201 protein-coding genes, 2 tRNA genes, 1 other RNA gene, 4 pseudogenes and 1 riboswitch (1 of these 209 only partly in view) are annotated in these 227354 nt (G+C 66.7%); of the genes and pseudogenes, 109 read left to right on the top strand and 99 right to left on the bottom strand.

Annotated features, from left to right (window positions below; translation table 11 throughout):
• Nucleotides 1–215: 215 nt before the first annotated feature.
• Nucleotides 216–2306 carry a RelA/SpoT family protein gene (locus tag J0A91_RS01225; protein ID WP_069206915.1) on the bottom strand — a complete coding sequence of 697 codons (2091 nt, stop codon included), beginning with the start codon at nucleotides 2304–2306 and terminating at the stop codon, nucleotides 216–218.
• A gap of 115 nt (nucleotides 2307–2421) precedes the next feature.
• On the opposite strand from J0A91_RS01225, the gene J0A91_RS01220 reads away from it, so the two are divergent.
• Nucleotides 2422–3204, top strand: a complete 783-nt coding sequence (locus J0A91_RS01220; protein ID WP_069203388.1) for an SDR family NAD(P)-dependent oxidoreductase — start codon at nucleotides 2422–2424, stop codon at nucleotides 3202–3204.
• Between the two features lie 111 nt (nucleotides 3205–3315).
• On the opposite strand, the gene J0A91_RS01215 is transcribed toward J0A91_RS01220, so the two are convergent.
• Nucleotides 3316–4323, bottom strand: coding sequence for a DUF2171 domain-containing protein (locus tag J0A91_RS01215; RefSeq protein ID WP_069203387.1), 1008 nt, complete (start codon nucleotides 4321–4323; stop codon nucleotides 3316–3318).
• Nucleotides 4324–4579: 256 nt separating this feature from the next.
• On the opposite strand from J0A91_RS01215, the gene J0A91_RS01210 reads away from it, so the two are divergent.
• A tRNA-Ala gene (locus J0A91_RS01210) sits at nucleotides 4580–4655 on the top strand.
• Between the two features lie 49 nt (nucleotides 4656–4704).
• On the opposite strand, the gene J0A91_RS01205 is transcribed toward J0A91_RS01210, so the two are convergent.
• From J0A91_RS01205 to J0A91_RS01180, 6 genes are all read right to left on the bottom strand, one after another.
• The gene (locus J0A91_RS01205; RefSeq protein ID WP_069203386.1) at nucleotides 4705–4917 is read right to left on the bottom strand and encodes a hypothetical protein; all 213 of its coding nucleotides are present in this window, start codon (nucleotides 4915–4917) and stop codon (nucleotides 4705–4707) included.
• A gap of 191 nt (nucleotides 4918–5108) precedes the next feature.
• Nucleotides 5109–5843, bottom strand: a complete 735-nt coding sequence (locus tag J0A91_RS01200) for a FadR/GntR family transcriptional regulator (RefSeq protein WP_069203385.1) — start codon at nucleotides 5841–5843, stop codon at nucleotides 5109–5111.
• Between the two features lie 22 nt (nucleotides 5844–5865).
• Nucleotides 5866–6795 carry a Gfo/Idh/MocA family protein gene (locus J0A91_RS01195; RefSeq protein WP_083224429.1) on the bottom strand — a complete coding sequence of 310 codons (930 nt, stop codon included), beginning with the start codon at nucleotides 6793–6795 and terminating at the stop codon, nucleotides 5866–5868.
• On the bottom strand, nucleotides 6792–7766 hold the full coding sequence (gene araD1 / locus J0A91_RS01190) for an AraD1 family protein (protein WP_069203384.1): 975 nt from the start codon (nucleotides 7764–7766) through the stop codon (nucleotides 6792–6794). The genes J0A91_RS01195 and araD1 overlap by 4 nt, the downstream gene beginning before the upstream one ends.
• On the bottom strand, nucleotides 7763–9340 hold the full coding sequence (locus J0A91_RS01185; RefSeq protein WP_069203383.1) for an aldehyde dehydrogenase (NADP(+)): 1578 nt from the start codon (nucleotides 9338–9340) through the stop codon (nucleotides 7763–7765). Before J0A91_RS01185 ends, araD1 begins: the two co-directional genes overlap by 4 nt.
• 114 nt (nucleotides 9341–9454) lie before the next feature.
• Nucleotides 9455–11248, bottom strand: coding sequence for an IlvD/Edd family dehydratase (locus J0A91_RS01180; RefSeq protein ID WP_069203382.1), 1794 nt, complete (start codon nucleotides 11246–11248; stop codon nucleotides 9455–9457).
• 95 nt (nucleotides 11249–11343) lie between these two features.
• On the opposite strand from J0A91_RS01180, the gene J0A91_RS01175 reads away from it, so the two are divergent.
• The 7 genes from J0A91_RS01175 to J0A91_RS01145 all read left to right on the top strand — a co-directional run bounded on the left by J0A91_RS01175 (nucleotide 11344) and on the right by J0A91_RS01145 (nucleotide 15882).
• Complete coding sequence (locus tag J0A91_RS01175; protein WP_069203381.1) at nucleotides 11344–12645, top strand: sugar MFS transporter; 1302 nt, start codon at nucleotides 11344–11346, stop codon at nucleotides 12643–12645.
• Nucleotides 12642–13517 carry an SMP-30/gluconolactonase/LRE family protein gene (locus tag J0A91_RS01170; protein WP_069203380.1) on the top strand — a complete coding sequence of 292 codons (876 nt, stop codon included), beginning with the start codon at nucleotides 12642–12644 and terminating at the stop codon, nucleotides 13515–13517. Before J0A91_RS01175 ends, J0A91_RS01170 begins: the two co-directional genes overlap by 4 nt.
• Entirely contained in the window at nucleotides 13514–14395 is an 882-nt protein-coding gene (locus tag J0A91_RS01165; RefSeq protein ID WP_069203379.1) for a 2-dehydro-3-deoxygalactonokinase, read from the top strand. Before J0A91_RS01170 ends, J0A91_RS01165 begins: the two co-directional genes overlap by 4 nt.
• Nucleotides 14396–14404: 9 nt before the next feature.
• A complete protein-coding gene (locus J0A91_RS01160; RefSeq protein WP_069203378.1) occupies nucleotides 14405–15040 on the top strand; it encodes a 2-dehydro-3-deoxy-6-phosphogalactonate aldolase in 636 nt (211 codons plus the stop codon).
• A 42-nt stretch (nucleotides 15041–15082) separates the two neighbouring features.
• On the top strand, nucleotides 15083–15271 hold the full coding sequence (locus J0A91_RS01155; RefSeq protein WP_069203377.1) for a type II toxin-antitoxin system Phd/YefM family antitoxin: 189 nt from the start codon (nucleotides 15083–15085) through the stop codon (nucleotides 15269–15271).
• Between the two features lie 70 nt (nucleotides 15272–15341).
• Nucleotides 15342–15605, top strand: a complete 264-nt coding sequence (locus J0A91_RS01150) for a type II toxin-antitoxin system ParD family antitoxin (RefSeq protein ID WP_069203376.1) — start codon at nucleotides 15342–15344, stop codon at nucleotides 15603–15605.
• Nucleotides 15595–15882 carry a type II toxin-antitoxin system RelE/ParE family toxin gene (locus J0A91_RS01145; protein WP_069203375.1) on the top strand — a complete coding sequence of 96 codons (288 nt, stop codon included), beginning with the start codon at nucleotides 15595–15597 and terminating at the stop codon, nucleotides 15880–15882. The genes J0A91_RS01150 and J0A91_RS01145 overlap by 11 nt, the downstream gene beginning before the upstream one ends.
• Before the next feature lie 40 nt (nucleotides 15883–15922).
• On the opposite strand, the gene thiC is transcribed toward J0A91_RS01145, so the two are convergent.
• From thiC to J0A91_RS01120, 5 genes are all read right to left on the bottom strand, one after another.
• Nucleotides 15923–17800 (bottom strand): phosphomethylpyrimidine synthase ThiC, encoded by a 1878-nt coding sequence (thiC, locus tag J0A91_RS01140; RefSeq protein WP_069203374.1) that lies wholly within the window; start codon nucleotides 17798–17800, stop codon nucleotides 15923–15925.
• Nucleotides 17801–17841: 41 nt separating this feature from the next.
• Nucleotides 17842–17958: riboswitch (TPP riboswitch) on the bottom strand.
• A gap of 54 nt (nucleotides 17959–18012) precedes the next feature.
• On the bottom strand, nucleotides 18013–19047 hold the full coding sequence (locus tag J0A91_RS01135) for a ferritin-like domain-containing protein (RefSeq protein WP_069203373.1): 1035 nt from the start codon (nucleotides 19045–19047) through the stop codon (nucleotides 18013–18015).
• A 41-nt stretch (nucleotides 19048–19088) separates the two neighbouring features.
• The gene (locus tag J0A91_RS01130) at nucleotides 19089–20042 is read right to left on the bottom strand and encodes a ferritin-like domain-containing protein (RefSeq protein ID WP_069203372.1); all 954 of its coding nucleotides are present in this window, start codon (nucleotides 20040–20042) and stop codon (nucleotides 19089–19091) included.
• 137 nt (nucleotides 20043–20179) lie between these two features.
• Entirely contained in the window at nucleotides 20180–21064 is an 885-nt protein-coding gene (locus tag J0A91_RS01125; protein ID WP_069203371.1) for a MipA/OmpV family protein, read from the bottom strand.
• A 160-nt stretch (nucleotides 21065–21224) separates the two neighbouring features.
• Entirely contained in the window at nucleotides 21225–22001 is a 777-nt protein-coding gene (locus tag J0A91_RS01120; protein WP_069203370.1) for an SDR family oxidoreductase, read from the bottom strand.
• Between the two features lie 164 nt (nucleotides 22002–22165).
• Here J0A91_RS01120 and J0A91_RS01115 point away from each other — a divergent pair, with 164 nt between their 5' ends.
• Both J0A91_RS01115 and J0A91_RS01110 read left to right on the top strand, forming a co-directional pair.
• Nucleotides 22166–22948 (top strand): ATP-binding cassette domain-containing protein, encoded by a 783-nt coding sequence (locus J0A91_RS01115; RefSeq protein WP_069203369.1) that lies wholly within the window; start codon nucleotides 22166–22168, stop codon nucleotides 22946–22948.
• Entirely contained in the window at nucleotides 22945–24477 is a 1533-nt protein-coding gene (locus tag J0A91_RS01110) for an ABC transporter permease/substrate-binding protein (RefSeq protein ID WP_069203368.1), read from the top strand. The genes J0A91_RS01115 and J0A91_RS01110 overlap by 4 nt, the downstream gene beginning before the upstream one ends.
• A gap of 194 nt (nucleotides 24478–24671) precedes the next feature.
• Here the strand turns inward: J0A91_RS01110 and ubiG are convergent, their stop codons facing one another.
• Nucleotides 24672–25394, bottom strand: a complete 723-nt coding sequence (gene ubiG / locus J0A91_RS01105) for a bifunctional 2-polyprenyl-6-hydroxyphenol methylase/3-demethylubiquinol 3-O-methyltransferase UbiG (protein WP_069203367.1) — start codon at nucleotides 25392–25394, stop codon at nucleotides 24672–24674.
• A 157-nt stretch (nucleotides 25395–25551) separates the two neighbouring features.
• Here ubiG and J0A91_RS01100 point away from each other — a divergent pair, with 157 nt between their 5' ends.
• Nucleotides 25552–26814 (top strand): aspartate kinase, encoded by a 1263-nt coding sequence (locus J0A91_RS01100; protein WP_069203366.1) that lies wholly within the window; start codon nucleotides 25552–25554, stop codon nucleotides 26812–26814.
• A gap of 137 nt (nucleotides 26815–26951) precedes the next feature.
• Here J0A91_RS01100 and J0A91_RS01095 read toward each other — a convergent pair whose 3' ends face one another.
• Both J0A91_RS01095 and J0A91_RS01090 read right to left on the bottom strand, forming a co-directional pair.
• Entirely contained in the window at nucleotides 26952–27353 is a 402-nt protein-coding gene (locus tag J0A91_RS01095; RefSeq protein ID WP_069203365.1) for a hypothetical protein, read from the bottom strand.
• Entirely contained in the window at nucleotides 27350–27775 is a 426-nt protein-coding gene (locus tag J0A91_RS01090; RefSeq protein ID WP_069203364.1) for a secondary thiamine-phosphate synthase enzyme YjbQ, read from the bottom strand. The genes J0A91_RS01095 and J0A91_RS01090 overlap by 4 nt, the downstream gene beginning before the upstream one ends.
• 101 nt (nucleotides 27776–27876) lie before the next feature.
• Between J0A91_RS01090 and J0A91_RS01085 the strand changes: the two genes are divergently transcribed.
• The 31 genes from J0A91_RS01085 to J0A91_RS00935 all read left to right on the top strand — a co-directional run bounded on the left by J0A91_RS01085 (nucleotide 27877) and on the right by J0A91_RS00935 (nucleotide 51729).
• Complete coding sequence (locus J0A91_RS01085; RefSeq protein WP_420852824.1) at nucleotides 27877–28893, top strand: NAD(P)H-dependent flavin oxidoreductase; 1017 nt, start codon at nucleotides 27877–27879, stop codon at nucleotides 28891–28893.
• 215 nt (nucleotides 28894–29108) lie between these two features.
• The gene (locus J0A91_RS01080) at nucleotides 29109–29372 is read left to right on the top strand and encodes a GIY-YIG nuclease family protein (protein ID WP_069203363.1); all 264 of its coding nucleotides are present in this window, start codon (nucleotides 29109–29111) and stop codon (nucleotides 29370–29372) included.
• A gap of 98 nt (nucleotides 29373–29470) precedes the next feature.
• The gene (locus J0A91_RS01075; protein WP_069203362.1) at nucleotides 29471–29965 is read left to right on the top strand and encodes a YbgC/FadM family acyl-CoA thioesterase; all 495 of its coding nucleotides are present in this window, start codon (nucleotides 29471–29473) and stop codon (nucleotides 29963–29965) included.
• The gene (gene tolQ, locus J0A91_RS01070) at nucleotides 29962–30660 is read left to right on the top strand and encodes a protein TolQ (protein ID WP_069203361.1); all 699 of its coding nucleotides are present in this window, start codon (nucleotides 29962–29964) and stop codon (nucleotides 30658–30660) included. The genes J0A91_RS01075 and tolQ overlap by 4 nt, the downstream gene beginning before the upstream one ends.
• A 3-nt stretch (nucleotides 30661–30663) precedes the next feature.
• Nucleotides 30664–31101: a protein TolR gene (gene tolR, locus J0A91_RS01065; RefSeq protein WP_069203360.1), complete on the top strand. Its 438-nt coding sequence runs from the start codon at nucleotides 30664–30666 to the stop codon at nucleotides 31099–31101.
• A gap of 46 nt (nucleotides 31102–31147) precedes the next feature.
• The gene (locus tag J0A91_RS01060; RefSeq protein WP_069203359.1) at nucleotides 31148–32194 is read left to right on the top strand and encodes a cell envelope biogenesis protein TolA; all 1047 of its coding nucleotides are present in this window, start codon (nucleotides 31148–31150) and stop codon (nucleotides 32192–32194) included.
• Nucleotides 32194–33636, top strand: coding sequence for a Tol-Pal system beta propeller repeat protein TolB (gene tolB, locus J0A91_RS01055; RefSeq protein ID WP_069203358.1), 1443 nt, complete (start codon nucleotides 32194–32196; stop codon nucleotides 33634–33636). The genes J0A91_RS01060 and tolB overlap by 1 nt, the downstream gene beginning before the upstream one ends.
• 82 nt (nucleotides 33637–33718) lie before the next feature.
• A complete protein-coding gene (gene pal / locus J0A91_RS01050; RefSeq protein WP_069203357.1) occupies nucleotides 33719–34219 on the top strand; it encodes a peptidoglycan-associated lipoprotein Pal in 501 nt (166 codons plus the stop codon).
• 219 nt (nucleotides 34220–34438) lie between these two features.
• Nucleotides 34439–35341, top strand: a complete 903-nt coding sequence (locus J0A91_RS01045) for an SPFH domain-containing protein (protein WP_069206912.1) — start codon at nucleotides 34439–34441, stop codon at nucleotides 35339–35341.
• 11 nt (nucleotides 35342–35352) lie between these two features.
• Nucleotides 35353–35565, top strand: a complete 213-nt coding sequence (locus tag J0A91_RS01040; protein ID WP_069203356.1) for a type II toxin-antitoxin system antitoxin — start codon at nucleotides 35353–35355, stop codon at nucleotides 35563–35565.
• On the top strand, nucleotides 35558–35824 hold the full coding sequence (locus tag J0A91_RS01035) for a hypothetical protein (RefSeq protein WP_150126786.1): 267 nt from the start codon (nucleotides 35558–35560) through the stop codon (nucleotides 35822–35824). Before J0A91_RS01040 ends, J0A91_RS01035 begins: the two co-directional genes overlap by 8 nt.
• 132 nt (nucleotides 35825–35956) lie before the next feature.
• Nucleotides 35957–36376, top strand: coding sequence for a hypothetical protein (locus tag J0A91_RS01030; protein WP_069203354.1), 420 nt, complete (start codon nucleotides 35957–35959; stop codon nucleotides 36374–36376).
• Nucleotides 36373–37695, top strand: coding sequence for a DNA-packaging protein (locus tag J0A91_RS01025; RefSeq protein WP_069203353.1), 1323 nt, complete (start codon nucleotides 36373–36375; stop codon nucleotides 37693–37695). The genes J0A91_RS01030 and J0A91_RS01025 overlap by 4 nt, the downstream gene beginning before the upstream one ends.
• Before the next feature lie 65 nt (nucleotides 37696–37760).
• Complete coding sequence (locus J0A91_RS01020; protein WP_069203352.1) at nucleotides 37761–38432, top strand: spermidine synthase; 672 nt, start codon at nucleotides 37761–37763, stop codon at nucleotides 38430–38432.
• An 88-nt stretch (nucleotides 38433–38520) separates the two neighbouring features.
• On the top strand, nucleotides 38521–39654 hold the full coding sequence (locus J0A91_RS01015) for a phage portal protein (RefSeq protein ID WP_069203351.1): 1134 nt from the start codon (nucleotides 38521–38523) through the stop codon (nucleotides 39652–39654).
• Nucleotides 39651–39959: a DUF6127 family protein gene (locus J0A91_RS01010; protein WP_069203350.1), complete on the top strand. Its 309-nt coding sequence runs from the start codon at nucleotides 39651–39653 to the stop codon at nucleotides 39957–39959. Before J0A91_RS01015 ends, J0A91_RS01010 begins: the two co-directional genes overlap by 4 nt.
• A gap of 53 nt (nucleotides 39960–40012) precedes the next feature.
• The gene (locus J0A91_RS01005) at nucleotides 40013–40423 is read left to right on the top strand and encodes an HK97 family phage prohead protease (protein ID WP_240502161.1); all 411 of its coding nucleotides are present in this window, start codon (nucleotides 40013–40015) and stop codon (nucleotides 40421–40423) included.
• Nucleotides 40424–40497: 74 nt separating this feature from the next.
• Nucleotides 40498–41553, top strand: coding sequence for a phage major capsid protein (locus tag J0A91_RS01000; protein WP_069203349.1), 1056 nt, complete (start codon nucleotides 40498–40500; stop codon nucleotides 41551–41553).
• Nucleotides 41554–41656: 103 nt separating this feature from the next.
• Nucleotides 41657–42220: a head-tail connector protein gene (locus J0A91_RS00995; RefSeq protein ID WP_069206910.1), complete on the top strand. Its 564-nt coding sequence runs from the start codon at nucleotides 41657–41659 to the stop codon at nucleotides 42218–42220.
• Nucleotides 42214–42411: a hypothetical protein gene (locus tag J0A91_RS00990; RefSeq protein WP_069203348.1), complete on the top strand. Its 198-nt coding sequence runs from the start codon at nucleotides 42214–42216 to the stop codon at nucleotides 42409–42411. The genes J0A91_RS00995 and J0A91_RS00990 overlap by 7 nt, the downstream gene beginning before the upstream one ends.
• A complete protein-coding gene (gene gp17 / locus J0A91_RS00985; RefSeq protein ID WP_069203347.1) occupies nucleotides 42408–42791 on the top strand; it encodes a tail completion protein gp17 in 384 nt (127 codons plus the stop codon). Before J0A91_RS00990 ends, gp17 begins: the two co-directional genes overlap by 4 nt.
• A 30-nt stretch (nucleotides 42792–42821) precedes the next feature.
• On the top strand, nucleotides 42822–43229 hold the full coding sequence (locus J0A91_RS00980; RefSeq protein ID WP_069203346.1) for a phage major tail protein, TP901-1 family: 408 nt from the start codon (nucleotides 42822–42824) through the stop codon (nucleotides 43227–43229).
• Nucleotides 43226–43540 (top strand): gene transfer agent family protein, encoded by a 315-nt coding sequence (locus J0A91_RS00975; protein ID WP_069203345.1) that lies wholly within the window; start codon nucleotides 43226–43228, stop codon nucleotides 43538–43540. The genes J0A91_RS00980 and J0A91_RS00975 overlap by 4 nt, the downstream gene beginning before the upstream one ends.
• On the top strand, nucleotides 43537–43737 hold the full coding sequence (locus J0A91_RS00970) for a phage tail assembly chaperone (RefSeq protein WP_069203344.1): 201 nt from the start codon (nucleotides 43537–43539) through the stop codon (nucleotides 43735–43737). The genes J0A91_RS00975 and J0A91_RS00970 overlap by 4 nt, the downstream gene beginning before the upstream one ends.
• Nucleotides 43730–44299, top strand: a complete 570-nt coding sequence (locus J0A91_RS00965; protein WP_069203343.1) for a tail tape measure protein — start codon at nucleotides 43730–43732, stop codon at nucleotides 44297–44299. The genes J0A91_RS00970 and J0A91_RS00965 overlap by 8 nt, the downstream gene beginning before the upstream one ends.
• Before the next feature lie 7 nt (nucleotides 44300–44306).
• Nucleotides 44307–46601 carry a DUF2460 domain-containing protein gene (locus J0A91_RS00960; protein ID WP_069203342.1) on the top strand — a complete coding sequence of 765 codons (2295 nt, stop codon included), beginning with the start codon at nucleotides 44307–44309 and terminating at the stop codon, nucleotides 46599–46601.
• Nucleotides 46598–47407, top strand: coding sequence for a DUF2163 domain-containing protein (locus J0A91_RS00955; RefSeq protein WP_069203341.1), 810 nt, complete (start codon nucleotides 46598–46600; stop codon nucleotides 47405–47407). Before J0A91_RS00960 ends, J0A91_RS00955 begins: the two co-directional genes overlap by 4 nt.
• Nucleotides 47404–47796, top strand: coding sequence for a hypothetical protein (locus tag J0A91_RS00950; protein ID WP_069203340.1), 393 nt, complete (start codon nucleotides 47404–47406; stop codon nucleotides 47794–47796). The genes J0A91_RS00955 and J0A91_RS00950 overlap by 4 nt, the downstream gene beginning before the upstream one ends.
• A gap of 1 nt (nucleotide 47797) precedes the next feature.
• On the top strand, nucleotides 47798–49960 hold the full coding sequence (locus tag J0A91_RS00945) for a phage tail protein (protein WP_069203339.1): 2163 nt from the start codon (nucleotides 47798–47800) through the stop codon (nucleotides 49958–49960).
• A gap of 1 nt (nucleotide 49961) precedes the next feature.
• A complete protein-coding gene (locus J0A91_RS00940) occupies nucleotides 49962–50465 on the top strand; it encodes a DUF2793 domain-containing protein (protein WP_069203338.1) in 504 nt (167 codons plus the stop codon).
• 136 nt (nucleotides 50466–50601) lie between these two features.
• Nucleotides 50602–51729 (top strand): OmpA family protein, encoded by a 1128-nt coding sequence (locus tag J0A91_RS00935; protein WP_069203337.1) that lies wholly within the window; start codon nucleotides 50602–50604, stop codon nucleotides 51727–51729.
• Between the two features lie 286 nt (nucleotides 51730–52015).
• On the opposite strand, the gene ygfZ is transcribed toward J0A91_RS00935, so the two are convergent.
• Complete coding sequence (ygfZ, locus tag J0A91_RS00930) at nucleotides 52016–52756, bottom strand: CAF17-like 4Fe-4S cluster assembly/insertion protein YgfZ (RefSeq protein ID WP_069206909.1); 741 nt, start codon at nucleotides 52754–52756, stop codon at nucleotides 52016–52018.
• Between the two features lie 44 nt (nucleotides 52757–52800).
• Here ygfZ and J0A91_RS00925 point away from each other — a divergent pair, with 44 nt between their 5' ends.
• Nucleotides 52801–54126 carry a dihydroorotase gene (locus J0A91_RS00925; protein WP_069203336.1) on the top strand — a complete coding sequence of 442 codons (1326 nt, stop codon included), beginning with the start codon at nucleotides 52801–52803 and terminating at the stop codon, nucleotides 54124–54126.
• Nucleotides 54127–54230: 104 nt separating this feature from the next.
• Here J0A91_RS00925 and J0A91_RS00920 read toward each other — a convergent pair whose 3' ends face one another.
• From J0A91_RS00920 to J0A91_RS00910, 3 genes are all read right to left on the bottom strand, one after another.
• Complete coding sequence (locus tag J0A91_RS00920; RefSeq protein ID WP_069203335.1) at nucleotides 54231–55334, bottom strand: ATP phosphoribosyltransferase regulatory subunit; 1104 nt, start codon at nucleotides 55332–55334, stop codon at nucleotides 54231–54233.
• 169 nt (nucleotides 55335–55503) lie between these two features.
• Nucleotides 55504–57081, bottom strand: coding sequence for a phosphoglycerate dehydrogenase (serA, locus tag J0A91_RS00915; RefSeq protein ID WP_069206908.1), 1578 nt, complete (start codon nucleotides 57079–57081; stop codon nucleotides 55504–55506).
• Nucleotides 57082–57186: 105 nt separating this feature from the next.
• A complete protein-coding gene (locus J0A91_RS00910; protein WP_069203334.1) occupies nucleotides 57187–58329 on the bottom strand; it encodes a phosphoserine transaminase in 1143 nt (380 codons plus the stop codon).
• Between the two features lie 202 nt (nucleotides 58330–58531).
• Here J0A91_RS00910 and J0A91_RS00905 point away from each other — a divergent pair, with 202 nt between their 5' ends.
• On the top strand, nucleotides 58532–59179 hold the full coding sequence (locus J0A91_RS00905; protein ID WP_069206907.1) for an extensin family protein: 648 nt from the start codon (nucleotides 58532–58534) through the stop codon (nucleotides 59177–59179).
• A 123-nt stretch (nucleotides 59180–59302) separates the two neighbouring features.
• Complete coding sequence (locus tag J0A91_RS00900) at nucleotides 59303–60187, top strand: LOG family protein (protein ID WP_069203333.1); 885 nt, start codon at nucleotides 59303–59305, stop codon at nucleotides 60185–60187.
• 211 nt (nucleotides 60188–60398) lie between these two features.
• Here J0A91_RS00900 and J0A91_RS00895 read toward each other — a convergent pair whose 3' ends face one another.
• The gene (locus tag J0A91_RS00895) at nucleotides 60399–61064 is read right to left on the bottom strand and encodes a c-type cytochrome (RefSeq protein ID WP_069203332.1); all 666 of its coding nucleotides are present in this window, start codon (nucleotides 61062–61064) and stop codon (nucleotides 60399–60401) included.
• Between the two features lie 106 nt (nucleotides 61065–61170).
• On the opposite strand from J0A91_RS00895, the gene J0A91_RS00890 reads away from it, so the two are divergent.
• Nucleotides 61171–62061: a prephenate dehydratase gene (locus J0A91_RS00890; RefSeq protein ID WP_069203331.1), complete on the top strand. Its 891-nt coding sequence runs from the start codon at nucleotides 61171–61173 to the stop codon at nucleotides 62059–62061.
• 113 nt (nucleotides 62062–62174) lie between these two features.
• Here the strand turns inward: J0A91_RS00890 and nudC are convergent, their stop codons facing one another.
• The 3 genes from nudC to J0A91_RS00875 are packed head-to-tail and all read right to left on the bottom strand — an operon-like array spanning nucleotide 62175 to nucleotide 65391.
• Entirely contained in the window at nucleotides 62175–63044 is an 870-nt protein-coding gene (nudC, locus tag J0A91_RS00885) for an NAD(+) diphosphatase (RefSeq protein WP_069203330.1), read from the bottom strand.
• The gene (locus tag J0A91_RS00880; protein WP_069203329.1) at nucleotides 63041–64369 is read right to left on the bottom strand and encodes a serine hydrolase domain-containing protein; all 1329 of its coding nucleotides are present in this window, start codon (nucleotides 64367–64369) and stop codon (nucleotides 63041–63043) included. Before J0A91_RS00880 ends, nudC begins: the two co-directional genes overlap by 4 nt.
• Nucleotides 64366–65391, bottom strand: coding sequence for an A/G-specific adenine glycosylase (locus tag J0A91_RS00875; protein ID WP_069206906.1), 1026 nt, complete (start codon nucleotides 65389–65391; stop codon nucleotides 64366–64368). Before J0A91_RS00875 ends, J0A91_RS00880 begins: the two co-directional genes overlap by 4 nt.
• Before the next feature lie 41 nt (nucleotides 65392–65432).
• Here J0A91_RS00875 and J0A91_RS00870 point away from each other — a divergent pair, with 41 nt between their 5' ends.
• The 6 genes from J0A91_RS00870 to J0A91_RS00845 all read left to right on the top strand — a co-directional run bounded on the left by J0A91_RS00870 (nucleotide 65433) and on the right by J0A91_RS00845 (nucleotide 71894).
• Nucleotides 65433–65975: a DUF721 domain-containing protein gene (locus J0A91_RS00870; RefSeq protein WP_069203328.1), complete on the top strand. Its 543-nt coding sequence runs from the start codon at nucleotides 65433–65435 to the stop codon at nucleotides 65973–65975.
• Complete coding sequence (locus J0A91_RS00865; protein ID WP_069203327.1) at nucleotides 65972–66646, top strand: thioredoxin domain-containing protein; 675 nt, start codon at nucleotides 65972–65974, stop codon at nucleotides 66644–66646. The genes J0A91_RS00870 and J0A91_RS00865 overlap by 4 nt, the downstream gene beginning before the upstream one ends.
• Nucleotides 66647–66675: 29 nt before the next feature.
• On the top strand, nucleotides 66676–67422 hold the full coding sequence (locus J0A91_RS00860) for a DsbA family protein (RefSeq protein ID WP_069203326.1): 747 nt from the start codon (nucleotides 66676–66678) through the stop codon (nucleotides 67420–67422).
• A 24-nt stretch (nucleotides 67423–67446) separates the two neighbouring features.
• Complete coding sequence (locus tag J0A91_RS00855; RefSeq protein WP_069203325.1) at nucleotides 67447–70845, top strand: chromosome segregation SMC family protein; 3399 nt, start codon at nucleotides 67447–67449, stop codon at nucleotides 70843–70845.
• Between the two features lie 110 nt (nucleotides 70846–70955).
• Nucleotides 70956–71339, top strand: coding sequence for a hypothetical protein (locus tag J0A91_RS00850; RefSeq protein ID WP_240502160.1), 384 nt, complete (start codon nucleotides 70956–70958; stop codon nucleotides 71337–71339).
• Nucleotides 71340–71408: 69 nt separating this feature from the next.
• A complete protein-coding gene (locus J0A91_RS00845) occupies nucleotides 71409–71894 on the top strand; it encodes a hemerythrin domain-containing protein (protein WP_069203323.1) in 486 nt (161 codons plus the stop codon).
• Nucleotides 71895–72043: 149 nt separating this feature from the next.
• Here the strand turns inward: J0A91_RS00845 and ssrA are convergent.
• Nucleotides 72044–72391: a transfer-messenger RNA gene (gene ssrA, locus J0A91_RS00840) on the bottom strand.
• Between the two features lie 42 nt (nucleotides 72392–72433).
• Here ssrA and J0A91_RS00835 point away from each other — a divergent pair.
• Nucleotides 72434–72865 (top strand): RrF2 family transcriptional regulator, encoded by a 432-nt coding sequence (locus J0A91_RS00835; protein WP_069203322.1) that lies wholly within the window; start codon nucleotides 72434–72436, stop codon nucleotides 72863–72865.
• Nucleotides 72866–73013: 148 nt separating this feature from the next.
• Here J0A91_RS00835 and J0A91_RS00830 read toward each other — a convergent pair whose 3' ends face one another.
• Genes J0A91_RS00830 through J0A91_RS00815 form a run of 4 tightly spaced genes read right to left on the bottom strand, consistent with a single transcriptional unit; the run spans nucleotide 73014 to nucleotide 75638 of the window.
• Nucleotides 73014–73529 (bottom strand): NUDIX hydrolase, encoded by a 516-nt coding sequence (locus J0A91_RS00830; RefSeq protein ID WP_240502159.1) that lies wholly within the window; start codon nucleotides 73527–73529, stop codon nucleotides 73014–73016.
• The gene (locus tag J0A91_RS00825; protein WP_069203320.1) at nucleotides 73526–74191 is read right to left on the bottom strand and encodes a TPM domain-containing protein; all 666 of its coding nucleotides are present in this window, start codon (nucleotides 74189–74191) and stop codon (nucleotides 73526–73528) included. The genes J0A91_RS00830 and J0A91_RS00825 overlap by 4 nt, the downstream gene beginning before the upstream one ends.
• Nucleotides 74191–75054 (bottom strand): TPM domain-containing protein, encoded by an 864-nt coding sequence (locus tag J0A91_RS00820; RefSeq protein ID WP_069203319.1) that lies wholly within the window; start codon nucleotides 75052–75054, stop codon nucleotides 74191–74193. The genes J0A91_RS00825 and J0A91_RS00820 overlap by 1 nt, the downstream gene beginning before the upstream one ends.
• Before the next feature lie 5 nt (nucleotides 75055–75059).
• Nucleotides 75060–75638 (bottom strand): LemA family protein, encoded by a 579-nt coding sequence (locus J0A91_RS00815; RefSeq protein WP_069203318.1) that lies wholly within the window; start codon nucleotides 75636–75638, stop codon nucleotides 75060–75062.
• 83 nt (nucleotides 75639–75721) lie between these two features.
• Between J0A91_RS00815 and mscL the strand changes: the two genes are divergently transcribed.
• Nucleotides 75722–76162 carry a large conductance mechanosensitive channel protein MscL gene (gene mscL, locus J0A91_RS00810; protein ID WP_069203317.1) on the top strand — a complete coding sequence of 147 codons (441 nt, stop codon included), beginning with the start codon at nucleotides 75722–75724 and terminating at the stop codon, nucleotides 76160–76162.
• Between the two features lie 200 nt (nucleotides 76163–76362).
• Here the strand turns inward: mscL and J0A91_RS00805 are convergent, their stop codons facing one another.
• Together J0A91_RS00805 and hrpB are read right to left on the bottom strand one after the other, a co-directional pair.
• Nucleotides 76363–76644 carry an ETC complex I subunit gene (locus J0A91_RS00805; RefSeq protein WP_069203316.1) on the bottom strand — a complete coding sequence of 94 codons (282 nt, stop codon included), beginning with the start codon at nucleotides 76642–76644 and terminating at the stop codon, nucleotides 76363–76365.
• Between the two features lie 155 nt (nucleotides 76645–76799).
• Nucleotides 76800–79403, bottom strand: coding sequence for an ATP-dependent helicase HrpB (hrpB, locus tag J0A91_RS00800; RefSeq protein WP_069203315.1), 2604 nt, complete (start codon nucleotides 79401–79403; stop codon nucleotides 76800–76802).
• Nucleotides 79404–79538: 135 nt separating this feature from the next.
• Here hrpB and J0A91_RS00795 point away from each other — a divergent pair, with 135 nt between their 5' ends.
• Nucleotides 79539–80486 carry a cation diffusion facilitator family transporter gene (locus J0A91_RS00795; protein ID WP_069203314.1) on the top strand — a complete coding sequence of 316 codons (948 nt, stop codon included), beginning with the start codon at nucleotides 79539–79541 and terminating at the stop codon, nucleotides 80484–80486.
• A gap of 94 nt (nucleotides 80487–80580) precedes the next feature.
• Here J0A91_RS00795 and J0A91_RS00790 read toward each other — a convergent pair whose 3' ends face one another.
• Nucleotides 80581–81354 carry an alpha/beta fold hydrolase gene (locus tag J0A91_RS00790; RefSeq protein WP_240502158.1) on the bottom strand — a complete coding sequence of 258 codons (774 nt, stop codon included), beginning with the start codon at nucleotides 81352–81354 and terminating at the stop codon, nucleotides 80581–80583.
• Between the two features lie 88 nt (nucleotides 81355–81442).
• Between J0A91_RS00790 and J0A91_RS00785 the strand changes: the two genes are divergently transcribed.
• The 3 genes from J0A91_RS00785 (at nucleotide 81443) to J0A91_RS00775 (ending at nucleotide 82982) form a co-directional block, all read left to right on the top strand.
• Nucleotides 81443–82339: a LysR family transcriptional regulator gene (locus J0A91_RS00785; RefSeq protein WP_069203313.1), complete on the top strand. Its 897-nt coding sequence runs from the start codon at nucleotides 81443–81445 to the stop codon at nucleotides 82337–82339.
• A gap of 76 nt (nucleotides 82340–82415) precedes the next feature.
• Nucleotides 82416–82661, top strand: coding sequence for a ribbon-helix-helix domain-containing protein (locus J0A91_RS00780; protein ID WP_069203312.1), 246 nt, complete (start codon nucleotides 82416–82418; stop codon nucleotides 82659–82661).
• 6 nt (nucleotides 82662–82667) lie between these two features.
• The gene (locus J0A91_RS00775; protein ID WP_069203311.1) at nucleotides 82668–82982 is read left to right on the top strand and encodes a type II toxin-antitoxin system RelE/ParE family toxin; all 315 of its coding nucleotides are present in this window, start codon (nucleotides 82668–82670) and stop codon (nucleotides 82980–82982) included.
• Nucleotides 82983–82988: 6 nt separating this feature from the next.
• Here J0A91_RS00775 and J0A91_RS00770 read toward each other — a convergent pair.
• Together J0A91_RS00770 and J0A91_RS00765 are read right to left on the bottom strand one after the other, a co-directional pair.
• Nucleotides 82989–83063 (bottom strand) — tRNA-Gln (locus J0A91_RS00770).
• A gap of 70 nt (nucleotides 83064–83133) precedes the next feature.
• Nucleotides 83134–84261 carry a branched-chain amino acid aminotransferase gene (locus tag J0A91_RS00765; RefSeq protein WP_069203310.1) on the bottom strand — a complete coding sequence of 376 codons (1128 nt, stop codon included), beginning with the start codon at nucleotides 84259–84261 and terminating at the stop codon, nucleotides 83134–83136.
• Between the two features lie 71 nt (nucleotides 84262–84332).
• On the opposite strand from J0A91_RS00765, the gene J0A91_RS00760 reads away from it, so the two are divergent.
• A complete protein-coding gene (locus tag J0A91_RS00760) occupies nucleotides 84333–84824 on the top strand; it encodes a MarR family transcriptional regulator (RefSeq protein WP_069203309.1) in 492 nt (163 codons plus the stop codon).
• Between the two features lie 126 nt (nucleotides 84825–84950).
• Here the strand turns inward: J0A91_RS00760 and J0A91_RS00755 are convergent, their stop codons facing one another.
• Together J0A91_RS00755 and putA are read right to left on the bottom strand one after the other, a co-directional pair.
• A complete protein-coding gene (locus J0A91_RS00755; RefSeq protein WP_069203308.1) occupies nucleotides 84951–86501 on the bottom strand; it encodes an MDR family MFS transporter in 1551 nt (516 codons plus the stop codon).
• A 220-nt stretch (nucleotides 86502–86721) separates the two neighbouring features.
• Nucleotides 86722–90318, bottom strand: a complete 3597-nt coding sequence (gene putA / locus J0A91_RS00750) for a trifunctional transcriptional regulator/proline dehydrogenase/L-glutamate gamma-semialdehyde dehydrogenase (protein ID WP_069203307.1) — start codon at nucleotides 90316–90318, stop codon at nucleotides 86722–86724.
• A 98-nt stretch (nucleotides 90319–90416) separates the two neighbouring features.
• Between putA and J0A91_RS00745 the strand changes: the two genes are divergently transcribed.
• Nucleotides 90417–90887, top strand: coding sequence for an Lrp/AsnC family transcriptional regulator (locus tag J0A91_RS00745; RefSeq protein ID WP_069203306.1), 471 nt, complete (start codon nucleotides 90417–90419; stop codon nucleotides 90885–90887).
• Between the two features lie 912 nt (nucleotides 90888–91799).
• Here the strand turns inward: J0A91_RS00745 and J0A91_RS00740 are convergent.
• From J0A91_RS00740 to J0A91_RS00725, 4 genes and pseudogenes are all read right to left on the bottom strand, one after another.
• Complete coding sequence (locus J0A91_RS00740; RefSeq protein ID WP_240502157.1) at nucleotides 91800–92084, bottom strand: helix-turn-helix domain-containing protein; 285 nt, start codon at nucleotides 92082–92084, stop codon at nucleotides 91800–91802.
• Nucleotides 92085–92199: 115 nt separating this feature from the next.
• Nucleotides 92200–92391, bottom strand: a pseudogene (locus tag J0A91_RS24730) (type II toxin-antitoxin system RelE/ParE family toxin); the annotation flags it as partial.
• Between the two features lie 282 nt (nucleotides 92392–92673).
• Nucleotides 92674–93756, bottom strand: a complete 1083-nt coding sequence (locus J0A91_RS00730; RefSeq protein ID WP_069203305.1) for a purine nucleoside permease — start codon at nucleotides 93754–93756, stop codon at nucleotides 92674–92676.
• Nucleotides 93757–93814: 58 nt separating this feature from the next.
• Nucleotides 93815–96280, bottom strand: a complete 2466-nt coding sequence (locus J0A91_RS00725) for a TonB-dependent siderophore receptor (RefSeq protein WP_083224423.1) — start codon at nucleotides 96278–96280, stop codon at nucleotides 93815–93817.
• A gap of 324 nt (nucleotides 96281–96604) precedes the next feature.
• On the opposite strand from J0A91_RS00725, the gene J0A91_RS00720 reads away from it, so the two are divergent.
• Together J0A91_RS00720 and J0A91_RS00715 are read left to right on the top strand one after the other, a co-directional pair.
• Nucleotides 96605–97543, top strand: coding sequence for a LysR family transcriptional regulator (locus J0A91_RS00720; RefSeq protein WP_069203304.1), 939 nt, complete (start codon nucleotides 96605–96607; stop codon nucleotides 97541–97543).
• A 68-nt stretch (nucleotides 97544–97611) separates the two neighbouring features.
• Nucleotides 97612–98130: a phosphoribosyltransferase gene (locus J0A91_RS00715; RefSeq protein ID WP_069203303.1), complete on the top strand. Its 519-nt coding sequence runs from the start codon at nucleotides 97612–97614 to the stop codon at nucleotides 98128–98130.
• 7 nt (nucleotides 98131–98137) lie between these two features.
• Here the strand turns inward: J0A91_RS00715 and J0A91_RS00710 are convergent, their stop codons facing one another.
• On the bottom strand, nucleotides 98138–98446 hold the full coding sequence (locus J0A91_RS00710; RefSeq protein WP_069203302.1) for a hypothetical protein: 309 nt from the start codon (nucleotides 98444–98446) through the stop codon (nucleotides 98138–98140).
• Nucleotides 98447–98481: 35 nt separating this feature from the next.
• The gene (gene kdsA, locus J0A91_RS00705) at nucleotides 98482–99336 is read right to left on the bottom strand and encodes a 3-deoxy-8-phosphooctulonate synthase (RefSeq protein ID WP_069203301.1); all 855 of its coding nucleotides are present in this window, start codon (nucleotides 99334–99336) and stop codon (nucleotides 98482–98484) included.
• 157 nt (nucleotides 99337–99493) lie between these two features.
• Between kdsA and J0A91_RS00700 the strand changes: the two genes are divergently transcribed.
• The 6 genes from J0A91_RS00700 (at nucleotide 99494) to J0A91_RS24725 (ending at nucleotide 104753) form a co-directional block, all read left to right on the top strand.
• Nucleotides 99494–100489: a KpsF/GutQ family sugar-phosphate isomerase gene (locus J0A91_RS00700; RefSeq protein WP_069203300.1), complete on the top strand. Its 996-nt coding sequence runs from the start codon at nucleotides 99494–99496 to the stop codon at nucleotides 100487–100489.
• Nucleotides 100482–101327 carry a 3-deoxy-manno-octulosonate cytidylyltransferase gene (locus J0A91_RS00695; protein ID WP_240502156.1) on the top strand — a complete coding sequence of 282 codons (846 nt, stop codon included), beginning with the start codon at nucleotides 100482–100484 and terminating at the stop codon, nucleotides 101325–101327. The genes J0A91_RS00700 and J0A91_RS00695 overlap by 8 nt, the downstream gene beginning before the upstream one ends.
• Nucleotides 101318–101914 carry a histidine phosphatase family protein gene (locus J0A91_RS00690; RefSeq protein ID WP_069203299.1) on the top strand — a complete coding sequence of 199 codons (597 nt, stop codon included), beginning with the start codon at nucleotides 101318–101320 and terminating at the stop codon, nucleotides 101912–101914. The genes J0A91_RS00695 and J0A91_RS00690 overlap by 10 nt, the downstream gene beginning before the upstream one ends.
• 72 nt (nucleotides 101915–101986) lie before the next feature.
• The gene (locus tag J0A91_RS00685) at nucleotides 101987–103564 is read left to right on the top strand and encodes a capsular polysaccharide export protein, LipB/KpsS family (protein ID WP_069203298.1); all 1578 of its coding nucleotides are present in this window, start codon (nucleotides 101987–101989) and stop codon (nucleotides 103562–103564) included.
• Nucleotides 103561–104505 carry a glycosyltransferase family protein gene (locus J0A91_RS00680; protein ID WP_240502155.1) on the top strand — a complete coding sequence of 315 codons (945 nt, stop codon included), beginning with the start codon at nucleotides 103561–103563 and terminating at the stop codon, nucleotides 104503–104505. Before J0A91_RS00685 ends, J0A91_RS00680 begins: the two co-directional genes overlap by 4 nt.
• Nucleotides 104463–104753 (top strand): glycosyltransferase, encoded by a 291-nt coding sequence (locus tag J0A91_RS24725; protein ID WP_338056994.1) that lies wholly within the window; start codon nucleotides 104463–104465, stop codon nucleotides 104751–104753. The genes J0A91_RS00680 and J0A91_RS24725 overlap by 43 nt, the downstream gene beginning before the upstream one ends.
• Here the strand turns inward: J0A91_RS24725 and J0A91_RS00675 are convergent.
• On the bottom strand, nucleotides 104750–105361 hold the full coding sequence (locus J0A91_RS00675) for a sterol desaturase family protein (protein ID WP_069203297.1): 612 nt from the start codon (nucleotides 105359–105361) through the stop codon (nucleotides 104750–104752). The two genes, J0A91_RS24725 and J0A91_RS00675, sit on opposite strands and share 4 nt — an antisense overlap.
• Nucleotides 105362–105525: 164 nt before the next feature.
• Here J0A91_RS00675 and J0A91_RS00670 point away from each other — a divergent pair, with 164 nt between their 5' ends.
• A complete protein-coding gene (locus tag J0A91_RS00670; protein WP_069203296.1) occupies nucleotides 105526–106296 on the top strand; it encodes an SDR family NAD(P)-dependent oxidoreductase in 771 nt (256 codons plus the stop codon).
• 3 nt (nucleotides 106297–106299) lie between these two features.
• Here J0A91_RS00670 and J0A91_RS00665 read toward each other — a convergent pair whose 3' ends face one another.
• On the bottom strand, nucleotides 106300–107742 hold the full coding sequence (locus tag J0A91_RS00665) for an LTA synthase family protein (protein ID WP_240502153.1): 1443 nt from the start codon (nucleotides 107740–107742) through the stop codon (nucleotides 106300–106302).
• A gap of 223 nt (nucleotides 107743–107965) precedes the next feature.
• On the opposite strand from J0A91_RS00665, the gene J0A91_RS00660 reads away from it, so the two are divergent.
• The gene (locus J0A91_RS00660; protein WP_083224422.1) at nucleotides 107966–109291 is read left to right on the top strand and encodes a capsule biosynthesis protein; all 1326 of its coding nucleotides are present in this window, start codon (nucleotides 107966–107968) and stop codon (nucleotides 109289–109291) included.
• Between the two features lie 395 nt (nucleotides 109292–109686).
• Here the strand turns inward: J0A91_RS00660 and J0A91_RS00655 are convergent, their stop codons facing one another.
• The gene (locus tag J0A91_RS00655; RefSeq protein ID WP_069203294.1) at nucleotides 109687–110349 is read right to left on the bottom strand and encodes an NAD(P)H-dependent oxidoreductase; all 663 of its coding nucleotides are present in this window, start codon (nucleotides 110347–110349) and stop codon (nucleotides 109687–109689) included.
• A gap of 273 nt (nucleotides 110350–110622) precedes the next feature.
• Here J0A91_RS00655 and J0A91_RS00650 point away from each other — a divergent pair, with 273 nt between their 5' ends.
• The 4 genes from J0A91_RS00650 (at nucleotide 110623) to J0A91_RS00635 (ending at nucleotide 113068) form a co-directional block, all read left to right on the top strand.
• Nucleotides 110623–111402 carry an SDR family oxidoreductase gene (locus tag J0A91_RS00650; protein ID WP_240502152.1) on the top strand — a complete coding sequence of 260 codons (780 nt, stop codon included), beginning with the start codon at nucleotides 110623–110625 and terminating at the stop codon, nucleotides 111400–111402.
• 87 nt (nucleotides 111403–111489) lie between these two features.
• Nucleotides 111490–111894 (top strand): hypothetical protein, encoded by a 405-nt coding sequence (locus tag J0A91_RS00645; protein WP_240502151.1) that lies wholly within the window; start codon nucleotides 111490–111492, stop codon nucleotides 111892–111894.
• Nucleotides 111895–111941: 47 nt separating this feature from the next.
• On the top strand, nucleotides 111942–112406 hold the full coding sequence (locus J0A91_RS00640; protein ID WP_069203292.1) for a carboxymuconolactone decarboxylase family protein: 465 nt from the start codon (nucleotides 111942–111944) through the stop codon (nucleotides 112404–112406).
• Between the two features lie 77 nt (nucleotides 112407–112483).
• The gene (locus J0A91_RS00635) at nucleotides 112484–113068 is read left to right on the top strand and encodes a glutathione S-transferase family protein (protein ID WP_069206899.1); all 585 of its coding nucleotides are present in this window, start codon (nucleotides 112484–112486) and stop codon (nucleotides 113066–113068) included.
• 46 nt (nucleotides 113069–113114) lie between these two features.
• On the opposite strand, the gene J0A91_RS00630 is transcribed toward J0A91_RS00635, so the two are convergent.
• The 3 genes from J0A91_RS00630 to J0A91_RS00620 all read right to left on the bottom strand — a co-directional run bounded on the left by J0A91_RS00630 (nucleotide 113115) and on the right by J0A91_RS00620 (nucleotide 115752).
• The gene (locus J0A91_RS00630; RefSeq protein WP_069203291.1) at nucleotides 113115–113780 is read right to left on the bottom strand and encodes a TetR/AcrR family transcriptional regulator; all 666 of its coding nucleotides are present in this window, start codon (nucleotides 113778–113780) and stop codon (nucleotides 113115–113117) included.
• Between the two features lie 54 nt (nucleotides 113781–113834).
• Nucleotides 113835–114749 carry an oxidoreductase gene (locus tag J0A91_RS00625; protein ID WP_069206898.1) on the bottom strand — a complete coding sequence of 305 codons (915 nt, stop codon included), beginning with the start codon at nucleotides 114747–114749 and terminating at the stop codon, nucleotides 113835–113837.
• Nucleotides 114750–114831: 82 nt separating this feature from the next.
• Nucleotides 114832–115752, bottom strand: a complete 921-nt coding sequence (locus J0A91_RS00620) for an AraC family transcriptional regulator (protein WP_069203290.1) — start codon at nucleotides 115750–115752, stop codon at nucleotides 114832–114834.
• 88 nt (nucleotides 115753–115840) lie between these two features.
• Between J0A91_RS00620 and J0A91_RS00615 the strand changes: the two genes are divergently transcribed.
• Nucleotides 115841–116818, top strand: coding sequence for an oxidoreductase (locus J0A91_RS00615; RefSeq protein ID WP_069203289.1), 978 nt, complete (start codon nucleotides 115841–115843; stop codon nucleotides 116816–116818).
• Nucleotides 116819–116848: 30 nt separating this feature from the next.
• Here the strand turns inward: J0A91_RS00615 and J0A91_RS00610 are convergent, their stop codons facing one another.
• Together J0A91_RS00610 and J0A91_RS00605 are read right to left on the bottom strand one after the other, a co-directional pair.
• A complete protein-coding gene (locus tag J0A91_RS00610; RefSeq protein WP_069206897.1) occupies nucleotides 116849–117295 on the bottom strand; it encodes an Rrf2 family transcriptional regulator in 447 nt (148 codons plus the stop codon).
• Nucleotides 117296–117564: 269 nt separating this feature from the next.
• Nucleotides 117565–117891, bottom strand: a pseudogene (locus tag J0A91_RS00605) (helix-turn-helix domain-containing protein); the annotation flags it as partial.
• A gap of 401 nt (nucleotides 117892–118292) precedes the next feature.
• Here J0A91_RS00605 and J0A91_RS25165 point away from each other — a divergent pair.
• The gene (locus J0A91_RS25165; protein WP_420852841.1) at nucleotides 118293–118373 is read left to right on the top strand and encodes a hypothetical protein; all 81 of its coding nucleotides are present in this window, start codon (nucleotides 118293–118295) and stop codon (nucleotides 118371–118373) included.
• Between the two features lie 82 nt (nucleotides 118374–118455).
• On the opposite strand, the gene J0A91_RS00600 is transcribed toward J0A91_RS25165, so the two are convergent.
• The 7 genes from J0A91_RS00600 to J0A91_RS00570 form a co-directional block, all read right to left on the bottom strand.
• Nucleotides 118456–119181 carry a DUF2889 domain-containing protein gene (locus tag J0A91_RS00600; protein ID WP_069203288.1) on the bottom strand — a complete coding sequence of 242 codons (726 nt, stop codon included), beginning with the start codon at nucleotides 119179–119181 and terminating at the stop codon, nucleotides 118456–118458.
• 71 nt (nucleotides 119182–119252) lie between these two features.
• The gene (locus J0A91_RS00595; protein ID WP_069203287.1) at nucleotides 119253–120041 is read right to left on the bottom strand and encodes an enoyl-CoA hydratase/isomerase family protein; all 789 of its coding nucleotides are present in this window, start codon (nucleotides 120039–120041) and stop codon (nucleotides 119253–119255) included.
• Entirely contained in the window at nucleotides 120038–121108 is a 1071-nt protein-coding gene (locus J0A91_RS00590) for a phosphotransferase (RefSeq protein ID WP_069203286.1), read from the bottom strand. The genes J0A91_RS00595 and J0A91_RS00590 overlap by 4 nt, the downstream gene beginning before the upstream one ends.
• A gap of 48 nt (nucleotides 121109–121156) precedes the next feature.
• The gene (locus J0A91_RS00585; protein WP_069206896.1) at nucleotides 121157–122596 is read right to left on the bottom strand and encodes a DUF1254 domain-containing protein; all 1440 of its coding nucleotides are present in this window, start codon (nucleotides 122594–122596) and stop codon (nucleotides 121157–121159) included.
• Between the two features lie 35 nt (nucleotides 122597–122631).
• The gene (locus J0A91_RS00580; protein WP_069203285.1) at nucleotides 122632–123792 is read right to left on the bottom strand and encodes an acyl-CoA dehydrogenase family protein; all 1161 of its coding nucleotides are present in this window, start codon (nucleotides 123790–123792) and stop codon (nucleotides 122632–122634) included.
• Entirely contained in the window at nucleotides 123789–124541 is a 753-nt protein-coding gene (locus J0A91_RS00575) for an SDR family NAD(P)-dependent oxidoreductase (RefSeq protein ID WP_069203284.1), read from the bottom strand. The genes J0A91_RS00580 and J0A91_RS00575 overlap by 4 nt, the downstream gene beginning before the upstream one ends.
• Entirely contained in the window at nucleotides 124538–125425 is an 888-nt protein-coding gene (locus tag J0A91_RS00570) for an SDR family NAD(P)-dependent oxidoreductase (RefSeq protein WP_069203283.1), read from the bottom strand. Before J0A91_RS00570 ends, J0A91_RS00575 begins: the two co-directional genes overlap by 4 nt.
• Nucleotides 125426–125597: 172 nt before the next feature.
• Between J0A91_RS00570 and J0A91_RS00565 the strand changes: the two genes are divergently transcribed.
• Nucleotides 125598–126281, top strand: coding sequence for a carboxymuconolactone decarboxylase family protein (locus J0A91_RS00565; protein ID WP_069203282.1), 684 nt, complete (start codon nucleotides 125598–125600; stop codon nucleotides 126279–126281).
• A gap of 12 nt (nucleotides 126282–126293) precedes the next feature.
• Here J0A91_RS00565 and J0A91_RS00560 read toward each other — a convergent pair whose 3' ends face one another.
• The gene (locus tag J0A91_RS00560) at nucleotides 126294–127046 is read right to left on the bottom strand and encodes an SDR family NAD(P)-dependent oxidoreductase (RefSeq protein ID WP_069203281.1); all 753 of its coding nucleotides are present in this window, start codon (nucleotides 127044–127046) and stop codon (nucleotides 126294–126296) included.
• A 90-nt stretch (nucleotides 127047–127136) separates the two neighbouring features.
• On the opposite strand from J0A91_RS00560, the gene J0A91_RS00555 reads away from it, so the two are divergent.
• The 8 genes from J0A91_RS00555 (at nucleotide 127137) to J0A91_RS00520 (ending at nucleotide 134378) form a co-directional block, all read left to right on the top strand.
• Nucleotides 127137–127892, top strand: coding sequence for an SDR family NAD(P)-dependent oxidoreductase (locus J0A91_RS00555; protein ID WP_069203280.1), 756 nt, complete (start codon nucleotides 127137–127139; stop codon nucleotides 127890–127892).
• Nucleotides 127893–127947: 55 nt separating this feature from the next.
• Nucleotides 127948–128565, top strand: coding sequence for a TetR/AcrR family transcriptional regulator (locus J0A91_RS00550; protein WP_069203279.1), 618 nt, complete (start codon nucleotides 127948–127950; stop codon nucleotides 128563–128565).
• A gap of 30 nt (nucleotides 128566–128595) precedes the next feature.
• On the top strand, nucleotides 128596–129366 hold the full coding sequence (locus tag J0A91_RS00545) for a helix-turn-helix transcriptional regulator (RefSeq protein ID WP_150127044.1): 771 nt from the start codon (nucleotides 128596–128598) through the stop codon (nucleotides 129364–129366).
• Nucleotides 129367–129433: 67 nt separating this feature from the next.
• Entirely contained in the window at nucleotides 129434–129856 is a 423-nt protein-coding gene (locus J0A91_RS00540) for a Zn-ribbon domain-containing OB-fold protein (RefSeq protein WP_069203277.1), read from the top strand.
• A complete protein-coding gene (locus J0A91_RS00535) occupies nucleotides 129853–130998 on the top strand; it encodes a thiolase family protein (protein ID WP_069203276.1) in 1146 nt (381 codons plus the stop codon). Before J0A91_RS00540 ends, J0A91_RS00535 begins: the two co-directional genes overlap by 4 nt.
• Nucleotides 130999–131002: 4 nt before the next feature.
• The gene (locus J0A91_RS00530; RefSeq protein ID WP_069203275.1) at nucleotides 131003–132181 is read left to right on the top strand and encodes an acyl-CoA dehydrogenase family protein; all 1179 of its coding nucleotides are present in this window, start codon (nucleotides 131003–131005) and stop codon (nucleotides 132179–132181) included.
• 20 nt (nucleotides 132182–132201) lie between these two features.
• Nucleotides 132202–133377: an acetyl-CoA C-acetyltransferase gene (locus tag J0A91_RS00525; RefSeq protein WP_069203274.1), complete on the top strand. Its 1176-nt coding sequence runs from the start codon at nucleotides 132202–132204 to the stop codon at nucleotides 133375–133377.
• 2 nt (nucleotides 133378–133379) lie between these two features.
• Nucleotides 133380–134378 (top strand): acyl-CoA dehydrogenase family protein, encoded by a 999-nt coding sequence (locus J0A91_RS00520; protein WP_069203273.1) that lies wholly within the window; start codon nucleotides 133380–133382, stop codon nucleotides 134376–134378.
• A gap of 14 nt (nucleotides 134379–134392) precedes the next feature.
• On the opposite strand, the gene J0A91_RS00515 is transcribed toward J0A91_RS00520, so the two are convergent.
• From J0A91_RS00515 to J0A91_RS00495, 5 genes are all read right to left on the bottom strand, one after another.
• Nucleotides 134393–135865 (bottom strand): DUF1254 domain-containing protein, encoded by a 1473-nt coding sequence (locus J0A91_RS00515; RefSeq protein ID WP_069203272.1) that lies wholly within the window; start codon nucleotides 135863–135865, stop codon nucleotides 134393–134395.
• Nucleotides 135866–135897: 32 nt separating this feature from the next.
• Nucleotides 135898–137202, bottom strand: a complete 1305-nt coding sequence (locus J0A91_RS00510) for a spinster family MFS transporter (protein WP_069203271.1) — start codon at nucleotides 137200–137202, stop codon at nucleotides 135898–135900.
• A gap of 2 nt (nucleotides 137203–137204) precedes the next feature.
• On the bottom strand, nucleotides 137205–139499 hold the full coding sequence (locus tag J0A91_RS00505) for a TonB-dependent receptor (protein WP_069203270.1): 2295 nt from the start codon (nucleotides 139497–139499) through the stop codon (nucleotides 137205–137207).
• Nucleotides 139500–139568: 69 nt separating this feature from the next.
• Nucleotides 139569–140651, bottom strand: a complete 1083-nt coding sequence (locus tag J0A91_RS00500; protein WP_069203269.1) for a phosphotransferase family protein — start codon at nucleotides 140649–140651, stop codon at nucleotides 139569–139571.
• Nucleotides 140648–141856, bottom strand: a complete 1209-nt coding sequence (locus J0A91_RS00495) for an acyl-CoA dehydrogenase family protein (protein ID WP_083224419.1) — start codon at nucleotides 141854–141856, stop codon at nucleotides 140648–140650. The genes J0A91_RS00500 and J0A91_RS00495 overlap by 4 nt, the downstream gene beginning before the upstream one ends.
• 219 nt (nucleotides 141857–142075) lie before the next feature.
• Between J0A91_RS00495 and J0A91_RS00490 the strand changes: the two genes are divergently transcribed.
• The 7 genes from J0A91_RS00490 to J0A91_RS00460 are packed head-to-tail and all read left to right on the top strand — an operon-like array spanning nucleotide 142076 to nucleotide 149368.
• Nucleotides 142076–142780 (top strand): carboxymuconolactone decarboxylase family protein, encoded by a 705-nt coding sequence (locus J0A91_RS00490; protein ID WP_069203268.1) that lies wholly within the window; start codon nucleotides 142076–142078, stop codon nucleotides 142778–142780.
• Nucleotides 142781–142824: 44 nt separating this feature from the next.
• Nucleotides 142825–143622: an enoyl-CoA hydratase/isomerase family protein gene (locus J0A91_RS00485; RefSeq protein ID WP_069203267.1), complete on the top strand. Its 798-nt coding sequence runs from the start codon at nucleotides 142825–142827 to the stop codon at nucleotides 143620–143622.
• A 3-nt stretch (nucleotides 143623–143625) separates the two neighbouring features.
• Entirely contained in the window at nucleotides 143626–143964 is a 339-nt protein-coding gene (locus J0A91_RS00480) for an EthD family reductase (protein ID WP_069203266.1), read from the top strand.
• On the top strand, nucleotides 143957–144751 hold the full coding sequence (locus J0A91_RS00475) for an SDR family NAD(P)-dependent oxidoreductase (RefSeq protein WP_069203265.1): 795 nt from the start codon (nucleotides 143957–143959) through the stop codon (nucleotides 144749–144751). The genes J0A91_RS00480 and J0A91_RS00475 overlap by 8 nt, the downstream gene beginning before the upstream one ends.
• Nucleotides 144729–146258: a class I adenylate-forming enzyme family protein gene (locus tag J0A91_RS00470; protein WP_069203264.1), complete on the top strand. Its 1530-nt coding sequence runs from the start codon at nucleotides 144729–144731 to the stop codon at nucleotides 146256–146258. The genes J0A91_RS00475 and J0A91_RS00470 overlap by 23 nt, the downstream gene beginning before the upstream one ends.
• A gap of 12 nt (nucleotides 146259–146270) precedes the next feature.
• Entirely contained in the window at nucleotides 146271–148340 is a 2070-nt protein-coding gene (locus J0A91_RS00465; protein ID WP_069203263.1) for a 3-hydroxyacyl-CoA dehydrogenase NAD-binding domain-containing protein, read from the top strand.
• Nucleotides 148337–149368, top strand: a complete 1032-nt coding sequence (locus tag J0A91_RS00460) for an NADP-dependent oxidoreductase (protein WP_069203262.1) — start codon at nucleotides 148337–148339, stop codon at nucleotides 149366–149368. The genes J0A91_RS00465 and J0A91_RS00460 overlap by 4 nt, the downstream gene beginning before the upstream one ends.
• Before the next feature lie 144 nt (nucleotides 149369–149512).
• Here J0A91_RS00460 and J0A91_RS00455 read toward each other — a convergent pair whose 3' ends face one another.
• The 3 genes from J0A91_RS00455 to J0A91_RS00445 all read right to left on the bottom strand — a co-directional run bounded on the left by J0A91_RS00455 (nucleotide 149513) and on the right by J0A91_RS00445 (nucleotide 153281).
• Nucleotides 149513–150781, bottom strand: a complete 1269-nt coding sequence (locus J0A91_RS00455) for a DUF763 domain-containing protein (RefSeq protein WP_069203261.1) — start codon at nucleotides 150779–150781, stop codon at nucleotides 149513–149515.
• A 220-nt stretch (nucleotides 150782–151001) separates the two neighbouring features.
• Complete coding sequence (locus J0A91_RS00450; RefSeq protein ID WP_240502149.1) at nucleotides 151002–152705, bottom strand: M61 family metallopeptidase; 1704 nt, start codon at nucleotides 152703–152705, stop codon at nucleotides 151002–151004.
• A 102-nt stretch (nucleotides 152706–152807) separates the two neighbouring features.
• Complete coding sequence (locus J0A91_RS00445) at nucleotides 152808–153281, bottom strand: Lrp/AsnC family transcriptional regulator (protein ID WP_069203260.1); 474 nt, start codon at nucleotides 153279–153281, stop codon at nucleotides 152808–152810.
• 115 nt (nucleotides 153282–153396) lie between these two features.
• Between J0A91_RS00445 and J0A91_RS00440 the strand changes: the two genes are divergently transcribed.
• Both J0A91_RS00440 and J0A91_RS00435 read left to right on the top strand, forming a co-directional pair.
• The gene (locus tag J0A91_RS00440; RefSeq protein WP_240502148.1) at nucleotides 153397–154359 is read left to right on the top strand and encodes an ornithine cyclodeaminase family protein; all 963 of its coding nucleotides are present in this window, start codon (nucleotides 153397–153399) and stop codon (nucleotides 154357–154359) included.
• Nucleotides 154356–156428 (top strand): amidohydrolase family protein, encoded by a 2073-nt coding sequence (locus tag J0A91_RS00435; protein WP_069203258.1) that lies wholly within the window; start codon nucleotides 154356–154358, stop codon nucleotides 156426–156428. Before J0A91_RS00440 ends, J0A91_RS00435 begins: the two co-directional genes overlap by 4 nt.
• A gap of 8 nt (nucleotides 156429–156436) precedes the next feature.
• Here the strand turns inward: J0A91_RS00435 and J0A91_RS00430 are convergent, their stop codons facing one another.
• The 5 genes from J0A91_RS00430 to J0A91_RS00410 all read right to left on the bottom strand — a co-directional run bounded on the left by J0A91_RS00430 (nucleotide 156437) and on the right by J0A91_RS00410 (nucleotide 165238).
• A complete protein-coding gene (locus J0A91_RS00430) occupies nucleotides 156437–157726 on the bottom strand; it encodes an APC family permease (protein ID WP_069203257.1) in 1290 nt (429 codons plus the stop codon).
• Nucleotides 157723–159183 carry a S10 family serine carboxypeptidase-like protein gene (locus J0A91_RS00425; RefSeq protein WP_169833061.1) on the bottom strand — a complete coding sequence of 487 codons (1461 nt, stop codon included), beginning with the start codon at nucleotides 159181–159183 and terminating at the stop codon, nucleotides 157723–157725. Before J0A91_RS00425 ends, J0A91_RS00430 begins: the two co-directional genes overlap by 4 nt.
• Before the next feature lie 48 nt (nucleotides 159184–159231).
• Complete coding sequence (locus J0A91_RS00420; protein ID WP_069203255.1) at nucleotides 159232–160413, bottom strand: pyridoxal phosphate-dependent aminotransferase; 1182 nt, start codon at nucleotides 160411–160413, stop codon at nucleotides 159232–159234.
• Between the two features lie 110 nt (nucleotides 160414–160523).
• Nucleotides 160524–163574 (bottom strand): TonB-dependent receptor domain-containing protein, encoded by a 3051-nt coding sequence (locus J0A91_RS00415; RefSeq protein WP_069203254.1) that lies wholly within the window; start codon nucleotides 163572–163574, stop codon nucleotides 160524–160526.
• A gap of 230 nt (nucleotides 163575–163804) precedes the next feature.
• The gene (locus tag J0A91_RS00410) at nucleotides 163805–165238 is read right to left on the bottom strand and encodes a S10 family serine carboxypeptidase-like protein (RefSeq protein WP_069203253.1); all 1434 of its coding nucleotides are present in this window, start codon (nucleotides 165236–165238) and stop codon (nucleotides 163805–163807) included.
• A gap of 192 nt (nucleotides 165239–165430) precedes the next feature.
• Here J0A91_RS00410 and J0A91_RS00405 point away from each other — a divergent pair, with 192 nt between their 5' ends.
• Both J0A91_RS00405 and J0A91_RS00400 read left to right on the top strand, forming a co-directional pair.
• Nucleotides 165431–166654 (top strand): aminotransferase class V-fold PLP-dependent enzyme, encoded by a 1224-nt coding sequence (locus J0A91_RS00405; RefSeq protein WP_069203252.1) that lies wholly within the window; start codon nucleotides 165431–165433, stop codon nucleotides 166652–166654.
• A gap of 27 nt (nucleotides 166655–166681) precedes the next feature.
• A complete protein-coding gene (locus J0A91_RS00400; RefSeq protein WP_083224418.1) occupies nucleotides 166682–168190 on the top strand; it encodes a S10 family serine carboxypeptidase-like protein in 1509 nt (502 codons plus the stop codon).
• A gap of 474 nt (nucleotides 168191–168664) precedes the next feature.
• Here J0A91_RS00400 and J0A91_RS00395 read toward each other — a convergent pair.
• The 4 genes and pseudogenes from J0A91_RS00395 to J0A91_RS00380 form a co-directional block, all read right to left on the bottom strand.
• Nucleotides 168665–169698: pseudogene (locus J0A91_RS00395) on the bottom strand (IS110 family RNA-guided transposase).
• 286 nt (nucleotides 169699–169984) lie between these two features.
• Complete coding sequence (locus J0A91_RS00390; RefSeq protein WP_083224417.1) at nucleotides 169985–172702, bottom strand: exo-rhamnogalacturonan lyase family protein; 2718 nt, start codon at nucleotides 172700–172702, stop codon at nucleotides 169985–169987.
• A gap of 13 nt (nucleotides 172703–172715) precedes the next feature.
• Entirely contained in the window at nucleotides 172716–173366 is a 651-nt protein-coding gene (locus J0A91_RS00385; RefSeq protein ID WP_069203251.1) for a DUF6250 domain-containing protein, read from the bottom strand.
• Between the two features lie 144 nt (nucleotides 173367–173510).
• Nucleotides 173511–175424, bottom strand: coding sequence for a rhamnogalacturonan lyase (locus J0A91_RS00380; protein WP_420852807.1), 1914 nt, complete (start codon nucleotides 175422–175424; stop codon nucleotides 173511–173513).
• A gap of 298 nt (nucleotides 175425–175722) precedes the next feature.
• On the opposite strand from J0A91_RS00380, the gene J0A91_RS00375 reads away from it, so the two are divergent.
• Nucleotides 175723–178968 carry a TonB-dependent receptor gene (locus J0A91_RS00375; protein ID WP_083224416.1) on the top strand — a complete coding sequence of 1082 codons (3246 nt, stop codon included), beginning with the start codon at nucleotides 175723–175725 and terminating at the stop codon, nucleotides 178966–178968.
• 222 nt (nucleotides 178969–179190) lie between these two features.
• Here the strand turns inward: J0A91_RS00375 and J0A91_RS00370 are convergent, their stop codons facing one another.
• The 11 genes from J0A91_RS00370 to J0A91_RS00320 all read right to left on the bottom strand — a co-directional run bounded on the left by J0A91_RS00370 (nucleotide 179191) and on the right by J0A91_RS00320 (nucleotide 193846).
• Complete coding sequence (locus tag J0A91_RS00370; RefSeq protein ID WP_069203250.1) at nucleotides 179191–181530, bottom strand: xanthine dehydrogenase family protein molybdopterin-binding subunit; 2340 nt, start codon at nucleotides 181528–181530, stop codon at nucleotides 179191–179193.
• Nucleotides 181527–182516 (bottom strand): FAD binding domain-containing protein, encoded by a 990-nt coding sequence (locus tag J0A91_RS00365; protein WP_069203249.1) that lies wholly within the window; start codon nucleotides 182514–182516, stop codon nucleotides 181527–181529. Before J0A91_RS00365 ends, J0A91_RS00370 begins: the two co-directional genes overlap by 4 nt.
• Nucleotides 182513–183019 carry a 2Fe-2S iron-sulfur cluster-binding protein gene (locus tag J0A91_RS00360; RefSeq protein ID WP_083224415.1) on the bottom strand — a complete coding sequence of 169 codons (507 nt, stop codon included), beginning with the start codon at nucleotides 183017–183019 and terminating at the stop codon, nucleotides 182513–182515. Before J0A91_RS00360 ends, J0A91_RS00365 begins: the two co-directional genes overlap by 4 nt.
• Nucleotides 183020–183424: 405 nt before the next feature.
• On the bottom strand, nucleotides 183425–184966 hold the full coding sequence (locus J0A91_RS00355; RefSeq protein WP_069203248.1) for a DHA2 family efflux MFS transporter permease subunit: 1542 nt from the start codon (nucleotides 184964–184966) through the stop codon (nucleotides 183425–183427).
• Between the two features lie 13 nt (nucleotides 184967–184979).
• A complete protein-coding gene (locus tag J0A91_RS00350) occupies nucleotides 184980–186134 on the bottom strand; it encodes an HlyD family secretion protein (RefSeq protein WP_069203247.1) in 1155 nt (384 codons plus the stop codon).
• A gap of 11 nt (nucleotides 186135–186145) precedes the next feature.
• A complete protein-coding gene (locus tag J0A91_RS00345) occupies nucleotides 186146–187549 on the bottom strand; it encodes an efflux transporter outer membrane subunit (protein ID WP_240502147.1) in 1404 nt (467 codons plus the stop codon).
• A gap of 4 nt (nucleotides 187550–187553) precedes the next feature.
• Entirely contained in the window at nucleotides 187554–187973 is a 420-nt protein-coding gene (locus tag J0A91_RS00340) for a hypothetical protein (protein ID WP_069203245.1), read from the bottom strand.
• A 155-nt stretch (nucleotides 187974–188128) separates the two neighbouring features.
• Nucleotides 188129–188929 carry an AraC family transcriptional regulator gene (locus tag J0A91_RS00335; protein WP_240502146.1) on the bottom strand — a complete coding sequence of 267 codons (801 nt, stop codon included), beginning with the start codon at nucleotides 188927–188929 and terminating at the stop codon, nucleotides 188129–188131.
• 225 nt (nucleotides 188930–189154) lie between these two features.
• Nucleotides 189155–190675, bottom strand: a complete 1521-nt coding sequence (locus J0A91_RS00330) for a PepSY-associated TM helix domain-containing protein (protein ID WP_069203243.1) — start codon at nucleotides 190673–190675, stop codon at nucleotides 189155–189157.
• On the bottom strand, nucleotides 190672–191124 hold the full coding sequence (locus J0A91_RS00325; protein ID WP_150126785.1) for a hypothetical protein: 453 nt from the start codon (nucleotides 191122–191124) through the stop codon (nucleotides 190672–190674). The genes J0A91_RS00330 and J0A91_RS00325 overlap by 4 nt, the downstream gene beginning before the upstream one ends.
• Before the next feature lie 364 nt (nucleotides 191125–191488).
• Nucleotides 191489–193846: a TonB-dependent siderophore receptor gene (locus J0A91_RS00320; protein WP_083224414.1), complete on the bottom strand. Its 2358-nt coding sequence runs from the start codon at nucleotides 193844–193846 to the stop codon at nucleotides 191489–191491.
• Nucleotides 193847–194676: 830 nt separating this feature from the next.
• Here J0A91_RS00320 and J0A91_RS00315 point away from each other — a divergent pair.
• On the top strand, nucleotides 194677–196776 hold the full coding sequence (locus tag J0A91_RS00315; RefSeq protein ID WP_069203241.1) for a beta-galactosidase: 2100 nt from the start codon (nucleotides 194677–194679) through the stop codon (nucleotides 196774–196776).
• A gap of 36 nt (nucleotides 196777–196812) precedes the next feature.
• Nucleotides 196813–199479 carry a glycoside hydrolase family 31 protein gene (locus J0A91_RS00310; protein WP_069203240.1) on the top strand — a complete coding sequence of 889 codons (2667 nt, stop codon included), beginning with the start codon at nucleotides 196813–196815 and terminating at the stop codon, nucleotides 199477–199479.
• Between the two features lie 97 nt (nucleotides 199480–199576).
• On the opposite strand, the gene J0A91_RS00305 is transcribed toward J0A91_RS00310, so the two are convergent.
• The 6 genes from J0A91_RS00305 to J0A91_RS00280 all read right to left on the bottom strand — a co-directional run bounded on the left by J0A91_RS00305 (nucleotide 199577) and on the right by J0A91_RS00280 (nucleotide 206448).
• Nucleotides 199577–199918 (bottom strand): VWA domain-containing protein, encoded by a 342-nt coding sequence (locus J0A91_RS00305; protein WP_240502145.1) that lies wholly within the window; start codon nucleotides 199916–199918, stop codon nucleotides 199577–199579.
• A gap of 109 nt (nucleotides 199919–200027) precedes the next feature.
• Nucleotides 200028–200954, bottom strand: a complete 927-nt coding sequence (locus J0A91_RS00300; protein ID WP_069203238.1) for an N-acetylglucosamine kinase — start codon at nucleotides 200952–200954, stop codon at nucleotides 200028–200030.
• On the bottom strand, nucleotides 200951–202093 hold the full coding sequence (locus J0A91_RS00295; RefSeq protein ID WP_069203237.1) for an SIS domain-containing protein: 1143 nt from the start codon (nucleotides 202091–202093) through the stop codon (nucleotides 200951–200953). Before J0A91_RS00295 ends, J0A91_RS00300 begins: the two co-directional genes overlap by 4 nt.
• The gene (locus J0A91_RS00290) at nucleotides 202086–203369 is read right to left on the bottom strand and encodes a D-tagatose-bisphosphate aldolase, class II, non-catalytic subunit (protein ID WP_069203236.1); all 1284 of its coding nucleotides are present in this window, start codon (nucleotides 203367–203369) and stop codon (nucleotides 202086–202088) included. Before J0A91_RS00290 ends, J0A91_RS00295 begins: the two co-directional genes overlap by 8 nt.
• 83 nt (nucleotides 203370–203452) lie before the next feature.
• A complete protein-coding gene (locus J0A91_RS00285) occupies nucleotides 203453–204370 on the bottom strand; it encodes a DMT family transporter (RefSeq protein ID WP_069203235.1) in 918 nt (305 codons plus the stop codon).
• Nucleotides 204367–206448, bottom strand: a complete 2082-nt coding sequence (locus J0A91_RS00280) for a glycoside hydrolase family 36 protein (protein WP_240502144.1) — start codon at nucleotides 206446–206448, stop codon at nucleotides 204367–204369. The genes J0A91_RS00285 and J0A91_RS00280 overlap by 4 nt, the downstream gene beginning before the upstream one ends.
• A 126-nt stretch (nucleotides 206449–206574) precedes the next feature.
• Here J0A91_RS00280 and J0A91_RS00275 point away from each other — a divergent pair, with 126 nt between their 5' ends.
• A complete protein-coding gene (locus J0A91_RS00275; protein ID WP_069203233.1) occupies nucleotides 206575–207681 on the top strand; it encodes an amidohydrolase family protein in 1107 nt (368 codons plus the stop codon).
• Between the two features lie 49 nt (nucleotides 207682–207730).
• Here J0A91_RS00275 and agaR read toward each other — a convergent pair whose 3' ends face one another.
• Together agaR and J0A91_RS00265 are read right to left on the bottom strand one after the other, a co-directional pair.
• Nucleotides 207731–208528, bottom strand: a complete 798-nt coding sequence (agaR, locus tag J0A91_RS00270) for a transcriptional repressor AgaR (RefSeq protein ID WP_069203232.1) — start codon at nucleotides 208526–208528, stop codon at nucleotides 207731–207733.
• Nucleotides 208529–208682: 154 nt separating this feature from the next.
• Nucleotides 208683–210536 carry an NPCBM/NEW2 domain-containing protein gene (locus tag J0A91_RS00265; protein ID WP_069203231.1) on the bottom strand — a complete coding sequence of 618 codons (1854 nt, stop codon included), beginning with the start codon at nucleotides 210534–210536 and terminating at the stop codon, nucleotides 208683–208685.
• A 276-nt stretch (nucleotides 210537–210812) separates the two neighbouring features.
• On the opposite strand from J0A91_RS00265, the gene J0A91_RS00260 reads away from it, so the two are divergent.
• Together J0A91_RS00260 and J0A91_RS24720 are read left to right on the top strand one after the other, a co-directional pair.
• Nucleotides 210813–213677 carry a TonB-dependent receptor gene (locus tag J0A91_RS00260; RefSeq protein ID WP_069203230.1) on the top strand — a complete coding sequence of 955 codons (2865 nt, stop codon included), beginning with the start codon at nucleotides 210813–210815 and terminating at the stop codon, nucleotides 213675–213677.
• An 88-nt stretch (nucleotides 213678–213765) separates the two neighbouring features.
• Nucleotides 213766–213930 (top strand): annotated as a pseudogene (locus J0A91_RS24720) (IS630 family transposase); the annotation flags it as partial.
• A 17-nt stretch (nucleotides 213931–213947) separates the two neighbouring features.
• Here J0A91_RS24720 and J0A91_RS00255 read toward each other — a convergent pair.
• A complete protein-coding gene (locus J0A91_RS00255; RefSeq protein ID WP_069203229.1) occupies nucleotides 213948–215255 on the bottom strand; it encodes an MFS transporter in 1308 nt (435 codons plus the stop codon).
• 308 nt (nucleotides 215256–215563) lie between these two features.
• Between J0A91_RS00255 and J0A91_RS00250 the strand changes: the two genes are divergently transcribed.
• Complete coding sequence (locus J0A91_RS00250; RefSeq protein WP_083224412.1) at nucleotides 215564–217138, top strand: DUF1593 domain-containing protein; 1575 nt, start codon at nucleotides 215564–215566, stop codon at nucleotides 217136–217138.
• 53 nt (nucleotides 217139–217191) lie between these two features.
• Here J0A91_RS00250 and J0A91_RS00245 read toward each other — a convergent pair whose 3' ends face one another.
• The 4 genes from J0A91_RS00245 to J0A91_RS00230 form a co-directional block, all read right to left on the bottom strand.
• Nucleotides 217192–218787, bottom strand: coding sequence for a carboxylesterase/lipase family protein (locus J0A91_RS00245; protein ID WP_169833060.1), 1596 nt, complete (start codon nucleotides 218785–218787; stop codon nucleotides 217192–217194).
• Between the two features lie 102 nt (nucleotides 218788–218889).
• Nucleotides 218890–220362 (bottom strand): FGGY family carbohydrate kinase, encoded by a 1473-nt coding sequence (locus J0A91_RS00240; protein ID WP_069203228.1) that lies wholly within the window; start codon nucleotides 220360–220362, stop codon nucleotides 218890–218892.
• The gene (locus J0A91_RS00235) at nucleotides 220359–221315 is read right to left on the bottom strand and encodes a transketolase family protein (protein ID WP_069203227.1); all 957 of its coding nucleotides are present in this window, start codon (nucleotides 221313–221315) and stop codon (nucleotides 220359–220361) included. Before J0A91_RS00235 ends, J0A91_RS00240 begins: the two co-directional genes overlap by 4 nt.
• Complete coding sequence (locus J0A91_RS00230; RefSeq protein WP_240502142.1) at nucleotides 221312–222190, bottom strand: transketolase; 879 nt, start codon at nucleotides 222188–222190, stop codon at nucleotides 221312–221314. The genes J0A91_RS00235 and J0A91_RS00230 overlap by 4 nt, the downstream gene beginning before the upstream one ends.
• Before the next feature lie 233 nt (nucleotides 222191–222423).
• Between J0A91_RS00230 and J0A91_RS00225 the strand changes: the two genes are divergently transcribed.
• The 5 genes from J0A91_RS00225 to J0A91_RS00205 all read left to right on the top strand — a co-directional run.
• The gene (locus tag J0A91_RS00225) at nucleotides 222424–223086 is read left to right on the top strand and encodes a DUF2291 family protein (RefSeq protein WP_069203226.1); all 663 of its coding nucleotides are present in this window, start codon (nucleotides 222424–222426) and stop codon (nucleotides 223084–223086) included.
• Between the two features lie 2 nt (nucleotides 223087–223088).
• A complete protein-coding gene (locus tag J0A91_RS00220; RefSeq protein WP_069203225.1) occupies nucleotides 223089–224648 on the top strand; it encodes a sugar ABC transporter ATP-binding protein in 1560 nt (519 codons plus the stop codon).
• 8 nt (nucleotides 224649–224656) lie between these two features.
• Nucleotides 224657–225721, top strand: a complete 1065-nt coding sequence (locus J0A91_RS00215; protein ID WP_069203224.1) for an ABC transporter permease — start codon at nucleotides 224657–224659, stop codon at nucleotides 225719–225721.
• Between the two features lie 62 nt (nucleotides 225722–225783).
• Entirely contained in the window at nucleotides 225784–226575 is a 792-nt protein-coding gene (locus J0A91_RS00210; protein ID WP_240502141.1) for a DeoR/GlpR family DNA-binding transcription regulator, read from the top strand.
• 65 nt (nucleotides 226576–226640) lie between these two features.
• On the top strand, nucleotides 226641–227354 hold the 5' portion of the coding sequence (locus tag J0A91_RS00205) for a D-ribose ABC transporter substrate-binding protein (protein ID WP_206364959.1). It continues 201 nt past the right edge of the window; the window shows 714 of its 915 coding nt (coding positions 1–714); it begins with the start codon at nucleotides 226641–226643; its stop codon lies off the right edge, out of view.

Below are 227354 nucleotides of genomic sequence, written 5' to 3'. Positions count from 1 at the left end.
CGCGGGAGGGCGGGTCGGTGCCCGCCCTCCTTTGTTACGCTTCAAAGCGCGACGGAATCACCTCTACCTGTTCGTGCTGCGTGGTGATCGAGTAGGCGCTTGCGCCGTATCGAGATGGGCAGGTGGCGCTCGGGGCCTGTCCTTCGATACACCACCTCGATACGCTCTTCGGGGTACTTGGCAGTTACTCAGGACGAACGGAGCTCTTAAATGCGCTAAACCCGCTCGACGCCATTCACAGCATCGGCGGCGCGGAGCGCGGCGATCAGGCGCATCAGATGCTGGGTGTCGTGGACTTCGACATCGAAGGTGTTGGTGTGCAAACCCGTGTCGCGGTTGTCGAGCCGCATGTTGACGATATTGGCCTTTTGCGCGCCGATGATCGTCGCGATCGTGCCGAGCGCGCCGGGTTCGTTCTTGACCCCAACCGCGATCCGCGCGGTGCCGCCGTCGGTCTTGTCGCCCCAGGCGAGATCGACCCAATCGGCATCGTCAGCGCGCGCCAGCACCGGGCAATCGATGACATGGACCTCGATGCCCTGATCGGGCCGGCGCAGGCCCACGATGCGGTCGCCGGGGATCGGGTGGCAGCATTCGGCGAGATCATACGCCACGCCCGGGGTGAGCCCGCGGATCGAGATCGCCTTGGTCTGCGGCGGCACCTCGCGCTGGCCGCTCGCCTCGACCGAGCCGGGCATCAGCGCTTCCATCACGTCGGCATCGGGGATGCGGCGGCGCGCGATCGCCTCCATCAGCGCCGCTTCGTCGGGAAGCTTGAGGCGGGTCAGCGCCAGCGTGATCGCGTCGCTGCCGATCGGCGCGGGCAGGCGTGAGACGACCTCGTCGTAGAGCTTGCGCCCGAGCGCCTGAGTTTCGTCGCGTTCGCTCTGGCGCAGATAGCGGCGGATCGCCGCGCGCGCCTTGCCGGTGATCGCGAAGTTCATCCAATTGGGCTGAGGATGCTGCGCCTTGGAACGCAGGATCTGCACCTGATCGCCATTCTCGATCAGCGTGCGCAGCGGGACGACGCGGCCGTTGATCTTGGCGCCGACCGCCTGATCGCCGAGATCGGTGTGGACCGCATACGCGAAATCGATCGGCGTCGCGCCCTTGGGCAATTGGTGAAGCTCGCCTTTGGGGGTGAAGGCGAAGATGCGATCCTGATACATCGCCATGCGGGTGTGTTCGAGCAGCTCCTCGGGGCTGTCGGCATTGTCGAGGATCTCGATCAGGTCGCGAATCCAGCTCACCTGAGTTTCGGGGCGGACCTTGTCCTGCTTGTACGCCCAATGCGCGGCGAGGCCGAGTTCGGCCTCCTTGTGCATGTCGGGGGTGCGGATTTGGATTTCGATGCGGCGGTTCTCGGCGTGGATCACCGAGGTGTGGAGCGAACGGTAGCCGTTGCGCTTGGGGGTCGAGATGTAATCCTTGAACCGCCCCGGCACCATCGGCCAGCGCCGGTGGATCGCGCCGAGCGCCGCGTAACATTCCTCCTCGCTTGGCACGATCGCGCGGAACGCCATGATGTCGGAGAGCTGCTCGAAGCTGATGTCGCGTTCGTTGGTCTTCTTCCAGATCGAATACGGGTGCTTCTCGCGGCCGGTGATGTCGGCCTCGATGCCGTGACGCGAGAGCAGCAGCTTCAGGCCCGAGCCGATCTTGGCGATGCGGTCCCCGCCGCCTTCCTGCAATTGCGCGAGCCGGCGCGTGATCGATTCATACGCTTCGGGTTCGAGCTGCTGGAAGGCGAGCGTCTGCATCTCCTTCATGAACTCGTACATGCCGATCCGCTCGGCGAGCGGCGCATAAATGTCCATCGTCTCGCGCGCGATGCGGCGGCGCTTCTCGGGCTTGGCGATGAAGTGCAGCGTCCGCATATTGTGCAGCCGGTCGGCGAGCTTGACCAGCAGCACGCGGATATCGTCCGACATCGCGAGCAGGAATTTGCGCAGATTCTCCGCTGCGCGCTCGTTCTCGGTCTGCGCCTCGATCTTGGAGAGTTTGGTGACGCCATCGACCAGCCGCGCCACGGCGGGTCCGAAGATCTTCTCGATCTGCTCGGGCGTGGCGACGGTATCCTCGACGGTGTCGTGCAGGATCGCGGTGGCGATCGTCTCGTCGTCGAGATGCAGGTCGGTGAGGATGCCCGCCACCTCGATCGGGTGGCTGAAATACGGATCGCCCGAGGCGCGCTTCTGCGTGCCGTGCGCCTGCACCGAGAAAACATAGGCGCGGTTGAGCAACGCCTCGTCGGCGTTCGGATCGTAGCTCAGGACGCGATCGACCAGTTCATATTGTCGTAGCACGGCGGTAAGATGGGGGCGTGACGGGCGGATTGGCAACACAATCTTGATCGGCGCGATAGGCTTTTCCGGCATGGTGTGATTGTTGCAACGTTTCGGGACACTGGAGACGACGGCGATGGCACGCGATACCTGGCTGATTACCGGCGCCTCGGCGGGGCTCGGCGCGCTGTTTGCCGAGCGTGCGGCGGCGGAAGGGCATGACGTGATCCTGGTCGCGCGGCGGGCCGACCGGCTCGAAGCGCTGGCCGCTAAGATCCGCGCTACGGGGGTGTCGGCCAACGTGATCGCGTGCGATCTCGCCGCGAGCGGCGCGGTCGCCGGGCTGATGCGCGAGATTGCCGCGCGCGGGCTGGCGGTGAACACGCTCGTCAACAATGCCGGCTTCGGGGTTCGCGGCGCATTCGTGCAGGGCGACGGCGCGGTGCAGGCGGAAATGATCGATCTCAATTGCCGCGCGCTGGTCGAACTCGCTCATGCGGTGTTGCCCGGCATGGTGAAGATGCGGCGTGGCGGCATCCTCAATGTCGCCTCCACCGCCGCGTTCCAGCCGGGGCCGGGGATGGCGGTCTATTATGCGACCAAGGCGTTCGTGCTGAGCTTCTCCGAAGCGCTGCACGAGGAGGTGCGCGCCAGCGGGGTGCGCGTGACGGCGCTGTGCCCCGGGCCGACGCGGACCGAGTTCGCGGATATCGCGGGCATGGGCGCAAGTGCGTTCTTCGAGAAGAACGCCGCCGATGCCGAGACGGTGGTGCGCGATGGCATGCGCGCGCTGGCGCGGGGGCGGGCGATCAAGGTGTCAGGCGCGATGAACGCGGCGATGGCGGGATCGGTCGGGTTGCTGCCGCGCGGGCTGACGCGGCGCGTCTCGGCGCGGGTGCAGAAGATGCTGGCGGGGTAGGATATTCCACGAACGGAGGGGCGTGCGGCACAAGAAAAAGGCGGGCGCCGCGATCGGCACCCGCCCGTCTTTCGGGGTCAGGCCCGGCGCGATGTCGCGCCGGGATAGCCCTTAGTACGTGCCCGAGAAGCTGCGGTTGAGCGACCGGTCCTGAGTCGAGGCGGTGCGGTTCGCGTCGCGATCATTGCCGCTTTCGTTGAAGAACGCGGTATTGCGGTCCTCGTCGCGCCAGTGCGCCTTGGCTTCCTCGGCGGTCTTGCGGACGGTGACCTGCTTGCCATCGACCGAGTCGATCCAGCGCGACGGGATCGAGTGATGATGGCCGCCGGCGTTCGCATCGCTCTTGGTGAGGATGATGCGGTCGCCACGCACCTTGTCGACCGTGCCGATATGCTGGCCGTCCGACCCGATCACCTCGAAATGCTCCTCGACCTTGGAGAGCGCGCCACGCTGGGTCTGGCGCTCGGTGCGCCAGGCGCCGAACTCGTTCTCGAACTTCGAGCGGTTTTCGGTGCGATATTCGTGGTAGTCGCGGTCGAGCGCGTCGATCTGGCCGCGGCGCCACTGGTGGTAATCCTGATCGCGGCCATAGGACGCGCCCTGATGCGAATGATCGTTGCGATCGTCGTAGCGCGAATCGAGCTCGCGGCGGCGTTCGGCCTCCTCGTCGCCGAACCACGAGCGGACCTCGTCGCCGGCGCGGTCGAAGAAGCCGCGATCGTCGTAATCATACCCTTGCGGCTGGCGCCCATAGTCGCGTCCGCCGGTCTCGGCGTGGCGCCCGCCCGCTTCGGTGTAGCGGCGGCCGTGGCTGCCATAGCTGCCGCGATATTCGCCGCCGCCGCCATTGCCGCGGTCGCGCGGATAGCCGCGCCCGCCGAAGTCCCGGCCACCGAACTCGCGGCCTTGCTCGCGGTTGCCGTAGCCATAGTCGCGGTTGCGATCATAGTCGCCGCGATATCCGCCGCGATCACGGTCGAACGCGCCGGCGGCCTGATAGTCGCGCGCGCTGGAATAGGTGTAGTCGCGGCCAGAGCCATAATCGCGGCCCTGGATGTCCGGGTCGGGGCTGTGGTTGTAGTCGTCGCTTCTGTTCTGGGGATAACGGTCGTAACCCATGATGGCGTCCTCCTGAGACGGTCCTGCTGCGACCGGCGGCGGCCTTGGCGCCTGCCTGTCGGTTGCCTGCAAAGAAGGGATGAGCGCGGCGATTGTTCCAACGCAAGCGCAGGTCCGGGCCACGCGCCGACGCAGCACAGGCGCGGCTCACCGCAGCGTTCGGGCAGCGATCCGACGGCGAAAATTTGATCTGGCGGGCGTTGCATCACCGGAAAAGGGCGGCTACAGGCGTGTTCCCGCATCCACGGTGTGGCACGGGGCTGTAGCTCAGATGGGAGAGCGCTGCAATCGCACTGCAGAGGCCAGCGGTTCGATTCCGCTCAGCTCCACCAGCCGCCACGCGGCTGATGACATGGCCGCACGCTGCGGCCGATTTCGGATTTATGGATCAACCGTAGCGTCGTTCATGACTGCGGTTTCTGGACGCATGGCAGCGCGACGTGCGGCGAGTGCGGCATTGTTGGCGAGTGCCTGTTCGTTGCAATGCGCTTCCCACGCGCGTCGCGCGGCCGCGTCGCGACGGCGCAGGTATACGGCATATGCCACGAACGCGATCACGAAGGCCGCGCCGATCGAAATCAGAATTAAAGCCAACCCCAAGCCCTTACATTGCGGTGATACGCGGCACTGGGAAAAAGCGGTTGGTCGCGCCCCCCCGCACGACTCAACTCATCCAAAACGGATGGATACGCTGTAGTGGCTCGCTTGCCAATGGGTCGGGCGGTCAGACGGGCGTTTGTTATGATATATTACAAATTTGTCATCTGGTGGCCTGCGAAATGCCTTCAGCGTGACGGTAGCGCCAAATCCATGTCGGCGAGGGCGTGCCCCAGCAGCGCGCGCATCGTCTCGCGGGCGCGCACCGCGTCCGAGGCCCGGATCGCCAGCAGTACCGCTTCATGATCGGCGATGGGATCGCGCGGCAGGCGCTGTTTGCGGTGCTTGAAGGTGGTGGTCCAGCTCACCGCCGCGCCGACCGAGCCGGCGAGGCTGGCGAGCGCCGCATTGTGCGCGGCGGCGAGGATGGCGTTGTGGAAGCGCTGGTCGGCGGCGCGCCCGGCGGTGGTCGACAGGCCGTGCGTGCGCATCTGTTCGAGCGCCGCCGCGAGCTCGGCGAGGTGCGCGTCGGTCCGGCGCAGCGCGGCGAGTTCGGCGGCGGCGGGTTCGATGATGCCGCGCAGTTCGAACAGGTCGCGGACGAATTCGGGATCTGGCTCGTCGCTGAACATCCAGGCGAGCAGATCGGGATCAAGCAGGTTCCAGCGCGCGCGCGGCGTGACGCGGGTGCCGGCCTTGGGGCGGCTTTCGATCAGCCCTTTGGCGGCGAGGATTCGCACCGCTTCGCGGTAGGCGGTGCGCGAGACGTGGAGCCGCCCGGCGCTTTCGATCTCGCCCTCGAACAACGTGCCGGGCGGGTGGCTTCCGTTGAGGATGGCGATGCCGAGGTCGCGGGCGATCGTCTGGTGGATGCGGAGCGCCGATTTGGGCGCGCCCGGTTCGTTACCCGTGTCTCGATCCAAGCGCGCCTCCCGATCCTCCAGCTTAGTCGTGAAACGCCTCCGTGGCGACGTGGCGGCCGCACAGGAATGCATCGGCGACCAGTTGCAGCGGCGCGAGATCGACGTCGATCTCATTGCGTGCGGCGATATCGACGAAGCGGCGGTACATCGCGGGATATTCCTCCTCGGCCCCGGCCGGCTGCTCGGCATCGCCAAGGAACCAGCGGTTGCCGCCTTCGGCGAGCCGCAGCGTGCCGGCCTCGGTCTCGACCGTGATGTCCCAGCTTTGCGGGCCGGTCTGGCGCCAGTCGAACACGGTGTCGATCGCCGCGCCCGAACCGGTCCGCATCATCAGCGTCGCGCCGATCGGCGCCTGGCAGTTCGACGGCACTTCGAGCGTGGCGTCGAGCAAAGATACCCGGTCGGGCACGATCTCGGTCAGGATCGACAGCGCGTTGATGCCGGGATCGAACACGCCGAACCCGCCCGCTTCCCAGATCCACGGCTGGCCGGGGTGCCAGTGGCGGACATCTTCCTTCCACGAGATCGCGATGCTGCGGATCGTCGTCTGCGCGATCCAGTCGCGCGCGGCGGCGACGGCGGCGGCATAGCGCGAGTGCCAGCTTGCGAACAGGCTGACGCCCTGCGTGCGGGCGAGCGCGATCAGCGCCTCGACTTCGGACACCGTCGCCCCGGGTGGCTTTTCGAGGAAGACGTGCTTGCCCGCCGAAAGCGCCGTCACCGCCGCCTCGAACCGGGCCTGCGGCGGCTGGCACAGGACGATCGCGTTCAGCTCGGGCGACCCCGCCAGCATCGCGGCGAGATCGGTGTAGTTGGCGACGCCATCACCCTTGGCGTTGCGGCTGGCGACCGCGACGAGATCGATCCCGTCGGTCCTGGCGATCGCGGGCAGGTGCTGGTCGCGCGCGATCTTGCCGAGCCCGACCAGCCCGAGCTTCAGTCCGTCGCTCACAGGCTACGGACTTTGGCGATGCCGGTTGCGGTGGCACGCGCGAGCGGGTTGCGCACCGGCAGCAGGAAGGCGTCGGCCTCGACCTCGAACACGTCGCCGACTTCAGTGCGGATGCCGTCCGAGAAGGACAGGGTCGCGGTGCCGAAGAAGTGGACGTGCAGATCGCCGGGGCGGAGGAAGCCGTCGTACTTGAAATGGTGATGTTCGAGATTGGCGAGGCTGTGCGACATGTTCGCCTCTCCCGAGACGAACGGCTTTTCCCACAGCACTTCGCCGTCGCGCACGATCCGGCTGGTGCCGCGCACGTCCTCGGGCAGATCGCCGAGCCGCAGTTCGGGTGCGAGCGCGGCCTGACGCAGCTTGGAATGCGCGAGCCAGAGGTAATTGCCGCGTTCGGTGACGTGATCGGAAAATTCGTTACCGAGCGCGAAGCCGAGCCGGACGGGGGCGCCGTTCGCGTCGATCACGTAGATGCCGGCGATCTCGGGTTCCTCACCGCCATCCTCGGCGAAGGCGGGCATGGTGAGGGGGGCGCCGGGATCGACGAGGATGCCGCCGTCGCCCTTGTAGAACCACTCGGGCTGCGCGCCCACCGCGCCCTCGGCGGGCTTGCCGCCCTCGACGCCCATCAGGAACATCTTCATCGAATCGGTCTGCGAATCCGCGGCGGCCTTGTGCATCTTGTCGCGGCCTTCCGCCGAGCCGAGATGCGTCAGGCCGGTGCCGCTGACGAGCGTGTGCGCGGGATCTTCATGGTCGATGGGCGAGAGCAACCGCACGGCGCCCAAGTCGATCGCGTCGCCGAGCGCGGCTTCGGCGGCGGCGGCGAGGCTGGTGCCCGCCGCGATCGCCTGCCGCGCGAGCGCGAGCGTGGTGGTCGCGCCGACCACACGCCGCGCCGCGCCGCTCTCGTCGAGCGCGGCGACGCCGCGCGTATCGCCTTCGGCGAACTGGACGAGCGAGCGGATCATTTGGCCTGCTCCAGCGCGCCGTTCACGCGGCGGGTGATGCCCCACGGGTTCGCCGCCTGGAGCGGTGCCGGCAGCAGCGCGTCGGGCGTATCCTGGAAGCAGACCGGGCGGAGGAAGCGCGCCATCGCCAGCGTGCCGACCGAGGTGCTGCGACCGTCCGAGGTCGAGGGGAAGGGGCCGCCATGCACCATCGCATGAGTCACTTCCACGCCGGTCGGCCAGCCGTTGAACAGAATGCGGCCGACCTTGGCCTGCAGCGCGGGCAGCAGCTCGGCGGCGGCATCATTGTCGCTCGCTTCGCTCTGGATGGTCGCGGTGAGCTGACCTTCGAGATTGGCGATGACCGCCTTGATCTCCGCAATGTCCTTGCAGCGCACGAGGATCGACGAGGAGCCGAACACTTCATGCGACAGCGCCACGTCGGCTTCGAACTTCGCCGCCTCGGTGGTGAACAGCGCGCCGACCGCCTGGTTGACGCCCTCGCCGACACAGCCGCGCGCGACCGTGGTGACGGCCGCGTGGCTGGCCAGTTCCTCGACGCCGCGCTCGAAGCTGGCGTGGATGCCGGGGGTGAGCATGACGGCGGGCTGCGCCGCGGTCAGCGCCTTGGCAGCGGAGGCGACGAAGGTTTCGAGATCGGGGCCGTCGATCGCGATGACGAGGCCGGGGTTGGTGCAGAACTGGCCGGCGCCCATCGTCAGCGAACCGACGAAAGCGGGGCCGAGCGCTTCGGCGCGCGACGCGAGCGCGCCGGGCAGAAGCACGACCGGGTTGATGCTCGACATTTCGGCATAGACCGGGATCGGCTCGTCGCGCTGGTTGGCGATCTTGACGAGCGCGAGACCACCGCCGCGCGAGCCGGTGAAGCCGACCGCCTTGATGCGCGGATCGGCAACGAGGGCGCCGCCGAGTTCGTTGGTGGTGCCGGGCAGGTACGAGAACACGCCTTCGGGCAGGCCGCACGATGCGACCGCCTGCTGGATCGCGCGGGCGACCAGTTCGCCGGTGCCGGGATGCGCGGGATGGCCCTTGACGACGACCGGGCAGCCCGCCGCGAACGCCGCCGCAGTGTCACCACCGGCGACCGAGAAGGCGAGCGGGAAGTTCGACGCGCCGAACACCGCGACGGGGCCGAGCGCGACGTTGAGGCGACGCAGATCGGCGCGCGGCAGCGGCGCGCGATCGGGCATGGCCGGATCGATCGTCGCGTCGAGCCACAGACCTGCACGGACCTCGGTCGCGAACATGCGGAGCTGGCCGACGGTGCGGCCGGTCTCGCCTTCGAGGCGCGGCTTGGGGAGGGCCGTCTCGGCCATCGCGGTGGCGACGAGATCGTCCTTGATCGCGAGGATGTTGGCGGCGACGGTCTCGATGAAGGTCGCGCGCGCTTCGAGGCTCAGCGTCGAGAAGGTCTGGAAGGCTTCGGCCGCGAGCGTGGTCGCCTTGGCGACGTCGGCGGGGCCGGCGTTGCTGAACGCGACATCGCCGCTTTCGCCGGTCGCGGGGTTGATCGCGTTGAAGGTATCGGCGCTGCGGCTTTCGCTCGCGCCAATCAGAATGGCTCCGTTATACATGATGATGTCTCCGGATGGGGGAATAGGGGATATGGTAGGCGTGTGCGATCGCGTCACCCTCACCCGTCCCACCCGGCTGCGCCGGGCCGGACGGGTGCGGGGAGCGGCGTCACATCAATGGTTGTCGCGCGGCAGGCCCTTGGTCTGGGCGATGCGCTGGTACTTTTCGGCACCTTCGAGGATCGCGCCGGTTTCCATCTGGCCGACCACCGAACGCTGGATCTCCTGCCACGGCGTCTGCGAGGCGGGGTATTTGAAACCGCCTTCCGCCGTCAGCGCGGCGCGGCGCTCCGCCAGTTCCGCGTCGGAGATCAGCACGTTGGCCGAACGCTTGTCGAGATCGATGCGGACGCGGTCGCCGGTGCGGATCAGCGCGAGGCCACCCATCGCCGCCGCCTCGGGCGAGGCGTTGAGGATCGACGGGCTGCCCGACGTGCCCGACTGGCGACCGTCGCCGATGCACGGCAGCGCATGAACGCCCTCGGTGATGAGGTACGACGGCGGACGCATGTTGACCACCTCGGCCGCGCCGGGATAGCCGATCGGGCCGGCGCCGCGCATGAACAGCAACGTCTCAGGCGTGATACCGGTGGCGGGATCGTCGATGCGGTGATGATAATCCTCGGGGCCGTCGAACACCACCGCCGGGCCTTCGAACGCCTCGGGGTCTTCGGGGTTCGAGAGGTAGCGGTCGCGGAACTCGGGCGAGATCACGCTGGTCTTCATGATCGCCGAATCGAACAGATTGCCGCGCAACACGATGAAGCCGGCTTCCTCGACGAGCGGCTGCTCGAACGGGCGGATCACCTTCTCGTCCTCAATGATCGCGTCGCGGCAATTGTCGCCCATCGTCTTGCCGTTGACGGTGAGCGCGCCCTCGTGGATCAACCCCTGGCCGATGAGCTGCGCGGTGACGGCGGGCACGCCGCCGGCACGGTAGAAATCCTCGCCGAGATATTCGCCGGCAGGCTGGAGGTTGACCAGCAGCGGCACCTTGTGGCCCTTCTCCTGCCAGGTATCGATCGGCAGCTCGACGCCGACGTGGCGCGCGATCGCCGACAGATGGATCGGCGCGTTGGTCGATCCGCCGATCGCCGAATTGACGACGATGGCGTTCTCGAACGCATCGCGCGTGAGGATGTCGGAGGGCTTGAGATCCTCGGCGACCATCTCGACGATGCGCCGGCCGGTGCGATAGGCGACTTCCTGACGGTCACGATAGGGCGCGGGGATCGCCGCCGAGCCGGGCAGCGACATGCCGAGCGCTTCGGTGAGCGAGTTCATCGTCGTCGCGGTGCCCATCGTGTTGCAATAGCCGGTCGACGGCGCTGACGAGGCGACGAGGCGGATGAACTCGGCATTGTCGATCTCGCCGGCGGCGAGCATCTGCCGCGCCTTCCAAACGATCGTGCCCGAGCCGGTGCGCTCGCCCTTGTGCCAGCCGTTGAGCATCGGCCCGACCGACAGAGCGATCGCCGGGATGTTCACGGTCGCCGCCGCCATCAGGCAGGCAGGCGTGGTCTTGTCGCAGCCGATCGTCAGCACCACGCCGTCGAGCGGATAGCCGTAGAGCAGCTCGACGAGGCCGAGATAGGAGAGGTTGCGGTCGAGGCCCGCCGTCGGGCGCTTGCCGGTTTCCTGGATCGGATGGACCGGGAATTCGATGGCGATGCCGCCCATCTCGCGGATGCCCTCGCGAACGCGCTCGGCGAGGACGAGGTGATGGCGGTTGCAGGGCGAGAGGTCGGACCCGGTCTGGGCGATGCCGATGATCGGCCGGCCCGACTGCAGTTCTTCCAGGCTCAGCCCGAAATTGAGATAGCGCTCGAGATAGAGCGCGGTCATGTCGATATTGTCCGGGTTGTCGAACCAGGCGCGGCTGCGGAGTTTGGGGGGCGTGTGGCTCATAGCGGTTCCCGTAGCGTAAGGTGCCGATCGCATTGACGGCTCCAGCCGCGAGATATACTCATACAATTACAGAATCAATCAGCACGTGAGGGTGTGTGGCAGGTCCAATCTTGAATTCGGGAGGCGGCGCTGTGGCGCCCGCCTCGAACGGCGGACGGTCCTACGGGCCGGCGCTGACGTTGCTCGCCACATTGTTTTTCATGTGGGGGTTCATCACCGTCATCAACAACACGCTGCTGCCGCATCTGCGCAGCGTGTTCGACCTGAGCTACACGCAGACGACGCTGATCGAGTCGGTGTGGTTCATCGCCTATTTCTTCGCGTCGATCCCGTCGGCCAAGCTGATCGAGCGGATCGGCTATCAGAAGTCGCTCGTCACCGGGCTCGGCATCATGGCGGCGGGTGCGCTCGGCATGATCCTCGCGGCATCGATCCCGTCCTATGGCGTGACGCTCGTCATGCTGTTCGTGATCGCGAGCGGCATCACATTACTTCAGGTCGCGGCCAACCCTTACGTCGCGGTGATCGGCTCGCCCGAAACCGCGTCGTCGCGGCTCAATCTGGTGCAGGCGATGAACTCGGCCGGCACGATGCTCGCGCCGGCGTTCGGCGCGTATCTGATCCTCGGCCGTTCGGTCGGCGGCACCGCCAAGGCGGGCCGCATCCTCACCCCGGCGGAGCGTCTCGCCGACGCGCATTCGGTGGTGCTGCCCTATCTGCTCGTCGCGATCGTGCTGGTCGTGCTCGCGGTGGTGATCGCGCGCTTCCCGCTGCCGGTGATCGGCCAGAATGCCACCAGCCGAGTCGCCAAGGACGAGCGCAAGAGCCTGTCGCTGTGGAAGCACCGCGCGCTGGTGCTCGGCATCCCGACGATGGTCGCCTATCTGCTCGCCGAAATCGGCGTGGCGAACCTGTTCGTCAATTTCGTCAGCCAGCCCGATATCGCCGACCTGACGCATGAGCAGGCCGGGCAATATCTGACGCTGCTCTGGGGCGGCATGATGGTCGGCCGCTTTGCCGGCTCGGCGATCATGCAGAAGTTCCGTGCCGAGGACGTGCTCGCGGTGTTCGCGGGCGGCGCGTTGCTGGTGATGCTCGCGGTGCTGAGCACCACTGGCCATGCCGCGATGTGGGCGCTCATCCTGGTCGGTCTGTTCCACTCGATCATGTTCCCGACGATCTTCACGCTGGCGATCCGTGGCCTGGGCCCGCTGACCGAAGAGGGTTCGGGGCTGATGATCATGGCGATCGCAGGCGGTGCCTTGGTGTTCGTGCAGGGGCTGCTGGCCGATCGGTATGGCTTGCAGGCGTCGTTCGCGCTGACCGCCGCGTGTGAGGTCGTGGTGCTGCTCTATGCTTTGTGGGGCTGCCGGGTGGCGGACGAGGAGGCGAAATGAGCGATATGATCGAACCCCGTCTCGTCTGGGCGGTCGAAGCGACTTTGGGCGAGGGGCCGGCGTGGATCGGACGCGAAAGCGCCTTGTGGTTCGTCGACATCAAGGGCGGCAAGGTCCATCGCTACGATCCGGCGAACGACGATCGGCAGTCGTTCGAGGTCGGCGGGATGCCGAGTTTCATCGTTCCGGCCGAGGGCGGCAAGCTGTTGGTCGGCTCGGTCGATGGGCTGTATCTGCTCGAAGACGGCAAGCTCACTGGCCCGGTCGCCAGGATCGACATGCCCGCGCACAACCGCACCAACGATGCGACCGTCGATTCGTCGGGGCGGCTGTGGCTCGGCACGATGGACAATGAGGAAGAGGCCAATACCGGCGCGATCCATCTGTTCGACGTGACCGATCTGCGTGCGGTCGGCGGCGAGTGCGTCATCACCAACGGCCCGGCGGTGAGCGGCGACGGCAACACGATCTACCACGTCGATACGCTCGGGCGGACGATCTATCGCTGCGACATTTCGGCGGGCACCAGCCTCGCGCATGGCGACGTGTTCGTGAAGATCGCCGAGGCGGATGGCCATCCCGATGGCGTGACGGTCGATTCGGAAGGCTGCGTGTGGGTCGGCTTGTGGGGCGGCTGGCAGGCGCGGCGCTATGCGCCCGACGGTACGCTGATCGCGACGGTGGCGATGCCGTGCGCCAATGTCACCAAGGTGACGTTCGGCGGGCCGGACCTGCGGACCGGCTATGTCACCACGGCGCGTAAGGGTCTGTCGGAGGCCGAGCTGAACGGCCAGCCGCTCGCCGGCGGGCTGTTCGCGTTCGACGCGCCCGCGCCGGGCGTGGCGCTGCCCGAGGTGAAGCTGAGCGCGTGAGCGGGTACACCGTCCTCGGCGACTGGGGCACGACTCGGCTGCGGCTGTTCCGTGTCGAGAAAGGCGTCGTGACCGATCGCACCTTCGGCGACGGGATCGGTACGCCCGGCATCGTGCCCGAGGCGGTGCTGCGTGGCGCGCTTGGCGGCTGGTTGGCGGCGGGCGCGCCCGAGTCGATCCGGCTGTGCGGGATGGTCGGCGCACGCGACGGCTGGCGCGAGGTGCCCTATGCCGAATGTCCGGCGACGCGCGACGCGTGGCTCGCGGCGGCGACCGATCTGACGCTCGATGGCGTGCCGGTGGCGATCATGGCCGGGCTGGCCTGCGCCGATGCGGATGGCGTGCCCGACGTAATGCGCGGCGAGGAGACCCAGCTTTACGGCGCGCTCGCGCTGTCGCCAGACCTGGCGGCGGGGCGGCACATCGTTATCCTGCCGGGAACGCACAGCAAATGGGCGGTGATCGAGGACGGTGCGATTACGGCTTTCCGCACCATCCTGACCGGCGAGCTGTTCGCGCTGCTGCGCCAGCATTCGACGCTCGCGCGCGGGCTGGCGGCGGGCGATGCCGGCGCCGAGGCGGAGGGTTTCGCGGCGGGGCTGGCGCGCGCGGAGACCGGCGTGCTCAGCGCGCTGTTCGGCGCGCGGGCGATGCAATTGCGTGCCGGCAAGACGCCCGACTGGGCGCTCGGCTATCTGTCCGGGCTGGTGATCGGCGGCGAGATCGTCGAGATGCGTGGCACGCTTGGCGGTGCGGAGGGTGTGACGATCATCGGCGACCCGCGCCTCGCCGAGCGGTATGCGCAAGCGTTCGCGCGGCAAGGCGTCGTGGTGCGGCGGCTCGATGGCGATGCCTGTGTGCTCGCCGGATTATCCTAGGAGGTTCTGATGACGCTCGACCAACTGCTGGCTGAGGGCGTGCCCCCGGTCGCCGCGATCCTGCGTGGGCTTCGCCCCGACGAGGCGATCGACGTGGCGGCGGCGCTGATCGACAACGGCATCCGCATCCTCGAAGTGCCGTTCAACTCGCCCGAGCCGACCAAGAGCATCGCCGCGATCACGCAAGCGTTCGGCGACCGCGCGCTGATCGGCGGCGGCACCGTGCTGAACGTCGAGGCGGTCGAGGCTTTGGTGGAAGCCGGCGGGCGGCTGATGGTGACGCCCAACACCAATCCGGCGGTGATCGCGCGCGCGGTGGCGTTGGGCCTGGAGGTGCTGCCCGGCTTCATGACGCCGAGCGAGGCGTTCCAGGCGATCGCGGCGGGTGCGCGGCGGCTCAAGCTGTTCCCGGGTGCGAGCCTCGGCCCGGCCTATCTCAAGGCGGTGCGCGAGGTGCTGCCGCGCGATGTCGCGGTGTGGGCGGTCGGCGGCACCAATGCCGAAACGTTCAAGGACTGGCTGGCGGGCGGCGCCGAAGGCATCGGCGTGGGCGGCGCGCTGTTCAAGCCGGGCGACAGTGCGGCGGTGGTCGGCGAACGCGCAGCCGCGCTGACGGCAGCGTGGAAGGCGGCGACGGCGGGGTAGCTGCGCGGTTGCGTCGCGCGCTGGATATGAGAGAATGCCGCAATGCACGTCGTCACCGTCTCTGAATTTAACGCCACCTTCGAGGTTGTTTTGGACCGTGTCGTTGACGACGGGGCGCCGATCGGGGTCGTCCGGCCTGAGGGGCAGCGGGTATTGCTCGTCCCGGGCGGCATGTGGGACGCCGTACAACGAACTTTGTCTGACCTGTCCTTGAGTGCTGACGAAGGTTAACTCTGAGACCGTAACCCGTTCGGAACGACCGCCGATTGTCAAAATTAGCGCAAAATCGTATAAGCGCGGCATGGCGCAGATGAACATCTCGATCCCCGACAAGCTCAAGAGCTGGGCGGAGCGGCGCGTCGCCGAGGGCGATTACAGCAGTACCAGCGATTATGTGCGCGATCTGGTGCGGCGCGATCAGGCGGCGATCGAGCAGCTTGCGCGGTTGCGCGCGGCGATCGACGAGGGGATCGCGTCAGGGGTTAGCGATCGCGATCCCTTTGCGTATCTCGACGAGCTCAGAGCCGCACTGACCCCGGTTCGCGGGAGCGCGGATGCGGCTTGAGCTGAGTCGCAAAGCGAAAGCGGACCTCGACGATATTCGCGATTACAGCGTGCAACGCTTCGGTGAAGCGCGCGCGATTCTCTACCTCGACCCGATCGAGCAGGCGTTTCGACGCATTCTACAATTCCCTGAGAGCGGCGCATCCCGATCCGACCTCTCGACCGAATTGCGCAGCATCTCGGTCGGTCGTCACCGCCTCTATTACCGGGTATATGCGGAGCGCGTACGAATCGTGCGTATTCTCCATCATGCGATGGAGATCGAGCGGCACCTTTAGGGTGTTCCGGTGCCGCCCGAATTCCAATTATTCCGGTCGGTCAATCATGCTCCCGCCCGCCCGCGCCCATGTACAGTTCGCTGCCGGTTTCCTTGAAGACCTTGCTCATCTCGGCCATGCCCGCCTCGGCATCTTCCGCCGCGACGAAGCTTTCCACCGGCGCGTTCTGCTTGGCGGCGAAGTCCCGCACTTCCTGCGTGATCTTCATCGAGCAGAATTTGGGGCCGCACATCGAGCAAAAATGCGCGCTCTTGGCGCCTTCCGCGGGCAATGTCTGGTCGTGGAACTGCTCCGCGGTGTCGGGGTCGAGCGACAGGTTGAACTGGTCGCGCCAGCGGAAATCGAAGCGCGCGCGGCTCAGCGCGTCGTCGCGGAGCTTCGCGGCGGGGTGGCCCTTGGCGAGATCGGCGGCGTGCGCGGCGAGCTTGTAGGTCACCACGCCGACCTTGACGTCGTCGCGGTCGGGCAGGCCGAGATGCTCCTTGGGCGTGACGTAGCAGAGCATCGCGGTGCCGAACCAGCCGATCATCGCGGCACCGATGCCGCTGGTGATGTGATCGTAGCCCGGCGCGATGTCGGTAACGAGCGGCCCGAGCGTGTAGAACGGCGCCTCGCCGCAGGCGGCGAGCTGCTTGTCCATATTCTCCTTGATCTTGTGCATCGGCACATGGCCGGGGCCTTCGATCATCACCTGAACGTCCTGTTCCCACGCGCGCTTGGTGAGTTCGCCGAGCGTGTAGAGTTCGGCGAACTGCGCTTCGTCATTGGCGTCCGCGTTCGAGCCGGGGCGCAGGCCGTCGCCGAGCGAATAGGCGATGTCATATGCCTTCATGATCTCGGTGATCTCGTCGAACCGCTCGTAGAGGAAGCTTTCCTTATGATGCGCGAGGCACCATTTCGCCATGATCGAGCCGCCGCGCGAGACGATGCCGGTGACGCGCTTGGCGGTCATCGGGATGTAGGGCAGGCGCACGCCGGCGTGGATGGTGAAATAATCGACGCCCTGCTCGGCCTGCTCGATCAGCGTGTCGCGGAACACCTCCCACGTCAGATCCTCGGCGACGCCGCCGACCTTCTCCAGCGCCTGATAGATCGGCACGGTGCCGATCGGCACGGGCGAGTTGCGGATGATCCATTCGCGCGTGTCGTGGATGTTGCGGCCGGTGGAGAGGTCCATCACCGTGTCTGCGCCCCAGCGGATCGACCAGACCATCTTGTCGACTTCGCTCGCCACGTTGGAGGCGACCGCCGAGTTGCCGATGTTGGCGTTGATCTTGACGAGGAAGTTGCGCCCGATCGCCATCGGTTCGCTCTCGGGGTGGTTGATGTTCGACGGGATGATCGCGCGGCCGCGCGCGACCTCGTCGCGGACGAATTCGGGGGTCACGTAATCGGGGATCGAGGCACCCCAATCCTGCCCGTCGCGGACGAGCTTTTCCTTGAGCTCGGCGCGGCCGAGATTCTCGCGAATTGCGACATATTCCATTTCGGGGGTGATGATGCCGCGCCGCGCATAATGCATCTGGCTGACGTTCGCGCCGGCCTTGGCGCGGAGCGGGCGCTTCACGACGTTGGGATATTGTGGCACGCCGGCCGAGCGGTCGGGGCCGGAAAGGCCGTTATCCTCGGGCTTGATCTGGCGGGCGTCATAGCTCTCGACATCGCCGCGCGCCTCGATCCAGCCGCGGCGGAGTTCGGGCAGGCCGGCGTTGATGTCGATCAGCGCCTGCGGATCGGTGTAGGGGCCGGAGGTGTCGTAGACGCGCAAGGGCGCCTCGCCCGAGCCGGGTTCGAGGTGGATCTCGCGCATCGCGACCCCCGCGCCGGGAATGTTGGGCGAGGATACGTGGATCTTGCGTGACCCGCGAATGGGGCCGGTGGTGACGCCGATTTCGGTGCGGGTGGGAAGGTCGGCCATCTCGTCGTCTCCTCAAATGGGAGAAAACGGACTTTCCGATGAGAAAAAGGCCGTTCCCTCCCTACGCCGGTAAGCCCATCAAGGGGCCGGATCAGGTTCTACGGGTCGGGCGGATTTGCACCGCCCCTCTCAGCCTGATGGCTCCCCGGGGAATGACGCGAGCGTAGCGGCTTTGCGGCGGGTTGGAAAGACCCGCCGCGTCACCGCAGGTTTCAGGCGTTGCTTGCCGCGCTGGTCTTGATGTTGCCGTTGGCGCCATTGGGGAGGAACCCGCCCGACGTCACCGCCGCGCTGTTCTGATAGGCGACGTTGAGCACCTGGCCGGCGGTGCGCGTGTAGACGCGGCCCTGCGCGTCGGCCGGTACGATGTTGGCCGTGGTCCCGGTGCCGGTGATGCCCTGATCGATATCGACCGAGCCATCGAAAACGTCGCGTGCGTTGCTGAACTGGCCGACGGCGGTGCCCTGACCCATCGTGTAGAGCGTCGTGCGGATCAGCGCGGCGTGATAGGCCTGCGTGGTGAGCAGCCCGGCGACGGCATCGAGCGTGAGCGTGCTCGACAACAGTGTCGCGACGCCCTTGTATGCCGTTACCGCGACATCCTTGAAGATGAACGCGGCGAGCAGGAAGTTGAGGTCGCTCGCATATGGATCGAATGTCGCGCCCGAGGCGACATAGCCAGCGGCCCGCGCGAAAGTGCTGAACGCGCCGCTCGCGCCGCCGTCGATGTTGAGCGACGGCATCGCCACGGCCGACCCGCCGAGCGCGGAGCGCAGAAAGGCAAGGTGCGCGAGATCGTCGGCGGCGATCTCTCGCGCATATTGCGCGATGATCGGATTGGCGAAGCTCACCGCGCGGCCGCCCGTCACGGTACCTTGTTGCCCGGTTCCGGTGAGCAGCGCAGCGCCGCCGCCGGGATGCGCCGGGGTGTCGGCGATCGCCGAGATATTGGCGCCAGTGGTCGCGAAAGCGAAGAACTGCGCCTGCAGATAGGCGAAGTTGAGCGCGAGGTTGAGCGCGTCGGCATTGATGATCGCGCTGGTGTCGGTCGAGGTCGGGGTCGGAGTGGGGGTGGGCGTACCGCCCGAATTGTCACTGCCGCCGCCGCAGGCGCTGAGCAGCGCCAGACCGCTGGCTGCAACGGTCATCTGGCCAGTGGTGCGCAGGAAGTTCCGACGCGCTAGGCGGCGGGGGTCTTCGGCGGTGCTCGGCGAAGGCGAAAGAAGGTCGGTCGCGGTATCGGTCACGGGAGAGTCTCCGGGCGGAATGCGTAAGCGTGCGGCGAGGTTTAGTTCGCGGCGCTGGCGACGGTCGTGCCGTTGACGCCGGCGGGGAAGAAGCCCCCGGACGAGGTCGACAGGCTGTTGAGATAGACGATGTTGAGCACCGAGGTGGCCGCGCGGCCGTAGGCGATGCCGTCCGGACCCGCCGGGGTGATGTTCGAAACCAGATTGCTGTTCGCGTCGGTAGTCGGCGAAATGCCCTGATCGTCGTCGCTGCTGCCGTCGAGCGCGTCGCGCACGTTGGAGATCGCATCGGCATTGGCGCGCAGCGTCGAGCCGCTGGCGGCGCCCTTGGCGTAGAGCAACGTGCGGATCGTGCCGGCGCGGTACGCCGCCGCGCCGAGCAGGCCGACGATCGATTCGCGGTTTGTCGCATTCGTGGCACTTGTGAGGAGGCCGCGATAGGTGGTGGCGACGACATCTTCGAGCAGGAACGCGGCGAGCAGGAAGTTGCTGTCGTTCGCGTAGACATCGAACCCGGTGCCCGAGGCGACGAGGCCGGCGGCGCGCATCGCGGTGCTGAACGCGGCTGTCGCGGTGACGTCGAGGTCGATCTTGGGCTGGGCGATCACGTCGGCGCCGGCGGTGGTGCGCAGGAAGGCGACTCGCGCGGCGGCTTCTTGCGCGAACTCGCTGGCGATCTGCGCGACGACGGGATCGGTGAAGGTCGCCTGGCGGCCGCCGGTGACCGCCCCGGCGGTGCCCGCGCCGGTCAGTTGCGCGGCGGGAAGGCCGGCGCCGTTGGCGGCGAGGCCGTAGAACTGCCCGAGCAGATATTCGAAATTGAGCGCGAAATTGACCAGCGACGAATCGGCGACGGTATCTGCGCGCGCGATCGAGGTGATGGTGAGGGCGGCAGCCCCCGTAGCGGTGATCGCGGCGGCGCCGAGCGCGGTACGGAAAAATTCACGGCGCTCGTTACGCGTATCGAGGGAGTCCTCGTGCAGGGCAGTCATCATCGTCCTTCCGGCATGTCACCTTGAGCCAGGGTGCGTACCCCGCCCGGAACCGGATACGCCACGGCCGTTCGCGCCCTCATGGGGCGGGAACGGCCGGAGTCGCAGAGGCACGCACACATGCGCCCCGTAGAGACGGTTTAGAAGGTGTACGCAACCCCGAGCGCGCCGATCCACTGGTTGGGCTTGCCCTGCAGCCGCACGATCGGGCTGTACGAATAATCGCCGAGCAGCCGCGAATAGGCGCCGCCGGCGATCAGCTTGAAGCCCTGAAGCAGGTCTCCGGTCAGCGCATAGGTGACATAGCCGCCGACCTGATAGTTCTTCCAGCCGCCCTTGGCGTTGTAGACTGGCAGACCGCTCGACAGGCTCTGCTGCGGCGAGATGCTGTAATAGGTCTGCGCGTAGCCGCTGCCGACACGGTTGGCGGAGGCGTTGATGCCGACTGCCGCCTTGCGGCTGAGCGGGGTGATATAGTTGATCTGCGGCTGCCAGATCTCGCTGTCATGCGCGTTGTTGACGTCGTGACGATAGCTGAGCGAGAGCGAGAGCTTGTCGTATGGGCTGGTGATGATCCCGGTCTTGCCGATGCCGACATAGCCGCCGAGTTCGATCGCGGTGCCGACCTTGCCGAGCCGGCGGATCGCGCGATCGTCGATGTCCTTGAGCGTGGTGCGATCGAAATTGAGCACGACCATCGGCCCGAGCTGGAAATCGATCTTGTCGCCGGGGTTGTTGGGGATGAGATCGACGCTGGCGCGGTTGCCGATGAGGGTGAAGGCGAAGCCCTTGATCTGGCCGATCGCGAGCGGGGCCGGAACGAAGCGGTTGCTGTCCGAGCCTTCATAATCGGGCACATAGGCGGCAGCGATGCCGACGGTCACGTTGTCGCCGCCGAACTTGGCGGCGAGATCGGCATTGTCCTGCCCGGCGGGCGCGGCGCTCTGCGCAAGCGCCGGCGCGGCGCAAAGGACGGCGGCGAAGGGAAGAACGGCGGCTAGGCCGCTGCGGATGAGAGTCTGCACGTGCAACTTCCTGTCATATCGGGGGGGTGGCAAATTACGGGGGCGTAACGCCGCGCCCTGTCGTTGGCTCCACGCCATTCGGCGCGGCGTGTTTTTTGCTGCGGGTGCGTTGCCAAAGTACAACGATCGGTATCTTCGTACAGGCTGAAGCGGACCGGCATTACCCCCGCCGCATGCGCTTGCGCAGCATTGCCGGCGCGAACCGCGCGGCGAACGCCATGATGTGCGCGGTTCGCCCGACATAGGTGTGGACGCGCGTGCCGTGGACGGCGGCCCAAGCTGCCCGCGCGACCGCTTCGACCGACGTGAGTTCGAGTCCCGCGGCGCGGACCGTCTCGCGGATGGTGCGGTTGCTGCCATCGATCGCGCCGTCGAGCAGCGGGGTTTCGACGAAGGCGGGGACGATCGCGCGGACCCGGATGCCGTCGCGCGCCCATTCGGCATCGAGCGCCTCGGTCAACCCGCGTACCGCGAATTTGGTCGCCGAATAGGTGGCGAGTCCGGCGCTGCCGTAGATCGCCGAAGCGGAGGCGGTGTTGAGCAGGCATGCGCCGGGCGTGCGGGCGAGATAGGCGTAGCCGATCCTTGCGCCGTTGAGCACGCCGGTGAGATTGATCGCGATCGTGCGGTCGATCGCATCGAAGCTGGTCGCGGTGAGGGGGCCGCCGGTGGCGATGCCGGCGTTGTTGAACAGCACGTCGAGCTGGCCGGCGGACGGCGCGGTGAAGGTGTCGAGTGCGGCGGCCCAGCCGGCACGGTCGCGCACGTCCATGACATGGGTCTCGGCCATGCCGGACGGTAGCAGCGCGCGCGTCGCGGCGAGGCCGCCTTCGTCGATGTCGGCCAGCCCGATCCGCCAGCCGCGCCCGGCGAACAGGATCGCGGTCGCGCGGCCGATGCCGGAGCCGCCGCCGGTGATGAAGATCGATTTGGCCATGATGTCTCCATATCGAGGTTACGGCGGCAGTGAAAATAGCCGTTCCCCCCCGCGAAAGCGGGGGGCCAGAGCCACGGGCGATACCGCTTGCGGCGCTGGACCCCCGCTTTCGCGGGGGAACTAGGTGTTTGACGTTGCCGGGCGGCTCCCGCACAATCCGCCGGATGCCAGTGTCCCGCGTTTCCGGCCCATCGGTGGCGTTCGATCGCGTTTCGAAGCGCTATCCGGGCGGCGCTGTCGCGGTCGATGATGTCTCGGTCGAGATCGCCGGCGGCAGCTTCGTCGCGCTGGTCGGGGCGTCGGGATCGGGCAAGTCGACCCTGCTCAAGATGGTCAACCGGCTGATCGTGCCGAGCGCGGGCGGTATCCGCATTGGCGACGCGGACGTCGCGGCGGGGGACGCGCATCTGTTGCGGCGGCGGATCGGCTACGTGTTCCAGAATATCGGCCTGTTCCCGCATCTGAACGTGGGCGAGAATATCGCGATCGGGCTGCGGCTGACCGGCGGCAAGGATCGCGCCGGGCGCGCGGCGGACCTGCTCGATCTGGTCGATCTGCCGCGCGATTTCGCCAGCCGTATGCCCGATGCGCTCTCGGGCGGGCAGCGCCAGCGCGTCGGCGTTGCGCGCGCGCTCGCGCTCGAACCGGGGCTAATGCTGATGGACGAGCCGTTCGGTGCGCTCGATCCGGTGACGCGCGACCAACTCGGCACCGCGATTCGCGCGCTGCACGACCGGCTCGGCCTCACCACGATCATGGTGACTCACGATATGGCCGAGGCGCTGATCCTCGCCGATCGCGTGCTGGTGATGGCGGGCGGGAGGATCGTCGCCGACGCCACACCGCAGGCGCTGCTCAAGGGTGAGGGCGGGGCGGAGGCCGACGCGCTGGTCGCGGTGCCGCGCGAACAGGCGCGGCGGTTGCGCGAGATTGGCGGCGGGGCATGAGCGCCTTCCTCGATGCGATGCAGCGCGTGCCGCCGTTGCTGGCGCAGCATCTGGTGCTGGCGTTCTCGGCGTTGCTGCTGGGAATCGTCATCAGCCTGCCGCTGGCGATCCTTTCGGCGCGGCGGCCGGGGGTGGCGCGCTTCGCGCTCGGGTTCGCGAGCCTGATCCAGACGATCCCGACGCTGGCGCTGCTCGCGTTGTTCTATCCGCTGCTGCTGTCGCTGTCGGCCTTGGTCGGCGGCGGGATTCCCGCGCTGGGCTTCCTGCCCTCGCTGCTCGCGCTGACGCTGTACGGACTGTTGCCGATCCTGCGCAACGCCGTGACTGGCCTGCTCGGGATCGATCCGGCGGTGATCGAGGCGGCGGACGGGGTGGGGATGACCGCGTGGCAGAAGCTGCGGCTGGTCGAGGCGCCTTTGGTCGCGCCGGTGGTGATGGCGGGCATCCGCACCGCCGCGGTGTGGACGATCGGCGCGGCGACGCTCTCCACCACGGTCGGGCAGGCGAGCCTTGGCGACATGATCTTCGCTGGCCTCCAGACTCAGAACTGGGCGCTGGTGCTGGCCGGGTGCTTCAGCGCGGCGGCGCTGGCGCTGGCGGTGGATGCGCTGCTCGGGGTGGTCGAGCGTGGCATCGCCCGGCGGCGGCGCGGCGCGGTGTGGGGTGCGCTCGCGGCGTTGGCGATCGGCGCGGGAGTGGCGCTCGCGCCGATGTGGCCGAGCGGGGAGACTCGCGTCGTGATCGGCGCGAAGGGGTTCTCCGAGCAATATATCCTCGCGCGCGTGATTGGGCATCGGCTGGAGGCGGCCGGCTACCGTGTCGCCTATCGCGAGGGGCTGGGGTCGGGGATCGCGCTCGGCGCGCTCTCGGGCGGGGATATCGACGTCTATGTCGATTATACCGGCACGATCTGGGCGGATACGATGAAGCGCACCGACGTGCCGCCGCGCGCCGCGATCTTCGCAGGGGTGCGCGACTGGGCGGCAAGCACGCGCGGCGTGACGGTGCTCGGCGGGCTCGGGTTCGAGAACGCCTATGCGTTCGCGATGCGCGGGGATGATGCCGCGCGGCGCGGGGTGAAGACGATCGCCGATCTCGTCCCGATCGCGCCGAAGCTGCGGCTGGCGACCGACATCGAGTTTCTCGACCGGCCCGAATGGGCGGCGGTGAAGCGGGCCTATGGCTTGGAGTTCGGATCGGCGCACCCGTATCAGCCGACTTTCATGTACCGCGCGCTGGAAAGCGGCGCCGCCGATGTGATCCCGGCGTTTTCGTCGGACGGGCGGATCGCGGCGGACAAATTGACGGTATTGGGCGATCCCAAGGGGGCGATCCCGGGCTATGACGCGATCCTGCTGCTGTCGCCCAAACATGCGAAGGACGTGCGGTTTCAGGCGGTGCTGAAGCCGCTGATCGGTCGGATTTCGGTCGAGACGATGCGCGAGGCGAATTATCTGGTCGATCGCGATGCCGACAAGAAATCGCCCGAGCAGGCGGCGCGGTGGCTTGAGAAACGGGTGGGACTCTAACCGTTCCCTCGCGAAATAGCTGTTCCCCCGCGAAAGCGGGGGTCCAGAGCCGCAGGCGCGGCGCTTGTGGCTCTGGACCCCCGCTTTCGCGGGGGAACGGCTATTCCGTCGCCCCGGCGCAGGCCGGGGCCGGTGTGTAATTTGGCGAGCCGACCGCACACGACTCAGCGGCCCCGGCCTGCGCCGGGGCGACGTTATCGGCGAACCGCCGTCAGGAAATAGTCTAGGCTCAGGTCGTCGGAGAGGACGAAGCCCTTGGCGGGGGAGAAGCTCAGCCCGCGCCGGTCGATCACGCGCATGCCGGCGTCGGCGAGCAGCGCTTCGAGCGCGTCGGGCTTGAGGAACTTGTCCCAGTCGTGCGTGCCCTTGGGGATTCGCCCCGAGCCTTCGCCGAGCGTGATCATCGCGATCCGCGAGGCGAGCGTGCGGTTGGGGGTGGAGAGGACCATCAGCCCGCCTTCCGCCAGCGCCCCCGTGAGGCCGGTGATGAACGCGGCGGGATCGGTGACGTGTTCGATCACCTCCATGCTGGTGACGAGATCGAAGCGCTCGCCGCCGAGGTCTTCGACGCTGCCGGCGCGATAGTCGATCGTGAGGCCCGACAGCGCGGCATGGGCGCGCGCGACGCCGATATTCTCGGGCGCGGCGTCGAGCCCGGTCACATCCGCGCCGAGCCGGGCGAGCGGCTCGCACAACAGACCGGCGCCGCAGCCGACATCGAGCGCGCGCTTGCCGGCGAGCGGGGTGAAGCCAGCGGGATCGATATCCCAATGCGCGTCGATCTGTTCGCGCAGATAGCGCAGGCGTGGCGGGTTGAGCCGGTGCAGCATCGCCGAGCTGCCCTTCGGGTTCCACCAGTCGGCGGCGAGCGTGCCGAAATGCGCCGCTTCCTGCGGGTCGATCGTGGTGGTGGTCATCGCGCCGTCTTTCCGTCCGGGGTGTCGCGCCCGGCATTATTGTAATTATGACACCCTAGCTGGGCTTTCCGTGCTGGAAAGTTAGCTTGGCTTGCCATCGTGATGCGCGGTTCCTATCAGGACGCCCCTTCCAACCCAAGGATTTTGCGACACCCCAATGGCGCGCATCGTGATGAAATTCGGCGGCACCTCGATGGCCGGGATGGAACGCATCCGGAGCGTGGCGGCGCGGGTCAAACGCGAGGTCGCGGCGGGCAACCAGGTCGCAGTGGTGGTCTCGGCGATGGCGGGCGAAACCGACCGGCTGGTCGGCTTCTGCCGCGAAGCCTCGTCGCTGTACGACCCTAAGGAATATGACGTCGTCGTCTCGGCAGGCGAGCAGGTGACGAGCGGGCTGCTCGCGATCGCGCTTCAGGCGGCGGGGGTGCCGGCGCGGAGCTGGCTCGGCTGGCAATTGCCGATCCACACCTCGGACGCGCACGCATCGGCGCGGATCGGCGCGATCGACACCGAGGCGCTCGACGCAAGTCTGGCGCGCGGCGAGGTCGCGGTGATTCCCGGTTTCCAGGGCGTGACCGACGACCAGCGCATCACCACGCTCGGGCGCGGCGGATCGGACACGTCGGCGGTCGCCGTGGCGGCGGCGATGAAGGCGGATCGCTGCGATATCTATACGGACGTGGACGGGGTCTACACCACCGATCCGCGCATCGTACCGCGCGCGCGGAAGTTGAAGCGTGTGACCTATGAGGAAATGCTCGAACTCGCCAGCGTCGGCGCCAAGGTGTTGCAGACGCGCTCGGTGGGTCTGGCGATGAAGGAACAGGTCCGCGTGCAGGTGCTGTCGTCGTTCACCGGCGAAGACGCACCGATGGCCGATACACTGCCCGGCACGATGATCGTCGGGGAAGAGGAGATAGACGACGTGGAACGCCAGCTCATCACCGGCATCGCGCACGACAAGAACGAAGCCAAGATCACGCTGACGGCGGTGCCCGACACCCCCGGCGCGGTCGCGGCGATCTTCGAGCCGCTCGCGGGTGCCAACATCAACGTCGACATGATCATCCAGAACATCGCGCATAACGCGGGGTCCACCGACGTGACCTTCACCGTGCCGCAGGCCGATCTGGCGCGCTCGATCGAGGCGCTCAACCAGGCGCGCGGCAAGATCGGCTTCGCCGAGCTGGTGCATGACACGCGCGTCGCCAAGATCTCGGTGGTGGGCGTGGGGATGCGCAGCCACGCCGGCGTGGCGAGCACGATGTTCACGACGCTGGGCGCGCGGGGGATCAACATTCAGGCGATCTCGACGAGCGAAATCAAGGTCAGCGTGCTGATCCACGAGGATGAGACCGAACTGGCGGTGCGCGTGCTGCACACGGCTTACGGGCTGGACGCGGAGGATGTCGCGGCCTGATACGTGTCGTCACCCCAGCGCACGCTGGGGTCTCGTCGTAATCAGGCGGTCTGAGTCTCACCGAGAGATCCCAGCTTGCGCTGGGATGACGCAGGCTCCGTAAGAAGGACGCGCGCCGCGCCCAGCTCGAGAGAATCCTACCAGACCTCGATCGTCGGGTTGATGCCACCTTTCTTGGTGCTGTGCGTGGCGTGCATCACGATGCGGCTCGGTACGAAGCTGTCGCCCTTGTAGTCGGGCGTCACCTCGAGCTTGTCGACAAGGCCTTCGCTGACGAAGCGGTGCAGCGTGCCGAGGATCAGCTCGCGCGCCGCCGCCGCTTCGGGGGTGATGTAGATGGCGTTTTCGCGGACGTCCTCGCCGCCGAATTCGGCTGGGAAGAGCAGGACGCGGACCAGTTTGCCCTGGCGCGCCAGCGCCTCGGCGGCGGCGAGGCTGGTGACGGTGCTGAAATCGGGTTTCATGGCGGCTCTCTTGGCTGGAGGCGGTGCGGGCGCCGCGAGCGGCGCGGCGGTCATCAGCGCGAGCGCGAGGATCATGCATCGTCTCCGATCAGATGCGCGGCGATTCGCCGGCGGTGGGGCGCGTGGCGGTGTTCGAAGACGTAGATGCCCTGCCACGTGCCGAGCGCCATCCGCCCGCCCATCACCGGGATCGACAGGCTGGTCGCGGTGAGCGCGGCGCGCAGGTGCGCTGGCATGTCGTCGGGGCCTTCGTCGTCGTGTTCGTACGCACCGCTCTCGGGCGCGATCCGCGCGAAATAGCGTTCGATGTCGCGCGCGGCGGCGGGGGCGGCGTTTTCCTGAACCAGCAGCGAAGCCGAGGTGTGGCGCAGCAGCAGCGTCAGCAGCCCGGTTTCGATACCTGTATCCGCGACCCAGCGGGCGACGGCGGCGGTGCAATCGTGCAGGCCCTGGCCGGGCGTGGCGACGACGAACTCGGTGGCGGACTGGCGGAGCATCGCGCGTGTTTACGGGACATCGCGCGCCAGCCCAACCCGATACCGAAGCACGGCTTTCTTTTCATATCGGAAATCCTCTAAGGGCCGCTGCGATGACCAGCATGACCAGCGGCGCGGCGCGCCTCACCCAGCTCATGGCGCGCGGCGCCGAATTCCTCGGCAGCGAGGTCGCGATCCTGTGCGGCGCGATGTCGTGGGTGTCGGAGCGCAATCTCGTCGCGGCGATGTCGAACGCGGGCGGGTTCGGGCTGATCGCATGCGGCGCGATGACCCCCGAGTTGCTCGATGCCGAGATTGCCGGCACCAAGGCGCTGACGAGCAAGCCGTTCGGCGTCAACCTCATCACCATGCACCCGCAATTGATGGACCTGATCGCGGTCTGCACGCGCCACGATGTCACGCATGTCGTGCTCGCGGGCGGTTTGCCGCCGGCGGGGAGCATCGAGGCGATCAAGGCGGGCGGCGCCAAGCTGATCTGCTTCGCGCCCGCGCTCAGCCTCGCCAAGAAGCTGATCCGCAGCGGCGTCGATGCGCTCGTCGTCGAGGGTATGGAAGCGGGCGGGCATATCGGCCCGGTCTCGACCAGCGTGCTCGCGCAGGAGATTCTGCCCGAGGTCGCCGACAAGGTGCCGGTGTTCGTCGCCGGGGGAATCGGCCGCGGCGAGGCGATCGCGGCGTATCTGGAGATGGGCGCGGCGGGCGTGCAGCTCGGCACGCGCTTCGTCTGCGCGACCGAATCGATCGCGCACGCCAATTTCAAGAAGGCGTTCCTGCGCGCCTCGGCGCGCGACGCGGTGGCGAGCGTGCAGATCGACCCGCGCCTGCCGGTGATCCCGGTGCGTGCGCTGAAGAACGCCGGCGCGGAACTGTTCACCGCCAAGCAGCGCGAGGTTGCGGCGTCGCTCGACGAGGGCAAGGTCGCGATGGCCGAGGCGCAGTTGCAGATCGAGCATTACTGGGCGGGCGCACTTCGCCGCGCGGTGATCGATGGCGATATCGAGCATGGCAGCGTGATGGCCGGCCAGTCGGTCGGCATGGTGACGAAGGAAGAGCCGGTCGCGGAGATCATCGCGACGTTGATGCGCGAGGCCGAAGTGGCGCTGGCGAAGCGGGGCTGATCCTTTCCGTCACGCCAGCGAAAGCTGGCGTCTCGCCGTGAGGTTCCGGACGGTCGAGCTTGGCGACGGTGCGCGCCTTCGCGGGAGACCCCAGCTTTCGCTGGGGTGACGAAATTTTGCGGTGCGGTCCCCAAGCGTCATGCCAGCGAAAGCTGGCATCTCCCCGTGTGACTCGATACGATCGCCCCGTGCAGCGGGGCGGCTGGACGTATCTGATGGCGAGCAAGCCGCATGGCATGCTTTATATCGGCGTGACCGCACATCTTGCCGCGCGCGTCGATCAGCATCGGCGTGACGTCGGATCGGCATATTGCCGAGGCTACGGTATCAAGACTTTGGTGTACGCTGAACGCTTCGATACGATCCAAGAGGCGATCAGCCGCGAGAAGGCGCTCAAGGCCTGGAAGCGGGCGTGGAAGGATCAATTGATCGACAGCGCCAATCCCGAATGGCGCGACCTCTACGACACGCTCGCCTAGCCGCGCGAGACCCCAGCGTGCGCTGGGGTGACGAAGAAGGACGAAAACTCCGACATGACGGGTTTGCGAGACCGTCTCGCTTCGGTACAGCCGTGTTCATGTCGCACTGCGCCACAGACTTGCCGAGCGAAGGGCGTATCGTCGGGCACGAGCATCATCTGCCGGTACGCGTGTATTTCGAGGATACCGACCTGTCGGGCATGGTCTATCACGCCAATTACCTGAAATTCATGGAGCGGGGCCGGTCGGACATGCTGCGCGTGCTCGGCATCGACCAGCAGGGCGCGCATGCGGCGGGCGAGGGCAATTATGCGGTGACGGCGCTGGCGATTCGCTACCGTGCGCCCGCGCGGCTCGGCGATGCGTTGATCGTCACGACCGGGCTGGACCGGCTGGGCGCCGCATCGCTGTCCATTCAGCAACGAGTCATGCGCGACACCGTTTTACTGGCCGAGGCCGACGTGACGGTCGCGTTCGTCGCGCCCTCGGGCCGGGCGCGGCGCCAGCCGGCGGCGTGGATCGAGGCGTTCGGGCAATTTCTGCCCGCGCGCGCAGCGGCAACAGATGTGAATCAGGGGGAAAGTCCCAAGTGAACCTGTTCTTCAACACCGACGCGACCAGCCTGTCGCCGGTCGCGCTCTTCATTCAGGCCGACTGGATCGTGAAGATCGTGATGCTGGGGCTATTGCTCGCGAGCATCTGGACCTGGGCGATCATCATCGGTTTCCTGATGCGGCTCGGCAAGATCCGCAAAGGCGTGAAGCGTTTCGAGCGCGATTTCTGGAAGGCCGAGGATATCGACGCTTTCTACCGGATCGAAGGCGAGAACCCGCTGCCGACCGCGCGCGTGTTCTCGGCCGGCGTGAAGGAGTGGCGCCGCTCGACGGTGGGTGGCACGATCGACCGCGACGGCACGCGCGAGCGGCTGGCGACGGCGATGGGCGCTGCTGTCGCCGGTGAGATCGACGAGCTTTCGGACGGGTTGAACGTGCTGGCGACGGTGGGTTCGGTCGCGCCGTTCGTCGGGCTGTTCGGCACCGTCTGGGGCATCATGCACAGCTTCACCGAGATTGCCGCCAAGCAGAATTCGTCGCTCGCGGCGGTCGGCCCCGGCATCGCCGAGGCGCTGTTCGCCACCGCGATCGGGCTGTTCGCGGCGATTCCGGCGGTGATCGCGTACAACCGTTTCAGCCACGGCATCAACCGAATCGAGGCGCGGCTCAACCGCTTCGCCGACGGCTTCCATGCGACGCTCAGCCGTCAGCTCGAAGCCGAGGGGACGCGCTGAGCCGTGTCGATGAACCTTCCCTCGCAGCGCGGCCGCGGCCGGCGCGCGCCGATGGCGGAGATCAACGTCACGCCGCTGGTCGACGTGATGCTGGTGCTGCTCATCATCTTCATGGTGACGGCGCCGCTGATGACGGCGGGCGTGCCGGTCGATCTGCCCGACAGCCGCGCCAAACCGCTCGACCAGCAGCAACAGCCGGTCGAAATCTCGATCGAGCGCGACGGCACGCTGCATGTCGGCAAGGACGAGATCAGCGACGACATGCTGCCCGATGTGCTCGCGCAGGTCGCGCAGAAGGGCGAAGATGGCAAGCCGCCGCAGGTGTTCCTGCGCGCCGACAAGGGGCTCGATTACGGCAAGGTGATGCGCGTGATGGGCGAGCTCAACCGCGCCGGGCTCAACCGGGTCGCGCTGCTGACGGTCGGCAAGGACGACCAGTGAGCGGTGGGACGGTGAAGACCGTGCGGCAGGCGGAGGGCGCGCGCTGATGCAACGCGCCGAGAAGATCGGCCTCGGCGTCGCTTTCGCCGGGCACATCCTGCTGTTCGCGCTTCTGTCGGTGAGCTTCCACCCGCCGATCGACCCCGCGCTGTACAAGCCCAAGCCGATCGAAGTCTCACTGGCAGAGGATGTCGCGCTCGAGGCGCAGGCGCCCAAGGCGGTCGAGCCGCCCGCGCAGTCCAAGGCGCCCGACCAGGGCGCGCCCGAGGATGCCGCTCCGCCGGCGCCGCAGCCCGAGCCTGAGCCCGAACCCGAAAAGGCGCCCGCGCCGCCCAAGCCGCAGCCCAAGCCCGAGCCCCCCGCCAAGGCGCCGCCGAAGCCCGCAGCCAAGCCCGAGCCTGCCCCCGCGCCGAAACCGAAGCCGGTTCCCAAGCCCGAAAAGCCGAAACCGGAGAAGAAGCCGGTCGAGGCGAAGGAGTCTAAGGCCGAGCCGAAGAAGACGACGGCCAAGCCCGACAGTAAGGCGGAGGCGAAGAAGAGCCCGGCCAAGCCGAACACCGCCAAGGCTGAGCCCAAGCACGCCGCCGCCGCGCCGACCAAGGCGCAGACGCCGCCGTCCAAGGCCAAGGGCACGGGCAGCAACGCCAAGTCGACGCTCAAGCGTCCGCGCGGCTCGCTGCTCGACGACGATTTCCGCAAAGGGCTGGTGCAGACGCCGTCGCCGTCGAAGTCGGTCGCGCCGATCGCCGCCAAGATCGACGCCAAATCGCTCGCCAGCATCCAGCAGGCGATTCAGCGCCAGATCCAGCCATGCGCCGACAAGCAGGTGATCCCGGGACCGGGCGCGACCGATATCGTGACCGTGCTCAACCTGCGGCTCAACAAGGATGGCACGCTCTCGGCCACGCCGAAGATGGTGCGCCAGTCGGGCACCGACGATCAGAACGAGCGCTACGCGCAACGTGTCGTCGATCTGGGCGTTGCTGCGTTCAAGGGGTGTTCGCCGCTCAAACTGCCGCCGGAATATTATTCGACGCCCAGCGGTGGCTGGAACAACCTCAATTATATCTGGAAGCTCGGAGGCTCTCGCTGATGCGTGCTCGCTCAATCGACATATTACGGGGCGTGCTGGCGCTTGGCGTCGCCGTCGCGGTGCCGGCCGGTGCGCAGATCGCGCCCGCCGCGCCTTCGGCTCCGCTCCAGCAGCCCGGACAACAGCCGGGCCAGCCGACAGGCCAGCCGACCGACGGACCTGCCGCCGGACAGGCGCCGCCGCCGCTCGAAGTGTCGGTGACGGGCGGTATCGCAGCACCACTCGGCATCGCGATTCCGGTGATGCCGACCGCGCAGGCGGTCGATACGGCGGCCGGGCGGACCGACGTGCTCGGCCAGCAATTGTCGCAGATCGTCACAAACGACCTCAAGAGCTCTGGGCTGTTCAAGCCGGTTGGCGCCAATGCGCTCAAGAGCGTACCCTACCCGGAAGTGACCGCGCCGACGTTCGATTATTGGGGCGGTGCGGGCGCCTCGGCGCTGGTGCAGGGTTTCGTGCGCGCCAATGGCGACGGTACGCTGACGGTCGGCTGTTATCTGTACGACGTGTTCGCGCGCACCGAACTGGCACGGGCTGGCTTCGTGGTGTCGCCAGGGGAATGGCGCCGCGCCGGGCATAAATGCGCCGACACGATCTACGCCAAGCTGACCGGCGAAGGGCCGTATTTCGACAGCCGGGTCGTCTATGTCGCGGAGAGCGGCCCGAAGGGGCGGCGAATCAAGCGGCTGGCGATCATGGACCAGGACGGCGCCAACCACCGCTTCCTCACCAACGGCCAGTCGATCGTGCTGACGCCGCGCTTCACGCCCGACCAGCGCGCGATCGTGTATATGAGCTACGTCGGCGACAAGCCGGCGATCTACGTCTACGATATCGCCCGCGCGACCCAGCGGCTGTTGGTGCCGGCGGCCAACCTCAGCTTCGCGCCGCGCGTCTCGCCCGATGGCAAATGGGTGCTGTTCTCCAAGGCGGTCGCGGGCAGCACCAACATCTATCGCGTGCCGCTCAGCGGCGGACAGGCGCAAAGGCTGACCGACACGCCCGGCATCGACACTGGCGGCAGCTACTCGCCCGACGGCAGCCGGATCGTGTTCGAGAGCGACCGTTCGGGATCGCAGCAGCTTTACGTGATGAACGCGGACGGATCGAACCCGCGCCGGATCAGCTTCGGTGGCGGGCGCTACGCGACGCCGGTGTGGAGCCCGCGCGGCAATCTGATCGCGTTCACGCGGATGGCGGGCAATTTCCGCATCGGCGTGATGAGCCCGGCGGGCGGCGAAGAGCATCTGCTCACCGACGATTGGCAGGATGAAGGCCCGACCTGGTCGCCCAACGGCCGCGTGCTGATGTTCTTCCGTTCCGGGCGCGGCGGCGGCGGCACGGCCGATCTGTGGTCGGTCGATCTGACCGGCGTCAACGAACGTCGCCTCACCACGCCGCTCGACGGATCCGATCCGGCGTGGGGACCGTTACGCCCCTGACTCGACATTGACTCTCGGCGGCCGGGGTACGATGCCGGGATGTTCTGAGTGACGATATCCGACTGACAGAAGGAGAAGCCACATGGCAAGATTGACCACGACGTTCCTCATCGCCGCCTCAATCATCGCGATGGCTGGCTGCGCCAAGAAGCCGCCGGCCGAGATTCCGCCGCCGCCGGGCGCCAGCGGCCCTGTGTCCGGGGGTGATTCTTCCGTAGTTCCGGGTTCGCGCGCCGATTTCGAGCGCTCGGTGACGAGCAACACGATCCACTTCGATCTCGACAAATACGACATCAACGGCGAAGCGCGCGCGACGCTCGACAGCCAGGCGGCGTGGCTTACCAAATATCCGAACGTGCCGATCAGCCTGGAAGGGCATTGCGACGAGCGCGGCACCCGCGAATACAACCTCGCGCTCGGCGACCGGCGCGCCAATTCGGCGAAGAACTATCTCGCCTCGCGCGGCGTGAACCCGTCGCGGATCTCGACGATCAGCTACGGCAAGGAACGCCCGATCGCGCTCGGCTCGGACGAAGCGGCCTGGGCGCAGAACCGTCGTGCGGTGACGATCGTCCTGAACTGATCGATCTTTCCGGGAGTGAGGAAAGGCGCGGGGAGCGATCCCCGCGCCTTTTTTGTTGCCGTGCGAACCCGGTTCTCCCGCGCAAGCGGGAGTCCAGAGCCGCGAGCGCTGCGCTGCTTGGCCCTGGACCCCCGCTTTCGCGGGGGAACAGGAAGCGAGGAGGCTTGCGGTCGCAGTTTAGCCGATATAAATATGATATCACTTTAGCAGGAGGAAATGATGTCCGAGTCGGGATCGAGGAACACCGCGCTGACGCTGTCGAGCGAGCGCGCGGCGGCGACGTCGAGCGGTTACGTCATGCTGTTGGTGATGCTCGTCGCGCTGATCGTCGGGATCTACGGCGCGTCGCAAATGCAGGACGCGCCCGCGCTGGGCGGCGCTTTGATCGCGGCGGCGGCCGTCGTCGTGCTGTTCGTCGCCTGCGGCTTCTACATGCTCCAGCCCAACCGGGCGGCGGCGCTGCTGCTGTTCGGCAGCTACAAGGGTACCGACCGCACGACCGGCTTACGCTGGAAGTGGCCGTGGTATGCGCAGCGCACGATCTCGCTGCGATCCAACAACATGATTTCCGAGCGGCTCAAGGTGAACGATCTGCGCGGCAACCCGATCGAGATCGCCGCGCAGGTGGTGTGGCGCGTCACCGACACCGCGCAGGCGCTGTTCGACATCGACGATTACAAGGCGTTCGTGGTCGTCCAGATCGAGGCGGCGGTGCGGACGATCGGCGCGCGCTATCCGTATGACGATTACGAGCATCAGGAGATCACGCTGCGCGGCAACCACGAGCAGGTCGCCGACGAACTCCGCACCGAACTGCTCGCGCGGCTGAAGGTCGCGGGGATCACGGTCGACGAATGCGGCTTCACGCACCTCGCCTATGCGCCCGAGATCGCCGGGGCGATGCTGCGGCGGCAGCAGGCGCAGGCGGTGGTCGCGGCGCGCAAGACCCTGGTCGAGGGTGCGGTCGGCATGGTCGAGATGGCGCTCGACCTGCTGAGCGCGAAGGGCGTCGTCGAACTCGACGACGAGCGGCGCGCGGCGATGGTCTCCAACCTGATGGTGGTGCTGTGCGGGGAGCGCGACACCCAGCCGGTCGTCAACACCGGCACACTTTATCAGTAAGGCACGGGGCGGTGGCTAACCCTCCGCGGAAGGCGTTTCCATTGCGCCTCGACCCCGCGCTGTACGCGGCGGTCGAGCGCGCGGCGGCGGCGGACCTGCGGAGCGTCAACGCCGAGTTCGAATGCCTGCTGCGCGAAGCGCTGACGCGGCGGGGCGTGAAGCTGGACGCGCCGACACCGGCCAAACGCGGCCGGCCGCCCAAATCGGAGGATGACGATGCTTGACGAGGTGAAGGCGCATTTCCGCGCGCGCGAAGGCTATTGGTTCGTGCCCAAATGGTTCGGCTTCGGCGCGACGCCGGTGACGTGGCAGGGCTGGGCGGTGATGCTGGGCTTCCTCGCCGCTTTGGTGGCGACGACGCGGTTGATGCCGGTCGGTGTGCCGCGCATCGTCGCGTACGTCGCGCTGATCGCCGCGTTCGGCGTGGTGGCGGCCAACAAGACCGGGCTGCGGTGGCGCTGGGGCAACCGCGAGGATCGTTGACGCGTGTCGAGAGTCTCTGACGAATTGTACCATATCGGTTAAAAACTTCTGTCCTACAGCATGACGCCCGGTTTAAGGGAGTCGTTATGGTGGCAAATCGCGACCGGCGGGGCGCGGGGACAGGAGGCGGCGATGACCGATATGGCGAGCGCCGGCTGGACGGCAGCGGCACGGACGATCTTTCTCGATACGCTCGCGCTGAGCGGCGATGTGGCGCGATCGGCCGAGGCGGCGGGGCGGACTCCCGCTTCGGCCTATGCGTTGCGTCGGCATGATCCGGCCTTCGCGGACGGGTGGGAAGAGGCGCTGGACTCGGCGTATGCGCGGCTTGAGGACGAGTTGCTGGCACGCGCGATCGACGTGAACGCGCGCGAGGTCGGGACGTTCGACCAGGCTTTGGCGCTCAAGATGCTTGCGCGTCATGAGACCCGGCGGGCCCGACCGAACGCGCCGCGCGAGGCGATGCCGCGCATGGCTTCGATGGCGGAGGTCGAACAGGCGCTGTTGGGCAAGCTCGCGGCGCTCGGCAAACGGCTGCCGGCGAAGGCATGACCGAAACAAGAATGGTCGAAGTGTTGGCGATGCTCGCGTCGTTGCCGCCGGACAAACAGGTGAAGATGATCGAAAGTCTCGACGCTCCCGTCAAACGTACGCTGGTGCGGACGTGGGCGTTGTGCGCGCACCAAGGGCAGTATCGCCCGGAAGGCGATTGGCGGGTGTGGCTGGTCCGTGCCGGGCGCGGTTTCGGCAAGACGCGCGCGGGGGCGGAATGGGTCAGCCAGATCGCGCGCGATCTGCCGGGTGCGCGGATCGCTCTGGTCGGCGCGACGATCGAGGATGTGACACGGGTGATGGTGGAGGGTGACAGTGGCATATTGTCGGTGGCGATGCCGGGCGAGCGGATCGACTGGCATCGCAGTTCGGGCGAACTGGTGTTCATGTCGGGCGCGCGCGCCTTCACCTATTCGGCCGAGGCGCCCGAAAAACTGCGCGGGCCGCAGCATCACGCCGCCTGGTGCGACGAAATCGCCAAATGGCGGCGCGCGGACGCGGCATGGGACAATCTGATGCTCGGGCTGCGGCTCGGCGCGGAACAGCAGGTGATGGTGACGACGACGCCGCGCGCGGTGCCGCTGCTGCGGCGGATCATGGCGATCAAGGGACTCGAAGAGTCGCGCGGGCGGACTCACGACAACCACCATCTCGGCGAGGGCTTCATCGCCGCGATCGAGCAAGGCTATGGCGGCACGCGGCTCGGCCGGCAGGAGATCGACGGCGAGCTGATCGAGGATCTGCCGGGGGCGTTGTGGACTCGCGGCGGCATCGAGGCGTGCCGGGTGGCGCGTGCGCCGGCGCTGGTGCGCGTGGTGGTGGGGGTCGATCCGCCGGCGGGAAGCGCGAGCGGCGAGGGCGACGCGTGCGGCATCGTCGCGGCGGGGCTGGGCGAGGATGGTCATGCGTATGTGATCGAGGATGCCAGCGTCGTCGGGGAAAGCCCCGAGGGATGGGCGCGCGCGGTGGTGGCGTGCGCCGGGCGGCACGCCGCCGACCGCGTGGTGGCCGAGGTCAATCAGGGCGGGCAGATGGTGCGATCGGTGCTCGAACGAGTCGATCCCGGCCTGCCGATTGCCACCGTCAGCGCGACGCGCGGCAAGGCGGCGCGCGCGGAGCCGGTGTCGGTCGAATATGGGCGGGGGCGGGTGCATCATGTCGGCGCGTTTCCGGGGCTGGAGGACGAGATGTGCGGTCTGGTCGCGGGCGGGCGCTATCAGGGGCCGGGCCGCTCGCCCGACCGGGCGGATGCCCTGGTGTGGGCGCTGGCGGTGCTGCTGCCGGGACGGGTGGGGATGGCTGCGGTGCGGGGACTCTAGCGTCGCCCCGGCGGAGGCCGGGGCGACGGGCTGGGCGATTGGCTTTTAGGGCGCTAGGAGGACGGATGGTTCCGAGAATATTGATCGATAGCGCACAGGTGCCGGGCGGCGGCGAAATGCGGCTGGTGCAGCGTGGCACCGACTTCTTCATCATGCTCGGTGTCGAGGAATTGATGAGCAGCCGGATGAGCGGTTCCGAGGAGGCGCTGGCGACGCTGGCGTGCGATCGGGTGACGGGCGCGGCGCCGCATTTCCTGATCGGCGGCTATGGCATGGGCTTCACGTTGCGCGCGGCGCTGGCGCGGCTCGGGCCGCAGGCGAGCGTGTCTGTGGCGGAACTGGTGCCGCAGGTGATCGACTGGGCGCGCGGGCCGATGGCGGCGCTGACCGGCGACAGCCTCGACGACCGCCGTGTGGAGATCCTCACCGAGGATGTCGGCGCGGTGATCGCCGGCGGGCGGGGCGCGTATGACGCGATCCTGCTCGATGTCGATAACGGTCCCGATGGTCTCACGCGGCGCGGCAACGACCGGCTGTACTCGGCGCGCGGGCTGGAGGCGGCGCGGGGCGCGCTTCGGCCCGGCGGGGTGCTGGCGATCTGGTCGGCCGCGCCCGACGTGAAATTCGCCCGGCGGCTCGGCGAGGCCGGGTTCGCGGTGGACGAGGTGACGATCCGCGCGCGTGCCAGCGGCAAGGGCGCGCGGCACGTGATCTGGTTCGGCAAGAAGCCGGGCTGATCTTCGATCTGCTCCCATAACGGGGGCCAAAGCATGTGCGGTTGGCGCGGGCGCGACAGTTTCGCGCCGGCTTGAACAAGGACATCACATGAAACTCTTCGGCTGGAAATCAGCCGGGCGCGACGTGCGTCCGGTGCTGGCGCGCTATGGCCTGTGGTCGGCGGGGAGATCGTCGGGCGAATGGGCCGATGATTATGCGGCGCAGGTGCGGCAGGGCTATTGCCGCAACGCCGTCGCGCAGCGCGCGGTGCGGCTGGTCGCGCAGGGGCTGGCGGGCGCGCCGGTGACGGCGTCTTCGTCCGATCTGCTCGCGCTGGTGAGCGCGCGTTCGGGCGGGCAGGCGCTGACCGAGACGGTCGCGGCGCACCTGCTGCTGCACGGCAACGCCTATGTCCAGATCATGACCGACCCGGCGGGGCAGGTCGTCGAGCTGTTCGCGCTCAGGCCCGAGCGGGTGAGCGTGGAGGCGGATGCGGGCGGCTGGCCGGTCGCGTATCGCTACCGCGTCGGCGAGCGGGTGACGCGGCTGATTGCGGACGGCGCGCGGCCCGAGCTGGTGCATCTGCGCAGCTTCCATCCGCTCGACGACCATTATGGGCTGGGGTGTCTGGGCGCGGCGGCGGGCGCGATCGCGCTGCACAATGCGGCGGCACGCTGGAACAAGGCGCTGCTCGACAATGCCGCCCGGCCGTCGGGCGCGCTGGTGCATGATCCGGGCGACGGATCGGTGCTGTCGCGCGAACAGTTCGAGCGGCTCCGTACCGAAATGGAAGCTGGGTTCGCCGGCGCGGGCAATGCCGGGCGGCCGATGCTGCTGGAGGGCGGCCTCAAATGGCAGGCGCTCAGCATGACCCCGGCCGACATGGATTTCGTCGGGCTGAAGGCGGCGGCGGCGCGCGAGATCGCATGCGGCTTCGGGGTGCCGCCGATGCTGCTCGGGCTGCCGGGTGACGCGACCTATGCGAATTACCGCGAGGCGAGCCGCGCTCTGTGGCGGCTGGCGATCCTGCCGCTGGCCGACACGATCTTCGCCGGACTCGCGCAGGGGCTGGCCGGCTGGTTCGAGGCGCCGTGGCTGCGCGTCGACGTCGATAAGGTCACGGCACTCGCCGAGGATCGCGAGCGGCTGTGGGCGCAGGTGAATGCGGCCGGGTTCCTCAGCGACGCGGAAAAGCGGGCGATGTTGGGCTTGAACGCGGATCACGCGGGAGGTGTGGCATGAGTGTGAGTGCGGTGCTGGCGCAGTTGATGGCGCAGGGGCAGGCCGAGGGTGCCGATCTGGCGACCTTGCGTGCGATCGCGGAAGAAGCCGGCGAGCTTGGCGCGAGCCGGGCGCTGATGCGGCTCGGGCTGGATGATTCGGGCGCGGCCAAGGACATGGCCGAGTTGCGCGAATTGCTCGGCGCGTGGCGCGACGCCAAGCGCTCGGCGTGGAAAGCGGTGATCGGCTGGGTGGCACGGATCGGCGGCGCGGTGTTGCTCGCCGGCCTCGCGGCGCGGTTCGGGTTCTGGGATTGGGTGAAGTGACCGCGCCGTTCTCCCGCGCAAGCGGGAGTCCAGAGCCAGGCAGCGCCGCGTCGGTGGCTCTGGACCCCCGCTTTCGCGGGGGAACGGATGGGGCGGCCGGGCTGCGCTTCGCTGGCTATGCCGCCGTGTTCGACCGCGCCGATCGCGGTGGCGACGTGGTGCGCGCGGGCGCGTTCGGGCCGGTCGGGCCGGTGCCGTTGCTGTGGCAGCATAATGGCGCGCCGGTCGGCGTGATCGAGCAGGCGGGCGAGGATATGCGGGGGCTGCGCGTGATCGGGCGGATCGACGATGCGCGGCTCGCCGGGCTGGTGCGGTCGGGCGCGGTTTCCGGGTTGTCGTTCGGCTACCGGGTGAAAGCGGCGGCGCGGGGGCGGTATCGCGAACTGACCGCGGTCGATCTGGTCGAGGTGAGCCTGGTCGCGCAGCCGATGCAGCCGCTCGCACGGGTGCATGCGATAGCCTGACGGCTTTCGAGATTTTCGAGGTTTTTGCCCGCCGGCGGTGCCTGCGCGGGGGTGTTTTCGCATGGGAGAATGACATGATCGAAGTGAAAGCGGATTCGCTTGAGACGAGCTTCTCGGGCGTGGAGATGGGCGGCGCGGTGGTGCGGCCGTTGCTGAGCGGCGCGCGCGACGGTGGTCGCGCGGCGGCGTTCTCGGGGTTCCTGCGCAGCGGCAGCAGCGTCGAGATGAAATCGTTCACCGGCGTGACCGGCGACAGCGGCGGCTATGCGATCCCCAAGGAGATCGATGCGGTGATCGACGCGACGCTCACCTCGATCTCGCCGATCCGGGCGATCGCCAATGTCGTCAAGGTCGGCTCGGCGGGGTATCGCAAGCTGGTGACGAGCGGCGGCACGCCCTCGGGCTGGGCAGCGGAGACCGATGCGCGGCCGGGGACGCCCACGCCGACCTATGCCGAGATCGCCCCGCCGATGGGGGAATTGTACGCCAACCCGAGCGCGAGCCAGGCGATGCTCGACGATGCGCTGTTCGATGTCGAAGGGTGGCTCGCCGGGGAGGTGGCCACCGAGTTCGCGCGCGCCGAAGGGGCGGCGTTCGTCACCGGATCGGGCGTTGCTCGGCCCAAGGGATTCCTGCAGGCACCGGTCGCGGCCGCCAACGACGCGGCGCGCGCGTTCGGCACGCTGCAATATCTGGCGAGCGGCGCGGCCGGCGATTTCGCCGCCAACCCGCAGGACCGGCTGATCGACCTCGTCCAGAGCCTGCGCGGGCCGTATCGCCAGAATGCGAACTGGGTGATGAACTCGGCGACGCTGGCGCGGATCCGCAAGTTCAAGACCACCGACGGCGCGTTCCTCTGGGCACCCGGGTTGGCGGCGGGGCAGCCGGCGACGTTGCTCGGCTATCCGGTGATCGAGGCCGAGGACATGCCCGACATCGCCGCCAACGCGCTGGCGATCGCGTTCGGCGATTTCCGCGCCGGCTATCTGATCGCGGAGCGGAGCGAAACCGCGATCCTGCGCGATCCCTATTCGAACAAGCCGTTCGTCACCTTCTACGCGACCAAGCGGATCGGTGGCTGCGTGAGCAATTCCGAGGCGATCAAGCTGATGAAGTTCGCCGCAAGCTGAGCCGGGGTTTGCGCAAGCAAATCCCGGACTCGGCGCGGCCGGGCGGCGGCACCGCATCGCGGTGCCGTCCGACGGCTGCGCCCGCTTTAAGGTGGAGATGTTCATGACGATCGGGAGCGAGGGGCCGGGCGCGGTGGTGCTCGGCGGGGAGGATCGCGCGGCGGCGCTGGCCGAGGTGAAGGCGATGCTGCGGCTGGTCAACGATGACGAGGATGCGCTGGTGGTGGCACTGGCCGAGACCGCGCTGGGGCTGGGCGAAGCGTTTATCGGGCAGGTGCTGATCGCGCGGAGCTTGCGCGACGTGCTGCCGGCGAGCCGCGCGTGGCAGCAACTGGCGGCAACGCCGGTTCGGGCGATCGGTGCGGTCGAGGCGATCGGCGGCACGGCGCTGGCGAGCGAGGCCTATGTGATCGACATCGATCCCGCCGGCGACGGCTGGGTGCGGGTGATCGATTCGGGCGGCGCGATGCGGGTGGGCGTGACCTTCACCGCCGGGCTGGCGACCGGCTGGGAGGCGCTGCCCGCGCCGATCCGGCAGGGTGTCGTGCTGCTCGCGGCGCATCTGTTCACCGTGCGCGATGCGGCGGCGGCGCCGCCGGTGGCGGTGACGGCGCTGTGGCGGCCGTTCCGCCGCATCGCGCTGACGCGGCGGACACGCGCATGTTGAGCGGGCTGGCAGGGCGAGGCCGCACGATCGGCGCCGCAGCGCAGGCGCGCGCGATCACCGAAGGCGCGGCGCGGTTGCAGGCGGCGTTTCCCGAACTGACCGTCAGCGGCGAGGACGACGCGATCGTGCTGGTCGGGCGGGTCTCGCGCGAGGATGCGCGGCTGCGCTGGATCGGGAGTCTGCTGCGATGAGCGCGGACGGCGTGGTGCAGGCGGCGTTGCTCGCGGTGCTCAAAGCAATCCCCGGGCTGAACGGCGTGTTCGAGGGGCCGCCGGTCAAGGCGACCCCGCCTTTCGCCGAGATCGGCGAGACGCTGAGCGGCGACTGGAGCGTCAAGGATCGCGACGGGCGCGAGCTGCGGCTGGCGGTGACGATCCGCGACGCGGCCGAGACGCCGGCGCGGGTACAGGCGCTTGCCGGCGCGGCGAGTGCGGCGATCGAGGCGCTGCCGCGCGATCTCGACGGGTGGCGGATCGCGAGCCTCGTGTTCGTGCGGACGCGGCTGCTGCGGCCGGCGCCGGGGCGGTGGAGCGCGGTGATCGAATATCGGGTGCGGATGCTCGCCGCGTGAGGCGGCGATTTCAACAGACAGGAGCATGATATGGGCGCGGAGAGTGGCAGGGCATTCCTGCTGAAAATCGGCAACGGCGGATCGCCGGTTGCTTATGCGACGGTGGCGGGGCTGCGCACGACGCAGCTTTCGATCAACGGCGAGATGGTGGCGATCACCTCGAAGGATTCGGGCGGGTGGCGCGAATTGCTGTCGGGCGCTGGGGTGCGCTCGGTCAGCGTCTCGGGGGCGGGGGTGTTCACCGGATCGGCGGCGGAGGTGCGGCTCAAGGGCAATGCGCTCGCCGGCGTGATCGATGACTATCGGCTGAGCTTCGAGAGTGGCGAGACGCTGAGCGGACGCTTCCTTGTGACGCGGCTCGACTATGCCGGGGATTACAATGGCGAGCGCAGCTACACGATCGCGCTGGAAAGCTCGGGCGCGGTGGTGGCGGCATGAGCGCGGTGGCGAACCCCGCGCGCGGCGAGGCGGCGATCCGCGTGGCGGGCGAACAGATCGTGCTGCGGCCGAGCTTCGCGGCGCTGGTCGCGGCGGAGGAGGAGTTGGGGCCGCTGTTCGCATTGGTCGAGCGCGCGGCGGCGGGGCAACTCTCCCTGCGCGAGCTGGTCGCGCTGTTCTGGCACTGTTTGCACGAAGCCCCGGCCGCGCTGACGCGCGAGCTGTTCGGCGAGGCGGTCGCGGCGGCGGGTCTGGCGCAGGCGACACCGGTGTTGCGCGTGCTGCTCGCGCAGATCCTTGGCGGGCGATGAGTGCGCGCTTCGCCGATGCGGCGGTGCGGCTGGCGGGGCTGGCCGGCGTCGCGTTCGGCTGGCGCCCTGCGCACTTCTGGGCTGCGACACCCGCCGAACTGGCGGCGCTGGTGGCGGCGATCGGCGGCGAGGCCGGCGCGACGCCGCCGACCCCCGAGACGATCGCGACATTGATGGAGGCGTTTCCCGATGGATGAGGAAATCGACCGGCTGGTGGTGAGCGTGCGCGCCGACACCGCCGGCTTCGCGCGCGACGTGGATACGATGCGCGCCAGTCTCGACGGCCCGCTGGTCACGGGGGCGGATCGCGCCGGGCGCGAGATCGAGAATGTGCTGGTCAAGGCGGCGCGAACCGGGTCGCTGGGGTTCGAGGATCTGCGCAAGGTCGCGCTGTCGGTGCTCGCCGACATCGCGAGCGCGGCGATCCGCAGCGGGATCGATTCGATCCTCGGCAGCGGCGGCGCGAGTTCGGGCGGCGGCGGTCTGCTGACGACGCTGGCCGGGTTGCTGGGCGGATCGCCGGGGCGGGCGACCGGCGGGCCAGTGTCGCCGGCGCGCGCCTATGTGGTCGGCGAGCGCGGGCCGGAGCTGTTCGTGCCGACATCGAGCGGGAGCATCGTCGCCGCCGGCGGGGGTGGCGGGCGCGACGTGCGGGTCGTGATCACGATCAACGCCGCGCGTGGCGAAAGCGGTGCGGCGCTGAGCGCGTCGGGCCGGCAGGTCGCGCGCGCGGTGAAGGCGGCGCTGGCGGTGGAGTGAAAGAGCTATGGCATATTGGTTGGCGGCGGCGCGGACTCATCAGGCCGAGGGTGTGATCTCGCGGTTCGATCCGCGTTTCTGGACGGTGGATTTCCCGCGGCCGATGATGGCCGCCGTCACCACGATCGCGCCCGATGCGCTGCGCGTGGATGCGGTGTTCTACCGCAGGAACGATCTCGCCGGGCTGATCTGGGCGGCGGAGGATCGCTTCGATCATCCGTTGCTCGCCTATGAAACGGCGCGCGACTTTCGCGGCTGCCGGCTCGCGTTCCGCTGGCGATCGGCGGGGGTGCGGCCGCTCGATGCGATCGACGGGCCGGTGCTGACGATCGAGGGGCGCGACGCGGGCGGGGCGGCGCGAACCTGGTACGTGCGGCTGTGGAACTATGCGACCGGCACGCCCGAGGACGCACAGGTCGCGATCGACTTCGCGAGCGTCGCGGGCGGGTTCCTGCTGCCGGACGAAGCGGTGCCGGTGTGGGCGGGGGATATCGACCGGATGTTCGTGTCGCTGGTCCCGCCGGATTATGACACGAGCGACGCGCCACTCGCCGAGCCCGCCGAGGGTTGGGTCGAGCTGAGCGGCATCGCCTGTTCGGGGCCGGGCGCGGTGCTGGCGATCGGCGACGCGGTGGTGCCCGCGCACGCGCTCGAGATCGCCAGCGGCTATGACGACAGCTACAATCTGACGCCGGCGCGGCTCCTGCGTAATGCGCTTCACCTCGGCTATCGCGGCGCGATCGTCCACTATGTCGGGATGAGCCATTATTTCCGGCTCACCGTCGCCGAGCGCCTCGTGACGCTGGCGGGGGGCGCGCTCAATGTCGCGGCGCGGGCGTGGCAGCGCGACTTCGCCGAGCGCGCGGCGGTGCTCGGCTATGATGTGATCTGGTCGCTCAGCTACGAACTGTTCGACGCGCATTGCCCGGCGGACTGGAAGCAGGGCGCATGGGATGGGTCGCCCGCGCTGACCGGCTGGGTGCCGCCCTCTACCTTGCTATCGCCGGCGCATGGCGGCGCGATGGCCTATCTGCACGCGGTCGCCGCCGAGGTGATCGGCATCGCGGTGGCGGCGGGGCTGGCGCCGAAGTTCCAGGTCGGCGAGCCGTGGTGGTGGGTGATGCCCGATGGCCGGCCATGCCTGTACGACGCGGCCGCGCGGGCGGTGCTGGGCGATCCGATCGAGATCGCCAGCGTGCGCGGGCCGCTGTCGGCGGGGGCGACGGCGCTGCTCGATGCGGCGGGCGCGGTGCTGGCGGCCTCGACGGCGGCGCTGGTCGCGGCGGTGAAGGCGGTCGCGCCGGCGTGCGAGGCGCATCTGCTCGCGTATCTGCCGACCGTGCTGGCGGCGGATGCCCCCGAACTGCGGCGTGCCAATCTGCCGCTCGGCTGGGCGCGGCCCGCGTTCGATGTGCTTCAGCTTGAGGATTATGACTACGTCACCGCGGGCAACAGCACCTTGAGCGAGCACGCCCTCGCCGAAGCGCAAGGGCGGCTCGGCTATGCGACCGGTGAGACCGATTATCTCGCCGGCTTCGTGCTGCGGCGCGAAGACGCCGCCGGCTGGCGCGAGATCGAGGCGGCGGCGCAGCGCGCGCGGGCGCGCGGCGTGCGGCGCGGGTTCGTCTGGGCGCTGCCGCAGGTGATCCGCGATGGTTTCGTGCATTTCGAAGAGGAGGCGGACGAGATGCAGGCGTTCGACGATGTGCTGTTCCCGCTCGCGCTCGGCCGCGAGGCGGAGGTGGCACCCGAATATTCCACCGCGATCGTGACGAGCGCGGGCGGGCACGAGGCGCGCAACGCGAGTTGGGCGGAGGCGCGAACGCGCTACGATGTCGGGCCGGGGGTGCGCTCCGAAGCCGATATCGCGACTCTGCTCGCGTTCTTCCGCGCGCGGATGGGGCCGGCTCGCGCGTTCCGGTTGCGCGATCCGTTCGATGCGTCATCGGGCGGCGTGGTGCCGACAGTGCTCGATCAGCAGATCGGTATCGGCGACGGCATCGCCACCCGTTTCGCGCTGGTCAAACACTATGGCGCGGTGGTGCGGCGGATCACGCGGCCGGTCGGTGGTAGCGTGATGGTCGCGGTCGACGGCGTGGCGAGCGCCGCATTCTCGCTGGCGGCGGGCGGGATGATAGACTTCGATACCGCGCCGGCGGCGGGTGCGGTGGTGACGGCTGGGTTTCGCTTCGACGTGCCGGTCCGCTTCGCCGAGGACAGCCTCAGCGTGGCGCGCGCGACCTTTCTGGCGGGATCGGCGGCGTCGGTGCCGCTGCTCGAAGTGCGCGAGGATGTGGCATGAGCTTCCTCGATGGACCACTGTCGACGGTCGCTCTGTGCTGGCGGCTGGAGCGGCGCGACGGCATCGCGATCGGGCTGACCTCGCACGACCGCGATCTGGTGATCGACGGCCTGATCCACCGCGCCGCGCCGGGCATGACACCCTCGGCGATCAAGCGCAGCGACGGCCTCGACGTCGATACGATGGACGTGTCGGGTGCGCTGACCGGCACGGCGATCAGCGCGCGCGATCTCGGCGCGGGGCGGTGGGACGGCGCGCGCGTGCGGCTGTTCGCGGTCGACTGGGCCGGCGGCGACGCGCGAGTCGATCTCGGCGAAGGCACGATCGGATCGGTCGAGACCAGGGACGGCGCCTTCACCGCCGAGCTGCGCGGCGCGAGCGCGGCGCTCGACCGGCCAGCGGCGGAGGAAACCTCGGCGGAGTGCCGCGCCGAGCTGGGCGACAAGAGGTGCCGCGTCGCGATGGCGGGGCGGCGGCGCTTCGCGCGCATGGTGTCGGTCGCCGGGCAGGCGGTGACGGTGGACGCGGTCGAGCCAAACGCCAACGCTTATGGTGGCGGGCTGCTCCGCTGGTTCGGGGGGGCGAACAGCGGGCTGGAGAGCGCGGTCGCGGCATCGGACGGCGCGGTGGTGATGCTGCGCGCCGAGCCCGTCTTTACGCCCACGCCGGGCGATCTGATCGAACTGGTCGAGGGTTGCGACAAGAGCGTCGCGACCTGTGCGGCGCGGTTCGGCAACGCCCTGAACTTTCGCGGCGAGCCGTACCTCCCCGGCATCGACTTGCTCACCCGGTATCCCGGCGCATGACGCCGGGCGAGTGCGCCGTAGCGGCGGCGCGGGGCGCGGTGGGTGCGCGGTTCCGCCTGCACGGGCGCGATCCCGCGTTCGGGCTCGATTGCGTCGGGCTGGCGGCGCTGGCGGCGCGCGCCGCCGGAGTCTCGACGGTGATTCCGGCGGATTATGCGATCCGAAGCGGTGATCCGTCCGCCGCGATCGACGCGACCGGGCTCGCCCGCACCTCGGCGCCGATGGACGGCGACTTGCTGCTGTTCGCGGCCGGGCCAGCGCAATTCCACCTCGCCGTGCGGGTGCCGGGCGGGGTCGTCCATGCCGACGCGATGCTCAGGCGCGTGGTCGAGCGACCGGGCGTGCCGCCGTGGCCGCTGGTCGCGGCGTGGCGTTTGACAGGAGACTGATATGGCGACCTTGGTGCTGACGACGATCGGCAGCGTGATCGGCGGCCCCATCGGCGGCGCGATCGGCGCGCTGCTCGGCCAGACGATCGACCGCGACGTGCTCTTCAAGCCCAAGGGGCGCGAGGGGCCACGGCTGACCGAACTGGCGGTGCAGACCTCCTCTTATGGCATGCCGATCCAGCGCGTGTTCGGCACGATGCGGATCGCCGGCTGCGTGATCTGGTCAACCGACCTGATCGAAAGCCGCAGCACCGCGAGCAGCGGCAAGGGCCAGCCGAGCGTGACCAATTACAGCTATTCGGCGTCGTTCGCGGTGGCGCTGTCGGGGCGGCCGATCCGAAGCGTCGGGCGGATCTGGGCGGACGGCAATCTGCTGCGCGGGGGCGCGGGTGACTTCAAGGTCTCGACCGGCTTCCGCCTGCATCTCGGCGGCGAGGATCAGGACGCCGATCCGCTGATCGCGTCTGCGGAAGGCGCGGGGCTGGTGCCGGCGCATCGCGGCATCGCCTATGCGGTGTTCGAGAGCCTTCAGCTTGCCGACTACGGCAACCGCATCCCGTCGCTGACCTTCGAGGTCATCGCCGATCCCGCGCCGGTCGCCGCAGGCGCAATCGCGGCGGACCTCTCCGGTGGGCTGATCGACGGCGCGGCGGCGACGCTGCCGCTGCCGGGCTTCGCCGCGTATGGCAATCTGCGCGCGGTGATCGAGACGCTCGGCACGGCGATTGGCGGTCGATTCGCGCCGGAGGGGGCGGGGCTGTCGCTGCGCGTTTCGATCGATCCGGAGCGCACCATCGCCGATGCCGGCGTCGCGACGGGCGCGGGCGGCGGCGCGCGCGCGGTCGGATCGACCGCCGCGATCGAGACGGTGCCGCGCACGGTGACGCTCAAACATTATGATCCGGCGCGCGATTATCAAACCGGCGTTCAGCGCGCGCGGCGGCCGGGCGCGGGCTATAGCGACCAGCAGATCGACATGCCCGCCGCGCTCGACGCGGCCAGCGCCAAGACGATGGCGGAGGCGACGCTCGCGCGTGCCGAGGCGGGGCGGGTGCGGCGGACGGTCGCGCTCGGCTGGGACGCGATCGGCATCGCACCCGGAGCGTGCGTCGCGATTGATGGCGCGGCGGGCGCGTGGCGGGTGACCGGCTGGTCGCTCGAACACATGGTGCTGTCGCTCGAGTGCGTGCGGCTCGCCGCCGCCGCGCTGCCCGTGCGAGCGAGCGGGGGCAGGGTGCTGTCCTCGCCCGACGCGGTCGCCGGCACGACGATCGTCCACGTCTTCGAAATCCCCCCGCTTGACGACAGCGTGCTGAGCGCGCCGCGCGTGACGATCGCGGCGGCGGGCACCGCGCCCGGCTGGCGGCGCGCCGCGTTGCTGTACAGCCTCGACGGCGGCGCGCGCTGGTCCACGGCGGGCGCGACGGCTGCGCCCGCGACGCTCGGCGTGCTCGCGTCGGTGCCGCTCGCCGTACCGGCGACGGTGATCGATCGCCGCTCGCGGTTCGAGGTCGAGCTTGCCCATGCGAACATGGCACTGTCGGGCGCGGACGCTGCGGCGCTCGATGCGGGCGCGAACCTCGCTTTGTGCGGTGACGAGTTGCTCCAGTTCGGCGTGGCCGAGCAGATCGGCGCGACTCGCTGGCGGCTCTCCACCCTGTATCGTGGCCGACGCGGCACCGAGGCGGCGATCGGGACTCAGGCGGTGGGCGATCGTGTCGTACTGATCGAACGCGACGCCGTGATGGCGCTCGACGTACCGCTTGCGACGCTCGGCGGCGAGGTTCGCGTGCTCGCCTCGGGCATCGGCGATGTCGCGGGGCCAGCCGCGGCACAGACGACGATCGCGGGCGGCTCGGTCTTGCCGCTCGCGCCGGTGGGTCTGCGCTGGCGCGAGCTTGGTGACGGCGGCGCCGAGATCCGCTGGACGCGCCGCAGCCGCGCCGGGTGGCGCTGGATCGACGGCGTCGATTCGCCGCTCGTCGAGGAGCGGGAACTCTACCGCGTGACGATCGGAACCGCGCCGGCAGCCGAGACCAGCGAGCCCATGCTCAACCTCGGCGCCGCCGAGCGCGGCGCGGGCGTGACCGTTTCGATCCGGCAGGTCGGCTCGGTCGGCGCATCGACTGCCGCAAACCTCTTCATCCCCGCCTGGGAGGCATGACATGACTGACGATGTGACCGCACGCCTGGCGCTGCCGCTGTTGAGCGCCGGGCAGGCGCAGAAGGAGATGACTCATAACGAGGCGCTGACTCTGCTCGATCTGTTCGCGCACCCGGTGGTGTTGGCGATCGGTATCGACACGCCGCCCGCGACGCCGGTCGCGGGACAGTGCTGGATCGTCGGCGCGGCGCCGACCGGCGTGTGGGCGGGGCACGCCCGCCATCTCGCCGGCTGGAGCGACGGCGGCTGGCGATTCTGCATACCCAAAACGGGCATGCGCGTTTGGAACCTCTCCGATGCGAGCGAGGCGCTGTTCGACGGGAGTGGCTGGAGCGTCGGCGTCGTGCGCGGATCGCGACTCGAAATCGACGGTGTTCAGGTTGTTGCAGCGCAGCAATCGACGATCGCCGAGCCCTCTGGCGGCACCGTGGCCGACATCGAGGCGCGAGAGGCGATCAGCGCAATTCTTGCTGCACTGCACACACACGGGCTGATCGCCGCGTAAGCCGGCGGAAACCCCTTTAAGACCTCGGCTGTTGCGCTTCTGCAACAGTCGCAGGTATTTGTGCGCTTGCGTGGAAACCAAGCCCGTCCTAGGGAGTTTGGGCTGTCCGAGTGACACCTAATGAAAGGGGATTTCTATGCGGAAGCTAGCCGTAATCATCGCGCTTGCCTCCACTGCTCTCGCAACGCCAGCTCTTGCCCGCGATAAGTCGTGGTATGTTGGCGTCGAAGGCGGCGGTATGATCGTCGAAGACTCGAAGTTCGATATCGGCAACGTGCCGTCGGCTTCGACCTACAAGACGAAGACCGGTTACGACGTCGATGGCGTCATCGGTTACGATCTTGGCATGTTCCGGCTTGAAAGCGAAGTCGCTTACAAGTTCGCCAAGGGCGACGACTATCGTTCGTCGGTCAACAGCCCGTTCGTGACCACCCCCGGTGGTTTCGCAGGGCCGGGCAACTACAACAGCCCGCACAGCCACACGTCGGCTCTGAGCTTCATGGTCAACGGCCTGCTCGACTTCGGTGACGACAATGGCGTTCAGGGCTTCGTCGGCGGTGGTGTCGGTGTTGCGCGCGTATCGATGGCGGGCGTTCGCGCCGGCAACCGTGCGGCGATCCTCGACGACAGCGACACGGTCTTCGCCTGGCAGGGCATCGCGGGCGTTCGCGCTCCGCTTTCGGACCATGTCGATATCTCGCTCAAGTATCGTTTCTTCAACGCCGACAACATCAAGCTGGTCGGTGTCGAGGGCGCGAGCTACGAGACGCGCTATCGTTCGCACAGCCTCCTCGGTGGCCTGACGTACAACTTCGGCGAGCCTGCTGCTCCGCCGCCGCCGCCGCCTCCTCCGCCCCCGCCGCCGCCGCCGGAGCCGACTGCTCCGCCGCCGCCGCCTCCGGTGGTCTGCTCGCCTGGTCCGTTCATCGTGTTCTTCGAATGGGACAAGTCGGACATCACGGCAGAAGCGTCGTCGATCCTCGACAACGCCATCAGCCAGTACCAGTCGTGCGGCAACGCGCAGGTCATGCTGGCCGGCTTCACCGATCGCTCGGGCACGCCGAAGTACAACGTCGGTCTGTCGCAGCGTCGCGCGGACTCGGTGAAGGCTTATCTGTCGGCGCATTCGGTCCCCGAGACCGTGATGACCACGCAGGCGTTCGGCGAAGACCCCGCCCATCTGCGCGTTCAGACCGCCGATGGCGTTCGCGAAGTGCAGAACCGTCGCGTGGAAATCACGTACGGTCCGGGTTCGGGCAACTAAGCCAGAGCTGGACGAAAGTTCGAAGAGAGGGGGTCGGGAAACCGGCCCCCTTTTTTTGTGCGCGGAAGATGCGCAAGGTGGCGGATGCCGCCGCTTGGCCCTATCTTTTGATGGCAACCGTAGCCGTTCGTGCTGAGTAGGGATTGAGTAGGCGAAGCCGTATCGAGAGCCCGTATCGAAGCACAGGTCGCTCTCGGGGCTTGTCCTTCGATACACGACCTCGATACGCCCTGCGGGCTACTCGGCGGTTACTCAGGACGAACGGCGCTATTGACGCGCGTCGAATTTAGGCAACCGGCGTGGCCTCGGCCAAAGCGGCTTCGAGCCACGTCGGGCGCACCGCGTCGCCGAGCGCCTCGACACGGCGCAGCTCGACCATCAACCCCAGTTCGGGATACGACGCACGCGTCCGGTCGCCCGGTTCGCCAAGCGGCGCCACCACCAGCCGGCGGTTGACTTTCGCGCGATAGTTCATGCGCGCGGTATTCTCCTGCCCGACATAGCAGCCCTTGGTGAAGCTGACCCCGTTCAGCTCGCGCGCATTGCATTCGAGCCAGAGCGTCTGATCGCTGCCGAGTTCGCCGATCCCCTCGGTCACGCCGTGCGCGAGCCGGTGTGCGCGCCACGCCGCATCGGCAGCTTCCCCGCCAGCCGCGCCGATCCAGCGGAAGCCGAGATCGGGCAGGCGCGGATCGGCGAACGCGCCGTGCCGCGAGGACCAATGCACCCCGCCATCCGCCGCCTCGATCGTGATCGCGCGCCGCAGCCGGTACATCGACAGCCGCCGCGTCAGCGCCGCGGCAGCGCTCGCCTCGCAATCGATCAGCACCGCGTCGCCATCGGCCCACAGCAGGAAATCGAACAAAGCCTTGCCCTGTGGGGTCAGCAGCCCGGCCCAGCGCGGCCCGGACGCATCCAGCCCGATCACGTCCTGAGTCAGCAAGCCTTGCAGGAAACCGCGAACATCGTCGCCGGCAATACGGATCAGCGCGCGGGTCGCGAGCAGGGTCGGGGTGGTTTCGGTCATCATCAACAGGTAGGAGGGCGCGAGACTAAGCGAAAGAGGCAGCTATGGCGCGGTTCGATCTGATGCTGACGGGCGGAACGGTGCATTTGCCGAGCGGCCCGGCGCAAACCAATGTCGGCGTGATCGGCGGCAAGATCGCCGCGATCGGCGCGACCGGCGATGCCGGTGAGACGATCGATTGCACCGGGCTCGATATCCTGCCCGGCGTGATCGACACGCAGGTCCATTTCCGCGAGCCGGGGCTGGTCCACAAGGAGGATCTCGAAAGCGGCAGCCGCGCCGCCGTGCTCGGCGGGGTGACCTCGGTGTTCGAAATGCCCAACACCAAGCCCAACACCGACAGCGCCGCCGCGATCACCGACAAGCTGACGCGCGCGCACCATCGCATGTGGTGCGACCACGCTTTCTATGTCGGCGCGACCAATGTGAATGCCCCGGACCTCGCCGAGCTTGAGCGGGTGCCGGGCACGGCGGGCGTCAAGATCTTCATGGGCGCCTCGACTGGAGACCTGCTCGTCTCCGAGGATTCGTCGCTGGCGCAAGTGCTCGCCTCGGGCAAGCGCCGCGTCGCGATCCACGCCGAGGACGAGGCGCGGATGAACGCGCGCGCGGGCGAGCGCGTCCCCGGCGACCCGTCCTCGCATCCGGTGTGGCGCGACGATGAGAGCGCATTGCTGGCGACGCGGCGAATCCTCGCGCTGGCGCGCGCGGCGCGGCGGCGAATCCACGTGCTTCACATCACCACGCCCGCCGAACTCGAACTGCTGTCGCAGCACAAGGACATCGCCACCTGCGAGGTGACGCCCCAGCATCTCACGCTGGCGGGCGAGGACGCCTATCCCCGGCTCGGCAGCTATGCGCAGATGAACCCGCCGATCCGCTCGGGCGCGCATCGCGACGGGCTATGGCACTGGTTGCGGCAGGGCGTGCCCGACGTGATCGGCTCGGACCACGCGCCGCACACGATCGAGGAGAAGGCCAAGCCCTATCCCGACTCGCCGAGCGGCATGCCCGGCGTGCAGACGTTGCTGCCGCTGCTGCTCAACCATGTCGCGGAAGGGCGCACCACGCTCCAGCGCGTGATCGACCTGACCAGCGCCGGCGCGCAGCGGATTTTCGGGATCGTCGGCAAGGGCCGGATCGCGGTCGGTTATGACGCGGATTTCTCGATCGTCGACCTGAAGGCGCGCTGGACGATCACCGAGAACTGGCTGGCGTCGCGCTGCGGCTGGTCGCCGTTCACCGGCATGGAGCTGACCGGCAAGCCGATCGGCACGATCGTGCGCGGCAACCGCGTGATGTGGGATGCCGCGCTGGCCGAGACGGCCGTGGGCGAACCGATCCGGTTCGAGGCAGTCGAGTTCGGCTGACCGTCTCACCCCGTTCGTGTCGAGCGAAGTCGAGACACATGGCGGAGCGCGTGGACGTGTCCCTCGACTTCGCTCGGGACGAACGGCGTGAGAAACGGGCGCTCTTACAGCGCCCGCGGCTCACCTTCCGCCAGCAGATGGGTGCAAAGCTGCGCCTCGGGCGTATCCCCTGCCTCAAGTGCGGCGACCGTGACCCAGCCGGCCTTACGCATCGCCGCCGTCAGCGCCGGATCGGTGCCGAGCGGCACGAACAGCCGGCGCCGGTCGATCTCGCCCAGCCCGGCCGCGACGATCGCGTCGGCGTAGAGCGAGAAGCCGACCGCGGCCTCTTCGGCGCCATCCTCATGGACGACGGTGTAGGTGCCGCCGCGCCCGATCTCGCCGCGCACGCCGCTCGCGAAGATCGAGAAGCCGAGCCAGCTTTGATATTCGAAGCCGTGCCGCTCGGTCGGGTCGAGCGTCAGCCCGACGCGGCCCTTCAGCCCTTGCGCGATCGCCCACAGCCCGTCGAGCCGCGAGGTGAGCGCGCCGCCGGCATCGAACGCGCAGAGCCGGTGATGCGCCGCTTCGAATGGCCCCGCCGCCTCGACCAGCGGCAGATACGCGCGCGCGATCTCCGCGACGCCGCCGGCATCCTTGGCATCGAGCCGCTCGCTGAGCGCGGCGATCTGCGCCGGGTCGATCGGCAGCGGGCCACGCGCGAGAACGCCGACCAGATCGGGCAGGGTGAAATCGATCGAAATGTCGCGCACGCCAGCCGCTTCGAGCGCCTCGACCGCAACGCCGACGATCTCCGCCGCCGCCGCGACGGTGTCGAGCCCGATCAGCTCGCAGCCCATCTGAAGCAATTCGCGCTCGGGGCTGAGCTGCGACGCGCGCAGCCGCAGCACCGGACCCGCATAGGAGAGGCGCACCGGGCGCGGATGATGCCCCATCCGCGTTGCGGCGATCCGGCCGATCTGCGCGGTGATGTCGGGCCGGATCGCCAGCGTGCGCTGCGACACCGGATCGACGAAGCGAACCGCATCCTGCGCGGTCGCCGACTTGAGCCGCCCGGCGAGGCCCTGCTCGAACTCGGCCAGCGCCGGATCGGCGCGCTCATAGCCATGCTGGAACGCAGCGCCGAGTACGGCCTGTTCGAGCCGTGCCGTGGCATCGGCGACGGGCGGCAGGCGATCCCGGAAACCTTGGGGGAGAAGCGAGGTCATCGGCGAGGTATTCCAAAGGCCCGTGTGGGCGTCCTGCCGAAGCCTGTACCGGCTTCGCGGTGGAAGAACAGGGGATACCCAGATTCCGTTCGTCCCGAGCGAAGTCGAGGGGCGTGCCCGGAGCGACCCCGGCCTCGACTTCGCTCGGCCCGAACGGAAAAGGCGGGTTCTAAAACGCCAGCGCCATCGCGGTCTTCACGCCGGCCAGCTCGCGCACCTTGGCGATCAGCTCGGGCGTGACCGGCTCGTCGACCGACAGCAGCAGCACCGCTTCGCCGCCCGCCGAACGGCGGCCGAGGTGGAAGGTGCCGATGTTGACGCCCGATTCGCCGAGCAGCGAGCCGAGCCGGCCGATGAAGCCGGGCGCGTCCTCGTTGACGACATACAGCATCGGCCCGGCGAGATCGGCCTCGACCTTGATGCCGAACAGCTCGACAAGACGCGGCGCGGCATCGCCGAACAATGTGCCGGCGACCGAGCGCTCACCCGCGTCGGTCTTCACCGAGACGCGCAGCAGCGTATGGTAATCCCCCTCGCGCTCGGTCTTCACCTCGCGCACTTCCATGCCGCGCTCCTTGGCGAGCAACGGCGCGTTGACCATGTTGACCGTGTCGGTCTGGGTGCGCAGGAAGCCGTGCAGCACCGCCGAAACCATCGGCTTCTGGTTGAGTTCGGTCGCTGCACCCTCGGTGTGGATCGAGATTCGCGGCACCGCGCCGCGCGTGAGCTGGCCGACGAGGCTGCCGAGCTTCTCGGCAAGCGCCATGTAGGGCTTCAGACGCGGCGCTTCCTCCGCCGACAGCGACGGCACGTTGAGCGCGTTGGTGATCCCGCCCGAGACGAGATAGTCCGCCATCTGCTCGGCGACCTGGATCGCGACGTTGACCTGCGCTTCGCTGGTCGATGCGCCGAGGTGCGGGGTCGAGATGAAGTTGGGCGTGCCGAACAAGGGCGAATCCTTGGCCGGCTCGGTCACGAACACGTCGAGCGCGGCGCCGCCGATATGCCCCGAATCGAGACCTTCCTTGAGCGCCGCCTCGTCGATCAGCCCGCCGCGCGCGCAGTTGATGATGCGAACGCCCTTCTTGGTCTTGGCGAGATTTTCGGCCGACAGGATGTTGCGGGTCTGGTCGGTGAGCGGGGTGTGCAGCGTGATGAAATCGGCGCGCGCGAGCAGTTCGTCGAGCTCGACCTTCTCGACGCCGAGTTCGATCGCGCGTTCGGGCGACAGGAACGGATCGAACGCGACCACCTTCATGCGCAGGCCGAGCGCGCGATCGGCGACGATCGAGCCGATGTTGCCCGCGCCGATCAGCCCGAGCGTCTTGCCGGTGACTTCGACGCCCATGAAGCGGTTCTTCTCCCACTTGCCGGCCTGAGTCGATTTGTCGGCCTCGGGCAGATCGCGGGCGAGCGCGAACATCAGCGCGATGGCATGTTCGGCGGTGGTGATCGAATTGCCGAACGGGGTGTTCATCACCACCACGCCGGCGGCGGAAGCGGCGGGGATATCGACATTGTCGACGCCGATGCCGGCGCGGCCGACCACCTTGAGGTTGGTCGCGGCGGCGAGGATCGCCTTGGTCACCTTGGTCGAGCTGCGGATGGCGAGGCCATCATACTCGCCGATGATCGCGATCAGCTCTTCGGGGGTCTTGCCGGTGATCTCGTCGACTTCGACGCCGCGCTCCCGGAAGATCTGCGCGGCTTTGGGGTCCATTTTGTCGGAAATGAGGACTTTTGGCATGTTCAATTCCTTCGTCATCCCAGCGAAAGCTGGGATCTCGTGCCGCGAGGGCACGCTATGCGGAGGGAGGCCCCAGCTTCCGCTGGGGCGACGTAATAGGGTGGGTTACGCGGCGACCGGCGTCTTGGCGGTGGCGTAGGCCCAGTCGAGCCACGGCCCGAGCGCCTCGATATCGGCGGTATCGACCGTCGCACCGCACCAGATCCGCAGACCGGCGGGGGCATCGCGGTAGCCGGCGACGTCGAACGCCGCGCCCTGCTTTTCGAGCAGGCCGGCGAAGGTTTTGACGAACGCCTCGTCAGCGCCTTCGACCGTCAGGCACACGCTGGTCTTCGAGCGCGAGGCCTCGTCCTCGGCGAGATGGCCGAGCCAGTCGCGTTCGGCGACAATCTTGTCGAGCGCGGCGGCATTGGCGTCGCTGCGTGCGATCAGGCCGGCGGCGCCGCCGATCTGTTTGCCCCATTCGAGCGCGAAGATCGCATCCTCGACCGCGAGCATCGACGGGGTGTTGATCGTCTCGCCCTTGAACACGCCCTCGGCGAGCTTGCCCTTCGCCATCAGGCGGAACACCTTCGGCAGCGGCCAGGCCGGCGTATAGCTTTCCAGCCGCTCGACCGCACGCGGGCCGAGGATCAGCACACCGTGGCCGCCTTCGCCGCCCAGCACCTTCTGCCAGGAGAAGGTGGCGACGTCGATCTTGTCCCACGGCAGCGGGTAAGCGAACACCGCGCTGGTCGCGTCGGCGAAGCTCAAGCCTTCGCGATCGTCGGGAATCCAGTCACCGTTCGGCACGCGCACGCCCGAGGTGGTGCCGTTCCAGGTGAACAGCACGTCGGTCGACCAGTCGACGGTCGTCAGGTCGGGGAGCTGGCCGTAATCGGCGCGGATCACGGTCGGATCGAGCTTGAGCTGCTTGACGGCATCCGTCACCCAGCCTTCGCCGAAGCTTTCCCAGGCGAGCGTGGTGACGCCGCGCGCGCCCAGCATCGTCCACATCGCCATTTCGAACGCGCCGGTGTCGGAGCCGGGGACGATGCCGATGCGGTGGGTGGCGGGCAGATTGAGCAGCTCGCGCATCAGATCGATGCAATAGGCGAGGCGGGTCTTGCCGATCTTCGAGCGGTGCGAACGGCCGAGCGATTCGGTAGCGAGATCGGCGGCGGACCAGCCCGGAGGCTTGGCGCAGGGGCCGGAGCTGAAGAAAGGACGCGCAGGCTTCGTCGCCGGAAGCGCGGGTAGGTCAGTCATGTAGTCTCTCCTCACAGAGAGCACGCGCGGCGTTGGGACCGCGTGGCCCGGCGCCGGCTCTAACGGCGATTGGCCGGGTGTCAACCGACGCACGGTTCGCTTTGGCGCAAATCGCCACGCCGGGCTTGTTCCGCCATCCGCGGTGCCGCAAGATCGGCGTGTGGCGAGTATGCGTAAACGTGAATGCCGAAGCGCCGGTGGCGTGGCGCGGTGGCTCTTTGTGTTCGCGTGCCTCGCGCTGTCGGCGTGCGGCAGCAGCAAGCCGCCACCGCGCCCGCGCGGATCGCAGCCGATCACGCTCGCGATCCCGACCAGCCGCGAGACTCAGGCGTGCTACACCGATCTGTCGCGCGAGGATGTGCGGTTCAGCCCGCTCGCGGAGCGCGATTACGGCGGCGGCTGTCGCGTTGCCGGCGCGGTGCAATTGATCGACATTGGCGTGCCCGTCACCAATTTGACCGCGATGCGCTGCGGCCTCGCGCGCAGCTTCGCCGGCTGGGTGCGCCATGCGGCGGTGCCGGCGGCGCGCCAGATGCTCGGCAGCGATCTGGTGCGGGTCGAGAGCATGGGCACCTACGCCTGCCGCAACACGATCGGCACGGCGCGCGCGATGCTGTCGGGCCATGCGATCGCCAACGCGGTCGATATCGGCGCGTTCGTGCTGGAGGACGGGCGGCGGATCAGCGTGCTGAACGGCTGGCAATCGTCCGATCCACGGGTCCGCGCGTTCCTGCGCACGGTCCACGATTCGGCGTGCAAGCGGTTCGGCACGGTGCTCAGCCCCGATTACAACGCGGTGCATCACAATCACCTCCACCTGGAGGACGATCACAAGAGCTTCTGCCGGTAAACGCAAACCCGTTCGTGCTGAGCGAAGTCGAAGCACGTGTCCCAAGCGCCGCGCTGCGAACGGTGAGAGGATCGTCCTCCCCCGGGGTTCAATCCCGCGCCACAATACCCTACATAACGTCGAATGAGTGATCCCCATGTACCGTCGCGCGTTTTTCCGCGCGCTCGCCAGGATGCCGAAAAAGCCAAGACCGGCGTCAGCACCCCGCAAACCAAAACCCCCGCATATCGCCTCGCTTTTCAGGACATGGATTTCCTGCTGCGCGAGGATCTGCGCCCGGTGCGGTTCCAGCTCGAGCTGCTCAAGCCCGAGCTGATCCTCGAGGAAGCCAATATCGCCTCGACCTTCGTGTTCTACGGTTCAGCGCGAATCCCCGAGCCGGCCAAGGCGCAGGCGATGCTCGATCTCGCGCAGGGCGACGAAGCCCGGCTGATCGCCGAGCGGCTGGTCGCCAAATCGCATTATTACGATGTCGCGCGTGAGCTCGCCGGCCTCGCCAGCCGCTTCCCCAACGATGACGAGGGCAAGCGCCACTTCGTCGTCTGCTCGGGCGGCGGCCCCTCGATCATGGAAGCGGCCAACCGCGGCGCGGCCGAGGCGGGGCACGAATCGATCGGCCTCAACATCGTGCTGCCGCACGAGCAGGCGCCCAATCCGTATGTCACCCCGTCGCTGTCGATGCAGTTCCACTATTTCGCGCTGCGCAAGATGCACTTCCTGCTCCACGCGCGCGCGCTGGCGGCGTTCCCCGGTGGGTTCGGCACGTTCGACGAACTGTTCGAGCTGCTCACCTTGATCCAGACCGGCAAGATTTCGCCGATCCCGGTGCTGCTCTACGGCCGCGATTTCTGGACGCGTGTCGTCAATTTCGACGCGCTCGTCGAGGAAGGCGTGGTCTCGCGCCGCGATCTCAACATCTTCAAGTTCGTCGAGACCGCGCAGGAAGGCTGGGACGTGGTCCGCGACTTCTACCGCGACGCCGATCCGGCGGTGTTCCCGGCAGAGTAACCCGCCGCCGGGCGATCCCATCAAGCCGTTCGCACTGAGCCTGTCGAAGGGCGTGTCCCGAGCTCAGCGCTGGCGGCACGTCCTTGGACATGCTCAGGACGAACATTGTGGAGCGTCGTCGGCTCAACCCACAACCGTTCGTGTCGAGCGAAGTCGAGGCACCTGCGCTCCGGGCAGCCCCTCGACTTCGCTCGGGGCGAACGGATAGGGGTTACTTCCCCGCCGGCGCCGCCACGTTCGCCGGCGTGGCGACGTTGGACAAGCCCTCGGCGCTCGGCTTGGCTTCCTCGCCAGGCGCGGCGGGGGCGGCTCCCGGCGGCGCCTTGGCGTCGGTCGCGGTCGGCGCGCCGGCTTGCGGGGCGGGGAGCGGCAGGTTCGAACCCTGCTGGTTGAGGTAGAGGATCACGTCGGCGCGATCCTTGCCCGCCGAAAGCCCCGCGAAGGTCATCTTGGTGCCCGGCACATATTTGCGCGGGCTGGCGAGCCACTGGTTGAGCGAATCGAAATCCCAGGTGCCGCCCTTGCCTTTCAGCGCGTCGGAGAAGGCGAAGCCCGCCTTGCCCTGGCCCTTGGCTTCGCCGACCGTGCCCCACAGGTTCGGGCCGATCCCGTTGGCGCCGCCCTGGTTGACCGTGTGGCAGGCCGCGCATTTCTTGAACACCTCGGCACCATGCGCGGCGTCGGCCTTGGCGAGCAGGTTGGCGATCGGCTCCTCGGCCGCGGCGCCACTGGCCTCGGTGGAAACACCCTCGACCGGATAGCCGGCCTTCTCGGGTTTTTCGGCGGAAAACAAGGTCGTGCCCGCGATGGTGAGCGCCAAAGCGGCGGCACATGCGCCCAGCGTCCAACCCGCGATCGTGTTTGTACGGCTGTCCATCGTTGCGTGGCCCCTCTCCGGTATTATCCCACCCTTAGATTCGCCGGCACGCCACGGCAAGCCAAGCTTGTGTGCGAAGGGCACCATCGTTAGGGCCTCGCCGATCATGGAAAACTTCGCAGCACCCGCGCGGCCGATCGTCGCGCGCATGATCGAACAAGCCGCCGCCGCCCCGCACCGTGCGGTCGCGTTTCAGGGCGCGCCCGGCGCAAACTCGCACATCGCCGCGCTGGAGGCGTTCCCGGACTGTCTGCCGCTGCCCTGTTTCGATTTCTCCGACGCGATCGACGCGGTGCGTGACGGCCTCGCCGATTGCGCGATCATCCCGATCGAGAATTCGCTCCACGGCCGCGTCGCCGACATTCACTTCCTGCTCCCCGAATCGGGGCTGACCATCACCGGCGAGCATTTCCTGCCGATCCGCTACGCGCTGATGGGGCTGGGGCCGGTGAGCGGCGTGCGCGATGCGATGAGCCACCCGCAGGCGCTCGGCCAGTGCCGCCACTGGCTGCGCGAGCACGGCATCGCGCCGGTCAGCTATCCCGACACCGCCGGCGCCGCTGCGATGGTGGTCGAACTCGGTGATCCCGCCACCGCCGCGCTCGCGCCGCCGGGTGCGGCGAAGATCTACGGTCTGGAAACGCTGGCGAGCGACATCGCCGATGCCGATCACAACACCACCCGCTTCGTCGTGCTGGCGCGCGCGGGGCATCCGCCGGTCGGCGAGGGGCCGTTCATGACGACGCTGATCTTCAAGGTGAAGAACGTCCCCGCCGCGCTCTACAAGGCGATGGGCGGGTTCGCGACCAACGGCGTCAACATGACCAAGCTCGAAAGCTACCAGCAGGGCGGCACCTTCGCCGCCACCGAGTTTTATTGCGACATCGAAGGCCGCCCCGGCGACGAAAACGTCGATCGCGCGCTGGAGGAACTCGGCTTCCACTCGAAATCCATGCGCGTGCTGGGGGCATATCCGAGGGCGCGGGCGCGGGGGTAAGCCTGCCGCATCCACAGCGGAGAACGGCATTCCCAACCGTTCGTGTCGAGCGAAGTCGAGACACCTGGGCTCCGGGCTATCCCTCGACTTAGCTCGGTACGAACGGGGAGGGTTCAGGCGTCCTCTGCCCAAGCCCGCAACAGCGTGTTGGCGATCGCATAGGCCGGCGGCGGCAGGAACGCGCCCGGCTCGCCCGCCAGCACCCGGCGCACCTCGTCGCGCGACACCCACATCGCGTCCTCAAGCTCGTTGGTGTCGATCGTGAGGCGATCGTCATCGGCATAGCCAACGCAGGCGATCATCAGCGAGGACGGGAACGGCCACGGCTGGCTGGCGATGTAGCGCACGTCGCGCACCCGCACGCCGGCTTCCTCCGCGATTTCGCGCGCGACCGCTTCCTCGATGCTCTCGCCGGGTTCGAGGAACCCCGCCAGCGCCGAATAGCGCCCCGGCGGAAACGCCGGCTGGCGCCCGAGCAAGGCGCGCCCGTCATGTTCGGCGATCATGATGACGACCGGATCGACGCGCGGGAAATGCTCGGCGTGGCAATTGGGGCATTTGCGTGCCCAGCCGGCGCGGAACATCGCGGTCGGCGCGCCGCAATTGGCGCAGAAGCGGTGGCGGGCATGCCAGTCGAGCACGCTGCGCGCCGCCGCATAGGTCGCCGCCTCGCCCGGCGCGAACTGGCCGATCAAGTCCATCAGCCGCGCCGATCGCCGGGCAGGCGCCGCGCCGGTCGCCGAGAAGGCGGCGAAATGCGGCGCGCCGTCGCCAAGCCCGAGCAGCACCAGTTCGGCGTCGTCGGGGGCGTCCGCGATGCCGGTCCACACCAGCCGGCCGTCGCCATCCACATCCGGCTCGTAGCCGTCGAGCCTGAGCAGCCGCGCCGCGGGATCGCGCGCGGCGGCGGCGAAACCTTCGGGATCGTGGCGCAGCAGGTCGGACCGATCGAGCAGCCCGCCGGTGAAGCCGGGGGCGATCACCGGTAGCGCGCCAGATCGGCGCGAAGCGCCTTGGCGACATCGCTGCGGATCGGCCATTTGTCGTTGGGCAAATAATTGACCATCACCGTGCCGCGCATGTGCCGCGCCGGATCGACCCAGAAGATCGTCCCCGCCGCGCCGCCCCACGCATAGGTGCCCTTGCGTGCGCCGCCCGCCACGTCGACGAGGTTGACCGAGCCGCCCGCACCGAAGCCGACCGTCGCGGGTCCGCCCGACGTTCCGCCCGAGCCGGCCGGGGCGTCGCGATAGGTCACGCCCGGCGGCAGCAGGTTGGACATCATCAGCGCTGCCGTCTCGGGTTTGATCAGCCGCACGCCGTCCAGCGCGCCGCCGTCCTGCAACAGATGCGTGAAGCGGTCGTAATCGCGCGCCGACGTCACCAGCCCGGCGCCGCCATAGGGGAAGCTCGGCGGCTGGAGGAATACCGAGCTTGCCCCCCGGTCGAGCGGAATGCGCCCATCGCCGATCCACACATACCCGGTCGCCAGCCGCTTCGCCGCGCTCGCCGGCACGGTGAAATAGGTCGATGTCATGCCGAGCGGGGTGAAGATGCGCGTCTGCAGGAAACGGTCGAACGGCATCCCGCTCGCCACCTCGATCACGCGGCCCATCACGTCGAGGCCGATCGAATAGCTCCATTTGGTGCCCGGCTCGGCGATCAGCGGCAAGGTCGCGACCTTGTTGGCGAACTCTTCCAGCGTTTTGGGCCGGGTGAGCCGCATCTTCGCCTCGCTCTTGGCATCGGCGGTGAAGGGGGTGATGCCGGCCTTCTCATAGGCGTCGAGCAGCGGCCCGCGCGTCACGATCGTATAGCCCAGGCCAGCGGTATGCGTCAGCAGTTCGCGCACCGTGACCGGGCTGGCGGCGGGTTTGCTCGCCAGCGAATCGGGGCTGATCTGCACGCGCATGGTCTTGAACGCCGGGATGAAGTCCGACACCGGCTGGTCGAGTTTGATCTTGCCCTGTCCGATCAGCATCATCGCGGCGAGCGCGGTGATCGGCTTGGTCATCGAATAGATCCGCCACAGGCTGTCCGGGCCGGCGGCGGGGGCGGTCGTGGCGTCGTCGATCCGCCCCGCCGAGACGAACACCGTCGGCAGATCGCCCGCGCCAAACGCGCCGACGATGCCGGGCATCTTGTCGCTCTGGACGTAGGAATCGAACAGCGCCTGCGTGTTGGGCAGCGGGCTGGCATTGGTCGCGGTTGCGGGCGCGGATGGGGAGACCGGCAGCGCCTGACCGGCGAGTGCGCCGCTCACCAGCAATGCGGCCAGCGCGGCCCCGGAAGCGATCTGTCGGATCATGCGCTCACCCTTCTGATTTCAGCCGCCGCCTTGGCGAAGACGGTCGGCAGCCCGGCCGATTCGAGATCGTCGGCAGGCCACCATTCGCCGGCCACCGCATGCCCGCGCGCCTGCCCGACCGCAAGCGCGAGTTCGAGGCGGAAGTGGGTGAAGACATGCGCCACGGTGCCGGGCAGCATCTCCCAGTTCGATCGCACCGGCGCGTCCTCCAGCACCGGCGGCGCGGCGGCCCACGGACCCGTCGGCAGCGCGCGCATCCCGCCGAGCAGACCCTTGGGCGGGCGCCGCACCAGCAGCACTTGCCCCGCATCCTCCAGCCAGAAGATCGTGCCGTAGCGCTGCGGCTTGGCGGCCTTGGCGGGTTTGACCGGATAGGCCTCGGCCATGCCCGCCGCATATGCCGTGCACGCGGCGTTGAGCGGACAGGCGAGACAGGCGGGCTTGCGGGGCGTGCAGATCGCGGAGCCGAGATCCATCATCGCCTGCACGAAATCGCCGGGTCGGTCGGCGGGGGTGATCGTGTCGGTCGCGGCGCGGATCGTCTCCATCGCGCCCGGCAACGGCTGCGAAATCGCGAACAGCCGCGCCACCACCCGCGCGACATTGGCGTCGACCACCGCCGCGCGCTCCCCGAACGCGATCGCGGCGATCGCGGCGGCGGTATAGGCGCCCACGCCGGGCAGGCCGCGCAGGCCCGCCTCGGTCTCGGGAAAAGCGCCCGCCTCGGCGACGACGCGCGCGCAGGCGATCAGGTTGCGTGCGCGTGCATAATAGCCAAGCCCCGCCCATGCCGCCATCAGTTCGGCCTCGTCCGCCGCCGCCAGCGCCGCCACGCTCGGCCAGCGCGCGACGAACATTTCGAACTTGGGCCGCACCGCCGCGACCGTGGTCTGCTGGAGCATGATCTCGGACAGCCACACCCGGTATGGGTCGGCACGCGGGCGCCCCGGCGGGCTGCGCCACGGCAGCGCGCGGGCATGCGCGTCGTACCAGTCGAGCAAAGGCCGGGCGATGTTGCCCATGATGTTGGATGTAAGCTTGGCGCGCACGCCCCGGCTATGGCATGGACTGCGCGATGAGCAAACGTCGCCCTCCCGCCGAGCCGGCACCAGCGCCGCGTCGCGGCGGTGGCGCGCGTGCGGTGTCCGAACTGCTGCCCGATGCGACGCGCACGGCGTTCCGGCGTTTCGGCTTCGTGCAAAGCGCGGTGGTGACTCGCTGGGGCGAGATCGTCGGCAGCCGCTATGCCGGCGTGTCCGCGCCCGAATCGATCAAATTTCCGATGGGCGAGCGCACTGGCGGCACGCTCAACCTCGTCGTGCGCGGCGCGCATGCGACGATGATGCAGCATATCGCGCCCGAGATCGTCGAGCGCGTCAATCGCTTCTTCGGCTACGAAGCGGTCGCGCGCGTGCTGATCCGGCAGGGTGACGTGCCCGCGCCGCGCCCACGCGCAGCGCCGCCGTCGCTTAAGCCCGTGCCGGTCGAGCTCGGCGCGAGCCTGCGCACGATCGCGGACCCGGAATTGAAGGCGGTGCTGGAAGCCTTGGCGGCGGGCGTCGCCGCGACGCGCGGTGCGCCGGCGGTAGGGAAGGGTGAGGAATGATGCGTTGGCTGGCTGTTCTGCTGGTGATTCTCGGGCTGGCGGCGTCTCCCGCGCTCGCCGCACCGGACTGGACGACGGTGGCGACCAAGACCGCGAGCGGCGCCTATGTGATCGGCAACCCCAAGGCCAAGGTCAGACTGGTCGAATATCTCAGCTACACCTGCCCGCATTGCGGTGCGTTCAGCGTCGAGTCATCGGCGACGCTCAAGGGCAAGTTCGTGAAATCCGGCTCGACCAGCATCGAAGTGCGCAACGCCGTGCGGGATCGTGTCGATCTCGCCGCCGCGCAGCTCGCGCGCTGCGCCGCCCCGGCTGGCTTCTCGGGCGCGACCGATGCGATCTTCGCGCAGCAGCAGGAATGGCTGCCGCGCGCGTTCGAGTATAACCAGATCAACGCCGCGCGGCTGGCGGGCTATCCGATCGGCGCGCAGTTGAAGAAGATCGCCACCGGCGCCGGGCTCGACGCGCTGATGCGCGGGCGCGGCATGAGCGACGCCGCGATCGACGCCTGCTTCGCCGACGAGGCCGGCATCGCCGCGATCGCGACGCTGAGCGACGCATCGTGGAAGGCGATTCAGTCCACACCCTCGTTCGTGCTCAACGGCAAGCCTTATGTGTTCAAGAGCTGGCCCGATCTCGAAGCGGCGTTGCGTGCCGCCGGCGCCCACTGACCCTTTTTCTCCCAGGAGCTGACACAGAAATGTCCATGCGTTTGTCGGTCGCGATCGTCGCGGCGATCACCCTCGCCGCCTGCAAGCCCGCCGCCGATGCCGGCGGCACTGGCGCGGCGTCTGCCCCGGTCGCGGCCAAGCCCGCCCCGGCCGGTCAGAGCTGGGTCGATACCATCGCCAAGACCGAGGACGGCGGCTACCGCATGGGCAACCCCGATGCGCCGGTGAAGCTGATCGAATATGGCTCGCGCACCTGCCCGCATTGCGGCGTGTTCGATGCCGAGGGCCTGCCCAAATTGAAGGCCGGGCCGATCGCGGCGGGCAAGCTCTCCTACGAATTCCACGATTACCCGGTTCACAACCAGCTCGATCTCGGCCCGATCCTGCTCGGCCAGTGCGTCGAGCCGGCGCAGTTCTTCCCGATGCTCGACCAGATGTTCGCCAATCAGGAATCGCTGATCTACCGCAAGGACCAGATCCCCGCCGACGAACAGGCCAAGCTCAACACCGCGACGCCCGCGCAGGTCATCGCCTATCTCGCCAAATTCTACGGCTATGTCGATTTCGTGAAGCAGCGCGGCGTGCCCGAGGCCAAGGCGCAGGCATGCCTTGCCGACAGCAAGGCGCTTGAGGCGATCGCCAAGCAGACCGACGCCGCCAACCAGAAGTACAACATCACCGGCACGCCGACCTTCATCGTCAACGGCAAGGTCGTGCCCAATGCGGCGGCGTATGAGCAACTCGAACCCGCGCTGAAGGCCGCTGGCGCGCTGTAACGCACGGGGCCGGGGGGCTTAAGCGTGCAGATCAAACGGCTGCGATTGTCGGGCTTCAAGAGCTTCGTCGATCCAGCCGATCTGCGCATCGAACCCGGCCTGACCGGCATCGTCGGCCCCAACGGCTGCGGCAAATCGAACCTGCTCGAAGCGCTGCGCTGGACGATGGGCGAAACGTCGGCGCGCTCGCTGCGCGGCGCCGGCATGGAGGACGTGATCTTCGCGGGCACCTCCACCCGCCCGGCGCGCGACTTCGCCGAAGTCGCGATGCTCACCGAGATCGACGGGACCGAGACCGAGATCGTCCGCCGCATCGAGCGCGGCGCCGGCTCCGCCTATCGGATCGACGGGCGCGACGTGCGCGCCAAGGACGTGTCGCTGCTGTTCGCCGATGCCGCCACCGGCGCGCATTCGCCGGCGCTCGTCAGCCAGGGCCGGATCAGCGCGGTGATCGCCGCCAAGCCCGCCGAGCGCCGCGCCATGCTGGAGGAAGCCGCTGGCATCGCCGGGCTTCACGTCAGGCGACGCGACGCCGAGGCGCGGCTGCGCGCGACCGAAGCCAATCTCGCCAAGCTCGACGAGTTGATCTCCGATCAGGATGCGCGCGCCGCCGCGTTGCGCCGGCAAGCGCGCCAGGCCGAACGCTACCGCGCGCTGTCCGACCAGATCCGCGTCGCCGAGGCGCGGACGATCTTCGCACGTTGGCGCGAGGCGCAGGCCGCATCGGACGCCGCCAAGGCCGAGGCCACCGCATGCGAAGCGCGCGTTGCCGTCGCCGCCGAGGCGCAGCGCGCCGCCGCCGCCTACAGCACGCAGGCGACCGACACCGTCGCGCAGGCCCGTGCCACCGCGCAGGCGGCGCGCGACGCGGCAACCGAGGCCGGCCACGCGCTCGCCGGGCTTCGTGCCGATCACGCCGCCGTGCTGCGCCGGATCAAGGAGCTTGAGGACAGCAAGACTCGCCTCGCCGCCGACCGCGCCCGCGAAGGCGCGCTCGCCAGCGACGCCGCCGAGGCGATCGCCCGGCTCGCCGGGGAGGCCAAGGCCCTCGAAGCGCGGCTCGCGGCGGCGACCGCGCGGCTGCCCGAACTCGACACCGCCGTCGCCGAGGCCGAACGCGCCGGGCGCGATGCCGAGGTCGCGCTCGCGCAGGCGCTCGCCGCACAGGCGAGCGAGATCGCCGATGTCCGCGTCGCCGATGCCGCTTTGTCGGCGGCGCGTGCCCGGCTCGATCGCGCCGCGCGCGATCTCGCCCGTGTGACGGCGGAAGCCGCCGCGCTCGCCGACTCAGCGCCGCTGCTCGCCGAGCGCACGCGGGCGGGGGAGGCACGCGCGCAGGCGCTTCGCCATGCCGAGGCGGCCCGGGCCGCGCTCGCCGGCGCCGACGCCGCCGAACGCGCCGCGATCGGCGGGCGCGACCACGCCCAGTCGCAGCGCTCCGCCGCGCACGCCGAACTGGCAGCGCTCGACAGCGAGGCGGCGGCGCTCACCAAGGCGACCAGGCGTGATGGCCGCGACCGGCTGCTCGACCGGGTCCGCCCCGATCCCGGCTACGAACGCGCGCTCGCCGCAGCACTCGGCGACGATCTCGAAGCCGGGCTCGATCCGGCGGCGGAGCGGCATTGGGCGGGGGCAGGGGTTCAGCCCGGCGATCCCGCCACGCCGCCCGGCACCGCTCCGCTCGCCGCGCATGTCGCCGCGCCCGAAGCGCTCGCACGGCGCCTCGCGCAGATCTTCGTCGCGCAAGCCGATGATGGCGTCCCGCTCGCGGTCGGCCAGCGTCTCGTCACGCTCGGCGGCGCGCTGCGCCGTTGGGACGGTTATGTCGCGCGCAGCGGCGGCGCGGCGGCGGCCGAGCGGCTCGAACGGCTCAACCGCCTCCGCGCGATCGAGGATCTGCGTCCCGAACTGGTCCGCGCGGTCGAAACCGCCGATGCCGAACTGCGCCGAATCGACGCTGCGATCGGCGAGGCGCGCCGCGCCGCCGCCGACGCGCGCCGCCTGCTCGATTCATCGGACGCGACCGCGCGCGAAGCGGGCCGCGCCGAGGACCGCGCCGCCACCGCGCTCGAACGCCTCGAAGCGCAGCGCGCCGATCTCGCCACCCGCGCCGAGCGCGTGCGCGGCGAACATGCCGAATCGCGCGCCGAGGCCGATCGCACCGCCGCCGCCCGCGCCGCGCTCCCCGACGGCAGTGAAACCCGCGCGCGTGTCGCCGGCTTCTCCGCCGATGCCGACGCCAAGCGCACCGCCATCGCCACGGTTCGCGCCGAGCGCACCGGGCTCGACCGCGCGATCGGTGACGCGCGCGAACGGCTCGCCGCCGGCACCGCCGAGGCGAAGGGCTGGCGCGCGCGCGCGGGCGAGGCTGCCAAGCGGATCGCCGAAATGGACAAGCGCGCGCTCGATCTCGCCACCGAAGCCGCCACGCTCGCCGATCGCCCCACAGCCCTCGCCGCCGAGATCGCCGCGCGCGAGGCCGCGCACGCCGAAGCCCGCGCCGCCGCCGACACCGCCGCGCAAGCCGAGCGCGCCGCCGACAGCGCTTTGCGCGAAGCCGAGGCGCGCGCCAACGCCGCAGCCGAGGCACTCGCCGAGGCGCGCGAAGCCCGCGCCGGCGCCGCCGCGCGCGCCGAGAACCACGAAGCGCGCCGGGTCGAGATGAACCGCCTGTCGGGCGAGCGTTTCCAATGCCCGTCGGTGCTGCTCCCCGAACGCGTCGGCTTCGACGGCGACACGGTGCGCGCGCCGCCCGAGGAATCCGCGAACCACGATAAGCTGAACGTCGATCGCGAGCGGATCGGCCCGGTCAACCTCGTCGCCGAAACCGAACTCGCCGAACTGGAGGCGTCAAGCGCGGGCAATGCCGCCGAGCGCGAGGAACTGGGTATCGCGGTTAATCGGCTGCGCGGCTCGATCGGCACGCTCAACCGCGAGGGCCGCCAGCGGCTGCTCGCCGCGTTCGAGGCGGTCGATACGCATTTCCGGCGGCTGTTCACGACGCTCTTCAACGGCGGGCAGGCGCATCTCGAACTGGTCGATTCGGACGATCCGCTCGAAGCGGGGCTCGAAATCATGGCGCAGCCGCCGGGCAAGAAGCTGCAATCGCTCACCTTGCTGTCGGGCGGCGAGCAGGCGCTGACCGCCGTCGCGCTGATCTTCGGGCTGTTCCTCACCAACCCCGCGCCGATCTGCGTGCTCGACGAGGTCGATGCGCCGCTCGACGACGCCAATATCGAACGCTTCTGCGATCTGCTCGACGCGATGAGCCGCGAGACGCTGACGCGCTACCTGATCGTCACGCACAATGCCGTGACGATGAGCCGGATGCACCGGCTGTTCGGCGTGACGATGATCGAACAGGGGGTGAGCCGGCTGGTCTCGGTCGATCTCGGCGGCGCGGCGGGATTGCTCGCGGCATAGCGGATTACGCAGAGTTAACCCGTCCTGTGTTACGGCGCGCGGGACGGTCGTTCTCGATCAAAGGAAAAGGCGCCATGTCCCACGTCCCGATATCGTGTTCAGGCCGGGCCATGCCGATTTCGGCGACCCGGGTCGGGGCGTGGCAATGCGATCTCGCGACCGAGCGGCTGCTCTGGAGCGACGGCGTCTACGACCTGTTCGATCTGCCACGCGGCTCGCCGGTGGATCGCGAGATGGCGGTGGACCTCTACGATCCCGATTCGCGGGCCGAGATGGAGCGGCTGCGCGCCCGCGCGATCCGCGACAGGACCGGCTTCTCGGTCGACGCGCTGATCTGGTCGGCGGTGGGGGTCGATCGCTGGATTCGGATCACCGCGCGGGTGGAATGTGATCGCGGCAGGCCCGTGCGCCTGTGCGGCAGCAAGCAGGACGTGACGCTGGAGCATCTGTTGTGGGGCGGCGCGCGGGCCGTCGCTGAGGGCCGCTATTGCTGAATCGCGTCGCGGATTGAACCGTCTCGTCGTTCCGATGGTTGATCGTGCCGAAGCGGCAGGAGAAACCCAATGGCGACGGCGCAGATCTACAAAGACCTCAAGCGCGATCACGACAAGCAGCGCGACATGCTCAAGCAGCTCGCCGACCTGACCGGCGCGTCCAGCGAGCGCCAGTCGCTGTTCGAAGCGTTCCGCATCGAGCTGCAGGGCCATGCCGCCGCCGAGGAGGAATCGCTCTACGCGACGATGCTCGGCGATCCCGAACTGCGCGACGATGCGCGCCACTCGGTCTCCGAACACAAGGAAGTCGACGATCTGCTCGGCGAGATGCACGATCTCGATTTCGGTTCGGACGCGTGGAGCGAGAAATTCTTCCACATGCGCCGCCGCTACGAGCATCACATCACCGAGGAAGAAGAAGAGATGTTCCCCGCCGCCGCCGAGGAACTCTCAGACGAAACCGAAGCGAAGCTCGCGGAAATCTACGAAGAGCGCAAACCGCTGGAGAGCGCCGAAGCCAAGGCCAATCCGCCGAGCAGCGACGAGCGCGAATAGCCTCCGTTCGGCCTGAGCGAGGTCGAAGGCCGCGTGCATCACGCACGTGCTTCGACTTCGCTCAGCACGAACGGATTTTGGCGCTACCGATCCGGCCATCTCAAGAAGAAAGTGGGGAGCTTCTGTTGCTCGGTGCTCCCCGTACCGCCGGTGTCCGCTTCTGTTGCCCGGTGCGGCCCGAACCGCGTTTATGCGTCGTAACCTAAGCCGTTAGGCTTTCAGTTACGCGGCAATCGCGAGTGCTTCGTTATCGTTAGCACTTGTGGTTTTGAGCCTTGAACGGGTTACTCAGCCCGGGCAAAAACAGCGCCTTTCAATACACGTCGATCCTAGTTCGACCCCATCAAAGCCCGCCTGAAAGACAGGCTGTGGTGGAGTCGCCGGGTACTGCCCCCGGGTCCGCTGCATCTATTTCACGCCGCACTTTATCGCCATAGTCACCGGACGAACCGGCCTACGCGGTCTATATAGGGCGGGCGCAAATGAATGCAAAGGGGCGCCTTTCGCTCGCCACATTATCGGTCCATAGCGGCTATACTATGTTGACGCAGCGTTCCCGATACGCGCTCCGCGCGATGATCTTCCTTGCTGAAGCCCCCGCCGGCAGCCCGCCCATTCCGATGAACCGCATCGCGGCCGAGGCGAACGTGCCGCGCAAATTCCTCGAACTGATCCTCGCGGATCTGCGCGAGGCCGGGTTCCTGCACAGCCACCGCGGCAAGATGGGCGGCTATCTGCTCGCGCGCCCGACGCACCTGATCTCGCTCGGCGAGATCATCCGTGTGATCGAAGGGCCGCTCGCTTTGGTGCCCTGCGTTAGCCGAACCGCCTACCGCTCCTGCACCGATTGCAAGGACGAGGCGGCCTGCGCGATCCGCCACGCGATGCTCCGCGTCCGCGACGAAACCGCGCGCATCCTCGACGGCACCAGCCTTGCGGATACGACGACGAAGGTGCTGGCGGCGGCGTAAGCACGCCGTTCGTCCCGAGCGCCACCACGTCCCGTTCGTGCTGAGCCTGTCGAAGCACGTGTTCCGGGCACGCCCCCTTCGGCTCGCCGGCAAGCCAGCCGCTCAGGACAGGCTTCGACCACGCTCAGCACCAACGGGGCAGGGCGGATCAGCCCAGAATCGAAGCGCCCAGCAACAGCAGCAATTTCACATCCACCGCCAGCCCCTCGGCGCGCTTGGCGGCGATGAACTCGGGCAGCGTCGCCAGCGCGACGCGGTGGACGGTGATGTTCTCGCCCGGCACCCCGCCGCCGTCGCTCACCTTGGTCAGCCCGGTCGCGCGAACCAGCGTGAAACTCTCCGAGACCATCCCCGGCGACGAGCAGAACTCGCCGATCACGTCGATCTTCGCCGGGCGGTAGCCGGTTTCCTCCTCAAGCTCGCGCGCCGCGGAGGTGGCGACCGCCTCCCCCTCGGTCTCGTCGCCGACCAGGCCGGCGGGAAGCTCGATGCAATTGCGCCCGAGCGGCACGCGATATTGCTCGACCAGCAGCACCTCGCCCGCCTCGACCGCGAGGATCACCGCCGCCTGGATGCCCCGCGCGCGGCCGACATATTCCCACGTGCCCTGTTTGCGGACGGTGATGAACTTGCCCTGCCAGACGGTTTCGACGGCCTTGGTCACAATTCGATCAGCCGGTCGGGAAGTTCGTTCACGTCATTTTCCGTCTTGGGAAAAGTCTCGGCCAAAATCGCGCCGATCGCCGTGACCGCCGCCGCCATGCCATCTCCGGCGCGGCCTTCGCGCACCTCGGCGACCAGCGCCGCCATCGCATCGCCCCAGCGCTCGGCCGGCACCGCGCGGTGGATCGCCTCGTCGGCGATGATCTCGGCCATCCGCTCGCGTGTCGAGAGGTAGAGCAATATGCCGACCTTGGCCTGCGTGCGGTTCTCGGCGCCGACATGGAAATGTTGCAGCGCGCGCCGCCGCACCCGCCGCCGCTTGGTCGCGCGCGGGGTGAGCGCGAACCGGACCGGCGCCCAGCCGACCAGATAGCGCACGCCAAGAAACACCGCCGTCTGCGCGATGAGCAGCACGAGCAGGACATGGCCGAGATCGGCCTCGCCCCACGGGTCCAGCCCGATCTCCAGCCAGCGCGCGTCGAGCGCCGCCAGCGCGGTGACGAGCAGCGCCGCCAGCACGCCGAACTGGAGCGGCACGTCATGATAGCTGTCCGACTGCGCCGCCACGATCGTGACGATCTCGCCATCGGTGCCGCGTTCCGCGTCGGCGACCGCCGCCGTCACGCGGTCGCGGTCGGCGGGTGTGAGCGCGAATCGTGCCATCACCAATCCCCCGAGGCGCCGCCGCCTCCACCAGATCCGCCGCCACCGCCGCTGAACCCGCCATCACCCCAGCCACCGCTGCTGCCGCCGGAGCTACCGGAATCGCCGCTGCTCCAACTACCGCCCGAAGACCCCCGGCCGATCTCGCTGCCGATACCCCACAGGATCACCGGCCACGAACTGCCGCCGCTTTGCCCGACATAGCGGTTGCCGCTCGCGCGCCGGAACCACGACAGCGCGACGAACAGGATGATGAATCCCCAGAAGATCAATCCGAACGGAATGCCGCCGCCGCTGCCCGAACCCTGGCGCTGGTGCGTCTTGTCGAAGTCCTTGATCGCGGCATCGGTCTGCGCCTTGGCCTCGTCGGGCGAGGCGCGCAGTTGCGCGATCAGCGCGTCGGTGCCCGCCTCCATCGCGCCGGGTACGTCGCCCGCGCGCAGCTTGGGCATCATCTGCTCGCGGATCGTCACGCCTGAGAACGCATCGGTCAGGATCGGCTCAAGCCCATAGCCGACCTCGATGCGCGGCCCGCGATGGCCGGCGGGTTCGTTGGGCGCGATGAACAGGATCGCGCCGTTGTTGACGTCCTTGAGGCCCGGCCCCCAGGTGCGCAGCAGCCCGATGCCGTAATCCTCAAGGCTATAGCCTTGCAGATCGGGGATCGTCGCGACGACGAGTTGGCGGTGCGTGTCCTTCTGGAGCGCCTCCAGCTTGGCTTCGAGATCGGCGCGGGTCGCCGCCGGCAGAACGTTCGCCGCATCGACGACGAGGCCGGTGAACTTGGGATAGGTCTGCGCCCCCGCCGGCGTGCCGATCAGCAGGCCGGCGAGGAGCAGAAGCAGGAACCGCAGCAGCGGCATCACCCTCAACTACCGAAATCGACCTTCGGCGCGGTCTCCGCGCCCGGCGTGGTCGCCTGGAACGGCACCATCGGCTTGGCCCCGTAGAAGATCTTCGCGCCGATCGCATCGGGGAAGGTGCGGATCGTCACGTTGTACGATTGCACCGCGGTATTGTAGTCGCGCCGCGCATTGGTGATGCGGTTCTCGGTGCCCTCCAGCTGATCCATCAGCGTCGCGTAATTGCCCTGCGATTTCAGCTCGGGATACGCCTCCTGCAAGCGCTGCAACGACAGGCCGAGCGCACCCTGAACCTGCGCGAACTGCTGGACCTTGGCCGGGTCTTTCAGGTCATCGCCCGAAACCTTGACAGTGTTCGCGGCGGCGCGCGCCTGCGTCACTTCGACGAGGATCGCCTTCTCCTGCGCGCCCGCCGCCTTCACCGTGGCGACGAGATTGGGGATCAGATCGGAGCGGCGCTGATACTGGTTCTGCACCTCGCCCCATTTCGCCTTGGCGTTCTCCTCGGCGGTCGGCACGCTGTTCAATCCGCAGGCGGACAGCATCGCGGCGGCGGCGAGCGTGAGAATGGCACGAAAGGTCATGCGAGGCGGCTCCTTCAACTTGGCGTGGCCGTCTTACCCGGATAGCATGGCCGCGCGGAAGCGAAATCGGTTGGAGGATCTGCGTGTTCAAGGAGTTCAAGGCATTCATCGCGCGCGGCAACGTGCTCGATCTGGCGGTCGCGGTCATCATCGGCGCGGCGTTCGGCAAGATCGTGTCGTCGCTGACCGATGACATCATCATGCCCGTGATCGGCAAGATCACCGGCGGTCTCGATTTTTCCAGCCACTTCCTGATTCTCGGCAAGGTGCCCGCTGAACTCGCCGGATCGAGCGACTATGCCGCGCTGAAGAAGGCCGGCGTCGCGGTGTTCGGCTACGGCGCGTTCATCACCGCGGCGGTCAATTTCGTGATCCTCGCGTTCATCATCTTCCTGCTGGTGCGCAGCGTCCACAAGCTGATGGACAAGCCCCAGGAACCCGCCGCCGAAGCACCCCCGGAACCCGCCGACATCGCGCTGCTGCGCGAGATTCGCGATGAACTGAAGAAGCGCCCGACGGTGTGATGGCCGCCGCGACGGTTCGATAACGCAATCCGTTCGTCCTGAGCGAAGTCGAAGGACGTGCCCCAAACGCAGCGCTTGTGGCACGCACTTCGACACAGCTCAGTGCGAACGGGGTAGGGGGCGGTGCGATAAACCGGGCAGGCCCGAGGGTGTATCGGCCGTCCGGCTACACTCGCCACACCGCAGGAACGAAGGCACCCTTACCGGAAATTATCCGCATAGGCCTGCAGCTTGAGCTTGCGCACCGGCGCGGCCAGGACGGTATAGGCCAGCCCCTCGCGCTCGGCATAGGCGACCGCGGCCTCCTGAGTCGGGAAGCCGATGCGAAGCTGCTCCTGCGTGTCGCCCGATCCGGCCCAGCCGGTCAGCGGGTCGGCGCGCTTGGCCTCGGCGGGCGCGAAATCGAGCACCCACTCCTGGGTGCGGGCACGGCCCGACTGCATCGCGTTCTTCGGGCGCTGGTAGATACGGGCAATGGCCATGACGTCTCGGATTCCCTCTTTGTCTCGCGGTGCCGGCCCGCTCCCCCACCCGGCCACCCATCAGGGTACGCTCGTGGGCGGCCGGGTGGGGGAGCGGGCCGGCACCGTCTGCCGAAATGCGCTCTTCCGCGCATTTCGCAAACATATCCCCCCCCTTAACGCGCCCCGCGCGCCCTTGCATCCGCGTTTTTCGTGCGCGTGGTGGGATTCGCCGCCGCCGGATCGTCGGGCCAGGGGTGGCGCGGATAGCGGCCACGCATCTCGCGCGCCACATCGGCCCAGCTTCCCGCCCAGAAACCGGGCAGATCGCGAGTCGTCTGGATCGGGCGGCCGGCGGGCGAGGTGAGGCTCAGCACCAGCGGCACGCGCCCGCCCGCGATCATCGGATGTGCGGCCAACCCGAACAGCGCCTGCGGCCGCAGATCGACTCGCGGCCCGCCCTCGGCGGCATAGTCGATCGGATGGCTGCTGCCGGCGGGCGACTGGAAATGCGTCGGCGCCTCGGCATCGAGCAGCCGAAGCGTGTCCCAGCCGATCACGCCGCGAAGCGCATCGGCGAGCGCACCGGGGTCGATCGCGTCGAGCCGACGCTTGCCCGCGAGCAGCGGCGTCAGCCACTCGTCGGCACGCGCCAGCAACGCCGCCTCGTCGATCGCCTCGACCGGGCGGCCCTCGCCGCGCAGGAACGCGACGCGCGCGAGCAGCGCCTGCGCCGCTTCGCTCCACGGCAACAGCCGCAACCCGCCGCCCAGCACCCCGCCGAGCAACGCCTCGGCGATCGCCTGCGGATCGGCGTCGGCATCGGGTCCGCTCGACAGCCGGATCGCGCCGAGCCGCCGCTCGCGCGTCGCGCGCACCCCGCCCGTGGCGGGATCGAAGCTCACCGTGCGATGCGTGGCGATACGGTCGCCGAACAGCGCCTCGACGCTCGCCTGATCGATCGGCGCGGCCGACAGGATTCGCGCACCCGCCGCCATCCCCTGCGTCTCGGCGACCGCGAGCCACTCCGCCCGCGCGAGCGAGGAGGCGGGGTCGAGCTTGAAGCCCCGCCCGCCGACCGAAGCCCAGGTCTCCCCGCTGGCGTCACGCCGCCGCGCGATCCGATCGGGAAAGGCGAGGGCGATGGCCACTTCTTCTCCCCTCCCTGGCAGGGAGGGGGCGGGGGTGGGTTGGTTCGGGGCGGGCGCGGCGTTCCCACGCGGGCGACCCACCCCCAACCCAGCGTCAGGTCGGTCAGGCCCCCGGCCTGACCTGAACAGCGCGGGGCGCTGTTCACCTGATGCTCTTTCAGGGAGGGGCGTGAGCAACGAAGCCCACCGTTTCGCCAGCCGCCTTGCCCCCTCAGCCCGCATCCCGCGCTCACCGCGCCAGCGCCGCAACCGCATCTCCAGATCGGCGTCGCTCCCGCCCAGTCCGCGCTCGCCGAGCAGCACCGCCACCTCCGCCGCGACCGCGCCGAGGCCGATCTCGCCGGCACGCACCAGCATATGTCCGAGCCGGGGTGGCAGCGGCAGCTTGGCGATCGCCGCGCCGTGCGGGGTCGGCCGCCCGTCGCCGTCGATCGCCTCCAGCGTCGTCAGCCGCGCGCGCGCCTCGCTGACGGCGGCCTCGGGCGGCGGATCGAGCCACGCCAGCGCGCGCGGATCGCTCACCCCCCACAACGCGCAATCGAGCGTCAACGCCGACAGATCGGCCTCCAGAATTTCGGGCGGGTCGAAGCGCGGCAGCCCGGCCGTCGCCGCCTCTTCCCATAAGCGATACGCCACGCCCGGCCGCTGGCGCGCGGCACGCCCGGCGCGCTGAGTCACCGCCGCCTGGCTCGCGCGTTCGGTGACGAGCCGGGTCATCCCCGCCGCCCGGTCATAGCGCGGCCGCCGCGCCAGCCCCGAATCGACCACCACCGATATCCCGTCGAGCGTCAGGCTGGTCTCGGCGATCGAGGTCGCCAGCACGATCTTGCGCCGCCCCTGCGGATCGGGCTGAATCGCGGCGCGCTGTGCGCCGGGATCGAGGTTGCCGTGCAGCCGGTGCAGCGCGATGCCGTCGCCCAGCCCGTCGAGCCGTTCTGCAGTGCGCTCGATCTCGCCGACGCCGGGCAGGAAGGCGAGGATACCGCCATCCTCCTCGCGCAAAGCGGTCCGCACGGCGGCGGCGACCGAATCCTCGATCCGCGCCTCCGCTGCCCGTCCCAGATGGCGCAGCGTCAGCGGGAACATGCGCCCGGCGCTTTCGATGACCGGCGCGCCCGCCATCAACGCCGAGAACCGCCCGCCATCGAGCGTCGCCGACATCGCCACCAGCCGCAGATCGGGCCGCAGCCCGCCTTGCGCGTCGAGCGCCAGCGCCAGCCCGAAGTCGCTGTCGAGGCTGCGCTCATGCACCTCGTCGAACAGCACCGCCGACACGCCCGCGAGTTCCGGATCGGCCTGGATTCGGTTGACGAAAATCCCCTCGGTCAGCACCGTCACCCGAGTCGCGGCGGAGCGCTTGCTGTCCATCCGCGTCGCATAGCCGAACGTCCGCCCGACCGGCTCCCCCGCCAGCGCCGCCATCCGCTCGGCAGCAGCGCGCGCGGCGAGCCGGCGCGGCGACAGCAACAGCACTTCGCCTTTGCACCAGTCTTCGCCGAGCACGGCAGGCGCGACCGCCGTGGTCTTGCCAGCCCCCGGCGGCGCGACCAGCACCGCGTTCGCACCGCCACGCAAAACGGCGAGCAGGTCCGGAAGAACGGCAAGGACGGGGAGGGCGGGATCGGCCACGGCGGCGTTCTACGCGCCGACGCGCAGAACGCCAGCCCTTCTCCCCGCGCGCGCGGCAGGGGAATGCTGCGCGTGCTAGTATCACCTGCGCCGGGGATGCTACGGCACGCGAAACCGATACGCGGAGTTTCCCCCTTGGCCGGCCATCACACTCACGCCCACGATCACGGCGGACATAGCCACGGCGGTCACGATCATGGCGGGCACGGCCACGGCCATGCCCACGCGCCCGCCGCGTTCGACCGCGCCTTCGCGATCGGCATCGCGCTCAACATCGTGTTCGTCGGAGTCGAGGCCGGGTTCGGCTTCGTCGCGCATTCGGTCGCTTTGCTCGCCGATGCGGGACACAACCTGTCCGACGTGCTCGGCCTCGCCATCGCCTGGGGCGGCGCGACGCTCGCGCGGCGCGCGGCGACCAAGCGCTTCACCTATGGCCTCAAGGGCTCGACGATCCTCGCCGCGCTGCTCAACGCGCTGTTCCTGCTCGTCGCGCTCGGCGCGATCATCCTCGAGGCGGCGCAGCGACTCGCCGCGCCCGCGCCCGTCGCCGGCGCGACCGTGTCGATCGTCGCGGCGGTCGGCATCGTCGTCAACCTGGCGACCGCGTTGCTGTTCGCACGCGGGCGCAAGCATGACATCAACATCCGCGGCGCGTTCCTCCACATGGCCGCCGATGCGGCGGTGTCGGCGGGGGTGGTGATCGTCGGCGGGATCATCCTGTTCACCGGCATGACCTGGCTCGATCCGGCGGTCAGCATCGTCATCGCGTTGCTGATCATCTGGCACACGTGGGGGCTGCTGCGCGAATCGGTCGAGATGTCACTGGCGGCGGTGCCGCGCGCGATCGATTACGACGCGGTCGGCGCCGCGCTTCAGGCGCTGCCCGGCGTGACTCGCATCCACGATCTCCACATCTGGCCGATGAGCACGACCGAGACCGTGCTGACCACGCACCTGCTGATGCCCGCCGGGCACCCCGGCGACGGCTTCCTAATGGAAACCCAGGCGATGCTGCGCGCGCGCTTCGGCATCGGCCACGCGACGGTACAGGTCGAAACCAGCGAATGTGCGGTGGATTGCTGAAGCCCAACCAACCCCGTTCGCCCCACGCGGCAACGCTCGGGGCGCGTGCTTCGACAGGCTCAGCACGAACGGGTCTGACGTAGCGCTCGCCGCGTCAGCCCGGATCGCGCGCCAGCCACCATTTGAGCAGCGCCGCCGTCTCGCCCGGCTGTTCGAGCGCGGGCAGGTGGCCACAGGCGTCGAACGTGTGGAGGTGCGCGCCGGGGATCAGCGCGGCGATCTCCGCGGCCTCGTGCGGCGGGGTGATCCGGTCGCCGTCGCCGACCGCGACCAAGGTCGGCACGCGCACGCCGGGGAGGACCGCGCGCATGTCGACCCGGTCGAGGATCGCATGCTGCTGGCGCAGGAACGCCGCCCCGCCGACGCGCAGCGCCATCGCCTTGAGCGCGTCGGCGACCGGCCCCTCGCTCTTGTCGGGGTGGACCAGCCGGTCGAGCAACTGCCGCGTGATGCCGACGAACCGCCCGCGTTCGAGCGAGGCCATCCCGGCCCGGCGCTGCGCCGCCCGCTCCGCCGAATCGGCGCGCGCGCTGGTGTCGAGCAGCGCCACCGACGAGACGCGCCCGGGCGCCTGCCGCAGGATTTCGAGCGCGACATAGCCCCCCATCGACAAAGCGACGAGCGCGAAGCGCGGCGGCGCCACCGCCAGCACGCGCCGCGCCATCGCCGGAATGCTGTCGTCGAGCGTCAGATCGGCCACCATCGGCGCGACGTGGCGCGCCAGCGCGTCGATCTGCGGGCGCCACAGCGCGGCGTCGCAGAGCAGGCCGGGCAGGAACACGGTCGGCATCAGCGGCCGCACCGCCGGCGGGGCGGGGTCATACTCGTCAGTGGCGGCAAAGCCGAAAGCGTCGAAATCGGTAAACATGCGCGAATCTCCGACCGGCAATCTGGTCTCGTCGCGATCATCTGTCTAATATCTCGAACAGGCGATCTTGATAGCTTTTGGAGATGACATGGAATTGCGGCACGTGCGCTACTTCCTCGCGGTGGCCGAGGAGGGCAATTTCACCCGCGCCGCGCGCCGGCTCGGCATCGGCCAGCCGCCGCTCAGCCAGCAGATCCGCGATCTCGAAGACGAAATCGGGGCGCGGCTGTTCCACCGCATACCGCAGCGCGCCGAACTGACCGAGGCCGGCGAAGCGTTCCGCGCCGGCGTGCGCACGTTGCCCGCCCAGGCCGAAGCCGCGATCCACGCCGCGCAACGCGCCGCGCGCGGCGAGACCGGCGCTTTGCGCGTCGGCTTCACCGGCTCGGCCGCGTTCAACCCGATCGTGCCCGCCGTGATCCGCGGCTACCGCCGCCGCTTCCCCGAGATCGACCTGACGCTGCGCGAGGGCAATTCGCTCGATCTCGTCGCCGCGCTGCGCGACGACATGCTCGACGCGGCGTTCCTGCGGCCCGGGTCGGTAGAGCTTGAGGGGCTGCACATCCACGCGCTCGATGACGAGCCGCTCGTCGCCGCGCTGCCCGCCGCGCATCCTGCCGCGACCGGTGACGCGCTGCCGCTCGCCGCGCTGGCGGGGGAGCCGTTCGTGCTCACCCCGCGCGATCTCGGGCCGACCTTGTTCGACGCCGCCATCGCCGCGTGTCGCGATGCCGGGTTCGAGCCGATCCTCGGCCAGTCCGCACCGCAGATCGCCTCGGTGCTCGCCTTCGTCGCCGCCGAACTCGGCGTGTCGCTGGTGCCGAACTCGATGCGGATGGCACTGGTGCAGGGTGTCACCTACCGCGACCTCACCGATATCCGCCGCAGCGCACGCATGGCGATCGCCTACCGGCGCGGCGACCTCTCGACCGCGTTGCGCCACTTCGCGGAGGAGGCGCGCGCGCATGCGGTGGTGGCGGAATGAACGTCCAAAGCGTTGCCCCTGTCCGCACTATCCCGTATCTTGCGGAGGATCGTGGAGGCGCTCAGTGCGGAAACCGATGACTCTCAATGTCCGCGTCAGCGGTGCGCTCGGCGATTTCGTCGCCGACAGCGTGGGCGAGTCCGGCACCTATGAAAACGTCAGCGAATATGTCCGCGATCTGATTCGGCGCGACAAGGCGCGCGTGGAAGCGGAGCGCTTCACTGTCCTCAAGGCCGAACTCGCGGCGGCATTCGCCGCGCCCGACACGGGTTATCATGCGCTTGACGCAGAGACGGTGATCGCGCGCAACGCGCGGCGCTGAACCGCCGTGGCGGCATGGCGTATTCAGGAGGCTGCGGACAGGCGGCTCGACGACATCTACACCTATACGCGGGACACATGGGGCGACGTCCAGGCCGACCTGTATCTCCGCGGCCTTTTCGCGTGCTTTGACGACATCGCCGCCCGCCGTCTGGTCTGGCGCGCGGTGCCGCGCGAGCTTGGCGTGGACGGCTTCTATTGCCGGTACGAACACCATTACATCTACTGGCGCGTACTGCCCGACGGCGCGGTCGGCATCGTCACGATCCTGCACGAGCGCATGCACCGGATCGACCGCTTCCGCGATGACATGCCGGTGTGACCGTGCTGGCTGGGGCGGCAGGATTCGAACCTGCGAATGGCGGCACCAAAAGCCGCTGCCTTACCACTTGGCGACGCCCCAACGCGCGAACGCAGGCCTTTAGGCGCAGCATCCGCCGGTGGAAAGACCCTTTTGTGAAGGGCCGCTCCGATCAGGCGATCTGTTCGACCCAGCCGCGCGGGTCGGGCAGCTTGCCGCGCTGCACGCTGGTCAGCGCGTCGCGGATTCGCATCGTCGTCTGGCCGGGGCCGCCGCTGCCGATCGTGAAGTCGCCGTCGGCCATCTTCATCATGCCGATCGGCGCGACCACGGCGGCGGTGCCGCAGGCGAACGCCTCGCGCAGTCGGCCGCTCTCGGCGTCGGCGCGGCACTGGTCGATCGCATAGGGCTCCTCGCGCACGGTGAGGCCCATGTCGCGCGCCATCGTGATGATCGAATCGCGGGTGATGCCGGGCAGGATCGTGCCGGTCAGCGGCGGGGTCGCCAGCGTGCCGTCGTCGAACACGAAGAAGATGTTCATGCCGCCGAGTTCCTCGATCCAGCGGCGCTCGACCGCGTCGAGGAACAGCACCTGGTCGCAGCCCTTGCGCGTCGCCTCGGCCTGCGCGACCAGGCTGGAGGCGTAATTGCCACCGCACTTGGCCGCACCCGTGCCGCCCGGCGCCGCGCGCGTGTAATCCTGCGAGACCCACAGCGACACCGCACCGGCGCCGGCCTTGAAATAGGCGCCAACCGACGAGGCGATCACCGCGTAGAGGTACTCGGACGACGGCTTCACGCCGAGGAACACTTCGCTCGCGATCATGAACGGGCGCAGATACAGCGATCCGCCCTCGGCCTCGGGAATCCAGTCCTGCTCGATTTTGACGAGCTCGCGCACCGAGGCGAGGAACAGGTCTTCGGGTAGCGGCTCCATCGCCATGCGGATCGCGGAGTCGCGGAAACGGCGCGCGTTCGCCTCGGGCCGGAACAGCGCGGTGCTGCCGTCGGCAAGGCGGTAGGCCTTCATGCCCTCGAAGATTTCCTGCGCGTAATGCAGCACCGACGAGGCGCCATCCATCTGGAACGGCGCGCGCGGCACGATCTTCGCGTCGTGCCAGCCCTTTTCCTCGCTGTAGCGGATCATCGCCATATGATCGGTGAAGACGCGCCCGAAGCCGGGGTTCTCCAGCAGCCGGGCGCGCTCGTTCGCCTCGATCGGGCTGGCGTTGCGTTCAAAGGTGAAGGTCGGCGCGTCGGCGGCGATCCGATCGGCAGGGTCGAGAGTCAGATCGGTCATCGCAACCTTCGTACAATTTGATACAACTTGGGGGTTGAACCCTGATAGGGTTGCGGTCAAATCCGGTCAACATGGCTGGCCAGAACACCGCCGCGTCGCCGCTTTTCCTGCGCGAACCCGAGCTTCGGCGCGGGCTCGAGCTTTTGTACTTCGGAAACAGCCACCTGACGCGCACCATCGATCAAGGATTGGCGGACCAGGGATTGGGGCGCGCGCATCACCGTGCGCTGTATTTCATCGCCCGCCAGCCCGATCTTACCGTGAGCCAGTTGCTCGGCCTGCTGGCGATTACCAAGCAATCGCTCGGCCGCGTTCTCAACGAACTGATCGAGCGCGAACTGGTCGAGATGCGCCCCGGCGAACGCGACCGCCGCCAGCGGCTGTTGCGGCTGAGCGAGACCGGACGCCGGCTCGAAACCGAATTGTTCGACGCGCTGCGCGAACGGCTGTCCGCCGCCTACGCAAGCGCGGGGCAGGCGGCGGTGGGCGGTTTCTGGGCGGTGCTCGAAGGGCTGATCCCGGCCGAGGAGCGCAAGCGGATCGGCATGCTCGGCGGCGAGTAACGGTTTGCCGCCTCCCCGTTCGTGCTGAGCCCGTCGAAGCACGTGATCCGGGCGGAGCGCCTGTGGCACGCCCTTCGACAAGCTCAGGGCGACCGGAGTTTTCACCCATCGGCGAAGAAGAACGCTTCAAGCCGCGGCCTTCTCCACCTCCGGCTCGACATGCCCGCTGATCTCCGCGCCGGCATCGCGCGCGAAACGCACGTTCCACAAGGTCGCGCTCAGCGAAATCGAGGTCACGACCCAGAAGGCGATCGAGAAATCGTCGAGCGCCGGCGTCGCATGGCCGTTCGCCACCATCGCCAGATGCAGCGCGATCGCCGCGACGCAGATGCCGAGCGAGAGCATCAGTTGCTGGAAGGTCGAATAGAACGCCGTCGCGCTGCTCATGTGGCGCTTGTCGACCCCGTCATAGGCGATCGTGTTGTAGGCGGTGAACTGGAACGACATGAAGAAGCCCGAGATCGCGAGCATCCCGAACATCGCCCACACCGGCCAGCTCGGCCGGAACAGCCCGCACATCGCATAGCCCGTGGTCGCCAGCACGCCGTTCCAGATCAGCGCGCGGCGGAAGCCGAGCCGGCGCAGCACGCGCTGCGCGAGGCCCTTCATCGCCAGCGATCCGATCGCGGTCGCCACCGTGATCGTGCCGCTGCGCGCGGCGGAGAAGCCGAAGCCGACCTGCATCATCAGCGGCAGCAGGAACGGCTGCGCCCCTTGCGTGATTCGCGTGATCGATCCCGCGATCACCGACAGGCGGAAGGTCGGATCGCGCATCAGCGAAAGATCGAGGATCGCGCCCTCGCGGCCGCGCGCGTGGCGGATGTAGAGCCCGCCCGCCACGACGCCGATCGCGACCAGCACCGCCGCGGTGCCGCCTTCGCCGGGGCGGCTGACCATCTCGAACCCGAACAGCAGGCAGCCGAGCGACAGCCCGCTCAGCACGAAGCCGCGCACGTCGAATGGCGCCGGCTCATCCTCCTTGATGTTGGCGATGAAGCGCCCGACCAGCCACACCCCGAGCACACCCACCGGCAGGTTGATGTAGAAGATCCAGCGCCAGTCGAGATAGGTGACGATGAACCCGCCGAGCGGCGGGCCGATGATCGGGCCGATCAGCGCGGGCACCAGCAGCCACGACATCGCGTTGACCATGTCCTGCTTGGCGACCGAGCGCAGCAGCACCAGCCGCCCGACCGGAATCATCATCGCGCCCCCGATGCCCTGCACGAAGCGCGACACCACGATCATCTCGAGCGTGCGCGACTGGCCGCAGGCGAGGCTGCCGGCCATGAACAGCAGGATCGCGGCGCGGAACACGGTGCGCGAGCCATAGCGATCCGCCAGCACGCCCGAGGCCGGAATGAAGATCGCCAGCGCGAGCAGATACGAGGTGAGCGCGATGCTCATCTCGGGCGCGCGCACCCCGAAATCGCGCGCCATCGTCGGCAGCGCGGTCGCGAGCACGGTCGCGTCGACGAATTCCATGAACAACGCGCTGGCGATGATCAGCGCGACCAGCCGGTAATTCTGCCCCGATACCGCCGGCCCCAGATCCTGCGTCTTGGTAAGCGACCCCGCCGCCGGAACGATGCCGTCGCGCACCTCGGCGTTGACCGAGGCGACCCCGCGCCGCCTCGGGCGCTGCGCCGGCTGACCGGAAAAGGGGAGAAGGGACATAAGGCTACTTCGTTGAACGGGCGGGACTCGGCTCCCGCGAAAGGCCGCCCGTCTGTCACGCGGGCGTGCCGGTGCGGTGTATATGGGCACGCAGGCCGGAAAAGGGAACCGCCTGCTCGCCATGATCGTCGCCCCGGCGAAGGCCGGGGCCGCTGGGGGTAGGGGCACCCGGCCCGCCAAACTGCGCAGCGGCCCCGGCCTCCGCCGGGGCGACGGAGGATCAGCCGATCGCCATCAGGCTCGCATTGCCGCCAGCCGCCGTCGTGTTGATCGAGGTCGAAACCTCCTCGACCAGCCACACCGGATCATACGCGAGCGGGCGGGCAGGGTCGGCGCGGTGGACCGGCACGATCGCGCCATCGAGCGCCGCCACGCTGGCGAGCGTCTCGCCCGGATCACCCTCGACCAGCGCGACCGCATACGCCGCATCCCCGCCACCAAACATCGCCGCGACACTCGCCGGCAGCCCGGCGGGAAGCGCCATCCCCGCGACCACGCCGCGATTGCCCGTCGCCAGCACCGCCGCCATCTGTTCGATCAGCCCGGCCTCGCTCGCCGGCCTGAGCAGCACGGCACCGCGCGGGTGCAGCGCGTAGAGGTTGCGCTCGCCGACCGGCCCCGGCAACGCGCGCTCGACGCCAAGCGCCGACGCCGCGCCGTAGCGCAGCGCCTTTGCCGCCCCGCGCGCATCGCCGCGCGCCGCCAGCCAGTCGGCGAAGTCGCGCAGAGGCGCCGGGATCTGCCCGCTATGTTCGGCGACATCCGGCGCCACCTGCGCCAGCCGCCCGAGATACAGCGGCCCGCCCGCCTTCGGCCCGGTGCCGGAAAGCCCGCGCCCGCCGAACGGCTGCACGCCGACCACCGCGCCGATGACGTTGCGGTTCACGTACAGATTGCCCGCCCGCACCCGCGCCGTCACCTCGGCGACGGTCGCGTCGAGCCGCGTGTGCAACCCGAAGGTGAGGCCATAGCCGGTCGCGTTGATCGCCTCGACCAGCGCGCCCAGCCGCTCGCGCCGGAACCGCAGCACGTGCAGCACCGGGCCGAACACCTCACGCTCGACATCGGCGATCCGGTCGATCTCGATGATCGTCGGCGCGACGAACGTGCCGTGCGCAGTCGCCACTGGCAGCGGCGCTTGCGTGACGGCATGGCCGCGCGCGCGCATCGCCTCGATATGCTGGGTGATCCCGCCTTGCGCCTCGGCGGTGATGACCGGGCCGATATCGACTGCGAGCGCGTCGGTGCGGCCGAGCGTCAGCTCGGCGAGCGCACCTTTCAGCATCGCCAGCGTGCGATCGGCGACCTCCTCCTGCAGGCACAGGATGCGCAGCGCCGAACACCGCTGCCCCGCGCTGTCGAACGCCGAGGCGAGCACATCCGCCACCACCTGCTCGGCGAGCGCGGACGAATCGACGATCATCGCATTCTGCCCGCCGGTCTCGGCGATCAGCGGGATCGGCTTGCCCGATGGTGACAGCCGCGTGGCAAGCTGGCGCTGGATCAGCCGCGCCACATCCGTCGATCCGGTGAACACCACCCCAGCCGTCTCCTGCGCGGCGACCAAAGCAGCGCCGATCGCGCCGTCGCCGGGCAGCAACTGCAGCGCATCGCCTGGCACCCCGGCGGCATGGAGCAACCGCACCGCCTCCGCCGCGATCAGCGGGGTTTCCTCGGCGGGCTTGGCGAGTACCGGATTGCCGGCGGCGAGCGCGGCGGCGACCTGCCCGGTGAAGATCGCCAGCGGGAAGTTCCACGGGCTGATGCACACCACCGGCCCAAGCGGCGCCTGCTCCGCGCCGAACGTGGCGCGCGCCTGCGCGGCGTAATAGTGCAGGAAGTCGATGGCCTCGCGCACCTCGGCGATCGCGTTTGGCAGCGACTTGCCCGCCTCGCGCACGATCAGCCCGAGCAGCACCGGCATCCGCGCCTGCAACGCCTCGGCGGCACGGTCGAGGATCGCCGCGCGCTCGGCGACCGGCACCGCGCCCCAAGTCGAGGTGGCGGCGCGGGTCGCGGCGGCTTGCGCCTGCGCGGCCGAGGGTTCGAACACCGTGCCGACCACGTCGCGCGCGTCGGCGGGGTTGCACACCGGGCGCGCCACGCCCTCGCCACCGGGCGGCGCGGCGATCCAGCCGGTCGCGGCGCTCTCCAGTAGAGCGGCTTCGAGCGTGGCAAGCGCGCTCTCGTCGCTGAGGTCCAGCCCGCGCGAATTGGCGCGATCGGGATAGAGCGCGGACGGCAAAGCGATCTGGTCGTGGCGCGTCCCCGGCTGCGGCATCGCCCGCACGACCTCGACCGGATCGGCGATCATCGCGTCGATCGGCACCGAAGCATCGTTGATCCGGTTGACGAACGACGAATTGGCGCCATTCTCCAGCAGCCGCCGTACCAGATACGCGAGCAACGTCTCATGCGTGCCGACCGGCGCATAGACTCGGCACGGCCGGCCGAGCTTGTCCGCGCCGACCACCTGTTCGTAGAGTGGCTCGCCCATGCCGTGCAGGCACTGGAATTCGTAATCGCCCACCACGAAATCCGGCCCGGCGAGATGGTAGATCGTCGCCAGCGTCTGCGCATTGTGCGTGGCGAATTGCGGGAACACCGCGTCGCGCGCCGCGAGCAGCTTTCGCGCGCAGGCGATATACGCGACATCGGTATGCACCTTGCGCGTATACACCGGGAAATCCGCCAGCCCGTCGACCTGAGCGCGCTTGATCTCGGCGTCCCAATAGGCGCCCTTGACCAGCCGCACCATGATCCGCCGCTGTGCGCGCCGCGCCAGATCGACGATCCAGTCGATCACGAACGGGCAGCGCTTGCCATAACCCTGCACCACGAAGCCAAGCCCGTTCCACCCGGCGAGATCGGGGTCGAGCGCGAGGCTTTCGAGCAGATCGAGCGACAGCTCCAGCCGGTCGGCCTCCTCCGCATCGATGTTGAAGCCGATGTCATAGCGCTTGGCGAGCCGCGCCAGATCGGTCACGCGCGGCAGCAGCTCGGCCATCACGCGCCCCGCCTGCGCCCGCACGTAGCGCGGGTGAAGCGCCGACAATTTGATCGAGATGCCCGGCCCGCCATACACGCCGCGCCCGGCCGATGCGGTGCCGATCGCATGGATCGCGCGCTCGTAATCGGTGAAATAGCGCGCCGCGTCGGCGGCGGTGGTCGCCGCCTCGCCGAGCATGTCGTAGCTGTAGCCGAAGCCCTTCGCCCCCATCGTCCGCGCCCGGCGCAGCGCCTCGTCGATCGTCTCGCCGGTGACGAATTGCTCGCCCATCATCCGCATCGCCAGATCGACCCCGCGCCGGATCACCGGCTCGCCCGCGCGCGCCACCAGCCGCGTGAGCGCCGCGCCGAGCCCGCGATCATCGACGCTGCCGACCAGCCTGCCGGTGACGACCAGCCCCCAGGTCGCGGCGTTGACGAACAGCGACTTGCCCCCGCCGAGATGCGCGCCCCAATCGCCATCGGCGATCTTGTCGCGGATCAGCGCGTCGCGCGTGGCGTCATCGGGAATGCGCAGCAGCGCTTCGGCGAGGCACATCAAAGCGACGCCTTCCTGGCTCGACAGCGCATATTCCTGCACCAGCCCCTCGACCCCGCTGCCGCGCTTCTGCGCGCGCAGCGTGGTGACGAGCGTGCGCGCGGTCTCGCGCACCGCCGCGCGCGTCGTCTCGTCGAGCGTGGCGGCGGCGATCAGGGGCGCGAGCGCCTCGGCCTCGTCGTGGCGATAGGCGGCGGTGATGCGGGCGCGCAGCGGCGTGGCGGGGCGGATCGGGGGCGCGAAGGCGGCGAAGGGCGGGGGCGTCGTCATGACGCAAATGTAGCAAAGGCGAGGGCAGCGTTTCGACCGATCTTGCGGCAGGATCATACCGGATCGACTTTTGTCAGGCGACATGGCAGGCGAAACGGATGGAAAAGCGACCCGAAACAGTTGATCTGGACGAGTTCGATCACCGCATCGTCGCGGCGCTGGTCGAGGACGGGCGGATGACCGTCACCGATCTCGCCCAGCGCATCGGCCTGTCCAAATCGCCCACGCAAGCGCGGCTGCGCCGGCTGATCGCCGCGCGCGTGATCCGCGGCTTCCGCGCGATCGTCGATCCGGCACGGCTCGGCCTCGATCACGTCGCCTTCGCCGAGGTCAAACTGTCCGACACCCGCGAGGCGGCGCTGCGCGATTTCAACGCCGCCGTGCGCCGCATCCCCGAGGTCGAGGAATGCCACATGATCGCGAGCAGCTTCGACTATCTGCTGAAGGTCCGCACCGCCGACATCCGCCGCTACCGCATCGTGCTGGGGGAGAAGATCTCGAGCCTGCCGCATGTCGAGAGCACGTCGACGTTCGTGGCGATGGAGACGGTGAAGGAGCGGGGTGGGTGAGGGGGGGGGGCGGTTGTCGCCCACCTGCCGCCGTTTTGGTTGCCCATTTCATTCTAAGCACATGAGCTATCGCCAGCAGAATGGCAGGTCGGTGTAGCGTGGCACCGCTATACGCGGACTTTCGAACGTTGCCTTTATCGACTATGATGACGCCGGGGGAGAGTGCCGTTGGAAGGGAATGTATTCTCGGTCGCAATAGCAGCAGTTCTGTGGGTGACTTTGTTCATCGTCTATTGCCTGCTACCTTTAAAAGCACGCGACGGTAAAAAGATGCCTCAACATGAGGGCAGGGCCGCTTTGGCCGCGAGCCTCGTGACGGCGGCTTTTCTAATGCATGAATATTTACACCCGTGAGTTATCGCGTCACGGGCGGTGTTTTATGTTGGGCAGCGATCAATTGCGGCCGTTTATCAGGAGAGGTCCCAGTATCTCGTGTCACCGCTGAAAAAACTTCGTAGAGCATGGTATGGGGCCAGGGCGATACAGTTTCTTGGAAGGCAAGACGCTCAAGCAGCACTGCGGTGCGTCGAAGTTATGCGGGCGCTCGCACCGTTGTCCGCCGCTGAACGCATGTGGTCTCATTACCCGCTCGTGCTCGCAAATCGCTATGATGAAGCGTTTGAGATCATAGACGAAGTTTGTCGAGAAACCGACGATCGTGATGATGTAGACGGCCGGTTCGTCAACCTATGCGCAAGGGCCGTGCGGGCCGGTTATGAGAGCGCGGAACCACTTCGCGATCAATTGCTTCGACAAGCATCGTTGTTGAAGCCGAAAGGCTCCGTCAAAATCTGGTCACAGTTCTACTCGTGAACGGCAGCTCCCCACCACTTTTCGCCAATCGTGAGCCGTCCGATCACAGCTCAGTATCGCATTCCGGGCCATCATCGTCGCAAGTCGCGACAGGTAGCGTCAGGCGGCTTCCGCAACCTGAATATGCACCACCAGCCCGGAGGCGGTCGCGAGGTTCACCAGTGCATCAAGCGAAAACTTCGCCATCTTGCCTTGCAACAGGTCATTGAGACGCGGGCGAGTTATTCCGAGACGGTTGGCCGCGACCTCCTGCGACACGTCCCAAGCCCGCACGCGCGCTTTCAACGCCGACAGTAGCTCGGAGCGTGCCTTGAGATTCGCAGCCTCGGCGGGGGTATCCGCCAGTGCGTCGAACACAGTGTCGAAGGTCTGAACGTCCATCATGTTTGCCTCCATGCCCGCAGACGGCTTGCCGCCGGATCGGTATCGCGTTGCGGCGTTGCCTGCGTCTTTTATCAAAAGCATGCAGGACCAGTACCGCGTCAGGCAGCGTCGCCAGGTAGAGGATCCGGAACGCCCCGGAATCTTTCCTGATCCTGATGTCCCGGACGCCCGGGCCTACCGTTTTCATGGGCTTCCAATCGTCGGGATCGTTGCCGTTCTGGACCTCGCTGCGTTGGTGGCCGGCGTTCGATCGCGCATCGTCCGGGAAGTCCCGCAGCCGGTCGAGGCTGTCGCCGAGAAACGCCATCGGTTTCACAAGAGCTATGTATCAAAATCGATGCACTGTGGCAGGGGGCCTGTCCTACACGCAGCCCCTGTGCCAAACTCGCGCCAACGCTCTTTGAAACCGTCAGCGCCACCCGTCACGGCCACCCCTCGCGCGGGGTGCCCGGCCGTCAGCCATGCCCAAAAGTGACACCGCCCGCACCGTCACTCGAATGGACAACCTTAGCCACGTTTCGCCGCCCCGCGCGTCAGTGTACCGTCACCGCAGATTGCCAGAACGGTCGCGCGGCGCGGGCAAATATCCTCACTCCGGTACGGTCTTGCCGTAGCGATCCCAATGCGCGGTGAGTTCGTCAACCACCTTCGATCCGACCGTGTAGAGGTTCTCCAGCGCGGCGTGCATGCCGGCATAGCCCTCGTTCTCGCGCAGCAGATAGGTCGCGGCATCGACGCCCGGCGGCGGCATCGTGTAGTTGCTGCCGGCGCGCAGCACCATGAAGCGACGCTTGTCGACCCTGCCAATCGTGTCGAGATATGTGATCGACTGGTACGTCCCCGTCTCCTCCATCGCCGAGGTGACGAATTCGCCTTGTCCGTGAGTCCAGTACGTCACCCAATCCTCGGCCCATCCGGTCAAGAGCTTGCCGTGCCAGAACGTCATCGCGGCGAGATTGTCGCCCTTGAGCACGAACGGCGGGCGCTGCCCGGCCGGATAGCCGGTGAAGCGCGCGCGTGCCGCCTTGAGGCCGGCTTCATCGGGCAGCGCGATGTCCTTGGTCAGCGCGAAAGCCCAGTCGCGCAAGCCGGCGTTGATCTCGAACACCTCGCCCTGGCCGACCGGCGGGCTGGTGTCGTTCGGCCCCTTGCTGTGGAGCGCGAAATAGCCCGATGTCCAGTCCTTGGGGATTTCACGCGCGTCGATCTCATGCGCGAGATCGCCATCGACCAGATAGTGCGCCCACGCCGCCGAGCCGATCGAGGCCTTGGCGGGATCGACCCCGGCGATGCCCGCGACCAGCCAATAGGCGCGGCTGAGATCGAACCGCTGGTCGAGCCCCAGCGCGAGCGTCGCGGTCGCCGAGCGGATGCTGCCCATCCCCGTGACCATGCCGAGTGTCTGCGTCTCGGGATTATAATAGAGATCATGGTACGATTGCGGGAAGGGAATGCGCGTGTCGAGATGACGGCGCTCCTTCCAGATCTGGAACTCGCCTGGCATGTCGCCGCTGTCCTTGCCGATCTCGAACATCGTGACGATCACGACCTTGACGGGCAGGGGATGCGCGCAGGCCCCGCCGGGCTGGCAGTCCGCCGGGGCGGCAAGGGCGGGTGCGCCGAGTCCGAACAGCGCGGCGGCGAAGAGCGTGGCGCGGGTCAGCAAGCGCATGGGCGGTATTCCATAATGAGAACACGGGGCGTCGGCCTGCGCCGGCGCCCCGATCAGGTCAGAACTTGTACTGGATCGTCGCCTGGAAGCTGCGCGGCCGTTCGGGCAGCACGATCGTGCCGCCGAACAACTCGGTGAAGTTGGCGCGATAATAGGTCGCGTCAGTCGCGTTCTTGACGACGACACGGAGCAGGAACGGCCCGGTCTCATAGGAGGCGCCTACGTCGACCAATGTATATTCCGGCAGCTTGACCGTGCGCGACTGGCCCGAGAACACCGAGTCGACGTGGACGAGACTGGCGTTGACGGCGATGCCGTTGTCGAACTTGTAGGTGCCGGTGGCGGTGTAGGTGTTGGTCGGGATGCCCTGCCGCCGCGAGGCTTCCTTGTCGGGGATCGGTACGAGCCCGCCGGGCTGGCCGCCGAAGATCAGCGCCGGATTGGTGATGTTGGTGAGGTCGCCGACCCCGAAGAAGCTGAAGGTCGAACCGGCATCGTAGAAGGTCAGATTGTAGACCTTGAGGTGCGTGTACGATCCGGTGAGGAGCAGATGCTTGTCGACCGACCAGCGCATTTCCGCCTCGATGCCCTTGGTCTGCACCGACTGGTTGACGGTCGAGGACTGGATGTTGTGATCAACGCGCTCCTGATTGTAGACCGCGAGCGCACCGTATAGCCTCCCGCCGAGCCAGCTTCCCTTGATGCCGCCTTCGTAGAGCTTCGACGCGGTCATGAAGGTGCCGGCGATCGCGGTGTCGGGGTCGATTTCCGAACCCTGACCAGCGATGATCGTCGTCTGGCGCGAGATCGTGCCATAGGGGATCAGCCCGAATGGCAGCTTGTACGAGACGCTGGCGTTCCACGACCAGCCGTCGTTGCTGCCCGATCCGGACACGGTGGCCGGGGCGACCTCCATCTTGCTCGGATTGTAGGACGAGGTGACATCGACCTTGTCGTACCGGCCGCCGAGGATGACGTCGAGGCCGAAATCGAAATCGGCGTCGAGCAGGCCGGCGAACCCGTAATCGGTGGCATGGCCCTTGATGTAGTTGGTGTAGTTGCAGCCGCATTCGTTTGCCAACAGCCGGTTCGAGGCGGGCGTGTAGCCTTGCGAAAGATCGACACGGTGGAAATATTCGTAGGTGAAATCGTCACCGTGCAGGAAGTGCGTATAGCGAAGCGACGGCGACAGTTGCAGCGAGAACTTGCCGACGTCGGTCTTGAAGGTCTTCGCCGCGACGATCTTGTCCTCGATCACATAGGACTGGTGAAACTGCGAGAAGCCGTAGTCATTGTTGTTCCGGTTGCGCGTTCCGTCGTAGAAGAACTGGTTCTTGATCTCGAGGTCATTTCCGCCATCCCAGATGATGTCGAAATAGCCGGTCGACTGCTTGTTCTTGAGGAAATCGTTCGGCCCGGTCAGCACGTCCTTGCGGCTGAGCGTGGTGGTGCCGGGATTGGTCAACGCGAGCAATGGCGAGAGGGTGGTGTTGGTGTACATCGCTGCAGATGGGCGGAACGGGTTGAACACGGCGGTGCCGCCCGCCGCCTTGATTTCCGCCGGCGACATCTGGCCGTCGCCATTGGTATCGAGCGAGGGCGGCGTGCCGGTGATGTAGGTGCCGTTGTCGACCAGAGCCTGAGTCAGCCGGTTCCAGCCGCCATTCTGCTGGCCATCATATTTCTGGTACATGCCGCCGAATTCGACGCGCAGCGAATCGGTGATCTGGTTGTCGAACGCTGCCTGCAAGACGACGTTGCGAGTCGACATGTTGCGGTAATAGCTGCCCGAATCCTCGACCTCGCCGTACAGGCTGTAGCCGAATTCGGTGCCGCCGAAGCGCAAGGGGCCGCGCAGTTCCGCCTTGATGTCGTTGTACGACCAACTGCCGCCGGTGTAGCTGACCTGACCCTGCGCGTGATCGAGCAGCGCGCCGCCCTTCACCCGCGCCGATTTGGGCACGAAGTTCATGTAGCCGCCGGTCTTGGACGGGCCGTAGATCGGCGAGGAGGGGCCGCGCACGATATCGATACGGTCAGCGGCGGCGATCGGCGTGGGATAGTTGCCGGGATTGTCGAGCCGGCGCATGCCGCGGAAGAACACTTCGCCCGGCGTGCCGCGAATATCGAGCGCGCCGCCGACCCCGAAGAACGAGTTGGTGAACGTGCCTGGCGACTGCGCCACGAGATCGTAGATGTCGGTGACGCCGTAGCGCTCCATCTGCTCCGAACTGATCGTCGAGACCGAACGCGGCGTCTCCAGCACACTCTTGTTGAAGCCGAAGATCGAGCTGACATCCTGGTTCGGCAGCGCGTTGAGCGCGCCGGTGACGACGATGTCCTTGTTCTCGTCGGGCGCCGCATCGGGCGCCGGCGCCGGTGCCGGCGCATCGGCCGCGCGGGCGGGTGCCGCGATCACCGGGCATGACAGCAATGCCGCCGCGAGCGCGGTCAACGAAGCGTAGCTGCGACGATGCCGCGCGGCGGAATCGTTCCTGAAACCAAGAAGGTAAGTTTGTGCCATCGATGTATGTCCCCCATTTCGCGGCGGGCGGCTTTTGTCTCGCCCGCTGCCGACCCGTTTTATGTCCCCGCCTCGTCTGCCCATCCATTTCCCCGGATGTTGCAGTGCGTCATGGTAATGACGCCTTCACGATATTGTAAAGAAGATCGTATTCTCTTCCGGAAGTTTCTGCCGCTTCGTTACTCGTGCCGCAAACAAGGCGCGTCCGCGCTGCGGAGCGCCGCGCTTTGTGGCATCGCAGCATGATATGTGCGTAGGGGCTTGACGTAGCGCCATCAAACGCAATGAATCCCACGGAGCGTTGCAAAAAATAGAGGGGTGCCAATGCCAGCCTTTTCGCGATTCCTGCGGTACTTCATGGCGGTTGGGCGGCTCGGTTCGATCCGCAAGGCGGCCGATGTCCTCAACGTGTCGGCATCGGCGATCGATCGGCAGATTCTCAATGTCGAGGCCGATCTCGGCATGCCGCTGTTCGAACGGTTGCCAACCGGCCTGCGCCTCACCGCGGCGGGCGAGATCATGATGGCGGCCGGGGGGCGGTGGCAGAAGAACCTCAGCGACGTGCGTGCGCAGATCGAGGATCTGCGCGGACTCAAACGCGGGCACGTCGACATCGCCGTGATCGACGCGCTCGCCAAGGGCTATCTGCCCGGCATCGTCCGGTCGCTCCAGAGCCGCTATCCCGGCATCACGATCGGCGTGCGCGTGGTCGAGAACGACAAGGTGCGCGCCGCGATCATGAACGGTGAGGTCGATTTCGGCATTTTCTTCGAACCGCAATCCTATCGCGGCATCACCGTGCGCGCCTTCGTCGAGGTGGTGCTGGGGCTGATCACCCGGCCGGATCACCCGCTCGGGCAAAAGAAGGAAGCGCGTTTCTCGGCGGTGACCGGCTCGGCGCTGATCGTGCCCGCCGAACCGCTCGCGGTCAGCCAGCAGATCGCGGTGCTGGAGGGGATCACCGGCGTCGTGCTCGATCGTACCGTCACCTCCGACAACATCCAGATGATCGTGTCGCTGGTGTTGGAGGGGGTCGGCATCGGCATCCTCACCTCGATCGACGTCTTCACCGAGGTCAAGCGCGGACTGCTCGGCTTCACGCGCATTTCCGATTCGATCCTGCGGCCGATGACGCTGGCGCTCGCCACCGCGACCGCGCGTACGCCATCCTATGCGGCGAGCATCGTGCTGGCGGAAATCGAGAACGATTTCGCACAGCTCGGCTATCCGGGGGCGATCCAGACGGCTGCTGCAGAGGCGTAACGATTGCCGCGACCGCGCCGAGACGATATCCGGGGCGCTTTCTCCAAGCATTCTGGATTCGCCCGATCATGAGCCCGGACCTCTATTACATCCCTTATGAGACCTTCCTCGCCGATGTCCGCACCGTCGCGGCGAGCGTCTCGGCAGGCGACTGGAAGCCCGATTTCGTGATCGGTATCGGGCGCGGCGGACTGGTGCCGGCTGTGTTCATCTCGCACCAGCTAAACCTGCCGATGCTGTCGGTCGATCATTCCTCCAAGGTGCCGGGCTTCGCCGACGAGCTGCTGCGCAAGGTGGCGGAGAAGAGCGCAGCGGGTGAGCGGCTGCTGTTCGTCGATGACATCAACGATAGCGGCGGTACGATCGCCTATATCCGCAAGCTGCTCGCCGAGACCGGCTGCGACAGCGGCAATCTGCGCTTCGCGGTGGTGCTGGACAATGTCCGCTCGCAGGCGCGGGTCGATTACCGGGCGGAGACGATCGACCGCGACGGCGACAAGCGCTGGTTCGTGTTCCCCTGGGAAGCCGTTGCGATGAGCGCGACGATCGTCGAGGAAGCGATGTCGGTGCCGGAACGCTTGGCCTGACGCGCGGCTATCGCCGCCGCGCGACGAATAGCGCCAGCGCCACCGACGCGGCGATCGCCACCGCAGTCTCGCTCAGCGAATGGGCGTTCCATTGCCACACTTCGAGACCGGCATAGCCCGGCATGTTGGCGCGGCGGCCGCCGCCGAACTGCTCGATCCATTGATATTCGCGCTGTGTGATCTCGCGCATGATGCACACCGCAGCGCCCGCGAAGCAGCCGAGCCATAGCGACGCCTTGGTGGACGCGCCGAGCCATCGACCCAGTGCCCAGCAGGCAAGCTGGATGCCGATCGCGACGGGAACGTGGGCGAACATGCTGTCTTAGCCTCCACACGCGCCGGGTCGCATGGTCAGGCGACCAGCGCCTGTTCTTCGAAGCCGCCCTCTTTCACGATCGCGTCGATCGCGAGCAGCCGCGCAAGCAGGGCTTCTAGCCGGTCGAGCGGCCAACTGTTGGGGCCGTCCGACATCGCCTTGTCGGGGTCGGGGTGCGTTTCCATGAACAGGCCCGAGATGCCCGCCGCGACGGCGGCGCGCGCCAGCACCGGCACATGCTCGCGCTGTCCGCCCGAGGTGGCGCCGCGTCCGCCTGGCAATTGCACCGAATGCGTCGCGTCGTACACCACCGGGCAGCCTGTCTCGCGCATGATCGCCAGGCCGCGCATGTCCGAGACGAGGTTGTTGTAGCCGAAGCTCGCCCCACGCTCGCACACCATGAAATCGGCGGCGACGCCCGCGCTCTCGGCCGCGGCGCGTGCCTTGGCGACGACATGCACCATGTCGCCGGGCGCCATGAACTGTCCCTTCTTGATGTTGACCGGCTTGCCCGCCGCCGCGACCGCGGCGATGAAATCGGTCTGCCGCGCCAGGAAGGCGGGGGTTTGCAGCACATCGACCACTTGGGCGACGGCGCGCACCTGGCTCTCGTCATGCACGTCGGTCAGCACCGGCAGTCCGGTTTCGGCGCGGACTTTCTCGAGAATGCGCAGGCCTTCTTCGATGCCGGGGCCGCGGAACGACGTGCCCGAACTGCGGTTCGCCTTGTCGAAGGAACTCTTGTAGATCAGCAGCACGCCGAGCCGGTCGGCGATGGCGCGCAGCCGCGTCGCGGTCGCAAGCGCGAACGACTCGCTTTCGATCACGCAGGGGCCGGCAATGAAGAACATCTTCTGATTCGGACCGATTTGCTGCCCACACAGACGCATCCACGACCTCACTAGACTTGCCACGCGGGAAACTGTCTCTCAAGAACAACAGACGGTCGCGTATTGGTTTCCCTGCGCCGCGAAAGCGCTGGAAGTCAATGCGATGCGCTTCTAGGACAGCCGCGAGACGCTTAAAGCGCCGCCATTGGGGAATGTTATGCCGGCGATTGCTACCAGCGGAGCGGACGAACCCGGCCTGCTGTCCGCCCTGCGCACCACGCGCATCGAAATGGATGCGCTCCGCGCGCTGTCAGAGGCGCTGCATGTCGCCCCCCTCCGACAGAGCTTCACCGCTGCCGTCAGCGCGATCAGCGGACATGGCGGCCGGCTGATCGTGACCGGCATGGGTAAGAGCGGCCTCGTCGCGCGCAAGATCGCCGCGACGATGACCTCCACCGGCACGCCGGCGCTGTTCCTCCATCCCGGCGACGCCAGCCACGGCGATCTCGGCACGATCGGCCATGACGACATCGTGCTGGCAATGAGCTGGTCGGGCGAGACCACCGAGCTGGGCGACATCATCGCCTATTGCCGCCGCTTCGGCGTCAAGCTGATCGTCGCGACAGCGCGACCCGACAGCACCGCCGGCCGCGCCGCCGATATCTGCCTCGCGCTGCCGATGGTGCAGGAGGCATGCCCCAACCAACTCGCGCCGACCTCCTCGACGACCGTGCAGGTTGTGCTGGGCGATGCGCTCGCGGTCGCGCTGATCGAGCGGCGCGGCTTCACGCGGTCCGATTTCCTCACTTTCCATCCCGGCGGCCGGCTCGGCGCGCAACTCGTCACCATCGTGCAGTTGATGGCGCGTGGTGAGGAAGTTCCGGTGGTGCGGCTCGGCGCGACGCTCCAGGACGCGATGATCGAGATGAGCCAGAAGCGCTACGGCTGCACCGCCGTCGTCGATGAGGCGGACCGGCTGGTCGGCGCGTTCACCGACGGCGATCTGCGACGCAGTTTCGCGAACAAGCATCTCGGCGACGATATCCGCCACCACATGACTCAGACGCCGATCGTGGTCGCCCCCGAGACGCTGAGCTCGGACGCGCTGCGCATCCTCAACGAAAAGGCCGTGTCGGTGCTGTTCGTTTGCGAGGATCAGCGGCTGGTCGGCGTCGTCCACCTCCACGATATGCTGCGGGCTGGCGTTGCCTGACACGCGCGCGGCGGAGGACGCACCGCCCGACCTGATCGTGATCCCCGCCCGCTACGGCTCGACCCGGCTCCCCGGCAAGCCGTTGGTGCTGATCGCCGGGCGCACCTTGCTGTCACGTGTCATCGTGATCGCGCGCGAGGGCGCGGCCCGCGTCGGCAATGCCGAGGTGGTGGTCGCGACCGACGATCCACGCATCCTCGACCACGCCTGTGAACTCGGCTGTGCGGCGGTGATGACCGATTCGGCGATCACGTCAGGATCGGGCCGTGCCTGGGCGGTCGCGCGCGGGCGGACGGTGCCGCCGCCGATCGTCGTCAATTTGCAAGGAGATGCGCCGTTCGCCGCGCCCGGCATGATCGCCGCGCTGATCGCGGCGCTGCGGGACTCGCCCTGCGGGGTGGCGACGCCGGTGGTGCAGCTCGACTGGGCGGCGCTCGACGCTTTGCGCGCGCATAAGCTGGCGTCCCCGTTCAGCGGTACGACCTGCGTTCGGCGCGCTGATGATCGCGCCTTGTGGTTCTCGAAGACCGTCCTTCCGGCGATCCGAGACGAGGCACGGCTACGCGGCATGGGTGAACTGTCGCCGGTGTTCCGCCATATCGGCCTCTACGCCTATCGCTTCGCGGCGCTGCAAGGCTTCGAGCAGACCGCGCCGACCCCGTATGAGGTGCTGGAGGGACTCGAGCAGTTGCGCTTCCTCGAAACGGGTGAGGATATCCTCACCGTCGCGGTCGCACCGCCGCGCCACGCGATGTCGGGGATCGATACGCCCGAGGACGTCGCGATGGCCGAAGCGCTGATCGCCGAACATGGCGAGCCGCATCTGTCATGGACCTGATCGTCACGATAGTCCGCCACGGCAACACATTCGAACCGGGCGAGCCAGCACGCCGGATCGGCGCGCGCACCGATCTGCCGCTCGTCGCGAGCGGGCACGCGCAGGCGCGCGCGCTGGGGGGCGCTTTGCACGGGTTCGAGCGCGCGCTGGCAGCGCCGCTGCTGCGCACACGCGAGACCGCCGAGGCGATCCTCGCCGCGCAGCCCGAGGCGCCTGTGATCGAACACGCCGACTGGCTCACCGAGATCGATCACGGCCCTGATGAAGGCGCGACCGAGGATGCGGTGGTCGCCCGTATCGGCCACGATGCGCTCGCCGCCTGGGATGCGGAGGCGCGCGTACCCGACGGGTGGAGCGTCGATGCGGAGCGCAGGCTGGCGGGGTGGCGGGACCTGTGGACGCATGGCGCAGGGCGCGTGCTGATCGTCACCAGCAACGGCGCGGCGCGCTTCGCGCTCCGCTCGGACGCGGCGCTGCAACGACAGGCCGCGGCGTTGCCATCACTCAAGCTGCGAACCGGGGCGTATGGGGTGATCGTTCGGGATGCGGACGGGCTGCGGCTGCTTGACTGGGACCGCCGGCCGTGATCCGGCGCTTGCATCGTGGCTGTGCTTCCCCGAAAGCGCCACGCATGATCCGCGTGCGCCTCGGCTGACCTTATGGACGCGTCGCTGCTCCGCGCGCCCCCGTTTCCGGGGATCGACGCCGCCGTGACACGATCGGGCGCGGTGGCGCCCGACACGCTCGCGCCCGAGACGATCGACCGCCTGTTCGCTGCGATCGGCGCGGCGCGCGTCGGCGGTACGTTCTGGGCGCGGTCGGTCGAGCGCGGCGACGGGACGGTGATCGTGCGCGCCGCCGCCGCTCCGGCTGATGTGGGCAACGCGCTGTTGATCGATCGGGCGGCGGAGGTTGATCCGTGGTCTCTGCTCGACGCCGGATCGACATTGGTGGCGCATGGCGATGACGAATGGCTCGCACTCGCGATCATCGCGGGATGTCGGGTGCGCATTCTCTCCGCCGGTCGGTTCGGCGTGCCGCGCGACGATCTGGCGACGCTACGCCGCCGCGTTGCCGACGACCTCGCGAGCGTGTGCTACCGCGATCCGTACACCGGCGAAGACACCACCCTCGATGCGACGATTGCGCTGCTCGGTGCGTGGCGGCGCATCTTCACCGCCAACCGCAACATCGTCGCGGGCTGCGGTTTCAGTTGGTGGAAACGCCGCGAGATCGCGCGTTTCCTGTGGACGCCCGAACACCTCTTGCGATTCTTCCGCTCCGAACGCGCGGCGCTGGCACATGCCGAGCGGCAACGTGGCGCCTTGGCGGTGTGGCCCTCGCGAGTCTCGGCGGCGCTGGTGGCGCAAGCTGCCGCGCGTAGCGTGCCGTTGGTGCGGGTCGAGGACGGCTTTGTGCGCTCGGTCGGGCTCGGCAGCAACCTCGTGCCACCGTCCTCGATCGCAGTCGATCGGCTTGGCATCCATTATGATCCAGCGCATCCGAGCGACTTGGAAACGTTGCTCGCAAACGAGGATTTCGCGCCCGAGATGCTCGCCCGCGCTGCTCGGCTCCGGGAGACGATCGTCAAGGCCGGGATCAGCAAATACGGCCAGGATGCCGCGCAGCCGGCCCCGGCGCGCGATGGCAACCGCCGGCTCGTGCTGGTGGCGGGGCAGGTCGAGGATGATATGTCGGTACGGCTTGGCGGGGCAGGGCTGGCGAGCAATCTCGAAGTGCTGCGGCGTGCGCGCTCGCTCGAACCCGACGCGGAAATCTGGTTCCGTCCCCATCCCGACGTCGATGCCGGTCACCGTATCGGCGCGGTGCGCGATGCCGATGCGCTTCTCCATGCCGACCGCATCGTGCGCGGCGGTGGCATGGCGCCGCTGCTCGACACGGTCGATGCGGTGCATGTCCTCACCTCGCTGACCGGGTTCGAGGCGCTGCTGCGCGGGTGTGAGGTCACCTGCCACGGCGTGCCATTCTATGCGGGCTGGGGCCTGACGCGTGATCTTGCAGCCGTCCCCGACCGGCGCGGCAGGGCGCTGACGCTCGACGCGCTCGTCGCTGGCGTGCTGATCGCCTATCCGCGCTATCTCGATCCGGTGATCGGGCTGCCTTGCGCGCCCGAGGTGTTGATCCGGCGCATGGAAGCCGGCGCCGCGCACAACCGGCTCGGCTGGGTGACACGCCTCAAGCAGGTGCAGGGCCGCTTGGTGAGGCGCCGGCCATGAGCGAGGTGATCCTCGATCTGTCGCGGCTGGTGTCGCGGGTGCGGCATCATACGCCGTCGGGCGTCGATCGGGTCGAGATGGCCTATGCGCGCGGATTGCACGCGCGGTATGGTGACGGGCTGCGCTTCGCGATCGTCCATCCGGTCGGGCGATACGGCCGACTGCCCGCCGCCAAGGCGCTGCGCTTCCTCGACATGCTCGAAGAGCGCTGGGCGCTTGAGGACGGGGATGCCAAGCCACGTTCGCTCGCGGCCGTGTTACCGGCATTGCTCGATCTGCGGCCCGAGGCGCCGCGTCCCGTACCGGGCAGCGTCTATGTGCAGGCCTCGCCGCATCACCTCACCAGGCCCGATCTGGTGCGGCGTATCCTCACGCGCGAACAGGCGCGCTTCCTCTGCCTCGTCCATGACCTGATCCCGATCGACTATCCCGAATATGCCCGGCCGAATGGCGCCGCGCTCCACCAGCGGCGAATCGAGACGGTCGCCGCGCTCGCGGATGGGGCGATCGTCAACTCCGCCGCCACCGGCGAATCGCTCAGGCCCTGGCTGGAGAAGGCAGGGCGCGATGTGCCAACGCACGTCGCCTTGCTCGGCACGCATGACATGCCCTTAGCGGTGACTCCCAACCCGGTCCCCGCGGACCCCTATTTCCTTTGCGTGGGCACGATCGAGCCACGCAAGAACCATCTGCTGCTGCTCAACCTGTGGCGCGCGATGGCCGAATCCCTGCCGGCGAGCGCGGTGCCACGCCTTGTTATCGTCGGGCGGCGCGGCTGGGAGAATGAGCAGGTGATCGACATGCTCGAACGCTGCCCGGCGTTGGTCGGTCATGTCGAGGAGCGTAACGGCTGTTCCGACGGCGCCCTGCGTGATCTGCTGCGCGGCGCGCGCGCGCGCTGCTGCTGCCGTCGTTCGCGGAAGGATTCGGCATGCCGGTGACGGAGGCCTTGTCGGTCGGAACGCCAGTGATTTGCAGCGATCTGCCAGCGTTGCGCGAGGCGGGCGGCGATGCGCCCGACTTCATCGATCCGCTCGACGGTCCCGGCTGGCGCGCGGCGATCCTCGACCATTTTCGTAACGGGCCGCTTCATACGGCGCAACGCGAGCGCCTGACCGCATGGCGTGCGCCGACGTGGGACGATCATATCGCGATCGTCTGCGCCGCGATCGAGGCGCTGCGAACCTAGCGCTTCTTGGTGGGAACCTCGGTGCCGAACACGCGATCCCAGAAGATCGCGGTGATCGCGAAATTGCCCTCCTGCTTGGCGTAATGGTGCCGGATATGGTGTTTGCGCAACTGCCGCAGCACGGGCGCCCGCATCGGGAACTGATGACAGGCGTAATGTACGCTGTCGTACACCACGTAGCCGATGCCGAAGCCGAGAAAGATCACCGATCCCGCTGGGCCGAATGCCGCGTACAGCAATGCCCACACCCCGCACGAGATCGTCACGCTGACGATCGGCGGCATGATGTTGCGCATCCCGTCACCGGGGACGACGTGATGGTTGCCGTGAGTCAGAAAGATCAGCCATTGGCCGAACTTGGACCGCAGCTTGAGGTGGAAGATGAAGCGGTGCATCGCATATTCGAACAGCGACCAGATCAGCAGCCCCGCCGCGACCAGCGCGACCGAAGGCAGAAAGCTTGCCACGCCCCAGCTTGCGCGAATCGCGATCGCGAGAAACACCGCCCATGTCACGGCGAACACGATAGGAGAAATCAACGTAAAGCGTTCGAGCAGATCGTTCTGGAACAGCCTTATGCGCTGGGGACTGGACCCGGACTTCATCATTGACAGTTTCGCTCTTCCCGGATCGACGCGTACACGTCCGGATCGTATGGGCACTGCCGGAGGTCGACTGTCAAGTTGCGACGCAGCAAAAATCCGCCAATCTGCATTGCTTCGGGGCCGAATGCACAAAAGCAACACTTTCGAAGCGGATAGATGACAGGTTGATGACGCCACCAAACCATATCCTCATCACGGGCGCGTCGGGTGGCCTCGGTGGCGCACTGGCGCGACATTACGCCGTGCCCGGCCGTAGCTTGCTGTTGTGGGGCCGGGACGCCGCGCGGCTGGAAGCCGTCGCCGCCGCGTGTCGCGCCACCGGCGCGACTGTGGCACTTCGCATGCTCGACCTTTCCGACAGCGCGTCGGCGGTCGCAGCGCTCGAAACCGATGATGCCGCGCACGCGATCGATCTGGCGATCTTCGCCGCGGGGCTGGGCGATACCCGCGCACCGGGCGCACGCGTTGAGGATGCCGCGCAGATCATACGGCTCGGGCTTGTCGATTTCGTCGCGCCAGCGGCGATGGCGGCGGCGCTTGCCGATCGCATGGCGCGGCGCGGGGCCGGGGGGATCGTATTGGTCGGGTCGGCCGCGGCCTTCCATGCACTGCCGTTCGCGGCGGGCTATTCGGGGGCGAAGGCGGGGCTGGCGCGCTTCGCCGCGGCATTGCGGATCGGGGTGAAGCCGCATGGCGTTCGCGTGACGTTGGTTTCGCCCGGGTTCATCGATACAGCGGCGGCGCGGCGCACGCCCGGCCCCAAGCCCTTCCTGATGCAACCCGCCGACGCCGCCGCGCGAATCGCCCGCGCCGCGGAGGATGGGCGCGCGCACGCGATCCTACCGTGGCCCTTCGCGCTGCTGCGCTGGTTCGATCGGTTGCTGCCCGCAGTCTTCCGCGACCGACTGCTGCTGAGCCTCACGCCGCCGGAGCGCTGAACGTCACTGCACGCAGCGCAGGATCGTGTGGTGGAGTTCGTCGGGCGTAAGATCAACTCGGCCGGCGCCCGACACTGGCACGCCGCCAGCGGCGAAGCGCATCATGACATAAGGCGTATGCCGCGCTCCGCCCGGCATGCTGACGCCGGGAATGCTCGGCCGGTGATCGCCGAAGAACACGAGCAGCGCCGGGCGGCCATCGGCACCGAGCCGTTCGATCAGACCCGTGAGCATCGCGTCGCTGCTGCGCGCATGCTGGAGATAGGCGTCGAGCCCGCCCGGAGATCCCGGCACGCGCCCGGCGTCCCAGGGGCCGTGATTCTCCATCGTCACCGCATAGAGCAAGGTCGGCCCGCGCGCCGCCGCGACCAGTTCCCCGAGTTTCGCGCCCAGAGTACGATCATCGACATAGCGGCCAGCGTCCGGCGGGACCGGCGCGAAGCCGTCCTCGCCGATCACCTGCTCGAAGCCGATCGCCGGCATCAACCGGTCGCGCCCGTAGAAGCCCAGGTCGTGCGGGTGGACGAAAATGCCGCGATACCCCGCCCCGTCCAGCCGCGCCGACAGCGCGAGCGTCGTCTCGCCATGGGCGGTCAGGAAAGGGTCGTAGCGGCGGAAGCCCAGTTCGGCCTCGCTGCGCCCGAACAGCACGCCATATTCCGTCCGCATCGTATAGGCGCCGAAGCCGCTCACCGCGAGGTCGCCATGCTGCCACGCATCGCCACGCGCTCGTGTCAGGCCGGGCAGGGCGAGGCTGGCATCGCCGCCGATCTCGACCGGATCGGCGAATGACTCGCACTGTACGATCACGATCACCTCGGGCGGGGCAGGGGCGGTCGCCGCACTCGGCAGGCAGGCCGGCGGGTCCGCCGTCTCGCGCCAGCGCCGCCAGTACACCAGCAATGTCGCGACCAGCCCGTAGCGTTGCAGGTCGCCTTCCAGGTCGGGCACGCGCATCACGCCGCCCACCCATCCGCTCCGCAACGCCAGCCACAATCCCCCGCTCGCCGCCAGCAAGATCACCGCACCCGTCAGATGTGGCGACGCGTCGAGCGAGATCAGGAACAGCAGGGCGACCAGCGCCGCCACCGCGCCGAGCGCCATCAACACGCGCTGACGTGCCGAGATCGCGGTGAAATAGAAACGCGGGTGACGCACCACCGCCGCGAGCAACGCGAGATCGGAGAAGACCAAGGGTTCGCCGAGCATCTTGTACTTGGCGTTCGACGCGACCGTGAAGACCGCCATCAGCGCGCACGCCAGCACCGCCGAGACCGCCGCATTGCCCGCCAGCGTCAGGAACACTCCGAACGCGAATGTCATCACCAGCACATGCAGTAGTGCACCGACACCGCGCCGCCCGCGCACCGGGCGCGGCCGCACTATCGAGTCGAGCAGCAGCGACACGACCAGCGTCGCCAGCAAATACATCACAGTCTTTGCCACAATTGGTCGCGTTGCCAGCCTCGATTATGCCACGCCGCGCGCCCATGAGAGAGAAGCGACGCGGCGGCTATAGCGGTCGTCCTGCCGGCTGTCACCGCGCCGCGACTTGAAAGACCAAGCGTGATCTATATGGCCCGCCGCACCGGCGACGAGTTCAGAGAATCGCCGGGGACGAAGAAGGAACGTTTGATTGCCCGAACTGCCCGCCCAAGCCCCGGCGCTGATGCCGCAGGTTGCCGCCCCCGGCATCCCGCAGCCGCTCGCCCAGCGCAACATCCTGTTGTTGCAGGGGCTGATGGGGCCGCTCTTCCGCCGGCTCGGGCAGGCGCTCGGCCGCGCGGGTTACGGCGTCCATAAGGTCAATTTCAACGGCGGCGACCGGCTGTTCTGGCGCCTGCCCAACGGGATCGACTATCGCGGCAGCGCCGAGGACTGGCCCGAGGCGCTCCGCCAGATCATCGCCGAGCGGCAGATCACCGATGTCGTGCTGTTCGGCGATTGCCGGCCGCTGCATATGGCGGCGACAGCATTGTGCCGCGATCTGCACGTGCCGGTCCACGTCTTCGAGGAAGGCTATATCCGGCCCGACTGGGTCACGCTCGAACTCGGCGGGGTGAACGGCCATTCGTCGCTGCCGCGCGACGCTGCCTGGTATCGCGCCCAAGCGGCGTCGCTGCCGCCCGCGCCGCAGCATCACCCGGTTCCGTCCTCGTTCCGTCGCCGCGCGCTGGAAGGGCTCGCCTATAACGTCGCCGACGTGCTGACGCGCTGGTATTATCCGTTCTGGGAGAATCACCGCCCCTGGCATCCTCTGGTCGAGGGGATGGGCTGGGCGCGGCGGCTGCTGCGCAACAAGGCGTCGGCGGAGCGGGCGCAGGCGGTGCTGGCAAAGCTCGCCGCCGAGCGCCCCCGCTACATGCTGTTCCCGCTCCAGCTCGATTCGGACGCGCAGATCCGGCTGCACTCCTCGTTCGCTGGGATCGCCGATGCTTTGCGCATGGTGATCGCCTCGTTTGCGGCGCACGCCCCCGCCGACATGCGGCTGGTGGTGAAGGAACACCCGCTCGACAACGGCGTGCGCGACTGGCGGCTTGAAACGGCGGCGCTCGCCAAGCTGCACGGCGTGGGTGAGCGAGTCGACTATCTCGAAACCGGCGACATCGTGCCCGTCGCGCGCGATTCGGAAGGGGTCGTGACGATCAACAGCACCAGCGGCACACTCGCGTTGGCGCTCGACGTGCCGGTGATCGCGCTAGGGCAGGCGGTGTATGATATCGAGGACGTGACCTTCCAAGGTCGGCTCGACGATTTCTGGCGCGACCCTGGCAAGCCCGATGCGGCGACCTTCGCCGCCTTCTGCCGCGTGCTGATCGACCGCTGTTTGGTGGCCGGTGGGTTCTTTTCGGATGAGGCTCTCGACAAGGTGACGCAGGGGGTGCTTGCGCGCTTTGAGACCGGGAGCCCGTTGCAGGCCTTGCCCACCGGGATTAAGGCGCCGCTTCATGCCAAGGGCATTCGCGCGCGCGATGAGGCTTTGCCCGGATTGTAGCGCCTTGAGGCGCCTGGAGGCTTCGAAGGCGCTTCATTTGAGTCCATGCGACCATATCGAAGTTTCTATGGCTGCATGGGTCCGATGGCGTGGACGTTTCGAGAGCGTGCAGCAGCCAGCACCGCGAAGCTCATGGCTTGATGCTTTGGGCGCTTTTAGCACTAGCCCAGAATACCGACGGTTCTTTAAAATGGTGACCCCTACGGTACGGGCTACCATATTCCGAAAGCCGCAGAAAACTGCGGATTCGCCTCGGCAATTCTGGCCACGCGGTACCTGTTTGCTGTACCGGCGCGGTTGATGATGACACTGATCTAGCGTCGCGTTGCAGGCATTGGAAGTGTGATACTGATGCAGCCACGATCTCGCCGTTGGGGCCGGAGAAGAACCAGCCGTCACGCGTCGTCCACGTCGATCGCGGTAGAACCAAGTCTTGCTTGGCCTTGAGCCCACCTGATAGTCCTGATGAAGACGTTCATCTGGTCTTCCAGTTGCCACCGTGCTGCTTTGCCGGGCCCGCTTTCTGTTGCGGGATTGGTGGTGGCGGCCGGTGGCGGCGGCGGTTCAGGCAGAACGAGAACACCGAGCAGGGAGAGCTTCGTGGTCAGTTCCGCGACTTGCCGTTCGATACGTTCGCTCCTGTTGGTCGCCGAAACCAACGTCGCGCATTTGCCCGCATAGGCTGCTCGGGCGTCTAAGCCGAACTCCGGGCAGGTGCTCCATGCCACCGCATTCAGCAGCAGAGGCCCGCAGTCCCCTTCGTCGGACGGTAGCCCTATGAGGAGGCCGTCGTGTGCGCATAGAAGCTGCCGGAACGCGTATGCCCCCTGCGGCAGATCACCACCTTGCTCGGCGGCACTGGGGTAATCGGGGAGGTCCAGATCGCGAAGATCCAGTATCGTCACGTCCGTCCCCAAGCTGGCCGCGCATGCGACCGCGAGATCGATCAGCCGCTGGTTATCGGAACCGGCGTCGAGGTTGTCGGCCATCGCCAGGATGCCCGGTATGAAGGTTGCGTCCTGGAAGTCCTCGACCGTTCCGTCGCCGTTGTGCGCCATTCGTTGCTCTCTAGCGAAGAAGGCCAGGCTGATCCCTGGCTTGGTATCGCGGGATGGGATCCCCCACACCGCGCAAAGCCCTTAGATCACGCTGCAAAACGTCGCGTTAGAACCGAAACGTGACGCTAGCGATGTACCAAGACGGCCTTCGCGGTCGCGGCCCTAGGATTGGTACACTGCCTTTAGCAAGTCTCGGTGCTCGTGCCTCCGCCTCTGCGACGGTATCTGCCAATCGACAGGCCGCCATCCGCGCGTCCCGCAAGCCCGATCGAGATGAAGGACATCGCAATGAAAATCGTCGTAATCGGAGGGACTGGTCTGATCGGCTCCAAGGTCGTTCAGAAGCTCGAGGCGCTCGGACATGAGGCGGTCGCGGCGGCACCGAACACAGGTGTGAACACGATCACGGGTGAAGGCCTGGCTGATGCGCTTTCGGGTGCGCAGGCCGTCGTGGATATGGCGAATTCGCCTTCGTTCGAGGATCAGGCCGTGATGGACTTCTTCCAGACTGCGGGACGGAACCTCGCCGCCGCCGAGGTCGCTGCGGGCGTCGGCCTGCACGTGGCGCTGTCTGTCGTCGGCACCGAGAATCTGCAGGGGTCGGGCTATTTCCGTGCGAAGCTCGCGCAAGAGACGCTGATCAAGTCGGGGTCAGTCCCCTACACCCTCCTCCATGCGACGCAGTTCATGGAGTTCCTGCGGGGCATCGCGCAATCGGGAACGGTCGGCGACGAGGTCCGTCTTTCCCATGCCTACATCCAACCGATGGCGGCGGAGGACGTCGCTGACGCGGTCGTCGAGGCCGCGCTCGCGCCGGCCGCGAACGGAACGGTCGAGGTGGGCGGTCCCGAGAAGTTCCATATCGACGAGCTGGTCGCGCGCGTCCTGGCGTTCGACAACGATCCCCGCACGGTGGTGACCGATCCCGACGCCGCTTATTTCGGTGTGAAGCTAGAAGAGGAATCGCTCATTCCCGGCCGGGACGCGAAGCTCGGATCGACCAAGTTCGATTGGTGGCTGGAGAACGTGCCCCCGCCTGCCTCACGCAAGTGAGCGCGCCGGCTGGCGAGGACGACGCTCCGGCCTGCCGCTGCGCCAAACCGGTTTGAGGGAGGGGCAGATATGCTCAGGAAAACATGTGTGGGCATCGCCTGTCTGATGGGCGTGCTGGCGATCGGCAACGGACTCTACATGCTCTATACGCCGGCGAACTGGTATTTCGCGGTGCCTGGGGTCACGACCACTGGTCCGTTCAACCAACACTTCATCCGCGACATCGGGCTGATCTTCCTCTTCGTCGGGACGGCCTACCTGTGCGGCGCCGGGAAGCCCGCGCTTCGGACGGCGTTGTGGACCGCCCCCTCCCTATGGTTGTCGGGTCACGCCCTCTTCCACTTCTGGGAGGTGGCGGTCGGCATCTGCGGTCCGTCCGCGCTGGTGCGGGATTTCCCGGCAGTCACGCTCCCGGCCGCGCTCGGCATCTTTATCACGCTGTGGGCGATGGGTGACGGCCGCCGTGCCGTCAGCACGGCCGCCACGCGCTGACCACCCGCGTCATCATCGACGCAATCAACCAATACAGGAGACCGACCATGACACCTCGCATGAACATCTTTCAGGCTGCCCCCGACGCGATGAAGGGCATGATCGCCGTGGAGACCAGCGTCGCCAATTCCGGGTTGGAGCACAGCCTGGTCGAACTGGTGAAGCTGCGCGCTTCGCAGATCAACGGCTGCGCCTACTGCATCCACATGCACGCCACGGATGCCGTTAAGAGCGGCGAGTCCGCCATGCGGATCCACCTTCTGTCAGCTTGGCGGGAATCCCCTTCGTTCACCGACCGTGAGCGCGCGGCCCTCACGTGGACCGAATCGCTCACCCGCATCGCAAAGACCAATGCGCCGGACGCCGATTACGCACCGCTGAAGAGCCACTTCAGCGATCATGAGATCGCCTATCTCACGGTTCTCATCGGCGCGATCAACTTCTGGAACCAGGTCCAGATCGGCCTCCGCGCCGTGCATCCCGTCGATGCGCCGGTCGCCGCGGCAGCCTGATCCCGGCCGCCTGGATGTAGCGAGGTCCGCCGTCTTTGCCGGCGGACCTCGGTTGTGAACCGATGGAGGAATCCAACATGAAATTCTATTATTGCCCGGGCGCATGCAGCTTGGCCGGCCACATCGCCTTGTTCGAAGCGGGCGTGGTATTCGAAAGCGAAAGCGTCGATCTCAAGCGTAAGGTGACCGCGGGCGGCGTCGACTTCAATACGATCACGAGCAAGGGTTACGTGCCGGCGATCGTCCTAGATGACGGTGAAGTGCTGACCGAGAACATCGCCGTGCTCGATTTTCTCGCCCAGCAGTATCCGCAGCTTGGCATCGGCGACGGGCTCTCGCGGACGCGCCTCCTTGAGGCGCTCGCCTACATCTCGACCGAGATCCACAAGAGCTTCAAGCCATTTTGGAGGGGCGGCAGCGACGCCGACAAGGCTGCGGCGGCTGAATATATCGTCAAGAGGATGTCGTATTTCGCCGACTCCCTTCAGACGGAATACCTCTTCGGCGACTCTCCCAGCGTCGCCGATTTCTACCTCTTCGTCACGATGATGTGGGCGGAGAAGTTCGGGATCGCCGCACCCGCTCAGCTTCTAGCGCTTTATGAGCGGCTGAAGGCGCGGCCCGCAGTCCAAAGGACGCTAGAGGCTGAAGGACTGCGCTGAGTTGGCGGGCCGCGTGCCATCGCGCGGCCCCCTCGTCATCGGACGATCAATCAGCGCTATCGCGGGGCGTGGCGACCAAGCTCCAAAGCAGCGCCTCGAGCGCACGCTTGAACTCGCGATCCAACGCCAGAGTCATCCGCGCGAACTCGGACTTCGCCAAGACCTCTGCGGCTGCCGGCGACGGGCACACGCCCGGCCACATGCCAGCCAAGAGCGACGTCGTCATGGCGAAGGCCCACTGGCAATCTTCGGTCGTGGCGCCGGGAAGGCGCTGGCGCATCGCTTCGACCAGCGGCACCGTCAGGCCACCGAGGACCGACTTGACCGCCTCGATCGTATCGGCGGAGACGTTCTGCTCCAGAACGGTGCCGAAGATGGCGACGAGCTTGCAGAGGCGTCGACGATCGAGGAAGCCGGTCGTCATCGCGTCCGCGATGCCTCCGACGTCGCCAGCCGGCAAACTCCCGATCCGTTCGCTTACGGCTAGCGAGAAGCCTTCGAACTCCTCGAGGAAGAGGGACAGCAGAACGTGTTCCCTGCTCTCGAAGTAGCGGTATACGTTCGACTTCGTGAAACCGGCGTGGGCGGCGATCGCGTTGATGCCTGCACCGGTCGGCCCGCCCGTGTCGAAGAGGTCCGCCGCGGCGTCAAGCAGGCTTCGACGCCGTGCGTTCTTCTGATCGGTCTGGCGGGCGCGCTTGAAGTCGGTCATCCCCGACCTTCGTCAGGGGAGGGCGCAACGCAACCTCCTTGTGCGGAAGCGGGCTCAGGCAGCGAAGCGCACGCCCGTCAGCTTTTCGGAAACCGACCAGAGCCGCTCGGCGACCGGATCGTCCTGCGCCCTTGAAGGCAGCTTGACCAAGCCCGGCGGCCCTTTCTGGTTCAACAGACCCATGGGACCGAAGTAATCGAGCTTCTGGACGGCCGGAGCCGTCGCGGCCATGAGCCCGGGAAGGGCCCCGGAAGCCGCATCGTGCGAAGCGACCGCCTGTAGGACCTTGATCAACACCGACTTCAACCCCGTGGGACGCCCGGCGCCGTTTTCGATCAGGTCGGTTCGCGCGTGACCGGGGTGCGCGGCGACGGAGAGTATGTTCCAGTCCCCGCGATCACTGCGGATCTGCAACCCGCGGGCGAACAGGAGATTGGCGAGCTTCGACTGCATGTAGGCGGTGTTGGGGACATAGGAGCGCTCGGATTGGAAGTCGTCGAAATCGATGCGGCCCATCGCCGCGATGCCCGAAGAGATCGAAACCACGCGCGGCGCGGCGGCCTTCAACAGGAGGCGCAGCAGCGTGCCGGTCAGCGCGAAGTGGCCGAGATGGTTCGTTCCCAGCTGCAGTTCGAACCCGTCGGCGGTGAGCTTTCGCGCCGGCGGCGCCATCACACCCGCGTTGTTGATCAGGATGTCGATCGGCGCGTCACCGACCTGTTCGCCGAATCTGCTAATGGAGGTCAGGCTGGCAAGGTCGAGGCGGGCGAAGCGGGTCCGTGCCTTCGGCGTGAGCTGCCGGATACGGCCGACGGCGCGGGCACCCTTGTCGTCGTCGCGCCCTGCGAGAATCACCGACGCTCCGGCATGAGCCAGCACGCGCGCGGTCTCGAAGCCCAAGCCGGTCGCCCCCGTGACCAGCGCGGTCTTCCCGGCGAGATCCGGAACGTCGTGTCCGGTAAACGGCATCGTATCGCACCCCATCCAATGATGGACCGCACATAAGAGACCGGCGGTCTTTTGCAAGCGTGATGATGCCGCAGTCGGCGGCCTACCTCCCAGGCGTCGGCCGCGCAGTGACCGAACGGCGCGGAGATTCGCCGAATACGCGCTTGAAGGCGTTGCCGAACGCGCTTTCCGATCCGTAACCGTATCGCCGTGAGACCTCGGCGATGGGCTGGCGCAGCTTCTGCAGATCGCGCCGCGCCAATCGCATCCGCCATCTCAGCAGGTATTCCAGCGGGGGCATCCCCACCCGCGAACGGAAGTGCTGTGCGAAGCTTGATCGGGACATGGCGATCGAATCCGCTAGTTCCGGGAGCGTCCAATGATGGGTTGGTGCGGCGTGCATCAGGCGCAGGGCCTTTCCGACCTTGGGATCGGACAAGGCGTACAACCAGCCTTCGCTGCTCTCACCGGAACGCGAGAGATGCGCGCGGATCAACTCGATGAACATCAGATGCATCAGATTGGCTGCGCTTGCGCCGTTACCGGCCTCGACCCCATCGGCCTCGGCCACGAAGCGTTCGAGGAGCCATCGCATGGACGTCGCGCCAGGTGACGTGTTCGGGAGCAGAATGCAGTCCGGAAGGGTATCGGTCAGGATCGCCGAGGACGTGGGGTCGAGCACCATCTTCCCCCCGACCACGTGGAAGTCGGCGCCATCACCGATGGTTGCGATCGGCGCATCGGTGCCGAAGACGTCGGCTGCGTCGACAGGAGATATCGCGAGGTCGGTCGCCAGCGTGAACGGGAGCCCGCGAGCGAGCAGGAAGCAGTCGCCCGCCTTCAGCTCGATCGCTTCGTCCCGGCCTTCGATCGCGAGCCATGCGCGGCCGGAAAGCACGGCGTTGAACTTCAGGCCTTCGTGCCGCCCGACGCGCAGCGACCAGTCTCCTCCAGCCCTGAGCCCCGTGGAGACGGAGCTCTGTGCTTCCAGCAGTGATAGAACGTCGGTCAGGGGGTCTGTCATCCTTGGATTATCGCGACAGAATACGCGACTTTCAAGCATAGGATATCCGTCCCGCAGCCGTTACCTCCTGTGACTGAGGAGATTGATCATGACCAGCAGCAAGCAGCACCCAATCGGCTCGGGTTACGACGCTCACAGCACGGCCGAGGATGTCGTCGGCGGCAGCGACCTGACGGGCAAGACGGCCATCATCACCGGTGGCCATTCGCACCTCGGGCTTGAGACCGCGCGGGTTTTAACGGGAGCCGGCGCGCGGGTCGTCATTCCCGCGAGGGATCCGCGCCGCGCCCAGGACGCCCTGTCCGTCGTGCCGGGCGCGACCATCGAGCAGATGGATCTGATGGACCCGCAGTCGATCGACGCGTTCAGCCAGAGGTTCATCGCCAGCGGCGAGAAACTCGACATACTCGTGAACAGCGCCGGGATCATGGCGACTCCTCTCGCGCGGGACGCTCAGGGGAACGAGTCGCAGTTCTCGACCAACCACCTAGGCCACTTCCGGCTCACGTGCCGTCTGTGGCCTGCGTTGCGCAGGGCGGACGGCGCGCGGGTGGTGTCACTCTCGTCGCGCGGACACCAGATCTCCGACATCGATTTCGGCGACATCAACTTCGATCGCCGCGCTTACGACAAATGGGTCTCATATGGTCAATCCAAGACGGCCAACATCCTGTTCGCTCTCGCGTTGGACGGCTTTGGCGAGGCCCATGGCATTCGAGCGTTTTCAGTCCACCCGGGTTCTGTCCTAGGCCCGCTGGCGCGTCATCTGACCGAGGAGGAGATCGATACGTTCGGAGCGCGGGGCGCCGACGGCCGCCCGAACATCGACCCGGACCGCGACATGAAGACGCCGCAGCAGGGCGCGGCCACTTCCGTCTGGTGCGCGACCAGCGGTCGGCTGGATGGCTTGGGGGGTGTATACTGCGAGAATAGTGACGTTGCTCCCATGCTAACCGAAGGCGCGGTGGGTAAGCCGGGCGTTGCGGCATGGGCGGTCGATCCCTCAAGCGCCGACCGCCTCTGGACGGTCAGCCGACAGCTGACCGGTGTGGATCTCGCATACTAGGGCAGGGGGGCAACGCCCCTCTCCGCCCGCTCAGATCTCCGCCATGACCTCGCCGAGCGAGGACGCGCCCCCGAAGAGATTGCGCATGTCGACCTTGCGCGACAGGATGTCGGCCACCGTGTAGCGGTCTAGGACCGCGAGGAACGCCTGCGTCGCTTCGCCCAGGATGCGCGGCACGGTGCATGCGGGGGCGACCAGGCAGGTGGAGCAGTCGACCAGGGTGAAGCCTTGTTCGGTATGGCGAACGAGCTGTCCCAGCGTGATCTCCTCCGCCGGGCGTCCCAGGCGCAGCCCCCCGTTCCGGCCCCTGATGGTCTCGAGGAACCCTCCTTGGCCAAGATGCTGGACCACCTTCATCAGGTGGTTCTTCGATATGCGATAGGCGTCGGCGATCTGGGCGATCGAAGACAGCTCGTCATGCGACCCCACGTGCAGCATGATCCGGATCGCATAGTCCGTGTAGCGCGTCAGCTGCATCGCGGTGTCGCGGTCATCGCGACGGCGACCCGGCGCCGGCGGGTCGGCTTTGACGCAAGTTCCGTATGCACTCGCCATCCTTCGCGTCGCGAGCCCCGATCCGGCGCGCGCGGAGGTGGGGGCCGTTGCGCGCCGAGGGAGCGCTTCGGTTCGGTGATCGTGGCGGTCGTCATCGCGCGAGCTTCCCTTCGAAGGCCGGAAATGGGTTCAGCGAAAAGATGCATATTTGGTGCTTGTTATCTAAACGGTGCCGTGTGTAAAGATGCACTTGTCGCCTCCTGAGCCGGTGGCTCGAGCGTCAACGCCACGACCTGGTCGACGAGCGTCGTCTCGAGCGGCGCGATGCCAGCAGGGCGGGTTTTGTCGCGGAGCAGGCCATCGACGCCTTCGGCCATGTACCGCTCCTGCCAGCGCCACACGCACGTCTTCGACTTGCCCGTCGCCGCCATGATCGCAACGGTGCCCAGCCCATCATCCGACAGAAGGACGATCCGCGCCCGCCATACGTGCTTCTGGGGCGACCCACGTGCCGAAACGAGAGCCTCAAGCCGAGCCCGATCCGGTGCCGTGACGACGAAGGTGATACCGCTACGCATACCCTTTGGTCGCACAATGCAGCGCCCGCCGGAATGCTCAAAAGGACTCATTCGTCACGATCAATCCACTAGATAGCCTCGGGGGAGGCGGAGCTACCCGTACCCGCCCTACCGTGTGCCTCTCGGACCGTGAGACAAAACTGTGAGACTTTCCGCCAATCCTCGCGGCTGCACGACTGTGTCGCGCCGAAGCCAAGCTTGCGCTGGGGCAGGGCAGAGATCCCGGCGCTAAGGCTGCGCCGGCGCCGGTTACGACGTTCGAAGCTGCCGCGCGGGCGTGGCACGACAACCGCGCGGCGTCGCTTAATGCTGGCCATGCGACTCGGCTGCTGACCCGGCTCTAGCGCGACGCGTTCCCGGCGTTCGGTGACCGCGGTCTGCGCGCGATCACCAGTGCCGACGTGCTCGCGATGGTGCGCTCGGTCGAAGCGCGCGGCGCGCTTGATGTCGGTCGGACGCCTCGAAAAACCTCTGGCGGATAGCCGGGGCTGGTGATTCAACTGACGCCGAACCGCTTCTTCTCTACCGTCTCGCCCGTGCAGCCACCGTTATCTTCTGGCTCGCTCAAGCCGTTCTGATCCTACCGCGCCTGTAAGTGACCTCTCGACCTTCAAGCGTTGGCTGAATAGCGATGCTTCCGGACGTGAACGTTGCCGCTTGCGCGTTCTCGGCGGCGTAAGCGAAGCACCGTCCAGCCATTTGCGCGTTCTGGGTTATAGGTTGTCCGGCAGCCTGCTCGATCAGATAGCGCCGCCCGAGCGCGATCAGCCAGGTTCGGGCGAGAACGGTTGCGGCTTCCAGCGCACCGTCAGCGAAATGCAAAGTCGCCCATGCAGCGAATCCCCTGTCGAGCGTATTTCCCCGAAGAGCCGGCGGGTGCAAAATGGTAGCATCTTGGATGAGCCAGCGATGTATCTCGATGTCATTGCGGTGGACGGTGATCGCGACGGGCGAATCGGTTTCGTCCGGAACGATCGCGTCGTAGCGGCAGGAGCCTTCAGCTTGCTTGCCGTGTTGGATGGCAAGTACCGCGAGATCGAACAGATGCGTGCAATGACGGCGCGCACGCCCACCGCTGTAGAAGGCTCGTCCAGGCAGGTCCAAACGCGTTCCGACGAGATCTTGCAGAACCGTGATTGCAGCAGGGCATGCCGTGGTTGGGATGCGGATGGTTTCTCCCTCGATCGCCGTTACCACTTCGCCGTTGTGGCGGACGCGGCAGCGCATTTCATGAAACGTGTCGGACAGATGCGCATCGACGACACCATCGCCGCAGGTGATCTGCACCATTCGCCGGCAAGCGCCCGAACCATAAGCGGGATTTGGCGGATAGCATAAGTTGGCGGGGCGCATCGGCGCGGTTATTCGCTCGGGAAGACCGGCGGCCGCTTCGCGAGGAAGGCGGCGACACCTTCACGACCTTCCGCGCCGGCGCTGGCCGCAGCGATCGACGCCGCTTCGGCGTCGAGCTGTGCGTCCAATGGCGTGGTGATTGCGCTCAGCAACAACCCGCGACATCGCGCAAGCGCCGCCGATGGCCCGGCGGCGAGGGCGAGCGCCGTCTCGCGCGCCGCCGCTTCCAGTTCCCCCTCCGGGACGACGCGCGTTATCAGGCCGATATGCACGGCCTCGCCCGCGTCTATCCGCCGATTGGTAAGCAGGATATCCTGGGCCTGCCTGAACCCCACCAAACGCGGCAGCCACCACGACAGACCGCCATCCGGCGTCAGGCCGATTGCGGTATAGGCCGCCGTGAAATGCGCCGTATCCGCCGCGATGACGATGTCGCCGAGCAAGGCCAGGCTGAAGCCGGCGCCGGCGGCGGGGCCATTGACGGCGACGACGAGGGGTTTCGCCATCGTTGCCAGTCGCAGGATGCCGGCATGGAAGCTGCGCGCGAGCTTTAGAACGGTTGCCTCGATATCCCCGCCCGTCTGAGCGAACACCGCGATGTCGCCGCCAACACAGAAAAAGCGGCCGCTCCCGGTCAGAACGACGCAACGCACCGTTGGATCGTCGGCGCAGCGATCCGCCATCGCATGCAGTGCTTCGGCAAGTTCCGGCCCGAGCGCGTTGCGATTCTCCGGCCGGTCCAGCGTGAGCCACGCTACGCCGTCTTCGACGCGAAAGCCGATGGGGGTGTTGGTCATGGCGTATCGATCCGCTCGACCTGTCGCCAGGCGAGTTGCATGAGTTCGGGCAGGACGGCGACGCGTTCGCGCGCCTGGGCGGATGCCGCGGTGCCGCGCAGCACGCGGCCTTTGATGCCGTGGAAGATGGCGGCGAGACGGAAAAAGTTGAACGCCATGTAGAAGCCATAGCCTGGCATCGTGCCCATTCCGCGCCGGCGACAATAGGTGGCGAGATACTCCTGCTCGCTCGGCAGCCCGAGTGCCATCGTGTCGGCACCGCCGAGCCCGGCTACGATATGCGGAGGCATGCGATACATCATCGCATGGTATGCGAAATCCGCGCCGGGATGTCCCAGCGTGGACAATTCCCAGTCGAGCACCGCCAGCACGCGGGGCTCGGTAGGATGGAAGATCATGTTGTCGATGCGGAAATCGCCGTGAACGATGCTGGTCTCGTCGCCTGGCGGAATATTGGCGGGCAACCATTCGACCAGCCTGTCCATGTTCGGATCACGGCCTGCCTCCTCATCCTCCAGATACTGCTTAGACCAGCGTCCGATCTGCCGTTCGAAGTAATTCCCCGGGCGACCATAATCGCCGAGCCCGACGGCATCGTAATCGACACTATGAAGCTGGGCGATCGTCTCGTTCATCGCGTCGAACAGGGCGGCGCGCTCCGCGTTCGGCACGCCGGGAATGGTCGCGTCCCAGAAGATGCGGCCCTCCACCATGTCCATCACGTAGAAGATGGTGCCGAGTACCGCCGGATCGTTGCAGACGCCACGGACATGCGCGACCGGGAAGCCCGCTTTTGCGAGACCGGTGAGAACGCGTGCTTCGCGATCGACCGCATGGGCACCCTTGAGCAATTGGCCGGGCGGTTGCTTGCGGAGCACGTAGCACGCGCCTGGTGTCACCAGCCTGTATGTGGGGTTCGACTGACCGCCTTGGAACTGCTCGATCGAGAGCGGGCCGGCGAAGCCATCGACCGTCTCGCGCATCCACGATTCAAGCGCGCGCGCATCGAGTCCATAGCCCTCACGAACCGCAATCGTACCGCTGTTGAAATTGGCTGAAACACTCACGGTCGATACCTCTCGATCGGCAAAATGGCGTACCGCGCTGGCGATCCGCTATCTGGCGGGTGCGCCCGCCTGGATGGCGGGGGGAAGCCACCGCCCGTCCAGCATCTCCGGCTTGGGGCTATAGGCGCGAATGACCACGAAGAACGGTCCCGCCGGCGCGGGCAGCCAATTGCCGCCATCGCTTGGCAGATGCTGGAGACGGATATCGATCGCTCCGTCGGCGCCGACCTTCAAACCCGGTGTTCGGTCGCTCACCAGATAGCGGCGGAGGGGGTTGGGATAGAGGGTGAAGGATTTGGCGTCGTACAGCGTGACCGACCAGAAGGCGTTGACTGGCGGCGGGGTCCGCAGGCGCAGCGTGTAACGCGACGCCGCGCCGTCCAGGGGCTTTCCGTTTCCATCCGCAAAGGTTGTGTAGGATGCGTTTTCTTCCCGGACGTTCGCTCCGAGCCCGGCGGTGTTGGTGACGGACCGGCGGATATAGTTGAAGCCATATTCGCCCTTGTTCACTTTCATCCAACCGGTGCCGGTGGACACGCCGAGCTGCGATTTCGAGGCCGCGATCAGGGCGACTGCATCGGTATAGCCGCCGTCGATCGCCGCGAGCGACGGCGCGTCGAGGGCCGCCGCGCCGAATGGGCGATCGCCCACTACGCCGAGCACGCGGAAGCGCGACACCAGCGCTTCCTCGCCGGGCTGGCACCCGTTGACCCGCAGGATGTAGTCGAGAACCCGCAAGAACCCCGCCGCTCCCGGCGCGGGAGCGGGCGGCGTCATGCCTACGCCGGCCTCCTGCGTCGGAATGGCGGGCGGGATGATCTTCACGTCGTCCTGGAAGCGGCGGGCGTAGGCCACCTCCTTGTCGGACTGAGCGAAGGCGCGCATCAGAATCCAGAGCTGGACGGTGGCGGCGCGGTAGACCGTCGTGCCGGGCGGGGGCGAGCCGTGCCAGCCGGGAGGCACCAGCAGGAAGCGCCCGCCGTTCAGCCCGATCGTCCGGTTACTCAGGTTGCTCGGGTTTCCGAAAATATCGAAGATGTTGAGGGTGAAGTATTTCAGGCTGGTCGGCGGGACGTCGATTTCGACCGGCCCCTTGCTCAAATCGATCCATGCGGTCGAGTAAAGCGTGTCGGAATTGGGTACCTTGAACGTTGCATAATCAGGCCCAGCGAGCGCGCGCTCATGCGCGAAGCGGTTGAAGCCCGTGAAGTTCGGGGCGGACGTGTCGAACACCTGACGGTACATCTGCTCATATTGCAGATAGGCCGACATACCGTAGATCGTCGCGTCGAACGCAGTGGACTTGAGCAGAGCGGCGCGGCTCTTCTCGTCCTTCGGCAGCAGATCGGCGCCGAAACCGGCGGTTGAGCGCGGCGCTTCGGGCGCGGCGAACGTGTTCGCCGAGGCTGGAAAGGAAACCGCCGCAACGAGTGCAGCGGGCGCGATGAGGAGGCACCGGATCGATCGGGCGCAGGCGCTTTTCGCCATATCGGCTTGGCTCTCTTTGGGTGGCGCGGGCTTGCTCATGCCTGCGCAGCAATCCAGTCACGCTTGATCTTCTTGGCCAGGCTCCATTTGTGAACCTCGGTCGGGCCGTCATAGATGCGGAACGCCCGGATTTCGCGGAACGCCTGCTCGACGATCGTATCGCCCGAGACGCCGGTGCCGCCCATCACCTGAACGCACCGGTCGGCCACCCGGAACAACGCGTCCGACACCGCCACCTTCGTCATCGAGCTTTCCGTCGTGCCTAGGGAGCCGGTATCGAGCACGCTGGCGCACCAGTCGATCATCAATTCGGACTGTTGGAGATCGATGAGATTGTCGGCGAGCATGAAGCCGACCCCTTCGTGATCGACCAAGGGCTTGCCGAAGGCGTGGCGCCGATTGGCATAGTCGGCGGCGATTTCGTGCGCACGGATCGCCAGCCCGAGCCAGCGCATGCAGTGCGACAGACGGGCCGGACTGAGCCGGATCTGGGCGTATTTGAAGCCCTCGCCGCTCGCGCCGAGCATCTGGTGCGCGGGAACGCGCAAATCGACGATGTCGATCTCGGCGTGGCCGCCTGGCATCGAACTGTCGATCGTGTCGATCACGCGTGTGGTGCGGATCGCTGGGTCTGGAAGGTCGACGAGGAACATGCAGGCGCCGTCGTCGGATTTCGCCATGACGATGCCGACGCTGCCGCCTTCCGCCCCGGTGATGAATTTCTTGCGGCCGTTGATGACCCAATGATCGCCGTCGCGCCGGCACGTTGTCTGCATCATTGAGGGATCGGAGCCCGCACCGCCGTCCTCGGCGGGTTCGGTCATGAAAAACGCGGAGCGCGCGACGCCCGCGATCAGCGGGTCCAGGAAACGCGCCCTTTGCTCCGCGCTGGCGACCTTGCCGAGCAGATACATATTGCCCTCATCGGGCGCGGCGGTGTTGCACGCGAGCGGCCCCAAGGGTGACAGGCCCGACCTCCGCAGCACGATCGCGGTTTCGCGCTGCGTCAGGTGTGACCCGTCCGGGAGGACGTGCGGCGTCAGCACGCCGGCGGCGCGGGCCTTTTCCCGCAGTTCGCGAACCAGTGCGTCCGCCGGACCGTGATGGTCGCGGCGGCCGTCCTTCTCGTAAGGGATCACGATGTCGCGCACGAAGGTTTCCACCTTCGCCGCAATCGTCTCTGCGCGCTCGGTCATTGTGCGGTAGTTCCTCCGTCGATCACGAGTTCGGCGCCGGTCATGTAGCGCGATTCGTCGCTGGCCAGGAAAAGGATCGCATCGGCTACCTCGTCCGCCTGTCCGATCCGCCCAAGCGGAACGTCCGCCAGCAACGCCTTCGCGATTTCCGGGTCGGCATAGGCCGGCGCGGTGAGCGGCGTCGCGATGTGGCCCGGATGGACCGAGTTGGCACGCACGCCATTGCCTGCCGCCGCGCATTCCAGCGCCGTGACCTTGGTGAACATTCGCACTCCACCTTTCGCGGCGCTGTAGGAGCCGGTGTTCGCGCCCGCGACGATGCCGCGGATCGACGACATGTTGACGATCGCCCCGCATCCGGAGGCAGCCAGTAGCGGCATCATGTGCTTGGTGCCCAGGAACACACTGTCGAGATTGACCGCGATGATCGAGCGCCATTGGTCCAGCGTGGTATCGGTGATCGCGGCGAACTTGCCGAAACCGGCATTGTTGACGAGGATGTCGAGCTTGCCGAAGCGCGCCCGAATGCGTTCGGCTAGCGCGACCCACCCTTGCTCGTCGGTCACATCGAGGGGGATCGCTTCGTGTGGCGCACCAGCCAGGCTTTCGCGCGCCGCCTTCAGCGCCTCGACGTCACGGTCGGCCAGAAAAACTGTGGCACCCCCATCGGCGAGCCCCCGTGCGGTGGCGAGGCCGATGCCCGAGGCGGCGCCCGTAACCAGCGCGATACGATCGGCGAAGCGGCTCACGCCGCCTGTCCGGACAGGCCGGCGTCATCCTTGCTCAGCGAGAGCAGGCTTTCGAAAGTCGGATTGGCGCGGGACAGGATCGCCTCGGTTCGCGCCCGGATCGGGTCATCGAAGCGCTCCGATGTGAACACGTACAGGCGATCCTGCCGGATGCCCTCGAACGCCTGCGCCGCGACAGCTTCGGGGGAGGGCGCGTTGCGGTACAGATTGTCCGCGATCGAGCGCAGCTCCTGCGCTTCCTCCGCCCGGCCCGCCGCAGTCTGGAGATGCGCGGGCCGCGAGCGCTCGGCATCATAGATGCGGGTGGCGACGAGGCCGGGGCAGAGCATCGTCACGCCGATCGGCGCGCCTTCGTCGCGCAGGCCAGCATACAGCGCCTCGGTGATGCGGACCACGGCGTGTTTCGACGCGCCATACACTGCGGACCCCGATCCGCTCACGAAACCGGCAACCGAGGCGGTGTTGAGGATATGTCCACTCCGCCCCTCGGCGAGCATCCGGGGTACGAAGCTGCGGATGCCGTTGACGACGCCATCGACGTTGACGCCGAACGCCCAGCGCCAGTCTTCCGGCGCGTAATCCCACACGAAGCGATGCCGGCCGCCGGGAACGACCCCGGCATTGTTGCACAGCAGATCGACCCCGCCGAAACGATCCCAGGCAGCATCCGCCAGCGCCTGCACCGCGTCGGGATCGGCGACGTCGGTCTGTTGGAGAAGGATCGCGCTCGCGGAGATCCGGCCGGCGATTGCTTCCAGATCCGCGCGGTTGATGTCGGCGAGGACGAGGTTCATGCCCAGCGCTGCGGCCTGATCCGCCAGCGCTGCGCCGATGCCGCTTCCCGCGCCGGTGATGACTGCGGTTTTACCGGAGAAATCTTTCATGCCGGCATCGCTCCTGTCCTACCATGCGGTCCGGTTCGGGGACTCGCCGTTCGCCACCCCTTTAGCCGACCGTCCGGTCGGGCGTCAATCGTGATCGCGCCGTTGACCGCCGGAAAAGAGCGGCATAGCAAGGCTCGGCCGACCGGACGGTCTGGATCATGCAGGAGCCGTTATGCCAACCAATCCTCTCATCGCGCTGGGTCGCCTGCGGCGCAATGCGCCCAAGACGATCGCCGGATTCCGTCGCTGGCGTCTCATCATCGATTCGGACGGCGCGGTGCCGGCGCGGATCAAGCGCCTGTTCGTCGCCTGCGCTGCGACGGTGAAGGGCTATGAGGAAATGTCGCTTCGCGAATTGCAGGCGGCGCGCGATGCGGGGCTGACCGAGGATGAGGCGGGCGCGGCCGTCGCGATCTTGGCGAGCGTCCGCGGCGAGGGTGCGGCACTGCGTTTCCACGGCATCTTCTGCGATGTCTATCCCGACGCCGTCGACATCGAAGCGTCCGACGAGGATCTCGTCGTCGAACCCGGCGCGGCGGAGGCCAATTTCCTCCGGTATTTCGGAACCATGCCCCCTTCGCTCGGCAAGCTGTTCGAGGTCAAGCCGCTTGGGGCTGATGCGTATTACCTGATGCGCGAAGGTACGCTCTCCGGGACCGCGCTCGGACCGGTCCACGCGGAACTGCTGCTCGTGACCGTGCTCGTCGCCGACTACAGCACCTGGGCTTCGGTGCATATCAAAGGCGCACGCACGGCTGGCGCCAGCGAGGAAGCCGTCGCAGAGGCGGTGATCTGCGCGGTGCCGACCGCCGGTCTTTCTGCCTGGGTGATCGGCGCCACGGCGATGGACGCCTGATGTACGCCGCGCTCAAAGTTCGCTGACGAGATGCCCGCCGTCCACCGCGATTACCGAGCCGGTCATGTAGCGCGACTGGTCCGAGCAGAGCAGCAGAAGCGGCGCATCGAGATCGCCCATCTGGCCGAGCCGGCGTTGCGGGATGCGAGCGATCAAGCGCTTGCCGGCGTCTGATGCGAAGAAGTCCCGGTTGAGGTCGGTTTCGATATATCCCGGCGCGAGCGCGTTGACGCGGATGCCGAGCGGCGCCCATTCGAGCGCCAGCGCCTTGGTAAGCTGGATCAGCCCCGCCTTGCTCGCGGCATAAGCGGCCAGCCCCTTGGAGACGCGTTCGCCGAGGATCGAGGCGACGTTGACGATCGAACCACCGCCGCCGCGCATCGCGCGTGCGCCATGTTGGGCAACGAGAAACGCGCCGGTGAGATTCGGGGCGAGCACATCCTGCCAATCTTCGGGCGACATATCGATCGCCCGGCGTGTGTGCGCCACGCCGGCGTTGTTGACGACGATCGACAAGGGCGCCGGCACCGCCTGTCCGATACGCGCGAACGCCGCCGCGACCGAGGCGGGATCGGTCACGTCCATACCGATCGGAATGCAGTGTCCGCCGGCTTCGGCGATTTCTTTGGCCAACGCCGCGAGCGCGGACTCTCGCCGTGCAGCGACGACGACGATCGCACCCTGCGCCGCCAACACGGTCGCGAAATGCCGACCCAGCCCAGAACTTGCGCCCGTAACCAGGGTAACCTTACCGTTCAGTTCCATTTTCCTCTCCCTCGGGCTTGCGCTCCAGCACCATTGGGACCAACGCTATACGCTACCGACCGGACGGTCGAGTTACCAATTGGAGAGGTCATGCGTCTCGCGAACAAGCGCGCCCTGATCACAGGTGGAGCGAGGGGACTCGGTGCCGCGATCGCGACGGCTTTCGCAGGCGCGGGCGCGAGCGTGGTCGTGGCGGACATCGACGAGCGCACCGGACTGGACGTGGCCGATGCGATTGTCGCGGCTGGTGGCGACGCCTGGGAGATCGGCCTCGATGTGGCGGACCCGGCGGGCTGGGACCGGGTGGTTGCGGAAGTCCGCCACCGCCGGGGCGGGATCGATATCCTCGTCAACAACGCGGCGATCGCATCGAGCCTTACCCGGATCGAGGAGCGCACCCCGGAAGACTGGGACACAAGCATGGCGATCAACGCCAAGGGGCCGTTCCTCGGCACGCGCGCGTTTCTGCCGCTCTTTCGCGCGCAGGGCGGCGGCACGATCGTCAACGTGTCTTCGGTTGCCGGGCTTGGCCAGTCCGGGATCATGGACCCGGCCTATGCGTGTAGCAAAGCGGCGCTGGCGATGCTGACGCGGATCACGGCGGCGCAACATGCGCGCGAGGGTGTGCGCTGCAATTCGGTGCATCCCGGACCGATCGACAGCGCACTGGCGCGAGCCGCGTACACCGATGCGGCGGCTTTGGCGGTTCGGCTATCGCGCGTGCCGATCGGCCGTCTCGCCGAGATCGGAGAGGTGGTCGCGGCGGTGCTCTTCCTAGCCAGCGATGAATCGTCCTACATCACGGGCACGGCGCTTGCCGTGGACGGTGGAGCTCTGGTGCAATAAGGTGCAAGATCGGCGGCCCGGCGGCTGTCCGATGGAATGAGGATCTGGGGCCGGCATGGCGCGACACGAGACAAAGAAACGACAGACGACCGAAGCGCATGATGAAAAGCGCAACGAGATCCTCAGGCATTGTGCCATCTTGTTCGATAAGGTCGGCTATCACAAGGCATCGATGCAGATGCTGGCCGACGAGGTCGGTCTCGGCAAGCCTACGCTGTATCATTACTTCCCGAGCAAGCACGCCATCCTCTATGCGATCCACGACGCGCATATGACCGCGTTGCTCGACGGACTGGCGGATGAGGAGCTTTCAGACGATCCGCTGGGGATGTTGCGCGCGGCGTGCATCAACATCTTGCGGCAGATCGCGGAACATCCCGGCTATGTTCGTGCCTTTATGGATCATTATGAGGATCTGGAAGGCACGATGCGCAATCAGATCCGGGCGCAGCGCAAGGCGTATTTCGAACAGGTCCGAAGCATTGTTTCGACCGGCATCCGGAACGGGCAGTTCCGCGATTGCGATCCCGACCTGACGACCTTCGGGTTCCTCGGCATGTGCAACTGGGCCTATAAATGGTATCCGCCGCTGGCGAAGAAACAATCGCCGGAGGATGTCGCGGACGCGCTCTGTCGCCCGTTTTTCGAAGGACTTAGTCTGGCGAAACCATAGGCCATGTCCGTGCCTGGCAACCTTCGGCACATGCCTTCCTCCGGGGACGTAGCGGCGGTGCGTTTCACCGAGCTGGCGGGCATCCGGCGCGCGGCGGAGGCGCTTCGGGACCAGGTCGCGCATCTGTGCGGATTGCGGACCGCGGTATCCCACAACATCGCGGTCCGCGAGCCGATGCGGGACGGCGAGGGTGCGGTTCTTGCCAGCGAGGTGTTCGGGTTTCGGGAGGGAGAAGGGCGTTGGTGGGACGCGCCGCAGCTCGCGCTGTCCTCACCGCTCGTCCATGCCTGTCGGGTCGAGGCGGAGCCGTTCTGGTGCGACGCGCGTGGTTTTCGCACCAGGGTCGCCAATCCCCTGCTCGATGCCATCGACCTCTCCGACTTTCGTGCGCGGGCGATGACATCGTCGGCGTTGGTGGTGCCGATCCATCTGCCGTTCGGGCAGATCGGCGCGGCCAGTTTCCTGTCGCCCGATCCGCTCGAAGAGGATCTTTCCGGGGCATATGACGTCGTCGCGGACGCGCTCGCGGTGCTCGCCCGGGCTTTCATCCAGAGCTATGTCAAGGTCACGGCGCACGTTCGGCAGGACGTGGCGGGCGTCTCCCTCACCAAGCGCGAGGTCGAATGTCTGCGCTGGGCGGCGGCCGGCAAGACCAACGACGAGATCGGACTGATCCTCGGATTGCAACGGACGACGGTGCGTTTCCATATCCGGGCCGCGTCGCTCAAGCTGGATGCGGTCAATCGGGATCAGACGCTCTTCAAGGCAGCGCAACTCGGCTTTTTGGGGATGATTCGGTAGCCGCTGTCGCATTGGTCAGAAGCCGCCCGCCCGGTCGGGCATTAGAAGGGCGGGCAGGAGAGACACGATGCCCGACATGCTCGCCCCCGTTATCGCGGACAATCTGCTGGTTGAGGTCGATGGCGCGTATCGGCTGGTCGCATCGCGCGACCGCGTGAGCGGTCGCGCGATATTCCCGGCGAAGCCCGCCGCCGATGACCGCTACGAAACCATCACCTTGCCACACGAGGGGCGGCTCTGGTCCTGGACGGTCCAGCGCTTCCGGCCGAAATCGCCGCCTTATGCCGGGCCGGACGCTTTCGAACCCTATGCGGTCGGCTATGTGCAACTCGACGGCGCATTGATCGTCGAATCGCGGCTGGTCGATGTCGCGTTCGATGCGTTGCGGATCGACATGCCGATGCGGCTCGTGCCGCTGCCGTTCACATTGGCGAGCGGCGAGGTCCGCACCAGCTTCGCCTTTGCGCCAGCCGTGGGAGCCGGGCGATGAGTGATGTCTTCATCGTGGGTGCCGGGATTCATCGCTTCGGACGCACGCCGGGCCTTACTGGGCTTGAGCAGGGTGTCCATGCGGTGCGCCAGGCGTTGGCGCACACCGGCCTCGCCTGGCCCGATATCCGCTTCGCCTTCGGCGGATCCGATTCGGCGGGGAACGCGGATACGATGGTGTCCGAACTGGGGCTCACCGGCTTGCCGTTCGTCAACGTCGCCAATGGGTGCGCAACTGGCGGCTCGGCGATGTTCGGGGCGTATAGCACGATCAAGTCCGGTGAATTCGATCTCGGCATCGCGGTCGGCTTCGACAAGCATCCGCGCGGTTCGTTCTCGCCGCTGCCGGCCGATTGGGGCTTGCCCGATTGGTATGGCGAGACCGGCCTCATGCTCACCACTCAGTTCTTCGCGATGAAGATTCAGCGCTACATGGCGACATATGGAATTCCGCTCCGCACCCTCGGCGCGGTGGCGGAAAAGGCGTTTGCGAACGGTGTGCTGGCCGATCATGCCTGGCGCCGCGAGGCGGTCGATATCGAGACGATTCTGTCATCGCAGATGGTCAGCGATCCGCTGACCAAGTTCATGTTCTGCTCCCCCGCCGAAGGTGCGGTGGCGCTCGTCCTCGCGAGCGGAAAACGGGCAAGGGAATTGGGCCTTCCCAGCGTGCGGCTGCGCGCGGCGGCGGTGCGGACGCGGCCGCCCGGTTCGTTCGAAGTCTTTTCGCCCGCGCTCGATCTCGAACGCGGCGGCTCGCCGACCACGATCGCCGCGCAGGCCGCCTACGAAATGGCAGGCGTTGGTCCAGAGGACATCGACATCGCCCAGCTTCAGGACACCGAGGCCGGTGCCGAGATCATGCATATGGCCGAAAACGGATTCTGCGCCGATGGCGAACAGGCTGCCTGGATCGCCGAGGGACGGACCCGGATCGACGGGGCGTTACCGGTCAACACCGACGGGGGATGTCTTGCCTGCGGCGAGCCGATCGGGGCGTCGGGACTGCGCCAGATTTACGAGAATTATGTCCAGCTTACCGGGCGGGCCGGCCGGCGACAGGTGCCCGGCAATCCGAGGCTTGGCTACAGCCATGTGTACGGCGCGCCCGGCGTGTCGGCGGTTGCGATCGTGGAACGGTGACGGCATGGATTTGACCTTCACCGCCGCCGAGACGGCGTTCCGCGACGAGGTTCGCGCTTTCCTCGCCCACGCGCTGACCCCTGAACTGCGCCGCGGCGCGGCGCTGACCTCCAGCGTCTTCGCCGAGCCGGATATCGCGCGCGAATGGCAGGCGATTCTCGACGCCAGGGGCTGGCTGGTCTATCACTGGCCGGTCCACGCCGGCGGACCGGGCTGGACGCCGATCCAGCGCTGGATTTTCGAGAAGGAATGCGCGGAGGCTGGAGTGCCAGTCCTGCCCGGTATGGGGCTCAAGCTGGTCGGGCCTGTCCTCTATACCTTCGGCACCGACACGCAGCGGGCGCACTATCTGCCCCGTCTGCGCAGCGCCGAGCATGTGTGGGCGCAGGGATTTTCCGAACCCGGTTCGGGTTCCGACCTTGCCAGCCTGCGCACCCGCGCCGTGCGGGACGGGGATGCGTATGTCGTGTCGGGTCACAAGATCTGGACCACGCAGGCGCAGTTCGCGAACCGGCTGTTTGCGCTTGTACGCACCGATGCCGACGTCAAGCCGCAGCAGGGCATCAGCTTCCTGCTGATCGACATGGCCATGCCCGGGGTGACCGTGAAGCCGATCCTCAGCGCGTCGGGAGACCACGAACTGAACGAGGTCTTTCTCGACGACGTGCGCGTCCCGGTCGCGGAGCGGGTCGGCGAGGAAGGGCAGGGCTGGTCGATCGCCAAGTTCCTTCTCGAGAACGAACGCGGGGGGTCTTCCTTCGCGCCCCAGTTGCTCGCCGACATCCGGCGGCTGCGTGAGGCGGCGGGGCCGCTTGCCGGCGAGTTGGCGGATCGCGCGTTGCGGCTGCGTCTGGAGGCCGAGGCACTGGAAATCACCGAACTCAGGACGTTGATCGAGATCGAGGGTGGCGCCTCCCCCGACTCGCGCAGCCTTACGACCAAGCTGATCGCGTCCGAAATTCGGCAGGGCATCGAGGCGCTGGCCGTCGATGCCTTCGGCCTCGCCGGTCTTCAGCTTCCGCTCGATCGCCCGTTCTACGGCAACGATGCGCCTCCACCGATCCGCTCCGCCGAAGCGCAGGTCGCGGCCGCCCGCTATCTCAACGCGCGCGCCTGGTCGATCTTCGGCGGCACCAGCGAAATCCAGCTTTCCATCATCGCCAAGGCCGCGCTCGGCCTGTGACAGACAAAAGGACGTAATCCATGCCTGAAGCCTATATCGTCTCCGCGCGTCGCACCGCTGGCGGCCGTCGCAATGGCCGTCTCGCCGCCTGGCACCCGGCCGATCTCGGCGCCGCCGTGCTCGATGCCCTCATCGCCGACATAGGGCTGGACCCGGCGGCGATCGATGACGTCATCATCGGCTGCGTGAGCCAGATCGGTGAGCAGACATTCGCGCTCGGGCGCAATGTCGTGCTGGCGTCGAAGCTGCCCGACAGCGTACCGGCGGTGACGATCGACCGCCAATGCGGATCGTCACAGCAGGCGCTGCACTTTGCGGCGCAGGCGGTGATGTCGGGCATGCAGGACATCGTGATCGCCGGTGGCGTGGAGAGTATGACCCGGGTGCCGATGGGTTCACCGATCGCGCTTGCCAAGACGGGCGGGATCGGCGCCAACCCGTTCGCGGCATCGATCCAGAAACGCTACGGGGTCGAGGGTTTCAACCAGTTCATCGGCGCGCAGATGATCGCCGACAAATACGGCTTCACCCGCGAGGACCATGATCATTTCGCGCTGCAAAGCCATAAGAAGGCTGCCGCGGCGACCGAGGCCGGCGCGTTCGGCGCGGAGATCGTGCCGCTCTCCGTCGTGCTGCCCGACGGCCGGACGATCCTGCACGATCGCGATGAAGGTATCCGCGCCGATGCCTCGATCGAGTCGATCGGTTCGGTCAAATTGCTGTCAGAGAACGGCACCCTCAGCGCCGCGACCGCCAGCCAGATCTGCGATGGCGCGAGCGGCGTACTGGTCGCGTCCGAAGCGGCGGTAAAAGCGCACGGTCTCACGCCGATCGCGCGCATCGTCAATCTGGCCGTCACCGCAGGCGATCCGGTCATCATGCTCGAAGAGCCGATCCCCGCGACCCGGCGCGTGCTCGAGCGGGCAGGACTGTCGATGGGCGATATCGATCTGTTCGAGGTCAACGAAGCCTTCGCCTCGATTCCGATGGCATGGGCCAAGGCGCTGGATGCCGACCCGGCGAAGCTCAACGTGAACGGCGGTGCGATCGCGCTCGGCCACCCGCTCGGCGCGACCGGCACCAAATTGATGGCGACGCTGATCCATGCGCTGAAGGCACGCGGCGCGCGCTATGGCCTCCAGACGATGTGCGAAGGTGGCGGGATCGCCAACGCCTCGATCATCGAGGTGCTCTAGCGATGGACTTCGCGCCGACCGACGAACAGGTGATGGTCCGCGACATGGTGCGGCGTTTCCTCGCGGATCGCTATGATGCCGCCAGCATGGCCAAGGGCCCGATGACATCGGCGGATTGGCGCGCGCTGGGCGATCTCGGCCTGTTCGCCTTGCTGCTTCCCGAGCAGGCCGGCGGCATGAACGGCGGCGCCGCCGAGGTGATGATCGTCGCCGAAGAGTTCGGCCGCGCCCTGGCGATCACCCCGCTGGCGGAAAGCGTGGTGCTGTGCGGACAGGTGATCGCGCGAAGCGATGCGTCCGGTCAGTGGGGCGCGCCGCTCGCGCAGGGCGATGTCGTCCTCGGCTTCGCGCGCGGCGGCACGATCGAAAACGGACGTCTTTCCGGCGATGTCGGGATCGTTCGCGATGGCATGGCGGCCTCCGCTTTTGTTGTGGTGTCGCAAACAGGAGATGTGGCTCTCGTCGAGGCGGATGGCTCCGGCGTCCATCGCGCACCTGTGCGGCTGGTCGATGGGAGCATGGCGGCCGACCTGCGGTTCGACGGTGCCTCTGCCGCTATGCTTGGCATATCCGAGGCTGATCTCACCGGCGCGATCACGCTGGCCGAACTGGCGATCGTCGCGGAGTTGGTCGGTGCGATGGGCATTCTGTTCGATCTCGCCATCGATTATGTTCAGCAGCGCAAGCAGTTCGGCAAGGCGATCGGCAGTTTCCAAGCGATTCAACATCGTTGCGCGCGTCTTTACACGCTGCTTGAGCAATCGCGTTCGATGCTGCTCAAGGCCGCACTGGTTGCCGACGAAGTCCGGCCGCGAGCCGTGACCGCTGCCAAGGCGTATGTCTTCGATGCGGCGCTGCGGCTTGCGGAGGATGTCGTGCAGCTTCACGGCGGCATGGGCGTGACCGACGAACTCGCGGCGGGCCGGGGCTTGCGTCGCGTGCTGTTGCTATCGCGGCTCTACGGTGGCGCTGCCGCAGCGCGGGCCTCGCTCGCCGCCTGACCCGACGGATGACATCACCGTGCGGAACAGCCCTCGTCTTTTGACTCCGCGGGATTTCCCAGCGGCGTTACGGCGGGGGGATGCCACTGACCGCGCATCGCGCTCGGCTTGGGCCGATAGAGCCGCATCATGAGCATGAAGCCCGCTTTCGGAGCGGGCAGCCAGTTTGCTTCCTTCCCGGCACCGGGGCTTTCGCTCTGCACGTAGAGCTTGAGCGAGCCGTCCTTTCCATAGGTGATCCCGGGTGTGCGATCACCGATCGAATAGCGTTTCATGCGGTTCGGCACGAGAAAACCCTTGGCGTAATACAGGGTGATCGACCAGAATGCGTTGACCGGTGGAAGCGCCTGCTTGCTGAAGCAGATCGTATAGGCGTTCCGGCCGTCCAGCGGCGCGCCCTTGCCGTCCAGATGGGCGACCGGATAGAGCGCCTCGTCCTTGTCCACGACGTAGATCTGATCCATCGCCACCGCCGCGCGGAGGAGATAATCTTTTCCGAAGGTCGATCCGGAATAGCTCGTCGACCAGCCGTTCGCCATCGCGCCCAGATTGCGGGTTTTCGCGCCGATGATCTTCAGGCCGTCTTCGACCCCGGCCTCGATCGCGGCGCGCTGGGACGGGTTCAGCCGATCCAAGCGAAACCCGTCTTCCTGCGTGATGCCGATCGCCCGGAAAGATCGAAACAATGATTGCTCCTGTGCCGCCGGCTTCCAGTCCTGCATCACCGTACCAAGGTCGGCGAGAAGCTTGAGGCCATCTGGAACCTGGCTTCCGGCGCCCGCAAGAATGCGTTGCGGCGTTACCGTGGTCGGGCCGAGAACGCCCGGCCCGAGCCACTTGCTGAGCGAAATGCGGTCTTCCAGTCGATGGACGACAGGAAGATCATCCGCCCCGGAGACCAGAAGCCGCCCCGCAATCATCAGATAGCGTTGTTCGCTCCGTACCGTCAGCGCGCCGGCTGGCGTGGCGCCGCGATAATCCGGGCCGACGATGAAGATCGGCGGCAGTTTCCCGCCGTGTGTGCTTTGCCCGTAGGAATGGCGAGTCTCGCTGTCGGCCTCGCCGAACTGGAACGTGTAATATCGGTTCCCGAAGTCCGGCGTATCGAGCAGGAACGGCCCGTTGTTTGTATCCAGAAACGCCAGAACGTAGAGCGTGTCGTTGTTCGGGGCGACTCCGATGCGCGTATCGGGGTCGGCAAGCTGCCTCGCACGCCCCAGTCTGTTCAGCGGCGCGGTCGCGACAGTCTGCGCGCGCGGGGCGAACGGATGATCCGGCTGGGTCGCCTTCTGGCGCAACTGCGCGGCACGGACCAACGGATATCCCCAGACCGTGGCTCTCACCGCCAGCGTGTAGGGATCGCTCGACCGGCCCCGGAAGAGCCGCTGCGTCGAGGCTGCATCGCCGAGCGGTCCCGCCGCAACGGGCGCGGACAGGGCGATGGCGGCTGCCGCACACATGCGCAGCGAACGAGTGGCGATGGGCATGAAGTCTCCCGAGCGCAGGTGAAATGCGAAGATCAGGACTCGCGGATTTCCGATCGGTAGAAGCGGCTCGCCCAAGCGATGCTCAGCGCGCCCACCAGCGAGAAGACCAGCACCACCGCAAGCGCATAACGAAGCGACGTATCGTGCATGCCGCCGCCGGCGGCCAGACGATCGCTGATGAAGCCGGTGACGGCTGGGCCGAGCCCAAGTCCGAACAGGTTGAAGACCAGCAGGGTCACTGCGGAGGTGAGCGCACGCATCCGCGGCGCTACAAGCGACTGCGGTACGCCGACAATCGGGCCATAATAAAAGAACATCAGCATGGTCGCCACAAAACCGAACGCGAGCGAAAGCCCCGGCGAGGGGACGAGAAACTGCACCAGCGCCGCCGGAACCATCACGAACATCGCCACCGCGCTGACCCAGACTCGTGCCGCGGGATCGGAGCGCGCCATCCTGTCCGAAAGCCACCCGCCGAGATAGATGCCGATACCGCCGCCGATGCCGTTCATCAGCGCCAGCCATCCCGCGACTTCGGACAGCGGCATATGATGCACGCGCATGTAGAAGGGTGCGGTCCAGTTCATGATCGCATATTGCGCGAAGGCGTGAAGCGTGGTGCCCGCAAGCATGTAGCGGTAGGTGCGCAGCCTCCACAGCGTAGCGATGGCCGCGCCGAGCGGTATCCGCTCGGCCGCTTGTTGCGGCTTGTTGAAGGCGCCGCGCATCGGCTCCTTGACCAGCAGCAACATGAAAGGCGCGAGTATGAGACCAGCCCCGCCGATGACCGCGAAGGCGGTGCGCCAACCGAGGGTCGCGGCGATCCAGCCGCCCGATGCGTAGCCGAGCATGATCCCCGCCGGCAGCGCAAGGCCCCATAAGGCGAGTGCGGTCACGCGCTTCTCGGGCGGATAATAATCGGCGATCATCGAATGCGATGCGGGCACCGATCCCGCCTCGCCGAGCGCCACGCCGATCCTGAAGGCCACCAACGTCGCGAATCCGGTCGCGAGGCCGGTAAGCGCGGTCATGCCGCTCCACACCGCGAGCGAGGCGGTGACGATGTTGCGCCGATTGAGCCGGTCGGCCAAGCGCGCGATCGGCAACGACAGCGTTGCGTAGAACAGCGCGAAGGCGAGGCCGGTCAGCATACCCAATTGCGCGTCGCTCAACCCGAGTTCGCGCTTGATCGGCTCCTGCAGGATCGAAAGCACGGTCCGGTCGATGTAGTTGAACATCGATACCAGCCCCAGCATCACCAGCACGAGGCGCCGGGTGCGATTCGACGGTGCCGTCGGAGGCGCCGTTTCCGGCTTGCGAGTCACGGCGCCGTCCATGTCTACCCTCCGACCCGAGCGGTGAAGGTGATGCCGATAACGCGCGGTGGCGCGATCGTCAGCCGCTCGACGTCCGCGTTCGCGGCACCACCGCCCGCCGAAACTTCCGCCGGCGACATATGGTAGAAGTAATAGTTCAGACCGTTGCTCGCGTAGGTCTTGTCGAACAGATTGGTGCTCCACAGCCGCAGATCCCACGCGCCCGAGGGCGGAGTGTAGCTCACCGAAGCGTTGGCGACGTTGCGCCGCCTCGTATACGGCACGCCGATCTGCTGGAGGTTCGTGGCGATGAGTTGGTACGGACTTGCGAACTTGTCGTCGAAGTGGAAGCCGAGCCTGGCGCCGCTCTTGAGATCCATCTTGTAATCGAGAAGCGCGGTGAAGTCGTTCTTCGATACGAACGGAACCCGGTTTCCGGTACAGTCCAGGCCGCCTGCCGCACACCCCGGGAAGCTGCGATAGACGGCGTCGGTATACGCGTAATTCGCTCCGATGGAGAGACCTGCTACCGGGTGAATGGCCGCTTCGACCTCGACACCCTTCACGCGCTCCTTGCCGGCGTTGCTGTCCGTCAGCACGCCGTTGATCAGCGAACGGACCTGAAGGTTGCTCGTGTCGGACAGATACGCCGCGACGTTGGTCGTCAGGAAATGATCGAAGAAATTGGACTTCGTGCCGATCTCGTAGCTCCACGTCGTTTCCGCGGCGAGCGGAACGAGCGCCTTGGCTGCGCTGGTCGCGGTCAGCACCCAGCCGCCGCCCTGAAAGCCCTTGGAAACCGAAGCATAGAAGGAGATATCCCGAGTCGGTTTATAATCGACGATGAAGCGCGGTGTGAAGGACTGCCAGGAATTGGTGCCCCCGTTCTTGCCGAGTTCGACGAAATACGGCGCCCCGTAAAAGGGCGAAGACCCCTCGTGCGAGGTGTAGCCGTTCTTGCGCTCGTAACTGTAGCGAAGCCCTGCCGTCAGCGAGAGTTGCGGCGTGATCTTGTATTTTCCCTCGATGAACGGCCCGACGCTGTAATTATAGATCCTGCCGGCCACGAACTGCGATGCGACCCGGCCGGGTGAAAGGACCGACAGATAGGACTGCGGCAGCGTGCCGTTGAAATTGAACTGGATGCCCTTGTAGAGATCTTCGTATCCGAAATAGACGCCCGAGACGAAATCGAACGGGCCGCCGAATTTCGAGGTGAAGCGAAGCTCTTCGCTGACCTGCTTTTCCTTGTTGATGTTGATCGAAGGATAGTTCGCCGGCAGCGGACCGCCGTCGGAATCCTCCTGATAGAAGGCGTTGAGCGATCGATAGCCGGTGATGGACGCGATCGTACCCACATCGGTGTCATATTCCAGTTTCAGGATGCCAGCGAACAGGTGCCGGCGAGTCTCGCCGTCGTCGTCGAGCAAGGTCTTGTGAAGATCGCCGCCGTTCGCCGCGCGAACCTGCTTCACCAGAGCGCCCTGGCCGACAATGACCGCGCCGTCACCATAGCCTCCGCGATGCGTGTAGGATGCGCTCGCGGTCATCTTGAGGCGTTCGGAAGCTTGCCACGTCACCGAGCCGCGCACGCTCTGTACCCGATTGTCATCGAGGTAATTGCCCGACAGCAGGTTCTTCTGATACCCGCCGTCGTTCTTCACGCTATAGGCGAAGCGCGCGGCCAGTGAGCTGCCGATCGCGTAATTGACATACCCGTCGCTCTCGATACCCAACTGGCCCATCGCGTTGCCGAGCCCGGTCAGGGTGATCCGCGCATCGGTCTTGCCGAGTTCGGCGACGTTGTTGGTGATCTGGAGAGCGCCGCCGACCGCGTTGCGGCCGAACGTCGTGCCTTGCGGCCCGCGCAGAATCGCGATCTGGCTGACATCGAACAGATTGGCGTCGAAGGACGCCAGTGAGCCGTAATAGATGTCGTCGATATACACGCCCACCGGATTTTCCAGACCGGGAGCATCGTTGTTCGAGTATTTTCCGCGGATCTGTACCGCGATCGTGGACGTGCCTTTGACTGGTACGAACGTCGGCCCCGGCGCGATCTTGGTGATCGACGCGAAATTGTCGATGCGTTGCGCCTGAACCTGCGCGCCGTCGAGCGCGCTGATCGCGATTGGCACGTCCTGCAACCGTTCGGCGCGACGGGTCGCCGTCACGACGATGTCGGCGATGCTGGCCTGCGCCGCGTTACTCACGGGCGCGCCGGAAGCCGGCGCCGTTTGAGCGAACGCGGGGCTGGCGAATGCCAGGGCACTGCCAGCGAGCAATATTGTACGGAAGGACTGCGCTTTCTTGGTCATGGTATCTCTCTCCTACGAACTGGCCTTTTTTTATGGCCATGATGATCGTTTCGTCTCCGCGTGATCGGGTCAGCCTGCTCCCGCTTCCTGAGCGGCGATCCACGCCGCGCGGGCGAGCGGTTCGACACGCGAGATGATGTCTTCGGCGTTCGAAGCGGTCTGGACACCGTCGCGCGCTCTGCCAGCGATTCCCTGCAGGATCGCGGCCACCCGGAACAGGTTGAAGGCCCGGTAGAAGGGGTGCGTCGGGTCGCCGCGAAAGCCGGTGCGCTCGCAATAGCGTCGCGCATATTCCTGCGCGGTGGGGATGCCGAGGGCGCCGAGATCGGCCCCCTGCAATGTGCCGCGAGCATCGACGCCTTCGGGGCGCGACCATTCCATCATGTGATAGGTGAGATCGCCGAGCGGGTCGCCAAGCGTAGACAATTCCCAGTCGATCACTGCCGAAACTCTCGGTTCGGTCGGATGCACGAGGAGGTTGTGGAAGGAGTAATCGCCGTGGATGATCGTCGTGCGGTCGCCCGTTTCCGGGATGGCGCCTGGCAACCATGCCAGCAGGCGTTCCATCTCCGGAATGTCGCGGGTGCGCGATGCTTCATATTGGCGGGACCAGCGCGAGACCTGACGCGCGAAATAATTGCCCGGGCGACCATAATCGCCAAGCCCGATCGCCTCGAAATCGACCAGATGAAGGCGCGCCAGCGTTTCGTTCGCCGAATCGTAGATGGCCGCGCGTTCGGCGCGTTCCAAACCCGGCATGCGCGGATTCCAGAAGCTGCGCCCGGGAACGTGCCGCATCACATAGAACATCGTTCCGATAACATCGTCGTCCTCGCAGAGCACAAGCGGCTCGGCGATGGGAAGTCCAGCCTCGAACAAAGCCTTGGTGATGCGATATTCACGATCGACCGCGTGCGCCGATTTGAGAAGCGCGCCCGCCGGTTTCCGACGAAGCACGTAGCGCGCATCGGGCGTCGATAGCAGGAACGTCGGGTTCGACTGGCCGCCCTCAAACTTCTGGACTCGCACCGAGCCTGGGAATTCTGGAATACGGCCGGAGAGATAGGCGATGAGCCTCGCTTCGTCGAAAGCGCTGTTCGCCGCCACATCGACCGTGCCGCCGATCATCGCGGCGGGTTGTGCCGCGCTCACGATGTCGCTCCGTCGCGTTCGCGATATTTCGCGAGTTCCATGCGCGCCAATTGGCGTTCGTGAACTTCATCGGGGCCGTCGGTCAGGCGGACGATGCGCGTGTTGGCCCAGAGTTCGGCGAGGCCGAAATCGTCGCTCACGCCGCCGCCGCCATGCGCCTGGATGGCATCATCGACGATCTGCTGTGCCATTTTGGGTGCTGCGATCTTTATCATCGCGATCTCGGCGCGCGCTTCCTTGTTGCCGACGGTATCCATCATGTGCGCCGCCTTGAGGCAAAGCAGACGCGCCATCTCGATCTCGCAGCGCGCGCGCGCGATGCGTTCCTCCCAGACGGAATGTTCCGCAATCGCCTTTCCGAACGCCCGCCGCGACAGCAGCCGCCGGCAGGTCTTTTCGAGCGCGACCTCCATCGTCGCGATGTTTCGCATCGTGTGATGGATTCGTCCCGGCCCAAGGCGGCCTTGCGCGATCTCGAACCCTCGCCCTTCGCCGAGCAGCATGTTCTCGGCGGGCACGCGGACGTTTTCGAGCAGCACCTCGAAATGCCCGTGCGGCGCATGATCATAGCCGAACACCGGCAGATGGCGGACGAGCGTGATGCCGGGCGTGTTGCGCGGCACGAGGATCATCGATTGCTGGTGATAGGGCGCGGCGTTGGGATCGGTCTTGCCCATCACGATGTAGAAGGCGCAATGCGGGTGGCCGGCCCCGGATGACCACCATTTGCGGCCATTGACGACGTATTCGTCGCCCTCGCGGCGAATTTCGGTCTGGATGTTGCGCGCATCGGAGGAGGCAACGGCCGGTTCTGTCATCAGGAAGGCAGACCGCGTCTCGCCGTCGCGTAACGGCACCATGAAGCGCTGTTTCTGCGCGGGCGTACCGTAACGATGCAGCACTTCGAAATTGCCGGTGTCGGGCGCCATGCAGTTGAACACCTCGCTTGCGAACGAGACGCGACCCATCAGTTCGGCGATCGGCGCATATTCGACGTTTGTCAGCCCGACGCTGGTGAAGAACGCGTCGTCATGCTCCGACGGTGGCATGAAGATGTTCCAAAGCCCCTCGGCGCGCGCTTTGGCCTTGAGCTGCTCGAATATCGGCGGGATCTCCGCCCATCGGTCGATAGCCGCGAGTTGCTGTTGGTAGATCGGCACCGCCGGGACGATATGCTCGTCCATGAAGGCGCGGACCCGCTCCATCCACTCCCTGGATTTCGCAGACTGTTCGAAAATCACTCGTTGTCCTCCCCGATGCGCGACACGATTCGTCCTGTCTCGCCTACTTTAGGACTCGCCCGACCGAGCGGTCGACTGTTTGGCTACCCGACCGACCGGTCGGCTGTCAAATAGGTCAGGCGGAAATTTTTCGGTTGACGCCCGACCAGTCGGTCGAGCATCAGATTGGCCAGGAGAGGCAGAATGAAAACACGTCCGCTCATGGATATCGCGCTGCTCAAAGGGCACGCGCCCTACACGTTGGCCGGGTTCGCGGCCTTCCGGTCGGTGATCGATACCGACGGGGCGGTGCCGGCGCGTCTCAAAGCGCTTTTCGTCGCCGTGGCCGCGATCGACCGGCGGCATCTGAGCCTTGCCCGTCGCGAAATCGAGCGTGGCGTCACGCTTGGTCTCACGCCGCTTGAAGCGACTGCGGGGCTAATCGTTCTCACCAGTCTGCGCGGCGAAGCGGCGGCGATGGACTTCGCGGATGTGCTCGACGCGGCGTTCGAGGATCTTCAGGCGCCCGAGCCGCAGGATCTGCCGACGGCGAAGGCGGGCGAGGCGGAGGCGAATTTCACCGCATATTTCGGCTCGATACCTGCCCCGCTAAAGCAACTGCTCCGGCTGAGCCCTCAAGCCGCCGACGCCTATTACCTGATGCGGCGCGGCAGCATCGACGCCAACCCGCTCTCCCCCAAGCACGGCGAACTGCTTCTGCTGGCGATCCTGGCGGCGGGATACAGCCCGATGGCGGCGACTCATGTCCGTGGCGCGCGTAACGCCGGCGCTTCGGACGAAGAGATAGCGGAAGCGGTGCTGTGTGCCGTGCCGGCGGCGGGCGTGGCAGCCTGGATGGCCGTCGGCGGCATGCTGGCGCCGCCCGAAGAGGGCGGTATCCCGCGCTGAAGTTTCAAAATTCGCTTTTCAACCATTCACAAAGGAGAGAATTCGTGGAACCCGAAAAGGACGTCATCCAGTACGAGCTGGCCGAGAACGGCATCTGCACGATCTGGCTCAATCGCCCGCGCAAACGCAACTGTGTGAGCCCGCAGCTCCTGCGTGAACTGGAGGTCGCGGTCGACCGCGCCGCCGCTGAAAAGAAGGCGCTGGCCGTGGTGTTCCGCGGTCGCGGCAACACCTTCTGCTCGGGTGCCGATCTCGACCAGCTTGTCGGCCCCGTGCTGCATGAATCGACCGTGTCTCTGCAACTCGCGATCGACTCAGCGCGTACCTACGACAAGATCTACAACATGAATAAGCCGACGATCGCGGCCGTCGAAGGCTATGCTGTCGCCGGTGGTTTCGAGCTGATGATTTCCTGCGACTTCGCACTGGCGGCTTCCGAGGCGAAGATCGGCGATTTCCACATTCGCCGTGCGCTGTTCGGTGGCGCCGGGCCGATCTACCGCCTGCCGCGCTACATCGGCATGCGCAAGTCGAAGGAACTGATGCTGACCGGCAAGCTCCTCACCGGCGACGAATGCGTCGAGTGGAACCTGTGTAACGCCTCCGCACCGGCGGCCGAGTTCGACAAGCTGATCGAGGATTTCTGCGCGCCACTCATCGACAAGAGCCCGTTCTGCATGTGGATGACCAAGATGGCGCTCAACCGTGGCATGGACGCCGATACCAACTCGCTCATCACGCTCGAAACGATGACCTGCAACGTCGTGCATCACTCGGCAGACGCGAAGGAAGGCGTCGCGGCGTTCCTCGAGAAGCGCAAGCCCGTCTGGACGGGAAACTAGGCGATGTCGGTCAGCATGGTCGTCCTGGCCAGCCGGCCGACGGACTGGACGCACGAGCAGTTCACGATCTGGTGGCGTGGGCCTCACGCCGATGCCGCCAGAGTGCTGCCCGGGCTCACGGCCTATCGGCACGGCGCCGTCACCAAGGATTACGACAATCCCGAGGCGCCGGCATGGGACGGGCATGCCGTGCTGACCTTTGCCGACCAGGCGGCGCTGGATACCGCCTTCTCGTCACCCGAATGGAAGGCGGCGACTGCGCAGACCAGAGGTATGGGCGGCCGACGGATCATCCTCATCACGGAGGAGGTCGACCTGCTGGCGGAGACGAGCAATGGCTGAGATGGTTCGCGGGTTCTCGACCAGCCAGTTCCGCCTGGATGGCAAGCGCGCGCTGATTACCGGCGGGCGGGGCGCGCTTGCCGAGGCGATGGCGGCCACGCTCGCGGACCTGGGGTGTTCGGTGGCGCTGGCGTCCCGTACCGAGGCTGATTGTGCCGCCGTCGCCGCCGATATCGCCGAACGCTTTGGCGTCTCTGCGATCGGACTTGCCTGCAATGTCGCGGACGAAGCCTCGGTTGAGGCTGCGGTCGCGAGTGTGGTCGACCGGTTAGGCGGCCTCGACATCCTCATCAACAATGCCGGTGCTTCCTGGTGGGGGCTGCCACAGGACATTCCCCTGAAAGGATGGCAGAAGGTGATGGACGTGAACGTAACCGGCACGTTCCTTGCCTGCCGCCACGCAGCCCGGCACATGATCGCGCAAGGGGGCGGAGCGATCATCAATATCGCCTCGGTCGGAGCGTTCATCTCCTACCAGCCCGATGCCGGTCAAGTCGTGCCGTACACCACGAGCAAAGCGGCGATCGTTCACCTCACCAGCGATCTCGCCGCACAATGGGCGCAGCACGGCATCCGCGTCAACGCGATCGCGCCTGGGTCGATCGAAACTGGCATGACCGAGACGCTCGACGCCGCCACGCAGGAGAAGACCCGCGCAGGCATCCTGCTGCGCCGCTTCGGCAGGCCCGAGGAAATAACCGGCATGCTGGCCTTGCTCGCGTCGGAGGCAGGAAGTTTCATCACCGGGCAGACCTTCCTCGTCGATGGGGGACAATCCATTGCCTGACGATGCCATGCATGCTCCGTTCGAGTGGAACGAGGCCCGCCTCTGGCCACAGTTCGACGCGCTCGTCGCCGCCGATCCCGACGCTCTGGCAATGGCGGATTGTCAGGACAGGCTTTGGAACCGTCGCGAGCTTCGCGCGCTCGCCGCCGGGATCGCGACCGACCTCGTCGGTGCGGGTGTCGGCGCGGGATCGCGCGTCCTCGTCGCGGCGCATAAGAATCCGGCCACGATCGCGACGGCCCTGGCGGTATCGTCGCTTGATGCCGTGTTCTGTCCGGTTTCGCCAAAGCTCGGGACGGCGGACCTCGCCTTGATCGAATCGCGCGTCGGACACACCGCCAAAGTGACGCCGACAGATGCGGTCACGGTGGATGTGCTCGCGTCGGAAGGGGGCCGGTCGACCGATCCGCGTGACGCGCAGACCGTTCTGATCGGCTTCACCTCCGGCAGCACCGGCATTCCCAAGGGCGTGATGCACGGGGCAGGGGCACTCAATTACGCGACGCGCGCCTGCGCCGCCATCGCCGGCCTTCAGGGTGATGACGCGATTCTCGGTATCGTCCCGTTGGACAGCGCGCCGGGCTTCACCTTCACGGCGCATTTCGCGCTTTCGCTGGGTCATCCGTTGATATTGGTCGACCCTTGGGTTCCAGCCGAGGCGTTGCGCCGGGCCGAACGTTATCGTTGCGGCTGGGCGATCGCAGTGCCGACACACCTTTTCTCTATGGTCGAGGCGGCGCGGCAGGGCGAGTGGCACGGACGCTTGCCGCTGCGCGCGATGGCGGTCGGCGGCAGTGCGATGACCGCTGAACTGATCGCGGACGCCGATGCTTTGCTGGGGCTCAAGGCGCTTCGCATGTTCGGAATGTCGGAATGCATGGGCCACGCGTCGACTCGGCCCGACCATTCGCTCGAACGTCGCCAGATTTCTGATGGAATCCCGTTCCCGGGCACCGAGGAGGAAGCGTTCGATGCCGAATTGCGCGCTCTCGCGAGAGGCGCACGCGGGCAAGCCGGTGTGCGCGGCCCCTCGCTGTTTCTCGGTTATGCCAACGGACTCGGTGCCGGCCAGGAACGCAAGACGCCCGACGGATTTTATCTGACGGGTGACGAGATCATCCGCGACGAGGACGGTTTCGTGCGCGTGGTCGGCCGGATCAAGGATCAGATCATCCGCGGCGGTTTCAACATCGACCCCGCCGAAGTCGAGGCGGCGCTGTTGCGCCATCCGGCGATTGCAGAGGTCGCGGTGGTGGCGGTGCCAGAGCGCAAGCTCGGCGAGCAGGCGTGTGCGGTGTGCCGGCTGCGCCCGGGCGCGGTTGCGTTCGATCTTTCCGCGCTGCTCGAGCACATGGCCGCACAAGGTGTGTCGCGAAAGAAATGGCCCGAGCATCTGGTGCTGGTCGAAGCGATGCACGTCACCGCCACCGGCAAATTGGACAAGAAGGCGATGGCCGCGCTCGCGATCGACGAAGTCGGCCGCCGTGTGGTGTCCTCCGCCGTTTAGGAGACACGGACAATGACCATACTGGCAGCGAGTGCCCTGACCGGCGGAATCGCCATCATCACGCTCGATAATCCCCCGGTGAACGCGTTGTCGGCGCCGCTGCGCGCCAGCCTGCTGCGCGAACTCCAACAGGCGCTGGCGGACTCCGCGGTCGAGGCGGTCGTGATCCTTTGCGCCGGGCGTACCTTCATCGCGGGTGCGGACATCACCGAATTCGGCAAGGCCCCGCAGCCGCCCAGCTTCGCCGAGCTGTTCGCGCTGATCGAGCAGGCGCCCAAGCCGGTGATCGCGGCGATCCACGGTACGGCGCTTGGTGGCGGCTTCGAACTGGCACTCGCCTGCCATTATCGTGTTGCCGCAGAGACGGCGAAGGTCGGGCTGCCCGAGGTGCATCTTGGCCTTTTACCAGGGGCGGGGGGCACGCAGCGCGTGCCGAGGCTCGTCGGTGCCGAAGCGGCGCTGGACATCATTACCTCCGGGCGGCAGATCCGGGCTAAGGAGGCGCTGTCGCTTGGTTTGATCGACACGCTCGTTCCTGACGGAAACCTGCGCGAAAGTGCGATTGCCTTCGCGCGCGATGTCGTTGCCCGCGGTTCGGCGCGGCCCAGGGCGCGTGATCACGAGGTGTGGACCGTCGTTGACCGGAAAAGGCCGGTGATCTTCTCGGACTTCGCCGCCAAGAATGCCCGCCGCTTCAAAGGCTTCGCCGCGCCGGACGCGATCATCGCGGCGGTACAAGCCGCTGTCGATCTGCCGTTCGAAGAAGGCTTGGCACGAGAGACTGCGCTGTTCGAGCATCTGGTGGCAACCCCGCAATCCGCGGCGCAGCGCCATGTCTTCTTCGCCGAGCGTGAGGCGGCGCGGGTGCCTGATGTTTCCGCCGACACCGAGATACTCGATATCCGCTCGGTCGGCGTTATCGGCGCCGGTACGATGGGCGGCGGCATCACGATGAATTTTCTCAACGCCGGCATTCCGGTCACGCTGGTCGAGATGACGCAGGAGGCGATCGATCGCGGCGTTGCCGTCATCCGGCGGAACTATGAGGCGACCGTTCGGAAAGGCCGGATGAGCGCCGAGCAGGTGGAACAGCGCATGGGGCTGATCTCGCCCGGTCTTGATCTGGCGACGCTTGCGGACGCCGATCTCGTCATCGAGGCGGTGTATGAAAGTCTGGACGTCAAGCGCGAGATTTTCGGCAAGCTCGACCGCATTGCCAAGCCGGGCGCCATTCTCGCCTCCAACACATCCTTCCTCGACCTGAACCGGATCGCGGAGGCTACCAGCCGCCCGGAGTGGGTGATCGGACTGCACTTCTTCTCGCCGGCGAATGTGATGCGGTTGCTGGAGGTGGTCCGCGGGGCCGCGACGGCGAAGCCGGTGGTGGCGACGGCGATGCGACTTGCCAAGCGGATCGGCAAAGTGCCGGTCTTGAGCGGCGTTTGCGATGGCTTCATCGCCAACCGTCTGCTCGCGCCGCGCGGCGCCCAGGCCGAAGCGATGATGCTCGAGGGCACGCCGATCGACGCGATCGACCGCGCGCTCGTGGAATATGGCTTCGCGATGGGCCATTTCCAGATGATGGACTTGGTCGGGCTCGACGTGATCGGCCGCGATTCAACCGAGCGCACCGTGATGGGTGAGCTCGTCGCCTGCGGTCGACTCGGCCAGAAGCGGGGCGCGGGGTATTACGATTATGACGATACGCGACGCCCGAGCGAATCGGGCATCACCTCGGAGTTGATACGCGACGTTGCGGCAACGCGCGGAATACGGCCCGATGCGACGAGCGGGGACGAGGCTTTGCTGGCCCGGCTTCTCTATCCGGTCGTGAACGAAGGGGCGAAGATCCTCGAGGAAGGCATCGCGCTGCGAGCCTCCGACGTCGATATTGCGGCCATCCTCGGCTATAACTGGCCCGTCTATCGCGGCGGCCCGCTGTTCTGGGCCAATCAGATCGGGCTGGGCAGGATCGTCGCGGAAATGCGGGAACTGGAAGGTCGATACGGCGAGGCGTTCTGTCCGACGGATCTTCTTGTCAGACTTGCTGACAAGGGACGTGGCTTCGGCGAAACGGCGTGAGCCTCAACCGCACGTGGGTTCTGGCGCGACGGCCCGAAGGGCCGGTCGCCGCCTCCGACTTCGCGTATCGCGAAGAGGATTATGCGGCGCCGGACCTCGCGGACGGCGAGATCCTCGTGCGGACGCTGATCTTCTCCTGTGCTCCGACGATCCGCAACTGGCTTAACCCACCCGACCGAAGCTATCGAGGGGCGATCGACATCGGACAACCGATCCGAGGAATGGCCGCGTCCGAGGTCGTCGCCACGCGTCATTCCCGTTTCAAAATCGGTGATCTCGTGACCGCCGTGACTCCGTGGCAGGACTATGCCGTGCTGCGGCCCGACGCGGCGGTGGTTCCGGTCACCACGATTCCGCGTGGCATGGACCCGATCGATGCCATGACGCTATATTCACCGAACAGCCTGACGGCCTATTTCGGTCTGTTCGCCATCGGAGAGCCCGAACCGGGAATGACCGTCCTCGTTTCCGGCGCCGCCGGCTCCGTGGGTGCGATGGCGTGCCAGATGGCGAAACTAGCGGGCTGCCGCGTCGTTGCCGTCGCGGGCGGGCAGGAAAAATGCCGCTGGTTGGAAGAACACTGCGGAGTGGCCGCCGCGATCGATTATCGCTCGGGCGACATGGTATCCCGGCTGAAGGCCGCGAGCCCCGGCGGATACCATCTTTTCTTCGACAATGTGGGCGGTCAAATCCTGCAAGACGCGATCGATCAGATGGTGCCGCATGGCAGGATCGTGCTGTGCGGCCAGATCTCCGCCTATGATACCGGCCGACCGGCCGCCGGCCCGAACGATATGATGAAGCTCGTATATGGGCGACTCCGGATGGAAGGCTTCGTCGTCGGAGATTTCGCCGCGCGTTATGACGAGGCTACGGCGGCGATCGGCGCATGGTCCGCCAGCCGCCAGCTGCAATGCCGGATCGACGTGCGGAAAGGATTCGAAACGCTGCCAAATGCATTCGCGGGTCTGTTCTCCGGCCTGAACACAGGAACGCTGTTAGTCACAACGGAAGATTCGAGCGCCTGAGTCCGCAGCGGAAAAGCTATGGCCGCCGGCTTGCCAACCGCGATTGAGAGTGCGGCGCTGAACCTATCGCAGAATGTCTTTCCGGGCGTACGCTAGACAGGCCCGGCAGAACCGGCGTATCGAACAGATCGAAAGCGCGCATCGTCATGGCAGGTCCTGCCCGCGCGTCGGCCTTGCCGTCTCCGCCGGCGGCTCCCAACCGAACACGCTCCGCCCCCCAAAGCCGTGCGAGCGAGCGCGTTCACTAGCCATATAGACCTCTACCGACGGTCCGGTCGCGGCCGCTTCGAGGCGCCGGGCCTGATCGTCGAGCCGGCGGATCGCGGCCAGTTCCTCCTGTTGCCCAAGCTTCGCTTTGCACACCGCCGACTTCATCACGCCGATGGTGTGGTCATAGACTTTGGTGGGCACCGGGAAGGGATGACGATCCTTGCCGCCATGGGCGAGCGAGAATCGCGCCGGGTCGCTGAACCGGCATGGTGCGCCGTGAACGACCTCCGCGACCAGCGCGAGCGCTTCGACCGCGCGCGCGCCGATGCCGGGGACGAGAAGCAACTCCGCGAAATCCCGGGGACCGCGGTCGGCGGCGGCGGCGAGCGCGCCATGCAGGCGGCGCGCGACCACGTCCTCGGCGCGGACATCGTGCCGATCGGGAAGGATCAGGTGAGGCAGCACCGCCTGTGCCGGCTCGGGCGGAGCCGGTCGCGCCCGCGCCTCGCCGAAGTGGCGTGTGATGCCATCGGGGCCGATCGTGGCGAGCAGGTCGAGCTGGCTGTCGCGCGACGCGGCCGCACGCCGATCGGCGAGATTGACGATCGTGCCCTGTCCGTGCCCCTCGATGGCGGCGTGCGGCGCATCGACGAAGCTCTCCAGGCCTTGCGAATGCCAATGATATCGTCGCGCCTGCCGCCGCGCATCGTTCATGCCCTGTTGCACGACCACCCACTGGCCGTCGTCGGCGACGATGAACCCGTGCAGGTAGAGGTCGAACCCGTCCTGAAGCGCCGCGCTATCGACCTTGGCGACGAGCCGACTCGAACGCGCGAGATCGGCGCCGTCCAGCCCGACCCGCTCCCCGACCGCGAGCAACTCGCCCGGTGTCGCGCGCGAATGTTTGCCACGACCGCCGCAGACGTGAATGCCGAGTTCGCTAGACAACGGTGCAAGGCCGCGTTTCAGTGCGCCGATCACGCTGGTGGTGATGCCGGACGAATGCCAATCCATCCCCATCACGGCACCGAACGACTGGAACCAGAACGGATGGGCGAGGCGGCGCAGGAACTCGTCGCGGCCATATTCCAGCACGATCGCCTCGGTGATGACGGTGCCGAGCCGGGTCATGCGCTGCCCGAGCCACGCGGGCACGCGACCGCCATGCAGCGGAAGGTCGGCGCTGCCGGCACGCTTGCCCATCAGGCGACGGCAGTCTGCGCAGCACAGGCAAGCACGCGATGAGGAACCGACACCGGCATCCGGGCGGCGTAGCACGATTGAAACATACAGGGAACTGCTTCTCGCGGAAACTTGGCGAGCCGTTCACGGGCTCCGGCAACAAGCACGAAGCAGAAGAGGAGGTTGCCGTGAGCGCCGCGGTGAGAATCGTCTCCGTGGCCCTCGACGCGGTGGTTTGATTTTACCGCTTGCCCGCCGAACGCAGCCGCCACTGCCACGCCAGAACGGTCTTGCCGCGTGGCAGGTAGTGGATCACCATCGGTCTCCCGTCGCGTTCGATCTTGAGGTCTAGCGTCGCGTGTTGATCGCCCTGCGGTGCGTCCTGAGGGAAGGCGGTGGTGATATGGTCACCGTTGCGAAGGCCGGCCAGCGCGGCGTTCGACCCCGGAATCAGCCCGCGCACGGTCTTCGGCGAAGTCGTCGTCGAGGCGGGATCGAAGCCGAGCTGCCAGCGCCGCAATGGTACCTTCACCCGCTCAAACCGCGCACCGAAAGCGTCGGACGGCGGTAGCACGGTCTTCCCGGCGAGCATCGCCTCGAACGACTGGATGCCCGACTGCCCGAGCTCGGCCGCGAGCATCCGGCGCCACATCACGAGAGTCATCGCCTCGCCCCGGCGGCGGGCGGCGAGCATCTCGCGAACGAGATCGTCGAGCGATCGCCGCCCGCCCGATCGCGCGCGGATGGCGGCATTGACGGTGGCGAAATAGAGCGAGCCGCGATCATAAGGCAGCACGCGGATGCGGGTGTCGCGCCAGAACCCCGCCGCAATGTCCGCGTTGGGCGTCGCGATCATCGCGTTGGTGTAATAGCGGCCGGCGGTTTCGTTGAGGTCGGCCAGGAAAGCGGCGGTCGGGATCAGCCCGGCGCGGTACGGCAGCGCACGCTGGTAATAGACCGCCAGCCCCTCGCCGAACCACGCCGCGCCGAGGCCGTTCGCCGCGTCCATCGATCCGTCGAGCGAGTTAACCCATGCGTGCAGCATCTCGTGCGCCAGCAGCGTGCGCATCTCCTCAGCGGTCGAGGTCGGGCCGAAGGTGAAGGCGAACGAATCGACCAGGCCGATGCCGCTGCCGGGGTTGCCCGCGTTGGTGCGCGCGAACACGCCGAAGCTGGGCGGCCGGTAGCCGAAGAAGCTGCCGTAAAAGGCGTGCAGCTTGCTCGCCCATTGCATCACCTCGGCTGCGGCGAAGGCGGGTGTGCCCTGCCACGCAGCGAAGAAGCCGGGCGCGCGGTACAGGCCCGGCGTCCCGGCCATGTAATAGACCGAGCCAAGGCGGTCGGGCGTGATCGGTGTGTCCGGCGCGACATCGCCGACGCCGAAGCTCGACACGCCGATCGCGTTCGCGCCGAGTTTGGTCAGATTCCAGTGGACGGCGACATGGCGGGGCTTAGCGTCGGCGGGCAGCAGCACGAAGCTGTTCGCTGCGCCCGAGACGGTGCCGCTTTCCGTACGGATGTCGTACTGCGGCGCGACCAGTGGCGGTCGGGCGGGGTCGATCGTCACGCGGTAGCGGATCGTGACTGTCCCCGCGACCGCCCGGTCGGCGCGCCACGCCCGATCGGTGTTCGAATCGTCCGCTGGCGTGTCTTGTGCGGCAAGCGATAGCGGGCCGCGCGCGTCGGTCGCGGTGAGGGCGGTGATGTCGTCCGCGCTGGTGACGACGGTGTTCGCCGTCGCCGGGAGGTGGAACAGCGGCGCGCCCGGAGCGGCATCGGCGTCGGTCACGACGAGCGTGAGGTCGATCGCGCGGATATGCCCGTCGCGGTCGGGCGCGTCGGGGGCGAGCGTGATGCTCAGCGTGGGTGGCGGCTCGGGCGCGGCACGCGCGCCGGAGAGCACAAGCGCGATTCCGCTCGCCATGCACCGCATCGATCCGTTCATGCCGCTTCCTTTCCGATCTCTCGGCGATCGTAGCGCGGGTGCCCGGCAAGAAAATCGGCGAATCCCGCGCGGCCGCGCATGATCTATGCAGGCTTGGGCGACCTACCCCCGTGGCAGCGGCAAACGGTGCGTGTTCTTCATCTCGGACAAGGTGGCGGTCGAGCGAATGTCCTCCACGCCCGGCAGGCGCAACAGCGTGCGGAAGGTGAAATTCTGATACCAGGCCATGCTCGGCGCGAGCACCTTGATCATCACGTCCATCTCGCCGAACAGCGTATAGGCCTCGGTGATCTCGGGAATGTCCTCGATCGCCTGGACGAAGCGGTCGCGCTCGTCGTCGGTGAGACGGCCCATCTTGAGCTGGGCGAAGATGAACATGCTGTCGCCGAACATCTCGCGATTGAGGATCGCGACCTGACCGCTGATGAACCCCTCTTCCTTCAGGCGCTGGATACGCCGCCAGCAGGGCGACTGCGACAGGCCGACGCGGTCGGCGATCTCGCTTGAGGATTCGGCAGCGTCTATCTGGAGCCGATCGAGAATCTTGTAGTCGAGGCGGTCGAGCTCGATGGGCATGTTTATGTTCCCTTTGTGCCCAGCACGATATGTATGATGCGCAAAACTAGGTTTCCGGGCGACGATCGGCAAGCGCTACGCGCCGGCCTCGGTAAGATACTTACAGGAAGGGATCATGATGCGCGCGGACGATCTGGTGATTTTCGATGCCGATGCGGTGCGGGCGAAGCTCGACTACCCGAATTGCATCCGCGTCGTGCGCGAGGCGATGGCCGCGCTGTCGGCGGGGACGACGCGCCAGTTGCTGCGCACGATGATCGGCATGGGGCCGGGCCGCACCTTCGCGCAAATGCCCGGCGCGCTCGGCGATGATGACATGTTCGGTGCCAAGATGATCAGCGTTTTCGCCGATCCGGCCTCGCCGGGCCGCCGGCGCCATCGCGGCGTGGTGGTGATGTTCGAACCCGAACAGGGGCGGCCGGTCTGCATCGCCGATGCCGAGGAGATCACGCTGATCCGCACCGCCGCCGCCAGCGCGGTTGCAACCGACGCGATGGCGCGCCCCGACGCGAAAACCCTGCTCATCCTCGGCACCGGCGGACAAGCGCGAACGCACCTGCTGGCGCTGCCGCTGGTGCGCGCGTTCGAGCGCGTGCTGATCTGGGGACGCGACACCGGCAAGGCGGAGCACCTCGCGCGGGAGTTTAACGCCACGTTGCCGGTCGAGGTCGCGACCGAGGTCGAAGCCGCCGCGCGCGAGGCCGACGTGATCTGCACGCTGACCGGGGCGGTGCAGCCGGTGTTGCTCGGCGACTGGGTGAAACCGGGAACGCACATCAACATCGTCGGATCGAGCTTCGCCGGGCCGGTCGAGGTCGATACCGCGCTGGTCGCGCGAAGCCGCTATATCGCCGACAGCCGCGCCTCCGCGCTGGAAGCTGCCGCGGAATTCCTGATCGCGCGCGACAGCGGCGCGATCGAGGACGCGCATCTCGCCGGCGAAATCGGCGAGGTCGTGCTCGGCCGCATTCCCGGCCGCACCTCCCCCGACGAGGTTACTGCCTACAAATCGCTCGGCCATGCCGTGCAGGATCTGGCTGCCGCCGCCTTTCTCTACCGGAGTTCGCTGACGCGATGATCAGACTGCCGTTGCGTACAGCACTCGCCGCTTCCGCCTGTTTCGCCTGCATCGGCGCCGCGCCCGCCGCCGACAGGCTGGTCGTCATCGCCAACGGCGAGACGGTCGGCGCGCTCGACGTGACCCAGACCGGGGGCCACGTCGCGATCCATTACGACGTCAAGAACAACGGACGCGGCCCGACCCTCGACGAGGCGATCGACATCGGCGCGGATGGCCTGCCGACGCATTGGACGATCGACGGCACCGCGACCTTCGGCGGCGCGGCGCACGAGGCCTATGACGCGGCCAGAGGCATCGCGACATGGCGGGATTCGACGGGTGAGAAACGCGCCACGCTCGATGGCCCAAAGGTCTATATCGGCCAGAACGCAAGCCCGTGGGCGCTCGGCCTCTATGCGCGGGCGCTGCTGAAGCGCGCCGACCACACCGTTCTCGCGCTGCCTGGCGGCGCGATCCACCTCGATCCGCAAGGCAGCGTGGCCGTCGGCAAGGCGACCTATCGCGCCTATTTCCTGAGCGGCATCGATCTCTCGCCGGCGCTGATCCTGCTTGACGCGAACGACGCGCTGTTCGCGGTCGTCAGCTCGGACGGGGCCACGGTGCGCGCGGGCCATGAAGCGGAGACGCCGGCACTTACCGAGATCGCAACGCGGCTGACCAGCGCGCGCTACGTCGATCTCCAGAAGCGCTTCGCGCATCATGTCGATGGTCCGGTTCGTATCCGCAACGTGCATGTGTTCGATCCGGCAAGCGGCAGGCTCTCCGATCCGGTATCGGTGGTGTTCTTCCGAAACCGCATCTCCAGCGTCGAGCCGCTCGACAGCCCGCCCACCCCCGGCGAGGCGAAGATCGACGGCAAGGGCGGCACGCTGATGCCGGGCCTGCACGACATGCACGCGCATCTCAGCCTCGAATCGGCGCTGCTCTACATCGCCTCGGGGGTCACGTCGGTGCGCGACATGGGCAACGACAATGCGTTTCTGCTCGGCGCGCAGGCGCAGATCGAGGCGGGGACGATCGCCGGGCCGCGAATCGTCCGCAACGGGTTCCTCGAAGGGCGAAGCCCCTATTCGGCGCGGCTCGGCACGGTGGTGGATAGCGAGGCGGCGGCGCTGGAGGCGGTGCGTTGGTATGCCGCGCGCGGATATTGGCAGATCAAGATCTACAACAGCATGAACCCCGCCTGGGTGCCCGCGATCGCCCGCGAGGCGCATCGGCTCGGCATGACCGTGACCGGGCACGTCCCCGCCTTCACCAATGCCGATGCGATGATCGACGCCGGCTATGACGAGGTGACTCACATCAACCAGGTGATGCTCGGCTGGGTGCTCAAGCCCGAGGAGGATACGCGCACGCCGCTGCGCCTCACCGCGATGCGACGCACCGCCGGACTCGATCTCGCCGCACCCCGCGTCCAGGCGACGCTCGACCGGATGGCCGCACGCCACATCGCGCACGATCCGACTGCGGTAACGCTCGAACTGCTGATGCTGAGCCGCGATGGCACGCCCAGCCCGGCGGTGGCGGAGTATATCGATCATCTGCCGATCGGCCTCCAGCGCCGCCGCCGTCAGGCGATCGCGCCGATCACCAGCGCTGCCGACGATGCCGCGTATCGCGGCGCCTTCGCCAAGGTGAAGGAACTGCTCAAGCTGATGCACGATCGCGGCATCCGGCTGCTGCCCGGCACCGACGACGGCACCGGGCTGTCGGTCCACCGCGAGCTGGAAATCTATGCCGAAGCGGGGATATCGGTGCCCGAGGTGCTGCGGCTCGGCACGCTCGCGCCCGAGCAATATTTCGGCCGCGATCAGGAACTGGGCACGATCGCACGCGGCAAGCTCGCCGATTTCATCCTGCTGCCGGGCGATCCGGTGAAAGACCTGCGCGAAATCCACCGCATCGGCATGGTGGTGAAGGACGGGACGATCTATTTCCCGTCCGAAATCTGGCCGGCGTTCGGCGTGACGCCGTTCGCGCCGGCGCCGAAGATCGCGATGCCGGCGGCGGGGAAGGCGGGCGTGTCGGCCGTCCCGGCGCATGATCCGGCCGACGAATTTTTCTGATCCGACGGTTATCGGCGCCGCACCGCGTAATATAGCAGGCCCACCACCAGCCAGCCGACCAGCAGCGCATAGGGCCGCCAGTTCGTCCCGATGCCGATGACCACCAGCGCGAGCGAACAGGCGACGCCGCCGTAGCTGCACGCCAGCAACCGCCGTTTCGGCAGCTTGAACCCGGCCACCGCGTAAATCTCGGGATGGCGGCGCGTCACTTGCGCGGCCGCCAGGCAGACGCTGGCATATTTGAGCAGATTGGGGACGTTGACCGCGAGGAACAGGAAGGTCAGTTCCATCGGCAGCAACAGCCCGACGCAGCCGAGCGCGAACACCGCGATCAGCGCGACGTGCGGCGTCTGCCAGCGCGGATGGATCTGGCCGAAGGCATGTGGAAGCGCGCCGGCCACGCCCATCGCGTACAGGCTGCGGCTGAACATCGCGAACAGGGCGTTGAGCGACTTGCCGATCGACAGCACCGCCGCCAGCACGACGAGCGGCGTCGCCACCGGCCCCATGAACCGCTTGGCGGCATCGAGGATCGGCGCCTGGCTGCTGCCGAGCGCATCGCTGCCCAGCACGCCGAGCGCGACGAAGCCGACCGCGAGATACAGCAAGGTCGCCGAACCGATCGACAGCGCGATACCGCGCGGGATCGTCCGTGCACTGTCGCTGACCTCGGCCCCGGCCTCGGTCGCGGCCTCGATGCCGAAGAACAGCCCGAGCAGCAGTGGCGCGGCGGCGACCACGCCCGCCCAGCCGTTCGGCAGCAGCGGCGACAGCCGTGCGGTGTCGACCGTGGTCGCGCCACCCCATGCAACGAACAGCGCGAACACGGCGAGCATCGCCACCATCAGCACTTTCTGCACGCGTGTCGCGGTGCGGATGCCGAACAGATTGGCGAGCAAGGCGAGCAGCATCACCGCGAACATCGTCGGCTTGAGCGGCAGCGGCAGCACCATTGACAGATAGCGCACCATCACCAGCGCGAGCACGACGATCGCGCCCATGTTGGCCACGATCCGCAGCCAGGCGACGACGAAGCCCCAGGCCGGGTGCAGGAACCGCGCCGGCCAGACATAGGATGCGCCCGAGACCGGCACCGCCGAGCCGAGGAACGCGTAGCTGATCGCGATCAGATACATCGGCAGCGCCGCGATCAGCACCGAGATCAGCATACCCGGCCCGGCGAGCGCGGTCGCGGGGGCGATCGCCGAGAAGATCGACACGCCGACCGCGGTGCCGAGCCCGAGCGCGATCACGCCGCCGAGATCGATCCCTTTGACGAGACCGGTCTCCGCGCTCAACGCGACGTCCCGGCGGCGATGAACGTGCGGATGTCGGCGATCAGCCGGTGCCGGCTCGCTTCGTCCGAATAGCTGACATGGCCGGCGGGGAAGCGCTCGACTGTGTACTGCGCCGCCGGCAGGTTCGATTGCGCGATCAGATAGTCGGCCGCGCCGATCGTGGTGGTGAGATCGTAGAGACCACTCGACACGAACAGCCGGAAATGCGGGTCCGCGGCGGCGGCTTTTTCGATCGGGTCGAGAAACGGCCAGTCGGTGAAGGGCGAGGTGTCGCCGCCATAGTTCCAACTGCCCTTGGGCGGCGCCAGCACCGCGTAGCCGGACGGGTCCGCGATACCCAGTGCGCGCAGATAGGCCGGCATCGCCTGTTCGTATTGGCGGCTTACGGCCGAGAACGCATCAGAGCCGACGACCGGACCGGCGTCGGGCGCGCGCGGCGCGGTGTAGCGCGCATCATAGCGGCCGATCACCTTGCCCTCGGCGCGCAGCAGTTCGACGCGGAACCGCTCCTTCGAGATACGCAGATCGTGCGCGCGGTAATAGGCGGCGGGGATTCCGCTCAGCGCCGCGAGCTGCGCCGCCACCCGCTGCTTTTCGGCTGGGGCGATGTTCCGCCCCTCGTACAGCGCGTGGAGGTAGGCGGTGCCCGCGAACGCTTGCGCGGCATCGGCGGCATGCGCGGGGTCGCACGGTTTGGCGAGCTTGCCGTGGTAGCAGGCGATCGCCGCCAGCGTCGGCAGCGAGACGACGTAACTGACGATATTGTCGGGCCGCTGTGCGGTCTCGATCATGTTGAGCGCTTGGCCGAGCAGCAACACCCCCGCTGCGTGCATCGCAGGATCGATTTCGCGCAGGGCATCGACCATCGCCGCCGCGCGGATCGTGCCGTAGCTTTCGCCGAGGATGTAGACCGGCGCGTGCGTGCGCCCGTGCGCGACCAGCCACGCGCGGACGGCCTGGGCGGCGGCGAGCGCGTCGCCGTGGACCGAATGGTAGGAACCGGGATCGGCACCCGCCGGCAGCGACGAGAAGCCGGTGCCGGGCGGATCGACGAACAGCAGGTCGGTGGTGTCGAGCAGGCTGTCGTCGTTCGGTGCGCGCGTCGGCGCGGGCGGAAGGGGGGCACCGGGCACCTGCGGCACGGCGACATGATCGAGCCCGAGCGCACCCAGTTGCAGATAGGTCGAGGACGCGCCGGGGCCGCCGTTGAAGGCGACCAGCACCGGCCGCTCGGTCGCGCCGCCCGCGCGCACGTGGGAGATATAGCCGGCGGTGGCGTCGTCATGCCCGGCCGCGCTGGCGACGGGCACCGTGCCGATCTCGGTGGCGATCCGCACTGGCTGGCGAGCGATGGTGACGGTGCGCTCGCTGCGCGCGAGGACGGTTTGCGCGGTCGCGGGTGCGCATGCCACCGCGCTCGCCAGCAGCAGCCAGCCTGCGATTGTCTTCGACGCCATCCCAGCCCCTTTCGTCATCGCCCTAGCATCTGCCGTTCGCTCGAAACATCAATCATGTACCGCGACCGGTGCCGGCCTCGCCGAACGGTCGCGATAGGTCTTCATCCCGTCGGTCAGCGCCTGAAGGCCGTATTCGAGCGCGGTTGGTTCGAGCCCGAAACCGATCCGCACATGGCCGGGCGCGCCGAAATAGCTGCCGGGCGCCACCACGACCGCGCCGCGCGCCGCGATCCAGTCCGAAAAGGCATCGGTATCGTCGATGCCGATAAGGCGGGGAAAGGCGATGCAGCCGAAATCGGGAAGCTCGCCATCGACCAGGCCGTTCGCGCGCCAATGCGCGTGATACGCCTCGATCACGGGCCGGCCCCGCCGCACGATGCCGGCGGAATAGGCGTCGAAACGGTTGCGCCGTTCCAGCACCATCGCCGCCACCGCATGCGCGAGATTGGAGACGCCGAACTCGACCTCGTCGTTGAGCGCGCGGATCGTCCGCATCACCTCGGGCGCGGCGACGATCCAGCCGCAGCGCAGGGTGCTGAGGCCATAAATCTTGGTCAGGCTGCTGATCGTGACGATGCTGGGCGAAAGATGGACCGAAGGCGTCGCCTCCGCCGCGTCGTCGGCATAATCGCGGTACACTTCGTCGACCACCACGGTGACGCCGCGCGCCGCGGCGATCCGGCCGATCTCGGCGATCACGGTTGGGTCGGTTCGCATCCCTGACGGGTTATGAAGGTCCGACAGCACGATCAGCTTGGTATCCGGCCCGATCCGCGCGGCGACCTCTTCGGGATCGATCGTGAAGCGTGCGCCGCTGCGTCTGAAATGATCGACCTCATGGCCGTAGGAGCGCGCGATCGTATCGAACAGGTCGAACGCGGGCGTTTCGATCAGGACGCGATCACCGGGCTTGAGCAGCGCGCGGTAGATCAACGACAGCGCGCCGGTCGCGCCGGTCGTGCAGAGCAACCGATCGGCATCGACGCGGTAGCGATTCATCAATTGTTCGACCACGAACGGGTTGCCGCCCGCGAACGCACTGGCGTACCGCGAGGTGATCGTCTGCCCGAAGCCTTCCGCCACCAGCGCGCGCAGCATCTCGCGCGGTTCGGGCACGGAGCTTTCGAACAGGCTGACCAGCAGCGTGCGTTCGGCCCGCACACGGCGGAGCGTCCGGCGAATCCACTGCGCGTAGGATCGTGGCGGCGAAGTCTCGCCGTGATGAGCCATTGCTTCCTACTCCTCACGCCCACCGGGCGCGCGCCGTCGAGACACCGGCGCGGCCCACGCCCTCGCGTGGCCGGTGCCCGATGTGGTGAAAGGGGGCCGAACCGCCGCCGTCAGGGCAACCGCACGTTGACGCCGGCAAAGAAACGCCGGCCGAGAATGTCGCCATAAGCGATGCTCGGATAGGACGGCTGCTCGTCGGTGAGGTTTTCCACGCCGAGCCGGTAGGTGAGCCGACCCGCGTCGATCTGTGCGGACAGGCTGTGGGTCATGTTGCTGGCGACCTCGGGATTGGGGTCGTTCTCGATCGTCGAGGTGTACGTGCGCCGCGCGCCGGGCAGGTAGAACATCTGGTACGACAGGCGCACCGGACCCTTCACGTAGGTGGCGTTGAACCGCCCGACCCAGCTCGGCTCGGTGATCGTGTCGTCGGTACGGTCGAACGTCTCGCCGGTCACCGACTGGGTGAGCAGTTCGTTGTGCGTTGCCGACGCGTTGAGCTGGAGCCGGCCGAGATCGCGCCCGCCCGCGAACAGATCGCCCGGCGCGAAGCGATAATCGATCGCATAGGTTTCGCCGCGATACTTCACCACGCCCGCATTGAAGGTGGTGGTGGTGCCTTTGACGATCGTGCCGCCGGTGTTGATGCCGTCGCTCACCGCGAGGCGGCTGAAGGCGTTGCACACCGCCGGGTTCGGATTGACGTTATCGTAACAGGCGGCGGTGAAATCGTCCGTGGTGAAGGCCGACAGACCATCGCGCAGATCGACCTGGATGCGATCGACCGTGATCGTCAGCCCGCGCGCGAATTTCGGCTGCAGCGTGATGCCATAGGACAGCGTGTTCGAAATCTCGTTTTTCAGCCCCGCATTGCCGCCCGTCGTGACCGAGGCCACTTCGAAATTCTCGGCGGGGTCCTGGAACAGCGCGAGCCGTTGCGCGGCGCTCAGCCCCGCGCCCGTACCATCGGCGCCGACGCCATAGCCCGGATTTGCCGCGAAGGCGGCGAGGCAATTGGTGCGGCGCACGGACGGATTCGGGCCGGAGTTGATGCGATCGGCATCGCAGGGATCGAACCCGATCGAGCCGAGTGCGGTGCTGCTCGGCTGGAAGAGCTGAGTCAGCGTCGGCGCGCGGAAGTTGCGGCTGCGCGTGCCGCGCAGGGTGACGCCGTCGGTGACGAGCCAGCGCAGCCCGGCCTGCCATACGCTTTCGCTGCCCGCGATCGAGTTGTCGACATAGCGGTACGCGCCGGTCGCTTCGAGTTCCTTGACCAGCGGCAAGGTGAAATCCTTGCCGACCAGCGGGATATCGATTTCCGCCGAGAGTTCGTTGGTGTTGTAGCGGCCCGATTGCGGCACTTCCAATGTCCCGCCGCCGAAGCTGCCGGCCTGGTTGGCGGCGAGCGGATCGAAGCGCGCCCGTTCGTCGCGGTGTTCGTAGGCGAGGATGAACTTCACGTCGCCGGTCGGCAGGCTGACCACGGTGCCACCGAGCGTCGCGAGAATATCGACCTGCTCGTTGGTGTAATCCATGCCCGCGCGCGTGCTGACGTAGTTGCGCGCGGCGGCGCTGACATTGCCGTTCCCGAACGGGTTGATCGGCGCGCAATTGGGATCGTCGTTGCTGATATCGCTATCGGCGTTGATCGCGCAGACGATCTTGCCCGCGCCGTTGAGCGTGGCATCGATCGCGTTCTGGAACTTGCTGTTGACCACTTGCCAGCTACGCTGATGGCCTTCGACACGGGCATAGCTGCCCGAGACCGACCAGTAGAAATTGCGCGTGCCGAGATCGAAATCGCCGTTCGCCGAAAGCAGCGCGCGATAGGTGTTTGTGGTCGTGGTCTGCTGGTCGCTCGGCACCAGGTCATAGAAATATTTCGACAGGAAGATCGGTGCTCCCTGCGCGAACCCCGGCCGCGCGGCGCTCAGCGTCGCCTTGCTGGCGGCGGTGAGATAGGGGTTGTCGATCGTGAACACGATCGGCCCGGCATAGGTGCCGGCGTTCAGGATCGTATAGCTGTTGCCCTGCGGTATCTCGGTGCCCTTGGTGCGCGCATATAGCAACTCGGTAGAGATCGTCAGATGATCGGAGACATCGTAATGGCCGATCATATTCGCGGTCAGCCGGTCGACGCCGGTGCGCAGTCCGGCGAGATCCGAATAGCGCAGGCCATCGCCGCCACTCGAGAAGGGAATGCCGACGCTGGTGCCGGGATTGTAGCGCGTCACGCTGCCGTCGGGCGCGAATTGCAGGCCGCCGCCGGTCAGGAAGCGCGTAAGCGGGGCGGGTGTGTTGAACAGCACGCCATTGCCGTTGAATTCCCAGAAATGCGCGTCGAGCAGTTGCTTGAGCGAAGGCACGCCGTCGCTCGGTCCGGTATCGGCCGTGTTGGTGACGGCGACGCGCGAGAGGTTCGACAGCGGCCGGTCGCCGAAGCGCAGCACCGGCGAGGTCGCCCAACTGACATCGACCGCGACATTGCCGCGCCCGTCGGCGAAGTTGGTCCCGGCGGTCGCGCGCGCGCTGTAGGTGGGGTAATCGCCCCGGCTGGAGATGCCGGTCTGCGCATCGACGTCGAGACCGGTGAAGTCCTTCTTGAGTACATAGTTGACGACGCCGGCGATCGCATCCGAGCCGTACACGGCGGCGCCGCCCGCCTGCACGACATCGACCCGATCGAGCAGGCCGATCGGGATGATGTTGGCATCGACCTGCGCATCGCCCAGTCCGGCGGAAGACGTGACCATCCGGCGGCCATTGACGAGCGTCAGGGTACGCCCGGCGCCGAGGCCGAACAGGTTGGGGTATTGCTGGCCGGTGCCGCTCGAATTGCCGGTGCCGTCGGCCTGGTTGATCGCCGGCGTCATCGAGGTGATGTCGTTGAGCGCATCGGCGGCGCTGGTGTAGCCGCGATCGATGATCCACTGTTGATCGACCGTGACGACCGGCGCCATCTGGTCCGAACCCGAACGGCGGATGCGCGACCCGGTGACCACGACGTCGGTGGCGGGGTCTTCGGGTGCCGCGTCAGCGGAGGGCGCGAGTTCGGCTGCGGCCGGCGCGACCTGCGCATGGGCCGGTGCGACGGCACCCAGCGCCGCGATCAGCGCGGTGGTTTCGAGATACCTGCGGACCGATGGTCCCCGATGATTGCCCATGTTTCCCCCTGTGCCCGCTTTTGTGGCTCGGCCATTCCCCGGACTAGCCGTGTTCGATGCCTGTCAGGATATCGCGAGGCTGCGCAAAAACTTCGTCGCAGTTCAGCAACCCGACGCGCCTTACGGATAAATTATGCGCGTATCGGGCAAGCTTCCGCATCACGACCGGCCCAATCGTTGGAAATGTCGTCCGAACAATTTAGCCGGGGTGCCGACCCTTGTGGTGATCGTCAGCGCGCCAGAAAATCGGCGAGATCGCGCCCGAAGCGCGTTTTGACCGCCGCGTCCTCATACATCATGTGCCCGCCCGCATAGCAGCGCAGCGTGAAGCGCGTCGCCACGCTTCGCGGCAACCCCGCGACGGTGGCCGCATTGCCCGGGCAACTGTTGAGCGAGTCATACCGGCCCGCCGCCACCCACGCGCGCAGCCGGGGTGCCTTTTGCATCGCGCGGAGCGTCCAGGGTTGCGATGCGCTCGGCGGACCCTCGCCCGCCATCGCGCGGGCGAGGGACTCGGGCGTCACCGGCGTCTGGTCATATTCCCACCGGCCGCCGACATCGGGGCCTTTTTCCTCGATGCCGGCATAGCGCCCGTCCCGATAGCCGAGCGTCTCGCGGTAGAACGCCAGCACCACCTTGTCGTCGGCGGCGGTGTCCAGGTGCGCGACCGGCTTGCGCATGTCGAAGATGTCGCGCGGTTCCGCCGGGATCAGGCCGGTGCGGAACTGGCGCGGCGAGACCCACAAGGTCTTCGCGTCGATCGTCGCCGGCGATAGTCCCTGGTAGCGGGCGAGCCGCGCCACCACTTCTGCCCGCGCGGTGGCGCTGAGCGCGGCGGGATCGGCGAGCGCGCCACGATAGACGGTGCGCGCCCAATGCTCAGCTTCGGCCAGCGCCGCTTGCGGGTGGGCCTGCACGTCAGGCGCGAGCTTGCCGAGCGCGAGTGCGGTGGCGGTGCGATTGGGCAGCGACAGCGCGCGCATCAGCGACCGGTCCTCCGCGTCTCCAAGCGGAATCCCGCCCGAGATCAGCGCGATGCCCGCCAGCGGTTCGCCGGCATCGATCAGCGCCTCGGCCACCCCCGCCGCGCGCCACGTGCCGAAGCTTTCGCCGACCAGATAGGTCGGCGCTCCGCTGCGATGGTACGCGCTGCGGAAGTTGCGCACGAACTGCGCCGTCGCGCCGATATCGCCGGTGGTGCGGTAAAAGGCCGCACCGTCCGCAAGGGTCTTAGCGCGACTGAAGCCGGTGCCGACCGGATCGACGAAGACGAGATCGCTCGCCGACAGCGCGCTGTCGGCATTGTCGACGAGCACGCCGTTCTGGAGCGTCCTGGGGGCGAGCGCGTGGAACTGAAGCAGCCGCGAATCCGCACCGGGGCCGCCGTTCCAGACGAAGCTCAGCGGCCGTGCCCGCGCCACGCCGTCGAGAAGGTACGCGGTATAGAAGATCGACGCGCGCACCGTTCCGGCGGAATCGCGGATCGGCAGCGTGCCAGCGCAGATCGTATAGTGTCGTGTCATTCCGCGGATCACCGCACTTTGCGCGCGCGAAACCGCATCGGCCGGGCACCCGGCCCGGACAGGCGCGCGCGGGGCGGCAGCGACCGGCGATGCTCCCGCAGCGATCAGGACGATCGCCCCGAAGTTCAAGATCGCCCGCATCGCCACCTCCCGTATCATGCCACGCGATCGGTCTAATCCGGGTGCACGACGATTTTTATGCGTTGATCGGCGCGGCGACGTCATTTCCCCGGCCTCCATGCGCGAACCGCACCGCCTCGACGCGCATCTTCGCGAAAACTATGCCGTCATCCTCCGCTACCCTGCGGAGGACGCGATGGGAACGGATGGGGCATGAAGGTCACACGGCGCACGATACTCGGCGCAAGCGCCACCTTGCCGCTGGCGGTAAGCGGTGCGCGCGCCATGCCGACACCTGCGGCACTGCCCGATACGGTGTCGTTCGCGCCGATGCGCAACACCTATCTCGATTCGGGTACGATGCACCCGATCGCGACCGGCGCGCGGCAATCGCTCGATGCCTATCTGCGCACCCGCGACGGCACCGGCGGCCACTACGCGACCGACGACGCCGAGACGCGCGTCAAAGCCAATTTCGCCCGGCTCATCAACTGCGATCCCGCCGAACTCGCCTTCGTGCAAAGCACCACCGCCGGCGAGCAACTCGTCATCGCCGGGCTTGATCTGCCGCGTAGCGGCGGGCGTGTCGTCACCGATACGCTGCATTTCTTCGGTTCGTTCTATCTCTACGAGGAACTTGCCAAACAGGGCGTCGACGTCGCCTGGCTACGGCCGCGCGACGGCAAAATCGCGATCGACGATATCGAGCGCGCGATCACGCCCGGCACGCGGCTGGTCGCGCTGTCGCTGGTCTCGACGTACAACGGCTTCGAACACGATCTGACGCGCGTCTGTGAGATCGCCCATGCCAAGGGCGCGTTGGTCTATGCTGATATCATCCACGCCGCCGGCACGATCCCCATCGACGTGCGCGCCAGCGGCGTCGATTTCGCCGCCTGCGCCAGCTACAAATGGCTGATGGGCGATTTCGGACTGGGCTTCCTCTACGCCCGCGCCGACCTGCATGACCGCATCAAACGCTCGACCTACGGCTATTACCAGCTCGCCGGCTTCCAGCCGCACGTCTATCCGTTCGATCCGCCCGGCGACACCATCGCCGATGTGACGCCGCGCTCCGACGTGGAGGGTCTGTTCGCGGCCGGTACGCGCGCGCATACCGGCATCGCGCTGCTCGACTGGTCGCTGGCGCATCTGCTCGATCTCGGCGTGGAGCGGATCACCGCGTACCGTCGCCCGATGCTGGGGCGGCTCCAGGCCGAACTGCTGCGCAAGGGCTACCGCGTGGTAACGCCGCCAGACAGCCGCACGCCGCTCGTCACCTGCGTCCTTGAAGGCGCGCACGACAAGCTTGCCGCACCGCTCGCGAAGGCCGGCGTGCAGATCACATTGTCGCGCAACCGCTTCCGCTTTTGCCCGTCGGTGTTCAACGACATGGACGATATCGACCGCGCGCTCGCCGCGCTGCCCGCCGCCTGACCCGTCTGCCGCATTCAAGGATCTGCCATGCGCCACCGCTTTCGCCTGCTCGCCGCCGCCAGCCTGATCTTCGCGTCGCCAGCCGTGGCTCAGGATAAAGAGCCGGCGTGGCAGGTATCGCCCGCGTTCCAGCGCGCGATGGAGCCGATGGTGCCGCGCGCGGCGGCCAGCGCCAAAGTGGTGACCACCCGCCACACGATCACGCTGGCCGGCAAGCGCATCGCCTATCGCGCGATCGTCACCGAAACGCCGATGGCGGGGACGGACGGCACGCCCGCTGCGGTCGTCGTCACCTACGCCTATGTCGCGGAGACGCCGGCCAATCCGGCTAACCGGCCGGTGTTGTTCATCTTCAACGGCGGCCCGGGTGCTTCGTCCTCGCCACTGCACATGACGGGAATCGGCCCGCGCCGGCTCGATGGCACGCGTATCGAGGACAACCCGCACAGCCTGCTCGACGTCGCCGATCTCGTTTTCATCGATCCGGTCGGCACCGGCGCGAGCATGCCGATCGCGGGCAAGGACGCGACGCCCTTCTTCAGCGTCGGTGGCGACGCGCGTGCGACCGCGCAGGTGATCGACGGCTGGAAGAAAGCCAACGGGCGCACCACCGCGCCGACCATCGTCGTCGGCGAGAGTTACGGCACGATGCGCGCGCTTGCGATGCTCAATGAGGCGATGAAGGCGAAACAGGCGCTTCCCGATGGCGTCGTGCTGCTCGCGCTGGCGCTTGGCGGCGGAGGCTCGCCCGCCACCGATGCGATGGTGCAATTGCCGACGCTCTCCGCGGTCGCCTGGTATCATAATACGATCGACCGGGGTGGCCGCACCGTCGCGCAACAGTTCGAAGCGGCGCGTGCCTTTGCCGAAAGCGCGTATATCACGGCGACAGTGCAAGGTTCGGCGCTGCCCGACGCTGAGCGCCAAGCGATGGCGGCACGGATGGCGCCGCTGATCGGTCTGCCCGCCGAGACGATCGCCAAGGATGGAATCGCGATCGACAAGGACGGTTTTATGCTCGGCCTGCTCGCCGCCAAGGGCCTGCGTACCGGCCAGCTCGATGCACGCATGACCCGGGCCATCGCCGATTCCAACTTCCACCCGCCGTTCGATGATCCCTCGATGTCGCTCGGTTCCGGAACGACCGCGACGATTGAGAGCTATCTCAAGGACGAACTCGGCTATGCCGTGCCCAGTCCGTATCGCAGCCTGAATCTCGGCATCAATTTCAAGTGGGATTACGAAGCCGGGCGGGGCGGGGCCTATTCCGGGGGATCGTTCGCACCGTTTCTCGCATCGGCGATGGCGGCCAAGCCGACGATGCGGGTTTTCACCGGCGGCGGCTATTTCGACCTTACCACGCCGGTGGAGGCGGGCATCTTCGCGTTGAACCAGGCCGGCGTGCCGGTTGATCGCCGCAGCAGCCATTTCTACCCGACCGGTCATTCGATCGGCGAGGATGACGCAGGGTTGGCGTCGTTGAGCACCGACTTGCGCGCTTTCGTGGCGGGAATCGCAGCGGCGCGGAGGATGTGATCCACGTGTGCGGAGAAACATGATCGCGCATTTGAATCACGTCGGCGGTTGATGGCCGCCCGTCGCGGCAGGCTTCATGCCGTCAAACCCAAGCTTCGAGATCTCCGGTGCATCGACAAACACGCCGTTATGTGGACCGGGTTCTCCTCATCGATCCAATCGTCCCTGCTCGGCGGCAACGCGTCGTTTGGGTGCGATCCGTACCAGCGATGAAGCCATCTGTGGACGCCCCAACGGTTGCAAGCGGTTTTCTTCAGGTTCTGACACGTAGTCGGATGCTGCCATCTGTCCGGCCTGTAATGCAGCGTAAGCTGCTGGCCTGTATGGGAGTTCGCGGACCGGAACCACAATCACCTCTGCGTGCTCGTGCGCACACCGGCTCGGTCTGGTTCTTTCGGCCCCGTCTCGCCGACTGTTGTGCCATACCCTCCTTCGACCGACTGCGCCCTTCCTGCGCCTCAGGCCCGCCTCGGCTTATGCCGCGACTGCGACCGGAGCTCTGTAATCCTTTTGCTTCACCAGCAACGCCCAGACCGTCCGCGCCATCTTGTTCGCGAGTACAACCGTGACCAGCATGCGCGGCTTTCTGGCGAGCATGCCCTCTAACCATGAGCCCGCCAGCGTGCCACGCTTGCTCGCCTGGAGCACGACCGCGCCGCTGCCGATGATGAGCAGCCGCCTGAGCGTTCGCTCACCCATTCGCGAGATCGCGCCGAGCTTCTGCTTGCCACCTGTCGATGCCTGGTTCGGTACCAGCCCGAGCCAGGCAGCAAAGTCGCGCCCCTTTGCGAACGTTTCCGCTGGCGGTGCGATCGCTGCGATTGCGGTGGCGGGATCGGACCGATGCCGGGGATGGTCATCAGGCGACGTGCAACCTCATCCTCGCGGGCACGACGCGTGATCTCCTTGTCCAGCACGGCGATCCGCTTGTCGAGATCCGCCAGCATGTCGACCATCATGGCGAACATCGGTTGCGCCGCTCCGGGCAGAGTTTCACCGATCTCGCCGTCTTCCAACAAGTCAGCCAGCATTGTCAGGTGGAACGCACCCTTGGGCGCAACCCAGCCATATTCCGCGAGATCCCCGCGGATGGCATTGGCGAGCTGAGTACGCTGCTTCGCTGCCAAGTCGCGCGTGCGGAACAGCAGCGCCGCTGCCTGCTGCTGCTCGCTCTTCACCGCCACGAACCGCGTGCTCGGCCTCTGTGCCGCCTCGCAGATCGCCTCGGCATCAACAGCATCGTTCTTATGCCGCTTCACAAACGGCTTCACGTACGCTGGCGGGATCAGCCGGACCTCATGCCCTGCCGCCCGCAGCTCGCGTGCCCAGTGATGCGCACCGCCGCATGCCTCCAGCGCGACCAGGCAGCGTGGGTGAGCCTGGAAGAAGTCGAGCAGCTTGCCGCGCGTGAGCTTGCGGCTGAACACCGCCCTTCCGGTGCTGTCCGCACCGTGCGTGTGGAAAACATGCTTGGCGATATCCAACCCCATCGTGGTAAACTCTGACACGGACGCCTCCTCCAGTGGTGCTCAACACCTCCACTATGCACATCGATGCAGTCGGGGGGCGTCACCCCATCACTTCTGTGTCAACGGGAGCTTTCAATAATGACGGGTCACGGCCGGAGCTGCCGTTCGTCACAGCCGGCCAGAAGGGCAGGAATATCCCACGAACGGCCGGCGACGGTCGACCAGAGTATGCCATTCATGCCGTTCGCGCCGAATGTCAGGATCGGACAGGAGCTGCCATCCGACGCTTATAAAGATCGATGGACCATTCGGACGGGACGCTCACCTAATCCCGGCCGGTGTCGCCCTGCCGCCGCCGGCCCGGCGCGTCCGGGGCGACGATCGTCGCGCGGTCTAGCGCTTCGGGAATCAACGCGAGGTTCTGGATCGCCGCCAAACCCCATTGCGCCGAGGCGTTGGTTGAGACTCCCGGCCATTCGAGCACCCCGTCGACGCGATGCCGGGGGTCCGAAGGCCACGTCCCGAGTCCGGCATCGCCAGAGAAAAACTCGTCCGCGGCGCGCGTCGCAAGTGCCGCGTCCCTGTCCTCGAACGCGGCATAGGCGGTGAGCCGCGAATGCCCCTCGCGCAGGTTGCGCGGGCCGAACGGCGGGCCGAACCTTGCGAGATAGGCGACCTGCGGGGCATTGTACCACCGACAATAGTCCAGCCACGCGGCGCGGTAGCGCGGCACGTCCAACAGGCGGATCAGTTCCGCACTCACCTCCACCGCGCCAAACACGGCGTTGAGATGCGACACCTGGACGCCACGCCCCTGATCGACGAAGCGCCCACTTGCCAGGTCGAAGGGCGCGCTCCCCGTCATCCAGCCTTTGGGCAGACGCCCAATGCTGTCCAGCCCCGCGACCACGCGATCCCGCCACCGCACGTCGCCGGTCCGCTCCCATTCGGTCAGCCATGCCGCCGCGAGCGGGCACCAGGTGGTGCCGAAGGTCATCTCGATCGTTCCCGCCGGCAGCGCGAGCTTCTTCGCGGCGTTGGGCACCTTGCGCCCGATCTCGACCGTGGTGAGCGTCTGGTCCGACGTGATCAAGTCATGGAGCAGGTCGCCCACTCGCTCGTCGGCGGTGAGATAGTAGAACGGCCGGCGATAGCTCGCGTTGCTGACGCGCGGCTGTTTCGAACTGTCGCTCCAATGCTGCACGCCGTGGCGCGTGCCCATCCCCTTGAAGCGGCCGCTGTGATAAACATCGACCTCGCCAGTGTGCCGCGTCATCGCCTCGGCGAAACGCCACGTCTTGGCGTCACCGGTGCGCAGCACCTGATACCACAGCCACAGGTCTGGCGAGAGTTCACTATTGTCCCACGCGAATCCGCCAATGTCGTAGCGCCAGCGATGCCGGTCGCTGTCATAGGTGTGCATCACATCGCCATGGTTCCAGAAACCGTACCACGCGCGGCGATCGACTTCGCCGGCGTAGAAATCGACGAGGTTGCTCAGTTGGTTCTCGATTGCAGCGCGGTTGGGCGTCGAACGATCGGGCAGGCCCCAGTCGCCGAACACCTGCGCGGCATGGAGGTGTTCGGGCGCGATCATCAGTTGCGGCGGCTCGGCCTGCATCCTGGCCATCTCCTGAAGGAGCGCGGTATCAGGGGTCGCCGGGAACGCCCAGAGCATGAGCTCGCTGGTACGCGCGATCCCGGTCGCGTCGTCCCAGCCGGGCTCATAATCTTCATAGGTGACCGACAGGCCTTCGTTCTGCGCGTCGAAACGTTCCATGCCCATCGTCCCGTGATAGGGTCGCATATCCATCGCCGCCGCCTCGGGCGACCATAGCCACGCCGTCAGCGCGGCGTCGTCGCCGGTCGCGCCGTCGATATGGAGCGCGGTTGGATGCCGCTGCCAGAAATAGCGTACGCCCAGCGCCGCTCCGCCCTGGGGTGAGCCGACATAGGCAAGCCCCGGCGCGCGATGCCCTTCGTCGGCATCGATCCAGCCGTAATCGGGGGCGGTTCGCTTGGTGATGGTCCAGCCATTGGCGGTCGGCTGGTCGAGCCGGAAGTCGCCCCAGGCGGGGATACGCTCGAGCGTCGAGCGCACCGCCTTGGCCATCGCGTCGAGCGGCGGCACCGCGCGACCCGCAACCTGCGCCGCCTTGAACGCGATTCCGGGATCGCGCCGCAGCCCCGTCAGCGGGCGCACGCCTTCGGCGAAGAATTGCGCGTCGGTGGCGAAGCGCACGTGGCGATCATGGAGCGCGGCGTCCTTCACCGGCACGCTCGCCCGTACGCCCAGCGCCGAGACGAAGTCCTTCGAAGCGCTACCATCGAATACGACGCTGTGGACCATCCGCAGCCCAGGAGACTCCGAATAGGCATAGAGCCGCACGACGAACGGCAACCAGCGACGCTCCCCGGTGTGATGCGCGCCTTCGATTTTCACCACTGCACGCACCGGCCCGGTCTGTTCGATCGTGACCCGCTCGATCTGCCCCACAAACGGCATGTCGGCGCCGTGCAGCGGCTCGGTTCGCGCGGCACCGGTCAGCGTCACCGGGCCGAGCACGGTCCTGCCGGCGATGCTCGCCTGCTGAACCAGCGCCGCGCCCGACTTGCCGATGCGCCATTGCAGATCGCCGACCATGATCGTCACGGCATCGGCGCTTTCGGTCACGCGGACGGGCCGGGCGGGCAGTGCGGGGCGACCGCGCGTGACGATCAGGCCATCGGGCGCGGTGCCGGCGGGGATAGCGTGCGCGCTCCACTTGATCGAGCCATCGGGCCAACTCGCAGTGATCCAGCACTGCGAGGGCACCGGCTTGCCGTCACGAGTCATTACACTCAACAGGGTGCCACGCTTGATCGCACCGCGTGGCCAGGCAACCCCGAACGTCTGCCCGGCCTGCAGCGCTGGTGCCACGCCATCGATCCAGCGCACCGCCGCGGGCTGGAATGCCGCGCCCCGGGCCGCGCGTAACCGCACCGGCAGCACCGTGGCGGCAGCCCCCAGCGTCACCTTCAGCGTGTCGCGGCGATTCAGCATGTCTCGGTCTCCATCAAAGATGCGTCACCGACACGCGCCGAATGCGCAGGTGGCTCCACGTGGTGCGCAGTCCCCAATGGCCGCGTGTGTAGGGGCGGGTGTCGTCGAGCGTGAACAGCCGTTGCCCGTCGCGTTCGACCGCGACCGTGCGACCGTCGGCGATCAGCGCGATGCGCGTCCAGCGATTGGGGACCAGCAGGTCGGCGGGTGCGGCCTTGTCATGCTCGGGCAGGATCGGGCGGTTGCCCGGCACGCCGATATACCGACGGAATCGGGTCGTCGTGTTCCGGTTGCCCCCGATACCGACATAATACGCTCGGAGATCGTCATAAGCGGCGAATACACCGGATCGCGGCTTGGACAGCACCGACGATCCGTCGCTGTTGGTTGCCATCCAAAAGGCGTTGAGGTCGCTCACCGTGTCATTGGCACCGCCGGCGGACACTGCCATCGCCTCGAAGGTGATCGTCGTCGGCGCGGTGATCGGCTTCGTCCACCACAAGGTGAGCCCTTTGGGCGTGTCGATGTCGATCACACCACCACGTTCGCTGACCTGTGCATCGCGCGATTCGGCCTCGATCCGCCAATCGGTGAGCGGTGCCTGCGCCGCGATACCGAACATGGTCAGCGCGCCGATGCTGGCGAGAACCACTCCAACGCTCATGCCCTCTCCTCGCTTCTAGCGTTCGCGTCAGCATAGGACGGCTCGCGCTGCTTTGCCAAGGTAGTCCCGCAATATATAAAGTGATACCATATTATGGGTAGTAAGCAGCGGGGCTGCGGCTGACGAGTGTTGTGCTGCGCCGGACTATTTCGCCGTCCCGGACGCGGTCAGACTGCCTGGGAAATAACCGAGGTGCGGCGGCTGGTTATATGCCGTGTTTTGCCAGCTCACGCCGGCGCGATAGGCCGGATCTTGCATCAGCGTCACCAACCGATGCGTGGTTGGATACGGCGTCACATAGATCCGCAATTCCCGATTGTCGGCGGTGCGCCAAACCACTTCCTCACGCCAGTCACCCAAAAGATCAGCCTGCAAAGCCGGGTTCGCCTTGGTGCCGTTGTTCGACATCAGCCCCGCAGGAGCGAGCAGCGGGACGGCGGTGGCGGTCTTCCAGTCCCATTTGCTGATGGTCGTCTTGTCGAGCAGTTCCTGTAACAAATCCCCGTCCCAATAGAGCGCAAAGTTGGTCTGGCGCGGCGCCGGCCCGATCGCGTTGCCCTTCACGTCGAACAGGTCGCGGCTGTTGGAGCCCCAGAATTCCGCGCCGACATGCCGCGGATCGATATCGGCAGCGAGGCCACGGCCGGTATCGGTGTCGGCCGGCTTCGTCCACAGCACCTGCCCGGTCCGCGCGTCGAGCAGCGCCGAGCCAATACCGCCATTGGTCTTCACCTGCTCGTGCACGCCCCATTTCTCAAGACCCGGCCGGGCCGGATCGAGATCGGCCACGTGCATCGCGTCGCCATGAAACAGCGGATCGGTCCACAGCCCCTTGCCGTCGTCGTCGAGCGCCATCGATCCGTAGAGCACCTCGTCCCGCCCGTCGCCGTCGACATCGGCAATACTTAGCTGGTGATTGCCGCGGTCGGCATAATCGCCATTGCCGGGGGCGGCCGAATCGAACGTCCAGCGTTTGACCAGCTTGCCGGCGCGGAAATCCCAAGTCGCGACCACAGTGCGCGCATAATAGCCGCGGCCGAACACCATGCTGGGATGTTGCCCGTCAAGATATGCGGTTCCGGCAAGAAACCGGTCCGCGCGGTTTGCATAGCCGTCGCCCCAGGTATCGCGGAGCTGCTCGAACGTCGGGTTGCCACCCGGATAACGCGGCGGATCATAGGGCTTGGTATCGAGCGCGCGGCCGCTGCGGCCATCGAAAACGGTGAGATATTCCGGTCCCTTGAGTATACGGCCGACCAGCGGCGCAACCTTGGTGCCGTCGGGCAGCAGCTTGGCGCCGGTGCGGTCGGGCTGCGGCACTTCGCCGCCATGCTCGCGCCAATCCGCCTTGGCACCGCCAATCACCGTGCCCGTACCGTCGACCGTGCCGTCGGCGGTCTTCATCGCGATCTCGGCGCGGCCATCGCCATCATAATCGGCGATCTGGAACTGCGTATAATGCGCGCCGGCGCGAATGTTCTTCCCCAGGTCGATCCGCCAGAGCCGCTTGCCGTCGAGCGTATAGGCATCGACGAACACATCACCGGTATACCCCGCCTGGCTATTGTCGTGGCTGTTGGTCGGATCCCATTTCAGTACGATCTCATAGCGGCCGTCGCCGTCGAGATCTCCGGCCCCGGCATCGTTGGCGGTATAGCTGTACGCCTCGCCATCGGGTGTCGTACCACCCGGCGGGGGAGTGAGCGGGATCGCCAGATAGCCGTCAGGCGCCATCAGCGCCGGCTTTCCCCGTGCAGCGCCGTTCGCGATCGCAAGCGTATAGCGCGCTTTGGCACTCCCCTTCGGGTCCACGAAGGCGGTGGCGTCGGTCACCGGATGCGGCGTGATCTTGCGATTGTCGCGATAGACGTCGAACCCGATCCCGCGCGGATCGCTCGCCAGTAGGCGCCAACTGACCAGCCAGCCGCCACCCTTCGCCGGCGTCGCGATCATTCCACGGTCGAGCCTCTCGAACTCACGTGATGCCGCGAAGGCCGATGGAAACGCCACGGCACCGAGCGCCACGGTCACCCAGAAATAGCTGCACATCCCGATCATCCTGTCTCTCCCCGGCGACGACGGCGTCGTCACATCTCAACAATTATGATTGCGCTTCACTATTTCGCAACATATAACGGAACAGCAGCCCACAATGTGGGTGATAAGCGACAAGTCGATGTGACGGCAAGAGCCGCGCTGCACTACGAGGGGACAACCTGAAACCGCCAACGCATGCATAAATGCCGGCCCGATACGCGCCGCCCTCGGCAGCGCGCGGCGTACCCAACGCAGCATCAGATCATAGCAAGACGGCCCAATGGCTCGAAAAGCCAGGCCGCCTCAGGGGGGGATTATCATGACCAACACTCGTTCGGCTCCGCGTACCCAGCTTTTCCGCACCACATCCATCGTCGCGCTGACGCTCGGCTGTGTGCTGCCCGCGATCGCCCCGGCGCAGACCGCGACGCCAAATCCCGCGATCCAGCCGCAACCAAAGACCGCGCCCCGCAACGACCAAAACGTCGCGCCCTCGTCTGCCACGGTCGAGCCGGCGACGCGTGACCGCGCCTCGGGCGACGTGTCGCCGCCGGTCGAAACCCAATCCGCCCAAGACAATCCGCGGGACGCCGGGCGGACCAGCCCCGATATCGCGGCCGCTCAGGACGTCATCGTGGTCGGCACCCGCGCCTCATTGCAGTCGGCCATCAACCGCAAACGCAACGCCGGCACGGTGGTCGATTCGATCGTCGCTGACGACATTGCGAGCTTTCCCGACAAGAACGTTGGGGACTCGCTGTCGCGTATCACCGGCGTCCAGCTCAGCCGCGATTTCGGTGAAGGCACGCAAGTCTCGATCCGCGGCGTCGAGCCGGATCTCAACCGTGTCGAGATCAACGGTGTCAGCCAGGTCTCAGCCAGCGGCAGCCGCGCCGGCGATTTCCGGGAGCTCGCCACCGAACTCGTCAAGTCGATCGACGTCTATAAGGGCTATGCCGCCGACCTGACCGAGGGCGGCATCGGTGGCACGGTGTTGGTCGAAACGCGCAAGCCGCTCGAATTGAAGAAGGCGCTCGGCAGCGTCGTCTTGTCCGAACAGTATCTCGAGACGACGCAGGACTGGCGTCCACGCGGCACGATCGTGCTCGGCACCCCGCATTTCCTGCTCGACGGTCTCGGCGTCCAGCTCAACGTCACCTATGACGACAAATCGACGCGGCAGGATTACGCCAGCAACACCAATTACAGCCGCCTTGCCGACTTCGATCATTCGGACAAGCCGACGGTCGCCAACGCTGCGTATTCTGCCTTCCCCACCTATGCGAGCTGCGCCAACGTCGGCAGCACATCGACCGCCACCTTCGCGACGCGTCGGGCTGCGTGCGAGAACCAGTTCTTCGACTGGGCACCGACCGCGCCGCGCTATCGCAACCTGGTGCGCCGCGACAAACGCCTGTCGGGCGACTTCACGGTGCAATATGAATTCGCGCACAATTTCCGCGCCTATGCCGAGGCGCAGATCAACAATCGCGACCAGCGCCTCTTCGACACCAACTACGCGCTCGATATGGGCCGCTACCAGCGCTACCAGCTCGATCCATCGTTGGGCACCAGTTCGACCCCGCAAGTAAAGCTTGGCACCGCCACCGTGAATGCGGACCATGTCGTCACAAGCTATACGACGGCACTCAATTCGGTGGTGGTAAGCAGCACCGTCACCAGCGGATCGAGCAATATCCTCGGCGTGCAGCGGCGCGACTTCCAATACGATCAGAAATCACAATATTTCCAAAGCGGCTTCGACTGGAATCTCGATCGCTTCCAGATCAAGGGCATGGTGTCCTACGCGAAGGGCAAAACCACAGGCGATACCAACCTCATTTCGATCAACACTGGCATCGCCGGCGTGAAGGTCGATACAGCCAATGCGCTTGGTATCCCGGTCTTCACCTATCCGAGCAGCGTCGACCCCGCTGATCCCGGCCTTTACACCGATCTGACGCGCCCCGGCAACGTCGCGCAATCGGGGCCGACGGTCCAATACCGCCCGTCCCAAACCTCGAACAGCGAGAAGCAGGCAAAGCTCGACGTCGATTGGCAGGTGGATTTGGGGCCGCTCAAAACCATCGAATATGGCGGCCAATATCGCGATCAGGATTATGTGTCGTACAACGGGGGCGGCGCACGTCTCCTGAGCGCCGTCGGCGTGGTGCCGCAAGTCTATCAGGACACCGCCAACGTGTCCTATTCGACCAACATCGTCTCAGCGGTGACGGCGCGCACCACCAAGACGGGCAACGGCACTTACACCAATCAATTGACGCAAGCGGAATATGCGTCGCTGATCAGCGCGCTTGGCGCTACCAGCGCCGGCGCTCCGCTGTTCACCGGGCTGCAGGGCGCGCCCGGCGGGATTCCCAGCCGCATCGCCTTTGCCAATTTCAACGCAAGCGAGATTGCCAAATATTTTGATCTGTCCGGCTTCGATCAGGATTTGACGCTCAATGCCAATGGTCTGCCGCAAATCCCGGCCTATACGATCACGGAGACGATCGCCGCCGGCTATGTCAAAGCCGATTTCGAAACGCGCGTTCTGGGCATGCGCCTGACCGGCAACGCCGGGGTGCGCTATACCTATACGCGCGACAACGGAACGGGGGTCAACATCAGCCGGGTGACGCGCTTTACCTCGACCGGTTCGGTCGAAACGGTGGTGCTCAACGCCCAGCAATCGACTCTCAAGAACAGCTATGCGGATGTCCTGCCCGCGTTCAACGCCGCGCTCGAATTTACGCCAAACCTGGTCATGCGCGCGAATTGGGCCAAGAATCTTGCGCGTCCGAAGCCGTCCGATCTGGTGGCGACGATCACCTGCACCGATGACGCCACCATCGCCGCAGCGGACGATACCTGCACCGCGGGGAACCCCGAGCTGGTGCCGTACCGCGCCGACCAGTGGGAGGTTAACCTCGCCTGGTATCCCAACCGCGATACGCTGATAAGCGTCGATTATTATAAGAAGTACGAAAGCAGCTTCGTCGTTCCCGGCGTCACCCGCTCCGGCGTCGACCTGTTCAAGGATGGCGTCCTGTATACCGTGCGCCAGCCGGTCAACGGGTTCGGCGCGTTGCTCGACGGCATCGAAGGCAGCGCGCAGACGGCGTTCACCTTCCTGCCCGAGCCATTCGATGGCTTCGGCGCCTCGGCCAACGTCACCTTCGCGCGCGCGATCAGGACCAATTTGACCAACGCCGCGACCGGTCAGCCGCTGCTCGAATATCCCGGCCTGTCCAAATGGACGTACAATGCCAGCATTTTCTACGACAAGGGCTTCCTCAACGCGCGGCTGAGCTACAATTATCGCTCCGACTGGCTGGTTACGGCGGCGGATTCGAACAACGGCAATTTGCCGATCTACCGCCAGGGCGAGGGCTATCTCGACGGGAAGATCACGCTGCGCTTCCCAAAATATCATACCAGCCTGTTTGTCGAAATGCAGAACATCAACAACGCTTACTCGCGCTCCTATGTGAAGGGGATCGGCACGTCCGAAGTCTATTATGCAGGGCGACGTCTATTCGCTGGCCTCCAGCTCAAATTTTAGAGTTTGAATGGATTGGAATTTTTCAGCCTTGAATATGTGCATGGCCAGTCGCTGAGTCACCCGTTCAGATGAAGGCCAGTTCACCGCTACAATGCCCATCCGGAAAGATTGACCGGCGTTTCCGCTGCCACCAGGCCTCCCTGCTCCGAGGCGGCACCGGATCAGACCGAAACCGCTTTGGGAACCGCGCACGATTCCATCAGGTCGGCTTATGCTCTGGGATCAAAGCAGCTTGTCGAGCGTGATCGGCAGCTCCCGAACCCGCTTGCCGGTGGCATTGTAGATGGCATTCGCCACCGCCGCGGCGACGCCGGTGATGCCAATCTCGCCGACGCCGTGCGCGCCCATCGGGGTGTGCGGATCGGGGATGTCGGTCCAGATCACGTCGATTTCCGGCACGTCGAGATGCACCGGCACATGGTATTCCGACAGGCTGGGGTTCATGATTCGCCCGTTGCGCTCGTCGAACTGGGTTTCCTCCATCAGCGCCATGCCGAGGCCCATGATGATGCCGCCGCGGAACTGGCTGGCAGCGGTCTTCGGGTTGAGGATGCGGCCGCAATCGAACGACCCCAGGAACCGTCGTATGCGCGTCTCGCCGGTGACGATGTTGACGCCCACCTCGCAAAACAGCGCGCTGTGCGAATGCATCGACCAGTGCATCGTCTCGAGCGGCATCGACCCCGCCTTGGTCACGGAAAGGCTGTCGCGCTGTGCCCGTGCCAGGATGGAGGCATAGCGCTCGCGGCGCGTGGGATCGGCGAGCGCCGCCAGACTGCCGTCATCGCAACCGACCTCGCTCGGCGACAGGCCCGCGAGCGGCGAGTCGTTGCCGGCCAGCTTGAGCAGCGCGCCGACCAGTTCGCCGTGCGCGGCGATGACGGCCGCGCCGATTGCGGCGGTCTGTTGCGACCCGCCCGCCATGATCGCGCCGGGAATGGCGGAATCGCCATAGACGACTTCGACCTGCTCGATGGCGAGGCCAAGCCGCTCTGCGGCGACGATCGCGGTGGTGGTGGCCGTTCCCATGCCCATTTCGGCGGCGGCAACCTCCACTTTGGCCCGCACGTCCTCGCCGTCGCGCGACAGCGTGATGCGCGCTTCTGCGCCGGGCATCCGGTAATAGGGATAGGTGCCGGTCGCGCAGCCCACGCCGATGCGCCACTCGCCGTCCTGGCGCGTGCCGGGTGCCGGGCGATCGGCCCAGCCGAACCGTTCCGCGCCACTACGCCATGCCTCGGCGATATGGCGGGAAGAGAAGGGACGGCCGTTGACGGGGTCCTTCTCCGGCTCGTTGCGCAGGCGCAGCTCCACCGGATCGATGCCGAGCTGCACGGCGAGTTCGTCGATCGCAGATTCGAGTGCGAACGTCCCCACGGCTTCGCCCGGCGCGCGCATGAAGGTGTTGGCGAGCGTGTGCATCCGCGTCACCTCCACCTTGAGCAGGATGTTGGGCGCGGCATAGGCCGCCTGGCTGCCGAGGATGAATGGCTCGGGCATGTTGTTGTGTGGCGTCATGACCGACAGGCCGGTGTGGATGAGCGCTTCGAAGCTGCCGTCGGCACGCGCGCCGATCGCCACCCGCTGCTCGGTCAGCGACCGTCCGCCGACGATGCGGTACACCCCCTCGCGCGAGAGTGCGATGCGCACCGGCCGGCCGGAAAGCCGCGCCGCCGCTGCCGCGATGATCTGGTGGTCCCACAGGCCCTTGCTGCCGAAGCCGCCGCCGACATAGGGCGAGGTGAGCCGCACCTGCTCCGTCTTCAGCCCGAAGACGTCGGCCAGCGTCTGTGCCTGCTGCGACACCATCTGGCTGGCATCGTGGATCGTCAGCGTGTCCCCGATCCACGCCATGGTGGCAGCGTGCGGCTCGATCGCATTATGGTTGTGCCGCGGCGTGCGATAGACTTGGTCGACCATGTGGGGCGCCGCCGCAAGGGCCGCCTCCGCGTCGCCGACCTCGTTCAACAGCGGATGGCCCATGAAGAGGCCTTGTTCGATCCCCTTCGCCTTCGCTTCCGCCAGCGAGGTCGTCGATGCCTCCACGTCGTAGGTGATCCGCAGCAAGGTTACGGCATGGTCGGCTTGCTCCTGGGTGTCGGCGAGGACGCAGGCGATCGGCTGACCGTTCCAATGGACGCGATCATCCTGCAGCACGGGCAGGTCCGCCGGACCCACGCCCGTGGGGGACGAGCCGAAAATGGGCGGCGTCGCCATGCGCGGCGCGTTCCGGTGGGTCATCACCAGCACCACGCCGGGGGCCGCCTCCGCCTCGGTGCTGTCGATCGCGGCGATGCGGCCGCGCGCGATCGTGGCATAGGCCAGCGCGGCATAGACCATGCCGTCGAAGCGATACTCGGCCGCGAAGGCGGCGGTGCCCGTCACCTTGAGCGCACCGTCCAGTCGCGAAACGGGCGTGCCGATCAGACCGTGTTTGCGGGCGATCAGCGGGTCGGGCACGCCGCCCGGAATCCAGCTGTCGGGCGCGAGCGGTACCAGCTTTTCCATCGCGCTCTGCACCAGCCCTTGCGCCGCCTGCTTGGCGTTCTCGATGATGCTCACGCCGTCTCTCCCGTTGCGAGCGCCTGTAGCACGGCCGCGAGCGCGCGGCCGGCGAGTGCCGGCTTGAACGCATTGTCGCGGAGCGGCTGGGCCGCCGCGAATTCCAGCGCCGCAGCGTCCAGAAAGGCCTGGTGCGTAGCCAGCGCGCCACGCAGTGCCGCCTCGGCCTTTGCCGCGCGCCACGGCTTGTGGGCGACGCCGCCGAACGCGATCCGCACGTCCGCAATGCGATCGCCCTCCAGCTTCAGCGCTGCCGCGACGGAGACCAGCGCGAAGGCGTAGCTCGCCCGGTCCCGCACCTTGCGGTAGGTAGACGTCGCGCCGAACGCGAGCGGCGGCAGTTCAACCGCCGCGATCAGTTCGCCCGGGGCCAGAGTCGTATCTCGGTCAGGCGCGTCGCCGGGGAGACGATGCAGATTGCCGAACGCGATGCGACGATCGCCTGCGGCCCCGGTCACGTGCACGATGGCATCCAGCGCCGCCAGCGCCACGCACATGTCCGAAGGGTGTGTCGCAACACATGCCTCGGATGCGCCCAGCACCGCGTGGATACGATTGAAGCCCTCGCGGGCGTCGCAGCCCGATCCGGGCACCCGCTTGTTGCAGCGCGATCCATCGGTGTCGTAGAAATAGGTGCAACGGGTGCGCTGCAGCAGGTTGCCGCCTACCGTCGCCATGTTGCGGATCTGCGCCGAGGCGCCGGCCAGGATCGCCCGCGCCAGCATGGGATAGCGTGTCCGCACCGCGCGATGTTCGGCAAGCGCGGTGTTCCGCACCGCCGCGCCGATCAGGAGACCGCCGTCTTCCGTTTCCTCGATCGTCGCGGGAAGCGCGCTCACATCAACCAGCCGTTCGGGGCGGGCCACCGTCTCGCGCAGGAGATCTACCAGGTTGGTACCGCCGCCGAGATAGGCGGTGCCGGCCCCCGCGCCCAGGCGAAGCGCCTCGGCCGCATCGGCGGCGCGCAGATAGGTGAACGGCGTCATGCCGGAACCTCCGCCGCGAGGGTGTCGCGGATAGCATCGATGATCCCGTTATGCGCGCCGCAGCGGCACAGGTTGCCGCTCATGCGTTCCTGGATTTCCTCGCGCGTGAGCGTCACGTCGGCGGAGAGGTCGCTACTCACATGGCTCGGCACGCCTCGCGCGGCCTCGGCAGCCATGCCGATCGCCGAACATATCTGCCCCGGCGTGCAATAGCCGCACTGGAACCCGTCCTGTTCGATGAACGCGGCCTGCAGCGGGTGGAGTGCGTCCGCGTCCGCCAATCCCTCGATCGTCGTGACCTCGCCGCCCTGCACCTGCACCGCCAGCGTCAGGCACGCGAGGATGCGTTCGCCATCCACCAGCACCGTGCAGGCGCCGCACGCGCCCTGGTTACAGCCCTTCTTGGTGCCGGTGAGGTGCAGTTCCTCCCGCAGCAAGTCGAGTAACGACGTGCGAGGATCGGCGGGTGCCGACACCTTCGCCCCATTCACGATGAGCGACATCCAGATCCTCCGACGGTAGGTCTTTCATGGCGGTAACGACAGGCGCAGCGATTGGTGCCACGCCGACTTTTCTTCATTCGGATGCGAAATGCAGCGCTCGATCATCGACTGGGCTGAACGAACGTATGGCCCGGCCGGTGTACAAGTAGGACACGGTGTTCTGGTCAGTCTGTGTGAACGTATGCAGTTTGATGGGCAAGCCCATGGCCAAGATGGATATCCATGCGTCCGGGGCCTCATAGTGGCCGCGGCATCGAGTGCCAAGTCGTTCACCGGGGTTTCCAGGCGCCGATCGGCCGCTCCCCTCGACAGCGCGGTGCTCTCCCGCTGTTCGATACGGATATCACGTATATTGTTCATGCGCTGCGGCACCTTGTCGCCGACGCCAGAGGGCTCGCGCTCGCCTCAATGCCCACCGCTCGTATCGATCGGACCTTTCGGCTTCGGTGCCAGCCAGATCAGCGCCCCGGTGAAGGCAAGGCACAACGCCACCGCCGCGAACATGTTGAGTGTGGCGAGCATCACGCTCTGGCTTTCGACGATATTGGCCAGCACGGTGGTCGCCGTTTCGCGCGACAGGCCCGATGCCACCATCGCCTCGATCGTGGAGGGCCCCTGTTGCATGGCGCCGACCAGTTCGGCCCGGTTGGCCCGCGCGGCGTTGATCCAACCCGTCTGGACCAGCGACGCGGCGAAGGCGGAGGTGAGCGTGCGCAGAAAATTGGAAATGCCGGCGGCGTCGGCCTGTTCGTGCGGATCGACGCTGGCGATGCACAAGCCCGTGACGGGAATGAAGAACATCATGAGGAAAGGGCTTGTCAGCAGCATCGGCCAAGCCATCTGCAGAAAGGTCATGTCAGGCGTGAAGCCGGTGCGCCAAAGCGAGATGAGCGCCATTCCGGCGATCCCGGTCGAGATGAGCAACCGCACATCCATTTTGGCGGCCGCTGCCCCGATGGCCGGTGAGGCGAGCACCGCGAAGATACCCATGATGCCGGTCGCGTAACCGGCCCAAGTCGCGGTGTAGCCCATGTTCTGCTGGAGCCAGAGGGGGATAAGAACGACGGTCGCGAAATAGGCGCCGAAGCTCATGGCATAGGTGACGGATGCCACGACGAAACCGCGGTGCCGAAAGACGCGCAGGTTCACGATGGGGTGCTTTTCGGTCAGTTCCCAGATCAGAAACGCGATGAAGCCGATTGCCGCGACAACGGCCAGCACGCGAATCTCGGTCGCCGCGAACCAGTCGCGGTTGCGCCCCTCGTCGAGCACGATCTGGAGCGCTGCGACCCAGATGACGAGGAGGACGAGGCCGACCACGTCGATCGGCGATCGGGCCGTTGCCTCGCGCCGTCCACGCAGCAGATAGAAAAGGCCCGCGGCGCCGACGGCTGCGACAGGCACGTTGAGGAAGAATATCCACTCCCAGCCGGCGTTGTCGGAGATGATGCCCCCCAGAATGGGGCCGGCAATCGGCGCGACTGTGGTGGTCATCGCCCAGATGATCGTCGCGAGAGTCGCCTTTTCGGCAGGAAAGACGCGCAGCAGCAGCGTCAGCGACAGGGGTATGATCATGCCGCCGGCAAGACCCAGCAGAACCCGACCCGCGATCAGCATTTCGAGCGAGCGCGACAGGCCGCACAGCAATGAAAAAATGCCAAACGCTATAAAGGCCGAGATGAACACCCTCTGCTCGCCGAACCGCCGGGCCAGAAAGCCTGCCAGCGGTACCGTGATGGCGTCGGCGACGGCATAGGAGGTGATGACCCAGGTCGCCTCCGTCACCGACACGCCGAGCGAGCCGGCAATATGCGGGATGGACACGTTGGCGATGGTCGTGTCGAGAACGACTAGGAAATTGCCCAACCCGATCAGCAGTGCGGCAAGGATCAAGGTCGCGCCGGTGAGCGGCCTCGCCGAAATCGGCGCGACGACGGTGTCCGTCATATGCTGGTTCCGCTTAGTTCGAGAGATCCACGGTGGCGTTCATCGACAGCCCGACCCGCAGTGGATGTTCGGCCAGTTCCTTTGGATCGAGCGTGATCCGCACGGGCAGGCGCTGAACCACCTTGATCCAGTTGCCCGTGGCATTCTGGGCGGGAACCACGGCGAAGGCAGCGCCGGTACCGCCCGAGAAGCCGATCACGCGGCCGTGATATTCGACATCCTCGCCGTAGAGATCGGAGGTGAGGGTGACGCGCTGTCCCGGCTGAACGCGGGCGAGTTGCCCTTCCTTGAAGTTGGCGTCGACGAATGCGGCCTGGACGGGCACCACCACCATCATCGTTGCACCCGCCTGGACGCGCTGTCCGACCTGCACCTGGCGACGCGAAACGATGCCGTCGACCGGCGCCCGCACCACCGTGCGATCAAGGTCCACCCGCGCCTGATCGCGCGCCGCGCGCGCAGCCAGCACTTCCGGGTTTGCTTCGGGGGCGGCGTCCGCGATCAGGGCGCGATTGGCGTCGCGGCTTCCTACTGCCGAGGTCCGATTGGCCTGCGCCTGCGCATTCTCGGCCTGGGCCACCTTCAGGTTTGCCGTGGCCGTGCTGTAAGCGTTGCGCGCGATCGTCAGTTCATCGCCGGAGACGGAGCCTGATGCCGCGAGCGCTTCGCGACGGTCGAGATCAATCTTCGCCTTGGCGAGATCGGCGTGCGCCGCAACCATCCGTGCTTCGGCGCGTGCCTGATCGGCAGCGCGCGCCGTTACCTGGGCGCCGAGGCCGCTATCGGTGGCGAGCAGCCCACGAACCCGGCGTTCCGTCAACGCAAGCTCGGCTTCGGCACGCGCGAGCGCCAGGCGGGCGTCCGTATCGTCCAGTCGCACGAGGATGTCACCGCGCTTCACGCGCTGTGCGTCATCGACCAGCACCTCGCGCACCGGGCCACCGATCAGCGGCGTCACCTGGGCGACATTGGCGCCGACATAGGCATTATCGGTCGAGACGTGCTGCGCCGCGATAAAATGGACATAGGCCCAATAGAGAATGCCGAGGCCAACCACCGCCATCGCAAAAATCGCGAACAATTTGCCGCGCTTGGCTTTCAGGGCAGCGTCATTCTTTGGCTCTTCGTGGGCCAAGGGCATGGGATCTGTAAGGGTTTGCGTGGACATCGGGAGATCCTTCAGGAACGGAAGCCGCCGCCGAGCGCGCGGACAAGGGCGACATTGAGGACGAACCTGCGGTTGCGGAGCGTGGCGAGGTTGCGCCGCGCATCGATCAGGGCGTCTTCGGCCACGAGTACATCGAGAGAGGTTGCAAGCCCGCCGCGGTAGCGATTGTTGGACACTGTCCAGGCCGCTGTTGCGGCGCGCTCGGCTTCATCGGCCCTGCCGATGCGTTCGGTGAGCGCACGTTCGCTCGTCGCTGCATCCGCAACCTCGCCCAGAGCCTGGGCGAGCGCGCCGTCATAATCCGCGACCGCAGCGCGATAGTCGGCTTCAGCGGCGCGATATGCGCCGGTCAGCCGTCCCCCGTCGAAGATCGGCAGGCTGATGGCGGGTCCGGCCGTGCCGAAGGTAGAGCCGGATTTGACGAGATCGCCAATGCCGATGGGCTGAAGTCCGATCAGCGCGGCAAGGTTGACGTTCGGATAGAAAGCGGCGCGCGCTTCCTTGATCCGGCTTGCGGCCGCCTGCGCCCTCTGCCGCGCGGCGATCACGTCGGGACGGCGCCCGATGAGGTCGGCCGGCACGTTGGCGGGGAGGCCGAAGTCCTCTGTCGCGTGCGCAGTCGGCCGCTCGATGGAAAGGCCCCTGTCGGGACCCGCGCCGAGCAGCGCAGCGATACGATGGCGCGTGAGCGCGATGGTCTCGTCAAGACCGGCAAGCTCTCCTTGCGAGGCGGCGAGCGCCGAGCGCGCCCGCTCGACAGCACCAGTGTTTTCAAGCCCCTGGGCTCGGCGCCCATCGATCAGTTCGACGGTGCGTCGCCGTACCGCGACGGCGCGACGTGCTGCATCGGCCTGCGCGAAAAGATCGGCGAGATCGGCATAGGCTTCCGCAATACCGGACGATAGGATCAGGCGTGCCGCCGCCGCCTCAGCCTGGGCTGCCGCGGCATCGGAACGCGCCGCAGCAAGGGCAGCCCGGTTCCGCCCCCAGAAATCCAGCTCCCAATCAAGCCGCGCTGTCGCCTGGCCATAGTCTTTCCAGCCTTGGGGTGCGATCGTGCGCGGGATGAGATAGTTGTAGCTCTGCTTGGTGCCGCCAATCTCCCCATCTGCCTGCAGCGACGGCAGCAATCGGCTCCGCGCTTCTCGCACCAGCGCGTCGGCCCGTTCGAACCGTGCTTGCGCGACGCGCAGATCGGTCGCAGCCGACAGACCTTCTTCGATAAGCGCCGTGAGTTGCGGGTCGCCAAAGACTTCCCACCAGCGATCTGACGGCCAGGATGTCTCGGGCGCTGCCAGGCTGGAGGTGCTTGCAAAGGCGCTGGGCGATCGCATCGCCGGCACCGCGCCTTGTTTCGGCAGCGCCGCGCAGCCGGCGAGCAGGGGCACTGCCAGACCGAGCGACGTCCAGATCATTCTCCTACGCATCGGGCTGCGCCGCCTCGATGTGGGCGGGCTGCTCGCCTGCGAGCAGCCGTGCGGCAATGCCTTCGGCTTCGGCTTCGGAAGCCGAGACGAGGATCGGATAGCCCCAAAATTTCTGAAAGACCGGCGCCGATGTCTTGACGAGGAAGCGTTTTGCCGGACTCGGCTCGACATAGACCATTGCCCGGACATGCGTATGGAGTGCCTCACGGTTGCGCTTCATCCACAGCGTCAACCGCTTTCGTTCCTCGTTCGAATGAACATGTTCAGTTTCTGCGCCGAGGCCGATCAATACGAAGGATCGCTTGCGCTCCAGAAGATCTTCGAAAATCTGGAAGCTGACCTCGTCACCTCGATCGTCGACGCGGTTGTAGTGCATGCGCACTAACGGGAATTGCGTGTCATCAACCAGCATGGCCTGAGTCCAATAGTTTTATCATTCCGAACCTTCATAGGCTCTTCACGGAACTTTGGATTTGGCGACTTGGGCAGATGATTTATCGAAACTGCCAATTTTCGGGGTTCGAACGGCCCGCTGACGAGTGTCGGCACGATTGTGCGGGTTGCGCATCAAAGCCCCAACGCGCGCTGAGCCTCCCTTATTGTGGAGATGAGTTTAGGCTTGCGCTGTTGCGGTGTCCCGGGGGGAGCTGCGCTCCGCCGCGCCGCCAGATACTGCCCCGGTGGCTGTCCCATCACCTTCTTGAACATCGTGATGAAAGCACTCGCACTTTCATATCCGAGATCGAACGAGACGGTCTGTACGGACGCTCCCTCGGTCAGGCGCTCGATCGCGAACATCACCTGAAACTGCTGGCGCCACCGCCCGAAGCTCATGCCGGTCTGCTTGATGATGAGCCTGAACAGACTGCGCTCGCTCATGGCGACGATCCGGGCCCAACCCCCGATCGTCGTCCGATTGGCGGGATCGGACGACAGGGTCTTGGCTATGGTGCGCAATCGCGGGTCGGCAGGCATCGGCAGATGGAGGCTCCCCATCGGTGCGCGCTCAAGCTGGTCGAGCATCGTCTGGATAAGGCGGCCGTCAGCGCCGTCGACATCGTAAAGCGAGGGGAAGCGGGTCACGGCGATCAGCAGTTCGCGCAACAGTGGCCCGGTGGAGAAGGTGCGGCACTCCGCTGGCAGATTGCGGGCAAGTTCGGGATCGATGAAGAGCGTGTAGACCTCAAGGTCACCGGCGCAGCGCACGCTATGTTCCATATCGCCGGGGATCCACAATGCGCACTGCCGCGGAACCATCCACAGGCCCTGCGGCACCTCGCAGGTAATGAGGCCACGGACCGCGAGGATGAGTTGCGCCTTGCGATGCCGATGCGGCGGTTGTTCGAAACCTTCCGTGAAAAGTTCCATCCCGACCGCTGAGACCGGCCGGGGAATCTCCTCGGGCTCAAAAACCTCGTAATCGTCGCTCTGCATCGTTCTGATCCGCTGGGGCCGGCCTTCAATCTGCCACCGACACCTCCAAATTGCGAACGATTCTCAACTGAGTGGCGGTATTGCGCAACATTTTGGCAATATCGCTCAAGCTGCCAAGGCCATCGCGCCGGGTTGCGCTTCGCCGGACGGGCGGCCTGGCTAGGTCGCGCGGTTAGGTCGGCGGAGCTTCAGCGTCGGCCGCGCGACGAAGAAGGCGATCAGGAGCAGCGTGGCGTCGACCGCCCAGCTTGCCGGGTCGATGCCGGAAAGACCGCCCGTTGCGCTGAGCGTGGCATGGACCAGCGCCAGCCCTGCCAGCGCCACGGCCGTTGCCGCGCGCAACCCGTCGCCCAGGCGCAGCTGCGTCGTGGGGAAACATGCCAGCGCATAGGCTGCTATGGTGCCTGCGGCCCAACCCAGCAGGGGCGCGGCCTTTGCGTCCGTTGCAAGCGACGGGATCGCCGCAAGCGCGAGCGCCAGCGGTTGCCCCCAGATTGTGGCTGTCCACAGCCGCTCCATGGCCGGCATGGGGCGCCCCTTGTCACGTCGGCGCGTCAACCAGATCTTGAACCCGCTCGCAGTGATGCCGCACATCGACAGGCCGAGGAGGCCGTAAGCGAGCTTGACGAAAATCCCGCCGAACCAGCCAAAGTGGATCGGCTGAATGGCAAAGATCATCTGCTGGCTGAAGGGCCGTCTGGTTACGTCGGACGCAAAGACCTTCCGGCCTTTGCTGTCATAGACGACGCGCTCTTCGAGAAAGAGGCTTCGCGGATCGCGCAGGCCAATTCCGATCAGCTGCCCCTTGGCGCCCGGCTGCTGGATGTCGATGGACTGGAGCGCAAGGCCGGGGGCGGCGGCGGTCGCTGCGGCGATGAAGGGCCCGACCGAAGGAAGCGGACCCGTACGAGACGCGTGAGCCGCCGGTCGCGCGACCGGGCCCGCGAAATCGGCAAAGGCCTTGAACATGTCCCCCTTGTACGTGGTCGCAGCAACACTTCCGAAAACGATGATGAAGACGCCCAGGAAGGCGGCGGTGAACGCGATGATGAGGTGGAAAGGCAGCCCCCAGGTGCCCATGCGGTTATGGAGGCCGGCCTGGCCCACTCGCACGGATCCGCCGCTGCGAAGCCGGAAAGCATCTTTGAGGATGCGCGGATGGGCAAGAACCCCGGAAATCACCAGCGCCAGCAACGCCATCCCCGCCAACGCAACGATCACCGTGCCGATGCCGAACGGCAGATGGAGGTCGACATGCAGCCGCACCAGAAAGTCGCTGACATCGTGGCGCACCTTCATCGCGGGGTGGCCGGATGCGTCGGCGAACCAGCTCCCGCTCCCCGCACCCTCGCGACCTCTTGCCGAGAGCAGAAGATGCGGATTGTGGGGCGAGGGGAGGGTTACGGAAACCGATTGCGCCGCGTCCTCGGGCCCTTTCTCGCGGAGCGCTGCAATGCCCAGATCAATCGCACCGGGAGCAACGGCGAGCACCCGAGGGGCTGCGGGCTGTTCCCAGCGTTGCAGCTCCTGCACGAACACCACGACGCTTCCCGTCAGGCAAATCAGGTAAATCGCCGCGCTGAACGCGAGGCCCAGCGCGGAATGGCCCGCCAGTATGGCGCTGATCCAGCTATTGGAAAACAGCGATTTGCGCGCGGCGGGGCGGAGGGGATTGTTCATGCCAGCAGTATCCAGGCAATGGTGGAGCCGGCGATGGCGGACGCCCCGATCATGCCGAGCACAGGGCGCAGCATGACGCGGTCACTCAGCATCCAGATGACGAGACATGCCCAAAGCAGCGGCACGAAGACGACGGCGGCAGCGAAACGGTCAAGCCGCGCCCCCGGCGCGATGCCTGCGGCCGCTGCACCGACCGCGTTTGCGGTGATCGCGGTGAGAAGAAGTGCGGCCGCGCCCCTTGCCCAACCACGCCAGCGGCCCCCGGGCCGTTCGTCAGGCTCGGGCGCCTTTTGTGCTTTGGCGCGTGGCTCCGATCGTCGGACCGGCTGCCGCTCCTCGCCGAATTTGACCACGATCATCGCGCAGAGGCTGAAGGCAAGCAGAACCGCCATCAGGCCGATGGCGACCCCAAGCCAGAGGGCATAAAGAAGAAGGGCGGGGATCAGCATCAGCCACCCCGCTGCCGCCCAACGCTTGCGCCGCATTCCAGCGCCTCGCCATGCTGTCCGCAGCATCAGGACCGACGCAAGGCACGCCGCCATCCCGAAAGCTCCCACTATCTGCATGATCAAAGGACTTCGGAGCCTCCGGTGCTTAAACGCGAATTGATCGTGATACGGCGATAGAGCGGTTCTCCGGCGGACGCCGTGTTCAACGCCGCCAAAGCGTTCCGAAATGCCGGCAGGCCCCGCCAGGATGTCCACCGGTGGAAGAGATTGGAACCTCAGCGACTCAAGGAGCTAGGATCGCAAAGCAAACTGGCCGGCATATCCACGTGAATGTTCCAACGGATATGCCAACCCGGTGCGTGCCTTAGTACCGCAAGTTCACGGTCAGCATGGCGTTTCGCGGCGCCCCCACTGCCGCCGTGTCAAAGAACCCGGCGCGCATCCAATACCGCTTGTCGGAAAGGTTATTGACGTTGACCGACGCAGACAGGCGATCGCTGAACGCATAGCGTGCCAGGGCATTGATCAGCGCGTAGCTTGCTTGCACGACCGTCGTGCCCGGCTGGATTCCGCCCCGACCGTCCGGCCGATTGGTCCCTGCGAACTGAATGTCGCTTTGCCAGTGGACACCGCCGCCGATCGTCAGCCTGTCCAACGATCCCGGCAGGCGATAGCTCGTGAAGAGCTTGACCGTTCGGCGCGGTTCCTGGGGATTGAGGCGTGCGCCGTCGGGGGTTTGGCTTTTCAGCCAGGTAAAGCCGCCGGACACATTCCAGCCCGGCAGAACTTCGCCGTTTGCTTCCAGTTCGATCCCTCTGGTCTTCGTCCCGTCGACTGCAACATAGGCAGTGTTCAGCGGGTTGCTCGGGTCGAAGAACCCAACATCCTGCTGTGCCAATTTGTCCAGCCGCGTGTCGAACAGGGTCAGCGAGGTGTTGAGGTCGCCTCCAAAGAACTCGCCTTTGACACCGACTTCCCGGCTATTGCCCTTGGTCGGCGCCAGGATGTTGCCGTTACGGTCCCTCCGGTCCGGCTGTGGCTTGAATATCTCCGTATAGCTCGCGAACAGCGTGAAATTCCTGGTCAGATCATAGGTCGTGCCGACATAGGGTGTGAACCTGTTCTGCCGATATCGAACGCTGGCGGAACCGGCTTCATCGTCATCCAACTCGAATCGATTGAAACGACCGCCAAGAATGACCTTCAGGCCATCCGCGGGCGACACGCGGGCTGCCGCATAGACCCCGTATTTCCTGGTCCTGACGTTCGAGGCCGTGCCCCATGGCATCGAATTGTTCTCGAAATCGATGCGAGGGATCGTGCCCACCTGATCGAGGGATGGCGCGGGCGTCGTCGAAAAGGGAAAATACGGGTTTATCGTCAGGCGAGAGCCCGGCGTATCCTGCTTCGTCCAGGACAGGGTGGTGCCGACAACCAGTTCGTGCTGCCTGCCGAAAAGCTCGACCGGCCCATTGGTTTGCAGGTCCAGCGTATCCTGCCGCGTCTTGCCGCTGAATTTCGTGCCGGCGTTGGCCACCGGGAAACCGGAGAAACCCGTCTGCCGATCAGGATAAAAGCCAATAGTCGCCCTGGGATTGGTGGGATCGATACCCACCAGCGCAGCCAATTCCGCGTCATGGTTCAGTTGCGAATGGGTGAGCGCGCTTTTGATCTTCCAGCCATTGGCGAATTCATGGGACAGGTTGACGAACGCCGTCTGGGATTCGACTGTATAAAAGGTCCATGGCGGCGACAGGGTCGCGGAACGGCGCAGGTCCGTCGTCAGCGTGCCGTCGCTGTAGAAGAGCGGCGCGGCGCCCCAGGTCGAACCCTTCGGCAGATTGTGCTGATATTCGAAGCCTGCGGTCAGGATCGTATGATCGGTCAGATCGGCTTCGATCACGCCATAGCCGATGGCCTTTTTCTGCTGGTAGAAATCGAGATAAGATTTCTGATCCTGATAGACGCCGATGAGCCGCGCGCGGATCATGCCATTCGCCGTCAGCGGCGTGGAAACGTCGAGCGTGCCGCGATAATTGTCCCACGATCCTGCCTGCGCCGACGCACCGACGGCGAAGTCCTTCTTCGGTCGCTTGCGGATCAGATTGATCGACGCCGATGGATTGCCCGCGCCGGTAAGCAGGCCGGTTGCGCCCCTCACGACCTCGATGCGGTCGTAGAGTGCGGTGTCGATGAACCCGATGCCGTTATCGAGTGAACTCACCACACCGTCGTACATGATGTTGTCGACACTGAAGCCGCGTGAGGAATAGTTGACCCGCTCAGAATCGATATAATTCCGTGTCACGCCGGCCGCGCTTTGCAGCACCGAGTCGAGATTTGTGAGGTTCTGGTCTTCCATATTCTGGCTGGTGATGACGGTAACCGCCTGTGGAATCGCCCTCAGCCTGAGCGGCAGGCCGAGCGCAGCGCCCGTTGAACGCGTCGTATAAGAGCCGGAGCGTTCCGTGGTCTCACCCTCCTGAATGCCGGTGACGATGATGTCGGCGGGGTCGGTGATCGCATCCGGATCATCATGGCGGGACGTGTTTCGCTGCGCATCCCGTCGATTGTCGGACTGCGCCTGGGCCGCGCTGTGTGCTGCGATGATCGCACATGCGATGAGGCCGCTTACGCCTTTGGCGATTGCGCGCTTGCCTCGTCCATTATGGTCTTCCAGCCGACCCGCACGATTTCGGACGCCGTCTTTTCCCCCGAACATTGAAACCCCTTGACCAGATTTTGCGAATGCCTCGCATTATCCTGTCATACTTCGATGGCTGAAGGGGGCGTAGGACGATCTCGCCAAATCATATTGCAAAACTGCCAATGCGCCTGACGCGACACATGTGCGACGGCCCGGGAGGGGCATTCCAGCGGCTGGGAACCGACGATATCGACCTGTACTGGACCCATGTCGCGGATCGCACGACCTCGATATGACGTAACTGCACGGCTACGGCTTCCCCGCGAACGCGGCGGCCCGACGTCCAGGGCGCCCCGACACCCACACTTCGGTTTCAGACAGCCTCTGAATCTGGCCCGCGCCCCCAGAGCAACCGCCACTCTGAACGGCAAGCATATATGAAAGTGAATTTGCATATACGACATCATCGTGTAGAAAACCTTTGTTCACGATAGGCGTCGGCAACCGGGGAAGGGCTTCAGCGCCGCCCTCGGAAACGAACACGCAGCGCAACGCGGGAGACGATGTATGAAAGCTTGCCTATTTCGCGGTGTTGCGCGAATTCCGATGCCGCCGTCGCGTTCTACGAAAAGGGTCAGCTTCGCGCCGCGTATATATATGGCGCGATAGCTGTCGGATCTCACCGCAGACCCGGACGGGTGTTGCAGAATTCGCAAATGCGGCCACGGTAAACGTGATGCTGGCGTACAGATCTCTTACGAAGAGCGTCATCTTGACGGGGGACGCCGCCAATCTGACAGACTCGTGCTGTGACCTGGTGCTCGCGATCAGGCCGGGCGGCGAGACGCTTCTCGCACGACGCGCCTGTTAGTTTGGAAGCGATACGGCGGGGGAAGAAATTGGTAATGGAAGGCAGGATCATGCAGCGGTTCGTGAAAGCACTCGCATCGGCCATTGTGGCGCTGCCGGCGGCGGCGCAGGCGCAGGTGCCGGATACCATCCTTTACGGCGTCGCTTATTATGACGAGTACACGCCGGTCGACCGCGTCGATGAGGACGCGCGGATGATGAAGGCGGCAGGGATCAGTGTCGTCCGCATCGCGGAGTCGACCTGGGGCACGCTTGAGCCGCAGCCCGGCGTCTTCGATTTCAGCCATGTCGACCGCATGCTCGCCGCGATGCATAAGCAGGGCATCAAGGTGATCGTCGGCACGCCCACCTATGCCGTGCCGACATGGCTCGCGCGCCAGCATCCCAATGTGCTCGTCGTCGGCCGCGACGGTGTCCGCGCGCAATATGGCACCCGGCAGAACATGGACATCACCGATCCCGACTACCGCGCTGCGGCCGAGCGGGTGATTGTCGCGCTGGTCGACCATGTGAAGGATCATCCTGCGGTGATCGGCTACCAGCTCGACAACGAGACCAAGCCCTATGGCACCAGCGGCCCGGCGGTGCAGGCGGGGTTTGTCCAGTCGATAAAAGCGAAATGGCCGAGCCTTGATGCCCTGAACCAGGCGTGGGGCCTGAATTACTGGTCGAACCGGATCAACCGGTGGGAGGATTTCCCGTCGACCAACGGCTCGATCAACGCCAGCATGTCCAACGCCTTCGCCGCCTACCAGCGCAGCCTCGTCACCGATTTCCTGGCGTGGCAGGCCAAGCTGGTGCGCGCCCATGCCCGGCCCGGCCAGTTCATGACGCAGAATTTCGATCTGGGCTGGCGCGAGGGCTCCTATGGCATCCAGCCGGAGGTCGACCATTGGAAGGCGGCACGGTCGCTCGATATCGCCGGCATCGACATCTATCATCCAACGCAGGACAAGCTGACCGGCGCGGAGATCGCCTTTGGGGGCGACGAGGCCCGCTCGATCCGCAACGGACAGAATTATCTGGTGCTGGAAACCGAGGCGCAGGGCTTTCCGCAATGGACGCCCTATCCGGGCCAGCTTCGTCTGCAGGCGTTCAGCCATCTCGCCTCGGGTGCGCAGATGGTTGAATACTGGCACTGGGCGACCACCGCCAACGCGGTCGAAACCTACTGGCGCGGGCTGCTGTCGCAGGACTACAAGCCCAATGCGGAATATGCGGCGGCAAAAGAGATCGGCGCCGAGATCGCGCGCCTCGGCCCGAAGCTGGCTGGCATGACGAAGCACAACCAGGTCGCCGTCTATGTCAGCAACACCGCCCAGACCGCGTTCAATTCGTTCAAGCCGGCGGGCATCGAATATAACCAGGTGATGCGCCCCTTTTACGATGCGCTCTACCGGATGAATGTCGAGGCCGACATCCTGTCGCCCGACAGCACGCGGAAGCTCGATGACTACAAGCTCATCGTCGTGCCGGCGCTTTACGCGGCGAGCGACGCCGAGATCGCGCGGCTGAATGACTATGCCAAGCGCGGCGGCCACCTGCTCTACACGTTCAAAAGCGGCTTTTCGGACGAGAACACCAAGGTCCGCTATGCTGCGCAGCCGGGTGCGATCGCCGAGGCGGCGGGCGTCACCTATCAGGAGTACACGATTCCCGTCGGGGTCACGCTGGCGGGCAATCCGTTCGGGGTTTCGGATGCCGACAACGCGCCGCGCTGGTGGATGGAGATGTTGAAGCCCACCACCGCCGAAGTCGTGGCGCGCTATCAGCATCCGTCATGGCCGGCTGGCGCCGCGATGACCCGCAACCACTGGGGCAAAGGCGAGGTCAGCTATGTCGGCTTCATGCCGAGCGACGCGCTGGCCGAGAAGATCGTCGCTGCGGAGGTCGCGCGTGCGGGTGTCGAGCCATCGGTCGCCGGCGTGCAATTCCCGCTGATCGTGCGCGGCGGCACGCTGAAGAACGGCCACAAGGTCCGGTACGTGCTCAATTATTCGGCTGTGCCACAGCATCTGGCCGCCCCCGCTTCCGGCACGGAATTGTTGCATGAGCGCAAGGTGCAGCGCGGCGGATCGATCGACCTTGCCGCGTGGGACGTCGCCATCATCGAGGAAGATGGCCGATCCGACTGATGGCCGCTGTATAGGTCGAAGCGAACGGGAGGTTGCGTGAACAAGAAGAACGTACCGCTTAGCTGGGCCATCACCCGGCGGGCGCTGCTCGGCAGCGGTGCGGGCGCGGCGATCCTGTCGAGCGGCGTGGTGCAAGCCGCGACGCGGATTGTCTTCCCGGATCTTGTGATCCGGTCCGGCGACCTCTCGATTGCCGTTACGGCAATGAGCGATCGTGCGTTCCGCGTTCGCGTCGCGCCCGTTGGCGCGCCCCCCGCAACGCCGAGCGAGATGCTGGCGCCCATCGCGAGTCCGCCAATTCCCGAGCGGACCCGGGAGGGCGGCCGAACGCGGCTGACGCTTCCGCACGCACAATGCACTTGGGATGAGGCGACAGGATGCCTGTCGTTCCATGACGGCGCGGGTAACCTGCTGCTCAGCGAAGCACCCGGATCGCGCCACGTCGCGCAATCTACGATCGGCAACGCGCCGACCCTTGCCGTGACGCAAGGCTTCGCCAGCCCCGCCGACGAACGCCTCTACGGCACGGGCTGCTTTCAGGACGGCCATCTTGATATTCGGGGCCTGCCACGCCGCCTGACGCAGGTGAATACGCAGATCAGCCAGCCGTTCGTGCTGTCGAGCAAGGGCTATGGTGTGTTGTGGCACAATCCCGGCATGGCAGAGCTGAACCGGCCGGACCGGCCGATCGCGTTGACCCGGCAGGCGGCAGCGGGCGCGGCGCGCATGGCGGATGTGACCACCTCCACCGGCAATGCCCGCGTCCAGCGCCGCGATGCCGAGTTCACCGGCAAGTTCACGGTCCCGCAGGGTGGGCGCTATGCGTTCCTGCTCGATCTCGGCCGCAAGATGTCTTCGCGCCATTATGTGGAGATCGACGGCAAGCCACTGACGGATCACGCCAATCTCTGGCTGCCTCCGACCGCCAGCTTCATCGGCGAGCTTGCCGCGGGAGAGCACAGCGTGCTGGTGCGGGCGGGCGACGAGGATGTGCCGGTGCTCCACTTCGCACCCGTCGACAATCGCACGACTTGGTCGTCACCCGTATCCGAGGGGATCGATTATGTCGTGATCGCCGGGCCGACGGCGGAGGAGGTCATGAGCGGCTATCACGCCTTGCTCGGGCCGCAGCCGATGATGCCGCTATGGGCGCTCGGCTACATTCACTGCCGCGAGCGGTTTCACTCGTCGGACGAGATCCTGGCGACGGCACGCGAGTTCCGCGCGCGCAAGCTCCCCTGCGACATGATGGTGCAGGATTGGCAATATTGGGGAAAGTACGGCTGGAACGCCATGCGCTTCGACGAGGACCATTATCCCGATCCCGCAGGGCTGGTTCGCGACCTGCATGCGATGGACATGCGCCTGATGCTGTCGGTCTGGTCGAAGGTCGGCAAGGAAACAGCGCTGGGCAAGGACGTCGCGGCCAAGGGCTTCTACATTCCAGGCACCGAATGGATCGATTTCTTCAATCCCGTCGCCGCGCGCTTCTATGCCCGGCAGCAGAACCAGAAGCTCGCCGCCTTCGGCATCGACGCCTGGTGGCAGGACGCGACCGAACCCGAGAATGACGATCTGGCCGGACGGCCGATTTATGCGGCGCCGGGCCGCACCCAGCCGGGCGAGACCCGCCGTAACCTCTATCCGCTGCAAGTCAGCCGAACCGTGTATGAGGAACAGCGGCGCGCCTATCCGGACAAGCGGGTGATGATCCTCACCCGATCGGCCGCACCGGGCCAGCAACGCTATGGTGCGGCGACATGGTCGGGCGACATCGGCCATGATTGGGAGACGCTGAAACGGCAGATCCCGGCCGGGCTCAACATGGCTGCGGCGGGTCAGGCGTGGTGGACCGTTGACGCAGGGGGATTCTTCCGGCCGGGAAAGGGCCAATATACGGACCCTGCCTATCAGGAACGGTTCCTGCGCTGGTTCCAGTTCGCGACCTTCCTGCCGATGACGCGCGTCCACGGCTATATGACCGATACCGAATTCTGGCGCTACGGTGAGACGGTGGAGCGCGTCGCCCGCTTCTATCTCGAACTCCGCTATCGCATGCTGCCCTACACCTATGCGCTGGCAGCCGAGGCTTCGGCGGCCGGAATGCCGCTGATCCGGCCGCTGGTGTTCGACTTTCCAAACGATCCAAAAGCGCTGGATCAAGTTCACGCGTATATGTTCGGCAGCGCCATCCATGTCGCGCCGGTGCTGGCCGCGGGCGTGACGACATGGGACGTATACTTGCCGGTTTTGGAGGGCGGCTGGTACGATTTCTGGACAAACGAGCATCGTGAAGGCGGGCGGACGCATAGCGTTCCGGTGGCGCTGGACCGCATTCCGCTTCACGTGCGGGCGGGCAGTATCTTGCCGCTGGGGCCGGTCGGCCAATCGACGGCGAGGCTGCTCGGTGGCGCGCTCGATCTTGTCGTGTATCCCGGTCGGGACGGCGTCGCCTCGTTGTACGAGGATGACGGGCTCACCTATCGCTACGAACAAGGCGCGGCGGCGCGCACGACGCTGGAGTGGGATCAGGCGGCGGGCGTGCTCACGCTGGGCGCGCGGCGGGGCACGTATCCCGGCATGGCGAAGAGCCGCGCGATCCGCGCACATTTGATGCGCCCGGAGAACTCTGCGCTGTCGCTAAGCTCGGGTGTGGCGGTGGAGTATGCCGGGCGAACCAAGCGGATGATCCTGGGCACTTAGCTCTCTCGGCTCCCCAGCTAGGCGATCACGCGCGGCGACCAGTCGTGGGCTGATGCCGGCGGTTAAGCGGCGTGGTGAGTCACGCCCTTCGGCATTCCTATGCGTCGGAGCGGATCAGCTTGATGTCGTGATCCGCTGCCCAGCTGTGAACGTCTTCGCGGCGCAGCGCAGTCGCCATCAGATCGGGAAACTGATCGGGCGTGCAGGCAAACACCGGGATGCCGAGCGCGGCCACTTTCGCCGACAGCAGCGGATCGTAGGACGGCCGTCCGCTATCGGTCAGCGCCAGCAGGACGATGACATTGACGCCCGACAAGACAAGCCGAGCCAGCCGATCCAGCAGAGCCTCGGCATCGCCGCCTTCGTATCGTCGGCCAGCGCGCTGACCCACTCCGGCGTATCGACCGCCACACGCCCCCCCATGCATCGTGGCGAGCATAGCAAACCCGCTTCAAAAAAGAACACGCTTGTTTCGGGGCTGGCCGGCAAACGAAGGCAAGGCGATCGGTCGGTTTCGGCCACAAGGCCCGACCGTACCCAAAGCCACTTCAGGCTTGCGCCATCAGCGCCGCGTATAGTGCGGCACCGACGCCCGGCGTGTGGCGCGGCTCGACGATTTCGTAGCGAGATTGCGCTTGCAGGCTGCGCAGGAACGGCGTCCGCACCGTATCCAATTTGGTCAGCACCCCGCCCGACCAGGACAGCAGCACGGTCTCCTCGTCGGCGAACCCCAACCGCTTGCGCAGCGCCTGTGCGAGTCCCGCAAGTTCCGCGCCCGCTTGCTCCAAAATCGCCGCCGCCGCCATGTCGCCAGCCTCGGCCGCCTGCGAGACGATCGGAGCGAGCCCGGCGATCGCATCGCGCGCCATGCCGTGTTCGCCCATCACCTTCGCGCAGATGTCGAGGTCGTTCGCCAGACCGAGCGCCGCACGGAAACCGTCGTGCAGCGGCCCCACCGGCAACCGACCGTCGCTCATCCGCGTGAAGGCGTTGAGCCCCTGGATGGCGATCCAATAGGCAGAGCCCTCGTCGCTGAACATCTCGCCCCAGCCGCCGACACGCGCCTTGCGGCCCTGCCGCTCGCCATAGCCGATCGATCCGGTGCCGGCGACGAGGTTGATGCCGTCGGCACACGCGAGCGAACCCGCCCAGCCGCACACCATGTCGTTGTCGCACGCATAGCGATCATGCCCGAGCAGCCGTCCGCACGCGGCGGCAAGCAGCGGATCGACGGCAGCATCCTCACCAAACGCGGGCAGACCGAAAAACGCGTAGCGAATTTCGGCGGCGGATATGGCTAGCTGCGCGCACACCGCGCCGATCCCCTCGGCGAGCCGCCTGACCGCCTCATCGAAACCCACCTGAAGATGATAGGTCGTGCCGGTCAGCGCGCGCGCCACCACCTGCCCGCTCTCGTCGATGCAGACGAACTCGGTCTTGGTGCCGCCGCCATCGACGCCGAGGAATATAGTCATGCCGCCAGCGTGTGGATACGGACGCCCTGCACGACGCGGTTGACGGTGCCGCTCGCATTGGGCTGGTCGGGCGTGCGACCGAGGCGCAGCGAGCAATGCAGCCCGTAGAGTTGCGGAAACACGATGTAGGGGAACAGCAGATCGGCATCGGCGAACCCGGCCGCGCCCTCCACCTGCAGGGTTTCGCCGTCCGTATCCTGCGCGGCGATAACGATCACCGCACCGCAGCGCCCGTCGCCGCGCAACTCCGCGATCATGTCGAGATCGTACAGCCGGGTGAGCGGATCGTTCGAGACGAACACCACCACCAACGTGCGCGGCGTCACGATCGTCTTGGGGCCGTGCCGGAAGCCGAGCGACGAATCGAACGCGGTCGGGATCGCGCCGTCGGTCAGCTCAAGCAGTTTCAGCGCTGCCTCGCGGGCAAGCCCCTGGAACACGCCGCTGCCGAGATACACCACCCGCTCGAAATCGGCACTGGCGAGCGCGGCTGCCTCGCCTTCCGATCGCGCAAGCATCGCGTCGACCGCGCGCGCGATCGCCTCGACACGCGCGGGCATCGCGCCGAGCCCGGTGAAGATCGATAACGCCGCGAGCATCATCGCGCTGAAGCTCGAGGTCATCGCGAACGCCCGGTCATGCGTCGCCTCGGGCAGCAGCACGACATGGTTGTTGCCCGAAGCCCGCCGCGACAGCGCGCCCTCCGCGTTGCAGGTGATGACGAGGTGATGGATCGCGGCGACGCGCGCATCGGCGAGATCGACCGCGGCGATGCTCTCCGGGCTGTTGCCTGACCGGCCGAACGACACCATCAGCGTCGGCCGCGCGGCATCGAGATACAAATGCGGCGCGCTGACGATATCGGTGGTCGCCACCGCCTCGACCGGGCGGCGCAGCGTCGCGGTCAACCACGGTGCCAGACATTCGCCGATGAAGGCCGAGGTGCCGGCACCGCACAGCATGATGCGCAGATCGGGCAGGTCGAGCAACGGCTGCACGAAAGCTTCGATGTCGGCGCGAGTCGCGTCGAGCACCGCCTGGGTCGCGCGCAAGGTCGCGGGCTGTTGCAGGATTTCGCGCCGCGTCCAGCTTTCGGCGCCTGCGGCCGGCTGATCGGCCGCAAGGGTGGTTTCAAACATTGGGATTGCAGGCTCCATGATAAGCATCGAGCGTCGCGCCGATGTGCGCGACGATCAGATCGATCGGGTCCAGTGTCGCGGTGCCATCGCGCACCGCCGCGTAGGCGATGGGCAGATATTGGCTGAGCAGCGGCAGCGGCGGGACTTCGCCACGCAGATTGTCGAAAAGCCGCCCCTGCGCCGCGGCGATCTCGGCGTCGGGCCAGTAATAGCGGATGCGGTCGCTCAGACTGTATTGCAGTTGTAGATCGAGCGCGTCGCCGGTCTCGTGGTAATATTTGCGCCAATGGCCCGGCTCGGCCTTCATCCGGGCGATCGCGACGTCACGCAGATTTGCGCGCCTGGCTGGCGCCACGGTTTCACGCTCGATCGCGTCGAGCGCCCATAAAGCCTCGCGCAAGGCGAAGGTGACGCCCGGCCCGACCTTGAGAATCGCGAAATGGTCGCGCACCAAAGCGCTCAGCGCTGCCGGCGTCTGGTAATCGGTCGAATGCGCCTCGAAGACGACGTGATCGACCGGCACGATCGCGGCACTGAGCGCGGTCGCGGCGTCAGGGCGGTAATCGACCACCTTCATATGGTCGAACTCGACGCCCGGCTGGACCACGGTCGCGATCACCCGCTCCCACGCGTCCTGCAAGCCCCGCTCGCGGAACAGCGCGCGGTGCATGTCGAGCGTGGCCAGCGCCGCTTCGGGCGTGGTCACCGCGAGCGTGTCGAGATCCTCGGCGGCACCGCCCGGCACCGGCACTTCGGTGCCGATCACATAGACCGGCGCTTCGGCGGGATGGCCGGAATAGGCGTCCTCGGCGACTCGGCACAGCCGCGCGGCGCGCTCGGCGATGGTGCGTTCGGGGAGCGGCGCGGGATCGTCGGCGCAACTCATCGAGCAATCGAGATGGATCTTGGCGAAACCGGCGCGGACATAATCGGCGATCATCACCTCGGCCTTGGCCATCGCGGCGTCGGCTGGCAGGCTGGTCCAGGCGTTGGGGCCGAGATGGTCGCCGCCCAGCACGAGCCGATCGAGCGGGAAATCGAGCCGTGTCGCGATCGCTTCGACGAACGCACGGAAAGCGACGGGCACCATACCCGTATAGCCGCCGTCCTGATTGACCTGGTTGGACGTCGCCTCGATCAGCACGAACGGCGCGGCGTTGCGCAGCGCGTGCCGGAACGTCGCCTCGATCACGAGCGGGTGCGCCGAACAGACCGAGGTGACGCCGACACGTTTGCCGCTTTTGTGATCAGCGACGAGATTTCGAATCATTTCCATCGAATCCCTCCTTTCGCCACCTTTAGGGCCGCAGCGTACTTAATGCAAGAAAACGAAGCATAACGAAACATTGCTGGGATCGTTTAGGCATCTGCGGCCAAGGTCGTCTCGTCCTTCGCGTCCGGCTCGATCGCGAGCATCAACGATGCCGCCAGCGCGAGGCCGATACCGACCAGCTTGATCGGCCCCGGCACCACGCTCAGCGCGATGAGCGAGATGATCGCGGTGGCGAGCGGTGCGCCGGCGTTGGTCAGCGGCGCGACGATGATCGCCTTGCCGTATCGGAACGCGAACACCAAAGTCAGCGCGCCGACCGCGTTGAGCATCTGGATCAGGGCGGCGAGGGCAGGGCCATCGAGACCATAATTGATCGGACGGCTGAAGTCGGTCAGCGCCAGCGCGACGGGCACCAAGGCCAGCCCCGTCACCGTCATGTAGAAGAAGATGCTCTCGCCCGACATGATGTGATTGGCCGATTTCATGAAATAGGCCTGAAGCCCCCAGCACAGCATCACGATCACCGCCAGCACCAGCCAGCCGCCGCCATGCGCATCACCACCCGGCGCGAAATCGAAGGTCGGCAGCGCGAGCAGCGCGAGCGCGATGCCGACCGCGCCGAGCCGTCCGGTGCGCTCGCCCATGAACAGGAACGACAAGGCGATGGTGACGACCGGCGACAGCGAAATCACCGGGAAGATCAGATAGGCCGGCCCGCGCGTGACCGCGTAGAACAGCACCATCTGCCCGCCCGCGCCGAGCACGCCGACCGCGAGACCATAAGCGATCGCGCGCGGATTGACGTCGAGCTTCCACTTCGCCAGCCCGAGCACGATCAGTGCGGGCGGGATCATCGTCAGCGCCCACACGCAATAGACCAGCGTCTCAGGGAAACCGTGCTGCGGCGACAGCCCGGAGAACGCGCCCCAGATACCCCACAGCACGACGGTGGCGAGGGCGTTGAGCAGCCAGGCGCGGCCGCTTGGGGAGGCGCTTGTGCTCATGCGGCGGTCTTTCCATCGATTGGCGTGGCCTGGACGAGCAGGAAATGCTCGAAGCGGGCGGGGATGGTCGCTTCGGGGCCGCTCACGGTGCCGAGCGGCTGGCCGGTGAAGCCATCGGTGAGGCGATGGCGGCCCGGCGGCAGTCCGCGCAACGCGACCGGGCCGGACCAGCGATCGGCGTAGAAAGCGTAATGCATCTGTCCACCCGCGCGGATCGCGTGCCCCTCGGGCTTGTCGAAGCCGATGTCGTACAGCGCGCCGAGATACTCGCCCTTGGGCAGCATGTTGGCGTGGTACAAAGCGATCCACTTGCGCCACAACGCTTCCTTTTCAGGGTTGAGCGCGATGCCGCCCGGCGGCAATGGATCGGTGGTGTTGACCGGATCGTTCGGCCAGGTGAATTTGGTCGAGAGGATCGCGCCGATCCCGTAATGCGTCGCGAAGTCGTTATGCCGGTCGCTCAGCTCGACATGGTCGCCGGCGAACGGCGCCGACGGCCCCATCATCGCCTTGAAGCTCTTGCCCTTGAGCCGGATCTGCCACGACGAGGTCGGGTCCGAGGCCGGCGTGTGGTTCATGCCGGGGATGTTGTGGAACGCGAAGGAATCGCCGCAGGGGCAGATTTCCATCACCGCTTGCGGGTTGATCGAGATCGCCTCGTCGTAGAGCGCCTTCCAGAAATCCTGGAGCTTTTCGTAGGATTCCTCGGGCCGGGCATGGTTATGCGCCGGGTTGTAGCAGGGCGCGACGCCGTTGAGGTGCTGGCCGTCGAGCTTGAGTCCCTCGAAGCCCCAGCCGAGGATGCGGCGGATCTGGCCGCGGAAATACTCCACCACCGGCGGATAGGCCGGGCAGAGCGTGAAGGCGTCCCAGAAACTGACGTTCTGCGCGGCGCCATTCTGGTCGAGCAGAAGCATGTCGGGATGGTCGCGCAGCAGATCGGTGCCGGGGTCCGCCGCGAGCGGGGCGAGCCACAGTCGTGGCCGCATGCCGCCGGCTTTGATCGCGCCGGCGAACGCCTTCATGTCGGCGTCCCCGCGGGGGAATTTGGCCGGGTTGAGCTTCCAGTCGCCCTCCGAGGTCTGCCAGCCATCGTCGAGCACCGCCCATTCGAGTCCGATCGCCTTGGCCTTGCCCATCGCGGTGAGGACTTCGGTGGTGGTGAAGTCACGGCCATAGCCCCACGCGCACCACACCGGCGCGTAGCTCGGCTCGGGGATCGCCGGCGCGGCGATGCCGCGCTCGGCCATCAGCCGGCGATAGGCGTCGAGCGGGCGGAAATGGTCGCCCTGCTGCACCATCAGGAACACCGGCGGCAGCGCCAGTGTCGCGCCGGGCGCAAGCAATGTGGCGGTGTCGCTGGCGATGGCGATGCGCGTGCCCGTCGGCTGGCCACCGACCGGGAGCGACACGAGGCGCGGCACCGTATCGATATGGCCGACGGCTATGCCGGCGTCGCGCCGCCACACCACCGCGACCGGGGTGCCGCCGCCGTAATCCGACGCGTTCATCCCCATGAAATTGCGCTGACCGAAGCCCGGCGCGACCTTTTGCACCCAGTCGCGACGATCGGGATAGGATGCCCCCGAGAAGCTCCACGCGCCCTCCGGGTGCGCGAGCAGGTCGTGAGTCGCCGCCTGCCAGCCGAGGATTTCGAGCGGCGCGGCGCCGGTGTTGCGATAGGTGATGTCGAGCAAGGCAAGACCGGGATAGCGATCGAGAAAGGTGACGGAGATGCGCTTCTCAAGCCAATCGGCGCCGCCGCGCAGATGATGGACATGGCCCGGGCCATGCGCGCCCGATACCGCCTCGCGGGTCTGGTCGAGCAGCAGGAAACGGTCGACAACGCGCTGGTCGCCGAGCCGGATCGCCTCCCCCGGCTCCATCGCGGTCAGCACGGTGCCGCCGCGCGAGATGCGCGAGTGCAGCCCGGAATCGAATTCGATGGTGAGAACGCCGTCGCTCACCTTGGTGATCGGCGCGTCCTTGATCGCGACCCGCGCGAACCCCGGCGAGGAGAGGAACATCGCCGCCGCGCCAGTAAGCGCGCTACGACGGGATATGCGGAACTGCGACACGAACAAGCCTCCCACGGAGCAAGCCGCTTAGCGGCCTTGAATGTCGATGTGCCCGATCACCAAGGCTTGCGCAAACCAAAACGCAACATAAGATCGATTTCGTTACGTTTCGTTTGGAGAATTCCGATGCGCCGATGGGCAACCTTCCTCACTTTGGCTTCCACCGTGGCGCTGACCGCCGCCGCCCCGGCCGCGCCGGTCTACAGCGAAGCCGACTTCGCCCGCGTCCCCAAGCTCGACGCGCACGTCCACGCCAACCGCGACGCGCGCGATTTCCTGCGCGTCGCGCGCAAGGACGGCTTCGAACTGCTCTCGATCAACGTCGATTATCCCGATTTCCCGCCGCTCGCGACCCAGGCGACGATCGCATACAAGATGCACGCCGCCGACCCCAAGCGCTTCCACTTCGCGACGACCTTCTCGATGGACGGTTTCGGCGGCAAGGACTGGACCGCGCAGGCGACCCGCGCGGTCGATGCCGGCTTCGCGCACGGCGCGGTCGCGGTGAAGGTGTGGAAGAACATCGGCATGATCGCGAAGGACACGGCGGGCAAGCGCGTGTTCCTCGACGATCCGCGCTTCGATCCCATCATGGCGCATATCCAGGCGCGCGGCGTGCCGCTGATCGCGCATCAGGGCGAGCCGAAGAATTGCTGGCTCCCGCTCGATCAGATGACAACGGACAACGACCGCACCTATTTCAGCGAACACCCCGAATATTACATGTACAAGCACCCCGAGGAGCCGCGGTACGAGCAACTCATGGCCGCGCGCGACCGCTTCGTGGCGCGGCATCCCAAGCTCGCCTTCGACGGCGCGCATATGGCGAGCCTCGAATGGAGCGTGGACGAACTCGCGAGCTTCCTCGATCGCTATCCCAATGCCGTCGTCGATCTGGCGGCGCGGATGAGCCAGGTTCAGGTCCAGTCGAACGCCAACCACGCCAAGGTCCGCGCCTTCTTCCTCAAATACCAGGACCGGCTGATGTACGGCACCGACCTGACCGATAGCCCGCCCGATCCCAAGGCGCGCGCGCAGAACCCGCCCGCCACCGGCAATTTCGCCAAGGAAGCCGACGATAACTGGCGTTCCGACTGGCGCTATCTGGCCACGTCGTTGTCGCAGCCGATCGCCGCCATCAAAGCGGACGCGCCCGGCCTCGCGCTGCCACGCAGCGTCATCGACAAGATCTACTATTCCAACGCGCGCCGCTTCTTCCACCTGAAGGGGTAACGCACGGGTCGTCGTACGGAGGGGGCCGCGCGCCCGCTCGGTACGACGATCAGGCCTCGTGGATACGGAACCCCAGCCGAGCGGATGCCGCGCGGATGTCGTCGGGCACCTTGGCCTCGGTGACGAGGTGATGGATGTTCTCCACCGAGACGATCCGGTGCAGGCAGACTCGCCCGAACTTGGACACGTCGGTCACCGCGATCACGTCGCGCGCCGCTTCGACCATCTTGCGGTTGAGGATCGCCTCGGGCTCGTAATGCGTGGTGATGCCGCATTCGATATCGAACCCGTCGACGCCGAGAAATAGCTTGTCGACGCGCAGATCCTCCAGCGCCGCGACGGTTTGCGCACCGTAGAACGCGCGGTTCTTCCGGCGCAGCATGCCACCGAGCATGACGATGTTGAGACGCTCCTTCGTGGCCAGCACCGAAAGGATGTCGAGATCGTTGGTCAGGACGGTGATGTCCTCGTCATCGGGCAGGAAGCGCGCGATCTGGAGCGTTGTCGTACCCGAATCGAGCACGATCGATTCACCAGGCGACACCATCGCGGCGGCGCGTTTGCCGATGCGCATCTTCTCATCGGCATGGCTCGACCGTTTGACTTCGACAGCGGGTTCCGCGGTGACGTTGACGGCGTTCTCCATGCTGGCGTTGACTGCGTCCGCGCTGATCGCGCCGCCATAGGAGCGCTCCATCACACCGCGCTGTTCGAGGAAGCGCAGATCCTTGCGGATCGTTTGCATCGAGACGCCGAACCGCTCGGCAAGCGGCGCCACCTGGACGCTGCCGCGCTCGCGGACCTGCGTGCTGATCCACAACCGTCGCTCGCTGGTGTCCCGGATCATTCTTGTCGTTCCTTGCTCAACTGCGTCGTTCATGATCGGCATTCTCACCGCCTGTCATCACATGCGTTTCGTTATGTCGCGCTCGCCGTTCGCGGCAAGCAACAATGTCGTTGCATCGGCGGAAAGCGCGTCCCTCTCGCTGCTCAAAGTGGTGTCACCGCTTAAACCCGGCGGCGCCCCACGCGATCATCGCAGGTCGCACACGCGGATCATTCGGCCCCTCGGCGACCAGTTCGACTACCTTGGCGCCCGTCACGTCGGCGTCGATCGCATGCGGTTCAAGCGACGGTGTGACCGACGTTTCTGCGACAAGCTTGCGATCGGCATAGACCCGGAACCGAACCGGTTGCGCGCCGCTCAGCACCAGCGGCGTGGCGACGAAACGATGAAACTGCCCGCTCGCGCGAAGCTCGACTCGCGAATTGGCGAACAGACCGATCCCCTTGGCGAAGTGCTTGCCGTTCACGCTCAGCGGCGTCCCGTCGGGCGCCGTATTGATCCGTGCCGGAAACTGGCCCATCGGCAATGCGGTGGCGGGCGAAAGTCCATCGACGGCGATGTTGACGCGGGCGGGCATCTCGTCGAGCGGGACGGTATCCGGGTCTGCGGGAGTCCCCTCCACGCGCAGCAATACGGCGCCGTGTGCCGGCAGTTCCGCCGTGATCGTGCCCGCGGCCGTCGCGCGGTTCCGCCGCGCCCAGACATCGCGCACGGTCGCGCGGCTGCCTGGCGCGAAGCCGAGCTGCTCCCAACGGACTTGAGCCGTGACGGGCTCCGTGCCGCGGTTGAACATCGCCACCGCGCGCGCACCGGGGCTGGTCAGCGTGCGAACGACGACCATCGCGTCGCCGTCGCGATACGGCACACCCTGGTTGCCGGCCGCATCCTGATCGATCGCGATCACCTCGGGGTTGCCCACGATGTCGAGCAACGCCGGCGCGGGCTTGCGCACATCATAGCCGAGCAGCAGCGGGGAGGCCATGATCGCCCACATCGTGAAATGTGACCGCGCCTCGACGAGATGAGTCGCATCGAAATCGCCGTGACCGATCGCGAGCATGTCGGGGTCATTCCAATGCCCCGGCCCGGCGTAGAGTGCACCGTCGACCATGCTGTCGATGTTGCCGAGCATGCTCTTCCAGGTAAATTCGATGTCGGGGCTGGTCCGCCACAGATTGCCGCGCACATGGCCCCAGAGCGGCGACAGCGCCTCACCCCAGGCGCAAATCGACAGCACCGCCGCCTCGCCGCCCCAGCGGCGCACCGCATCGCCCAGCGTTGCATAGAGCTTCTCCACCGAAGCCGGATCGGACTCGGGGATATTGCCCCGCACGATCAGCGGCGCAAACGCCTGATAATCGCCGGCTTTCACCGGTGCGACGTCGCGCGTGTAATCCGCGACTCCGCACGCATCGATCTTGACGTAGTCGAACCGCCAATCCGCGAACATCGTCCGCATGTCCTGTGCGGCATGGCCGAAGCTGCCCACTTGCCGTTCGGCGACCGTGCCGACCGGCAAATTGGGGCTGTTGGCATCCCAAACCTGTGCGCACGTGTTCCGGCCGATATCCGTGTACAGGCCAGCCTTGAGGCCGAGGCTATGGATATAGTCGGTGAACGGCTTGAACGACCCCGTATCGCTTGCGGGGATTTTCGCTGATGGGAACATACTGTCGCGAATGCGGAGTCGCCCGTCGGCGAGGCGCCGCAAAGCCCAGCCATCATCGATGTTGATGAAGCGATAGCCTTTGCGCGCCAGCCCGCTGTCGACGATCGTGCGGGCGACGGCGCGAATCTTGGCTTCGTCGACATCGGTGTGAAATGCGTTCCACGGGTTCCAGCCCATCGGCGGCGTCTGGGCGGCGCTGGTCTGATAGACCGAGAATGCGCCGGACGGCGTAAGCGACGCGACTTGCGCATGCGTCGGCTGGGCGAGGGTGGCAGCAAGCACGGCGAACGAAGCCGCCCTCGTCCACACCAGTGCCGACGACTTTCTCGTTGTTTTCATGCAACTTTCTCCGAAACGTCGCGAGACCATATGTTAGGCACATCGCCTCGGGGCGACGCGGTGCTGAATTCTGGGCGTCGATAATATCAGGTCCGCCGAACCTGCGGTCCTGCCCGTCGATCCCACGAGTGGTGTATTTGCCACGTCCATGCGCTATCCCTTAGTTTCGTTTTAAAGCGTTTGACAACTTTGTTTCGCGCGAGGTAGCAAAGCGCAACAAATCGCTCGTCAAGCGTATCGTCGCTGGCGGCTTCATCGTCAAAGGGAGGACGGAAGATGATCGACGCTAGGACATGGCGCAACGTCGCACGCACGGGCATCAGCGCGACCGCACTGATCGCGGGATCACAGGCAATCGCCCAGACGGCCGTTTCGCCGACCGAGCAGCCGAACCCCGGCTCCACCATCCAGTCCGGCCCCGGTCAGAGCGGCGACGCGACCGCGACGACCGGTGATGCCGGCGGCGACATCGTCGTGCGCGGCGTGCGCGGCAGCTTGCTGCGCTCGATCGACACCAAGCGCGACGCCTCCACCATCGTCGATGCGATCTCGGCCGAAGAACTCGGCAAGTTTCCCAACCGCAACGTGGCGGAAGCGCTTTCGAACATTCCCGGCGTGACGGTCGGCCGCGATGGTCGTGGCGAGGGCCGCAGCGTCACCGTGCGCGGACTTGGCGAGAATTTCGCTCTGACCACGCTCAACGGTCGCGTTCTGCCGACCGACGGCCCGGACCGATCGTTCGCTTTCGACGTTTTGCCGTCAGAAGTGATCTCGGGCGCCGAGATCCAGAAGGCGGCGCAGGCATCGCAGCTCGAAGGCAGCATCGGCGGCAATATCGATCTGCGCACTGCGCGACCATTCGATCACCGCGGCTTTCATGCCGCCGGTTCGCTCGAAGGCCAGTACAACCAGTTCGCCGAGAAGGGCGGCATCAAGGCGTCGGGCGTCGTCAGCACCACCTTCGCCAACGACACGATGGGCTTCCTGATCTCGGGCACGTACAACAAGTACAAGTTCCGCACCGACAATCTCGGCGAATATTCCAGCAACGACATCTACGATATCGTCACCGGCCCGGGCGGGCAGCGTAGCGTCGTCAATGTGCCGGACGGCGGCGGCGTGATCGAGCCATATTTCTACAGCGTCGGATATGTGCAGGGCGAACGCCAGCGTTGGGGCGGATCGACCGCCTATCAGTGGAAACCCTCTGACAGTTTCGAGCTTCGCATCGACGGCATCTACAGCAACTATACCGATACCGAGCACAACCACCGCGTTTCGGTCGGCCTGACGCCCTTCGATAATGACGGCAACGTTCGCTACGATCTCAACAACGTCCAGATCGACAAGAACAAGGTTCTCACCAACTATACCGTCAACGACGCGACGATCGACGTGCTGTCGACCGACGAGCCGCGCAATTCTGTGACATACCAGGTGGGCGGCCATATCGACTGGAAGCCGCTCAGCAACCTGAAGGTCGCTGCGGACGTCTCCTACGGCAAGGCGTCTGACAATACCGGCGGCCAGAACCGCTTCGTGGTGGCGGGTATTCCGGGCTCGCGCGCGCAGGTTGCGACGCGCGACGGCGGCTTGCCCGATCTGATCCTGACCATCCCCAATGCCGATGGCACGGTGACCAACCGCACGCTCGATCAGGCTGGCAACCAGGATCTGCGCGTGCATTATATCGGCATCCAGGGCCAGAACATCGCCGACCGCAGCACCAGCGCCAAGCTCGACCTGCTGTATGAGGCGGATAACGGCCTGCTCCGCTCCATCGCATTCGGCGGCGTGTTCAGCGATCGCAAGAAAACCGTCGACGTGATCGACAACCAGTACACCACCGCCAACAATTTCGGCGGCTATCCGTTCGCGTTCTCGGCGATCGGCGCCAACGTCGTGCAGGCGCCCGAATTTACCAACATCCTGCCCAATCTGTCGGGCAACTTCCCGCGCTCGATCCCGGCGTTCGACATCAATACCTATCTGTCGTCGCTACAGAAGGCGGAGAATAACCCGAACGTCATCAACCCCAACACCGGGCAAGTCTATCCCACCGGCTACGGCACGCAGCAGGTCGTGCCGGATCAGCTCGCCTCCTATGCGATCAAGGAGCGGACCTGGAACGCCTATGCGCAGATCAACGTTGGCGGCGACAGGTGGAAGGGCGATTTCGGCCTGCGCTACATCAACACGACGGTTGATTCGCTGGGCTACGTTGCGACGGTTCGAAGCTATAAAGTGATCGGCGTGGGTACCGCCAACGTGGTGTTCAACCCGATCGCGCCGGTCAATGGCGGCGGCAGCTACCAGCGGCTGCTGCCCTCGGCGAACTTCTCCTACGATCTCGCGCGGGGCTTGCGGGTCCGCCTGGCGGCTTCGCAGGCGCTGTCGCGTCCGACATTCGGGGAGCTTTCGTCCGCCAAGGACTATTCCGCGGCACAGTCCAATACGCCGGTCATCAACGACGCAGGCAATCCAAACCTCAAGCCGACATCGGCCGATCAGGCGGACATCTCGCTCGAATATTACCCGAACCGCCGTATCGCGCTGACGCTGGCGGGCTTCTACAAACACATCACCAATTTCGTGACCACGAAGACTGTTGCGGTCACGCTGGTGCCGACCAACCAAGTTCCGGATGCACCGGCGAGTTTCGCGTTCAGCGAGTCGACCTATGTCAACGGCGACAGTGCCAAGGTGTACGGTATCGAGGCAGGTGCCCAGTATTTCTTGGATAACGGCCTCGGTTTCCAGGCGAACGCGACCTACAACCATTCGCGTGCCATTACCGAAGGCAAGGTGACGACCGATCTTGCCGATGCCGTGCCGTTCTCGGCAAACGCCAAGATCTTCTACGAAAAGCACGGCATCAACGCATCGGTGTCGTACCAGTATCAGTCGAGCTTCACCTCGTCGCAATACAGCTACATCAATACGCTCGCGATCAAGCAGAAGCCGTATCACGAACTCGCCAGCAGCATCTCGTATGATATCCTGCCGCAATTGACTGTCTATGTTCAGGGTTCAAACCTGCTCGATTCGGCAACGCAGCGCTATTCGGGTTACAGCAACGTGCCGGCTTTTTACGAATATACCGGGCGCGCGTTCTTCTTCGGGGTGCGTGCACGCCTCTGATTGCTTCGCTTCTACAGTCCGCCTGTGATCGATGGTCGCGCAGGCGGACTGTAAAGCAACCGGGCTTTGTGCGGTCGGTACAATCGCCTTCAATCCGATCGAGAACGCCTTCTCGAAACTCAAGACCTTGCTACGCAAAGCCGCTGCCAGAACGGTTGATGACCTCTGGCGCATTATCGGTTAATCTATCGACGAATTCACCCCGGCAGAGTGCAAAAATTACTTCGCTCACTGCGGATATGATGCTTTTTGATCGAAAAATGCTCTAGCTCAGCCGTTCATGCGCGTATCGCGGATTCCGGCTTTGCGGCTTGTCGGCAGCGACGCGTTGATGGGCAAAGCCGCGAGTGCCAGAAGCGCGATCAGTGATCCCGATGCCATCACGATCGCCACGGCCTGCAAACCGACGCCGCTCCCGAACATGAAACCGGCCAGCGCGGGAGCGAGAGCGGAGCCACCACGCCCGACACCGATGGCGAAACCGGTCGCGGCGGCACGCACCGAGGTCGGGAAATCGCGCGCGATCAGCGCGTAGAGGCCGACGATGCCGGCGTTGGTGAAGAAGCCGGTCGCAGCGGCCATGGCCGCCATCGTGCCGAGTCCGGCCTGGCCGTGGCCAAACGCGACGATCAGCACCACCGACATCGCCATTGCGGCGATCGTCATCGGCCGGAGCGGCAGGCGGATCGTCAACAGGCCGAACAGTACGGCACCGATCGTCCCGCCGATGTTGGTCCACACCAGCACGCCCGCCGCAGACGCGGGCGCGAAGCCCATGTCCACGACGATCTTGGGCGTCCATTTCAGAATGAAATAGAAGCTCATCAACTGCGCGAAATAGGCGATCGTCATCAGGATCGTCCGTCGCGCCAGATCTGGCGAGAACAGAGTTGCGAGCGGCGCCTTGCGCGGGAAATCTGCAAGAGGCGGCAGCGTATCGACGGGCGGATGCCCCATCCGCGCGAGCGTCGCGTTGATGCCGGCGAGTGTACTGGGCGTGCGGCGTTGCATCCCGAACGCGATCGATTCGGGCGCGCACCACCACACCAGCGGCACGAAGCACAGGGTCACGATCGCACCGAACTGGAACACGATCGGCCAGTCAGCATGTTGCAGCAACAGCGCCGAGATCGATCCGCCGATCACCGCGCCGAGCGGATAGCCTGCCGCCATTAGCACCACGCACAGGCTGCGCTGAGTTGCGTTGGCGGCTTCCGATACGGCGGCGTTGGTGACGGCAAGCATCCCGCCGATGCCGATGCCGGTCAGCACGCGCCATAGACAGAGAGCCAACACAGTGTGCGCACTCGATGCGCCGAGCATTCCGACCGCCATCACCGGCAGACAGCCGAGAATCGTTCGCCTCCGCCCCAGCCGATCGGCCACGCCGCCGAGCAGGATCGAGCCCAGCGCCATCCCGATCAATTCCATCGACAGCACGATGCCGAGCGCACCGCGATCGATCCCCCACGCGCGCGCGATGCCGGGCGACGCGAAGCTGATCGACAGCACATCGAACCCGTCGAGCGCGTTGAGGCCGACCATGACCCCGACGATTCCCCATTGAAAGCGCGACATTGGCGAGTGATTGATCAGGTCGCGGGGATCGGTGGGCACGAGCGCCTCTCCAAATTATGTTATGACACATATCTATATCGCTATTGCGGGTGTCGCACAATCGCGCGGTGTCGCCCATGCCGAAACGCGCGACCTCGTGAAATCGAGCAAGAACGCCGATAATCTTCGTATAACTTTGAAATGCCGTTCGCGCCATCCACCGCTTTGCGATCTCTTTTGTCGCGATTGCGGTCGAACCTTGACAAGCCGGCATCCTCGCCGCAGCTTTTGATCATAATAAATCGAAACAAATCGAAGAGAGGTGTTGAATGGCAGGCCATATCCGTATCACCGCCGTCGCGGCTGCCCTGCTCGCCGGCGTCGCGCCAGCGGTCGTGGCGAAGACGACGTCGGCCCCGCCGAAATATCTCGAGACGCCTGTCGGGCAGAAGCCGCGCGTTGTCATCACCGCCGACCCCGAACTCGACGATTCGAACTCGCTGGTCCGCTACCTGCTCTACAGCACCGATTACCGCACCGAGGGCCTCATCTACACCAGCAGCCAGTTCCACTGGAGCGGCGATGGCAAGGGCACGAAGCTCTCAGTGCCGGGCCGGGAATATACGCGCTTCGGCCCCAATCCCTGTCCGTGCACGTCTTGGCGCTGGAATCCCAAGGAGCGCTTCATCGACGATGCGGTGGAGCGCTATGCGAAAGCCTATCCCAATCTGCGCGTCCACAATTCCGCGTATCCCACGCCTGCCGCACTCAAGGCCAAGATTCGCTGGGGGAACGTCCAGTTCGACGGTGAGATGGAGCATGACACGGCTGGCTCAAACCTCATCAAGTCGCTGCTGCTCGATACCGAGGAATCGCCCGTCTACCTCCACGCCTGGGGCGGCCAGAGCACGATCGCGCGGGCGCTCAAGTCGATCGAGGAGCAGTACAAGGGCACGCCGCAGTGGGTGAAGATCCGCGCCAAGGTCGTGCGCAAGGCGGTGATCCATCCCTCGGGCGATCAGGACGATACCTATGCCAAATACATCGCGCCCAACTGGCCCGACATCCGCTATCGCCAGCAGGCGGGCGGGGTGTTGCTCGGCTACAATGCGCAGAACATCGTGAGCGAGGCGGACCGCGCCTATTACACCGCCGCCTGGATGCACGAGAACGTCTCCAGCCGCGGCCCGCTCGGGGCGTTTGAGCGGGTCTGGGGCGATGGCAAGCAGATGGTGAAGGGCGACAGGTTCGACTTCTTCGGCATCGCCGACACGTCCGCCGACGATCTCCGCAAGCAAGGCTATGTCGTCTGGACCAAGCCGTTGGGCAAGGGCGAGTTTCTCGGCGAAGGCGATACCGGCACCTTCCTCAATTTGATCGACAACGGGCTGGGTGGTTATCGTGGGGCGACGTTCGGCGGGTGGGGCGGTTATGCGCGCCAGGGACCGGTGCCAGCGGGCATGGGCGGCTTCGAACTGTCGTTTGGTGGCGGCGGCGCAAGAACACGAATGGCGACGCATCCCTTTCTCGCCGCCGTCCAGAATGATTGGGCGGCGCGCTTCGAATGGGCGGTGACGCCGACCTATGCGGGAGCGAACCACAATCCCGGGATCGCGCTCGTCGGCAGTGGCGCGATCACCGCCAGACCGGGTGCGAAGCTGACTTTGGCGGCGAAGACTTCGGACCCGGACGGCGACACCGTGACCGTCAGATGGTGGAACTGGCAGAAGGCCGGCAGCTATATCGGCGATATGTCGGTCGAAAGCCACGGCGACACGGCGGTCGTGACCGTCCCCGCCGATGCCAAACCCGGCGACACCTTCCAGATCATCGCCGAGGCTACCGACAGCGGCGCGCCCGCGCTGACGCATTACGCGAAGGTCGTCGTCACCGTCGCCGCTTGACGTGAAGCCGCCGCCCGATCCGCGAAAATTGGGCGGCGGCTGAAAGGACGGGTTCAGGCCACGATCAGCTTGCGCAGATCGCCATGGGGATCGCTCTCGACGTGGCTTTCCAGGTTGAAGATCATCGTCTGGCGCCTGGCGAGGTCGTATTGCGGCCAGGCGGGCAGGGTCGGCGCCTCCGGCTTACCGGCCTTGGCGAAGGCGACCCACGCCGGATGCATCTGCGCCGACATGCGCGCGGGCTCCGGCCCCGTGCCCACAAAGTTCGGAATGTTGTCGTAGGTGCCGAAGACATAGGACAATTCGGTCGCGTGGCCCGCCTTCAGGCGCCCGCCCATCGTCGGCAGTTCGTGGTCCATACGGTACATCCAAACCGGTGCGGGCTGACGGGTCTTGCGTTCGGCGAGTTTGATGGAATCGACCCAGAACATCCGGTTGCCGTTCATCGCGGTGATGAGGTCGGCAGGCGTATACCCCGGATAGGCGGCGCGGAAGGCCGCCGCGACCTTGTCCGCCTGCTTGGGATAGGCCTTGCGCACCTCCGCGTCGAAGGTCGCGTCGGTCGCGCCCGCCAGCGCGGCATTGCCGAGCGCGAACATCGTGCCTTCGTCCTTGTTGGTGCCGACGATGAGCGGGATGTCCGCAATCCATGGCTGCGCCTCGGGTGTGAAGGGGCCGCGCGGTAAGGCGTTGCCGTCGATGCTGGGGGTGAACCCGCCCGACAGGAAGCCGCCGCGATCGAGCTTCGCCACCGCGTCGATAGCCCTCTGCTGGCTGTCGAAGATCTTCTGCGTGTCAACGGCCGCGAGCGCGGACACGTCGCCCGGCTTGACGCCCAGAACCTCGGTCAGCGCATTGCCCAGCGACTGCGCGTAGGCGCGCGGCGTGGCATCCAGTGCGGCCCCGCTCTGGATGATCGCCTTGTGGTACAGGCCGCGCGCGGGCGGCATGCCGAGCAGCAACGACACCTTCGCGCCGCCACCGCTTTCGCCGAAGATCGTCACGTTGTCGGGATCGCCGCCGAACCTGGCGATATTGGCTTTGACCCATTGCAGCGCCTGCACGATGTCGAGCATGCCGGCGATCCCGGAGGAGGCGTAATCCGGTCCCCAAGCGTCGGGCAATTGCATGAAGCCGAACACGTTCAACCGATGGTTGACCGAGACCAGAACCACGCCGTCGCGCGCGAATTGCTGTCCCCAATAGGTCGGCCGTCCAGCCGCGCCCGACGAGAATGCGCCGCCGTGCAGCCAGACCATAACCGGCTTCTTGCCTGCCAGGTCCGGCGTCCAGACGTTGAGGAACAGGCAGTCCTCGCTCTGACGCTCGTCGAAAGGCGCATCGGGCTGGCGGGGCGACTGGATGGCCGCGTTGCCGAATTGCGCCGCGTCGATGATTCCGGTCCATTTGGCGAGCGGCTGGGGCGGGCGGAAGCGGAGCGGACCGACCGGTGGCGCGGCGTAGCGCAGGCCCTTGAACGCCTGGACATCGCCCGCCTCGAAACGGCCGCGTAACGGGCCGCTCGCCGTTTCCACGATCGCGGTCGCCGCGCCGAAATCCCTGGCGAAAGCGCGCGAGGTCGCCAGTGCGCCGAGTGCCGCGACCGATCCTATCAGGCCGCGCCGCGTGATCGTCAAATGCCTGTTCATGGCCATGCTCTCCCCATTGTCCCGATGTGACGGGTTTTTGTCGAACGTTTGGAGTTACGAATATGCGCGCAGGCCGTGGACGTTGGCGTTCGTGACACGGCGTCAGACGTCGACCAACGACCGGCGGATGGCGGCTTGCCATGTCCGGTGAATTGTTTTCCGCTGATCCGGCCTCATCAGCGGGTGGAAAACCGTGCTGTCCGCCGCCGCGTCGGGGAGGTCGAGGCCGATCGCCGCCGCCGCCAGTCGCGCCGCGCCGAGTGCGCTCAGTTCGGCGTTGGCGCGGCGCGTTACGGGTCGATCGAGCAAGTCGGCGAGCAACTGCATCAGGAAGGTGTCACGGGTCGCGCCGCCATCTACGCAGACGCCGGGCAGGGGCGCCCCGATATCGACCTCCATCGCGCGGCACACGTCGACGATCTGCATCGCGATCGCCTCGAAGGTGGCGCGCGCGACATGCGCCGGGGTGGTCCCCAGCGTCATGCCGGTGACGAGGCCGCGTGCACGATCCTGCCAATGCGGCGCGCCCAGCCCGGCGAGCGCGGGCACGAACACCACTCCGCCGCTGTCCTCGACTGTCTGCGCAAGCGCCGAGAGTGCGGTTTCGTCGGCGGCCGACAGCAGCCGCGTCGCGAACGCCGCCGCTTGCCCCGAGACGGTGATGTTGCCTTCGATGGCGTAACGGATGCCATCCGCCCGGCTCCAGGCGATCGTGCCCGACAGGCCGTTGGCGGACCGCACCGGCGCCGCGCTGAGCGTCATGATCGACGAACCCGTGCCGATCGTCACCTTCGCCTCGCCCGGCGCGGTGATGCCGTGGCCGAACAGGGCCGCGTGGGAGTCTCCCATCATCGCATGTACGGGGATGCCAGCGGAAAGCGTGGTCGCGCCCGCAACAACGGTTCCGAAATGGCTGTCCGACGCGCGCACCTCGGGGAGCAACGACAGCGGCAGGCCGAACAAGGCGGCGAGCTCGGCGTCCCACGCGCCGCGTTCCAGATCGAGCAATTGCGTGCGCGAGGCGTTGCCGTGGTCGGTCGCATGGACCGCGCCGCCGGTGAGGTTCCAGAGCAGCCACGCATCGATCGTACCCGCGCGCAGTTCGCCCGCTTGCGCGCGCGTGCGCGCGTCCGGTACGGCATCGAGCAGCCACGCCAGCTTGGCGGCGGGGAAAAGTGGATCGATACCGAGGCCGGTTCGCGCCAGCAGCAGTGCTTCGTACCCGGCCTCCCGCAAGGCATGGCAGCGCGTCGAGGAGCGCCGGCATTGCCAGCTTATCGCGGGGGCGAGCGGCTTGCTTGTCGCGGCATCCCACAGCACGATCGTTTCGCGCTGGTTGCTGATCGCCAACGCGGCCGGCGTGTCGTCGGGAGCTTGTGCGACCAGATCGGCGATGACCGCCTGCACGCTCGCCCAGATCGCCTCGGCGGATTGTTCGGCCCAGCCGGGTTGCGGGTGTTGCAGCGTCATCGCCCGAGACGCGCGGGCGATGACGGTTCCGTCGGGCGCGATCAGCAGCGCCTTGGTGTTCGACGTCCCCTGATCGATCGCCAGGATCGTGCCGCTTTGCGTCACGCCTTCAGGCCGACCAGTTCGCGCGCGGCGGCGGCGATGCCTTCGGCGGTGAGGCCGGCGCGCTCCATCATCCATTCGGCCGAGCCGGTGGGCTGGAATCCGTCGAAGCCGATGATACGCATCGGCACGGGATGCCGCGTCGCAACCGTTTCCGCAACCGCGCCGCCAAGGCCGCCGCGCACGACATGCTCCTCAGCGGTAACGATCGCGCCGGTTTCGCGCGCGGCGGCGAGGATGGTCGTCTCGTCCAGCGGGGTGATCGTCGCCATGTTGACGACGCGTGCGGAAATACCTTCGGCGGCCAGTGCGTCGGCAGCGGCGAGCGCGCGGTGGACGAGGGTGCCGGTCGCGATGAGGGTCACGTCGTTGCCGTCGCGCAGCACTTCCGCCTTGCCGATCTCAAACGTCGCCGGGTGATCGAGTTCCGGAACGGGCATGCGGCTGATTCGGATGAAGACCGGGCCCTCAAAGGCCGCTGCCGCACGGATCGCCGCCGCAGTCTCGGCAGGGTCCGAAGGGACGATGACAGTCAGGTTGCGCAGTGGTCGCAGCCAGGCCAGATCTTCGATCGAATGGTGAGTCGCGCCGAGTTCGCCGTATGCGACGCCGCTCGAGATGCCGCACAGCTTCACGTTGGCATTGCTGTAGGCCACGTCGACCTTGATCTGCTCCAGCGCACGCGCGGTCAAAAAGCAGGCCGCGCCGCTGACGAACGGGATCTTCCCGCCATTGGCGAGGCCGGCACCGACGCCGACCATGTTCTGCTCGGCGATACCGACGTTGACGAGCCGGTCCGGAAACCTGTCACGGAACGTGCCGAGCTTGCTCGATCCCACACTGTCATTGACGACGGCGACGATGCGCGCGTCATCGGCGGCGAGCGCCTCGACGGTGCGAACATATGCGTCGCGGCAGTCGAACAGGCCGGGTGCGGCCGGTGCGGCGGCGCTCACGCGGCGTCCTCCGGCAAGGTGAGTTCCTGAAGCGCGAGTGCGTACTGCTCGGCATTGGGAACGCCGTGGTGCCAGCTTGCCTGATCCTGCATGAAGGAGATCCCGTTCCCCTTGAGGGTATTTGCGATGATGACGCGTGGCTTGCCGTGGGCGGGAGCTTCGATCACCTCCAGCAGCGCGGCGTAATCGTGGCCGTCGATGCTGTGGACCTCCCAGCCGAAGGCGGCCCATTTGTCGCCGAGCGGCTCAAGCGCGTTGGTGTCCTCGGTGCGCGCGCCCTGCTGGAGCCGGTTGCGATCGACAATGACAGTCAGCGTGTCGAGCTTGCGGTGCCCGGCGAGCATCGCCGCTTCCCACATGCTGCCTTCCTGCAACTCGCCGTCGCCGGTCAGTACAAAAGTGCGATAGTCGGCGCCGTCGATTTGCCCGGCTATGGCGATGCCCAGAGCGACCGGAAGCCCGTGACCGAGCGGACCGGTATTGGTCTCGACGCCGGGCAGATACATGCGGTTGGGATGACCGTTGAGGCGCGAGTTGGGCTGAAGATAGGTCGACAACTCTTCCTCGGGGAAGAAGCCAGCTCCGGCGAGCGCTGTGTAAAGCGCACCGGTGCAATGCCCCTTGCTCATCACGAAGCGGTCGCGCTTCGGATCGGTAGGGTTGGCGGCATCGTAGCGCATCACCGCGTAATAGAGTGTCGCCAGCACGTCGGTGGCGGACAGATCTCCGCCGGGATGCCCCTGGCGCGCTTCATAGATCATCTGGATGATCCGGCGGCGCATCCAGTTCGCGCGCCCACGGACGATCGTGATGCGCGGGTCCATTTCCGGCGGGGTCTCGCCCATAGATGCCGGGGCAGCCAACGACTCTGGCAATGAAGCTCTCCTAATCAGGGCTGCGGACGTACCGTCATGGCGGAGAGGGCGCAAGCGGAACTTTCGAATATCTTCATTAATTTTGGTATGGCATACCGGATTCGTAAGAGATCGGCGATTTGCGGTGGTGAAACTGTTTGACAAGGTGTGCCGTGCGCGGCAGGTTTCGAAGAGAAATGTAAAAAGACCGGGGCTAACAGGCTTCGGATCACGGCGCGGAGGGGTATGTCTTGATGATTTTCGTGGCTCCGCGCCGGTTTGGGCGGTTTCTTTTTCCCGCATTGTCTCTGGGTGTAGCGCTGCTCGGCGGCTGCAAGGTGCTTAGCGTGGAAGAGGACCGTGCGATCCGTGCGCGTCGCGGGTCCGATTTCGACGCCCCGCGCTATGTCGATGCCATCTGGGCGCGCAAGGTGCTGCCGGAACTCGATCGCAAGGCGGTGTCGGCGCGAGATCTGCTCACAGCTGTCGACGGTGGCATGGAACTGGCCGGTGCCAAGCTGGGGCGCCGCGTCGGGGAGGGCTCCGCATGGACCTTCGTCGTGCGCGGAGAGGGCGTGGTGTCGCGCGTCGATGCGGGATCGCGGCGCGGCACGGCGGAAATAGCGCTCGCCGATGTGCTCGGCCGCACCGCGCAGGTTCAGATAGGCCCTGTCGTGTCGGGTGCGGCGGTACGCGATGCCCTGCCTTTCGTGGCTTTCAATGACTTCGCCGACCAACTCGCCTTCGCCGATCTCGGTCGCGCGCTGACCGCCAGTGCGCTGCGCGGGGTGAAGCCGGCAGTCGGGACTTTACGTGTCGGCCAGCGCGTCCGCTTCCTCGGCGTCGCCAACCTGCGCGAGGCCAGCGATCCTATCGTTTTGACGCCGGTTGCGCTGGCGCCGGTCAAGGCGGGCTGAGCATGTCGGTGCCGCACGCTATCGCGCTTCGGGCCGAAGGGGTGGTCAAATCCTATGGAGCAACCCGGGCCTTGCGCGGGGTGGACTTCGCGGTCCGGGCTGGGGCGGTCAACGTATTGATCGGCGAGAATGGCGCGGGCAAATCGACGTTGATGCGGATACTCGCGGGTGTCGAACGCCCCGGCGCGGGGCGCTTGCTGCTGGGCGACACGCCGGTCGCCTTTGCTTCGGTACGGGATGCCGCGCGGCAGGGCATCGGCATCGTCTTTCAGGAACTCAACCTCTGCCCGAACCTGAGTGTGGTCGAGAACATCTTCCTCGGCGACCCGCTGCGCCGTACCGGCCTGATCGACCGCGCGGCGGAACGCGCCCGCGCGCAGGCCGTGCTCACCCGCCTCGGCGCGACGATCGACCCGGACACGCAGGTCGGATCGCTGCGGATTGGTCAGCAGCAGATCGTCGAGATCGCTCGCGCGCTGGCCGAGGATGCGCGTATCCTGATCCTCGACGAACCCACCTCCGCGCTCAGCGGCGGCGAGGTGACGGCTCTCTTCGAGGTAATCGGCGAACTCAAACGCGCCGGCGTCGGTATCGTCTACATCTCGCATCGGCTCGAGGAGTTGATGCAGATCGGGGATTATATAACCGTGATGCGCGACGGCGCGGTGGTCGCGTCGGCGTCGGCGGCGGATGTGTCGGTGCCGTGGATCGTCGCGCAGATGCTCGGCGACGCCGCAATGCCGACTGCGCGGCCCGCCAGCTCAACCGTTCCAGGTGCGGTGGTGCTGGAGGTCGAGGACGCGACGGTACGCCGGCCCGGCGGCGGCACGCTGGTCGATGGCGTCTCGCTGAAATTGCACGCCGGTGAGATCGTCGCGATCTACGGTCTGTTGGGGGCGGGGCGCACCGAATTGTTCGAATATCTCTGCGGCGCGCGTGCGGGAACCGGCCCGGTCCGGCTCAACGGCGAGGCGATCGACGCCATGTCGCTGGTCAAGCGGATCGAGAAGCGCCTCCTGCTCGTCCCGGAGGATCGCCAGCGCGAGGGGTTGTTTCCCAATCTCAAGGTCGGCGGCAATCTCAGCCTGTCCGTCCTCAAACGGCTCGCTCCGAACGGACTGGTATCGGGCGCGGCCGAGCTCGGCGCGGTGGACAGCATGATCGGGCGGCTCGGTATCAAGGCGCGGTCGGGCGAAACGCCGATCGGCGCGTTATCGGGCGGCAACCAGCAGAAGGTCGTCATTGGCCGCTGCCTGATGCGTGGCCCCGCCGCCCTGCTGCTCGACGAGCCGAGCCGCGGCATCGACATCGGCGCGCGAGCGGAGGTGTTCGAAACGATGCGGACGCTTTCGGCCGAAGGCGTCGCGATCGCCTTCACGACGTCCGATCTCCTAGAAGCGCTGGCCGTCGCCGACCGTATCGTCGTGATGGCGAACGGCCGCGTTACGGCGGACCTGCCGGTCGCGGAGGCCGATCAGGGCCGCCTCGTCAGCGCCGCCAACGGCATTTCCCAACATCGAGCCGTGCCGACGCCAGCGATGGTGCCGCAGGCCGTGCATTGAAGGCGACCATGGCAGACAGCGCTTTCCCCATCCCCACCGATCGCACGGCGGTGGCTGACCGCAGTGCGGAAGGCCCGGCCCTTGGCGCGTTGCTGATCCGCCTGCGCGCGTTGATCGCGCTGCTCGTGGTGTTCGCTTTCTTCTCCGTGCTCGCGCCCAATTTCCTGTCGCTGGGCAGCATGCTCATCATGGCCAAGCACATCGCGATCATCGCCGCGCTCGGCATCGGCATGACCTATGTGATCCTGACCGGAGGCATTGATCTCTCGGTCGGTTCGATCGCGGGCCTGTCGGGCATGGTGGCGGGCGCGCTGATCCTCAACGGGCTGACCGTGGCGGGCTGGGTGATCTATCCCTCGATTCCGCTGGTGATGCTCATTGCCGTTGCGGTCGGCGGGCTGATCGGGCTGGTCAATGGTACGCTCGTCACGCGATTCGGCGTCGCGCCGTTCATCGCGACGCTTGGCATGATGTATGTCGCGCGCGGCGCGGCCTTGTTGCTGTCGGACGGCGCGACCTTCCCCAACCTTGTCGGCGCGCCCGATTTCGGAAACGAGGGTTTTGCCGTGCTCGGCGCGAGCCGGTTGCTCGGTGTGCCGCTGCCGGTGTGGATCGTCGGCGCGCTGGCGCTGGTGGCGGGTTTCGTCGCGGCGCGCACGCCTTTCGGGCGGTATGTCTACGCGGTTGGCGGCAATGCGCGTGCGGCGCTCCTGTCCGGTGTGCGTGTCTCGCGCATCCAGACGGCAGTCTATGTCATCTCCGGCACATGCGCGGCGCTCGTCGGCCTGCTTGTCGCCTCCGATCTCGTCTCCGCGCATCCCGCGAGCGGCCAGAGTTTCGAGCTGAGCGCCATCGCTGCCGTCGTGCTGGGCGGAGCATCGTTGGCGGGCGGGCGGGGCACGATCGGCGGTACGATCATCGGCGCGTGCGTCATCGGCACGCTCGGCGACGGCATGGTGATGATGGGAGTCAGCGAATTCTGGCAGATGGTCATCAAAGGTACGGTTATCGTCGCGGCCGTGATACTCGATCAGCTTCAGGGCCGAATGGGCGGCTCGGGTGATCGAGGATGACGATGGCGGGAAAACGCAGCACAAAAGACGGCCCGGCGGCCGCTCCGCGTAAGGCGAAGGCCGTGCGGCGGAGCGACGGAGCGAGCGGATCGCTGCTCGGTGAGCCACGACGGATGAAGATGCTCGCCTGGTTGCAGGAAGAGGGCAGCGCGCGGGTGCGCGACCTTGCCGAGGCGTTCTCGGTCTCCGACGTGACAATCCGGCAGGATCTCGAACGCCTCGAACTCGAAGGCCATGTCGTGCGCGAACATGGCGGTGCGTATCTGAAATCGGTGCCGCAACAGGTGAAGGCGATGGCGCTGCATCACCTCGTCAACATGGACGCCAAGCGTCGCATCGGCCGCGCCGCCGCCGCTTTGGTGGAGCATGGCGAGACGATCATCCTCGATTCCGGATCGACCACCACCGAACTGGCGATGAACCTCGCCGAGCACGAGCATCTGACCGTCATCACCAACGCGCTCAACATCGCGCTGATCCTCGGCGCGCTGCCGACCTCGACCGTCCACATGCCCGGCGGCCAGTTCAAGGCGCCGACCTTGTCGCTATCCGGCGAACGCTCGGCCGATTATTTCAAGGGCCTGTTCGCGCAGAAATTGTTCCTCGCGACCGGGGCGGTTTCGTTCGAGGCGGGGCTGACCTTCCCGGCGTTGGCCGACATCACCGTCAAGCGGGCGATGATCGAGACGGCCTCGCGCGTGTACCTGCTCGCCGATTCCAGCAAGATCGGCAAGACCAGTTTCTCGTCGCTCGGCGGGATCGAGAATATCCACGTCCTGATTACGGACACCGGCATCCGCGACGAAGACCATCGTGCGTTCCTCGATGCCGGAATCGAGGTGATTATCGCATGATATCAAAGCGCTCCCGGCCCCTGCTGATTGTGGGAGCGCTTATCGTCGCGGTTTTCGCGGGTGCCGTGCTTTGGGTGCTTCCCGCCGCGCATGGTTCCAAGCTCATCGTCGTCATCACGCCGTCGCTCGACAACCCCTTCTTCGGGCAGGAGGCGATCGGCGCGGAGGCGCGCGCGCGCCAGCTCGGCTATGCCACGCTCAAGGTTTCGCATGGCGACGACGCCTACAAGCAGAGCGAACTGATCGACAACGCCATCGCGCGCGGCGCGGCCGCGATCATCCTCGACAACGCCGGGGCCGATTCCAGCGTCGCCGCAGTGCTGCGCGCCAAGAATGCCGGCGTGCCGGTATTCCTCATCGACCGCGAAATTTCCGCGCGCGGCGCGGCGGTCGTGCAATTGGTTTCGAACAATTATCAGGGCGCGACCCTCGGCGCGCAGGCGTTCGTCGATGCGTTGGGCGAGAAAGGGGCGTATCTCGAACTGGTCGGCCGCGAATCCGATACCAACGCCAAGATCCGCTCGCGCGGCTTCCACGACGTGCTCGATCAATATCCCGGCATGAAGATGGCCGCGCGGCAGAGCGCGAACTGGGATCAGTCTCAGGCCTTCTCCGTCACGCAGTCGGTGTTGCAGGCGCACCCCGAGATCAAGGGCGTGGTCGCGGGCAACGACACGATGGCGCTGGGCGCGCTCGCGGCACTCGACAGCGCCGGGCGCAGCGACGTCGTGGTTGTCGGCTTCGACGGCTCCAACGACGCGCGAGACGCGATCCGGTCA

Origin of the sequence: Sphingomonas panacis, assembly GCF_001717955.1 — a bacterium.
Taxonomy (GTDB): domain Bacteria; phylum Pseudomonadota; class Alphaproteobacteria; order Sphingomonadales; family Sphingomonadaceae; genus Sphingomonas; species Sphingomonas panacis.
This window is presented reverse-complemented; position numbering and strand designations above follow the sequence as displayed.

What these genes read in the sequence shown, in the direction of transcription:
- J0A91_RS01220 (WP_069203388.1), top strand. Translation starts at nt 2,422, where the DNA reads ATGGCACGCGATACCTGGCTGATTACCGGCGCCTCGGCGGGGCTCGGC.
- J0A91_RS01215 (WP_069203387.1), bottom strand. Translation starts at nt 4,323, where the DNA reads ATGGGTTACGACCGTTATCCCCAGAACAGAAGCGACGACTACAACCAC.
- araD1 (WP_069203384.1), bottom strand. Translation starts at nt 7,766, where the DNA reads ATGATCCGCTCGCTCGTCCAGTTCGCCGAAGGCGATACGCGCGGCGTC.
- J0A91_RS01185 (WP_069203383.1), bottom strand. Translation starts at nt 9,340, where the DNA reads ATGTATAACGGAGCCATTCTGATTGGCGCGAGCGAAAGCCGCAGCGCC.
- J0A91_RS01180 (WP_069203382.1), bottom strand. Translation starts at nt 11,248, where the DNA reads ATGAGCCACACGCCCCCCAAACTCCGCAGCCGCGCCTGGTTCGACAAC.
- J0A91_RS01170 (WP_069203380.1), top strand. Translation starts at nt 12,642, where the DNA reads ATGAGCGATATGATCGAACCCCGTCTCGTCTGGGCGGTCGAAGCGACT.
- J0A91_RS01160 (WP_069203378.1), top strand. Translation starts at nt 14,405, where the DNA reads ATGACGCTCGACCAACTGCTGGCTGAGGGCGTGCCCCCGGTCGCCGCG.
- J0A91_RS01155 (WP_069203377.1), top strand. Translation starts at nt 15,083, where the DNA reads ATGCACGTCGTCACCGTCTCTGAATTTAACGCCACCTTCGAGGTTGTT.
- J0A91_RS01150 (WP_069203376.1), top strand. Translation starts at nt 15,342, where the DNA reads ATGGCGCAGATGAACATCTCGATCCCCGACAAGCTCAAGAGCTGGGCG.
- J0A91_RS01145 (WP_069203375.1), top strand. Translation starts at nt 15,595, where the DNA reads ATGCGGCTTGAGCTGAGTCGCAAAGCGAAAGCGGACCTCGACGATATT.
- thiC (WP_069203374.1), bottom strand. Translation starts at nt 17,800, where the DNA reads ATGGCCGACCTTCCCACCCGCACCGAAATCGGCGTCACCACCGGCCCC.
- J0A91_RS01130 (WP_069203372.1), bottom strand. Translation starts at nt 20,042, where the DNA reads ATGATGACTGCCCTGCACGAGGACTCCCTCGATACGCGTAACGAGCGC.
- J0A91_RS01120 (WP_069203370.1), bottom strand. Translation starts at nt 22,001, where the DNA reads ATGGCCAAATCGATCTTCATCACCGGCGGCGGCTCCGGCATCGGCCGC.
- J0A91_RS01115 (WP_069203369.1), top strand. Translation starts at nt 22,166, where the DNA reads ATGCCAGTGTCCCGCGTTTCCGGCCCATCGGTGGCGTTCGATCGCGTT.
- J0A91_RS01110 (WP_069203368.1), top strand. Translation starts at nt 22,945, where the DNA reads ATGAGCGCCTTCCTCGATGCGATGCAGCGCGTGCCGCCGTTGCTGGCG.
- ubiG (WP_069203367.1), bottom strand. Translation starts at nt 25,394, where the DNA reads ATGACCACCACCACGATCGACCCGCAGGAAGCGGCGCATTTCGGCACG.
- J0A91_RS01100 (WP_069203366.1), top strand. Translation starts at nt 25,552, where the DNA reads ATGGCGCGCATCGTGATGAAATTCGGCGGCACCTCGATGGCCGGGATG.
- J0A91_RS01095 (WP_069203365.1), bottom strand. Translation starts at nt 27,353, where the DNA reads ATGATCCTCGCGCTCGCGCTGATGACCGCCGCGCCGCTCGCGGCGCCC.
- J0A91_RS01090 (WP_069203364.1), bottom strand. Translation starts at nt 27,775, where the DNA reads ATGCTCCGCCAGTCCGCCACCGAGTTCGTCGTCGCCACGCCCGGCCAG.
- J0A91_RS01085 (WP_420852824.1), top strand. Translation starts at nt 27,877, where the DNA reads ATGACCAGCGGCGCGGCGCGCCTCACCCAGCTCATGGCGCGCGGCGCC.
- J0A91_RS01080 (WP_069203363.1), top strand. Translation starts at nt 29,109, where the DNA reads ATGGCGAGCAAGCCGCATGGCATGCTTTATATCGGCGTGACCGCACAT.
- J0A91_RS01075 (WP_069203362.1), top strand. Translation starts at nt 29,471, where the DNA reads ATGTCGCACTGCGCCACAGACTTGCCGAGCGAAGGGCGTATCGTCGGG.
- J0A91_RS01060 (WP_069203359.1), top strand. Translation starts at nt 31,148, where the DNA reads ATGCAACGCGCCGAGAAGATCGGCCTCGGCGTCGCTTTCGCCGGGCAC.
- tolB (WP_069203358.1), top strand. Translation starts at nt 32,194, where the DNA reads ATGCGTGCTCGCTCAATCGACATATTACGGGGCGTGCTGGCGCTTGGC.
- pal (WP_069203357.1), top strand. Translation starts at nt 33,719, where the DNA reads ATGGCAAGATTGACCACGACGTTCCTCATCGCCGCCTCAATCATCGCG.
- J0A91_RS01045 (WP_069206912.1), top strand. Translation starts at nt 34,439, where the DNA reads ATGTCCGAGTCGGGATCGAGGAACACCGCGCTGACGCTGTCGAGCGAG.
- J0A91_RS01035 (WP_150126786.1), top strand. Translation starts at nt 35,558, where the DNA reads ATGCTTGACGAGGTGAAGGCGCATTTCCGCGCGCGCGAAGGCTATTGG.
- J0A91_RS01030 (WP_069203354.1), top strand. Translation starts at nt 35,957, where the DNA reads ATGACCGATATGGCGAGCGCCGGCTGGACGGCAGCGGCACGGACGATC.
- J0A91_RS01025 (WP_069203353.1), top strand. Translation starts at nt 36,373, where the DNA reads ATGACCGAAACAAGAATGGTCGAAGTGTTGGCGATGCTCGCGTCGTTG.
- J0A91_RS01020 (WP_069203352.1), top strand. Translation starts at nt 37,761, where the DNA reads ATGGTTCCGAGAATATTGATCGATAGCGCACAGGTGCCGGGCGGCGGC.
- J0A91_RS01015 (WP_069203351.1), top strand. Translation starts at nt 38,521, where the DNA reads ATGAAACTCTTCGGCTGGAAATCAGCCGGGCGCGACGTGCGTCCGGTG.
- J0A91_RS01010 (WP_069203350.1), top strand. Translation starts at nt 39,651, where the DNA reads ATGAGTGTGAGTGCGGTGCTGGCGCAGTTGATGGCGCAGGGGCAGGCC.
- J0A91_RS01000 (WP_069203349.1), top strand. Translation starts at nt 40,498, where the DNA reads ATGATCGAAGTGAAAGCGGATTCGCTTGAGACGAGCTTCTCGGGCGTG.
- J0A91_RS00995 (WP_069206910.1), top strand. Translation starts at nt 41,657, where the DNA reads ATGACGATCGGGAGCGAGGGGCCGGGCGCGGTGGTGCTCGGCGGGGAG.
- J0A91_RS00990 (WP_069203348.1), top strand. Translation starts at nt 42,214, where the DNA reads ATGTTGAGCGGGCTGGCAGGGCGAGGCCGCACGATCGGCGCCGCAGCG.
- gp17 (WP_069203347.1), top strand. Translation starts at nt 42,408, where the DNA reads ATGAGCGCGGACGGCGTGGTGCAGGCGGCGTTGCTCGCGGTGCTCAAA.
- J0A91_RS00980 (WP_069203346.1), top strand. Translation starts at nt 42,822, where the DNA reads ATGGGCGCGGAGAGTGGCAGGGCATTCCTGCTGAAAATCGGCAACGGC.
- J0A91_RS00975 (WP_069203345.1), top strand. Translation starts at nt 43,226, where the DNA reads ATGAGCGCGGTGGCGAACCCCGCGCGCGGCGAGGCGGCGATCCGCGTG.
- J0A91_RS00970 (WP_069203344.1), top strand. Translation starts at nt 43,537, where the DNA reads ATGAGTGCGCGCTTCGCCGATGCGGCGGTGCGGCTGGCGGGGCTGGCC.
- J0A91_RS00965 (WP_069203343.1), top strand. Translation starts at nt 43,730, where the DNA reads ATGGATGAGGAAATCGACCGGCTGGTGGTGAGCGTGCGCGCCGACACC.
- J0A91_RS00960 (WP_069203342.1), top strand. Translation starts at nt 44,307, where the DNA reads ATGGCATATTGGTTGGCGGCGGCGCGGACTCATCAGGCCGAGGGTGTG.
- J0A91_RS00955 (WP_069203341.1), top strand. Translation starts at nt 46,598, where the DNA reads ATGAGCTTCCTCGATGGACCACTGTCGACGGTCGCTCTGTGCTGGCGG.
- J0A91_RS00950 (WP_069203340.1), top strand. Translation starts at nt 47,404, where the DNA reads ATGACGCCGGGCGAGTGCGCCGTAGCGGCGGCGCGGGGCGCGGTGGGT.
- J0A91_RS00945 (WP_069203339.1), top strand. Translation starts at nt 47,798, where the DNA reads ATGGCGACCTTGGTGCTGACGACGATCGGCAGCGTGATCGGCGGCCCC.
- J0A91_RS00940 (WP_069203338.1), top strand. Translation starts at nt 49,962, where the DNA reads ATGACTGACGATGTGACCGCACGCCTGGCGCTGCCGCTGTTGAGCGCC.
- J0A91_RS00935 (WP_069203337.1), top strand. Translation starts at nt 50,602, where the DNA reads ATGCGGAAGCTAGCCGTAATCATCGCGCTTGCCTCCACTGCTCTCGCA.
- ygfZ (WP_069206909.1), bottom strand. Translation starts at nt 52,756, where the DNA reads ATGACCGAAACCACCCCGACCCTGCTCGCGACCCGCGCGCTGATCCGT.
- J0A91_RS00925 (WP_069203336.1), top strand. Translation starts at nt 52,801, where the DNA reads ATGGCGCGGTTCGATCTGATGCTGACGGGCGGAACGGTGCATTTGCCG.
- J0A91_RS00920 (WP_069203335.1), bottom strand. Translation starts at nt 55,334, where the DNA reads ATGACCTCGCTTCTCCCCCAAGGTTTCCGGGATCGCCTGCCGCCCGTC.
- serA (WP_069206908.1), bottom strand. Translation starts at nt 57,081, where the DNA reads ATGCCAAAAGTCCTCATTTCCGACAAAATGGACCCCAAAGCCGCGCAG.
- J0A91_RS00910 (WP_069203334.1), bottom strand. Translation starts at nt 58,329, where the DNA reads ATGACTGACCTACCCGCGCTTCCGGCGACGAAGCCTGCGCGTCCTTTC.
- J0A91_RS00900 (WP_069203333.1), top strand. Translation starts at nt 59,303, where the DNA reads ATGAGTGATCCCCATGTACCGTCGCGCGTTTTTCCGCGCGCTCGCCAG.
- J0A91_RS00895 (WP_069203332.1), bottom strand. Translation starts at nt 61,064, where the DNA reads ATGGACAGCCGTACAAACACGATCGCGGGTTGGACGCTGGGCGCATGT.
- J0A91_RS00890 (WP_069203331.1), top strand. Translation starts at nt 61,171, where the DNA reads ATGGAAAACTTCGCAGCACCCGCGCGGCCGATCGTCGCGCGCATGATC.
- J0A91_RS00880 (WP_069203329.1), bottom strand. Translation starts at nt 64,369, where the DNA reads ATGATCCGACAGATCGCTTCCGGGGCCGCGCTGGCCGCATTGCTGGTG.
- J0A91_RS00875 (WP_069206906.1), bottom strand. Translation starts at nt 65,391, where the DNA reads ATGGGCAACATCGCCCGGCCTTTGCTCGACTGGTACGACGCGCATGCC.
- J0A91_RS00870 (WP_069203328.1), top strand. Translation starts at nt 65,433, where the DNA reads ATGGACTGCGCGATGAGCAAACGTCGCCCTCCCGCCGAGCCGGCACCA.
- J0A91_RS00865 (WP_069203327.1), top strand. Translation starts at nt 65,972, where the DNA reads ATGATGCGTTGGCTGGCTGTTCTGCTGGTGATTCTCGGGCTGGCGGCG.
- J0A91_RS00860 (WP_069203326.1), top strand. Translation starts at nt 66,676, where the DNA reads ATGTCCATGCGTTTGTCGGTCGCGATCGTCGCGGCGATCACCCTCGCC.
- J0A91_RS00850 (WP_240502160.1), top strand. Translation starts at nt 70,956, where the DNA reads ATGCCGATTTCGGCGACCCGGGTCGGGGCGTGGCAATGCGATCTCGCG.
- J0A91_RS00845 (WP_069203323.1), top strand. Translation starts at nt 71,409, where the DNA reads ATGGCGACGGCGCAGATCTACAAAGACCTCAAGCGCGATCACGACAAG.
- J0A91_RS00835 (WP_069203322.1), top strand. Translation starts at nt 72,434, where the DNA reads ATGTTGACGCAGCGTTCCCGATACGCGCTCCGCGCGATGATCTTCCTT.
- J0A91_RS00825 (WP_069203320.1), bottom strand. Translation starts at nt 74,191, where the DNA reads ATGGCACGATTCGCGCTCACACCCGCCGACCGCGACCGCGTGACGGCG.
- J0A91_RS00820 (WP_069203319.1), bottom strand. Translation starts at nt 75,054, where the DNA reads ATGCCGCTGCTGCGGTTCCTGCTTCTGCTCCTCGCCGGCCTGCTGATC.
- J0A91_RS00815 (WP_069203318.1), bottom strand. Translation starts at nt 75,638, where the DNA reads ATGACCTTTCGTGCCATTCTCACGCTCGCCGCCGCCGCGATGCTGTCC.
- J0A91_RS00805 (WP_069203316.1), bottom strand. Translation starts at nt 76,644, where the DNA reads ATGGCCATTGCCCGTATCTACCAGCGCCCGAAGAACGCGATGCAGTCG.
- J0A91_RS00790 (WP_240502158.1), bottom strand. Translation starts at nt 81,354, where the DNA reads ATGTTTACCGATTTCGACGCTTTCGGCTTTGCCGCCACTGACGAGTAT.
- J0A91_RS00785 (WP_069203313.1), top strand. Translation starts at nt 81,443, where the DNA reads ATGGAATTGCGGCACGTGCGCTACTTCCTCGCGGTGGCCGAGGAGGGC.
- J0A91_RS00780 (WP_069203312.1), top strand. Translation starts at nt 82,416, where the DNA reads ATGACTCTCAATGTCCGCGTCAGCGGTGCGCTCGGCGATTTCGTCGCC.
- J0A91_RS00765 (WP_069203310.1), bottom strand. Translation starts at nt 84,261, where the DNA reads ATGACCGATCTGACTCTCGACCCTGCCGATCGGATCGCCGCCGACGCG.
- J0A91_RS00760 (WP_069203309.1), top strand. Translation starts at nt 84,333, where the DNA reads ATGGCTGGCCAGAACACCGCCGCGTCGCCGCTTTTCCTGCGCGAACCC.
- J0A91_RS00755 (WP_069203308.1), bottom strand. Translation starts at nt 86,501, where the DNA reads ATGTCCCTTCTCCCCTTTTCCGGTCAGCCGGCGCAGCGCCCGAGGCGG.
- putA (WP_069203307.1), bottom strand. Translation starts at nt 90,318, where the DNA reads ATGACGACGCCCCCGCCCTTCGCCGCCTTCGCGCCCCCGATCCGCCCC.
- J0A91_RS00745 (WP_069203306.1), top strand. Translation starts at nt 90,417, where the DNA reads ATGGAAAAGCGACCCGAAACAGTTGATCTGGACGAGTTCGATCACCGC.
- J0A91_RS00740 (WP_240502157.1), bottom strand. Translation starts at nt 92,084, where the DNA reads ATGATGGACGTTCAGACCTTCGACACTGTGTTCGACGCACTGGCGGAT.
- J0A91_RS00730 (WP_069203305.1), bottom strand. Translation starts at nt 93,756, where the DNA reads ATGCGCTTGCTGACCCGCGCCACGCTCTTCGCCGCCGCGCTGTTCGGA.
- J0A91_RS00725 (WP_083224423.1), bottom strand. Translation starts at nt 96,280, where the DNA reads ATGGCACAAACTTACCTTCTTGGTTTCAGGAACGATTCCGCCGCGCGG.
- J0A91_RS00720 (WP_069203304.1), top strand. Translation starts at nt 96,605, where the DNA reads ATGCCAGCCTTTTCGCGATTCCTGCGGTACTTCATGGCGGTTGGGCGG.
- J0A91_RS00715 (WP_069203303.1), top strand. Translation starts at nt 97,612, where the DNA reads ATGAGCCCGGACCTCTATTACATCCCTTATGAGACCTTCCTCGCCGAT.
- J0A91_RS00710 (WP_069203302.1), bottom strand. Translation starts at nt 98,446, where the DNA reads ATGTTCGCCCACGTTCCCGTCGCGATCGGCATCCAGCTTGCCTGCTGG.
- kdsA (WP_069203301.1), bottom strand. Translation starts at nt 99,336, where the DNA reads ATGCGTCTGTGTGGGCAGCAAATCGGTCCGAATCAGAAGATGTTCTTC.
- J0A91_RS00700 (WP_069203300.1), top strand. Translation starts at nt 99,494, where the DNA reads ATGCCGGCGATTGCTACCAGCGGAGCGGACGAACCCGGCCTGCTGTCC.
- J0A91_RS00690 (WP_069203299.1), top strand. Translation starts at nt 101,318, where the DNA reads ATGGACCTGATCGTCACGATAGTCCGCCACGGCAACACATTCGAACCG.
- J0A91_RS00685 (WP_069203298.1), top strand. Translation starts at nt 101,987, where the DNA reads ATGGACGCGTCGCTGCTCCGCGCGCCCCCGTTTCCGGGGATCGACGCC.
- J0A91_RS00680 (WP_240502155.1), top strand. Translation starts at nt 103,561, where the DNA reads ATGAGCGAGGTGATCCTCGATCTGTCGCGGCTGGTGTCGCGGGTGCGG.
- J0A91_RS00675 (WP_069203297.1), bottom strand. Translation starts at nt 105,361, where the DNA reads ATGATGAAGTCCGGGTCCAGTCCCCAGCGCATAAGGCTGTTCCAGAAC.
- J0A91_RS00670 (WP_069203296.1), top strand. Translation starts at nt 105,526, where the DNA reads ATGACGCCACCAAACCATATCCTCATCACGGGCGCGTCGGGTGGCCTC.
- J0A91_RS00660 (WP_083224422.1), top strand. Translation starts at nt 107,966, where the DNA reads ATGCCGCAGGTTGCCGCCCCCGGCATCCCGCAGCCGCTCGCCCAGCGC.
- J0A91_RS00655 (WP_069203294.1), bottom strand. Translation starts at nt 110,349, where the DNA reads ATGGCGCACAACGGCGACGGAACGGTCGAGGACTTCCAGGACGCAACC.
- J0A91_RS00650 (WP_240502152.1), top strand. Translation starts at nt 110,623, where the DNA reads ATGAAGGACATCGCAATGAAAATCGTCGTAATCGGAGGGACTGGTCTG.
- J0A91_RS00640 (WP_069203292.1), top strand. Translation starts at nt 111,942, where the DNA reads ATGACACCTCGCATGAACATCTTTCAGGCTGCCCCCGACGCGATGAAG.
- J0A91_RS00635 (WP_069206899.1), top strand. Translation starts at nt 112,484, where the DNA reads ATGAAATTCTATTATTGCCCGGGCGCATGCAGCTTGGCCGGCCACATC.
- J0A91_RS00630 (WP_069203291.1), bottom strand. Translation starts at nt 113,780, where the DNA reads ATGACCGACTTCAAGCGCGCCCGCCAGACCGATCAGAAGAACGCACGG.
- J0A91_RS00625 (WP_069206898.1), bottom strand. Translation starts at nt 114,749, where the DNA reads ATGCCGTTTACCGGACACGACGTTCCGGATCTCGCCGGGAAGACCGCG.
- J0A91_RS00620 (WP_069203290.1), bottom strand. Translation starts at nt 115,752, where the DNA reads ATGACAGACCCCCTGACCGACGTTCTATCACTGCTGGAAGCACAGAGC.
- J0A91_RS00615 (WP_069203289.1), top strand. Translation starts at nt 115,841, where the DNA reads ATGACCAGCAGCAAGCAGCACCCAATCGGCTCGGGTTACGACGCTCAC.
- J0A91_RS00610 (WP_069206897.1), bottom strand. Translation starts at nt 117,295, where the DNA reads ATGCAGCTGACGCGCTACACGGACTATGCGATCCGGATCATGCTGCAC.
- J0A91_RS00600 (WP_069203288.1), bottom strand. Translation starts at nt 119,181, where the DNA reads ATGGTGCAGATCACCTGCGGCGATGGTGTCGTCGATGCGCATCTGTCC.
- J0A91_RS00595 (WP_069203287.1), bottom strand. Translation starts at nt 120,041, where the DNA reads ATGACCAACACCCCCATCGGCTTTCGCGTCGAAGACGGCGTAGCGTGG.
- J0A91_RS00585 (WP_069206896.1), bottom strand. Translation starts at nt 122,596, where the DNA reads ATGGCGAAAAGCGCCTGCGCCCGATCGATCCGGTGCCTCCTCATCGCG.
- J0A91_RS00580 (WP_069203285.1), bottom strand. Translation starts at nt 123,792, where the DNA reads ATGACCGAGCGCGCAGAGACGATTGCGGCGAAGGTGGAAACCTTCGTG.
- J0A91_RS00570 (WP_069203283.1), bottom strand. Translation starts at nt 125,425, where the DNA reads ATGAAAGATTTCTCCGGTAAAACCGCAGTCATCACCGGCGCGGGAAGC.
- J0A91_RS00565 (WP_069203282.1), top strand. Translation starts at nt 125,598, where the DNA reads ATGCCAACCAATCCTCTCATCGCGCTGGGTCGCCTGCGGCGCAATGCG.
- J0A91_RS00560 (WP_069203281.1), bottom strand. Translation starts at nt 127,046, where the DNA reads ATGGAACTGAACGGTAAGGTTACCCTGGTTACGGGCGCAAGTTCTGGG.
- J0A91_RS00555 (WP_069203280.1), top strand. Translation starts at nt 127,137, where the DNA reads ATGCGTCTCGCGAACAAGCGCGCCCTGATCACAGGTGGAGCGAGGGGA.
- J0A91_RS00550 (WP_069203279.1), top strand. Translation starts at nt 127,948, where the DNA reads ATGGCGCGACACGAGACAAAGAAACGACAGACGACCGAAGCGCATGAT.
- J0A91_RS00545 (WP_150127044.1), top strand. Translation starts at nt 128,596, where the DNA reads ATGCCTTCCTCCGGGGACGTAGCGGCGGTGCGTTTCACCGAGCTGGCG.
- J0A91_RS00540 (WP_069203277.1), top strand. Translation starts at nt 129,434, where the DNA reads ATGCCCGACATGCTCGCCCCCGTTATCGCGGACAATCTGCTGGTTGAG.
- J0A91_RS00535 (WP_069203276.1), top strand. Translation starts at nt 129,853, where the DNA reads ATGAGTGATGTCTTCATCGTGGGTGCCGGGATTCATCGCTTCGGACGC.
- J0A91_RS00530 (WP_069203275.1), top strand. Translation starts at nt 131,003, where the DNA reads ATGGATTTGACCTTCACCGCCGCCGAGACGGCGTTCCGCGACGAGGTT.
- J0A91_RS00525 (WP_069203274.1), top strand. Translation starts at nt 132,202, where the DNA reads ATGCCTGAAGCCTATATCGTCTCCGCGCGTCGCACCGCTGGCGGCCGT.
- J0A91_RS00520 (WP_069203273.1), top strand. Translation starts at nt 133,380, where the DNA reads ATGGACTTCGCGCCGACCGACGAACAGGTGATGGTCCGCGACATGGTG.
- J0A91_RS00515 (WP_069203272.1), bottom strand. Translation starts at nt 135,865, where the DNA reads ATGCCCATCGCCACTCGTTCGCTGCGCATGTGTGCGGCAGCCGCCATC.
- J0A91_RS00510 (WP_069203271.1), bottom strand. Translation starts at nt 137,202, where the DNA reads ATGGACGGCGCCGTGACTCGCAAGCCGGAAACGGCGCCTCCGACGGCA.
- J0A91_RS00505 (WP_069203270.1), bottom strand. Translation starts at nt 139,499, where the DNA reads ATGACCAAGAAAGCGCAGTCCTTCCGTACAATATTGCTCGCTGGCAGT.
- J0A91_RS00495 (WP_083224419.1), bottom strand. Translation starts at nt 141,856, where the DNA reads ATGGAGCGGGTCCGCGCCTTCATGGACGAGCATATCGTCCCGGCGGTG.
- J0A91_RS00490 (WP_069203268.1), top strand. Translation starts at nt 142,076, where the DNA reads ATGAAAACACGTCCGCTCATGGATATCGCGCTGCTCAAAGGGCACGCG.
- J0A91_RS00480 (WP_069203266.1), top strand. Translation starts at nt 143,626, where the DNA reads ATGTCGGTCAGCATGGTCGTCCTGGCCAGCCGGCCGACGGACTGGACG.
- J0A91_RS00475 (WP_069203265.1), top strand. Translation starts at nt 143,957, where the DNA reads ATGGCTGAGATGGTTCGCGGGTTCTCGACCAGCCAGTTCCGCCTGGAT.
- J0A91_RS00470 (WP_069203264.1), top strand. Translation starts at nt 144,729, where the DNA reads ATGGGGGACAATCCATTGCCTGACGATGCCATGCATGCTCCGTTCGAG.
- J0A91_RS00465 (WP_069203263.1), top strand. Translation starts at nt 146,271, where the DNA reads ATGACCATACTGGCAGCGAGTGCCCTGACCGGCGGAATCGCCATCATC.
- J0A91_RS00455 (WP_069203261.1), bottom strand. Translation starts at nt 150,781, where the DNA reads ATGGGCAAGCGTGCCGGCAGCGCCGACCTTCCGCTGCATGGCGGTCGC.
- J0A91_RS00450 (WP_240502149.1), bottom strand. Translation starts at nt 152,705, where the DNA reads ATGAACGGATCGATGCGGTGCATGGCGAGCGGAATCGCGCTTGTGCTC.
- J0A91_RS00445 (WP_069203260.1), bottom strand. Translation starts at nt 153,281, where the DNA reads ATGCCCATCGAGCTCGACCGCCTCGACTACAAGATTCTCGATCGGCTC.
- J0A91_RS00440 (WP_240502148.1), top strand. Translation starts at nt 153,397, where the DNA reads ATGATGCGCGCGGACGATCTGGTGATTTTCGATGCCGATGCGGTGCGG.
- J0A91_RS00435 (WP_069203258.1), top strand. Translation starts at nt 154,356, where the DNA reads ATGATCAGACTGCCGTTGCGTACAGCACTCGCCGCTTCCGCCTGTTTC.
- J0A91_RS00425 (WP_169833061.1), bottom strand. Translation starts at nt 159,183, where the DNA reads ATGGCGTCGAAGACAATCGCAGGCTGGCTGCTGCTGGCGAGCGCGGTG.
- J0A91_RS00420 (WP_069203255.1), bottom strand. Translation starts at nt 160,413, where the DNA reads ATGGCTCATCACGGCGAGACTTCGCCGCCACGATCCTACGCGCAGTGG.
- J0A91_RS00415 (WP_069203254.1), bottom strand. Translation starts at nt 163,574, where the DNA reads ATGGGCAATCATCGGGGACCATCGGTCCGCAGGTATCTCGAAACCACC.
- J0A91_RS00410 (WP_069203253.1), bottom strand. Translation starts at nt 165,238, where the DNA reads ATGCGGGCGATCTTGAACTTCGGGGCGATCGTCCTGATCGCTGCGGGA.
- J0A91_RS00405 (WP_069203252.1), top strand. Translation starts at nt 165,431, where the DNA reads ATGAAGGTCACACGGCGCACGATACTCGGCGCAAGCGCCACCTTGCCG.
- J0A91_RS00400 (WP_083224418.1), top strand. Translation starts at nt 166,682, where the DNA reads ATGCGCCACCGCTTTCGCCTGCTCGCCGCCGCCAGCCTGATCTTCGCG.
- J0A91_RS00390 (WP_083224417.1), bottom strand. Translation starts at nt 172,702, where the DNA reads ATGCTGAATCGCCGCGACACGCTGAAGGTGACGCTGGGGGCTGCCGCC.
- J0A91_RS00385 (WP_069203251.1), bottom strand. Translation starts at nt 173,366, where the DNA reads ATGAGCGTTGGAGTGGTTCTCGCCAGCATCGGCGCGCTGACCATGTTC.
- J0A91_RS00380 (WP_420852807.1), bottom strand. Translation starts at nt 175,424, where the DNA reads ATGATCGGGATGTGCAGCTATTTCTGGGTGACCGTGGCGCTCGGTGCC.
- J0A91_RS00375 (WP_083224416.1), top strand. Translation starts at nt 175,723, where the DNA reads ATGACCAACACTCGTTCGGCTCCGCGTACCCAGCTTTTCCGCACCACA.
- J0A91_RS00365 (WP_069203249.1), bottom strand. Translation starts at nt 182,516, where the DNA reads ATGACGCCGTTCACCTATCTGCGCGCCGCCGATGCGGCCGAGGCGCTT.
- J0A91_RS00360 (WP_083224415.1), bottom strand. Translation starts at nt 183,019, where the DNA reads ATGTCGCTCATCGTGAATGGGGCGAAGGTGTCGGCACCCGCCGATCCT.
- J0A91_RS00355 (WP_069203248.1), bottom strand. Translation starts at nt 184,966, where the DNA reads ATGACGGACACCGTCGTCGCGCCGATTTCGGCGAGGCCGCTCACCGGC.
- J0A91_RS00350 (WP_069203247.1), bottom strand. Translation starts at nt 186,134, where the DNA reads ATGTCCACGCAAACCCTTACAGATCCCATGCCCTTGGCCCACGAAGAG.
- J0A91_RS00345 (WP_240502147.1), bottom strand. Translation starts at nt 187,549, where the DNA reads ATGATCTGGACGTCGCTCGGTCTGGCAGTGCCCCTGCTCGCCGGCTGC.
- J0A91_RS00340 (WP_069203245.1), bottom strand. Translation starts at nt 187,973, where the DNA reads ATGCTGGTTGATGACACGCAATTCCCGTTAGTGCGCATGCACTACAAC.
- J0A91_RS00335 (WP_240502146.1), bottom strand. Translation starts at nt 188,929, where the DNA reads ATGGAACTTTTCACGGAAGGTTTCGAACAACCGCCGCATCGGCATCGC.
- J0A91_RS00330 (WP_069203243.1), bottom strand. Translation starts at nt 190,675, where the DNA reads ATGAACAATCCCCTCCGCCCCGCCGCGCGCAAATCGCTGTTTTCCAAT.
- J0A91_RS00325 (WP_150126785.1), bottom strand. Translation starts at nt 191,124, where the DNA reads ATGCTGATCCCCGCCCTTCTTCTTTATGCCCTCTGGCTTGGGGTCGCC.
- J0A91_RS00320 (WP_083224414.1), bottom strand. Translation starts at nt 193,846, where the DNA reads ATGTTCGGGGGAAAAGACGGCGTCCGAAATCGTGCGGGTCGGCTGGAA.
- J0A91_RS00315 (WP_069203241.1), top strand. Translation starts at nt 194,677, where the DNA reads ATGGAAGGCAGGATCATGCAGCGGTTCGTGAAAGCACTCGCATCGGCC.
- J0A91_RS00305 (WP_240502145.1), bottom strand. Translation starts at nt 199,918, where the DNA reads ATGCTCGCCACGATGCATGGGGGGGCGTGTGGCGGTCGATACGCCGGA.
- J0A91_RS00300 (WP_069203238.1), bottom strand. Translation starts at nt 200,954, where the DNA reads ATGACTATATTCCTCGGCGTCGATGGCGGCGGCACCAAGACCGAGTTC.
- J0A91_RS00295 (WP_069203237.1), bottom strand. Translation starts at nt 202,093, where the DNA reads ATGTTTGAAACCACCCTTGCGGCCGATCAGCCGGCCGCAGGCGCCGAA.
- J0A91_RS00290 (WP_069203236.1), bottom strand. Translation starts at nt 203,369, where the DNA reads ATGGAAATGATTCGAAATCTCGTCGCTGATCACAAAAGCGGCAAACGT.
- J0A91_RS00285 (WP_069203235.1), bottom strand. Translation starts at nt 204,370, where the DNA reads ATGAGCACAAGCGCCTCCCCAAGCGGCCGCGCCTGGCTGCTCAACGCC.
- J0A91_RS00275 (WP_069203233.1), top strand. Translation starts at nt 206,575, where the DNA reads ATGCGCCGATGGGCAACCTTCCTCACTTTGGCTTCCACCGTGGCGCTG.
- agaR (WP_069203232.1), bottom strand. Translation starts at nt 208,528, where the DNA reads ATGATCCGGGACACCAGCGAGCGACGGTTGTGGATCAGCACGCAGGTC.
- J0A91_RS00265 (WP_069203231.1), bottom strand. Translation starts at nt 210,536, where the DNA reads ATGAAAACAACGAGAAAGTCGTCGGCACTGGTGTGGACGAGGGCGGCT.
- J0A91_RS00260 (WP_069203230.1), top strand. Translation starts at nt 210,813, where the DNA reads ATGATCGACGCTAGGACATGGCGCAACGTCGCACGCACGGGCATCAGC.
- J0A91_RS00255 (WP_069203229.1), bottom strand. Translation starts at nt 215,255, where the DNA reads ATGTCGCGCTTTCAATGGGGAATCGTCGGGGTCATGGTCGGCCTCAAC.
- J0A91_RS00250 (WP_083224412.1), top strand. Translation starts at nt 215,564, where the DNA reads ATGGCAGGCCATATCCGTATCACCGCCGTCGCGGCTGCCCTGCTCGCC.
- J0A91_RS00245 (WP_169833060.1), bottom strand. Translation starts at nt 218,787, where the DNA reads ATGAACAGGCATTTGACGATCACGCGGCGCGGCCTGATAGGATCGGTC.
- J0A91_RS00225 (WP_069203226.1), top strand. Translation starts at nt 222,424, where the DNA reads ATGATTTTCGTGGCTCCGCGCCGGTTTGGGCGGTTTCTTTTTCCCGCA.
- J0A91_RS00220 (WP_069203225.1), top strand. Translation starts at nt 223,089, where the DNA reads ATGTCGGTGCCGCACGCTATCGCGCTTCGGGCCGAAGGGGTGGTCAAA.
- J0A91_RS00215 (WP_069203224.1), top strand. Translation starts at nt 224,657, where the DNA reads ATGGCAGACAGCGCTTTCCCCATCCCCACCGATCGCACGGCGGTGGCT.